Origin of the sequence: Xanthomonas sp. NCPPB 3583 (assembly GCF_041475715.2) — a bacterium.
GTDB lineage: Bacteria > Pseudomonadota > Gammaproteobacteria > Xanthomonadales > Xanthomonadaceae > Xanthomonas > Xanthomonas euvesicatoria.
On sequence record NZ_CM191263.1, the window covers coordinates 1,765,287 to 1,991,554 of the forward strand.

Annotated in this window: 207 protein-coding genes, 5 tRNA genes, 3 other RNA genes and 6 pseudogenes (2 of these 221 cut by a window edge); 121 read left to right on the plus strand and 100 right to left on the minus strand. The window is 65.2% G+C overall.

Annotated features, from left to right (window positions below; translation table 11 throughout):
• The 5 genes and pseudogenes from ACCQ07_RS07865 to purB all read right to left on the minus strand — a co-directional run.
• Window positions 1-1,235: the start of a 2-oxoglutarate dehydrogenase E1 component gene (locus ACCQ07_RS07865; protein WP_503255685.1), read on the minus strand. 1,594 nt of this gene lie to the left of the window's left edge; 1,235 of the gene's 2,829 nt are visible here — the first part of the coding sequence; the start codon lies at window positions 1,233-1,235; its stop codon lies beyond the left edge, outside the window.
• A 180-nt stretch (window positions 1,236-1,415) separates the two neighbouring features.
• Window positions 1,416-2,346, minus strand: a pseudogene (locus ACCQ07_RS07870) (GNAT family N-acetyltransferase).
• Window positions 2,343-3,836 carry a ribosomal protein uL16 3-hydroxylase gene (locus ACCQ07_RS07875; RefSeq protein ID WP_031421961.1) on the minus strand — a complete coding sequence of 498 codons (1,494 nt, stop codon included), beginning with the start codon at window positions 3,834-3,836 and terminating at the stop codon, window positions 2,343-2,345. The pseudogene ACCQ07_RS07870 and the gene ACCQ07_RS07875 overlap by 4 nt, the downstream one beginning before the upstream one ends.
• 245 nt (window positions 3,837-4,081) lie before the next feature.
• Window positions 4,082-4,582, minus strand: coding sequence for a DUF3060 domain-containing protein (locus tag ACCQ07_RS07880; RefSeq protein WP_372363950.1), 501 nt, complete (start codon window positions 4,580-4,582; stop codon window positions 4,082-4,084).
• A gap of 243 nt (window positions 4,583-4,825) precedes the next feature.
• Window positions 4,826-6,193 (minus strand): adenylosuccinate lyase, encoded by a 1,368-nt coding sequence (gene purB, locus ACCQ07_RS07885; RefSeq protein WP_127165897.1) that lies wholly within the window; start codon window positions 6,191-6,193, stop codon window positions 4,826-4,828.
• Between the two features lie 164 nt (window positions 6,194-6,357).
• Here purB and ACCQ07_RS07890 point away from each other — a divergent pair, with 164 nt between their 5' ends.
• On the plus strand, window positions 6,358-7,341 hold the full coding sequence (locus ACCQ07_RS07890) for a CAP domain-containing protein (RefSeq protein ID WP_372165685.1): 984 nt from the start codon (window positions 6,358-6,360) through the stop codon (window positions 7,339-7,341).
• A gap of 10 nt (window positions 7,342-7,351) precedes the next feature.
• Here the strand turns inward: ACCQ07_RS07890 and ACCQ07_RS07895 are convergent, their stop codons facing one another.
• Complete coding sequence (locus ACCQ07_RS07895) at window positions 7,352-8,674, minus strand: hemolysin family protein (protein WP_029819108.1); 1,323 nt, start codon at window positions 8,672-8,674, stop codon at window positions 7,352-7,354.
• 283 nt (window positions 8,675-8,957) lie between these two features.
• Here ACCQ07_RS07895 and ACCQ07_RS07900 point away from each other — a divergent pair, with 283 nt between their 5' ends.
• Window positions 8,958-10,361 (plus strand): class II fumarate hydratase, encoded by a 1,404-nt coding sequence (locus tag ACCQ07_RS07900; RefSeq protein ID WP_372165687.1) that lies wholly within the window; start codon window positions 8,958-8,960, stop codon window positions 10,359-10,361.
• Window positions 10,362-10,490: 129 nt separating this feature from the next.
• Here ACCQ07_RS07900 and ACCQ07_RS07905 read toward each other — a convergent pair whose 3' ends face one another.
• The 7 genes from ACCQ07_RS07905 to ACCQ07_RS07935 form a co-directional block, all read right to left on the minus strand.
• Complete coding sequence (locus ACCQ07_RS07905; protein ID WP_014089812.1) at window positions 10,491-10,913, minus strand: hypothetical protein; 423 nt, start codon at window positions 10,911-10,913, stop codon at window positions 10,491-10,493.
• Window positions 10,914-11,279: 366 nt separating this feature from the next.
• Window positions 11,280-11,816, minus strand: coding sequence for a DUF2884 family protein (locus tag ACCQ07_RS07910; RefSeq protein ID WP_372363953.1), 537 nt, complete (start codon window positions 11,814-11,816; stop codon window positions 11,280-11,282).
• 28 nt (window positions 11,817-11,844) lie between these two features.
• Window positions 11,845-12,663: a DUF4097 family beta strand repeat-containing protein gene (locus ACCQ07_RS07915; RefSeq protein ID WP_029819110.1), complete on the minus strand. Its 819-nt coding sequence runs from the start codon at window positions 12,661-12,663 to the stop codon at window positions 11,845-11,847.
• A gap of 10 nt (window positions 12,664-12,673) precedes the next feature.
• Window positions 12,674-13,660: a hypothetical protein gene (locus ACCQ07_RS07920; protein WP_011346978.1), complete on the minus strand. Its 987-nt coding sequence runs from the start codon at window positions 13,658-13,660 to the stop codon at window positions 12,674-12,676.
• Window positions 13,657-14,532: an ABC transporter ATP-binding protein gene (locus ACCQ07_RS07925; protein WP_005913764.1), complete on the minus strand. Its 876-nt coding sequence runs from the start codon at window positions 14,530-14,532 to the stop codon at window positions 13,657-13,659. The genes ACCQ07_RS07920 and ACCQ07_RS07925 overlap by 4 nt, the downstream gene beginning before the upstream one ends.
• A complete protein-coding gene (locus ACCQ07_RS07930; RefSeq protein WP_003483692.1) occupies window positions 14,529-14,891 on the minus strand; it encodes a GntR family transcriptional regulator in 363 nt (120 codons plus the stop codon). The genes ACCQ07_RS07925 and ACCQ07_RS07930 overlap by 4 nt, the downstream gene beginning before the upstream one ends.
• Window positions 14,892-14,893: 2 nt before the next feature.
• Window positions 14,894-15,142: a hypothetical protein gene (locus tag ACCQ07_RS07935; protein ID WP_074038585.1), complete on the minus strand. Its 249-nt coding sequence runs from the start codon at window positions 15,140-15,142 to the stop codon at window positions 14,894-14,896.
• Between the two features lie 133 nt (window positions 15,143-15,275).
• Between ACCQ07_RS07935 and ACCQ07_RS07940 the strand changes: the two genes are divergently transcribed.
• The 11 genes from ACCQ07_RS07940 to ACCQ07_RS07990 all read left to right on the plus strand — a co-directional run bounded on the left by ACCQ07_RS07940 (window position 15,276) and on the right by ACCQ07_RS07990 (window position 25,253).
• Complete coding sequence (locus ACCQ07_RS07940) at window positions 15,276-15,833, plus strand: glutathione peroxidase (protein ID WP_011346979.1); 558 nt, start codon at window positions 15,276-15,278, stop codon at window positions 15,831-15,833.
• 30 nt (window positions 15,834-15,863) lie between these two features.
• Window positions 15,864-16,049, plus strand: a complete 186-nt coding sequence (locus ACCQ07_RS07945) for a hypothetical protein (protein ID WP_223866235.1) — start codon at window positions 15,864-15,866, stop codon at window positions 16,047-16,049.
• Entirely contained in the window at window positions 15,967-16,890 is a 924-nt protein-coding gene (locus ACCQ07_RS07950; RefSeq protein WP_223866234.1) for an FKBP-type peptidyl-prolyl cis-trans isomerase, read from the plus strand. The genes ACCQ07_RS07945 and ACCQ07_RS07950 overlap by 83 nt, the downstream gene beginning before the upstream one ends.
• Before the next feature lie 25 nt (window positions 16,891-16,915).
• Entirely contained in the window at window positions 16,916-18,265 is a 1,350-nt protein-coding gene (locus ACCQ07_RS07955) for a UDP-glucose dehydrogenase family protein (RefSeq protein ID WP_014089816.1), read from the plus strand.
• A complete protein-coding gene (locus ACCQ07_RS07960) occupies window positions 18,258-18,494 on the plus strand; it encodes a SlyX family protein (RefSeq protein WP_008576524.1) in 237 nt (78 codons plus the stop codon). Before ACCQ07_RS07955 ends, ACCQ07_RS07960 begins: the two co-directional genes overlap by 8 nt.
• An 18-nt stretch (window positions 18,495-18,512) precedes the next feature.
• Window positions 18,513-19,247 (plus strand): DUF2058 domain-containing protein, encoded by a 735-nt coding sequence (locus ACCQ07_RS07965; protein ID WP_372165689.1) that lies wholly within the window; start codon window positions 18,513-18,515, stop codon window positions 19,245-19,247.
• Window positions 19,248-19,578: 331 nt separating this feature from the next.
• Window positions 19,579-20,430 carry a transporter gene (locus ACCQ07_RS07970; RefSeq protein WP_031421979.1) on the plus strand — a complete coding sequence of 284 codons (852 nt, stop codon included), beginning with the start codon at window positions 19,579-19,581 and terminating at the stop codon, window positions 20,428-20,430.
• A gap of 138 nt (window positions 20,431-20,568) precedes the next feature.
• Entirely contained in the window at window positions 20,569-21,744 is a 1,176-nt protein-coding gene (locus tag ACCQ07_RS07975) for a LacI family DNA-binding transcriptional regulator (RefSeq protein WP_218502493.1), read from the plus strand.
• 13 nt (window positions 21,745-21,757) lie between these two features.
• On the plus strand, window positions 21,758-23,068 hold the full coding sequence (gene fucP / locus ACCQ07_RS07980) for an L-fucose:H+ symporter permease (RefSeq protein ID WP_065627530.1): 1,311 nt from the start codon (window positions 21,758-21,760) through the stop codon (window positions 23,066-23,068).
• Entirely contained in the window at window positions 23,065-24,051 is a 987-nt protein-coding gene (locus tag ACCQ07_RS07985; RefSeq protein WP_162998443.1) for a carbohydrate kinase family protein, read from the plus strand. The genes fucP and ACCQ07_RS07985 overlap by 4 nt, the downstream gene beginning before the upstream one ends.
• A complete protein-coding gene (locus ACCQ07_RS07990; RefSeq protein WP_011346984.1) occupies window positions 24,048-25,253 on the plus strand; it encodes an AGE family epimerase/isomerase in 1,206 nt (401 codons plus the stop codon). Before ACCQ07_RS07985 ends, ACCQ07_RS07990 begins: the two co-directional genes overlap by 4 nt.
• Window positions 25,254-25,393: 140 nt before the next feature.
• On the opposite strand, the gene metH is transcribed toward ACCQ07_RS07990, so the two are convergent.
• From metH to ACCQ07_RS08005, 3 genes are all read right to left on the minus strand, one after another.
• Window positions 25,394-28,147 carry a methionine synthase gene (gene metH, locus ACCQ07_RS07995; protein ID WP_029819121.1) on the minus strand — a complete coding sequence of 918 codons (2,754 nt, stop codon included), beginning with the start codon at window positions 28,145-28,147 and terminating at the stop codon, window positions 25,394-25,396.
• Between the two features lie 166 nt (window positions 28,148-28,313).
• Window positions 28,314-29,444: a homocysteine S-methyltransferase family protein gene (locus ACCQ07_RS08000; protein WP_011346986.1), complete on the minus strand. Its 1,131-nt coding sequence runs from the start codon at window positions 29,442-29,444 to the stop codon at window positions 28,314-28,316.
• Entirely contained in the window at window positions 29,441-30,436 is a 996-nt protein-coding gene (locus ACCQ07_RS08005; protein ID WP_008576541.1) for an ArsR/SmtB family transcription factor, read from the minus strand. The genes ACCQ07_RS08000 and ACCQ07_RS08005 overlap by 4 nt, the downstream gene beginning before the upstream one ends.
• A gap of 88 nt (window positions 30,437-30,524) precedes the next feature.
• Here ACCQ07_RS08005 and ACCQ07_RS08010 point away from each other — a divergent pair.
• Window positions 30,525-31,847, plus strand: a pseudogene (locus tag ACCQ07_RS08010) (acyl-CoA dehydrogenase family protein).
• A 294-nt stretch (window positions 31,848-32,141) separates the two neighbouring features.
• Window positions 32,142-33,665: a platelet-activating factor acetylhydrolase IB subunit gene (locus tag ACCQ07_RS08015; RefSeq protein WP_170922807.1), complete on the plus strand. Its 1,524-nt coding sequence runs from the start codon at window positions 32,142-32,144 to the stop codon at window positions 33,663-33,665.
• A gap of 336 nt (window positions 33,666-34,001) precedes the next feature.
• On the opposite strand, the gene ACCQ07_RS08020 is transcribed toward ACCQ07_RS08015, so the two are convergent.
• Window positions 34,002-34,088, minus strand: a tRNA-Leu gene (locus ACCQ07_RS08020).
• Window positions 34,089-34,209: 121 nt separating this feature from the next.
• Here ACCQ07_RS08020 and rnr point away from each other — a divergent pair.
• The 4 genes from rnr to ACCQ07_RS08040 all read left to right on the plus strand — a co-directional run bounded on the left by rnr (window position 34,210) and on the right by ACCQ07_RS08040 (window position 41,843).
• Complete coding sequence (gene rnr / locus ACCQ07_RS08025; protein WP_277574982.1) at window positions 34,210-36,738, plus strand: ribonuclease R; 2,529 nt, start codon at window positions 34,210-34,212, stop codon at window positions 36,736-36,738.
• A gap of 273 nt (window positions 36,739-37,011) precedes the next feature.
• A complete protein-coding gene (locus ACCQ07_RS08030; protein WP_033837274.1) occupies window positions 37,012-37,485 on the plus strand; it encodes a GFA family protein in 474 nt (157 codons plus the stop codon).
• Between the two features lie 308 nt (window positions 37,486-37,793).
• Entirely contained in the window at window positions 37,794-38,543 is a 750-nt protein-coding gene (gene rlmB / locus ACCQ07_RS08035; RefSeq protein ID WP_011346992.1) for a 23S rRNA (guanosine(2251)-2'-O)-methyltransferase RlmB, read from the plus strand.
• A 264-nt stretch (window positions 38,544-38,807) separates the two neighbouring features.
• Complete coding sequence (locus ACCQ07_RS08040; protein ID WP_372363958.1) at window positions 38,808-41,843, plus strand: diguanylate cyclase domain-containing protein; 3,036 nt, start codon at window positions 38,808-38,810, stop codon at window positions 41,841-41,843.
• Between the two features lie 232 nt (window positions 41,844-42,075).
• Here the strand turns inward: ACCQ07_RS08040 and rnt are convergent, their stop codons facing one another.
• The 9 genes from rnt to ACCQ07_RS08085 all read right to left on the minus strand — a co-directional run bounded on the left by rnt (window position 42,076) and on the right by ACCQ07_RS08085 (window position 51,039).
• Window positions 42,076-42,717 carry a ribonuclease T gene (gene rnt, locus ACCQ07_RS08045; protein WP_008572178.1) on the minus strand — a complete coding sequence of 214 codons (642 nt, stop codon included), beginning with the start codon at window positions 42,715-42,717 and terminating at the stop codon, window positions 42,076-42,078.
• Window positions 42,718-42,974: 257 nt separating this feature from the next.
• On the minus strand, window positions 42,975-43,382 hold the full coding sequence (locus ACCQ07_RS08050) for an RcnB family protein (protein ID WP_011346994.1): 408 nt from the start codon (window positions 43,380-43,382) through the stop codon (window positions 42,975-42,977).
• A gap of 110 nt (window positions 43,383-43,492) precedes the next feature.
• Window positions 43,493-44,203, minus strand: coding sequence for a phosphate signaling complex protein PhoU (gene phoU / locus ACCQ07_RS08055; protein WP_008572166.1), 711 nt, complete (start codon window positions 44,201-44,203; stop codon window positions 43,493-43,495).
• A gap of 128 nt (window positions 44,204-44,331) precedes the next feature.
• Window positions 44,332-45,162, minus strand: coding sequence for a phosphate ABC transporter ATP-binding protein PstB (pstB, locus tag ACCQ07_RS08060; RefSeq protein ID WP_005913798.1), 831 nt, complete (start codon window positions 45,160-45,162; stop codon window positions 44,332-44,334).
• A gap of 22 nt (window positions 45,163-45,184) precedes the next feature.
• Window positions 45,185-46,054 (minus strand): phosphate ABC transporter permease PstA, encoded by an 870-nt coding sequence (pstA, locus tag ACCQ07_RS08065; protein WP_008572164.1) that lies wholly within the window; start codon window positions 46,052-46,054, stop codon window positions 45,185-45,187.
• Window positions 46,054-47,028 (minus strand): phosphate ABC transporter permease subunit PstC, encoded by a 975-nt coding sequence (gene pstC / locus ACCQ07_RS08070; protein WP_003487154.1) that lies wholly within the window; start codon window positions 47,026-47,028, stop codon window positions 46,054-46,056. Before pstC ends, pstA begins: the two co-directional genes overlap by 1 nt.
• 112 nt (window positions 47,029-47,140) lie before the next feature.
• Window positions 47,141-48,232, minus strand: a complete 1,092-nt coding sequence (gene pstS, locus ACCQ07_RS08075; protein WP_008572162.1) for a phosphate ABC transporter substrate-binding protein PstS — start codon at window positions 48,230-48,232, stop codon at window positions 47,141-47,143.
• A gap of 346 nt (window positions 48,233-48,578) precedes the next feature.
• Window positions 48,579-49,598, minus strand: a complete 1,020-nt coding sequence (pstS, locus tag ACCQ07_RS08080) for a phosphate ABC transporter substrate-binding protein PstS (RefSeq protein WP_008572161.1) — start codon at window positions 49,596-49,598, stop codon at window positions 48,579-48,581.
• A gap of 190 nt (window positions 49,599-49,788) precedes the next feature.
• Window positions 49,789-51,039: an OprO/OprP family phosphate-selective porin gene (locus ACCQ07_RS08085; RefSeq protein WP_008572160.1), complete on the minus strand. Its 1,251-nt coding sequence runs from the start codon at window positions 51,037-51,039 to the stop codon at window positions 49,789-49,791.
• Between the two features lie 338 nt (window positions 51,040-51,377).
• On the opposite strand from ACCQ07_RS08085, the gene ACCQ07_RS08090 reads away from it, so the two are divergent.
• The 3 genes from ACCQ07_RS08090 (at window position 51,378) to ACCQ07_RS08100 (ending at window position 54,073) form a co-directional block, all read left to right on the plus strand.
• The gene (locus ACCQ07_RS08090; protein WP_014089829.1) at window positions 51,378-51,698 is read left to right on the plus strand and encodes a hypothetical protein; all 321 of its coding nucleotides are present in this window, start codon (window positions 51,378-51,380) and stop codon (window positions 51,696-51,698) included.
• 114 nt (window positions 51,699-51,812) lie between these two features.
• Window positions 51,813-52,493, plus strand: coding sequence for a carbonic anhydrase (locus ACCQ07_RS08095; RefSeq protein ID WP_011346996.1), 681 nt, complete (start codon window positions 51,813-51,815; stop codon window positions 52,491-52,493).
• Window positions 52,494-52,504: 11 nt separating this feature from the next.
• Window positions 52,505-54,073 carry a SulP family inorganic anion transporter gene (locus ACCQ07_RS08100; protein ID WP_008572157.1) on the plus strand — a complete coding sequence of 523 codons (1,569 nt, stop codon included), beginning with the start codon at window positions 52,505-52,507 and terminating at the stop codon, window positions 54,071-54,073.
• Between the two features lie 199 nt (window positions 54,074-54,272).
• On the opposite strand, the gene nth is transcribed toward ACCQ07_RS08100, so the two are convergent.
• The 3 genes from nth to ACCQ07_RS08115 are packed head-to-tail and all read right to left on the minus strand — an operon-like array spanning window position 54,273 to window position 56,150.
• Complete coding sequence (nth, locus tag ACCQ07_RS08105; RefSeq protein ID WP_029819133.1) at window positions 54,273-54,983, minus strand: endonuclease III; 711 nt, start codon at window positions 54,981-54,983, stop codon at window positions 54,273-54,275.
• Window positions 54,980-55,360, minus strand: coding sequence for a hypothetical protein (locus tag ACCQ07_RS08110; RefSeq protein WP_127172332.1), 381 nt, complete (start codon window positions 55,358-55,360; stop codon window positions 54,980-54,982). The genes nth and ACCQ07_RS08110 overlap by 4 nt, the downstream gene beginning before the upstream one ends.
• Before the next feature lie 7 nt (window positions 55,361-55,367).
• Window positions 55,368-56,150 (minus strand): enoyl-CoA hydratase/isomerase family protein, encoded by a 783-nt coding sequence (locus ACCQ07_RS08115; RefSeq protein WP_136733817.1) that lies wholly within the window; start codon window positions 56,148-56,150, stop codon window positions 55,368-55,370.
• A 163-nt stretch (window positions 56,151-56,313) separates the two neighbouring features.
• Between ACCQ07_RS08115 and ACCQ07_RS08120 the strand changes: the two genes are divergently transcribed.
• The 4 genes from ACCQ07_RS08120 (at window position 56,314) to ACCQ07_RS08135 (ending at window position 59,839) form a co-directional block, all read left to right on the plus strand.
• Window positions 56,314-57,012: an FKBP-type peptidyl-prolyl cis-trans isomerase gene (locus ACCQ07_RS08120; protein WP_004429231.1), complete on the plus strand. Its 699-nt coding sequence runs from the start codon at window positions 56,314-56,316 to the stop codon at window positions 57,010-57,012.
• 112 nt (window positions 57,013-57,124) lie between these two features.
• The gene (locus ACCQ07_RS08125) at window positions 57,125-57,928 is read left to right on the plus strand and encodes a CoA pyrophosphatase (RefSeq protein WP_014089834.1); all 804 of its coding nucleotides are present in this window, start codon (window positions 57,125-57,127) and stop codon (window positions 57,926-57,928) included.
• Complete coding sequence (locus tag ACCQ07_RS08130) at window positions 57,925-58,797, plus strand: sulfurtransferase (protein WP_008576340.1); 873 nt, start codon at window positions 57,925-57,927, stop codon at window positions 58,795-58,797. The genes ACCQ07_RS08125 and ACCQ07_RS08130 overlap by 4 nt, the downstream gene beginning before the upstream one ends.
• An 88-nt stretch (window positions 58,798-58,885) precedes the next feature.
• Window positions 58,886-59,839, plus strand: a complete 954-nt coding sequence (locus ACCQ07_RS08135; protein WP_218505037.1) for a DUF1684 domain-containing protein — start codon at window positions 58,886-58,888, stop codon at window positions 59,837-59,839.
• A gap of 219 nt (window positions 59,840-60,058) precedes the next feature.
• On the opposite strand, the gene ACCQ07_RS08140 is transcribed toward ACCQ07_RS08135, so the two are convergent.
• Window positions 60,059-60,634 carry an N-acetylmuramoyl-L-alanine amidase gene (locus ACCQ07_RS08140; RefSeq protein WP_008576336.1) on the minus strand — a complete coding sequence of 192 codons (576 nt, stop codon included), beginning with the start codon at window positions 60,632-60,634 and terminating at the stop codon, window positions 60,059-60,061.
• 23 nt (window positions 60,635-60,657) lie between these two features.
• Between ACCQ07_RS08140 and ACCQ07_RS08145 the strand changes: the two genes are divergently transcribed.
• From ACCQ07_RS08145 to ACCQ07_RS08180, 8 genes and pseudogenes are all read left to right on the plus strand, one after another.
• Window positions 60,658-61,149, plus strand: coding sequence for an MOSC domain-containing protein (locus ACCQ07_RS08145; protein ID WP_071118286.1), 492 nt, complete (start codon window positions 60,658-60,660; stop codon window positions 61,147-61,149).
• On the plus strand, window positions 61,146-61,673 hold the full coding sequence (locus ACCQ07_RS08150) for an alpha/beta hydrolase (RefSeq protein WP_008576332.1): 528 nt from the start codon (window positions 61,146-61,148) through the stop codon (window positions 61,671-61,673). Before ACCQ07_RS08145 ends, ACCQ07_RS08150 begins: the two co-directional genes overlap by 4 nt.
• A gap of 40 nt (window positions 61,674-61,713) precedes the next feature.
• Window positions 61,714-62,220 (plus strand): GNAT family N-acetyltransferase, encoded by a 507-nt coding sequence (locus ACCQ07_RS08155; RefSeq protein ID WP_372363962.1) that lies wholly within the window; start codon window positions 61,714-61,716, stop codon window positions 62,218-62,220.
• A gap of 298 nt (window positions 62,221-62,518) precedes the next feature.
• A pseudogene (locus ACCQ07_RS08160) lies at window positions 62,519-63,014 on the plus strand (ATP-binding cassette domain-containing protein); the annotation flags it as partial.
• Complete coding sequence (locus ACCQ07_RS08165; RefSeq protein ID WP_074053196.1) at window positions 63,011-63,202, plus strand: hypothetical protein; 192 nt, start codon at window positions 63,011-63,013, stop codon at window positions 63,200-63,202. The pseudogene ACCQ07_RS08160 and the gene ACCQ07_RS08165, both read left to right, overlap by 4 nt.
• On the plus strand, window positions 63,199-65,334 hold the full coding sequence (rlmKL, locus tag ACCQ07_RS08170; protein WP_372363964.1) for a bifunctional 23S rRNA (guanine(2069)-N(7))-methyltransferase RlmK/23S rRNA (guanine(2445)-N(2))-methyltransferase RlmL: 2,136 nt from the start codon (window positions 63,199-63,201) through the stop codon (window positions 65,332-65,334). Before ACCQ07_RS08165 ends, rlmKL begins: the two co-directional genes overlap by 4 nt.
• A gap of 220 nt (window positions 65,335-65,554) precedes the next feature.
• Window positions 65,555-66,331 carry an NAD kinase gene (locus ACCQ07_RS08175; protein ID WP_008576325.1) on the plus strand — a complete coding sequence of 259 codons (777 nt, stop codon included), beginning with the start codon at window positions 65,555-65,557 and terminating at the stop codon, window positions 66,329-66,331.
• 175 nt (window positions 66,332-66,506) lie between these two features.
• Entirely contained in the window at window positions 66,507-67,472 is a 966-nt protein-coding gene (locus ACCQ07_RS08180; RefSeq protein ID WP_031422018.1) for a 5'-nucleotidase, read from the plus strand.
• Between the two features lie 81 nt (window positions 67,473-67,553).
• Here ACCQ07_RS08180 and ACCQ07_RS08185 read toward each other — a convergent pair whose 3' ends face one another.
• The 3 genes from ACCQ07_RS08185 to sbcB form a co-directional block, all read right to left on the minus strand.
• Window positions 67,554-68,120, minus strand: coding sequence for a DUF2939 domain-containing protein (locus ACCQ07_RS08185; RefSeq protein WP_065627540.1), 567 nt, complete (start codon window positions 68,118-68,120; stop codon window positions 67,554-67,556).
• A gap of 124 nt (window positions 68,121-68,244) precedes the next feature.
• Window positions 68,245-68,931 carry a DUF2461 domain-containing protein gene (locus ACCQ07_RS08190; protein WP_218495638.1) on the minus strand — a complete coding sequence of 229 codons (687 nt, stop codon included), beginning with the start codon at window positions 68,929-68,931 and terminating at the stop codon, window positions 68,245-68,247.
• Window positions 68,928-70,373 carry an exodeoxyribonuclease I gene (sbcB, locus tag ACCQ07_RS08195; protein ID WP_372363967.1) on the minus strand — a complete coding sequence of 482 codons (1,446 nt, stop codon included), beginning with the start codon at window positions 70,371-70,373 and terminating at the stop codon, window positions 68,928-68,930. The genes ACCQ07_RS08190 and sbcB overlap by 4 nt, the downstream gene beginning before the upstream one ends.
• A 147-nt stretch (window positions 70,374-70,520) precedes the next feature.
• Between sbcB and ACCQ07_RS08200 the strand changes: the two genes are divergently transcribed.
• Window positions 70,521-70,597, plus strand: a non-coding RNA gene (locus ACCQ07_RS08200) — sX9 sRNA.
• A 34-nt stretch (window positions 70,598-70,631) separates the two neighbouring features.
• Here ACCQ07_RS08200 and ACCQ07_RS08205 read toward each other — a convergent pair.
• The 5 genes from ACCQ07_RS08205 to can all read right to left on the minus strand — a co-directional run bounded on the left by ACCQ07_RS08205 (window position 70,632) and on the right by can (window position 76,948).
• Window positions 70,632-71,999: an FAD-dependent oxidoreductase gene (locus tag ACCQ07_RS08205; protein ID WP_029819140.1), complete on the minus strand. Its 1,368-nt coding sequence runs from the start codon at window positions 71,997-71,999 to the stop codon at window positions 70,632-70,634.
• A gap of 171 nt (window positions 72,000-72,170) precedes the next feature.
• Entirely contained in the window at window positions 72,171-73,442 is a 1,272-nt protein-coding gene (gene kynU / locus ACCQ07_RS08210; RefSeq protein ID WP_372363969.1) for a kynureninase, read from the minus strand.
• Window positions 73,443-73,475: 33 nt separating this feature from the next.
• The gene (locus ACCQ07_RS08215; protein ID WP_372363971.1) at window positions 73,476-75,656 is read right to left on the minus strand and encodes an FUSC family protein; all 2,181 of its coding nucleotides are present in this window, start codon (window positions 75,654-75,656) and stop codon (window positions 73,476-73,478) included.
• Between the two features lie 12 nt (window positions 75,657-75,668).
• The gene (locus tag ACCQ07_RS08220) at window positions 75,669-76,199 is read right to left on the minus strand and encodes a 3-hydroxyanthranilate 3,4-dioxygenase (RefSeq protein WP_136733812.1); all 531 of its coding nucleotides are present in this window, start codon (window positions 76,197-76,199) and stop codon (window positions 75,669-75,671) included.
• 86 nt (window positions 76,200-76,285) lie between these two features.
• The gene (can, locus tag ACCQ07_RS08225) at window positions 76,286-76,948 is read right to left on the minus strand and encodes a carbonate dehydratase (protein ID WP_008576307.1); all 663 of its coding nucleotides are present in this window, start codon (window positions 76,946-76,948) and stop codon (window positions 76,286-76,288) included.
• Window positions 76,949-77,103: 155 nt separating this feature from the next.
• Between can and ACCQ07_RS08230 the strand changes: the two genes are divergently transcribed.
• The 5 genes from ACCQ07_RS08230 to ACCQ07_RS08250 are packed head-to-tail and all read left to right on the plus strand — an operon-like array spanning window position 77,104 to window position 79,663.
• Entirely contained in the window at window positions 77,104-77,640 is a 537-nt protein-coding gene (locus ACCQ07_RS08230) for a glycoside hydrolase family 108 protein (protein ID WP_008576306.1), read from the plus strand.
• Window positions 77,641-77,682: 42 nt separating this feature from the next.
• Window positions 77,683-78,213: a DUF2589 domain-containing protein gene (locus ACCQ07_RS08235; protein ID WP_008576304.1), complete on the plus strand. Its 531-nt coding sequence runs from the start codon at window positions 77,683-77,685 to the stop codon at window positions 78,211-78,213.
• Window positions 78,214-78,264: 51 nt separating this feature from the next.
• Window positions 78,265-78,882 (plus strand): DUF2589 domain-containing protein, encoded by a 618-nt coding sequence (locus ACCQ07_RS08240; protein ID WP_003485902.1) that lies wholly within the window; start codon window positions 78,265-78,267, stop codon window positions 78,880-78,882.
• A gap of 46 nt (window positions 78,883-78,928) precedes the next feature.
• Window positions 78,929-79,189 carry a hypothetical protein gene (locus ACCQ07_RS08245; RefSeq protein ID WP_008576302.1) on the plus strand — a complete coding sequence of 87 codons (261 nt, stop codon included), beginning with the start codon at window positions 78,929-78,931 and terminating at the stop codon, window positions 79,187-79,189.
• Window positions 79,190-79,663: a hypothetical protein gene (locus tag ACCQ07_RS08250; RefSeq protein WP_008576299.1), complete on the plus strand. Its 474-nt coding sequence runs from the start codon at window positions 79,190-79,192 to the stop codon at window positions 79,661-79,663.
• An 11-nt stretch (window positions 79,664-79,674) separates the two neighbouring features.
• Here the strand turns inward: ACCQ07_RS08250 and ACCQ07_RS08255 are convergent.
• Window positions 79,675-79,863 (minus strand): annotated as a pseudogene (locus tag ACCQ07_RS08255) (hypothetical protein); the annotation flags it as partial.
• 52 nt (window positions 79,864-79,915) lie between these two features.
• On the opposite strand from ACCQ07_RS08255, the gene ACCQ07_RS08260 reads away from it, so the two are divergent.
• From ACCQ07_RS08260 to ACCQ07_RS08275, 4 genes and pseudogenes are all read left to right on the plus strand, one after another.
• Entirely contained in the window at window positions 79,916-80,626 is a 711-nt protein-coding gene (locus tag ACCQ07_RS08260; RefSeq protein ID WP_029819143.1) for a hypothetical protein, read from the plus strand.
• 168 nt (window positions 80,627-80,794) lie between these two features.
• Window positions 80,795-81,664 carry a hypothetical protein gene (locus ACCQ07_RS08265; protein WP_029819144.1) on the plus strand — a complete coding sequence of 290 codons (870 nt, stop codon included), beginning with the start codon at window positions 80,795-80,797 and terminating at the stop codon, window positions 81,662-81,664.
• Between the two features lie 372 nt (window positions 81,665-82,036).
• On the plus strand, window positions 82,037-82,750 hold the full coding sequence (locus ACCQ07_RS08270; RefSeq protein ID WP_014089852.1) for a response regulator: 714 nt from the start codon (window positions 82,037-82,039) through the stop codon (window positions 82,748-82,750).
• Window positions 82,717-82,946: pseudogene (locus tag ACCQ07_RS08275) on the plus strand (hypothetical protein). The gene ACCQ07_RS08270 and the pseudogene ACCQ07_RS08275 overlap by 34 nt, the downstream one beginning before the upstream one ends.
• A gap of 140 nt (window positions 82,947-83,086) precedes the next feature.
• Here the strand turns inward: ACCQ07_RS08275 and ACCQ07_RS08280 are convergent.
• The 5 genes from ACCQ07_RS08280 to asnS are packed head-to-tail and all read right to left on the minus strand — an operon-like array spanning window position 83,087 to window position 86,001.
• Window positions 83,087-83,722 (minus strand): FMN-binding negative transcriptional regulator, encoded by a 636-nt coding sequence (locus tag ACCQ07_RS08280; protein ID WP_008576286.1) that lies wholly within the window; start codon window positions 83,720-83,722, stop codon window positions 83,087-83,089.
• A gap of 1 nt (window position 83,723) precedes the next feature.
• Window positions 83,724-84,050, minus strand: coding sequence for a hypothetical protein (locus tag ACCQ07_RS08285; RefSeq protein ID WP_008576284.1), 327 nt, complete (start codon window positions 84,048-84,050; stop codon window positions 83,724-83,726).
• Window positions 84,047-84,352 (minus strand): hypothetical protein, encoded by a 306-nt coding sequence (locus ACCQ07_RS08290; RefSeq protein ID WP_008576283.1) that lies wholly within the window; start codon window positions 84,350-84,352, stop codon window positions 84,047-84,049. Before ACCQ07_RS08290 ends, ACCQ07_RS08285 begins: the two co-directional genes overlap by 4 nt.
• Window positions 84,349-84,606 carry a hypothetical protein gene (locus ACCQ07_RS08295; RefSeq protein WP_029819147.1) on the minus strand — a complete coding sequence of 86 codons (258 nt, stop codon included), beginning with the start codon at window positions 84,604-84,606 and terminating at the stop codon, window positions 84,349-84,351. The genes ACCQ07_RS08290 and ACCQ07_RS08295 overlap by 4 nt, the downstream gene beginning before the upstream one ends.
• Window positions 84,607-86,001, minus strand: coding sequence for an asparagine--tRNA ligase (gene asnS / locus ACCQ07_RS08300; protein ID WP_372172516.1), 1,395 nt, complete (start codon window positions 85,999-86,001; stop codon window positions 84,607-84,609). It abuts the gene before it with no gap.
• Between the two features lie 204 nt (window positions 86,002-86,205).
• Between asnS and ACCQ07_RS08305 the strand changes: the two genes are divergently transcribed.
• From ACCQ07_RS08305 to ACCQ07_RS08335, 7 genes are all read left to right on the plus strand, one after another.
• Window positions 86,206-86,544 (plus strand): HesB/IscA family protein, encoded by a 339-nt coding sequence (locus ACCQ07_RS08305; protein ID WP_372363974.1) that lies wholly within the window; start codon window positions 86,206-86,208, stop codon window positions 86,542-86,544.
• Window positions 86,545-86,950: 406 nt separating this feature from the next.
• Window positions 86,951-87,382, plus strand: coding sequence for a 30S ribosomal protein S6 (gene rpsF, locus ACCQ07_RS08310; protein ID WP_003485869.1), 432 nt, complete (start codon window positions 86,951-86,953; stop codon window positions 87,380-87,382).
• Window positions 87,383-87,393: 11 nt separating this feature from the next.
• Window positions 87,394-87,624, plus strand: coding sequence for a 30S ribosomal protein S18 (gene rpsR / locus ACCQ07_RS08315; RefSeq protein ID WP_002804494.1), 231 nt, complete (start codon window positions 87,394-87,396; stop codon window positions 87,622-87,624).
• 187 nt (window positions 87,625-87,811) lie between these two features.
• The gene (gene rplI / locus ACCQ07_RS08320; protein ID WP_003485864.1) at window positions 87,812-88,261 is read left to right on the plus strand and encodes a 50S ribosomal protein L9; all 450 of its coding nucleotides are present in this window, start codon (window positions 87,812-87,814) and stop codon (window positions 88,259-88,261) included.
• A gap of 209 nt (window positions 88,262-88,470) precedes the next feature.
• On the plus strand, window positions 88,471-91,974 hold the full coding sequence (smc, locus tag ACCQ07_RS08325; RefSeq protein ID WP_014089857.1) for a chromosome segregation protein SMC: 3,504 nt from the start codon (window positions 88,471-88,473) through the stop codon (window positions 91,972-91,974).
• A 56-nt stretch (window positions 91,975-92,030) separates the two neighbouring features.
• Complete coding sequence (gene zipA / locus ACCQ07_RS08330; protein ID WP_014089858.1) at window positions 92,031-92,762, plus strand: cell division protein ZipA; 732 nt, start codon at window positions 92,031-92,033, stop codon at window positions 92,760-92,762.
• Window positions 92,763-92,768: 6 nt separating this feature from the next.
• Window positions 92,769-93,152: a hypothetical protein gene (locus ACCQ07_RS08335; RefSeq protein ID WP_014089859.1), complete on the plus strand. Its 384-nt coding sequence runs from the start codon at window positions 92,769-92,771 to the stop codon at window positions 93,150-93,152.
• 181 nt (window positions 93,153-93,333) lie between these two features.
• Here the strand turns inward: ACCQ07_RS08335 and ACCQ07_RS08340 are convergent, their stop codons facing one another.
• Window positions 93,334-94,458, minus strand: coding sequence for a pyridoxal phosphate-dependent aminotransferase (locus ACCQ07_RS08340; protein ID WP_372363977.1), 1,125 nt, complete (start codon window positions 94,456-94,458; stop codon window positions 93,334-93,336).
• 344 nt (window positions 94,459-94,802) lie between these two features.
• On the opposite strand from ACCQ07_RS08340, the gene ligA reads away from it, so the two are divergent.
• The 3 genes from ligA to ACCQ07_RS08355 all read left to right on the plus strand — a co-directional run bounded on the left by ligA (window position 94,803) and on the right by ACCQ07_RS08355 (window position 99,058).
• Window positions 94,803-97,304, plus strand: coding sequence for an NAD-dependent DNA ligase LigA (ligA, locus tag ACCQ07_RS08345; protein WP_109290677.1), 2,502 nt, complete (start codon window positions 94,803-94,805; stop codon window positions 97,302-97,304).
• Window positions 97,301-98,263: an EF-P lysine aminoacylase EpmA gene (gene epmA, locus ACCQ07_RS08350; RefSeq protein ID WP_372363978.1), complete on the plus strand. Its 963-nt coding sequence runs from the start codon at window positions 97,301-97,303 to the stop codon at window positions 98,261-98,263. The genes ligA and epmA overlap by 4 nt, the downstream gene beginning before the upstream one ends.
• Before the next feature lie 108 nt (window positions 98,264-98,371).
• Window positions 98,372-99,058 (plus strand): DUF3011 domain-containing protein, encoded by a 687-nt coding sequence (locus ACCQ07_RS08355; protein WP_008576270.1) that lies wholly within the window; start codon window positions 98,372-98,374, stop codon window positions 99,056-99,058.
• Window positions 99,059-99,062: 4 nt separating this feature from the next.
• Here ACCQ07_RS08355 and ACCQ07_RS08360 read toward each other — a convergent pair.
• A non-coding RNA gene (locus ACCQ07_RS08360) (sX9 sRNA) lies at window positions 99,063-99,139 on the minus strand.
• 123 nt (window positions 99,140-99,262) lie between these two features.
• Between ACCQ07_RS08360 and mtnA the strand changes: the two genes are divergently transcribed.
• The 3 genes from mtnA (at window position 99,263) to ACCQ07_RS08375 (ending at window position 105,929) form a co-directional block, all read left to right on the plus strand.
• Window positions 99,263-100,327, plus strand: coding sequence for an S-methyl-5-thioribose-1-phosphate isomerase (gene mtnA, locus ACCQ07_RS08365; RefSeq protein WP_011347031.1), 1,065 nt, complete (start codon window positions 99,263-99,265; stop codon window positions 100,325-100,327).
• Between the two features lie 209 nt (window positions 100,328-100,536).
• Window positions 100,537-103,236, plus strand: a complete 2,700-nt coding sequence (gyrA, locus tag ACCQ07_RS08370) for a DNA gyrase subunit A (RefSeq protein ID WP_014089864.1) — start codon at window positions 100,537-100,539, stop codon at window positions 103,234-103,236.
• Between the two features lie 224 nt (window positions 103,237-103,460).
• Entirely contained in the window at window positions 103,461-105,929 is a 2,469-nt protein-coding gene (locus tag ACCQ07_RS08375; protein WP_372363979.1) for a membrane-bound PQQ-dependent dehydrogenase, glucose/quinate/shikimate family, read from the plus strand.
• Between the two features lie 346 nt (window positions 105,930-106,275).
• Here the strand turns inward: ACCQ07_RS08375 and ACCQ07_RS08380 are convergent, their stop codons facing one another.
• The 5 genes from ACCQ07_RS08380 to hutI form a co-directional block, all read right to left on the minus strand.
• Window positions 106,276-107,004 (minus strand): hypothetical protein, encoded by a 729-nt coding sequence (locus ACCQ07_RS08380; RefSeq protein ID WP_008576266.1) that lies wholly within the window; start codon window positions 107,002-107,004, stop codon window positions 106,276-106,278.
• Window positions 107,005-107,273: 269 nt separating this feature from the next.
• The gene (hutU, locus tag ACCQ07_RS08385; protein ID WP_014089866.1) at window positions 107,274-108,941 is read right to left on the minus strand and encodes a urocanate hydratase; all 1,668 of its coding nucleotides are present in this window, start codon (window positions 108,939-108,941) and stop codon (window positions 107,274-107,276) included.
• A gap of 16 nt (window positions 108,942-108,957) precedes the next feature.
• A complete protein-coding gene (gene hutG, locus ACCQ07_RS08390; RefSeq protein ID WP_033479085.1) occupies window positions 108,958-109,815 on the minus strand; it encodes an N-formylglutamate deformylase in 858 nt (285 codons plus the stop codon).
• A gap of 181 nt (window positions 109,816-109,996) precedes the next feature.
• The gene (hutH, locus tag ACCQ07_RS08395; RefSeq protein WP_031422068.1) at window positions 109,997-111,538 is read right to left on the minus strand and encodes a histidine ammonia-lyase; all 1,542 of its coding nucleotides are present in this window, start codon (window positions 111,536-111,538) and stop codon (window positions 109,997-109,999) included.
• Between the two features lie 13 nt (window positions 111,539-111,551).
• Window positions 111,552-112,757 (minus strand): imidazolonepropionase, encoded by a 1,206-nt coding sequence (gene hutI, locus ACCQ07_RS08400; protein WP_372165702.1) that lies wholly within the window; start codon window positions 112,755-112,757, stop codon window positions 111,552-111,554.
• 60 nt (window positions 112,758-112,817) lie between these two features.
• Here hutI and ACCQ07_RS08405 point away from each other — a divergent pair, with 60 nt between their 5' ends.
• From ACCQ07_RS08405 to hutC, 3 genes are read left to right on the plus strand one after another with little or no spacing between them, the layout of a single operon-like run.
• The gene (locus tag ACCQ07_RS08405; RefSeq protein ID WP_008576256.1) at window positions 112,818-114,188 is read left to right on the plus strand and encodes a formimidoylglutamate deiminase; all 1,371 of its coding nucleotides are present in this window, start codon (window positions 112,818-112,820) and stop codon (window positions 114,186-114,188) included.
• A gap of 60 nt (window positions 114,189-114,248) precedes the next feature.
• A complete protein-coding gene (locus ACCQ07_RS08410; RefSeq protein ID WP_122273057.1) occupies window positions 114,249-114,476 on the plus strand; it encodes a hypothetical protein in 228 nt (75 codons plus the stop codon).
• Between the two features lie 28 nt (window positions 114,477-114,504).
• The gene (gene hutC, locus ACCQ07_RS08415; RefSeq protein WP_008576253.1) at window positions 114,505-115,242 is read left to right on the plus strand and encodes a histidine utilization transcriptional repressor HutC; all 738 of its coding nucleotides are present in this window, start codon (window positions 114,505-114,507) and stop codon (window positions 115,240-115,242) included.
• A gap of 182 nt (window positions 115,243-115,424) precedes the next feature.
• On the opposite strand, the gene ACCQ07_RS08420 is transcribed toward hutC, so the two are convergent.
• From ACCQ07_RS08420 to ACCQ07_RS08430, 3 genes are all read right to left on the minus strand, one after another.
• Window positions 115,425-116,423 (minus strand): restriction endonuclease, encoded by a 999-nt coding sequence (locus tag ACCQ07_RS08420; RefSeq protein ID WP_011347042.1) that lies wholly within the window; start codon window positions 116,421-116,423, stop codon window positions 115,425-115,427.
• Between the two features lie 539 nt (window positions 116,424-116,962).
• Window positions 116,963-117,523, minus strand: coding sequence for a phasin family protein (locus ACCQ07_RS08425; RefSeq protein ID WP_008576248.1), 561 nt, complete (start codon window positions 117,521-117,523; stop codon window positions 116,963-116,965).
• A gap of 162 nt (window positions 117,524-117,685) precedes the next feature.
• A complete protein-coding gene (locus ACCQ07_RS08430) occupies window positions 117,686-117,961 on the minus strand; it encodes a polyhydroxyalkanoic acid system family protein (protein WP_008576246.1) in 276 nt (91 codons plus the stop codon).
• A gap of 235 nt (window positions 117,962-118,196) precedes the next feature.
• Between ACCQ07_RS08430 and ACCQ07_RS08435 the strand changes: the two genes are divergently transcribed.
• Window positions 118,197-119,006 carry an FHA domain-containing protein gene (locus ACCQ07_RS08435; RefSeq protein ID WP_033479079.1) on the plus strand — a complete coding sequence of 270 codons (810 nt, stop codon included), beginning with the start codon at window positions 118,197-118,199 and terminating at the stop codon, window positions 119,004-119,006.
• Here the strand turns inward: ACCQ07_RS08435 and msrQ are convergent.
• Both msrQ and msrP read right to left on the minus strand, forming a co-directional pair.
• The gene (gene msrQ / locus ACCQ07_RS08440) at window positions 118,948-119,604 is read right to left on the minus strand and encodes a protein-methionine-sulfoxide reductase heme-binding subunit MsrQ (RefSeq protein ID WP_008576242.1); all 657 of its coding nucleotides are present in this window, start codon (window positions 119,602-119,604) and stop codon (window positions 118,948-118,950) included. The genes ACCQ07_RS08435 and msrQ overlap by 59 nt on opposite strands.
• A gap of 125 nt (window positions 119,605-119,729) precedes the next feature.
• Window positions 119,730-120,698 (minus strand): protein-methionine-sulfoxide reductase catalytic subunit MsrP, encoded by a 969-nt coding sequence (msrP, locus tag ACCQ07_RS08445; RefSeq protein WP_008576241.1) that lies wholly within the window; start codon window positions 120,696-120,698, stop codon window positions 119,730-119,732.
• A gap of 176 nt (window positions 120,699-120,874) precedes the next feature.
• Between msrP and serC the strand changes: the two genes are divergently transcribed.
• The 3 genes from serC (at window position 120,875) to aroA (ending at window position 124,697) form a co-directional block, all read left to right on the plus strand.
• A complete protein-coding gene (gene serC, locus ACCQ07_RS08450) occupies window positions 120,875-121,960 on the plus strand; it encodes a 3-phosphoserine/phosphohydroxythreonine transaminase (RefSeq protein WP_011347046.1) in 1,086 nt (361 codons plus the stop codon).
• An 82-nt stretch (window positions 121,961-122,042) separates the two neighbouring features.
• Entirely contained in the window at window positions 122,043-123,251 is a 1,209-nt protein-coding gene (gene pheA / locus ACCQ07_RS08455; RefSeq protein WP_011347047.1) for a prephenate dehydratase, read from the plus strand.
• 123 nt (window positions 123,252-123,374) lie between these two features.
• A complete protein-coding gene (gene aroA, locus ACCQ07_RS08460) occupies window positions 123,375-124,697 on the plus strand; it encodes a 3-phosphoshikimate 1-carboxyvinyltransferase (RefSeq protein ID WP_031422083.1) in 1,323 nt (440 codons plus the stop codon).
• Between the two features lie 138 nt (window positions 124,698-124,835).
• Here the strand turns inward: aroA and ACCQ07_RS08465 are convergent, their stop codons facing one another.
• Both ACCQ07_RS08465 and ACCQ07_RS08470 read right to left on the minus strand, forming a co-directional pair.
• Window positions 124,836-125,303, minus strand: coding sequence for an energy transducer TonB (locus tag ACCQ07_RS08465; RefSeq protein WP_031422085.1), 468 nt, complete (start codon window positions 125,301-125,303; stop codon window positions 124,836-124,838).
• A 358-nt stretch (window positions 125,304-125,661) separates the two neighbouring features.
• Complete coding sequence (locus ACCQ07_RS08470) at window positions 125,662-126,333, minus strand: energy transducer TonB (protein ID WP_014089877.1); 672 nt, start codon at window positions 126,331-126,333, stop codon at window positions 125,662-125,664.
• Window positions 126,334-126,444: 111 nt separating this feature from the next.
• Here ACCQ07_RS08470 and serS point away from each other — a divergent pair, with 111 nt between their 5' ends.
• The gene (gene serS, locus ACCQ07_RS08475; protein WP_008574929.1) at window positions 126,445-127,725 is read left to right on the plus strand and encodes a serine--tRNA ligase; all 1,281 of its coding nucleotides are present in this window, start codon (window positions 126,445-126,447) and stop codon (window positions 127,723-127,725) included.
• Window positions 127,726-128,047: 322 nt separating this feature from the next.
• Here serS and ACCQ07_RS08480 read toward each other — a convergent pair whose 3' ends face one another.
• On the minus strand, window positions 128,048-128,632 hold the full coding sequence (locus ACCQ07_RS08480) for an FMN-dependent NADH-azoreductase (protein ID WP_011347050.1): 585 nt from the start codon (window positions 128,630-128,632) through the stop codon (window positions 128,048-128,050).
• A 100-nt stretch (window positions 128,633-128,732) separates the two neighbouring features.
• Between ACCQ07_RS08480 and ACCQ07_RS08485 the strand changes: the two genes are divergently transcribed.
• The 3 genes from ACCQ07_RS08485 to ACCQ07_RS08495 all read left to right on the plus strand — a co-directional run bounded on the left by ACCQ07_RS08485 (window position 128,733) and on the right by ACCQ07_RS08495 (window position 131,165).
• Window positions 128,733-129,749: a LysR family transcriptional regulator gene (locus tag ACCQ07_RS08485; protein WP_003485786.1), complete on the plus strand. Its 1,017-nt coding sequence runs from the start codon at window positions 128,733-128,735 to the stop codon at window positions 129,747-129,749.
• A gap of 368 nt (window positions 129,750-130,117) precedes the next feature.
• Window positions 130,118-130,207: transfer RNA gene (locus ACCQ07_RS08490), tRNA-Ser, on the plus strand.
• 352 nt (window positions 130,208-130,559) lie between these two features.
• Entirely contained in the window at window positions 130,560-131,165 is a 606-nt protein-coding gene (locus ACCQ07_RS08495) for a DUF488 domain-containing protein (RefSeq protein ID WP_014089929.1), read from the plus strand.
• Window positions 131,166-131,237: 72 nt separating this feature from the next.
• Here the strand turns inward: ACCQ07_RS08495 and ACCQ07_RS08500 are convergent, their stop codons facing one another.
• From ACCQ07_RS08500 to ACCQ07_RS08515, 4 genes and pseudogenes are all read right to left on the minus strand, one after another.
• Window positions 131,238-133,349 (minus strand): methyl-accepting chemotaxis protein, encoded by a 2,112-nt coding sequence (locus ACCQ07_RS08500; RefSeq protein ID WP_136733795.1) that lies wholly within the window; start codon window positions 133,347-133,349, stop codon window positions 131,238-131,240.
• 270 nt (window positions 133,350-133,619) lie between these two features.
• Window positions 133,620-134,810: an FAD-dependent monooxygenase gene (locus tag ACCQ07_RS08505; RefSeq protein ID WP_011347057.1), complete on the minus strand. Its 1,191-nt coding sequence runs from the start codon at window positions 134,808-134,810 to the stop codon at window positions 133,620-133,622.
• Window positions 134,811-134,845: 35 nt separating this feature from the next.
• The gene (locus tag ACCQ07_RS08510) at window positions 134,846-135,310 is read right to left on the minus strand and encodes a MarR family winged helix-turn-helix transcriptional regulator (RefSeq protein ID WP_372364131.1); all 465 of its coding nucleotides are present in this window, start codon (window positions 135,308-135,310) and stop codon (window positions 134,846-134,848) included.
• Window positions 135,311-135,352: 42 nt separating this feature from the next.
• Window positions 135,353-135,521 (minus strand): annotated as a pseudogene (locus tag ACCQ07_RS08515) (MarR family transcriptional regulator); the annotation flags it as partial.
• Window positions 135,522-135,782: 261 nt separating this feature from the next.
• Between ACCQ07_RS08515 and ACCQ07_RS08520 the strand changes: the two are divergent.
• Entirely contained in the window at window positions 135,783-138,638 is a 2,856-nt protein-coding gene (locus ACCQ07_RS08520) for a hybrid sensor histidine kinase/response regulator (protein ID WP_057681540.1), read from the plus strand.
• A 114-nt stretch (window positions 138,639-138,752) separates the two neighbouring features.
• Here the strand turns inward: ACCQ07_RS08520 and ACCQ07_RS08525 are convergent, their stop codons facing one another.
• Both ACCQ07_RS08525 and ACCQ07_RS08530 read right to left on the minus strand, forming a co-directional pair.
• The gene (locus tag ACCQ07_RS08525; protein ID WP_031422223.1) at window positions 138,753-139,097 is read right to left on the minus strand and encodes a response regulator; all 345 of its coding nucleotides are present in this window, start codon (window positions 139,095-139,097) and stop codon (window positions 138,753-138,755) included.
• Window positions 139,098-139,222: 125 nt separating this feature from the next.
• Window positions 139,223-139,429, minus strand: coding sequence for a hypothetical protein (locus tag ACCQ07_RS08530; RefSeq protein ID WP_033478913.1), 207 nt, complete (start codon window positions 139,427-139,429; stop codon window positions 139,223-139,225).
• Between ACCQ07_RS08530 and ACCQ07_RS08535 the strand changes: the two genes are divergently transcribed.
• The gene (locus ACCQ07_RS08535) at window positions 139,395-140,912 is read left to right on the plus strand and encodes an ATPase domain-containing protein (RefSeq protein ID WP_218495559.1); all 1,518 of its coding nucleotides are present in this window, start codon (window positions 139,395-139,397) and stop codon (window positions 140,910-140,912) included. The two genes, ACCQ07_RS08530 and ACCQ07_RS08535, sit on opposite strands and share 35 nt — an antisense overlap.
• Entirely contained in the window at window positions 140,899-142,971 is a 2,073-nt protein-coding gene (locus ACCQ07_RS08540) for a PAS domain-containing hybrid sensor histidine kinase/response regulator family protein (RefSeq protein ID WP_057681539.1), read from the plus strand. Before ACCQ07_RS08535 ends, ACCQ07_RS08540 begins: the two co-directional genes overlap by 14 nt.
• 359 nt (window positions 142,972-143,330) lie before the next feature.
• On the opposite strand, the gene ACCQ07_RS08545 is transcribed toward ACCQ07_RS08540, so the two are convergent.
• From ACCQ07_RS08545 to ACCQ07_RS08610, 14 genes are all read right to left on the minus strand, one after another.
• Window positions 143,331-144,038, minus strand: coding sequence for a tetratricopeptide repeat protein (locus ACCQ07_RS08545; RefSeq protein ID WP_372363980.1), 708 nt, complete (start codon window positions 144,036-144,038; stop codon window positions 143,331-143,333).
• Complete coding sequence (locus ACCQ07_RS08550; RefSeq protein WP_071117587.1) at window positions 144,032-144,529, minus strand: cytochrome c-type biogenesis protein; 498 nt, start codon at window positions 144,527-144,529, stop codon at window positions 144,032-144,034. The genes ACCQ07_RS08545 and ACCQ07_RS08550 overlap by 7 nt, the downstream gene beginning before the upstream one ends.
• A complete protein-coding gene (locus ACCQ07_RS08555) occupies window positions 144,526-145,068 on the minus strand; it encodes a DsbE family thiol:disulfide interchange protein (RefSeq protein WP_029819178.1) in 543 nt (180 codons plus the stop codon). Before ACCQ07_RS08555 ends, ACCQ07_RS08550 begins: the two co-directional genes overlap by 4 nt.
• Complete coding sequence (locus tag ACCQ07_RS08560) at window positions 145,065-147,053, minus strand: heme lyase CcmF/NrfE family subunit (protein ID WP_372363981.1); 1,989 nt, start codon at window positions 147,051-147,053, stop codon at window positions 145,065-145,067. Before ACCQ07_RS08560 ends, ACCQ07_RS08555 begins: the two co-directional genes overlap by 4 nt.
• 63 nt (window positions 147,054-147,116) lie before the next feature.
• A complete protein-coding gene (gene ccmE, locus ACCQ07_RS08565) occupies window positions 147,117-147,587 on the minus strand; it encodes a cytochrome c maturation protein CcmE (RefSeq protein WP_127171295.1) in 471 nt (156 codons plus the stop codon).
• Window positions 147,584-147,790 (minus strand): heme exporter protein CcmD, encoded by a 207-nt coding sequence (gene ccmD, locus ACCQ07_RS08570; RefSeq protein ID WP_008574947.1) that lies wholly within the window; start codon window positions 147,788-147,790, stop codon window positions 147,584-147,586. The genes ccmE and ccmD overlap by 4 nt, the downstream gene beginning before the upstream one ends.
• Window positions 147,787-148,545 carry a heme ABC transporter permease CcmC gene (gene ccmC, locus ACCQ07_RS08575; protein ID WP_014089940.1) on the minus strand — a complete coding sequence of 253 codons (759 nt, stop codon included), beginning with the start codon at window positions 148,543-148,545 and terminating at the stop codon, window positions 147,787-147,789. The genes ccmD and ccmC overlap by 4 nt, the downstream gene beginning before the upstream one ends.
• A 10-nt stretch (window positions 148,546-148,555) precedes the next feature.
• Window positions 148,556-149,881 (minus strand): S8 family peptidase, encoded by a 1,326-nt coding sequence (locus tag ACCQ07_RS08580; protein ID WP_372363982.1) that lies wholly within the window; start codon window positions 149,879-149,881, stop codon window positions 148,556-148,558.
• Complete coding sequence (locus ACCQ07_RS08585) at window positions 149,878-150,534, minus strand: zf-HC2 domain-containing protein (protein ID WP_372363983.1); 657 nt, start codon at window positions 150,532-150,534, stop codon at window positions 149,878-149,880. The genes ACCQ07_RS08580 and ACCQ07_RS08585 overlap by 4 nt, the downstream gene beginning before the upstream one ends.
• On the minus strand, window positions 150,531-151,124 hold the full coding sequence (locus ACCQ07_RS08590; protein ID WP_007964109.1) for a sigma-70 family RNA polymerase sigma factor: 594 nt from the start codon (window positions 151,122-151,124) through the stop codon (window positions 150,531-150,533). The genes ACCQ07_RS08585 and ACCQ07_RS08590 overlap by 4 nt, the downstream gene beginning before the upstream one ends.
• A 51-nt stretch (window positions 151,125-151,175) precedes the next feature.
• Complete coding sequence (locus ACCQ07_RS08595; protein ID WP_011347069.1) at window positions 151,176-151,985, minus strand: TorF family putative porin; 810 nt, start codon at window positions 151,983-151,985, stop codon at window positions 151,176-151,178.
• Window positions 151,986-152,314: 329 nt separating this feature from the next.
• Entirely contained in the window at window positions 152,315-152,707 is a 393-nt protein-coding gene (locus tag ACCQ07_RS08600; RefSeq protein WP_011347070.1) for a c-type cytochrome, read from the minus strand.
• A 26-nt stretch (window positions 152,708-152,733) separates the two neighbouring features.
• Window positions 152,734-154,077, minus strand: coding sequence for a hypothetical protein (locus ACCQ07_RS08605; RefSeq protein WP_011347071.1), 1,344 nt, complete (start codon window positions 154,075-154,077; stop codon window positions 152,734-152,736).
• 83 nt (window positions 154,078-154,160) lie between these two features.
• On the minus strand, window positions 154,161-154,781 hold the full coding sequence (locus ACCQ07_RS08610; protein WP_218556350.1) for a cytochrome b: 621 nt from the start codon (window positions 154,779-154,781) through the stop codon (window positions 154,161-154,163).
• Window positions 154,782-155,085: 304 nt separating this feature from the next.
• Here ACCQ07_RS08610 and ACCQ07_RS08615 point away from each other — a divergent pair, with 304 nt between their 5' ends.
• From ACCQ07_RS08615 to ACCQ07_RS08670, 12 genes are all read left to right on the plus strand, one after another.
• On the plus strand, window positions 155,086-155,559 hold the full coding sequence (locus ACCQ07_RS08615; RefSeq protein WP_071117902.1) for a sugar 3,4-ketoisomerase: 474 nt from the start codon (window positions 155,086-155,088) through the stop codon (window positions 155,557-155,559).
• Between the two features lies 1 nt (window position 155,560).
• Complete coding sequence (locus ACCQ07_RS08620; protein ID WP_039417108.1) at window positions 155,561-156,685, plus strand: DegT/DnrJ/EryC1/StrS family aminotransferase; 1,125 nt, start codon at window positions 155,561-155,563, stop codon at window positions 156,683-156,685.
• A complete protein-coding gene (locus tag ACCQ07_RS08625; RefSeq protein WP_011347075.1) occupies window positions 156,682-157,935 on the plus strand; it encodes an O-antigen translocase in 1,254 nt (417 codons plus the stop codon). The genes ACCQ07_RS08620 and ACCQ07_RS08625 overlap by 4 nt, the downstream gene beginning before the upstream one ends.
• Complete coding sequence (locus ACCQ07_RS08630) at window positions 157,932-158,870, plus strand: glycosyltransferase family 2 protein (protein ID WP_372363984.1); 939 nt, start codon at window positions 157,932-157,934, stop codon at window positions 158,868-158,870. The genes ACCQ07_RS08625 and ACCQ07_RS08630 overlap by 4 nt, the downstream gene beginning before the upstream one ends.
• Before the next feature lie 8 nt (window positions 158,871-158,878).
• The gene (locus ACCQ07_RS08635; RefSeq protein WP_162483013.1) at window positions 158,879-160,012 is read left to right on the plus strand and encodes a hypothetical protein; all 1,134 of its coding nucleotides are present in this window, start codon (window positions 158,879-158,881) and stop codon (window positions 160,010-160,012) included.
• A gap of 43 nt (window positions 160,013-160,055) precedes the next feature.
• Complete coding sequence (locus ACCQ07_RS08640) at window positions 160,056-160,907, plus strand: Wzz/FepE/Etk N-terminal domain-containing protein (protein ID WP_071117905.1); 852 nt, start codon at window positions 160,056-160,058, stop codon at window positions 160,905-160,907.
• Window positions 160,908-161,190: 283 nt separating this feature from the next.
• Window positions 161,191-162,033, plus strand: coding sequence for a class I SAM-dependent methyltransferase (locus ACCQ07_RS08645; protein WP_218492330.1), 843 nt, complete (start codon window positions 161,191-161,193; stop codon window positions 162,031-162,033).
• Between the two features lie 12 nt (window positions 162,034-162,045).
• The gene (locus ACCQ07_RS08650) at window positions 162,046-163,281 is read left to right on the plus strand and encodes an amidohydrolase family protein (protein ID WP_372363985.1); all 1,236 of its coding nucleotides are present in this window, start codon (window positions 162,046-162,048) and stop codon (window positions 163,279-163,281) included.
• A complete protein-coding gene (locus ACCQ07_RS08655; protein WP_071118536.1) occupies window positions 163,278-163,976 on the plus strand; it encodes a class I SAM-dependent methyltransferase in 699 nt (232 codons plus the stop codon). The genes ACCQ07_RS08650 and ACCQ07_RS08655 overlap by 4 nt, the downstream gene beginning before the upstream one ends.
• A 124-nt stretch (window positions 163,977-164,100) precedes the next feature.
• Window positions 164,101-165,231 carry a glycosyltransferase family 4 protein gene (locus ACCQ07_RS08660; RefSeq protein ID WP_372363986.1) on the plus strand — a complete coding sequence of 377 codons (1,131 nt, stop codon included), beginning with the start codon at window positions 164,101-164,103 and terminating at the stop codon, window positions 165,229-165,231.
• Window positions 165,228-166,349, plus strand: a complete 1,122-nt coding sequence (locus ACCQ07_RS08665; RefSeq protein ID WP_008574982.1) for a glycosyltransferase family 4 protein — start codon at window positions 165,228-165,230, stop codon at window positions 166,347-166,349. Before ACCQ07_RS08660 ends, ACCQ07_RS08665 begins: the two co-directional genes overlap by 4 nt.
• 131 nt (window positions 166,350-166,480) lie before the next feature.
• A non-coding RNA gene (locus tag ACCQ07_RS08670) (sX9 sRNA) lies at window positions 166,481-166,557 on the plus strand.
• A gap of 15 nt (window positions 166,558-166,572) precedes the next feature.
• Here the strand turns inward: ACCQ07_RS08670 and ACCQ07_RS08675 are convergent.
• Both ACCQ07_RS08675 and ACCQ07_RS08680 read right to left on the minus strand, forming a co-directional pair.
• Window positions 166,573-167,787 (minus strand): nucleotidyltransferase family protein, encoded by a 1,215-nt coding sequence (locus ACCQ07_RS08675; RefSeq protein ID WP_071118534.1) that lies wholly within the window; start codon window positions 167,785-167,787, stop codon window positions 166,573-166,575.
• Between the two features lie 55 nt (window positions 167,788-167,842).
• Entirely contained in the window at window positions 167,843-169,396 is a 1,554-nt protein-coding gene (locus ACCQ07_RS08680; RefSeq protein WP_071118533.1) for a B12-binding domain-containing radical SAM protein, read from the minus strand.
• A gap of 131 nt (window positions 169,397-169,527) precedes the next feature.
• Here ACCQ07_RS08680 and ACCQ07_RS08685 point away from each other — a divergent pair, with 131 nt between their 5' ends.
• Window positions 169,528-170,586 (plus strand): phosphoenolpyruvate carboxykinase (ATP), encoded by a 1,059-nt coding sequence (locus ACCQ07_RS08685; RefSeq protein WP_071118532.1) that lies wholly within the window; start codon window positions 169,528-169,530, stop codon window positions 170,584-170,586.
• Window positions 170,587-170,679: 93 nt separating this feature from the next.
• On the plus strand, window positions 170,680-172,401 hold the full coding sequence (locus tag ACCQ07_RS08690; RefSeq protein ID WP_071118531.1) for an ATP-binding cassette domain-containing protein: 1,722 nt from the start codon (window positions 170,680-170,682) through the stop codon (window positions 172,399-172,401).
• A gap of 162 nt (window positions 172,402-172,563) precedes the next feature.
• Here ACCQ07_RS08690 and ACCQ07_RS08695 read toward each other — a convergent pair whose 3' ends face one another.
• Window positions 172,564-173,979 carry an MFS transporter gene (locus tag ACCQ07_RS08695; RefSeq protein ID WP_014089966.1) on the minus strand — a complete coding sequence of 472 codons (1,416 nt, stop codon included), beginning with the start codon at window positions 173,977-173,979 and terminating at the stop codon, window positions 172,564-172,566.
• Between the two features lie 348 nt (window positions 173,980-174,327).
• On the opposite strand from ACCQ07_RS08695, the gene ACCQ07_RS08700 reads away from it, so the two are divergent.
• Both ACCQ07_RS08700 and ACCQ07_RS08705 read left to right on the plus strand, forming a co-directional pair.
• The gene (locus ACCQ07_RS08700; RefSeq protein WP_008574989.1) at window positions 174,328-175,329 is read left to right on the plus strand and encodes an LLM class flavin-dependent oxidoreductase; all 1,002 of its coding nucleotides are present in this window, start codon (window positions 174,328-174,330) and stop codon (window positions 175,327-175,329) included.
• A gap of 60 nt (window positions 175,330-175,389) precedes the next feature.
• On the plus strand, window positions 175,390-175,890 hold the full coding sequence (locus tag ACCQ07_RS08705) for a pyridoxamine 5'-phosphate oxidase family protein (protein WP_029819203.1): 501 nt from the start codon (window positions 175,390-175,392) through the stop codon (window positions 175,888-175,890).
• A 34-nt stretch (window positions 175,891-175,924) separates the two neighbouring features.
• On the opposite strand, the gene ACCQ07_RS08710 is transcribed toward ACCQ07_RS08705, so the two are convergent.
• Both ACCQ07_RS08710 and ACCQ07_RS08715 read right to left on the minus strand, forming a co-directional pair.
• A complete protein-coding gene (locus ACCQ07_RS08710; protein ID WP_071118530.1) occupies window positions 175,925-176,593 on the minus strand; it encodes an exopolysaccharide biosynthesis protein in 669 nt (222 codons plus the stop codon).
• A complete protein-coding gene (locus ACCQ07_RS08715) occupies window positions 176,577-177,917 on the minus strand; it encodes a hemolysin family protein (RefSeq protein ID WP_372165718.1) in 1,341 nt (446 codons plus the stop codon). The genes ACCQ07_RS08710 and ACCQ07_RS08715 overlap by 17 nt, the downstream gene beginning before the upstream one ends.
• A gap of 272 nt (window positions 177,918-178,189) precedes the next feature.
• Between ACCQ07_RS08715 and ACCQ07_RS08720 the strand changes: the two genes are divergently transcribed.
• The 3 genes from ACCQ07_RS08720 (at window position 178,190) to ACCQ07_RS08730 (ending at window position 180,821) form a co-directional block, all read left to right on the plus strand.
• On the plus strand, window positions 178,190-178,816 hold the full coding sequence (locus tag ACCQ07_RS08720) for a DUF47 domain-containing protein (RefSeq protein WP_008571222.1): 627 nt from the start codon (window positions 178,190-178,192) through the stop codon (window positions 178,814-178,816).
• Window positions 178,817-178,825: 9 nt separating this feature from the next.
• Window positions 178,826-179,953, plus strand: a complete 1,128-nt coding sequence (locus ACCQ07_RS08725) for an inorganic phosphate transporter (RefSeq protein WP_008571223.1) — start codon at window positions 178,826-178,828, stop codon at window positions 179,951-179,953.
• A gap of 106 nt (window positions 179,954-180,059) precedes the next feature.
• Window positions 180,060-180,821, plus strand: a complete 762-nt coding sequence (locus tag ACCQ07_RS08730; RefSeq protein WP_008571224.1) for a YdcF family protein — start codon at window positions 180,060-180,062, stop codon at window positions 180,819-180,821.
• A 193-nt stretch (window positions 180,822-181,014) separates the two neighbouring features.
• Here ACCQ07_RS08730 and ACCQ07_RS08735 read toward each other — a convergent pair whose 3' ends face one another.
• Together ACCQ07_RS08735 and parE are read right to left on the minus strand one after the other, a co-directional pair.
• Window positions 181,015-182,520: a S10 family peptidase gene (locus ACCQ07_RS08735; RefSeq protein ID WP_014089971.1), complete on the minus strand. Its 1,506-nt coding sequence runs from the start codon at window positions 182,518-182,520 to the stop codon at window positions 181,015-181,017.
• Window positions 182,521-182,901: 381 nt separating this feature from the next.
• A complete protein-coding gene (gene parE, locus ACCQ07_RS08740; protein ID WP_003481816.1) occupies window positions 182,902-184,791 on the minus strand; it encodes a DNA topoisomerase IV subunit B in 1,890 nt (629 codons plus the stop codon).
• Between the two features lie 164 nt (window positions 184,792-184,955).
• On the opposite strand from parE, the gene ACCQ07_RS08745 reads away from it, so the two are divergent.
• The 9 genes from ACCQ07_RS08745 (at window position 184,956) to truD (ending at window position 192,887) form a co-directional block, all read left to right on the plus strand.
• A complete protein-coding gene (locus ACCQ07_RS08745) occupies window positions 184,956-185,198 on the plus strand; it encodes a hypothetical protein (RefSeq protein ID WP_008571226.1) in 243 nt (80 codons plus the stop codon).
• Window positions 185,199-185,511: 313 nt separating this feature from the next.
• On the plus strand, window positions 185,512-187,176 hold the full coding sequence (gene pyrG / locus ACCQ07_RS08750; protein WP_008571227.1) for a CTP synthase: 1,665 nt from the start codon (window positions 185,512-185,514) through the stop codon (window positions 187,174-187,176).
• Between the two features lie 220 nt (window positions 187,177-187,396).
• Window positions 187,397-188,227, plus strand: coding sequence for a 3-deoxy-8-phosphooctulonate synthase (kdsA, locus tag ACCQ07_RS08755; RefSeq protein WP_011347098.1), 831 nt, complete (start codon window positions 187,397-187,399; stop codon window positions 188,225-188,227).
• A 116-nt stretch (window positions 188,228-188,343) separates the two neighbouring features.
• Complete coding sequence (locus tag ACCQ07_RS08760; protein ID WP_031422278.1) at window positions 188,344-188,586, plus strand: hypothetical protein; 243 nt, start codon at window positions 188,344-188,346, stop codon at window positions 188,584-188,586.
• A gap of 121 nt (window positions 188,587-188,707) precedes the next feature.
• A complete protein-coding gene (eno, locus tag ACCQ07_RS08765; RefSeq protein ID WP_008577316.1) occupies window positions 188,708-190,000 on the plus strand; it encodes a phosphopyruvate hydratase in 1,293 nt (430 codons plus the stop codon).
• 3 nt (window positions 190,001-190,003) lie between these two features.
• Window positions 190,004-190,369 (plus strand): cell division protein FtsB, encoded by a 366-nt coding sequence (ftsB, locus tag ACCQ07_RS08770; protein ID WP_071118463.1) that lies wholly within the window; start codon window positions 190,004-190,006, stop codon window positions 190,367-190,369.
• Window positions 190,366-191,160, plus strand: a complete 795-nt coding sequence (gene ispD / locus ACCQ07_RS08775; RefSeq protein WP_122273030.1) for a 2-C-methyl-D-erythritol 4-phosphate cytidylyltransferase — start codon at window positions 190,366-190,368, stop codon at window positions 191,158-191,160. The genes ftsB and ispD overlap by 4 nt, the downstream gene beginning before the upstream one ends.
• Window positions 191,161-191,163: 3 nt before the next feature.
• Entirely contained in the window at window positions 191,164-191,664 is a 501-nt protein-coding gene (gene ispF / locus ACCQ07_RS08780; RefSeq protein ID WP_008577320.1) for a 2-C-methyl-D-erythritol 2,4-cyclodiphosphate synthase, read from the plus strand.
• Window positions 191,665-191,777: 113 nt separating this feature from the next.
• Window positions 191,778-192,887, plus strand: coding sequence for a tRNA pseudouridine(13) synthase TruD (gene truD, locus ACCQ07_RS08785; protein WP_008577321.1), 1,110 nt, complete (start codon window positions 191,778-191,780; stop codon window positions 192,885-192,887).
• Between the two features lie 250 nt (window positions 192,888-193,137).
• On the opposite strand, the gene ACCQ07_RS08790 is transcribed toward truD, so the two are convergent.
• Window positions 193,138-193,680: a Smr/MutS family protein gene (locus ACCQ07_RS08790; protein WP_014089975.1), complete on the minus strand. Its 543-nt coding sequence runs from the start codon at window positions 193,678-193,680 to the stop codon at window positions 193,138-193,140.
• 99 nt (window positions 193,681-193,779) lie between these two features.
• Here ACCQ07_RS08790 and surE point away from each other — a divergent pair, with 99 nt between their 5' ends.
• From surE to ACCQ07_RS08810, 4 genes are read left to right on the plus strand one after another with little or no spacing between them, the layout of a single operon-like run.
• The gene (surE, locus tag ACCQ07_RS08795; RefSeq protein ID WP_011347104.1) at window positions 193,780-194,559 is read left to right on the plus strand and encodes a 5'/3'-nucleotidase SurE; all 780 of its coding nucleotides are present in this window, start codon (window positions 193,780-193,782) and stop codon (window positions 194,557-194,559) included.
• Window positions 194,556-195,233: a protein-L-isoaspartate(D-aspartate) O-methyltransferase gene (locus tag ACCQ07_RS08800; protein WP_008577326.1), complete on the plus strand. Its 678-nt coding sequence runs from the start codon at window positions 194,556-194,558 to the stop codon at window positions 195,231-195,233. The genes surE and ACCQ07_RS08800 overlap by 4 nt, the downstream gene beginning before the upstream one ends.
• Window positions 195,234-195,251: 18 nt before the next feature.
• On the plus strand, window positions 195,252-195,866 hold the full coding sequence (locus tag ACCQ07_RS08805; protein ID WP_003481846.1) for a YqaA family protein: 615 nt from the start codon (window positions 195,252-195,254) through the stop codon (window positions 195,864-195,866).
• Window positions 195,863-196,642: a peptidoglycan DD-metalloendopeptidase family protein gene (locus ACCQ07_RS08810; RefSeq protein ID WP_338339940.1), complete on the plus strand. Its 780-nt coding sequence runs from the start codon at window positions 195,863-195,865 to the stop codon at window positions 196,640-196,642. Before ACCQ07_RS08805 ends, ACCQ07_RS08810 begins: the two co-directional genes overlap by 4 nt.
• 190 nt (window positions 196,643-196,832) lie before the next feature.
• Here ACCQ07_RS08810 and ACCQ07_RS08815 read toward each other — a convergent pair whose 3' ends face one another.
• The gene (locus tag ACCQ07_RS08815; protein ID WP_008577332.1) at window positions 196,833-197,207 is read right to left on the minus strand and encodes an Mth938-like domain-containing protein; all 375 of its coding nucleotides are present in this window, start codon (window positions 197,205-197,207) and stop codon (window positions 196,833-196,835) included.
• A gap of 15 nt (window positions 197,208-197,222) precedes the next feature.
• The gene (gene yhbY, locus ACCQ07_RS08820; protein ID WP_005915020.1) at window positions 197,223-197,528 is read right to left on the minus strand and encodes a ribosome assembly RNA-binding protein YhbY; all 306 of its coding nucleotides are present in this window, start codon (window positions 197,526-197,528) and stop codon (window positions 197,223-197,225) included.
• A 65-nt stretch (window positions 197,529-197,593) separates the two neighbouring features.
• Here yhbY and rlmE point away from each other — a divergent pair, with 65 nt between their 5' ends.
• The 15 genes from rlmE to ACCQ07_RS08895 all read left to right on the plus strand — a co-directional run bounded on the left by rlmE (window position 197,594) and on the right by ACCQ07_RS08895 (window position 216,096).
• Window positions 197,594-198,226, plus strand: a complete 633-nt coding sequence (gene rlmE, locus ACCQ07_RS08825) for a 23S rRNA (uridine(2552)-2'-O)-methyltransferase RlmE (protein WP_005915021.1) — start codon at window positions 197,594-197,596, stop codon at window positions 198,224-198,226.
• 60 nt (window positions 198,227-198,286) lie between these two features.
• Complete coding sequence (gene ftsH, locus ACCQ07_RS08830; protein ID WP_014089977.1) at window positions 198,287-200,227, plus strand: ATP-dependent zinc metalloprotease FtsH; 1,941 nt, start codon at window positions 198,287-198,289, stop codon at window positions 200,225-200,227.
• A 126-nt stretch (window positions 200,228-200,353) separates the two neighbouring features.
• Window positions 200,354-201,256: a dihydropteroate synthase gene (folP, locus tag ACCQ07_RS08835; RefSeq protein WP_008577336.1), complete on the plus strand. Its 903-nt coding sequence runs from the start codon at window positions 200,354-200,356 to the stop codon at window positions 201,254-201,256.
• Window positions 201,256-202,239, plus strand: coding sequence for a tRNA (adenosine(37)-N6)-dimethylallyltransferase MiaA (gene miaA / locus ACCQ07_RS08840; RefSeq protein ID WP_338339937.1), 984 nt, complete (start codon window positions 201,256-201,258; stop codon window positions 202,237-202,239). Before folP ends, miaA begins: the two co-directional genes overlap by 1 nt.
• A 77-nt stretch (window positions 202,240-202,316) precedes the next feature.
• On the plus strand, window positions 202,317-202,595 hold the full coding sequence (gene hfq / locus ACCQ07_RS08845) for an RNA chaperone Hfq (protein WP_005915027.1): 279 nt from the start codon (window positions 202,317-202,319) through the stop codon (window positions 202,593-202,595).
• Window positions 202,596-202,606: 11 nt separating this feature from the next.
• Window positions 202,607-203,926, plus strand: a complete 1,320-nt coding sequence (gene hflX / locus ACCQ07_RS08850; protein WP_014089980.1) for a ribosome rescue GTPase HflX — start codon at window positions 202,607-202,609, stop codon at window positions 203,924-203,926.
• A gap of 427 nt (window positions 203,927-204,353) precedes the next feature.
• On the plus strand, window positions 204,354-204,848 hold the full coding sequence (locus ACCQ07_RS08855; RefSeq protein WP_008574640.1) for a CinA family protein: 495 nt from the start codon (window positions 204,354-204,356) through the stop codon (window positions 204,846-204,848).
• A gap of 467 nt (window positions 204,849-205,315) precedes the next feature.
• The gene (ubiB, locus tag ACCQ07_RS08860) at window positions 205,316-206,992 is read left to right on the plus strand and encodes a 2-polyprenylphenol 6-hydroxylase (RefSeq protein ID WP_008574639.1); all 1,677 of its coding nucleotides are present in this window, start codon (window positions 205,316-205,318) and stop codon (window positions 206,990-206,992) included.
• 87 nt (window positions 206,993-207,079) lie between these two features.
• Window positions 207,080-207,721, plus strand: a complete 642-nt coding sequence (lexA, locus tag ACCQ07_RS08865; RefSeq protein ID WP_011347110.1) for a transcriptional repressor LexA — start codon at window positions 207,080-207,082, stop codon at window positions 207,719-207,721.
• A gap of 172 nt (window positions 207,722-207,893) precedes the next feature.
• Window positions 207,894-208,928, plus strand: coding sequence for a recombinase RecA (recA, locus tag ACCQ07_RS08870; RefSeq protein WP_008574635.1), 1,035 nt, complete (start codon window positions 207,894-207,896; stop codon window positions 208,926-208,928).
• A 302-nt stretch (window positions 208,929-209,230) separates the two neighbouring features.
• Window positions 209,231-209,719, plus strand: a complete 489-nt coding sequence (gene recX / locus ACCQ07_RS08875) for a recombination regulator RecX (RefSeq protein WP_372358973.1) — start codon at window positions 209,231-209,233, stop codon at window positions 209,717-209,719.
• 101 nt (window positions 209,720-209,820) lie between these two features.
• Window positions 209,821-212,469, plus strand: coding sequence for an alanine--tRNA ligase (gene alaS / locus ACCQ07_RS08880; RefSeq protein WP_008574630.1), 2,649 nt, complete (start codon window positions 209,821-209,823; stop codon window positions 212,467-212,469).
• A 139-nt stretch (window positions 212,470-212,608) separates the two neighbouring features.
• The gene (csrA, locus tag ACCQ07_RS08885) at window positions 212,609-212,821 is read left to right on the plus strand and encodes a carbon storage regulator CsrA (protein ID WP_003481884.1); all 213 of its coding nucleotides are present in this window, start codon (window positions 212,609-212,611) and stop codon (window positions 212,819-212,821) included.
• Window positions 212,822-212,905: 84 nt separating this feature from the next.
• A tRNA-Ser gene (locus ACCQ07_RS08890) sits at window positions 212,906-212,998 on the plus strand.
• Window positions 212,999-214,137: 1,139 nt separating this feature from the next.
• Window positions 214,138-216,096 carry a methyl-accepting chemotaxis protein gene (locus ACCQ07_RS08895; protein ID WP_029819220.1) on the plus strand — a complete coding sequence of 653 codons (1,959 nt, stop codon included), beginning with the start codon at window positions 214,138-214,140 and terminating at the stop codon, window positions 216,094-216,096.
• Window positions 216,097-216,506: 410 nt separating this feature from the next.
• On the opposite strand, the gene ACCQ07_RS08900 is transcribed toward ACCQ07_RS08895, so the two are convergent.
• Entirely contained in the window at window positions 216,507-217,208 is a 702-nt protein-coding gene (locus tag ACCQ07_RS08900) for a pirin family protein (protein ID WP_011347116.1), read from the minus strand.
• A 131-nt stretch (window positions 217,209-217,339) separates the two neighbouring features.
• On the opposite strand from ACCQ07_RS08900, the gene ACCQ07_RS08905 reads away from it, so the two are divergent.
• Entirely contained in the window at window positions 217,340-218,284 is a 945-nt protein-coding gene (locus ACCQ07_RS08905; protein ID WP_209262027.1) for a LysR substrate-binding domain-containing protein, read from the plus strand.
• Between the two features lie 44 nt (window positions 218,285-218,328).
• Entirely contained in the window at window positions 218,329-219,321 is a 993-nt protein-coding gene (locus ACCQ07_RS08910) for a DedA family protein/thiosulfate sulfurtransferase GlpE (RefSeq protein ID WP_372363988.1), read from the plus strand.
• A gap of 163 nt (window positions 219,322-219,484) precedes the next feature.
• On the opposite strand, the gene ACCQ07_RS08915 is transcribed toward ACCQ07_RS08910, so the two are convergent.
• The 10 genes from ACCQ07_RS08915 to ACCQ07_RS08960 form a co-directional block, all read right to left on the minus strand.
• Window positions 219,485-219,561 (minus strand) — tRNA-Arg (locus tag ACCQ07_RS08915).
• 101 nt (window positions 219,562-219,662) lie between these two features.
• A tRNA-Arg gene (locus ACCQ07_RS08920) sits at window positions 219,663-219,739 on the minus strand.
• A 40-nt stretch (window positions 219,740-219,779) separates the two neighbouring features.
• Window positions 219,780-220,661: an alpha/beta hydrolase family protein gene (locus tag ACCQ07_RS08925; protein ID WP_014089989.1), complete on the minus strand. Its 882-nt coding sequence runs from the start codon at window positions 220,659-220,661 to the stop codon at window positions 219,780-219,782.
• Entirely contained in the window at window positions 220,658-221,467 is an 810-nt protein-coding gene (gene thiD, locus ACCQ07_RS08930; RefSeq protein ID WP_046932148.1) for a bifunctional hydroxymethylpyrimidine kinase/phosphomethylpyrimidine kinase, read from the minus strand. Before thiD ends, ACCQ07_RS08925 begins: the two co-directional genes overlap by 4 nt.
• Before the next feature lie 37 nt (window positions 221,468-221,504).
• On the minus strand, window positions 221,505-222,176 hold the full coding sequence (locus tag ACCQ07_RS08935; RefSeq protein ID WP_008574753.1) for a YoaK family protein: 672 nt from the start codon (window positions 222,174-222,176) through the stop codon (window positions 221,505-221,507).
• 6 nt (window positions 222,177-222,182) lie between these two features.
• On the minus strand, window positions 222,183-222,665 hold the full coding sequence (locus ACCQ07_RS08940; RefSeq protein WP_008574752.1) for a hypothetical protein: 483 nt from the start codon (window positions 222,663-222,665) through the stop codon (window positions 222,183-222,185).
• On the minus strand, window positions 222,665-224,062 hold the full coding sequence (locus tag ACCQ07_RS08945; protein WP_008574750.1) for a PhoH family protein: 1,398 nt from the start codon (window positions 224,060-224,062) through the stop codon (window positions 222,665-222,667). Before ACCQ07_RS08945 ends, ACCQ07_RS08940 begins: the two co-directional genes overlap by 1 nt.
• 82 nt (window positions 224,063-224,144) lie before the next feature.
• On the minus strand, window positions 224,145-224,627 hold the full coding sequence (locus ACCQ07_RS08950) for a peroxiredoxin (protein WP_008574748.1): 483 nt from the start codon (window positions 224,625-224,627) through the stop codon (window positions 224,145-224,147).
• Between the two features lie 36 nt (window positions 224,628-224,663).
• Window positions 224,664-225,014, minus strand: a complete 351-nt coding sequence (locus ACCQ07_RS08955) for a ribonuclease E inhibitor RraB (protein ID WP_003481909.1) — start codon at window positions 225,012-225,014, stop codon at window positions 224,664-224,666.
• 11 nt (window positions 225,015-225,025) lie between these two features.
• Window positions 225,026-225,652 (minus strand): glycine cleavage system transcriptional repressor, encoded by a 627-nt coding sequence (locus tag ACCQ07_RS08960; protein WP_002813792.1) that lies wholly within the window; start codon window positions 225,650-225,652, stop codon window positions 225,026-225,028.
• A gap of 93 nt (window positions 225,653-225,745) precedes the next feature.
• Between ACCQ07_RS08960 and dapA the strand changes: the two genes are divergently transcribed.
• Window positions 225,746-226,268 carry the 5' portion of a 4-hydroxy-tetrahydrodipicolinate synthase gene (dapA, locus tag ACCQ07_RS08965; protein ID WP_218498926.1) on the plus strand. 386 nt of this gene lie beyond the right edge of the window, so only the first 523 of its 909 coding nucleotides appear in the window; the start codon lies at window positions 225,746-225,748; the stop codon falls past the right edge of the window.

Here is a 226,268-nt window from a genome sequence, read left to right on the forward strand (position 1 = left end):
TCGGTGCAGTACAGCGTGGAACGGGCGTCGTCGCGGGTGCTGGTGGTGAAGCCGATCTGGTTGTTGACCACGATGTGCACGGTGCCGCCGACCGCGAAACCGCGCGCCTGCGACATCTGGAACAGCTCCATCACCACGCCCTGGCCGGCGAATGCGGCATCGCCGTGGATCAGGATCGGCAACACGCTCTTGCGCTCGGCATCGCCGAAACGCTCCTGGCGCGAACGCACGCTGCCGACCACGACCGGGTCGACGATTTCCAGGTGCGAGGGGTTGAAGGCCAGCGCCAGGTGCACCTGCTTGTCCGTGCCAACGGCAATGTCGGCCGAGAAGCCCATGTGGTACTTGACGTCGCCGGTGTGCGCGCGGTCGTCATGGGCATGCTCGAACTTGCCTTCGAATTCGTCGAACAGCTTGCGCGGATTCTTGCCCAGCGTATTGACCAGCACGTTGAGGCGGCCGCGGTGGGCCATGCCGATCACGATGTCCTTGACCTGATCGTTGCCGGACTGGCGAATGATCTCGTCCATCATCGGGATCAGCGAATCGCCGCCTTCCAGCGAGAAACGCTTCTGACCGACGTACTTGGTGTGCAGGTAGCGCTCCAGGCCTTCGGCAGCGGTGAGCCGCTCCAGGGTGCGCTTGCGGCTGGCCGCATCGCCGGCAATCTTGCCGCCGGCGTCTTCCAGGCGCTTGTAGATCCACTGGCGCTGGTCGAACTCCTGGATGTGCATGAACTCGGCGCCGATGCTGCTGGCGTACGTCGCCTTCAGGCGCGTCAGCAGATCCTTGAGCTTCATCCGCGGCTGGCCACCGACGCCGCCGGTGCTGAATTCGCTGTCCAGATCGGCCTGGGACAGGCTGTGGAACGGCAGGTCCAGGTCGGGCGGGTTGACCGGCGGGACCAGGCCCAGCGGGTCGAGCTGTGCGCCGAGGTGGCCACGGGCGCGGTAGGCGGTGATTAGACGGCCGACATTGCGCTCGCGCTCGTCACTGGCGCCTGCGCCGGTGCCGGCGTTGGCAGCCTGCTTGGAAGCGGTGAGGATGTGGGCGATGGCCGCCGAATGCGGGACGTCACCGGCACCGCGACCTTCGAAACCATCGAAGTAGCTCTTCCACTTCGGATCGACACTGTCCGGGGTGACGAGGTACTGCTCGTACAGATCCTCGATATAGGCGGCGTTGCCGCCGGCGAGCTGCGATGACTGCGCGAACTGCTTTAGGAGATTATCCACGATGGTAAGTCGGGTCTGCTGTGGGGATGATTGTGCGGAAGCGGCAGGGCGAGATGCCCCATCGGTCGGTCTCAAATCTCGAAAAATTATACCCCCTTGCGCTAGTGAGGGGGCGTCTGCAAGCTGACCGGCGGGGTAGACCAATTGCGCGCGCGCCTACGTGCGAGGGGCGCTGCGGCGTCAGATGCCGAGCGCGCGCGGCTCGTTCCAGAGCGCGCTGCGCTCCCATATCTGCGCGAATTCGCGCTCCAACTGGCGGCTGCGCGCTGCGCCCGACAGCCAGGTTTCGCCATCATCGAAGCGATGACCTGTTGGACGAAAGTAGTAGGCGTCGTCGCCGACGACATAGGCCGATGCAAAACTTGCATCGACCGGATCGCTGACCGCGCGGAACCGGAACACGCTGGGCAGGCGCTGTGCCAGGCGCAGCATCGCGCTGCTGCTGGCCGCGGCGCTGGCGGTGTCCTGCACCAGGACATGTACGCGCTTGTCGTGGCGGGCGGTGGCGAAACGGCGCAGCGCATCCAGCACCGCCGCGTTGTCGAACAGGGGCGGGTCCAGGGCGCGGGTGTAGATGAGCACCTGGCGGCGCGCGGCGCACAGCAGCCCGGTGGTGGCGGCCAGGGCTGCAGTGAAGGTGTCCACTGCCATCGGGCCGTCGAGGCGACGGTGCACGACGGTGCCGGGCGCATCGCGGGCCTGGCCGATGCGCTCGGGTGAAAGGGGGGGGCGCGTCGGGCAGAAAGCCCAGGCGCGCGAAGACCGCTTCCGCAGCTGGGGTGGGACATGCGTGCAGGCCGGGCCAGCCGTGCTGCCGTGCCGCGTCGACCGCGGCAGCGAGCAGTTGGTCCGCCACGCCACGGCGGCGCCAGTCGGGCAGAACGCCGAGCCGGTCGAGACGGCGGTCGGCGGTGAGCCGCACCGAGGCGATCAACTGGCCGTCGTCGGTGCGCGCTGCCAGATGCAGGCTGAGTGGGTCCAGTGCATCCCACTCGACACCGCTGGTGTCGCCCGCGGTGTCGGTGGCACAGGACGGCCGCAGCGCACGCAGCGCCGCGGCGTCGGTGGCCGGGTCCAGCGTGACGATCTGCGGTCTGGCGTGCGCGCTCATGCAGGCTTGGTGGCGTCGTCGCTGTCGTCGGAATCGGTCTCGTCGGCGATCGCGCTGTCGACGTCCTGCTCGGCTCCGGCTTCGGCGGCGTCGCCGGGTTCGACATCGGCCTCCAGCGCCTCTGCCGGGGTGTCGGCAGCGTCGGCAACCTGTTCGACATCGGCGTCGGCATCGATGTCCTCGTCCGCCTCCGGCGTGTCGTCGTCGGCGTCTTGGTCGTCGTGGTCGGCCGACACGCTCAGGGCATGCGCGTGGTCGTCGTCTGCGATGTCGTCCTCGGCATCTTCGTGGGCGCGCTGGTAGTGGCCCTGTGCCAGCAACTCCAGCACCACCTCGCGGCCACGCGGGGACAACTGCGCGTACAAGGTGCCGTCGATCTCTTCGGCTGCCGCCAGCCGGGACGCATCCTTGGCCGACAGCGCAAACTCCAGGCCGCTGCAGAACAGCGTGGCACCGCGCTTGGCGCGCCGCCAGGCCAGTCGCGACCACGGGTGGCGGTGCAGCAGCACGCCTTCTTCCAGCGCCTGCTCGACCGCTTCGCGCGGGATCGGCTCGGGCGCCGGCACCACGTCGCCGGAGGCGCGGTAGGTGGTCATGAAGCGGCCGAACCAGTCGCCCAGACGGTCGGGGTCGTTCATGCGCAGCGCATTGAGCGCAGCGACCACGCGGTTCATCGCGGTGACGTCGATCTCGTAGGGGTCGGCCGGCACCTTGAGGTCTTCGTCGTGATAGCGCACGGCCTCGTCGGCATCGGCAATCAAGGTGTCCAGGTAATCGCCGATCAGCTCGGCTGAGGACGGTGCGCGGGTGCCGATGGAAAAGGTCAGGCAGGCGTCTTCGGCCACGCCGTGGTGCGGGATCAGCGGCGGCAGGTAGAGCATGTCGCCCGGGCCCAGCACCCAATCGTGGGTGGGCTTGAACTCGCGCAGCAGCTTGAGCTCGACATCGTCGCGGAACGCCAGCGGCGTGGCCTTGCGGCCCTGGACGGTGCGCGCATCGATCTGCCAGCGGCGGTGGCCCTGGCCCTGCAGCAGGAACACGTCGTAATGGTCGACGTGCGCGCCCACCGAACCACCGGTGGCGGCGAAGCTGATCATGATGTCGTCGATGCGCCAGCGCGGCAGGAAGCGGAAGTGCTCCAGCAGGGCACGCACGTCGGCGTCCCATTTGTCCACGTCCTGCACCAGCAAGGTCCAGTCGTGGTCGGGCAGGCCGGGGAAATCGGTTTCCTGGAACGGGCCGGTGCGCACGTCCCAGCCGTCGGTGGCGCGGTCGTGGCTGATCAGGCGCGCCAGCACGCCGTCTTCGCAGGCCAGCCCGGCCAGGTCTTCCGGCTGTAGCGGCGAGGCGAAATCCGCGAACGCATTGCGGATCAACAGCGGATGCTTGTGCCAGTAATTGCGCAGGAAACGCTCGACCGGCATACCAAGCGGCTGTCCCGGACGGGCCTGGACTTCGATGGCAAGTGGGGTCGCTTTACGTACGGCCATGTGGGGTCCTTACACGATGTAGAAGAGAGTGTGGTGCGCGGCATCGGCCGGCGCCAATGGCCTATTGTCGACTGCCCGAGCCGGATGTCCACCTGTGCGGCGCGCAGCCTGCCGGCTCGCGTTCGCCGCTGCAGGGCTGGTCGGCATTTCCGATCGCTTCTTGATGTCGATGGCCTTGCGAGCGGCATGGTGGCGCTATCGGCGCACGCCGATCGCCGCGTGCGCCGATAGCGCACCAGCGCGCATCACATCACCTTGTTGCCGCTGCCACGGTCGTCCAGTACGGGCTTGCTGGACGGGTTGACGGTGTTGTCGTTGCCCGAAAACCGTACCCGTTTCACGGCGCGCGCGAGCACAAGATTCTTGTTGCCCTGGATATCCACGCGATCGACATCGGTGAGATTGAGCGTGTTGTCGTGACCGCTCACACTGAGCTGGCCAAGTTGCTGGTTGAGCACCGTGAAGTTGCTTCCCTCCAGGCGAATGCTGCGCGCGGTGTCCAGATTCATCGCGCCACGCGAGGCGGTGATGGTGACCGTGCCGCACTCGCCGTGCAGGATCCATTCGCTGTCATTGCGGGTCAGCCGGACATCCTTGCCGGCACAGTCTGCGCCGCTGGCCGGATCGGTCAGCGTGTTAGATACCGCCGACGGGGCCTGCGCGGCGGGGCCATCGCCGCCGCATCCGCTCAGTGCGAGGACGCTTCCCAGCGTCAACAGGGTCAGTGCCGTATGAGTGACGCGCATCGCCGATCTCCTGAAAGTGAGGCCGGCACGATAGCAGTCCGGTTCGGTCACCATGTGCAGGCCCTCGCCGGCCGCCCGTCCGCGTGCGGGGGGCGACGCGTCCCGCCCCGGGCGTCTTGGCCTCGTCATCACTGGCCTTGATCGTGCTGCATCGGCATGTGGTGATGCCGATGCAGATTCGCCGATGAGGTCCGATGACGTGGCCCGCTTCGCAAGTCCTGCACCGCGTGCGGTTCGGTCAGCTCAGATCGCGCGCGCCAGCTGCTCGGCCAGGCCGGTATAGGCGCCCGGGGTGAGCGCGCGCAGGCGTTGCTTGTCGTCTTCCGGCAGTTGCAGGCTTTCCACGAAGGCCTGCATCGAGGCGGCGGTGATGCCCTGGCCGCGGGTCAGCGCCTTGAGTTGTTCGTAGGGGTTCGGCAGGCCGTGGCGGCGCATGACCGTCTGTACGGCTTCGGCCAGCACTTCCCAGGCCGCATCCAGGTCGGCATCCAGACGCTCGGGGTTGACGGTGAGTTTGCCCAGGCCCTTGGCCAGCGAGTCCAGCGCGACCTGGGTGTGGCCGAACGCGGTGCCGAGCGCACGCAGCACGGTGGAGTCGGTGAGGTCGCGCTGCCAGCGGCTGATCGGCAACTTGGCGGAAAAATGCTCGAACAGCGCGTTGGCGATGCCGAAATTGCCTTCGGCATTTTCGAAGTCGATGGGGTTGACCTTGTGCGGCATGGTCGAGGAGCCGACTTCGCCCTCTTTCAGCTTCTGCTTGAAGTAGCCCAGCGAGATATAGCCCCAGATGTCGCGCGCCAGGTCGATCAGGATGGTGTTGGCGCGGCGGCTGGCATCGCCGATTTCGGCCACATTGTCGTGCGGCTCGATCTGGGTGGTGTAGGGATTGAACACCAGCCCCAGGCTTTCCACGAAACGCTGTGCGAACGCTGCCCAGTCCAGGTCCGGGTACGACACCAGGTGCGCGTTGTAGTTGCCGACCGCGCCGTTGATCTTGCCGGTCAGTTCGACCGCGGCGATCTGCTTGCGCTGGCGCTCCAGGCGCGCGACCACATTGGCGATTTCCTTGCCCAGCGTGGTGGGCGAGGCGGTCTGGCCGTGGGTGCGCGAGAGCATCGGCTGGGCGGCCTGGGCGTGGGCGAGGGTGCGCAACGCGGCGGTAATGCCGTCCAGGCTGGGCAGCAGCACCTCGCGGCGGGCCTGCTCCAGCATCAGCCCGTAGCTGAGGTTGTTGATGTCTTCGCTGGTGCAGGCAAAGTGCACGAATTCCAGCGCCGGCCCCAGCTCGGCGTCGTCTTTGAGCTGCTCCTTGATGAAGTACTCCACCGCCTTGACGTCATGGTTGGTGGTGCGCTCGATCTCCTTGACCCGCGCGGCATGCGCCACGCTGAAATCGTCGGCCAGGGCGCGCAGGCGCTGCGCGGCAGCCGGCGAGAACGGCGCCAGTTCGGCGATGCCCGGCTCGGCGGCCAGTGCCAGCAGCCATTCGATTTCGACCTTGACCCGCGCCTTGATCAGGCCGTATTCGGAGAAGATCGGGCGCAGCGCATCCACCTTGGAAGCGTAGCGGCCGTCGAGCGGGGACAGGGCGAGCAGGGCGGAATCCGACATGGGCAAGGGAGGCAGCGGTGACAGTGGGGCCAGCATTCTACGCCGCCAGGGCCGCGGGCAGGCCCGCTGCGCTGGAAAGTGGGTTGCCAGGCCCACGCCAGCGTGGGCTGAATGGCGGGCTATCAGCGCGGCAGAGACGCCCGACATGGCGCGAGCTGCACTTTATGGTAGAGCTCCCCGCGCTGTTCCGGCCTGCCATGCGCCCGATCTTCGCTCGTCTCGCCTTCGCGATCTTGCCCGCCGCGCTGCCCGCCACCGCGCAGGATGCCGATTTCGCCGCGCAGGCGGCGGCGCTGTATCGCACCCCGCCAGCGATCGCCGGCTGCCGGGCCGGCGAGTTGCAGCCGGCGCAGCGACAACGCGTGCTGGCGCTGATCAACGACATCCGTCGGCTGCACGGTCTCGACGCGGTCGACGACGACCCGGCGGCCGAGCCCGAGGCCACCCAGGCGGCCTTGGTGATTGCCGCCAACGGCCGCCTCAGCCATACGCCGACGCCGGACTGGCGCTGCTATTCCGACAGCGCGGCCAAGGGCGCGCGCCGCAGCCTGATCTATGGCGGGGTCAGCTCGCCGCTGCTGCGTTTTTCCAGCGCCGATGAGATCGTGATCGAGTGGCTGACCGACGCCAACAACGTCAGCGCCGGTGGACTGGGGCACCGGCGCTGGCTGCTGGATCCGTTTCTGCAACGCGTCGCCTTCGGCATGGTGGCCGGCCGCAATGGCGCTGCGTTCAGTAGCGGTGCCGCGCTGCGCTTGGTTCCGACGGTCGGCGTCGCCGCGCGAACGCGCGAGGATTTCGTCGCCTGGCCGATCGGCGAGTACCCGGGCCGGTACTACGCCGACGACGCGTTGTTGTCGTTCACCGCCTTGCCGGACCGCAAGCGCAAGTTCGCCAATCGCGATGTCGACTACGCCGATGCGCAGGTGGAGATCCGTGAGCGCGATGGACGCCAGCTGCAGGTGCGCAACCTGAGCGAGGACCACGAAGGTTTCGGGGTGCCCAACAGCCTGCAATTCCGGGTGCCGCGCTTGCAGCCGGGTGTGATCTACGACGTGACCATCCGCGGGGTGCGGTTCGGTGGACAGTCGCGCGATTACCGTTATTGGTTTCGCATCGGCCAATCGCCTCGCGCGTCCACCGAATGAATCGACGACATCAGCTGGCCGCATCGACGGCTTCGCCCACCGGGCGCACCGTGACCGCCTGGATGCGGTGGCCTGCCATGCGCCGTACGGTCAGCAAGTGGCCATCCAGTTCCAGCGTTTCGCCTTCCTCGGGCAGGCGCTGCAGCTGATACAGGATCAGCCCGCCGACCGAATTGACGTGGTCCGGCGCGCTCAGATCCTGACCGAGCAGGCGTTCCAGGCGGAAGATCGAGGTGCTGCCGGCGACCAGCAGCGAGCCGTCCTGGCCACGGATCGGGGCATCGCGCACCACATGGCGGTGCTCGTCCTCGATGTCGCCGACCACCACTTCCAGCAGGTCTTCCAGGGTGAAAAAGCCCAGGATGCGGCCTTCTTCTTCCACGCACAGCGCCAGATGGGTGGTGCCGGCGCGGAATTGCTCCAGCGCGTTGGGAATCGGCGTTTCCAGGGTCAGCACGGTGGGAGGGCGCAGCAGCGGGCGCAGATCGTCCAGGTTCTGGCCGCGTGCCATCGCCACCAGCAGATCCTTGGTGTGCAGGATGCCCAGCACTTGCTCGCCATCGGCATCGAACCAGGGGTAGCGGCTGTAGCGCGACTCACTGAATTCGGCCAGCACCGCTTCCAGGGTCATGCCTTCGCGCAGGCTGCGCAGGTGCTCGCGCGGACGCATCAGGTCGCCGGCGACCAGATCCGGCAATTCCAACGCGTGGCTCATCAAGGCCAGCCCCTGGTCGGGCGCTGCGGCGTTCGGGTCCTGGCGGCCGACGATCAGCATCAATTCCTCGCGTGAATAACGATGCGAGTGGTGTTCCACTTCGCCCCACCCGAGCAGGCGCAGAAAGCGGTTGGCGCTGGTATTGAGTACCCAGATGGCCGGGTACATCAGCCAGTAGAAAACGTACAGCGGCGCGGCGGTCCACAACGACATGCGTTCCGGGCGGCGGATCGCCATGGTCTTGGGCGCCAGTTCGCCCAGCACGATGTGCAGGAACGAAATCAGGCTGAAGGCGATTGCCAGCGCGGTGAATTGTGCCGCTTCCGGCGACAGGCCCAGCGTATCGAACAGCGGTTGCAGCAGATGTGCGAACGCCGGCTCGCCGACCCAGCCCAATCCGAGCGAGGCCAGGGTGATCCCGAGCTGGCAGGCCGACAGATACGCATCCAGATGGGCGTGCACCCCGAGCAGCAAGCGCCCACGCCAGCCGTTGGTTTGCGCCAGGCCCACCGCTTGCGTGTGCCGCAGCTTGACCAGCGCGAATTCGGCGGCGACAAAGAACCCATTCAACAGCACCAGCAACAGCGCGACCAACAGGAGCAAGACGTTACCTAGCATGTCCGCCTCCATGCGCTGCAGGAGCGGTACATCTGCGTGCTAGCGCATGTGCGGTGGAGGTGCGGGGTATCCCGGCAACAGATGTGGCGTTTGCGTTTCTACAGTCAGGCTCGTCGCCCATGGCGGCTTGGCATCTCGTCATGATCAACAGGCAGTCTAGCCGACAGCGTGCGACGACATCGTCGCAACGCGGCGAGCGAGTATCGTAGACGGCCTCGCCAGCGTGGGTACGCCCGCCGCCAGCCATCGATCACCACAAGTCAGCAATGTGCGGAGAGTGCAGATGAGCGAACGTTTCAGGACCGAACACGACAGCATGGGCGAACTGCAGGTGCCCGCCGATGCGTTGTGGGGCGCGCAGACCCAGCGCGCGGTGCAGAATTTCCCGGTGTCCGGGCAGCCGATGCCGCGTGGCTTCATTCGCGCGCTGGGTTTGATCAAGGCCGCGGCAGCCGGCGTCAACGCCGAGCTTGGATTGTTGCCCAAGTCGATCGGCAAGACCGTGCAGGCCGCCGCGTTGCAAGTGGCCGAGGGTCGCTTCGATGCGCAGTTTCCCATCGATGTGTACCAGACCGGTTCGGGCACCTCGTCCAACATGAATGCCAATGAGGTGATTGCCACCTTGGCCACGCGTGCCGGCAAGGATGCGGTGCATCCCAACGACCACGTCAATCTCGGCCAGAGTTCCAACGATGTGGTGCCCACCGCCATTCGCGTGTCGGCATTGCTGGCTGTGCAGGAACATCTGCAACCGGCGCTTAAGCATCTGCGCAAGACCATCGACAAGCGCGCCAAATCGCTGGACAAGATCGTCAAGACCGGTCGCACGCATTTGATGGATGCGATGCCGCTCACCTTTGGGCAGGAGTTCGGCGCGTGGTCGGCGCAGCTGAATTCGGCGCAGGAGCGTATCGACGACGCGCTCAAACGCTTGCGCCGCTTGCCGCTGGGCGGTACGGCGATCGGGACCGGCATCAATGCCGACCCGCGCTTCGGTGGCAAGGTGGCCAAGGCCTTGTCCAGCCTGAGCGGAGCCAGGTTCGAGAGCGCGGAAAACAAGTTCGAAGGCCTCGCCGCCCAGGACGATGCGGTGGAGCTGTCCGGTCAGCTCAACGCGCTGGCGGTGGCGCTGATCAAGATCGCAAACGACTTGCGCTGGATGAATGCCGGTCCGCTGGCGGGACTGGGCGAAATCGAACTGCCGGCGCTGCAGCCTGGCAGCTCGATCATGCCGGGCAAGGTCAATCCGGTGATTCCCGAAGCCACCGTGATGGCGTGCGCGCAGGTGATCGGCCACCACACTGCCATCACCATCGCCGGGCAAACCGGCAACTTCCAGTTGAACGTGACCTTGCCGCTGATCGCCTACAACCTGCTGGATTCGATCAACTTGCTGGGCAATGTTTCGCGTCTGTTGGCCGACACGGCCATTGCCGGGCTGAAGGTGCGTCAGGAGCGCGTGCGCGAGGCGCTGGACCGCAACCCCATTCTGGTGACGGCACTGAATCCGATCATCGGCTACGAAAAAGCCGCGGCCATCGCCAAGCGTGCCTACAAGGAGCAGCGGCCGGTACTGGATGTGGCCAAGGAAGACAGCGGGCTCGGCGAAGCGGAACTGCGGCGATTGCTCGACCCGGCAGCCTTGACGCGCGGCGGTATCCAGGCCGGCGGCGGTGGCGGCGGCTGATCACCGCAGTGCATATGGAGGAGCGCACCTGTGCGCGATGAGGCGTGATCGGTCACTGCTCATCGCGCGCAAGCGCGTTCCTGCGGGTCTCTTGCTGCTTCTGGCCGCTTGGCTGACGTGCGCTGGGCGTCAATGCCGCTCGGCTTGCAGGTTACTAAAACTCTCGCGATACGGCTGCAGCGACGGGATTTCATCCAGCAATTCCCCACTGAGCGTCTGGATCTGCGGCGTGGCGGTCAGCTTGATCGACTTGTATTCCGGATCCGGGCCGGCCTCGTTCACCGCCTGCTGACGCAACATCTGCAGGTGGCCGAACAGCAACTGCAGCTTGGCGCGTGTGGCTTCTTTCTGCGGCAGCGCGATGTCGTCGATCTTGAGCGTGCCGTCGGGGGTGATTTCGGCATTGGCAGCCGGCGGGCGGCGGATCATCACCGACTGCGTGGTGACCGCAACGCGCGGCTTGCCGCGTTCGGCGCGGCGAGACGACTGGTCGCCGCAGGCAGCAAGCGTGCACAGCAGAAGCGCCATGCAGAGCATCACGAACTTGTTCATGGGGTCGATGGAGTCAGGGAAGCACATTAGTGTAATCCCGCTCCGGTCTGCGGATCGGCAAAGCGGCCGTCCGGTGCCTGCCAAAATGTCGCAGGGCGTCGATGCGTTTGGTTACCGTGCACGCATCGCCGGTTCCAAGCGCGTTCCGGCCGGCCGATCAGCGATGGCACGCGCCATGCGGACAGCTGCGCAGGCGGTGCGATACGCAGTTGCTGAGCGTTGCGGATGGAGGCGCTGCCACCTGCCTGCGAACGGTCGTCAACCAGGCGTGTGGCGCACCGGCGTCGCAGTGGACGATCGGCACATGCCGCGCCGCGCACCGACGACGCCCGCCCGGCGGTGCGCGTCGTCGGTCTGTCGGGCCATCTACTTGCGGCAATCGTCGATGTCGTGCTGCGTCAGGGTCGAGTACGGCGCAAAGGCCGGCACCAGGTGCGCGGCTGCATCCTGTGCGGTGCGCAGCGTGGCCAGCTGATCGCAGATCTGCAGGGCCTTGTGCTTGAAGGTGTCTGCCTCGGCCTCGATCTTGTCGCCGATCTGATCTGAGTTGCCGCTGAGCACGCCCTTGATCGCTTCGCCTGCGGCATGTGCGCCGAACGCCGCGCCCTGGGTGCCGATGTCGATGCCCTTCTTGGCCACGCCTTGCACTTGCGCGCAGTAACTGCGCATCGCCTGGCGTTGCGCCTCATTCAAGTCCACCGGCTTGCCGTCGATGCTGAGCGCGCCATCGACACCGATGGTGGCGGCCGGCAAGCCGTCGCGCTTGAGCGTCAGGCTCTTGCCGGTAAAGGTCACGCCGGCACCATTGGCCTGGCCGGAGACGTTGACGGTGGGTTCGGACTTGCCGCAACCCGCCAGCAATACGCTCATCACTACCGCCGAAACAAGCAATTTCATCAGCATTTCCCCCACATCCTGAAAGAAGTCGTCGTCATTTGTCTGTCGGTACCCGGGTGCTGCCGGAGACCTCGCTCACATCGATATCGCCGCTGCCCTTGTGCGCCACGCTCAGATCGCCACGCACCTTGCGGACATTCAACGCGCCGGAAGCGACCGACTCCACGTTGACATTGCCTTGCACATCGCGGATATCGACATCGCCCGAGCCGATCGTGCCGATCTTGATGTTGCCTGCGACGCCGTGCAGCTTGATCTCGCCGGACTGCACTTTCGCCACCTCTGCCGCACCGTGCACCTCACGCGCCTTGAGGTCGCCCGAGCCCACTGCCAGCACGCGCAGCGCGCCCAGATCTTCCAGCTCGACATCGCCGGAACCCACCTTGGCGGTCACGCGGCCCTTGGTGTGACGAATGGTCATGTCGCCCGAACCCACGTCGGCGCTCACTGCGGCGGCCCCGTTGATCTGCGCATCGCCGGAACCCACGTCAAATTGCACCAGCATCGTGTTGGGCACGCTGCCGCGCAGGTCCAGGTAGGAATAGCTGTTGCCGAAGGAAAACCGGCGGTCATCGTTCAAGCTCACCACCAGCTTGTCGCCGACGCGCTTCTGGGTCACGGTCAGGCTCTTGAGCAATTCGGCCCTGGCAGCACAGGCGCGCCCGCCCAGTTTCCCGCCGCCGCCGGGCGAGGCGTCCAGATGCAGGTCGTTGGAAGCGACCTCGAACAGGACCGACTTCACGCCGGTCAGTTGCAGGTCCAGGCTACGTGGTTCGGAGAACTTGCACTGCTCCTCTGCCGCTGCAACACCGGGCAATGCGAGCAGGATGGCCAGGCTCAGGGTCAGGCGCATGGGAGGTCCCTCAGGCTTCGGAGCGCCGACGGCGCAGGTAGATGGAAGCGGCGATCAAGGCGATACCGACGGCTGCGCCAATCCAGATATCCGCGCTGCCATAGACGCGCGTGCTGTCGGTGTGCTGCAGGGCCCATTGCACCAGGTCGCTGGGGCTTTGCAGGGTGCTGCTGTCCAGGTTCCCGCTGACGGCAAGTGGCGACCAGGTGCCGGGCAGGGCGCTGAGCAGGCCACGGTAGCCGACGATGTACCAGATCCAGCCGATCGGCAGCGACACGCCCGGCATCGCCGAGAGAATGCTCAGCATCACGCAGGCCAGCAGCGGAAACAGCACCGCCCACAGGAACGGCTTGCTGTTGGCCCAGGCCGAGCAGAACATCAGCCAGCCCACGGTCGGCAGCGCCCATAGCAGGCTCATCGGCACGGTCTTGAGCAACAGCCACAGCAGCGAGAACGGGTGCGAATGGGTCGCCAGCGCCCAGGGGCTGGGCACGCCGGCAATCAGGGCGCCAACGATGGCGATCAGCCACAGCGCCATGCCGACCGCCGCACCGATCGCGATGGAGATCAGCGGCGCCAGCAGCAACGCCCAGGCAGCCTTGGACAACACGGTCTGCACGTCCGACACCGGCAACGATTTCCAGAACAGCACGCTGCGGTCGCGGCGATCGTCGTACAGGCTGCCGAGTGCGTAGAAAAACACCACGAATGCCAGCACCACCGAGGCGATGCCGATACCGCCCAGCAGCAGGCCGTCGCCGACCTGGCCCAGTGTGCGCGTGTATTCGGCCAGATCGTCCATGGTGATGCTGTCGCCGACCATGTTGCGGCGGGCGCTGATCGCACCGATCACCGCGCCTAGCAGCGCGAAGAACACCGCGATGCCGCCGGTGATGAACTGCGCCCACACGAAGCCGCCACGGTGCTCCCAATATTCGCGTTTGAGCAGCCAGGCGAAGGTGCGTGCGGGTGATGCTTGGTTGGTCACTGCATTCATGCGTAGGTCCCCTTCATGACCGCAACGAACAGGTCGGCTAGGCCGGGATTGCGGGTTTCGCCAAAACGGGCGAGCTGCTCTTTCGGCGCGCCATCGAACAACATCACGGTCTTGCCGAACGGCAGGCCGCGCTCGTCGATCGGTTTCAGGGCGCGCGCTGCATCCAGCTGGTCGGCACCGACCAGGACTTCGGTGTAGCGCTCGGAGACGCTTTCCATGTCGGCGGTGAGCACGATGCGGCCGTCGCGGATGAACATCACATCGGTGAGGATGTGTTCGATCTCTTCGACCTGGTGGGTGGTGACGATGATGGTCTTCTGCTCGTCGAAGTAATCCTCCAGCAGGCGCTGGTAGAACTGCTTGCGGTAGAGGATGTCCAGGCCCAGGGTCGGTTCGTCCAGCACCAGGATGCGTGCGTCGATGGCCATCACCAGCGCCAGATGCAGCTGCACGATCATGCCCTTGGACAACTCGCGCACCCGCGATTTGCGGTTGAGCTGGGTATTGGCCAGGAAGCGCTCGCACTTGGCGCGATCAAAACGCGGATGCACGCCGGCGACAAAGTCGATCGCTTCGCCGACCCGCAGCCAGCGCGGCAGCACCGCCACGTCGGCAATGAAGCAGACCTCGTTCATCAGCGCATTGCGCTGGGTGCGCGGATCCATGCCCAATACCTGCAACTCGCCGGCGAAATCGGTCAGCCCCAGCACCGCCTTGAGCGCAGTGGTCTTGCCGGCGCCGTTGGGGCCGATCAGTCCAATAATGCGGCCGGCGGCAATGGTGAAGCTGGTGTTGTCCAGCGCGAGCCGATGCTTGTAGGCCTTGCGCAGGCCACGTGCGTCGACCACATGGTCGGAGGAGACGGCGGTCATGGTGTTTTTCCCTGTGGCAACAGATCGTCGATGGACAGTCCCAGGCGCTGGATCCTTTCCAGCACGGCGGGCCATTCTTCATTCAAGAAACGCTCGCGTTCGCTGCCACGCAGCTTCTGTGCGGCCTCCGGGGTCATGAACATGCCCAGGCCGCGGCGTTTCTCCACCAGGTTCTCGTCGGCCAGTTCCTGGTAGGCGCGCGAGACGGTGATGGGGTTGAGTTGGTAATCGGCCGCCACCTGGCGCACCGAGGGCAGGGCATCGCCGGGCTTGAGAATTCCATCGAGCATCATGGCAATCACCCGTTCCTTGAGTTGGCGGTAGATGGGAGCGCCGTCGCTCCACTGAATGTCGTTCATGATCAGCTCCGTGGGCGCAGGGCCTGCGCGAAGGAGAAATAGGGCATCGACAGCGAGGCGCGCACATGCCGGCCAGGCCGGGAACGCGCTTCGGGGGGAGTTGTCGCGTTTTCCGTAACCGCCTCCGACACGCCATAATCGGCGTCGGACTCCGTCACCTGACTGGAAGCGGCTCCCAGGCAACCAATGGCAAACAGGGTGCTGCCGAACAGCAACAGCGGAACTGGTCGCGTCAAGCGTGTGCTGTTCATGCTTTCCCCTGCGTTGGGTGACTGGTGTTGTATTCAACTATAACACCGACACGCAGGCAGTCAACTGTTTGTCATCCCCAACTGATGGCACCCCTTATCGGTGCGCCGCCTCAACTTTCGAAGGGCATTGCTCATGTTGCTCAATCGTCTGCTAGCTCTTGTATTGACTGGCTTTTTTGCAACATCCGCGTTCGCTGCCGGCACTCCGGTACTGGATGTGGAATACCGACCGCTGGCCGGCAAGACGCCAATCAACCTGAACCGTACCTACGGCGGCAAGGTCGTCATGGTGGTCAACACCGCCAGCAAGTGCGGCTTCACCCCACAGTACGAAGGGCTGGAAGCGCTCAACCAGCGCTTCGGCAGCCGCGGCTTCACGGTGCTGGGTTTTCCATCCAACGATTTCCAGGGACAGGAACCGGGATCGGAGAAGCAGATCCAGGAATTCTGCACGCTGACCTATGGGGTGAAGTTCCCGATGTTCGAAAAAGTCCATGTGCTGGGTGCGCAGGCAACGCCGCTGTATCAGCGCCTGACCCAGGCCACTGGCGTGGCGCCGGGCTGGAACTTCCACAAGTATCTGATCAGTCGCGATGGCCGGGTGGTTGCGCAGTTCCCCAGCAAGATCAAACCGGACGATCCGAGCGTGCTGGCAGCAATCGAACGCGAGCTCAAGGCACCGGCGCACTGAGCGCTCGCATCGCCGCGCGCGCATGCGACAATGCGCATTCAGCGCCATCGGTGGCGTGTCTTTTCACTTTTGGGAAGTGCATCGAATGAAGATGGGAAAGCGCGGCGCGGCGGCGTCGTTACTGATGGTGGCAATGTCGGCATCGATGCCGGCGATGTCGCAGCAACCGGCCGCAGCGGCCACCAAGGAGAAGCCAGCTTTGAATGCATCGTCTGACAAGAGCACGCGCGAGGACGTGAGCTACGCCATCGGTATGGACGTGGCACGTTCGTTCGAGCCGATTGCTCAGGACATCGATGTGAACGCGATGCAACGCGCCATCGAAAATGCATTCAAGGGCGGCAAGCCGCTGTTGTCGGATGAGCAGACCCAGGCCACCGACACCGCATTGCGTACCGCGCTCGCTGCCCGCAATGGCCAGCAGGTGCCAGGCATGGCGCCGGGCGCCGCGCCGGCCGCACCGTCCAAGGAAAATGTCGGCCTGATGCTCGGCGATCGTGCGGTTGGTCCGTCGCTGGCCGGCATCAAGGACGAGATCGATCTGTCGATCCTGATGGAAGCAGTGCGTACCGTGTTCGCCAAGGGCACCACGCGTCTGACCCAGCAGGAAGCCGCAGCCACCATGCAGGCATTCGCCTCTGCCAAGCAGGGTGCCGCCGCTGCCAACAATCGCAAGCAAGGCAATGAGTTCCTTGCCAAGAACAAGACCGAGAAGGGCGTGATCACCACCGCGTCCGGCCTGCAGTACATGGTGTTGCGCCAGGGCAGCGGCGAGCGCCCGATGCGGACCAGCAAGGTGCGTGTGAACTACGAAGGCAAGCTGCTCAACGGGCAGGTCTTCGACAGTTCCTACCAGCGCGGCCAGCCGGCGGAGTTCGGTCTGGATCAAGTCATCCCCGGTTGGACCGAGGGCGTCGCGTTGATGCCGGTCGGCTCGAAATACCGTTTCTGGATTCCATCCAACCTGGCCTATGGCCCGAACGGCACGCAAGGCGGGCCGATCGGACCTGACGCAACGTTGACGTTCGATGTCGAGCTGATGGGTATCCTTCCCTGATCTTCCGTGGCAGGCATTCCATTCCATGCGCGTTGCGATCTTCGGCACCGGCTACGTGGGTCTTGTGACCGGTGCCTGCCTGGCCGAAGTGGGGCACCAGGTCGTCTGCGTGGACATCGATCAAGCCAAGCTTGATGCCCTCAATCGCGGGTTGATTCCGATCTATGAGCCCGGCCTGGAGCCGATGGTGAAGGCCAACCATGCCGCCGGCCGGTTGCGCTTCACCAGTGATGCGGCTGCAGCCATCGCGCATGGCGAGATCACCTTCATTGCCGTCGGCACGCCGGCTGACCAGGACGGGAGCGCCGACCTGCAATACGTGCTGGCAGTCGCGCGCACGGTGGGCCGGCATATCGACGGCCCGGCGATCGTGGTCAACAAGTCCACGGTGCCGGTCGGCACGGCCGACATCGTGCGCGTGGCGATCCAGGAAGAGCTGGACGCACGCGGCGTGGACCATGAGTTCGATGTCGTCTCCAACCCCGAATTCCTCAAGGAAGGCGACGCGGTGGCCGACTGCATGCGCCCGGACCGCATCGTGATTGGTGCCAAGAAGCCGGCGGCCATTGCGCGCATGCGGCGTTTGTACGCACCGTTCAACCGCAATCGCGATCGCATCGTGGAAATGGACGTGCGGTCGGCCGAGCTGACCAAGTACGCGGCCAACGCGATGCTGGCGACCAAGATCAGTTTCATGAACGAGATCGCCAATATTGCCGAGCGTGTCGGTGCGGACGTCGAACAGGTGCGTAACGGTATCGGCTCGGATCCGCGTATTGGCTGGCACTTCATCTATCCCGGCGCCGGCTACGGCGGCTCGTGCTTCCCGAAGGACGTGCAGGCATTGGCCAAGACGGCCGAGCAGTACGGCATGCGGCCGACCCTGCTCGAGGCAGTGGAAAGCGTCAACAACGCGCAAAAGGGCCATCTGTTCGAATTGGTGCAGCGGCATTACTGTGCCGAGGGCGCCGGTAATCTGGCCGGCAAGACCTTCGCGGTGTGGGGTCTGGCGTTCAAGCCCAATACCGACGACATGCGTGCTGCGTCCAGCCGTCGCCTGATGGAACAGTTGTGGGAAGCCGGTGCCACCGTGCGCGCCTACGATCCTGAAGCCACTCGCGAAGCCAGGCGCATCTTCGGCGAGCGCGATGATCTGGCGTATTGCGACGATGCCTTTTCTGCACTGGAAGGTGCCGACGCACTGGTCGTGGTCACCGAGTGGAAGCAGTTCCGCAGCCCGGACTTCGGCAAGATCAAGCAGGCCTTGAAGGACGATGTCGTCTTCGACGGCCGCAACCTTTACGACCCGCAGGAGATCGAAGCCGCAGGTCTGGCGTACTACGCCATTGGACGAGGCCGTTCGTTATATGCATGAGCAACTCCCGCTGCACGACCGCGCGCTGGAAGCGCGGTTGATCGAATTGGAAACGCGCCTGTCCTTTCAGGAGCAGGCGCTCAACGAACTGAGTGAAGCACTTGCAGACGCCCGTTTGACGGGTGCACGCAACGCCGAACTGATCCGCCACCTGCTCGAGGATCTGGGCAAGGTGCGCTCCACATTGTTTGCCGATGCAGCGGACGAACCGCCGCCTCCGCACTATTGATTGCAGATTGCCGCCGCCATGAGCGATACCTTACGTGACCAGTTGCTTGGGTTGGGCTTCAAGTCCGCGCCCAAGCCCGAACGCAAACCCGACGCACGGCCTGCAGCGCGTGCACATGGCAATGGCGGCAAGCCAGCACCCGGAGGGAATCGGCCGGGCCAGGGCAGGGGACCGCAGCGGCCGCATGCCGCCGCGTCAACCGACGGCAATGGCGAGCGCAAACCCGCTGGCAGGCCCGAGCGTCGGCATGACGGCAAGCCCGGTGCAGCGCCGCGTCCGCAGCATGCCGCTGCAGACCGTCACGGCCCCCGGCCGGCACGCACGCGCGAAGATATCGATCTGGCCAAGGCCTATGCGATTCGTGCGCAGCGCGAGAAGGACGAGCGCATCGAAGCCGAGCGAGTGAAGCAGGAAGAAGCACGCCTGCGTCGCGAAGCCAAGGCCAAGCTCGAAGCGCTGGTGAAGGACAAGGGTTTGAATGATGCCGCTGCGGATATCGCCCGGCATTTTCCGTATGGCGGCAAGATCAAGCGCATCTACGTCACCGCCGATCAGCTCAAGGGGCTCAATGCCGGCGAGCTGGGTGTGCTGCAACTCAACGGACGCTATCTGCTGGTGACTGCCGAGTTGCTTGCCGAAGCCGAAGCGGTGTTCGCTCCATCGGTCGCCTTGAAGGTGGACCCGAACGCACCAGCGGGCGATGACCCGTACGCTGATCCGAAGTATCAGGTGCCCGACGACCTGGTCTGGTAGAACGCCCGATGCGTGGTGTGTGTTGTACATGGGCACCTGCCGGTGCCCATTTTCATTGCATTTTCCCCAGGCAATAGGCGCGTAGCCACCGCGCAAGCCAGAGGGCGGTCATCGGATTGTCTGGCGCAGAATGCGGGTTGGTTGCTTGACCATGGTGCTTCATGCAAGGCCATCGGGGCTCACCCCGACCGCTGGCGCGGAAGACAACACGCAGCGCGACGCTATACAAGCCGGTCACGGGTGGCGCGGCACCATGCGCGCCGTTACGTGTCGATGCAGGCCGGCGCCTTTTGCCGCGCCCTCGTCCCTGCTCGGTTGCTCCGTCCTGCCAATGGTGCTGCATATGTCCCTGTCGTCGAAATTCCTGACACTCAACGTCGTGGCGGCCGTCGACAGTCGTGCCTTCAGTCGCGTGCCGGTGCCGGTGCAGGCGCCGCGCCGAACGGCGTCGGCCTTGGTGATGCTTGCGCTGTGCGTGGCTAGCGGGCACGCCGCCGCGCAGACAGACGATGCGCCGGCGTTCGACCGGCCGGGCATTCCATTCGCTGCGGAGGCGTTGCAGCCAGGTGCGTTTGCCTGGGAGCAGGGCTTGCCGGATGCAAGTACCGACCGCAGCGACGGGCAGCGCACGACTCAATACACCGCCGACACGCTGCTGCGTCTGGGGTTGTTCCAGAATGTCGAACTGCAACTCGGGAGCGACAGCTATAACTGGCAGCATGGTGGGGGCGTGCGGGTACGTGGCGGCGGGGATAGCAGTGTCGGATTGAAGGTGGCCTTGCCATCGCGTTCGGAGAGCTTTCATTGGGCTGCGCTGGGCACTTACAGCATCCCGACCGGCAGCCCGGCCTTCAGCGACGGCTACTCGCGCGAACTCGGTGTGACTGCATCCTGGGATCTGGCGCAGCAGCGTGCCATCGCGTTGTACGTCAATTACGCGCGCGATGACGACGGGCACACCTGGACCTTCGCGCCCAATTACACGTTTTTTTCCGGCGACCATTTCAGCAGCTATGTGGAAGCGGGCGTGGACACCGGCAGCGCGCATTCGCGCGTGGCCGGCGCGGGTGGCGCCTGGCAGCTGCCGCATGCGATGCAGCTGGATGTGTCGGTGTTGCGGGGACTGACCTCGGAAAGCCCGGACTGGCAAGGTGGCATCGGGCTATCGATCGCGTTTGAGTGACTGGTGCGAACCGCCGCTGTCGGATCACTGGCCAGTCGGTGCGTTGCCCTGGGCCTTGGCCTCGTGCGAAATGGACTATGTTGCACTGCCGCATGCATTGACTGCGCGGAAGAGGCCTAATTGGATCGATCCAATTTGATGCCACTGCATGCGTCTTTTTTCCACCGCAAGGCTCGCCACGTGACGCCAGCCAAGCCGACACCCGAGATGACTGCGGACGATGGTACGCCGGGCGCGCGGCGCGGCGCGGTGACGCTACGCGATATCGCCAGCGCCATCGGTGTCTCGCGCGCGACGGTGTCGCTGGTGCTGCGCGGGAGCCCGCTTGTGCATGCGAGCACGCGCGCGCGCGTGGAGGCCGAGTTGGATCGGCAGAATTACGTCTACAACCGCGCCGCGGCGAATTTGCGCCAACGCACCTCGTCCAGCGTCGCGCTGGTCATCAACGATTTGTCCAACCCGTTTTTTGCCGAGTTCGCCGCCGGTGTGGACGAGGCACTGGGCGCAGCCGGCTATGTCACCTTGCTCGGCAGCACCGGCGAATCGACGCAGCGTCAACAGGCAGTGCTGACCTCGCTGATGGAGCACACGCCGGCGGGCATCATCCTGTCGCCGGCCGAAGGCAGCCAGGCGCAGGCGCTGACCCAGGTGCTCGGCCGCCAACGCAACGTGGTGCTGTTCAATCGCGAGGTGGAGGGCGCGCAATGGGATCTGCTGGCGCTGGACAACGCACAAGGCGCGTTCGAGGCCTGCTCGCACCTGATTGCGCAAGGTCATCGGCGTATCGTGTTCTTCGGTGGGCATGCCGCATCCAGTTCCTGCCGGCAGCGTCGCGCCGGCTACGCGCGCGCGATGCAGGAGGCGAACCTGGAAACGCATTACGTCGAGTCGGCTCCAAATCGCCAGGACGCCGCACTGTGCGGGGCGCGCTTGCTGAGCAGTGCGGCGCAGGCTGCGACTGCAGCGGTCTGCTACAACGACAGCGTTGCGCTTGGTTTGATGGCGGCCCTGGCCAGGCACGGCATCGTGCCCGGCCGCGACTTTGCGGTGACCGGCTTCGACGACATCGCCGAAGCGGCGCTGTTCACGCCTGCATTGACCACCTTGGCTGCAGACCCGCGTGCACGTGGCAGGCAGGCTGCGCAGCTGGTACTGCAACGCATCGGTAGCCCCGAGCTCGCCGCACAACAGCTGACCGCCGCAGTTGCCTTGAATATTCGTGCGAGCAGCGCCTGCGGACCGACATCGCGAATGTCATCACCTCCCCCAAGCGGTCCATCCGCCCATTCCCCCACCAAGGCCTCAGGCCGCTGACCAGGCAATCCCTATGGTTTCCCTTTCCACGCAATCCTCCGTGCCCAGCGGCAACAAGGCGCCCGTCAACAACGGCGTCGCGTTGTCGGTGGTCACCACGATCTTTTTCATGTGGGGCTTTCTGACCTGCCTCAACGACATCCTGATCCCGCATCTGAAGGCGGTGTTCGAGCTCAATTTCGCGCAGGCGATGCTGGTGCAGTTCACCTTCTTCGGTGCGTACTTCCTGATGTCGCTGCCGGCCGGTTGGCTGGTGAATCGGTTGGGCTACAAGCAGGGCATCGTGGCCGGGTTGGCGGTGGCGGCGGTCGGCGCGCTGGGTTTCTGGCCGGCGGCGGAACTGCGCGTGTACAGCGCTTTTCTCGGCGCATTGTTCGTGCTGGCCACCGGCATCACCATCCTGCAGGTGGCCGCCAATCCCTACGTCGCCTTGCTGGGGCCCGAGCGCAGCGCCTCCAGTCGCCTGACCCTGGCCCAGGCGTTGAATTCGCTCGGTACCGCGATCGCGCCGCTGTTGGGCGGCTGGTTGATCCTCTCCAACACAGTGATGAGCGGCGACCAGCTGAAAGCCCTGCCGGAAGCCGAGCAACTGGCTTATCGCGTGCAGGAAGCGCAGGCCGTGCAAGGCCCGTACATCGGGCTGGGTATCGTGCTGTTCTTGCTGGCGATTTTAGTGTTCTTGTTCCGTCTGCCGGCACTGACCGACGCCAGCGCACAGAAAGACGACAGCAAGCATTCCTTGCTCGATGCCTTGCGACACCCGCATGTGCGCTTCGGTGTGTTGGCGATCTTCTTCTATGTGGGCGCAGAAGTGGCCATCGGCAGCCTGATGGTCAATTACTTCTCGCTGCCGCAGATCGGTGGGTTCACCGAGCGTGAGGCAACCAAGTACGTGTCGGCCTACTGGACGCTGGCGATGATCGGCCGTTTCATCGGCTCGGCGCTGCTGGCCAAGTTGTCGCCGCGCGTGTTGTTGTCGGTGTTCGCGGCCATCAATGCGGTGTTGCTGGGCCTGACCATGGCCAGCGGCGGCATGTTGGCGGTATATGCGCTGGTGGCGATCGGCCTGTTCAATTCGATCATGTTCCCCACCATCTTCACCCTGGGTATCGAACGGCTCGGCCCGCTGACCGGGCGCGCCTCGAGCCTGCTGATCATGGCCATTGTCGGTGGCGCCATCGTGCCGTATCTGCAAGGGCTGCTCGCCGACAGCATCGGCCTGCATGAGTCGTTCGTGCTGCCGTTGCTGTGCTACCTGTACATCGTGTTCTACGGTATCTGGGGCTCGCGGTTGCGCGGCGCACTGGCGGAGGCACGCGCATGAGTGCGACCAAGCATCAGGTAGTGTGTTTCGGCGAAGCGCTGATCGACATGCTGGCGTTGCCGCAGGCCGGCCCGGACCAGGCGCGTACCTTCGCGCAATATGCCGGCGGTGCGCCGGCCAATGTCGCCGTTGCGGTGGCGCGCCTGGGGGGTGCTGCGCATTTCGTCGGCATGCTCGGGCGCGACATGTTCGGCGATTTCCTGCTGCAAAGCCTGCAGCAGTCCGGCGTGGCGACCGATGGCATCGTGCGCACCGATCAGGCCAAGACTGCGTTGGCGTTCGTTGCGTTGGACGACGCGGGCGAACGCAGTTTCAGTTTCTACCGTCCACCGGCAGCGGACCTGTTGTTCCGTCCCGAGCACTTCGCCGCGGACGGGTTTACGCAGGCAGCGGTATTGCATGTGTGCTCCAACAGCATGACCGAGCCGCAGATTGCCCAGTGCACGCTCGACGGCATGCGCCGTGCGCGCGCCGATGGCGCCATCGTCAGCCTTGACCTCAACCTGCGCCCGATGCTGTGGCCGCAGGATGTCGATCCGGCGGCGTTGCTATGGGAGGCGCTGGCGTTGGCCGATGTGGTCAAGCTTTCGCGCGAGGAGCTTGAGTATCTGGCGGGAACGCTCGATGGCGATGCCAGTGCGGTCACGCAAAAGCTGTGGCAGGGCAAGGCCAGTTGGTTGCTGGTCACCGATGGCGGCGGGCCGGTGCATTGGCAGACACGCACCGATGCGGGCCAGGTGCCGGCGTTCCAGGTGCAGGTGCGCGATAGCACCGCCGCTGGCGATGCATTCGTCGGCGGGCTGCTGTATCAGCTGGCAACGCGTGCTGCATCGCTGGAGCAGCTATGCGGCGATTCCGCGGCAATCAATGAGGTGATTCGGTTTGCTGCCGCGGTCGGCGCGCTGGCGGTGACGCGCAAGGGCGCGTTCGCGGCAATGCCGAGCATCGATGAAGTCCATTCCTTGATCCAGGAACAATCATGAGCCGCTTGCCTGCAACACCCGCACCCGATTTCCGTTCGGCTGACGTCTTGCGCCAGCACATCGCCGACACCATGGCGTTCTACCATCCGCGCGCGATCGACCCGGCAGGTGGGTTTTTCCAGTATTTCCGCGATGACGGTTCGATCTACGATGCCGGGCATCGGCACCTGGTCAGCAGTACGCGCTTCGTTTTCAACTACGCAATGGCCTACCGCGAGTTCGGCGATGCTGCGTACCTGCAGGCGGTACGTCACGGGCTGGACTATCTGCGCAATGTGCATCGCAATCCGCAAACCGGCGGCTATGCGTGGACGCTGCGCGATGGCGTGGTCGAAGACGACATGAATCACTGCTACGGCGTGGCGTTCGTGTTGCTGGCGTATGCGTGTGGTTTGAAGGCCGGTGTCGATGAGGCACGCGCGTGGATGGACGAGACCTGGCAACTGCTGGAGAAGTACTTCTGGGACGCGGAGTTCGGGCTGTACCGCGACGAAGCCGACGCGCAGTTCAACTTCACCAGCTACCGCGGCCAGAACGCCAACATGCATATGTGCGAAGCGATGATCGCCGCGTACGAAGCCAGTGGCGAGCAGCGTTATCTCGATCGCGCACTGGTGCTCGCGGAGAACATGACCCGTCGCCAGGCAGCCAAAGCCGATGGGTTGGTGTGGGAGCATTACGATCTGCAGTGGAATATCGACTGGGATTACAACCGCGACAATCCCAAGCACCTGTTCCGCCCGTGGGGTTTTCAGCCCGGCCATCAGACCGAATGGGCCAAGCTGCTGATGCTGCTGGATCGCTATGCGCCGGCCGACTGGTTGCTGCCGACCGCGCAGCATCTGTTCGACGTGGCAGTGGAGCGCTCATGGGACACGCAGCGCGGTGGGCTGTATTACGGCTTCGACCCTGACGGCAATGTCTGCGACGACGACAAGTATTTCTGGGTGCAGGCCGAGTCGTTGGCCGCTGCTGCATTGCTGGCGCAGCGCAGCGGCGACGATCGCTACTGGCAGTGGTACGACAAGCTGTGGGCCTATTCGTGGGCGCACATGATCGACCATCAGTATGGCGCGTGGTATCGCATCCTGGATGCGGACAACCGCAAGTACAGCGATGAGAAAAGCCCGGCGGGTAAGACCGATTACCACACCATGGGCGCGTGCTACGAAGTCTTGAACGTGTTGCGGCCGGCTGCTTGATGCTGGCGTGATCCAAGCGCCGCCGCGCAATGCGGTGGCGTTGCCGCACAGGAGCGCACCCGGGCGCGATGAGGCTTTACCGATAAGACCCCCATCGCGCCCGGGTGCGCTCCTACGATATCTGCGGTCAGCAGATGCCCTTACTCCGGGTCGTAATCCAGATTCGATGCCAGCCAACGCTCGGCCAATGCCAGCGTGATGCTCTTGCGCTTTGCATAATCGGCCACCTGTTCCTTGCTTAGTCGCCCGACCACGAAGTATTGGCTCTTGGGATGGCTGAAGTAATAACCGGAGACCGCGGCAGTGGGCAGCATCGCAAAGCTTTCGGTCAGCGACATGTCGGCGTTGCGCTCGGCATCGAGCAGATCGAACAAGGTGCGTTTTTCGCTGTGTTCCGGGCAAGCCGGGTAGCCGGGAGCCGGGCGAATGCCGCGATAGCGCTCGGCGATCAAGGCTTCGTTGTCCAACGCTTCGTCCTCCACATAACCCCAGAACTCGGTGCGCACGCGTTGATGCAGCCGCTCGGCCAGCGCCTCTGCCAGACGGTCGGCCAACGCCTTGAGCAGGATGGAGTTGTAGTCGTCGTGCGCCGCTTCGAACCGGGCCACATGCGCATCGATACCGATGCCGGCAGTGACCGCGAACGCGCCGATCCAGTCCTGCTTGCCGCTGCTCTTGGGAGCGACGAAATCGGCCAGGCAGAAGTCGGGGCGGTCGATGGGCTTGTCGACTTGCTGGCGCAAGAAGTGCAGGGAATGGGGAATGGAGAATCGGGAATGGTCGAGTATGCGGGCATCGCCTTGCAATTCCCTGTTCCCGATTCCCGATTCTGCCGGCTCCGTCAGGACGACAACATCGTCTCCAACGCTATTTGCCGGCCACAGCCCGAACACGGCCTTGGCCGTCAGCCACTTCTCTTCGACGATGCGCTTGAGCATGCGGCGTGCGTCGCGATACAGCTCGCTGGCCTGGGTGCCGACGATTTCGTCGCTGAGAATCGCCGGGAACTTGCCGGCCAGCTCCCATGCCTGGAAGAACGGCGTCCAGTCGATGAGTTCGATCAGCTCCTGCAACGGGTAGTCGTCGAAAACGTGGATGCCTGGCTGGCGTGGGGCCGGTGGAGTGTAGGTGTCCCAATCGCCGTCGAAGCGCTGCGCACGGGCTTTTTCGAGCGACACCAGGCGCTTGGCATCGCCGCGGTTACGGTGGCGTGCGCGGATTTCCGCGTAATCGGCATCGTTGGCGGCAACGAAGGCCTGGCGCAGGTCGCGCGAGATCAGCGACTGCGCCACGCCCACGGCACGCGAGGCGTCCTTCACCCACACGGTGGGCGCGGTGTAGTGCGGGTCGATCTTCAGCGCGGTGTGCGCGCGCGAGGTCGTTGCGCCGCCGATCAACAACGGAATGTCAAAGCCCTGCCGCTGCATCTCGCGCGCCACATGCGACATTTCTTCCAGAGATGGCGTGATGAGGCCGGACAGCCCGATCAGATCCGCGTTTTCTTCGCGAGCGCGATCCAGGATCACCTGCGCCGAGACCATCACGCCCAGATCCACCACATCGAAGTTGTTGCAGGCCAACACCACGCCGACGATGTTCTTGCCGATGTCGTGTACGTCGCCCTTGACGGTTGCCATGATGATCTTGCCGTTGGACTTGCCGACATCGCCGGTGCGCAGTTTTTCCGCTTCGATGAAGGGCAGCAGATAGGCCACCGCCTTTTTCATCACGCGCGCGGACTTGACCACCTGCGGCAAAAACATCTTGCCGGCGCCGAACAGATCGCCCACCACGTTCATGCCGTCCATCAGCGGGCCTTCGATCACGTCCAGAGGGCGCGTGGAATGCTGGCGCGCTTCTTCGGTGTCGGTTTCCACGAATGCGTCGATGCCGTGCACCAGCGCATGCGCCAGGCGCGCGCGGACCGGCTTGTCGCGCCAGGCCAGGTCTTCGACTTTCGCCGCGCCCTTGGTGCCCTTGTAGCGCTCGGCGATTTCCAGCAGACGTTCGGTGCCGTCGCGGCGCCGGTTGAGGATCACGTCCTCCACGCGTTCGCGTAGTTCCGGATCCAGCTCGTCGTAGATCGGCATGCCGCCGGCATTGACGATGCCCATGTCCATGCCGGCCTTGATCGCATGGAACAGGAACACCGAGTGGATTGCCTGGCGTACGGTTTCGTTGCCGCGGAAGGAGAACGAGACGTTGGAAACGCCGCCGGACACATGGCAGTGCGGCAGCGTGTCCTTGATGATGCGGGTGGCTTCGATGAAGTCCACCGCGTAGTTGTCGTGCTCTTCGATGCCGGTGGCCACGGCAAAGATGTTCGGATCGAAGATGATGTCTTCCGGCGGAAAGCCAACCTGCTCGGTCAGCAGCGTGTAGGCGCGCGTGCAGATCTCGACCTTGCGCGCGCAGGTGTCGGCCTGGCCCGCCTCGTCGAAGGCCATCACCACCGCGGCGGCGCCGTAGCGCAATACCTTGCGGGCGTGTTCGATGAACACTGCTTCGCCTTCCTTGAGCGAAATGGAGTTGACCACGCTCTTGCCTTGCAGGCATTTCAATCCCGCTTCGATGACGCTCCACTTGGACGAATCCACCATCACCGGAATGCGCGCGATATCCGGCTCGGACATGATCAGGTTGAGAAAGCGCGTCATGGCCTTCTCCGAATCGATCAGGCCTTCGTCCATGTTGACGTCGAGGATCTGCGCACCGCTGTCCACCTGCTGCCGCGCGACCTCCACCGCTTCCTCGTAGCGCTCCTCCTTGATCAGCTTGCGGAACTGCGCGCTGCCGGTGACGTTGGTGCGCTCGCCGACGTTGACGAACAGCAGGTCCGGCGTAATGACCAGCGGCTCAAGGCCGGACAGGCGGGTGTAGCGGGGAGTGCTCATGCAAGGCTCTGCTGGACGATGACGGCGCGATCGGTCGTGGTGAGTGGGTGTTCACGGCCCGGGCCTCGGGCGCGGTGCAATGCAGCCCTCATCCGGCGCTGCGCGCCACCTGCTCGCGCAGGCGGGAGAAGGTGCGCAAAGGGTGGATGAGGGTGAGCCTGACGCATCACGCCGCCAGCTCTTGTGCGCCAGGCAGTTGCCGCGGTGGCAGATCGGCGACCGCTTCGGCGATGGCGCGGATATGGTCCGGAGAGGTACCGCAACAGCCGCCGACCAGGTTGAGCAGGCCGGCCTGTGCGAATTCGCGTAGCGTGGACGCCATTTCTTCCGGCGTCTCGTCGTATTCGCCGAAGGCATTCGGCAAGCCGGCGTTCGGATGCGCGCTGACATAGGCGTCGGCGATCTGCGCCAAGGTTTCCACGTGCGGGCGCAGATCCTTGGCGCCGAGCGCACAATTCAAGCCGATCGACAACGGCCTGCCGTGCGCGACCGATGCATAAAACGCTTCGGCAGTCTGTCCGGACAAGGTGCGCCCGGATGCGTCGGTGATGGTGCCGGAAACCATCACCGGCAAACGCCCGCCGCGTGCCTCGAAGACCTCTTCGATCGCATACAACGCGGCCTTGGCGTTGAGCGTGTCGAAGATGGTTTCCACCATCAGCGTATCCGCGCCGCCATCGATCAAGCCCTCGATGGCCTCGCGATAGGTTTCGCGCAGTGCATCGAAACTGGTGTTGCGGTAGCCGGGATCGTTGACATCGGGGCTGATGGAGGCGGTACGGCTGGTGGGGCCGAGCACGCCGATCACAAAGCGCGGTTTGTGCGGAGTCAACGCCTCGACTTCGTCGCAACAGGCGCGCGCGACTTGCGCGCCCGCCTTGTTCAACTCGTACACCAGATGTTCCAGGTGATAGTCGGCCTGGCTCACCGACGTGGCGTTGAAGGTATTGGTTTCCAGTAGATCGGCACCTGCATCCAGATAGGCGCGATGAATGCCGGCAATGATCTGCGGGCGGGTCAACAGCAGCAGATCGTTGTTGCCCTTCAGATCGTGGCCCTGCGGTACGTGTGCGTGGTCGCAACCGGGGCCGTGCACGTGCGCACTGTCGTAGCCCTCGGCAAAGCGGGTGCCGCGGTAATCGGGCTCCTGCAGATCGTGGCGCTGGATCATGGTGCCCATCGCGCCATCGATGATGAGGATGCGCTCGGCAAGCGCGGCGGTGAGCTTGGCTGCGCGCTCGGGACGTAGCCAGGGCAGGGCATGTGCAACGGGGGAGTGGAGTGCTGCAGGCGTCATGATGCGATGCTCCGTGAGCCAGCGGCGCTGCGGTCGGCGATTCCCGAATCCCGATTCCCCATTCCCGGCTTCACAGCAATCAACGAGATCACTTCGAAATGGGGCGGGCGCTTTTCGCGTGTCACCGTCTCCAGGCTGGAGACGTCCAGCCCGGCTTTTTCAACGAACTTGCGCAGCTCCTTGGCAGCAAACCCCAGATTGACGTGGCCGTACGCATGCACCGCGGCGCGGTGTTCGTGCTTGGCCAGGCTGCACAGCAGCAGGCGGCCGCCCGGGCGCAGCACGCGCGCCGACTCGGCCACCGCCTGCGCCGGTTTGGCCGCGTAGGTCAGCGCGTGCATCAGCACCACCAGGTCGAAGCTGGCATCGGGGAATGGAAGCGCATGCATGTCGCCTTCGCGCACTTCCACGTTGCGTAGTTTGCGCAGGCGCTCGCTGGCGGCCGCAACCACGCGCGCGCTGGTATCGATGCAGATATAGCGGGTGGCATGCGGTGCCACCAGTTCGGCCAGCACGCCGTCGCCGGACGCGATATCGAGCACGTCGCCGGTTTCCAGCAGGGGCAGGGCGGTGCGCGCCAGCGCTTCCCAGGTGCGTCCGGGCGAGTAATGCCGCTCCATGTCGCCTGCCACCGAATCGGCCCAGTTCTGGTCCGCGGCACGGTTGGCCAGCACGGCGGCCACGCGCTCGGCATCCTGGCGCAACAACGGATCGTCGCTGCCGGTGCTCAGTGCCAGCCATAGCGCGCGCTGCGCCGGGTCCAGCGACACTTCGTCGAAGCGGTAATACGCCGATACCCCGGCGCGGCGGTCGCGGACCAGCCCGGCTTCCTTGAGTTTGGCCAGGTGCGTGGACACCCGCGGCTGCGCCAGCCGGGTAATGGCCGACAGCTCGGCCACGGTGAGTTCTTCCTGCTCCAGCAAGGCCAGCAGGCGGACTCGCGTGGCGTCGGCGAATACCTTCAAGCGGGCCGACCAGTCTTCCAGATCCATGAATATCTCTATATCGCGATATGGAGATATTTTCGGGCCGGCGGCAGGTGCGGTCAACTACATACGCATGCGAATGGTTGGCGCTACAATGGGGCTCAGCTCAGGCCTGAAGGGGTGCGACGTGGATTTCAGCTTTACCGAAGAACAATTGATGATCCAGGATGTGGCGCGCCGCATCGCGCAGGAAAAGATCGCGCCCAGCGCCGAGCAATTCGACCGTAGCGGCGAATTCCCGCTGGAAAATATCCGCCTGCTTGGCGAAAACGGTCTGATGGGCATCGAGGTGCCGGTCGAGTACGGCGGCGCCGGCATGGACCCGATCAGCTATGCGCTGGCGATGATCGAAATCGCCGCGGCCGATGGCGCGCACTCCACCATCGTCTCGGTCAACAACTCGCTGTTTTGCACCGGCATTCTCAAAAACGGCAGCGAAGCGCAGAAGCAGCTGTACGTGCGCGCGATCGCCGAGGGCACGCACATCGGTGCGTTCGCGCTGACCGAGCCGCAGTCCGGCTCGGATGCCTCGGCAATGCGCTGCCGCGCGGTCAAGCAGGCCGATGGCAGCTTCGTCATCAATGGCAAGAAGAGCTGGATTACCTCCGGCCCGGTGGCCAAGTACATCGTGTTGTTTGCGGTGACCGAGCCGGACAAGGGCTCGCGCGGCATCACCGCCTTCATGGTCGATACCGACCGCGCCGGTTTTCATCGCGGCAAGACCGAGCCCAAGCTCGGCATCCGTGCCTCGGCCACCTGCGAAATCGAGTTTGCCGATTACGTTGCGCAGCCCGACGAGGTGCTGGGCGTGGAAGGCGAGGGTTTCAAGACTGCGATGAGCGTTCTGGATGCCGGGCGCATCGGCATTGCCTCGCAAGCGGTCGGGATTGCACGCGCGGCGTATGAGGCCACGCTGGCCTACGTCAAGGAGCGCAAGGCATTTGGCGCGGCGATCGGCACGTTCCAGATGACCCAGGCCAAGATCGCCGACATGAAGTGCAAGCTGGATGCGGCGCTGCTGCTGACGTTGCGCGCGGCGTGGTTGAAGGGGCAGGGGCAAAAGTTCGGTACCGAAGCGGCCGTGGCCAAGCTCACCGCATCCGAGGCGGCGATGTGGATCACCCATCAGGCGGTGCAAATTCATGGCGGCATGGGGTATTCGAAAGAAATGCCGCTGGAGCGCTACTTTCGTGACGCCAAGATCACCGAAATCTACGAGGGCACCTCGGAAATCCAGCGCCTGGTGATCGCGCGCGGCGAAACCGGGCTGCGCTGAGGTCTTGCCGCGCTCCAGCAGTGCCGCTGCGCGCGGCACCGCTGGAGCGCTCTCCGCGATGCCAAAATTACCGAAATCTACGAGGGCACCTCGGAAATCCAGCGCCTGGTGATCGCGCGCGGCGAGACCGGGCTGCGCTGAGGTCTTGGCGCGCCCCAGCGCTGCCGCTGCGCGCGGCACCGCTGGAGGGCTTTCCGCGATGCCAAGATCACCGAAATCGACGCGGGCGCCTCGGCAATCCAGCGCTTGGTGATCGCACGCGGCATGACAGGGTCGCGGCGAAGCCCGTCATTCCCTCAGCATTGCCGCAGCAACGCGGCAACGTCGGAGTGCTCGCTGCAGTGCGTTGTGATCATCAAGGGCGGCTATGCCAAGGGTTGTCCTGCGTTGCATGCGCGGACCACAATCGACGCTTCTCCCGTGTCTGGTGCGCGCATGTCCCGGTCTTCGCACGCTGCTTCGTCCCGTGTTTCACGCTCCGGCTTAGCGCATACCCTGTGGTGCTGGGGGCTGCTGCTGTTCTGCACGACGGCAGGCGCGCAAACCTCGCCGCCTTCGATCGTGCCAACCGATCGTCTGCGCGAGTCCTGGTGGGCGCAGCGGCATGCGCAGGTGCTGGAGCAGGTCAAGCAGCACCCGGATACCAAATTGCTGCTGATCGGCGATTCGATCACTCAAAACTACGAGAAAGCCAAGGCGCCGGACGAAGACTTCCGACCGACCTGGCAAACCTTCTACGGCAGCCGCGGTGCGCTGAACCTAGGTTTCAGTGGCGACGGCACCGAAAACGTGCTGTGGCGGCTGGCCAATGGCGAAGTCGACGGGCTGCAGCCGAAGGTCGCGCTGGTGCTGATCGGCACCAATAACACCGGCCATCTCGGTCAAACCGCCGAACAGACCCAACTCGGTATCGATGCGGTGGTCGCGGCGATCGAGCAGAAGCTGCCGCGAACGCACATCCTGCTGCTGAGCGTGTTGCCCAGCGATCTCTCCAGCGAAAAATCGCGGCGCGATGCGCAGATCAATCAGGGCCTGGCCGTGCGTTACGGCGACAACCCACGCGTGACCTATCTGGATGTGAGTTCGGTCTTCCAGCGCGACGGCAAACTCCGCACCGATCTGTTTTACGACACCCGGTTCCGTCCGGCGGCCGGTGCCTTGCATCCGGACACGCGGGGGCAGCGCATGCTGGCCGAAGCGATCGAGCCCACGCTGGCGCGGCTGTTGGGCGAGCCACCGGTCAAGCCGGTGGCCGAACTCGGCCGTGACGCGGCGACCTCGCTGATGCCGGTCGACTGGCTGGAGCAGGATTCCTACGACTGGTACGCACGCCACCACGCAGCGCTGGCCGTCGCGCGCAGCCTGAAGCCGGAGGTGGTGATGATCGGCGACTCGATCACGCATTTCTGGTCTGGGCCACCGCAGGCCACGCGCGTCAGTGGCCCCGAATCATGGCAATGGTTGTATGGCACGCGGCCGGTCCTGAATCTGGGCTTCGGCTGGGACCGCACGCAAAATGTGCTGTGGCGCATCCGGCAGGGCGAACTCGATGGTCTGGACCCGCGCTGGGTGGTGCTGCATATCGGCACCAACAATCTCAGCGGCACGGCGCAAGCGCGCGCCAGCACCCCGGCTGAAGCGGCGTTGGGTGTGCAGGCGGTGGTGAGCGAGGTGCGCCGTCGCCTGCCCAACAGCAAGCTGATCCTGATGGCGATCATGCCGCGTGGCCGCAACCCCGACGATGCACGGCGCGCGCCGATCGCCGAGACAAACCGGCTGCTGGTCGCGCGCTATGCCAAGGATCCGGCGGTGCAGTTGGTCGATATCGGCCCCAAGATGCTGCAGCCCGACGGCACGCTGCCCGAAGCGCTGATGCCCGATGGCACCCATCCCAGCGAGTCCGGCTACCGCATCTGGGCGCAGGCGCTGCGCGAGGCGGGCATTACCGCTGCGCCGTAACGGTGGCGGCACGCGAGCGCGTTCATCCAAAAGCGAGCGCGGAGGGTAAGGGGGGGCGTGCGGCCGCCCGCGCGCTGGCGCGTCGCGCGGGTCGGCAGGCGCGTTTGGTTTTCAGGAGTGCGCGGGGCCACGCTCCGGCGTGGAACGTGATGATGGCCAAGGGCTCAAGCGAGGCCATCTGCGCCCCGGGCAGTGAGCTGGTCTGCCGTTTTCCAACGCCGAAAGAGCGAGCCGGGGCCGGGCTGCCGGCAACGGCGCGGCGATCGAGTGCAGCGCACTGCATTTTCGAACCCCAGAAACCAGAAGACCCCCGATTGCTCGGAGGTCTTTTTAAACTGGTGCCCAGAAGAGGACTCGAACCTCCACGAAGTTGCCCCCGCTAGCACCTGAAGCTAGTGCGTCTACCAATTCCGCCACCTGGGCAGGTGAGCCGCGAATTTTGCAGGCCCCCGGCCGGCTTGTCAATGGGTTCCATGCGGCAATCGTCGGCGGTCGCGCCGGCCTTGCTGCCCATCCCGCCGCGCCACGCAGTACCATGTAAGCAATGACAAAGAAAAAAACCCCAGATTCCGATCGGCCGAGTCGCCGCAAATCCACCGGCGCAGGCGATTCCAGCACTGCCGAACAGCAGAAGTTGCCGGGCTGGATGCCAGACTTCCTGGTCCGCGCCGCAGCCGGCGCATCGACCAAGTCCGCCAACAAGCGCGCTGCCGACAAAGCATCCAACCCCTCCAAAGCCTCGCCACAGCCGGCGTCCGCGCCGCCTGCGCCCCGCGCTCCGCATCCGCGCAAGAGTGGCCCGTCTGCGCCGCCGCCGGAACGCTTCCAGACCGCTGCGCCTGCGACTGCCGAATTCAAGGATCCGCATGCCGAGCGCGAGGCTCTTCGGTATGCCGAGCCGATCGCCAGCCGCGAGGCCATCCTGCAATTGCTTGAAGCCTGCGACGGTCCGCAGACCGCCGAAGAAATTGCCGAGCAGCTCAATCTGAGCGACCGCATCGATGCGCTGGGCAAGCGCCTGGCCGCAATGGTGCGCGAAGCGCAACTGGTGCAGAACCGCCGCGGTGGCTACGCGCCGGTGCAGCAGACCAGCCTGATCGCCGGCGTGGTCATCGCCAATCCGGAGGGCTTCGGTTTCCTCAAGCCCGACGAGGGCGGCGACGACCTGTTCCTGCCGCCGTTCGAAATGCGCAAGGTCATGCATGGCGACCGCGCGCTCGCCAATGTCACCGGCATCGACCGTCGCGGCCGTCGCGAAGGTGCCATTGCGCGCGTGCTCGAGCGTGGCATGTCCCGCATGCTGGGGCGCTTTTTCTATGAGCACGGGGTGGCTTACGTCGACCCCGACGACAAGCGCATCCAGCGCAATGTGCAGATTGCCCCGGACGGTATCGGCGAGGCACGCGAAGGCCAATTGGTGGTCTGCGAACTGATCGCGCCGCCGGACGCGCGCCGCCCGGCGATCGGCAAGATCATCGCGGTACTGGGCGACAAGCTGACGCCGTCGCTGGTCGTCGAAATGGCCATCCACGGCCATGAATTGCCGCACGAATTTCCGCAGGAAGTGCTGGACGAAGCGGCGGCCGTGCCGTTGGTGGTCGAGCCGCAGATGATCGGCGGGCGCGTGGACCTGCGGCAGATGCCACTGGTCACCATCGATGGGGAAGACGCCAAGGATTTCGACGACGCGGTGTATTGCGAGCCCAATGCCGACGGCTTCCGTCTGGTGGTGGCAATCGCCGATGTGTCCAATTACGTCCGTCCCGGGACGCCGCTGGACGACGAAGCGCAAAAGCGCGCCACCTCGGTGTATTTCCCCGGCTTCGTGGTACCGATGCTGCCGGAAACGCTGTCCAACGGTATCTGCTCGCTGATGCCCAAGGTCGACCGCATGTGCTTCGTCTGCGACATGCAGGTGGGACGCGATGGTGAAGTGACCGGCTCGCGTTTTTACGAAGCGGTGATGAATTCGCACGCACGCCTGACCTATAACCAGGTCTGGAAGGCGGTGGGCGAAGACGATGCGGACACCAAGGCCTTCATCGGCCCGCTGCTGCCGCAGGTGCAGCGCCTGCATCAGCTGTATCACGTGCTGTCGAAGGCACGCACGCAGCGCGGGGCGATCGAGTTCGAAACCTCCGAAGTGCGCTTCGTGCTCGACAACACCGGCGAAGTCACCCAGGCCGGCATGCTGGTGCGCAACGATGCCCACAAGCTCATCGAAGAATGCATGATCGCCGCCAACGTCGAGGCGGCGCGCTATCTGCTGAGCGTGCATGTGCCTGCGCCTTACCGTGTGCATGAGCGCCCGCCGGAGAGCAAGTACGAAGACCTGCTGGAGTTCCTCAAGGAGTTCCAGCTGAGCTTGCCGGCATGGAGCAAGGTGCGCCCCGGCGATTACACCAAGTTGCTGAAGAAAGTGCGCGCGCGCCCGGATGCGGCGTTGCTGGAATCGGTGTTGCTGCGCAGCCAGAGCCTGGCGGTGTATTCGCCGGAGAACAACGGCCATTTCGGTCTGGCGTTGGAGGCATACGCGCATTTCACCTCGCCGATCCGGCGTTACCCGGATCTGCTGGTACACCGCGCAATCAAGCATGCGTTGACCGGCGCCAGCCCGCAGACATTCATCTATACCCCGCGTCAGATGGCGGCGCTGGCTTTGCAATGCTCCGAGCGCGGACGGCGTGCCGATGAAGCCGAGCGCGAAGTGGACGAGCGCTACCGCGCGGCGTGGATGGAAAAGCACGTCGGTGGCCAGTTCGACGGCGTGATCAGCGGTGTGACGGGATTTGGCCTGTTCGTGGAGTTGACGCAGTCCAAGGTCAACGGCCTGGTGCACGTCACGCAGCTGCCGCAGGACTATTACCAGTTCGATCCGATTCGCAAGACGCTCAGCGGCGAGCGCCGTGGCCGCGAGTTCCGCCTCGGCGACCCGGTGCGCGTGCTGGTGCTCAAGGCCAGCATGGAAGAGCGCAAGATCGACTTCCGCCTGGCCGACGAAAATGGTGCAGCGCCCGAAGCGCCGCTGCCGCCACGCGAGAAGCCGACCAAGCGCAAGAAGAAGTCGTACTGAGTTGCAGGACGGCGCTGCGGGCGGCCGAACTGGCAGCCCGCCACGCGAGGTGGTGGTGACAAGCAGCCACTAAAATGAAGCGCGGGTCGTCGGGCGGGTGTAGACGAGGCTGATGAGCCGCGGCGCGCCCGCGGTTCACGGCGACTCCCACGATTGGCCGGATCCGCTTGGCCGTGATCGCAGTCGTGTTATTCGCTGTGAGAGAGGCAGGTGGGCTGTTGCAGGCGAGTGGGTCTGCAATGATGTCCATAACAGACTGACGCGGAGCGGGGCATGGACACTTCAAGCGAATACAGCGGTGGCTGCCAGTGCGGGGCGGTGCGGTTTCATGTGCGTGGTGCGTTGGTGGATGCTTCGATCTGCCACTGCCGCATGTGTCAGAAGGCATTCGGCGCGTATTACGCGCCGTTGGTGTCTGTGCGAGGCACCGAGTTTCGCTGGACCCGTGGCGAGCCCAAGCGCTTTGCATCGTCGAATGTCGTGCAGCGCGGTTTTTGCGCCGAATGCGGCACGCCATTGACGTATGAGGCACCCGACGGCGTGGCAGTCGCGGCAGGTGCCTTCGACACGCCTGAGCAGTTGCCGCCGCATATCCAATATGGATTGGATCGCAAACTGCCCTTCGTCGATGGCCTGGCGCAGCTGCCTACGCGTCCACCCGAAGACGATGCCGCCGCGGAGGCTTTTTTGGCCAGCGTGGTGTCGCGACAACATCCCGATCACGACACTGCGCATTGGCCGGCGTGAGAAAAGGCTTTGGTTTGTTGTGCTGCTGATCGCGGCATGCGAGCAGCAATGGCGTCACCTCGCTCGCGGCCGTCACTGGCCGCGGCAACACGCGCCAGTGCGCCATCTGGCAGGCATCCATCGACACGATGGGGTGCGCGGCCGGCGTGCGGTCAATGCAGGCGTGCGCCATTGGCCCCGGGCGCTGCGCGTCCAGCACCAGTGCCATCGCCGCATCGCGTCGTTGGCATCGCCGGGCTCCACGCACCGGCCGTGACGTGACAGGCCGCAGGCCCTACCATTCCCCTTTACCTCTTCGTATGCCCGCAATGAGCAAGCAGAACCAGTGGATCGTCGGCGTCAATGCTGTCGCTTCGTCCGTCGAGAACGACGCCGACAACGTGCGCGAGGTGTTGATCGAGGCCGGCAGCAAGAATCCGCGCCTGACCGAGATCGAAGAACAGGCGCGCCGCAAGGGCATCGACGTCCGCCGGGTCAATACCCAGGCACTGGACGGTGTGGGTGGGCAGGTACGCCACCAGGGCGTGGCCGCACGCTATGCCGCCGCGCGGCTGTGGGCCGAGAACGAGCTGGAAGGGTTGGTCGAGGCCGCCGAAGGGCGCGCGCTTGTGCTGATCCTCGATGGCGTGCAGGACCCGCACAACCTTGGCGCATGCCTGCGCAGTGCGGCAGCGGCCGGGGTCACCGCAGTGGTGATTCCCAAGGACAAGTCGGCCACGGTGAACGCCACCGTGCGCAAGACCTCCGCCGGTGCGGCCGACCGCATTCCGGTGGTGGCGGTGACCAACCTGGCGCGCTGCCTGCGCGACCTGCAGAAGCAGGGTGTGTGGCTGTATGGCTTGGCCGGCGAAGCAGAGGCTTCGTTGTACAGCGTGGATCTGCGCGGCAATGTCGGGCTGGTGCTGGGTGGCGAGGCCGATGGCCTGCGCCGTCTCACCCGCGAGCATTGCGACGGCCTGGTCAAGATCCCGATGCCCGGCGAAATTGAAAGCCTCAATGTGTCGGTCGCCACCGGTGTGACCCTGTTCGAGGCCGTGCGCCAGCGCCTGGGCACCTAACGGCCCGCATGCATCAGGCGCGAGCGCAGGCGTGCCGGCCTGCGTAACCCACGCGCGTTACGCGATGCACAGCAGCGCCAACGCTTGATCGTTGCATTGCCGATGGGCATCTGCGCAATGTTCCGCGCAGATGCGGTTCGCGAGGCGTTGACTGGCGCACGTGCAGGGAGGTGCAGCAAGGCTTTCCAGGCATGCGCAGCCACCGTCGAACGCAGCGCGACGTTTTTGCCTACCATATCGCCAGCGAACGGCGCGTTGTGTGTGATGAACGATGGGGTGGGCGCCTGGCAAACAGGCGAGAGCAGTTGCGGCGTCCAGGCGTCAGCACGACGAAAACATAGACGGCAGCCGCGCTGGCTCGGTGTCGGCGCCTGCCTGCTGTTGGCACTGTGTTCGCTTGTTGCGGCTGCCTCACCGTTCGGCACGGCACGCTTGCGCGATTACGCCATCGATAGCTGGAGTTCGCGCAACGGGCTGCCGCACAACTCCTTGCGCGACATCGCCCAGACCCGCGACGGGTATCTGTGGTTCGCGACTTGGGAAGGGTTGGTGCGCTACAACGGGCTGGAATTCAGCGTGATCGACCGCAGCACGCGCCCGGGGCTGCCCGATAACGGCGTCGGCGCGCTGTATGTAGATCGCGATGGCGCGCTGTGGCTGAGCGATGCGCGCGGCAATCTGGTCCGGCATGGTGCCGACGGGCAATGGCGACAGTGGCAGCGGCAAGGGCAATGGCCGCAGGCGTTGATCCATGCCATGACCATGGACGCCGAAGGCCGCATGTGGCTGTTGTTCGAAGGGCACGGGCTGGGCTGCCTGTGGCCGGATGGGCGCTTCGACTATTTCCCGCCGCGCGATGACGCGCCGCTGCAAAGCAGTTTTCCGCGCATGGTGGTCGATGCGCAGGGGCGCTTGTTGATCGGCACCTTCGATGGATTGATCTACCGCGAACCGGATGGGCGCATGCACCGCGCGCCGGCCGCATTCGGGTTTCCGCCGGGGTTGGCATGGCCGTATCGCGCAACGGACGGCACGGTGTGGGTGGTTGCGGGAGATCAGCTGTATCGCCTGCAGGGCGAGCGCGCCGAGCTGATGCATCGGGTGCCGGGGCAGGGTCACTTCACCGCGATGCTGCAGGATCGCAATGGCGACCTGTGGCTGGGCAGCGAAAACCAGGGGCTGCTGCGGATCGGGCCGTACGGCGTGGAGCATCTGCCGGCCGGTCGCAGCCTGCCGACCGGGCGCATCGTCAGTCTGCGCGAGGACGCCGAAGGCAGCATCTGGGTCGGCGCAAATGGCGGTCTGTTCCGGCTGCGCGAGACACTGTTCAGTCGCTACAGCCAGCGCGATGGATTAAGCGGCGACTACAGCCGCGCCTTGTTGGAAGACCGCGACGGCAGCCTGTGGATCGCCGGAACCGCCGGCCTGGACCGGATGCTGCCGGACGGGCGCATCGTGGCGGTGCCGGTGGCCACACCATCGGGGCGACGCCTTTCGGTGCTCAGCCTGGCGCTGGACCGGCACGGCGATCTTTGGGTAGGCACCTATGCCGATGGTGTCTTCGTGTTGCGCGCCGGGCGCGTGCTGCGCCATTACGGCGAGGCCGAGGGCATTCCCGGCGGGCATATCCGCGCGATCGTGATCGACGACCACGAGACGGTATGGCTGGCAACCCAGCGTGGCGTGGTGCAGCTGGTGGATGGCAAGCGCACGCCGTTGGCGATCGACGGCTTGCCTGCCAGCGTGGTGACCGCATTGGCCAACGTCGATGGCGCGGTGTGGATCGGTTCGGTCGATGGTGCGGCAGTGCTACGCAACGGCAAGCTGCGCCAGTTGAATCTTGAGCAACTGGGCGGCGCGCGCAGCGTATTCGGTTTTCAGGCCATCGGCGATGCCATGTGGATCGCGACCGACCGCGGGTTGTATCGCGAGCGCAATGGCGTTCTCGCACGCGTAGGTCTGGAGCAGGGGATGCCGGTCGACACGGTGTTCCAGCTTGTCCAAGACCGGCTTGGCAATGCGTGGATCAGCAGCAATCGCGGCGTGCTGCGTACCGAATTCAAGACGCTCGATGCAGTTGCCGATGGGCGCGGCACGCTCGCGATCGAACGCTATGGCGAGATCGATGGCATGGGCAATGCACAGGCCAACGGCAGTTCCGGCCCCAGCCTGCTGCGGCGCGCCGACGGCACGGTGTGGGTGGTGACAGCTGGCGGGGTAAGCATGGTCGACCCCTCACGTCTGCAGCGCTTTCGCGAACGTCGCCCGCCGCCGGCAGTGATCGAGAACGCGCAGCAGGATGGCCGCCCGTTGGTGTGGCGCCAGCGCGCCCAACTGGCTGGCGGGCATCGCTTGAACGTGTCCTACGTCGGCATGAGCTTTCTGCTGCCGGAGCGAATCGAGTACCGCACCCGGCTGGAAGGCCTGGACAACACCTGGACCGAACGCGGCCGGCAGCGCAGCGTGGAATTCATCGGCCTGCCGCCGGGCCGATATCGTCTGCACGTGGCTGCGCGCCATCCGGGCGGGGCATGGAGCCCGCACGAAGCGGTGTGGGCGTTCGAGGTATTGCCGCTGTGGTGGCAACGCCAGGATGTGCGCTTTGCCGCGGCGCTGGGGGCGCTCTTGCTGCTGGCCCTGCTGTATCGGGTGTTGCTGCATCGCTACAAGACCCATAACGCGCGCCTGGCCGAGCTGGTGCGCAAGCGCACCGAAGACCTGCAACGGCAGGCGCAGCGCTTGCTGCAAGCCAATCAGGAAAAGAGCGAGCTATTGACGCGTTTGCGCATCAAGTCCGATGTGTTCGAGCGCCAGGCGCACGAAGATGCATTGACCGGGCTACCCAACCGTCGCCATTTCGACGAAGCGCTGGCGCGCGATATCAGCCGTGCACGGCGCAGTGGGCGGCCGCTGGTGCTGGCGATTCTGGATATCGATCACTTCAAGCGCATCAACGACCATTATTCGCACGCCAGCGGCGATGCGGTCCTGCACGAGGTGGGAGTGCTCCTGACGGCGGCCGCGCGCGCCTCGGATCTGCCGGCACGCCTGGGCGGCGAAGAATTCGCGCTGCTATTGGCCGACACCACGCTGGACGAGGCACAGGCGCTTTGCCTGCGCATCCGCGCGCTCTTCCACGCCCGTCACAACTGGGCCAGCGTCGAGGGCTTGCAGGTGACCTTCAGCGCCGGTGTTGCCGCGCTGCGCGACGACGACACCGGCTCGTCGCTGATGCAGCGCGCCGATCACGCCTTGTACGAGGCCAAGAGCGCCGGTCGCGATCGGATCTGTGTGGGTTAGACGCCGGGATTCGGGAATCGGGATTTGGGATTGGCAACGGCAGCGCAGGCGTTCCTTCTCCTGCACGAGAAGGTGCCCAGAAGGGCAGATGAGGGTACGGCAGCAGGCAGCAGTGCTGCGTCGTGATCAAACGGTTGCGGCTCGTGCTTGGTAAACGCACGCGATTGGCCGCTTCAATCCAGAAACCACGACGCTTTTGCCAATCCCGAATGCCCAATCACGAATCCCGTCCTCACACCGGCCCGGGCCAGGCGTTGGCGATCTTGCAGAACAGGCGTGCGGTCTGTTCGGTGTCGTAGACCGCGCTGTGGGCGTCGGCCGCATTCCAGTCCAGGCCGGCGGCCTGGGCGGCGCGTGCCAGCACCGTCTGGCCATAGGCCACGCCAGCCAACGTCACCGTGTCGAACACGCTGAAAGGATGAAACGGGTTGCGTTTGTGGCCCACGCGCGCCACGGCGGCGTTGAGAAAATTCAGATCGAAGTGGGCGTTGTGGCCGACCAGGATTGCGCGCTGGCAGCCGTATTTCTTCACCGCTGCGCGCACCGGCGCGAACACATGGTCCAGCGCGTCCTTTTCCTGTTTCGCGAAGCGGAACGGGTGGTCGAGCACGATACCGGTGATTTCCAGCGACTTCGGGTCGATCTCCAGCCCGGGCGCCGGCACCAGGTGCGCGCTGGCGGTCTCGCCGGGAAAGAAGCGTCCGTCGGTATCCATCTCGATCGGCACGCAGGCGATCTCCAGCAGTGCGTGCTTGTTCCAGTCGAACCCGCCGGTCTCTACGTCCACCACCACGGGCAGATAGCCACGAAAGCGGCGCGACATCGGCAAAAAAGAGGGGGCAGGCTGTGCATCGACCGGTTCGTTCATCCGCATAGCCTAGCAGGTCGCACGCCGGGCTCTGCCCTGGCTGCAGGCTGGCACGCCCACACCGGCGGCAGCGACGCCCCGACGATTGGGTGCACGGCCACTCGAGTGGCGTCGGCGTGCATTGCCGGCCCACTGTCTGCGAGCGTCTTCCCCGAACCGGGCGACTGCAGACCACACAGCGACAGTCGCCATACACCGAAATGAAAAGGCCCGATCCGCGTTGCCACGGACCGGGCCTCCCTAACGACACGGTGAGCGAGCCCTTAGCGACCCGCGACGACGCTGGTAATCAGCCCGGTGGCCACTGCGATCAGCACGTAGGTGTTATCCACGCGACGCCATTCGTGCCCGCGCGGCGGCGGCTTGAGATGGTGCTTGTGGTAGTCGGCAACGCGACTACCACGATGGTCCGGTGCCAGCCGCTCGCCGCGGCGATACGGCGGGCCGCGGCGCTCGTTGCGATGATCCTCGTGATGCGCGTTGCGGCGATCGTCGCGCCTGTCGTCATGCCTGTCGTCGCGGTGATCGTCATGGCGGTCAGGACCATGGTCGTCGTGACGCTGCGCATTGCGGTCACGGTCGTGATCCAGCTCGTGCTGCTGCGGTGCTGCAAACGCTGCGCCAGAGGTCAGCAGCGTCAAGGCCATGAAGGATCCAACGAAACGTTTCATCAGCGGACTCCTGGGTCACAGGAAATGCCTGTGCAGCTGCACCGTAGAAGTTTCAAGCTGAATACGTAATGAGAAGGCCTTGCGGCGCCTTACGGCCACGCTGCCGCGGTCTAGATGACGCCGGTGCTGCTGGTGTCGTCGCGCTTCACGCGCGGAGGCAAGGGCTGCTCGCCATGCACCAGGAACCACACGTTCTCGGCGATGTTGGTGGCGTGGTCGCCAATGCGTTCCAGATTCTTTGCCATGAACAGCAGATGCGTACACGGGGTGATATTGCGCGGGTCTTCCATCATGTAGGTGAGCAGCTCGCGGAACAACGCGGTGTACTGCGCATCCAGGCGTGCATCTTCGTCGCGGACACGGATCGCCGCATCGGCATCCTTGTTGCGATACGCCTGTACGGCTTCGCGCACGGCATCGGCCGCCATCTGGCCAAGCGCGCGCAGGCCCACGGTCTGCGGCAGCGGCGGTGCGGAATTGAGCGCGATCGAGCGCTTGGCCACGTTGGCCGCGTAATCGCCGATACGTTCGATATCGGCCGGAATCCGCAGGCCTGCAAGAATTTCACGCAGATCGCGCGCCATCGGGCCGCGCAATGCAAGCCGCATCACGTCGTGGCTGATCGCATGCTCCAGTGCGTCGATCGCCTCGTCGTTGACCACGATGCGGTGCGCGGCGTTGTCATCGCGACGCTCCACCACATCCAGCGCGGCTTCCAGCTGCGCCACCGCCGTCTCGCCCATGCGCACGATCTCGGCGACAAGACGGTGCTGCTCCTCGTCGTAGCTTTTGACGATATGGTCGTTGAGGTGCTGGTTCATCGTGGTCTCGATTCGTGGCAGTGGTGGATGTCCGCCGTAACCTTGGCGACATGGCAGATGATGCAAATGTCGTGCCGGGCGGTGCGGCGGAACTGCGTCAATGCGGCGTTGCGCTGGCGCGCCTTACATCAACCGAAGCGGCCGGTGATGTAGTCCTCGGTCTGTTGCTTGGATGGCTGCGAAAAAATGGTTTCGGTGCGGTCATGCTCGATCAGGTCGCCCAGGTACATGAAGGCGGTATAGTCGGACACGCGCGCGGCCTGCTGCATGTTGTGGGTGACGATCACGATGGTGTAGTCGCGCTTGAGCTCTTCCACCAACTGTTCGATGCGGCTGGTGGAAATCGGGTCCAGCGCGGACGTCGGTTCGTCCAGCAACAGCACATCCGGGCGTAGCGCCACCGCACGTGCGATGCACAGGCGCTGCTGCTGGCCACCGGAAAGCCCCAGCGCGCTCTGCCCCAGCTTGTCCTTCACCTCGTCCCACAGCGCGCCCTGGCGCAAGGCCTGCTCGACGCGGTTCTGCATGTCGGCCTTGGACAGCTTTTCGTGGTGGCGGATGCCGTAGGCCACGTTTTCGAAGATGGTCATCGGAAACGGCACCGGCTTCTGGAACACCATGCCCACCTTGCTGCGCAGGCGGTTCATCGGGTACTTCGGCGACAGGATGTTTTCGTTGTCCAGCAACACCTCGCCGCGCGCTTCCATCTTCGGATACAGCGCATAGATGCGGTTGAAGATGCGCAGCAAGGTCGACTTGCCGCAGCCGGAGGGACCGATCAACGCGGTGACGCGCTTTTCGGGAATCTCGATGTTGATGCTCTTGAGCGCGTGGTACTTGTCGTAATAGAAATCCAGATTGCGTGCGGCCACCTTCACCGGCGCCTGCGCCGTCGGCGCCCCCGTGGCGGCCGGAACAGCGATGCGATGCATCGGCTTGGCGTTTTGGAGATCGTTCATGTCGGGTGTCCGGAGGGAAAGGTCAGTCATTGGAAATCTTGTTGCGCAAGAGCAGGGCACGCGCACCCAGGCTCACCAGCAACACGAACACGGTCAGTACCAGCGCGCCGGCCCAGGCCAGCGTTTGCCAGGTGTCGTACGGGCTGCCGGCGAATTGATTCATGATCACCGGCACGCTGGCCATCGGCTGGAAGATGTTGCTGTTCCAGTACTGGTTGCCGAATGCGGTGAACAGCAGCGGTGCGGTTTCGCCGCTGATGCGCGCCAGTGCCAGCAGCACGCCGGTGACGATGCCTGCCGAGGCGCTGCGGTACAGCACCTGCACGGTGACTTTCCACTGCGGAATGCCCAACGACAATGCGGCTTCACGCATCTGCGCCGGCACCAATCGCAGCATTTCGTCGGTGGTACGCACCACCACCGGCAGCACGATGAAGGCCAGCGACAGTGCGCCGGCGAATGCCGAAAAGCGCCCACCGGTCTGCATCACGTACAAGGTGTAGACGAACAGGCCCAGCACGATCGAGGGCGCCGACAACAGGATGTCGTTGACGAAGCGCACCACCACGCCGGCCTTGCGCGCATTGCCGTACTCCGCGAGCCAGGTGCCTGCGGCGATGCCCAGCGGCGTGCCGATGGCCAGCGCCAGCCCGCACATCACCGCACTGCCGAAGAAGGCGTTGAGCAGGCCGCCTTCCTGCATCGGCGGCGGCGTCATCTTGGTAAAAAGGTTGAGGTCGATGCCCGGCACGCCCTTGGACACCAGCGTCCACAGGATCCAGGCCAGGAAGAACAAACCAAACAACGCAGTGACGCAGGAGAGCAGCAACGCAATGGCGTTGACGACCCGGCGGCGGTTGTACAGCGATTGCGACACCGAAGCGGCGGACATCAGTTGCCCTCCCGACGCGACAGCTGCATCAGCATGAAGCGTGCGATGGCCAGCACGATGAAGGTCACGATGAACAACACGAAGCCCAGCAGCAGCAATGCCGACCGGTAGGTTTCAGTGGCTTCGCCGAAATCGTTGGCGATCAACGCCGCGATGGTGGTGCCAGGCTCCAGCAGCGACGGCGACAGGCGCACCGTGTTACCGACCACGAACGCCACTGCCATGGTTTCGCCCAGCGCACGCCCCAAACCCAGGAACACGCCGCCGATCACCGCCGAGCGGGTGTAGGGCAGCACGATGTCCCAGCTCACTTCCCACTTGGTCGAGCCCAGTGCGTATGCCGATTCCTTCAAGCGCGTGGGCACGGTCAAAAACACTTCGCGCATGACCGAAGAGATGAAGGGAATCACCATGATCGCCAGCACGAAGCCGGCGGTCAGCAGGCCGATGCCCAACGGCGGGCCCTGGAACAATGGGCCGATCAGCGGCAGCGTGCCGAGATGATCGTTGAGCCACGGCGTGACATGTTCGGTCATCACCGGCACCAGCACGAACAGGCCCCACATGCCGTAGATGATCGAGGGGATGCCGGCCAGCAGTTCGATGGCAGTGCCCACCGGGCCACGCAGCCAGCGTGGTGCCACTTCGGTCAGAAAGAACGCGATACCGAAACTCACCGGCACCGCAATCAGCATCGCGATCACCGCGGTGACCAGGGTGCCGTAGATCGGTGCCAGCGCACCGTATTTGTTTTCGACCGGATTCCAGTCGGCCGAATAGAAGAAACTCAGGCCCTGCATCTGCAAGGCATGGCGTCCGCCCCACAGCATCGACAGTGCCGCGCTGCCGAGCGCCAACAGGACGAAAACGACCGTAGCGGCCAGCGCAAGCTTGAACAGGCGATCGGCACGTGCGTCGCGCAGGTCGCGGCCGCGTGGCGCGGTCATCGCTTCGGGAATGGCGGTGGCATTCATTCGATTGGACTCGTCACCCGCGCAATGGCGGGAGCGTGAGACAGCAGGAACGGCGAGGCACCTTCAGGTACCTCGCCGCAGCGCAGCCCGCCGCATGGGCGGGTGCAGGGCATTACTTGAACTCGCTGCCCCAATAGGCTTCGATCTGCTTCACCAGCTCCGGCGGCAGCGGCACGTAGTGCAATTCGCTGGCCTGGGCCTGGCCGTTTTCCAGCGCCCACTTGAAGAAGTCCAGCGTCGCCTTGCTGCGCGCGGCGTCCTTGGACTGCTTGTGCATCAACATGAAGTTGGTCGCGGTGATCGGCCACGCCTTCTCGCCCGGCGCATTGGTGATCACCAGGTTGAAGTCACGGGCGTTGGCCCAGTCGGCGCTGGCAGCGGCGGCGGCAAAGCTTTCCGCATTCGGCTCGACCCACTGGCCGGCCGCGTTCTGCAGCGAGGTATACGGCATCTTGTTCTGCAGGGCGTAGGCCAGCTCGACGTAACCGATCGACCCCTTGATCTGCTGCACATACGAGGCAACGCCTTCGTTGCCCTTGCCACCCACGCCGCCCGGCCACTGCACCGAGGTGCCTTCGCCGACCTTGCTCTTCCACTCCGGGCTGACCTTGGACAGGTAGTTGGAGAAGTTGAAGGTGGTGCCCGAACCATCCGAGCGATGCACAAGATTGATCTTGGTGGCCGGCAGGGTCACGCCCGGGTTGGCCGCCACAATGGCCGCATCGTTCCACATGGTGACCTTGCCCAGGAAGATATCGCCCAGCAGGGCGCCGGTCAGGCGCAGCTTGCCCGGCGCGATGCCTTCCAGATTCACCACCGGCACCACGCCGCCGATGGCGGACGGGAACTGGCCCAGGCCAGCCTGTTGCAGTTCCGTGCTGTCCAGCGGTTTGTCGGTCGAGCCGAAATCCACGGTGCCGGCCTTGATCTGCGCAATACCGCCGCCGGAGCCGATCGACTGATAGTTGACCTTGTTGCCGGTGGCGGCGTTGTAGTCGGCCGACCACTTGGACACCAGCGGATAGATGAAGGACGCACCGGCGCCGGAAATTTCAGCGCCCTTGCTGTCGCTGGCGGTGGCGCCTGCGGTCGGCGCGCCCTTTGCGGCGTCTGCGGACTGCGCGTCCTTGCCGGGCGAGCACGCGGCCAGGGCGAGGGCGATGGTGAGGGACAGGGCGGTCAGGCTGGCCGACTGCAATTTCATGGAAGCTCCGAGGCTGGATTGGCCGGTGTCTCCGGCAGACCACACTATGAAATGATGTTTTTGTTACACCTGCATGACAGTGCCTTCTGGCCAACGCATCACAAAAAAAGGACGCGGACCGCGGAGGGCGTGGCACCCTCCGGGATCCGCGTCCCGGGGCAACGCCGGGGAGAGAGACGGCGTCGTTCCTTTACGCGTTTTCGTGCTGGCTGCCGAGCCTCGGTGCGGGGCACCTGGTTGCCATTTCAGGCGGCCCTGCAGGTCGCCGGCATGGACCAGACAACCGCCCATGCCGTTGAAGGCATGGCTTGCCCACCTTGGCGCTGCACCAGAGGCTGCGCCGTCCTTAGTGCGGCAGATTCTTGGCCCAATACGCCTCGATCTGGGTGACCAGCGTGTCCGGCAGCGGCACGTAGTCCAACTGCTTGGCCTGCGCATCGCCCTTGGTGTAGACCCAGCGGAAGAAGTCCAGCGTGTTCTTCAGGCCAGCCGGGTTCTTCGGCTTTTTCTGCACCAGAATGAAATTGGTCGCCGTGATCGGCCAGGCGTTATCGCCAGCGGCGTTGGTCATCACCAGATAGAAGTCCTTGGCCGTGCCCCAGTCGGCACTGTTGGCCGCGGCGGCGAAGGTTTCATCCGACGGTTGCACGAACTTGCCGGCCGCGTTCTTCATTGCGGTGTAGGCCATCTTGTTCTGCAGCGCGTACGACAACTCGACATAGCCGATGCCGCCCTTGATCTGCTTCACGTAGGCGGCCACGCCCTCGTTGCCCTTGCCGCCGATGCCGGTCGGCCACTGCACGGCAGTCCCTTCGCCAACCTTGCTCTTCCAGTCCGGGTTGACCTTGGACAGGTAGTTGGTGAAGTTGAAGCTGGTGCCCGAACCGTCGGAGCGGTGCACCACGGTGATCTTGCCTTCCGGCAGTTTCATGCCCGGGTTGAGCGCAGCGATGGCCGGGTCGTTCCAGGTGCTGACCTTGCCCAGGAAGATGTCGCCCAGCGTCTTGCCGTCCAGCTTGAGCGTACCGGCGGCGACGCCCGGAACGTTGACCACCGGCACCACGCCGCCGATCACCGAGGGAAACTGCGCCAGGCCGGCAGCGGCCAATTCTTCCGGCTTGAGCGGGGCATCGGACGAGCCGAAGTCCACGCTGGCCGCCTTGATTTGGGCAATACCGCCGCCCGAACCGATCGATTGGTAGTTGACCTGCTTCTTGGTGGCGGCGTTGTAGTCGGCCGACCACTTGGACATCACCGGGTAGATGAACGACGCACCGGCACCGGTGACATCGGCAGCCTGGGCACACAGTGCCAGCGAGGCGGCGAGTACGCCGACGGCCAGACGGGTCTTGAAGGAGTGGATCACGGAACAGCTCCTGTAGCGAAGGGATGAGGACGTCCCGCCGTGGTGCCATTGCAGGGCAATGGCATGACCATGCGGTGTCTGGGAAATGACAGGGCGATGACGGCGTTGCGCCGTCGGATGTTCAGGCCGGCAGGAAGTGGCGGCGCTGCCACCGCGTGCGCTCGACCGATCGCACGCGGCAGCGACGCACTTACCAGTAGAACTGCGCGCGTGCTTCGATGATCGACGGGTTATCGTCGACCAGGCCGCGGGTGGTGCTGTTGTAGCGGGTGCTGTCGACCTTGGCGTAGTCGAGGGCGAACTTGAAGTTCGAGCGCCAGTACCAATTGGCGCCGACCGTCCAGATGTTCATCTTGCCGCCCAGCACGCCATCGACGAACGGTGTGTTGCCGTTGGCGACCAGGTGGCCATCGTTGAGGTCCAGGGTGTCGTAGCGCACCGCCAGCTGCCACATGCCCGATGCCGGCTCGTTGGGCAGCGGGGTGGTCGGCACGCCAGCCTTGTAGCCCCAGGTTTCGCCGGTGAGGTTCCAGACGCCGCTCACGTACCAGCCGTCGCTCTTATAGTCGTGCGCATTGGCACCGATGCGGTTGGCGTTTTCCTGGAAGTACTCGCTCTGCAGCTTGAACGGCCCGGTGATCCACATCGCCTCGGCACCGGCCACGCCAACGTTGTCCACATTGGTGATGGCGCCGCTGTCGATCAGGCGAACGGTGGTCAGGTCGGCGTCGGGGCGTGCGCGCAGGCGCAAGGTGTCGTCGTCGGTGTCGTAGGCCAGGTAGCTCAGGCCGAAGTGCAGCACGTTGCCAGTCTCGTTGATCGGTGCCCAGGTGCCGCGCGCGCCATAGCCGTTGCCGTGCGCCTGGTTACGGGTCAGCTCGCGGCCGAATGCACTGGCGGTCACGCTCCAATTGTTGTCGCCCATGCCATAGGCCACGCCCAACCGGCGCGAGATGCCATAGGTGTTGGTCACCGACGCCTTGGAGACGAAGTCGTTGTTCTTGGTGCTGGACAGTTCTTCCAGGCTGTTGGGCTGCTTGAACTGGCCGATCTGCAGGTAATTGTTCGCGTTGCCGCCGAACTTGTACTTGATGTTGTTATCCAGGAAGCGGCCCGTGCTGCGAATGGTGGTGCCACGGATGGTGACCTCCTTCAGCACGCTCGGGTCATAGCCGGCGACCCATTCGAAGTTGCCCGGGCCCTTGCCCTTGAGGACCAGCTCGGCGCGCCGGATGCTGAACTCGGAATTGTCGCCATTGGCACCGATCGGGCCATTGAGGTCCTGCACATCGTTGTGGAACCAGTTGCCGTCGGCCTGGACCAGGCCTTCCAGCGAGATTTCCGAACCACCGATTACATCGATGGCGATCTCGGCGTGTGCTGCAGGGGCGGCCAGTGCCAGCAGCAGCGCGGAACCAAGCAGGGTGGGAGCGAGTTTCATAGATGCCTTGCGACCTGAGAAAGTGGGCGCAGGCTAGGGTGTGAAGGTTGCGTTAATGTGACAAAACAACAGGAAACGTAATACGTCATTTTTGCCAATAAAGACAAGAGTTTACGTGCGTTTCAACTATGTCGGTGTGTGTCAAAAAACTGAACGGCGCTGTTTTATGACAGTACTCGGTGCCAACCTCAACGCCTTGAATTTCCCAGCTGTGGCGCTGACGGGCTGAACTGGCGCTATGTCAGCCTGAACACATGCGTCAGTTTGTGCGGCGCACCACTTGCATACGCGGCGTCAAAATTGTTAGCTTCGAGGCCATGTTTCCTCGATTCCTCCAAATGCTGTTGGTCTGCCTGCTCGCGCTTTCCGCGTGGTCGGCAGCCAATGCGCACGCGCGCATGCATCATGCGTTCGTGGGCGACGGCCTGGCGGTAATGGTGGATGCTGGCGAAGAACGCGATGCAGCAGAAGATCCGCAGGACGACGGCGATACACAGAGCCAAGTCGACACACAGCCTGCAGACGATATCCCCTTGCTCTCCCAAGCATGGCCGATGCTGGCGCGGTATTCCCCCTCTTGGCACGCGCATCACGCGCCGGCAAATCAAAAACGCGACCTGATCCCACAGCTGCGCCCTCCAAACGCACTGCTTGGCTGATCCCCGCTGTCGCTGCACCCGGTGCATTCCGCGCCGGATTCCCAATTGATTTGTTTGTCTTGCAATTCGCGGTTTGCGCCGCGGATGGCTATTCGTTGCCTAGAGGAATCTCCCATGGAAAGTTTGCTAGAAGGTTTTCGCCATTTCCGTAAGGAAGTCTATCCGCGTCAGAGTGCGCGCTTTCAGGAACTGGCAGGCGGCCAGAGCCCGCACACGCTGTTCATCACCTGCGCAGACTCGCGCGTCATGCCGGAGCTGATCTTCTCCGCACAGCCAGGCGAATTGTTCGTCTATCGCAATATCGGCAATGTGGTGCCGCCGTACTCGCAACATGTCAGTGGCGTGGTGGCAGCGATCGAATACGCCATCGCAGTGCTGGGCGTTCGCCATATCGTGATCTGCGGGCACACCGACTGCGGCGCGATGAAGGCCGTGCTCAAGCCGGAGTCGCTGGAAGACGTGCCCTCCGTGGCAGCGTGGCTCAAGCACACCGATGCGGCGCGCCATGTCACCGCGCATCACGGGCACGATCCGCAGAGCCATGAAGCGCTGAGCTGCATGACCGAAGAGAACGTGGTCTCGCAGTTGGACCACCTGCGCACGCAGCCGGTGGTGGCAGCGCGCCTGGCGGCGGGCACGTTGCGCATCCACGGCTGGATCTACGATATCGCGCACGGGGAGATCCGCGCCTTCGATGCCGAGAAGGGTGGCTTCCGGCCACTGCTGGCCGAAAGCACCCCCGAAGCCACTCCACGCCCGCGACTGCAACAAGTCGTGCGCGCTGAACTCGCCTGACGGAGCCTGCCATGAACACATCAGGTATCGGCGGATATTTCCGCCAGGGACTGTTTGGGCGTGATTTATTGGCGTCCGTGGTGGTCTTCCTTGTCGCGCTGCCGCTGTGCATGGGTATCGCGATCGCATCCGGCATGCCGCCCGCCGCGGGCCTGATCACCGGCATCGTGGGTGGTCTGGTCGTCGGCTTTCTGGCGGGTTCTCCGCTGCAGGTGAGCGGGCCGGCCGCCGGCCTGGCTGTGTTGGTGTTCGAACTGGTGCGGGAGCACGGCGCTGTTGCGCTCGGGCCGGTGATCTTGGTGGCCGGCGCAATTCAGCTGATTGCCGGTCTGTGCCGCGCAGGCGTCTGGTTCCGGATGACATCGCCGGCCGTGGTGGCCGGCATGTTGTCGGGCATCGGCATCCTGATCGTGGCCTCGCAGGCGCACGTCTTGATGGATGCCGCGCCCAAGGCCCGCGGTCTGGAAAACTTCGCTGCATTGCCTGGCGTGTTGTGGCAGGCCATCAGCGAGGGGACCGGCCGTAATGCGCTGTTCGTGGGTCTGGCGACGATCGGTATCATCCTGGCCTGGGACAAGCTGCGCCCGCAGCGCCTGCGGTTTCTGCCGGGTGCATTGATCGCGGTGGTGGTTGTCACCGCGACCGTGCAGTTGCAGGGCTTGAACGTCAACAAGGTCGATGTCCCGACCAATCTGTTCTCTGCGATCAGCATCCCCAGCATTTCCGACATCTTTGGCGTGTTCAACCACACCTTGCTGGTCTCGGCAGTGACCTTCGCCTTCATCGCCAGCGCCGAGACCTTGCTGTCGGCGGCGGCGGTGGACCGCATGCATCAGGGGGCGCGGACGCAGTACGACCGTGAGCTGGCGGCGCAGGGCGTGGGCAATATGCTCTGCGGCTTCCTGGGTGCATTGCCGATGACCGGGGTGATCGTGCGCAGCGCGGCCAACGTGCAGGCCGGTGCGGCAACGCGTGCATCGACCATCCTGCACGGCAGCTGGCTGCTGGTGTTCGCCATGCTGTTGCCGTGGCTGCTGCGGATGACGCCGGTGGCCTGTCTGGCCGGCATCCTGGTCTATACCGGCGTGAAGATGATCAAGATCGGGCAGGTCAAGGAGCTGGCGACCTATGGCCGCGGAACGGCCGCGATCTACCTGGCGACCACCTTCGCGATCGTGGCCACCGACCTGCTGACCGGCGTGCTGATCGGCTTCGGTCTGTCGCTGTTCCGTCTGGCACTGCATTCTTCGCGTCTGAAGGTCGAGGTGCGCGAGCACGCCGACAAGAAGGACGAAATGCATCTGACCCTCCAGGGTTCGGCCACCTTCCTGAAGGTGCCGGCCATGGCACGTACGCTGGAAAGCGTGCCGCCGAACACTGCGCTGCATCTGGATGTGGCCAAGCTGCACCACGTCGATCATGCCTGCATCGAGTTGTTGCGCGACTGGAGCCGCAATGCGGCCTCACGCGGCTGCGAACTGGTGGTGGACTGGAAGGAGCTGGATCGACGTGTCGAAGGCCAGCCCACAGTGGATGGCGTGCTGGTGGAACAGCGCGTCGAGCAAGCGAAAGCTGCGTAAAGTGTTGTAAACGCCCGGCGTTCGCGCCGGGTGACCCCCATCGTGATCGGGTGATGCATGGCGCCAAAAGACGCATCATCCGGTCACGATTTTTTTGGGCGGAGTGGGGATTCGAGATTCGTAAAAGCTTGCAGCCTTGCGGTTTGCTGCGTGTGACGAGGGCGCGCGGTTGCGCCGTTGCTCCGGCGCCACTGCTGCCTCAATTCTTGGTTTTTGTTTGCCGCTCAGGCGCCGGTGGCGTCTTGTCGCGGTAGCGGCATAGATCGTGGATCACGCAGCCCGGGCAATCCGGCTTGCGTGCCTTGCAGACGTAGCGTCCGTGCAGGATCAGCCAGTGATGCGCATCGTGTAGAAACTCGGCCGGGATCACCTTGATCAACTTGTCTTCGACCGCGCGCACGTCCTTGCCTGGCGCAAGACCGGTGCGGTTGGAAACGCGAAAGATATGCGTGTCCACGGCCATGGCGGGCTCGCCGAAGGCGGTGTTGAGCACCACATTTGCGGTCTTGCGGCCCACGCCGGGCAGCGCTTCCAGCGCGGCGCGATCATGCGGCACCTCGCCGCCATAGCGCTCCAGCAGGATGCGGCAGGTGGCGATGACGTTCTTGGCCTTGGCGTTGAACAGGCCGATGGTGGAGATATACCGCTTCAGGCCCTCCTCGCCGAGATCGAGAATGTCGCGTGGGGTGTTGGCCACCGGATAGAGCTTGCGGGTCGCCTTGTTGACGCCGACATCGGTGGCTTGCGCCGACAGCAGCACCGCGATCAATAACTCGAATGGGGTGGTGTATTCCAGCTCGGTGGTGGGGTGCGGATTGAGTTCGCGCAGGCGCTCGAACATCTCCTGTATCTCGGGCTTGCGCATGCTGCTGCCACGACGCGCCGGTACCATTGCCTGGGGTGTGTTCATGGCTGCGCTCCGCCAGCGGCTTTCGCCTTCGCGCGCGCCAGGATGGCAGCGGCCAGCGGCGGCAGTGCGGGCGTTGCCGGTTGGCTGGGCGCCGGGGCGGGCGCCCTGCGCGCATCGCGTTCGGCGGCGCGCCGTTGCAGGCGCGCCGAGCGCGCGCGGTAGCGTTCGCGCGCGGCCCAGGCGTCTTGTAGACGGCGTTGCGCGCTGAGCAACGTGGCGCAGACCTGCGGGCAGTCGGCGTCCAGCGTATCGTGCTGCGGGTCGGGCAGATAGGCCATCAAGCCGAGTGCCAGCGCACGATCCAGGTCGTCGGCCTGCACACAATCGAACAACCGCAGCGGCAACGGACGCGATGCCGGAATGAGCTCGAGCGTCATGGCGATATCAGCGGTTGTGGAACTGGGCGGGGCGTTTATCGAGGAATGCGCGAGTGCCTTCGCGCATGTCGTCAGTGGCGAACAACAACGCAAATTGCGCGGTTTCCAGCTGCAGGCCTTCCTCGATGGCGCATTCGCCGCCGAACACCACCGCATCCAGAATGCCGCGCAGTGCCAGCGGCGCTGCAGTTGCCAGGCGTTGCGCAAGCGCCAGCGTTTCTTCGTGCAGGGCATCCGCTTCGACCACGCGATTGACCAGGCCCAATTGCAGTGCGCGGGCCGCGTCGATCGGCAGGCCGAGCAGGCACAGTTCCAGCGCTGCGGCGCGGCCGGTGAGGCGCAGCAGGCGCTGCGTGCCGCCAAAGCCGGGGATCAGGCCGAGATTGATTTCCGGTTGCCCCAGGCGCGCTGTTGCTGCGGCGATGCGCAGGTGGCACGCCATTGCCAGCTCCAGGCCGCCGCCCAGCGCAAAGCCATTGATCATCGCGACCACCGGCTTGGGCATGCGCTCGATCCGGCGCATCAGTTGCTGGCCCAGCAACGAGAACTCGCGCCCCTGGATTGCCGACAGGTCACTCATTTCCGCGATATCGGCACCCGCCACGAAGGCCTTGGGGCCGGCGCCGGTGAGAATCACGGCGCGTATATCGTCCGCATTGGCTGCGTCCTGGAACGCCTGATCCAGGGCCTGCATGGTCTGCCGGTTCAATGCGTTCAGTTTGTCCGGCCGATTGACCGTAATCGTCCGGACGCTGGCGTGATCGGCGATCAGAATGACGTGATTGGACATGTGAACCCTTGCGAACGTAAAAAAATAGTAAACACGGAACTTCCCAAACCCTTGCTGGTCCTAGCTTTCGCGATAAGTAGCGGTTCGGTATCGCGGCCGCTATCCTAGCGCGTCATCTCAGGCGGCAGACCCGTCCTGTGCCACCACCCTGGAGAATTGTTTGATGAAGTTGCGTTCTATCGCGGTCGCTGTGGCGGCCCTGGCCCTGACGGGCAATGCACTGGCCCAGGACACGACGTCCGAGAAGGGCAAGTTGAGCTATTACTTCGGCTACGACTACGGCAACAACCTTGCCGAGCTCACCGGCCGCGGCGAGCAGCTCGACATCAACTCGGTGGTAAAGGGTCTGCAGGACGCCTATGCCAAGAAGCAGCCGGCCATCACTGCCGACCAGTTGAAGCCGGCCGTTGAGGCCTTCCAGAAGCGCGAGCAGGGCCGTGCCCAGCAGGCCAAGGCCGAGTACGACAAGGCCGCTGCAGCCAACAAGACCAAGAGCGATGCGTTCCTGGCCAAGAACAAGAGCACCGCCGGCGTGCAGACGCTGCCGAGCGGCGTGCAGTACCGCGTGATCGAAGCCGGCAAGGGCGCCAAGCCGACCCAGGCCAGCACCGTGCAGCTGGAAGTGGCTGGTCCGTTCCCGTTCGGGGACCGCGAGAAGGCACGTCCGGCGCAGCAGATCCCGGCCATCAAGGTCAGCGAAGTCGAAATGCAGGCCATGCGCGACACGCTGCTGCAGATGCCGGCCGGCTCGAAGTGGGAAGTGACCCTGCCGCCGGAAAAGGCCTACGGTGCCGACCCGCGTACCCCGTTCCCGCCGAACGTGGCTGTGCAGTTCGAGATCAAGTTGGTCAGCGTCAAGTAATTGCACGTGATGTTGTTGCGACAACGCCGGCCACCAGGCCGGCGTTGTCGTTTTGGTCCAGCGATTGTCTGAAGAGAATGATGCAACGATGCAGCGGCCGCAGGACCCAGCGATGAGTGGCAACGATGTCGGATCCGAGGCCGGCCCTCTGCCAAGTCCGTGTATCGGTGTATGTTCGCTGGACGCGCAGTCGCACTGCGTCGGCTGTTTGCGCAGCCTGGATGAAATTGCACGCTGGATGAGCATGAGCGACGCCGAACGCCAGGACTATCTGCACACGGTGCTGCCCGCACGCGCGCTGACGGCGCGGCTGCCCGAATACGCGCAGTTGAGGCGGGCGCTGTATCCGCTGGATACCGCGCCGGCCGGGCCGGGTTGGAACCATGCCGAGCTGATCGACCTGACCGACGGCGACCCGTCTGCCGAAGCGGCGGTGCTGTGCGGGCTGGTGCCGCGCGAACAGGGCACGACGGTGTTGCTGACCCGGCGCACGGACAGCCTGCGCCATCACGCCGGGCAGGTCAGCTTCCCCGGCGGGCGGATGGAGCCGTCCGATGCCGATGCCGCTGCTGCAGCGCTGCGCGAGAGTTGCGAAGAAATCGCGCTGGGGGCGCAGCACGTGCATGCCTTGGGGTACCTGGATCCGTTTGTGACGGTGAGCGGATTTCGGGTGACGCCGGTGGTGGCGGTCATCGACCCGGCGTTCGTGGCGGTGCCGCAGCCGGATGAAGTGGCGGACGTCTTCGAAGTGCCGCTGGCCTATCTGATGGACCCGGACAATCTGCGCAGTGTGGAACTGGAGTTCCGCGGACGCCCGCGACGCGTGCTCGAATACGACTGGCCTGCCCACCGTATCTGGGGCGCCACCGCCGCCATTCTTCTCAATCTTCGTCGTCGCCTGGAGCAGGTTGCATGAGTGCAGATCCGAACTGGACCACGCTGGTCGATGCCGCCACGCTTTCGGCCGCGTTGCAGCATCCACAGCTGCGTCTGCTGGATGCGCGTGCCGCGCCACCGACCGCGCCAGACCCGCACGCAGCGCGCAAGGCGTACGCGCAGGGGCATCTGCCCGGCGCGCACTATGCCGATCTGGACCACGACCTTGCAGATCTGTCACGGCCGGCGCAGGGGCGGCATCCGTTGCCGCATAGCGAGGCTTTTGCAAGACGCCTCGGCGAATGGGGCATTGATCCGCAGAGCCTGGTGGTTGTCTACGACGCAGGCGATGGCAGCATGGCGGCCGCGCGCGCATGGTGGATGTTGCGGCTGATGGGCCATCGCCGGGTGGCGGTGCTGGACGGTGGCTTGGCCGCGTGGCGTGCGGCCGGTTTTGCGGAAAGCACCGAGTCGCCTGCCTTGCGCAGCGGCACCGCGTATCCGGGCCACTTTGACGCCACGGCGGTGGTGGATGCCGAGCAGATCGCGCAGCGCCTGCAACAGGCGCCGGGCTGGTTGCTGGACGCACGGGCAGGCGAGCGTTTCCGTGGCGAAGTCGAGCCGATCGACCCGGTGGCCGGGCACGTGCCCGGTGCAGTGAGTCGCCCGCTGGGACTGAGCCTGCGTGATGGTCGCTTCAAACCAGCTGCCGAACTGCGCGCCGAGTTGTCCGCGTTGCTGGGTGCGTACCGGCCCGAGCAGGCGGTGGTGATGTGCGGATCGGGCGTGACGGCCTGCCATCTGTTGCTGGCGTTGGAAGTGGCCGGGTTGTCCGGTGCACGCGTCTACGCCGGTTCCTGGAGTGGTTGGCTGCAAGATGCCTCGCGCCCGGTCGCGACCGGCGCCTGATTGCAGGCACAATGGCGGCAGGAACGGTGACCTGTGGGGACGCAGGTTCGCTGCGCGGAGCGCAGTTTCTTGCAGTGCTGGGTGAGCCATGCGGTTGCAGTTACGGGTTGGCGCGCTGTGCGTCGCGGTATGGACGCTGGCTGCCTGTTCGGCGGAGTCGTCCGCCGATGTCAGCGATACGCCTGCGGTCGCTCATCGCAATGCGGCGCCGCATGATGTGTACGAAGTCGCGCTGGAACGCGCGCGCGCGGAGCGGCTGAGGCAGCTGCGGGCGCCCGATGGGTGGTTGAGCTATACCGGTTCGGGGCGCGTGCGCGCCGGCCAGTACCGTGTGGGCAGCGACCCGCTCAGCGATATCGTCCTGCCTGCCGGCCCTGCGCAGCTGGGGCAACTGACGCTGGATGCTGCAGGACACATACGCTTTCGCGCAGATGGCTCTGCCGCGGTGACGCTCAACGGGCAGCGCATCGGCGACGTACGCCTGCAACCAGAGCGGGCAGGGCAGCGCGGCGACCGGCTGGACGTGGGTGGCCGACAGTTCTACCTGGTGCAGACAGGCGCCTTGTACGGCTGGCGCTTCCGCGACCCGGCAGCGCCCGCGCTGACGCAGTTCGACGGGCTGGAATATTTCCCGACCGATCCGCAGTGGCGCATCCAGGCGCAGTGGCAACCCTATCCAACGCCGCGCACGACCACCTTGCTGACCTCGATCGGCACGCCGCTCACCGTGGAGGTGCCGGGAGAAGCCGTGTTCTCGCTCAACGGCCACGAATACCGCTTGCGGCCGCTGCTGCAGGAAGATGGCCAGGGCCTGTTCTTCCTGTTCGCCGACCGCACCAGCGGCAAGGAGAGTTATGGCGGCGCGCGGTATCTGTTTGCCACCTCGCCCCGCGATGGTCAGGTGGTCCTGGATTTCAATCTGGCCGAAAACCCGCCATGCGCACTGACGCCCCATGTGGTCTGCCCCATCGCGCCGCCTGAAAACCGGTTGGACGTGGCAGTGAATGCCGGCGAGAAGACTTACCGTGCGACCGAACGTTGAGTGTGCTGCAACGGGTGGACGGTGTGCGAGGCAAGAGGTGTTTTCAATGGCTCATCACAGCATCCGGGAGCGGTCACGTGCGTGTTCTCCGGGCGACGCTGTCTTTCGACGGCGCGGCTGGCACGCAGGTTGGATCGCTTCTCGGCGCTGTCGGGCGCGACCGGGCATGACCGACGTAACGCAGTGACTCGCCCACCGGCAGGGGCAAGAAAGCGCCTCCTAACGCGGCGTGTGCGACCAGCTCACCGCCGCTTCGATGCGCGGCCACGGGAACAGCGGGCCGGGGTCGAGCTTGCGCCGGATTTTACGGGCCGGGTCGTCGCTGGCGGCTTCCTGGGTGGTATCCAGCGCCTGATGGCCGGCGATGCGCCGCACCGAGGGCAGCTGCTGCTGCAGCCATTGCAACAAGGTGATCAGCGCGGCGATCTGCGCTTCGGGATACGGTTCGGTCATCTGCTGATACCGCGAATCCAGCCAGTGCGGATAACGGCCGCGGTTGACCAGTTCGATGCCCAGCGTATGCGGGTTGTGCCCGCGCACATGATGCGCAACGCGCTCCAGGGCGACGTATTGCTGGATGCTGCCGTTGCGATCGAGGTAGTAATGCCCGCTGTTGCCGGTGCCGCTGTCATAAAGCACGCGTTCGCCGTATTCGCGCGCCATCGCCATGTCCGGCAATTCGGTGCAATGGATGACCACCATGTCGATCTGGGTGAGCGCGCGCCTGGCCAACCGCGATTCGTAGGATAACGGCGCATAGGTGATTGGCGGCGACGGCAAGACGGCATCGGACATGGAGCGGATGCTAGCATTGCCCGATGGCTTTGAATCCCGACAGCCCTCTGGGCAAATTGATGGCGACGCTGCCACAGACCGGTCAGGTGACCTGGATCGGCGTGCGCCCGGCGCGTGAGGTGGCGATGCAGGAAGTGGACGCGGCGCAGGTCAGCACCGGTATGGGTCTTGTGGGAGACCGCTACAAGGGTGGCAGCGGCAAGCGCGGCGTGACCCTGATCCAGGCCGAGCATTTGCCGGTGATCGCGGCGCTGTCAGGACACGGCACCATCTCGCCGGCGACGCTGCGGCGCAACCTGGTGGTGTCCGGAATTGCGTTGATCGCGCTGAAAGGGCGGCGATTCCGAATCGGCGAAATCGAATTGGAAGGCACCGACCCGTGCGACCCATGTTCGCGCATGGAAGATGCCCTGGGTGCGGGCGGCTATAACGCCATGCGCGGCCACGGTGGGCTGTGCGCACGCGTGCTGCGCGGCGGCGTGCTGCGCATCGGCGATACGGTGCAGGCGCTATGAGTCGCGGCCATTGCATCCTCTCGCACGGCTTCGAAAGCGGCCCGGACGCCTTGAAGGTGACCGCGCTGGCCAACGTGGCCGAGCAGTTGGGCTGGACCCATGAGCGCCCGGATTACACTGACCTGGATGCACGCCGCGAGGTGAGTACGCTGGGCGACGTGCCAGGCCGGCTGCAACGCCTGCTGGAAATTGCGCGGGCGGCGGCCGAGAAGGGGCCGGTGGTGCTGGCCGGCTCCAGCCTGGGCTCGTATATCGCCGGGATGGTGTCGTTGCAGGTGCCCACGCGCGGCCTGTTTCTGATGGTGCCGCCGACCAAGATGGGCCCGATGCCGGCGCTGGACGCCGCATCGGTGCCGATCTCGATCGTGCATGCCTGGCGCGACGCGTTGATTCCGGCTGCCGACGTGATCGCCTGGGCGCAGGCCCGGCATGCGCGCCTGCTGCTGGTCGACGATGACCATCGTCTGGCCTCGCACGTCGACGCGTCGGCGCGCGCGTTCGCAGCGTTGTTGCAGGGCCTGTGATGCGGACGATTGCCAGCCATGGCTGCGCGCGGTGCCACCGATGAACGTGTTGATCCGCGAAGCCACCGAAGGCGACGCTGCTGCCATCGAACTGCTGACCATGGTGGCCTTCATGCGCGCCGAACACAGCCGGCGTGACGAGCACCAGGTGATTGCAGGATTGCGTCAGGACGGCGCACTCGTGCTGTCGTTGGTCGCCGACCACGACGGCTACGTGGTCGGGCATCTGGCCGTCTCGCCGGTGGCGCTGTCGGACGATTCGCCCGGCTGGTTCGCGCTTGGCCCGCTGGCCGTGGGGCCCGGCCACCAACGGCAAGGGCTGGGGACGCGGCTGGTGCAGGTCGCGCTTGCCACGTTGCGCGAGCGCGGCGCCGCAGGCTGCCTGGCGCTGGGCGAGCCGGCGTTTTTCCGGCGCTTGGGCTTTGCGGTCGAACCTGGCCTGGTGTTGCCCGAGGTGCCTGCATCGGAATTGCAAGCCCTGGCGTTCGGCGACCGGCTGCTGCCGCTGGCCGATGTGGCTTACCACCCGGCGTTCGGGCTGGGTTGAGCGCCGGCTGCATTGGCCCGGCCTGTTGCGCCGGTGTCGCTGCCAGTGCGGCGGGTTGGACTGGCTGCACTTCACCTGTTGAGGATTGGTCCGATGCGCCATTGACGCCGCCGTCGTGATGACGGCCTACCCGCTGCTGGTCCGGTTGGATCAGCACGTGTGTTGGCATGCAATGGAGACCCGGATGACCTGTCCGTCGCTGACGCTGGAAAGCGTGGCGTATGCGCTGCCCGATGGCAGCCCGCTGTTTTCCGATCTGAACATCCATATCGACCAACGCGCGACCGGCTTGGTCGGGCGCAATGGCCTGGTCGGCCCGAACGGCAGCGGCAAGTCCACATTGCTGCAGCTGCTGGCGGGCGCCTCCAGCCCGGCGCCGGGCATTGCCAGGTGCATGCGCCGGCCGCCTATCTGGATCAGCACCTGGCGCTGCTGGACCCGGCGCGCTCGGTCGTTGCGCAGTTGCAAGACGCGGATCCAGCTGCGCCGGCCCACGCACAGCGGCTGCGCCTGGCGCTGCTGGGGCGGGACCGGGCGCGTGCCGACCTGCCCTGCAGCCAGCTCAGCGGCGGCCAGCGGCTCAAGCCGGCACTGGCCTGCGCGCTGTACCGGGCGCAGCCGGCGCAACTGCTGTGCTGGACGAGCCCACCCACCACCTGGATCTGGCCTCGGTGGAAGCGATCGAGGCGCTGCTGCGTGGCCATCAGGGGGCGCTGATCGTCGCCTCGCATGATGCCGCCCTCCTGCAGCGGTTGGGCCTGCAGCAGCGCCTGGACACGGCACAGGCGCAATAGGGGCTGGCGGCGTGGTGAACCGTGCGGCGGGCGATCCGGGCGCCGGGCTGGTAATGCCGGCCGCGATGGCCGACCATTTGCGGCCCGTCCACCGCGGCCGCGGCATTGCCCACCCAGGCGCCGGCCCGCTGTCCTGCTTTCACGCTCGCCGCCGCGGCCAGCGTCTCTATCGATACCTGCCTACGTGAAATTCTTCGCATCCTGCGCCAAGGGCCTGGAATACCTGCTTGCCGACGAGCTGCTTGCGCTCGGTGCCAGCAAGGCCACCGCCACTATTTCCGGCGTCAACGTCGAAGGCGAACTGCGCGATGCGCAGCGCGCCGTGCTGTGGTCGCGCCTGGCCAGCCGCGTGCTGTGGCCGCTGACCGAATTCGATTGCCCGGACGAAGACGCGCTGTACGCCGGCGTCGCCGAACTGCCCTGGGACGCGCATCTGTCTGTGGGGCATACGCTGTCGGTGGACGCACATGTGTCCGGGACCGCCATCACCCATGCCCGCTACGCGGCGCAGCGCATCAAGGACGCGGTGGTGGACACCATGCGCCGGCAGGGGCTGGAGCGCCCGTCGGTGGACGTGGAAAACCCCGACCTGCGCCTGAACCTGTCGCTGCGCAAGGGCCGCGCGACCATTTCGGTGGACCTGGGCGGCGGCCCGCTGCATCGACGCGGCTGGCGCATGGCGCAGAACGAGGCGCCGTTGAAGGAAAATCTGGCCGCAGCGGTGCTGATGCGCGGCGGCTGGCCGCGCGCCTATGCCGATGGCGGCGGCTTGCTCGACCCGATGTGCGGCAGCGGCACGCTGCTGATCGAAGGCGCGCTGATGGCCGCCGATGTCGCGCCCGGTCTGCAGCGCTACGGCAGCGATGTGCCCAGCCGTTGGCGCGGCTTCGACCGCGAGAGCTGGCAGCAGCTGGTGAGCGAGGCGCGCGAACGCGACAGCGTCGGCCGTGCTGCGCTCAAACAGGTGATCCATGGCAGCGACATGGACCCGCACGCCATCCGCGCCGCGAAAGAGAATGCGCAGGTGGCCGGCGTGGCCGAGGCGATCTGGTTCGGCGTGCGCGAAGTCGGTGCGTTGCAGACGCCGCCGCAGGCCACCGGCGTGGTGGTGTGCAATCCGCCGTACGACGAGCGCCTGGCCGCCGATGCGGCGCTGTATCGCCGTCTGGGCGATACCTTGCAGCGCGTCGTGCCGCAGTGGCGTGCCAGCCTGCTGTGCGGCAATGCCGAGCTGGCGTATGCCACCGGCCTGCGCGCGGGCAAGAAATACCAGCTGTTCAACGGTGCGATCGAATGCGCGTTGATCGTCTGCGACCCGATCGCAGTGCCGCGACGCACCCCGCTGGCAGCGCCGACCGCGCTCAGCGAGGGCGCGCAGATGGTGGCCAACCGGCTGCGCAAGAATCTGCAGAAATTCAAGAAGTGGCGCGCGCGCGAAGGCATCGAATGTTTCCGCGCCTACGACGCCGACCTGCCGGAATATTCCGCCGCCATCGACGTGTACCAGCAAGCCGACGGCGATCGGCGCATCTTCCTGCATGTGCAGGAATACGCAGCGCCAGCGACGATTCCCGAGGCCGATGTGCGCCGTCGTCTCAACGAATTGCTGGCCGCCGCACGCGAGGTCTTCGAGGTGCCGGCCGAGCGCGTGGCGCTGAAGTCGCGCGAGCGCGGCAAGGGCGGCAGCAAGTACGGCCGTTTCGAACAGCGCAACGAAATCGTCCACGTGCGCGAACACGGCGCGTTGCTGCGCGTGAACCTGTTCGATTATCTGGATACCGGGTTGTTCCTGGACCATCGCCCGCTGCGCGGCACCATGGCGCAGCAGAGCAAGGGCCGGCGGTTCCTCAACCTGTTCTGCTACACCGGCGTGGCCAGCGTGGAAGCGGCGGTGGCCGGTGCGGCGTCCACCACCAGCGTGGATCTGTCGGCAACCTACCTGCAGTGGTGCGCCGAGAATCTTGCGTTGAACGGGCTGGCCGGCAGCAAGCACAAACTGGTGCAGGCCGATGCGCTGGCCTGGCTGGAAGCCGAGCGTGCGCACTTCGATGTGATCTTCTGCGACCCACCGACCTTCTCCAACTCTGCGCGTGCGGAAGATTTCGATATCCAGCGCGAGCATGTGCGTCTTTTGCGCGCGGCCGTGGCGCGGTTGGCGCCGGGGGGCGTGTTGTATTTCTCCAACAACTTCCGTCGCTTCAAGCTGGACGAGGAAGGGGTGGCGGAGTTCGCGCAGTGCGAAGAAATCAGCCCGCGCACCATCGACCCGGATTTCGAGCGGCATGCGCGCATTCATCGCGCCTGGCGGTTGACGGCCTGAGCTCGCGCCGGTTGCGTCCGATGGCGCGCCGGCTCGGCTCGCGTAGACGCCAGCAGACGCGGTTGCCAAAGTGCCATGCGTCGCAGGCGCGGGAGCGCGTGCTTGCCACGACGCGACCGCTGCCGTGCACGCGCAGAAGGCGTGGGCATGATCGCAACGCACCCACAACAAGCCCAGCACAGGGCTGCGGTATGCTGATTCGCATGCTCTGGAGTCAACGATGACCGCACCACCTCGCATCGCTTTTCTTGCCAGCCCCGCCGAGCCGGCGGTGGCCGCGCGCGCACGCCTTACGCAGCGCTATGGCGACCATGCCCTGGACAGCGCCGACATCGTCTGTGCGCTGGGCGGCGACGGGTTCATGTTGCAGACGCTGCACCGGCATGGCGCCTCCGACAAGCCGGTGTTCGGCATGAAGCTGGGCTCGGTCGGCTTTTTGATGAACCAGTACCGCGACAACGAAGACGACCTGCTCGAGCGCCTGCAGCGCGCCGAGCCGGCGTATCTGCGGCCGCTGGAAATGCAGGTGCAGACCGAATCCGGTGCCAGTGCCGGCTCGCTGGCCTACAACGAGGTCTCGCTGTTGCGGCAAACCCGGCAGGCCGCGCATCTGAGTGTGGATCTCAACGGCCAGACCCGCATTGCCGAGCTGATCGGCGACGGCGTGATGGTGGCCACGCCGGCCGGCAGCACGGCGTACAACTATTCGGCGCACGGGCCGATCCTGCCGCTGGGCTCGCATACGCTGGCGCTGACGCCGATCGCGCCGTATCGTCCGCGGCGCTGGCGCGGCGCCATCCTCAAGGCAGATACCGAAGTGCGCTTCCGCGTGCTCGACCCGTACAAGCGCCCGGTCAGCGTCACCGCCGACTCGCACGAAATTCGCGACGTGGTCGAAGTGACCATCCGCGAATCCACGCAACGCCAGGTCACGTTGTTGTTCGATCCCGAACACAATCTGGAAGAGCGCATCTTCAGCGAGCAGTTTGCGGTTTGAGGAGCGGGGATTTGGGATTCGAGATTCGGGATTGGCAACGGCAGCAGCGTGCCACGTCGTCTTTAGAATCGCGCGCACGCGCTACGATGCTGCGCGGATGGGCGATCAAATCCCGACCTCCAGTTCCTGCTTTAAACCAATCCCCAATTCCCAATCACCAATCCCGGCCTCCCCAATGCCCGACAACTCCCCAAGGTTATTGACCGTCGCGGTGACCTCGCGCGCCCTGTTCGATCTCGAAGAAGGCCATGCGCTGTTCGAGGCCGACGGAGTGGAGGCGTATTCGGCGTTCCAGCGCGAGCATGAGGACGACATCCTGCAACCTGGCGTTGCGTTCCCGGTGGTGCGCAAGCTGCTGGCGCTCAATCACGATGTGCCCGAGGACGCGCCGCGGGTGGAAGTCATCCTGCTGTCACGCAATTCCGCCGATACCGGCCTGCGCATCTTCAACTCGATCCAGCATTACAATCTGGGCATCGTGCGTGCCACCTTCACCTCGGGCGAGCCGACCTGGCCGTACGTCAAGCCGTTCGGGACCGATCTGTTTCTCTCGGCCAATCCGGAATCGGTACGGCGCGCGCTGAGCCATGGCATCGCGGCGGCGACCATCATGCCGCGCGCACTGGGCGAACGCGCCGAGGCCGCGGCGGCAATCGTGGACAACGACGAAAGCCGTTTGTCGACGCAGCTGCGGATCGCCTTCGATGGCGATGCGGTGATCTTCGGCGACGAGAGCGAACGCATCTCGCGCGAGCAGGGCGTGGAAGCCTTCGGGCGTCACGAGCGCGAGCGCGCACGCGAGCCGTTGTCGGTGGGGCCGTTCCGTAATTTTCTGGCGGCGCTGCACACCTTGCAGGCGGCGTTTCCGCCCGGCCAGGCCTCGCCGATCCGCACGGCGCTGGTCACTGCGCGCTCGGCGCCGGCGCATGAGCGGGTGATCCGCACCTTGCGCGAGTGGGGCGTGCGTCTGGACGAGGCGCTGTTCCTGGGCGGGCGTCACAAGGGCCCGTTTCTTCAGGCGTTTGGTGCGGATATCTTCTTCGACGATTCGCAGCACAACATCGACAGTGCGCGCCAGCATCAGCACGTGGCCGCCGGACATGTGCCGCACGGCGTGGCCAATGATCCGCCGTTTGCCTGAGCCACACACCCGCGCACGACAGGAGGGGCTGCGCGGCGTCTGCGCTGGCTGACGCGCCAAAGTATTGTCGCGAAGGGACGCTTAGCGTCCCTGTCCTGCTTGCGCGTCAGCCAACGGCAGGCGGATATCGGTCAGCCGCCATCGCAGGCCTTGCCGCGTCAACACGAACACCACCGGCGCGCCAGTGGCGGTATGCGTAGTTGCGGTAAAGCGGCGAGTGGACTCGAAGCGTTGTTCGGCGCCTCGCAGCGGCCGTGCGGGCGCTGGCGCGGCGTAGGTGTCGGCGCTGACGGTGTCGCCGGTGACCCGATTCCAGACGCTGTGGCCTTGCAACAGCGCGCCAATCCCAAGCGGCGTGACCAGAGTATCCACGCCCGCGCCGCCGATGCCGCTGGCGAGCTGCAAGGCGAACCCGCCGAGCAAGCTCGATTGCAGGCTGCTCCCGGCCTGGCGCACCAGGTAATCGTCCAGCTGCGCCTTGAGGTTGACGCGCAGAGTCGGGAAATCCACGTGCCGCTCCAGCTGTCCGGCATCGCGGTTGGCCACAGCCTGGCTGATGCCGCGGATGGCCAGATATGGTCCGGCAACGACGTACCCGGCCAGCAGCACGACGGCCAGCACCGGCAGCAGCAACCAGCGCTTCCTCATTGTGTGCATTCCAGTGCTGTTGAAGCCGGGAGCGTGGTCGCCAGGTAGGCGAGGGCTGCGTAACGTCGCTGCGGTGCGCGCAGGATCGGCGCAGCGCGGCACGATTCGCGTGCCAAGTGTGTCATCAAAATTCCAGGTCCAAGGCCGCGCAGAGGTAATCGACGAACGGGGCCAGGGTCACCAGGTCCGTCTCGATGGTCTGGCGTAGTCGCGGCCCGGTCATGATGCTGTCGTCCAGGTGACGCAGGTACGCCCAGTTGCGGTGCTTGAGATCGTCGATGAACTCGAAGTCGTTGGGGAATCCACGCGGTGCGCGCACCAGCTTTTCGCTGTCGTCCATGGTGAATTTGCGCAGCAGTTTCGGGTTATGCGCGGCGGCCTTCCAGCTGCCGGGATTGTCGAAAATGAATTGCCGCAGCTTGCGTTGCGTGTCCGGCTCCGGATGCCACAGGCCGGCGCCGACAAAACTTTCGCCCGGCTGCAGGTGGATATAGAACGATGGTGCCGGCATCTGGCGGCGGCGTTCATGGAACAGGCGCGCGCCTTGCCAGTTCTTGTAAGGCGATTTGTCGTTGGAAAACCGCGCATCGCGATAGATGCGAAACAGCGAGCCGCCCTGGGTTTTTGGATCGGCGCGATAGTGTTCGCTGACCTGTGCCAGTGCCGGCTGCAGATCGGTGATCAGCTGCAGAAACGGCTGGCGCACATGCGCCTCATACTGATGCCGATGGTCGTTGAACCAGGTCTTGTCGTTGTGGCGGGCCAGGGCGCGCAGGAACTTGAAGCTGGCGTCGGAAAAGTAGGTGGTCATAGCGTGCGTTGGAGGTCCGAACCCCAGGCGGCGAGCTGATCGAGTAGGGCTTGCTTGGTAGCATCGTCGGGGTGAGTACGCCGTAAATCCGCAATCTGCGCGTGGTATTGCTCCAGGGTGACTTCACCCAGGCCGCGGTCTTCTAGCAGGCGCTGGCGGCGATACACGTTCCAGCGCTCCTGTTCCTCGAATGAGAGTGTCTGCGGCCAGTTGCGCGCGCGGTAGCGAAACAGCAGCTCGATCAGGCGCGGGTCGCGAAAGCGCGCTTCCAGCGCGCCCAGTTCGTCCGGCGCGCTGGCGCGGACCTGTGCAAGCAGGCGTTTGTCGCCTTCGGCCAGAAATCCATCGTAGAGCGAGGCATCGGCATCGTTGACCGCCGCTGCCGCGGCGCGTTCGCTGCCGTAGACCTGGCGCACCTTCTCGGCAAGTTCAGGGCCCAAGGCGCGCAAGCGTGCCGCCTTGGCCACTACCGCGTCGTGATCCACACCCAGGCGCTGAAAATCTGCAGCGCGCAGATGCTGCCAGGCCACCAGCGCGGGCGACTTGTTCAGATGCACTTCCTTCAACGGAATGCGCTGTTCGCCTTCCGGCAGATCCGCGGCGCGGATGTACAGGCGGTCGGCAATATCGTCGGGGCTCAGCCGCAACAACACCTCCGGGTCGCCCTCCAGATCGAACACGATCACGCGGCTGTCGATGCGCGGGTGGCGCGTCAGCGGCAGCACCGCTGCGGCGCACAGGCGCGAGGCGGGGTAGCGCTGGGAGATATGCAGCACCGGCTGCATGGCGATGACATCCAGCAAGGTGGCGGCAAAGCGCTTGTCGCGCAGGCGCAGCGCGTAGTCCCACAACTTTGGCTGGTGCTGCTGGAATTTGCGCGCCATGCCGATGGTGGCGTACACGTCCGACAAGGCTTCGTGCGCATCGCCTTCGCGCACATCGTTGGCATCGGCCAGGTGCTCCAGCTTGAACGAGGTGGCGCCATCTTCGCGCTGCGGCCAGACGATGCCGTCCGGGCGCAGCGCATGGACCAGTCGCAGCACATCCAGCAGGTCCCAGCGCGAATTGCCGCCACGCCACTCGCGCTCGTACGGGTCGTAGAAATTGCGGAACAGGCCGCAGCGGATGAATTCGTCGTCGAAGCGGATCGAGTTGTAGCCCAGCGTGCAGGTCTGCGGCCGGCCCATTTGTTCGGCGATGCGCGCGAACGCCTCTGCTTCGGGGAAGCCGTCGCGCAGCGCGTGTTGCGGGGTAATGCCGGTCACCATGGTGGCATAGGGCGAGGGCAGCAGATCGTCGGCCGGCTGCACGAAAAAGCTGATGGGCTCTTCGATCACGCGCAACTGCGCATCGGTGCGCACCGCAGCGAACTGTGCGATGCGGGTGCGGCGTGGATCCTGGCCGAAGGTTTCCAGGTCGTAGAAGAGAAAGCTGTCAGGCATGCGGGTACGACATCCAGATGCGCGGCGCACGGCGTATGCGCTGCCGGTGCCGCCCAGTATCCCTCATCGCGGCAACGTCACGCTAAGAGCAGCCAACAAAACTACCGCGCAGCCGCCAGGCGGGTGCGGCCGGTGCTCGGAATCCTCATGTACCACTCGTGCACTGCGGTTCTGAGCGCGCCGTCCGCGCCCACCTGACGACTGCTCACTACGTTTTGTTAGCCGCTCTAAGGCTGTCCTCCGTGTCTTCCGCAGAGGTCAATGCGCGCCGTCCAGCGGCTCCAGGCGTGCGTGCACAACCGCTTCCAAGCCAGCCCAGTCGATGCGCGAGAGATCGCGGTGTCCCCGCGTGGCCTCCACCAGGATCTGGCGCTGGATCTCGCTGCGCGCCAGCGCAATCGAATAGCGCGTGCGCAGGAACGTCACCATGGTGTAGTGCGGCACGAAGCGGGTGGGCCAGCGCGCCTGCAATTGCTGTTCGAGCTCGCGCTGCAGCAGGAAGTCGGGGTCGTCGACGCGGTCGCGCATTTCCAGGTAGTTCTCTAGCGCCATCTGTTGGATGGCGGCCGCATCGTCGCGACGCGCAGCCTCGAAGGCCGCGAACGCGCTGGCGAGGTCGTCGTGCGCGTCCAGCTGATCTGCCAACGCCACGCAATCTTCGAATGCGCAATTCATGCCCTGCCCGTGGAATGGCACCATCGCATGGGCGGCGTCGCCGATCAGCAATGCGCGGCCATCCAGATGCCAGCGATCAAGGGTCAGCGTGCCGAGCAGTCCGGGCGGATGCTCTTCCCAATGCTCCCTGAGCTGCGGAATCAGCGGCAATGCGTCCGGGAAATCGCGTGCGAACAAGGCCAATGCTTCATCGCCGGTGCGCGTGGTGGCAAAGCTCGGCTCGCCGGCGTTGGGCAAGAACAGGGTGACGGTGAACGTACCGCCATCGTTTGGCAGCGCAATGCACATGTAGCGCCCGCGCGGCCAGAGATGCAGCGCGTTGCCTTCGATCCGGAATCCGCCGCCCGGCTGCGGCGGAATTTCCAGCTCCTTGTACGAGTGATCGAGGAATTCGGTGCGTTCGCCCAGCGGCGATTTGCGCTGCATCGCCGCGCGCAAGGCCGAGCCGGCGCCATCGCTGCCGATCAAGCTCTGAAAGTGGATCTCGTGCGGCTGGTCGTCGCGGTCGTCGATGAAGCGCGCATAGCCGGCGTCGAAGTCCACGGTATGCAGGCGGCGGTAGAAATGCACGCGCGCGCCGGCCTGTTCGGCCAGGTCGAGCAGGGCGACATTCAGCGCGGCGCGGTGGATCGACCAGATCACCTCGCTGTCGTCGCGCCCGTAGCGTTGCAGCTGCGGTTGGCCGATGATTGGGTGCACCATGCGGCCACGCATCATCACCGCCTTGGCCATCACCGCATCTTCGGCGCCGGCCTGGCGCAGCGCATGCCGGCCGCGTTCGGCCAGCGCCAGGTTGATCGAGCGGCCGGACTCGTAGCCCTTGATGCGCGGGTCGCCACGCCGTTCGTATACGGTGACCTGCCAGCCGCGACGCGACAGCAGGATGGCCAGCAGGCAACCGGCCAGACCGGCGCCGATCAGGGTCAGGGAACGCGGAGAAACTGGGCTCAATGCAATGTCCGGCAGCAGCCGGACGCAGCGCCGGCGAAAAGGGAAAGACAGCGACTGGCAACGACGGTGGCCCCGGCAGCAGCGCCGGGCGGGCTGGGAGTGTACGTGGGCGCGCGGCGATTCCGCGTGCCGTACAAGTGCTTTGGTGGCACTGCAGTCAGACTGCCGCGCTTAAGCAGCCGCCCAGGCTTCCACCTGCTCGACGAAGGTATGCAGATCGCTGAAGCGGTTGTACAGCGGCACCGGGGCAATACGAATCACGTCCGGTTCGCGCCAGTCGCCGAGCACGCCGGCCGCGTGCAGATGCTCGAACAGCGCGCGGCCCTTTGCGCGTCCGCCGGCCACCCGCAGCGACAGCTGGCAACCGCGTCGTGCAGGTTCGGCCGGGGTGACGATCTGTAGTACCTGCGGCACCCGCGCGTGGATCAATTGCTCCAGATGCCCGGTGAGCTGTTCGGATTTGGCGCGCAACGCAGCCATGCCGGCCTGGTCGAACAACGCCAGCGAGGCGCGCAGCGGTGCCAGCGCCAGCACCGGCGGATTGCTCAGCTGCCAGCCTTCGGCGCCGGGCGAGGGCACGAACTGCGGGTCCATGCGGAAGCGGGTCTGCTGCTCATGTCCCCACCAGCCGGCCATGCGCGGCAGGTCGCTATTTGCATGCCGCGCGTGCACGAAGCAACCGCCCACCGCGCCGGGGCCGGCGTTGAGATATTTGTAGTGGCACCACACCGCGAAATCCACGCCGTCGTCGTGCAGGGTCAGCGGGAGATTGCCCACCGCGTGCGCCAGATCGAACCCCACCGCCGCGCCCTGCGCGCGCGCCAGCCGCACGATCTCGGCCAGGTCGAAGGCCTGCCCGGTGCGGTACTGGATGCCCGGCCACAGCACCAAGGCCAGGCGCGGGCCATGCTGCGCGATGGCTTCGGCAATGGCCGTCATCGAGACGGTGCCGTTGGGTTCGTCGGCGTCCACTTCGATCAGATGCGTGGCCGGGTCCAACCCGTGCAGGCGCAGCTGCGATTCCACCGCGTGGCGGTCGGATGGAAATGCGCCTGCCTCGATCAGGATCGCGCCGCGCTCGGCAGTGGGACGGTAGAAGCTGGCCATCATCAGATGCAGATTGACGCTGAGGGTATTCATCGCCACCACTTCGCCGGGTTGCGCACCGACCACGCGCGCCAGCCCGTCGCGCACCAGTTGGTGGTAGGTCAGCCATTGGGTCGGGCCGGTGAAGTGACCTTCCACCGCCAGCGCGCCCCACCGGTCGAGCACCTCGTCCACCATCGCACGTGCCGCACGTGGCTGCAGGCCGAGCGAATTGCCGACGAAATAGGTGTGATCGTCATCGCCGTGCTGCGGGAACACGAAGGCATCGCGCAAGCCGCGCAGCGGGTCGGCGGCATCCAGGGCAGCAGCATGGGCGCGGGACAGCAGGTCGGTCATCGTCGGGCTCGCAACACGGATCAGGGCGGCAGTTTACCTGCCGGCATCGTGCACGCCGTCATGCACGGCCGGCGCATCGGCCGAGGCCGGTCGGGCAGGGCGCAGCAGGTGGGTGAGCGTGCCGATGCTGTCGGTGACGCGGTCGATGGTGTCGGCCAGCGCGGCGGTGGTTGGGGAACTGTCGGGCAATGCGGCCAGCGCATCGGAAAGCTGGCGCTCGGCGTTGCGCAAGGTGGTCGCGGCAGGAATACCGCCAGTGCGCAGGCAGTCGATCACCGCGGACAGCGCCTCATCGGCCTGCCGCGCGAAGATGGGCAGCGCGTCCAGCGTGGGCAACGGATGGCCATCGCGCAGCGCCGCTTCCAGCAACAAGCTGGCGCGGATCAGCCGGTTGCCATTGGCCAGCAGCGATTCGGCCAGCTTGAGCTCCTGCAGGTTGCGGCGGCTGCGCGGTTCGCCGCGCAGACGCTCGATCGAGGCCTGCGCATTGGTGCGGGCAACACGCGCGGCGGCACGCGTATCGCTCAGGCCCTCCATCTGGCCGAGCAGCACATGGCGGAGATGGTCGCGATATGCGCTGAGCAAGTGCGCCAGCGAGGCGCGAATCTGCCGGCGTTCGCGCGTGGGCCACAACGCATAGGCGACCAGCGCCAGCGCGCTGCCGGCCACTGTCGCCTGCAGGCGCGCGCCGACCGCTTCGCCCGGTGCCACACCTTCGAAGGACAGCAGCAGCACCAGCATGCCGGTCAAAAACGCCACGCCGATGCCGTAGTTCACCTGTGTCAGCAAGCGAAACCCGAGGCAAAACAGCGCCAGCAGGGCCATGCGGACTCTGGCGCCGTCCATGGCCAGGTGCGCGAGCAAGGTGGCAAGCAATAGTCCGACGAAGGTGCCGGCCACGCGCAACGCGCCAAAGCTGAAGGTGCCGCCGAAATCGGGCTTGAGCACGATGGCGGTGGTCATCGGAATCCAGAAGCCGTGCGGAATCTGCTGCCAGCGCTGGAAGGCGATGGCCAGCGCCAGGCACACGCCGCAGCGCAACGCGTGCCGGAAGGCGACCGACGACAGGTCCAGATTCGCGCGCAACGTGGCCCAGGTCGCGGCCGGGCGCAACGCAGACGGCAGCCGCGCTTCGGCCAGTTGCGCCTGGATTTCGCCACGGCTGCTGGCCCAGTGCGCGTTGCGGATCAGCGCGCGCAGCTGGCCGCCCAGGCCTTGCGCGCGCGCGACGGCGACACGCACCAGGCGGCGTTCGCGCGTGTCGGCGTTGTCGTGCTGAAACTGTGCCAATGCGCCGACCAGATCGTCGAACCCGGTCATCGAGGCATTGGCGGCCTGCGGGTCTTCACCCATGGTCATCGCGTGCGCGAGCTGTTCCAGCACGATGGCGCTGCGTTCGAGCACGCGTTCGATCGCCGGGCGCGCCTGCGAGTCGGTCAGGCGCGTCTCGGCATCGGCCAACGACAGCAGCTCCAGCCGCACCCGATCGCACAGCTCGGCGATGATGCGAAAGCTCTGCACCGCGATCGCGCGCGAGCGATGCTCGCCGTGCAGCATCACCATCGCGTCAAGCACTTCCTGCGTCGCCGGCGGCGCCGCACTGGCGTCCGGGCGCTGCCGCGCGATGCCGGCCAGCTGGCGCATCAGGTCTGCCAATGCAAAGCGTTCCGGGCGATAACGCTGCAGCGGCCACGCCGCCAACGCCAGCACCACCTGCAGCAGTCCGCCAGCGAAGATCAGCGCCGCCACACCGGGTGCCTGCTGCACCGGCAGCCGCATGTCTGCGCTGACCACCAGCAGGATCATGCTGGTCAGGCCCACCCGCGCGGCCACCGGTCCGAGCGCCACCAGCAAGCCGCCGCCCAGGCCGAGCAACAGGCCGGCCAGCACCAGCGCCGGCGTATTGTGGCCGACCCAGATGCCGAGCAAGGCAGCCAGGCCGGCCGCCAGGGCTGCCATCAACATGCGTTGCAGACGCGCGCGATACGGCCCGGGCTGGTCGGAAAACATGGTATTGAGCGCGCCGCTGCACACCGCCAGGCCGGCGGCAACCTGCCCGGTCGCCACGCCGATCGCCAGCGGCAGGACGACTGCAGCGGTGTTGCGCAGCGCGACGCGCAAGGGCACGTCGCGCGGTTTGAGGTCGATCAGTGCGCGCAGCATGGTGCCGGTTTCAGAGCATGCGAGCGGCAAACCTGCTGCGCGCAGCCGCATGCCATCGCGCTGTCAGTCCTCGATCGTGGCATATCGCTCGGGCGCAGGATGCAGATGCCCGCACTGCGAACAGGTGCGCAGCGCCAGCGAACGGTAGAAGCGATCGAACACCGGCGGGAAGTCGGCTTCGATGTTCTTCAGCGGAAACATCGCTTCATACAACTTGTGATTGCACTGCGGGCAATACCATTGCAGGCCGTCCTGCTCGTTGGGCAGGCGCTCGCGTTCGATCACCAGGCCGATCGAGCCGGCCGCGCGTTGCGGCGAGTGCGGCACCTTGGGCGGCAGCAGAAAGACTTCGCCGGCACGGATCGGAATGTCGCGCGCCACGCCCTCGTCCTGCACCTTCAGCACCATTTCGCCTTCGAGCTGGAAGAACCACTCCGGGCCTTCGTCGTAGTGATAGTCGGTGCGCGCGTTCGGCCCGCCGACCACCATGATGATGAAGCCATCCTGCTGGATGCACTTGTTGCCCACCGGCGGTTTGAGCAGATGGCGGTGTTCCTCGATCCAGGCGTGCAGGTTGATCGGCGGGATCAGCATCGACGTTCCTCGGCAAAGTAAGGTATCCGGCTCAGCCGGCCGCCTACGTCCGATGGACGCTGCGGCCGGCCAGGTGTGCGTGCGGCTCAGCGCTCGGCGCGATCGGCCTGGATCCGCGCCAGCGCTGCGTCATAGCGTTCCTGCAGCAACTCGGGGCGGTCGATCGACATGCCCAGGTCGTGCGCGCGGCCATCGCGCAGGCTGTATACCCAGCCATGCACGCTCAATTGCTGGCCGCGCTCCCAGGCATCGTGCACGATGGTGGTGCGGCACACGTTGACCACTTGTTCGAGCACGTTGAGCTCGCACAGGCGTGCGTGCTGCACCGACAGCTCGCCGGCGTTGTGCAGGCAGGCTTCGTGCTTGTCGGCCACGTCGGTGACGTGGCGGATCCAGTTGTCGACCAGGCCCATGCGCTTCTGGGTCAGGCTGGCGAACACGCCGCCGCAGCCGTAATGGCCGACCACCAGCACATGCTTGACCTTGAGCACATCCACCGCGAACTGGATCACCGACAGGCAATTCAGATCGGTATGCACGACCACATTGGCGATATTCCGGTGGACGAAGACTTCGCCCGGCGCCATGTCGATGATCTGGTTGGCCGGCACGCGCGAATCGGAGCAGCCGATCCACAGATATTCCGGCGTCTGCTGGGTCGAGAGCTTGGAAAAGAATTCCGGATCCTCGCGGCGGATACGCTCGGACCAGGCGCGGTTGTTTTCAAGCAAGTGGTTAAGCTCGTTCATGCGTGCAGTATTCCAGAAAACGTGGTCGTGGCGGCTTCTATGAGCGCCCAGGATGAATCAGCTTTCAGGCTTAACGGTCTCGGCGAACGACCGATGTCCGGCCAGTGCACCCCTGGGGAAACTGGCGCCACCGATCAACTCCACAGGTGGCGCCGATGGCCGACTTCAACGCGTTCTTTCCGACCTTGCTCAAACACGAAGGCGGTTTCGTCAACGATCCCGTCGATCCGGGCGGAGCGACCAACAAGGGCATCACCCTGTCGACCTTCAAGGCCTGCGCGCAGAACCTGCTGGGCATCGAGCCAAGTCTGGCGAACCTGCGTGCGTTGACCGACGCCCAGGCTGGGGTCATCTACAAGGCGCAGTACTGGGACCGGCTGCGCGCCGATCAGATCGCGCTGCAGCCGTTAGCCAACATCGTGTTCGACTTCTACGTCAACGCCGGCAACAACGCCATCAAACTGCTGCAGACCGTGCTCAACAGCCAGACCGGCGGCAAGTTGGTCGCTGATGGCCGCATGGGGCCGGCCACCTTCGCGGCGCTGGCATCCAGCAACCAGCAAGACCTGTATGCACGCTACAAGGCCGGCCGCAGGGACTATTACCACAGGCTCGTCGCAGCGCGACCGGCGCTTGGCAAGTTTCTCAAGGGCTGGCTGGCGCGCGTGGATTCCTTTCCCGACTCGGTCTGAGCCGGCAGCGGCCCAGCGACACTTCCTACCGACGAGCCCGACATGGCGCAGATATCCCTCAACGATCTGATCGAAGCACTGGCTGGCGCGGTCATCGACGCCCAGGACCGGATCGAGCAACACCAGATGGCCAACCTGGGTGCGTTCTTCGACGAAGACAACCGTCCTAGAAGCGTCCTGATCCGCTTGCCGTCGCAGCACCCGGAAGCGGGTGAGAACGACGAAGACCTGTATCGGGCACCGCTGTTGCCGCTGGTGTCGTCCAACGTCCTGCGGATCAAGGATGTAGAGATCAGTTTCGATGCACAGCTCGGTGAACTCAGCGAGCTGGACGAAGCAGGCGTGCCGGATGCGTTGGCGGTTGCATCCGTCGTCGAGGACTGGCATCCCAAGCCGCCGGCGCTGCCAGGCCAGATCGGCATCGATCTCGGCTCCAACGCAAAAAATGCACGAAACAGTGCGGTGCACGTCGTGTTGCGCGTGGAAGGCAGCGAGCCGACCGAGGGCGTGGCACGTCTCATCAATCGCCTTGCGCAGTCGCAAGGTGTGTTCAAGACGGTCAAGGGAGAGTAACGCCCGCCGTCATCGCTTTCTTCTTAAACAACCGTTCTTCAGGAGAACATCATGAGCGATATCGTCAACATGTCCGACCAGTTCAAGGGCCTGCCGATGGCAGACCTGATCGGCGCCCCGTTGCGTGCAGCCTGCGATGCGCAGGTCATGCTGGCACGGGCCACCGCCGACTTCATCAAGGTCATCGGCTTTCTGCCGCCGACCGACCCTGCCGATCCCAACGGGAACGGCGGCACGCGCACCGCGCAGTTCAAATTCAAGCGCCCGGTCGAAGACCCTAGCGGTACCGGCATGGCAGAGGAGGAAGTGGAGATCGTTGTACCGCTGTTGACCCTCGTCAACGTCCCCAACCTGAGCATTCAGACCGTGGACGTCACCTTCGATATGGAAGTCAAATCCTCGTTCTCGGAAAAGGAAGCCGAAGACAAGAGCCTCAAGGTGGATCTGGAAGCCAGCGTCGGCTGGGGTGTCTTCAAAGCCAAGGTCAACGTGCAGGGCTCCGTGTCCAGCCACAAGGAAAATACCCGCTCTTCGGATAACTCGGCCAAGTATCACGTCGCGCTGCACGCCGAAGATCGCGGCACGCCCGAAGGCCTGTCGCGTGTGCTCGACATCCTGCAGACCGCTGCGGCCCCTCGCAAAGTCACCGCACCTGTGCCGGTGCCGTAACGTCGCTGGTGCGTCCCGTACTTTTCCCTAACCCGAGTCGTTGCCGATGATGGATTTTTCAGAAGTCAGTTTCATCAAGCGCATCGTCGTCGGCAGCGACAACCCGGCAAAAATGCAGACTGCCGAGCAGGTCGAAGCCGCGCAGCAGTTGCTCAATCGCTGCCTCAGCGAAGCGCCCAGGGGGGCAATTCTCGGAATCGAGAAGAGCTTCAATATCCTGCAGTTGGGCGAGCACCAGGTCGTGCTGCAATGGCTGTGCTACCACGTCGGGTTCAAGCGCAAGCCGGTCTGGCTGACGGAGGCATAGATGGCACGTGCGAGCTATTGCCTCGACACCTTCGTGGAGCTGCTCGACCAGGCCGTCCGACGCGCGCAACAGCGGTGCCGCCAGCGGCACGCTGCAGTCGTAAATGCCGCGGCGGCCGCATGCGACCTGTGGGTGCAGTGCATGGATGCAGAGCAAACGGCGCAGGCCGAAACGGCAACCCTGTTCTCCATTCCTGTGTGCCAATTGCGTGCGCTGCGGCTGCAGCAAATCAGCGAGTTTTCGTTGACGCTGCAAGTGCAGATCGAGCCGGTCACGCAGGCCGACGGTGCGCCCGGGTTGGCATTGCGTCTTGCGCCGCCAGATGGCCGCACGCCTGGGCATACGCTGAAGATCAGCTATCAAGGAGCCGAGCGTCCGCGTGGCGTGCTTTGGTTCGATGGTGTCGCGTTGAAGGAGTGGACGCTGCACCCGTTCATGGACGTGCCACTATCCGATCCAGGAGCGCTGCGGTGAGGCTGCTGCTGTCGGATGCCGATGCCCGGGCGCTCGCCGAGCGGCTGGGAACCGATGTGGCCACCTTGCATGCGGATCTCTGTCGGCAGTCCCGGCGCAAGCTGCGCTCCAGCTTCGTCATCTGCCTGCTTGTTGTTCTGGTCATCGCTGCGTTCGGTGTGCTGAGCGGCAGCGTGATCGATCTCTCCATGCTTTCCAATTTCTTATCGGAGCTTTTTCATGGCTGGTCAACATCGCTATCGACATCACATTTTGCGCATCACCTCGGCACTTGCCTTGTGTGTATCGCTGACTGCAGCGCAGGCAGCTCCGGCGGGCGGGATTCCGGCTGGTGACTGGCGCGGCATCCTGTCCGCCAGCGGCAGTACCGGCCCGGTCTACGTCCGTCTGAGTGCGCGCGCGGCTGGAGGCGAGGGCACCCAGGTGGCGGATCTGCGATTCGGGCCTCCCTACAATTGCGCGCTCGAGTTGCGCGCGCAGCCGGACGGGTATGCGTTGCTGTCGCGCAATGGCGGCAAGTTCTGCGAGGCGCTGACCGGCGGGGTTGCCCAACTCCAGATCGCAGAGGGTGGGGCGCACGGGATGCAGCTCACCTTGTCTGGCGGCGCCTCGCCGTTGGTCGTTGCCCTGAGTCAGAGCAGTGCTGGATTGGCCGAAGCCGGGCGCTGGCGTGGGGCGGGGCTGATCTCCGCCCAGCTGGAAATCGTGGCGACCACGATCCGTCCCGGCGACGTGCTCGGTCGCCTGCGTTACGGTGCTCCACGGGATTGCCAGGTGGAATTGCGCTATGCCGGGCGTGCAGCAGGTGCGTTGAATGCCTGGGTCGTGGCCAACGATAGAGGCTATTGCCGTCAGCTCAGCGATGCCCAGGCCAGTCTGCAGGTTCGTGCAGATGGCAGTGCCGAGCTTGCATTGCTGTTGAAGGGACAGCGAGAGACGGCGCTGTTCGAGCGGATGCCTTGAGGTGTCGTCGCCGCGTGGCTGCCAGTAAGGACGTCATTTATGTGGAAGCGAGCCAGTCGGCGCGCCGGCCTACGACGACGCGCAGTGGCCCAGCCGGTCCCGCCGGCGGATTTCGGCGGGCCGGCATTTTCCAGCGTGCTCGAACAACTGGAGCTCGAATGCCGGGCGATGGTGTCCTACGCACTGAAGCAAGGTCTGGCGATGTCTCCCGATCTGCCTGGCCGGCTGGCAGAGCTGCGCGTGATGCCTGGCGCCTCCTTGCACGGCGCATCCGGCGCGCGCGAATTGGCCGGCCTGCACCGACAGCTGGTGCGTGCGATCCAGCCGGCAACGCCGCAGGCGGTGGTGCTGATCGAGCGCGAGCGCCTGCGCGGTGGCTGGTTGCGCTGGCTGGGGCCGATTCCGTTGATCCGCACCTTGACCTTGACCTCGGTCGGTTGCCTGGCCTCAGTGGTCGGTCTGGCAATGTCCAGCCTGGTGAACGAGCACAACATCACGCTGGGCTTCCTCGCTTCCTCGGGGAGCACGCTGGGCTGGAACGTGATGTTCATCCTGGCCTGTGCCGGACTCGGTGCGGCGTTCTCCGCGTTGTTCCAAGCCCATCGTTACGTTGCCGACGCAACATACGATCCGCGCTTCGATTCCTCCTATGCCGCGCGCATGATCCTCGGTCTCATCGCTGGCCTGATCCTGGTGGAGTTGCTGCCGGAGAATCTTTTTGCTGACAGCAGCCTGGGCGCGTTCGGAAAGCCCGCATTGGCGATGATGGGCGGCTTCTCGGCAAGCGCGGTGTATCGCCTGCTGCAACGCATGGTCGAGGTCATGGAAACGGTCGTGCGCGGCGATTCCGGCCAACAAGCCGCTGCCGCGATCCAGTCGCAGCGGGCGTCGGCCGAATCCGAAAGCATCCGCGCCCGTGGCGAACTTGCCGCGGGTCTGTTGGACCTGCAGCGTGAGATGCAGGCCGACCCGCGCCTGGATCAGGTGCGCCAGCAACTGACCGGCCTTGCCAGGCAGATGATGTCAGACGAGTCCTGATCGTTCGCGCATGAAATGCGCTCAACACGCGCGTGCGCCCTTTTTTGCCCGTCCGTAGAGTGCGGTTTGGCACGGCCTGCCGGGCATCAGGTGGCAGCGCGCGTTCGCATCGTGCGGCATAGCTCGCTTCGGCGTCGGCGCAAATTGCGTAACACGCTTCAGGCAGGCGCACCCGTCACGGTGCCTCAGCGAGATCGGTAGCGCTGTCGATACCAGCATCTGATGCTCGCCAAATCAGTTCAAGACCGATGGCCCGGAGATAAGCGTGTGACAAGCTCGCTCAAGTGCTCCTGCCGAGCATCTGCCGATTCGCTGCAGCGCGCCGCGTGCAAGCCGCTGCACAGCGCGGTCCCCATTCGTGCACCAGAGGGTATGATGAAGACACGTATCGTCGTCGCTGCCGATCGCACCATCCTTGTGGAAGGGATGGTCGCTTTGCTGCAAAAGGTTCCCGGTATCGAAGTGGTAGGCCACGCAGAAGACGGGCTGGCATGTCTTCAGATCGCCGCCAGAGAGCGCCCTGATATCGTTCTGGTGGATGTGCTGCTGCCCGGCCTCAATGGTATCGATCTGACGCGGCGCTTGATGCAGCGCAGCCCCAACAGCCGGGCAATCTGTATCGCTCCGTCCGATGCCTGTACCCAGGCCAGCGCAGTCTTCGAAGCTGGCGCCAAAGCATATCTGGCGCGAACCAGCCGTTTTGCCGAATTGCTGCGGGCAATTCAATGCGTCATCCAGGATCAGACCTACATCAGCCCGCAGATGTCGCGTTCGCTGATCGCCGGGCTGCGTCGAGCCGCCAAGGCCGATTCGGCCTACACCCGACTCACCTCACGCGAGCGCGAAATCGTGCAGCTCTATTCGGAAGGCCTGTCCACCAGGCAGATCGCCAACCGCTTGCACCTGAGCGTGAAAACGGTGGGGACGCATCGCGAAAACTGCATGTTGAAGCTCAATATCCAAAGCATCGCTCAGCTGACCCGTTATGCGATCGCCCAGGGCCTTTCTCCGCTTGAAGCTGCAATCGACGGTAACAGTGAGTCATCCGATGGCTGCGTAGCGCAGCACATGCGCCGTGCCGGCTGAGGCGTGTCGGCATGCACTGCGGTACATCGACGTCGGCACATTTCTGAGCGCCAAAAGCGCCGATCTGGCTGGCGCGCTGTCCAAGGCCGGCAATGGCGCCGTTGCCGGCGCGCGAGGCGGCAATCTGGAGTCGATTCAATGGCTGAAGCGAATGCTCGAACATGACCGCACCGGCAAACTACTGCTCATGCCATGAGCGTCGCGAAGGGCAATTCCTTGCGAAGTGGGGACACCTGCAATGACCTGTGCGCGGGCCGATGCAGGCGTCGGCCGCAGTGTGGCCGACGCGCCCCAGCCGTTTGGTGACTAGCCGTTCGAGGTACGAATACGGCCGCCTCAGCGCGTCGTATCGGCGTCCAGCGCCGCCTGCATCAATGCCGCGATGGCGTGCGCGTCTTGGTCGGCTTGCTGCGTCAGGAACTGGGCGACACTGCGTTGATTGCCGGCCGGATGGTTCTGGCTCAGCTTGAAGGTGAGCTCGATGCGGCTTGGAACGAAGCGGAAGCCGACCAGGCCGCGCAATTGCCGGCGATGACTGTCGCGCTCCATTTCGAACTGCCAATCGCTGCCCACGCGTTGCTCGAAGTGCGCGCTCATGCGCGCAATCAAACTGCCCAGCGCGTCTTCATCGCTCACCTGGTTGCAGCGTCCATGCAGGTGCGCAACGGCGTAGTTCCAGGTGGGTACACGCGCAGCTGCGTCCTTGTCCAGGTACCAGGTGGGCGAGACATAGGCATGCGGGCCCTGCAACACCAGTACCGCGTCGCCAGCAGTGTGCGCCTGCGGATTGGGGCGTGCCCAATGGCCTTCGATCACGACATCCTGGCCATCGCGCTGATACAGTACCGGCAGGTGCGAGATCGCCGGCTGCCCGCCCTCGTCCTGGCTGATCAGGGTGACGAACGCATCGCGCGCGAACAGCCAGTCCAGCAAGGCCAGATCGGTCTGCGCAAATGCGCGCGGGGCGTACATGTCAGGCGCGGCCGCCCATGTTCACGACCATGCGCGCACGCAGCTCGGCATCGTCGTTACCTTGGGGCGGCGAGACTTCATGCAGCGAAAAGCCGCGGATGAGCGCGTCTTCCTCGTCCAGCCCTTCCAGTGCCACGAATTCGGCATCGAACAAGGCTGCGCGTGCGCTGTCTTCGCTGTCGTAGGGCAGCGTCTTGCCGTCGCTGTCCAGTACCTCGGCGGTGCCGGCTTCGTTGACGCGCAGGCGCGCCCAGATCAGCGTGCGGCCGATCGTGGCCAGCCACCAGGAGTCGCGGGCGCCCTGCAGGGTGTCTTCGTAAGTGGTCATTGCATTACCTTGGAAAGCAGGCCGAGCAGGGCCGCCATGCCCAGGCCGAAAAAGATGGTGAGCAGCGAGAGCCAGGCGGGTGTGGCCAGACCGGACAGCGCAGTGTCGCGGTAGCTGCGGTAACGGCGCGCCAATAACCAGCGCAACGCCACAGGGCTGATGAAGGCAGGGTCGCCGAAGCTGGCCAATGCCTCCGGGTGGCGGTCGCGCATGTGCACCAGGGTCAGCGGCCAGAAGATCAGCAGCGCGGTCAACCCGGCGACGGCGACACCGACAAAACACAGTGCGAAGAACAGGGTCATGTGGCCGCCAGCAGGAGTGCGAGTTTGGGGAGTGTCGCGCCGATAACCAACGCGGCGATGGACCAACGCATTGGACCGGTGGCATGCCGGGTTGCGGCGCGCGCGGCGTCGGTCTGCCACCAGCGTTGCGGCTCCAGTTGGCGCGCTGCCAGCCGCGCCAGCAACACGCTCCGTACCGCCGTCAGCCCGGCCATGATCGCCGCCAGCCAGAAGGCCAGCGATTGCAGCAGGGGGACGGCGGCCGGCAAGCTCACTCAGAACTCCGCGCTGCCTGGCGCACGCGGGTAGGGGATCGCGTCGCGGATGTTGCTCAACCCGCATACGTACACCACCAGCCGCTCGAAGCCCAGGCCGAAGCCGGCATGCGGCACCGAGCCGTAGCGACGGAAATCGCGATACCAGCTGTAGTGTTCCTTATCCAGGCCGAACTGCGCCATGCGCGCGTCGAGCACGTCCAGGCGTTCTTCACGCTGGCTGCCGCCGATGATTTCGCCGATGCCCGGCGCCAGCACGTCCATCGCCGCAACGGTCTTGCCGTCTTCGTTCAAGCGCATGTAGAACGCCTTGATGTGCTCGGGGTAATTGGTCACCACCACCGGGCGGCCGATGTGTTCTTCGGTGAGCCAGCGCTCGTGCTCGGTCTGCAGGTCCAGGCCCCATTCCACCGGGAAATCGAACTTCTTGCCGGAGTTCTGCAGCAGCTTCACCGCCTCGGTGTAGTCGATCTGCTCGAACGGTGCATTGATGAACGCTTCGAGCTTGGTGATTGCGTTCTTGTCCACGCGCTCGGCCAGGAACGCCAGGTCGTCGCCACGCTCATCGAGCACCGCGCGGAACAGATATTTGAGGAACTGCTCAGCCAGGCGTGCGTCTTCGGCAAGATCGGCAAAGGCGATTTCCGGCTCGATCATCCAGAACTCGGCCAGATGGCGCGTGGTGTGGCTGTTCTCGGCACGGAAGGTCGGGCCGAAGGTGTAGACCTTGCTCAGCGCCAGGCAGTACGCCTCCACGTTGAGCTGGCCGGACACGGTCAGAAAGGTTTCCTTGCCGAAGAAATCGCGGCTGAAATCCACATTGCCGCTGGCATCGCGTGGCAGGTTGACCATGTCCAGCGTGGAGACGCGGAACATCTGCCCGGCACCTTCGGCATCGGAGGTGGTGATGATCGGCGTGCTGATCCAGTTGAATCCGTTCTGATGGAAGAAGCGGTGCACCGCCTGCGCCAAGCAGTTGCGGATGCGGGTCACCGCACCGAACAGGTTGGTGCGCGGGCGCAGATGCGCCACTTCACGCAGGAATTCCGGCGTCATCGGCTTGGGCTGGATTGGGTACGTCAACGGGTCTTCGACCCAACCGACGATCTCCACGCCGCTGGCCTGGATCTCGAACGACTGGCCCTTGCCCTGCGACTTGACGAGTACGCCCTTGGCGATCAGCGAGCAGCCGCTGGTCAGCCGCTTGATCTCGTCGAAATTGGGCAGCGTGTCGTTGGCCACCACCTGGATCGGAGCGAAGCACGAGCCGTCGGTCACGTTGATGAAGGCCAGTCCGGCAGATCCGCGCAAGGTGCGCACCCACCCCCGTACCGTGACTTCGCCGCCTTCCGGGAGCTTTCCCGCAAGCGCATGTTCAACGCTGACCACCGTCATGACTGTTCCTCGCCGTAGCGACCTTGAATGACCTGCGAGTTTACTGGCTGCGGCCGCGCCGGCGCGAGCATCTGAACCGCGTGCCGACGGCGGCGCTTGTCGCAGGCGCAGGCTGCCCCCATCTGTTGCGGACGCCGCCACTCAGCGTTCTGCCCGGTTGTTGCGGCCTCGCTATACTTGCCACCACTGTTTCGGAGTGCCCTCATGGCCGTCAGCCTCACCCCCGCCGCGCTGGAGCGCGTGCAGCGTTTCGTGCAGCAGACCCCGGGTGCGTTGGGTCTGCGCTTTGGCGTGACCAAGACCGGTTGTTCCGGCTGGGGCCACGTCACCGACCTGGCACGCGAGGCGCGCGACGACGACGCGGTCTTCGAGCAGGGCGGGGTACGCATCTTCGTCGACCCTGTCAGCCTGCCGCTGGTGGATGGCACCTGCATCGACTTCGGCAAGCACGGCCTGAGCGAGACCTTCACCTTCAGCAATCCCAACGCCACGGCCGAATGCGGCTGCGGGGAGAGCTTCACCACCGCGGACGAGCATCGCTGAGCGCGACCTGAGCCAAGCGGCGCTGGAGTGTTTCCTTCTCCCACCGGGAGAGGCTGCCCCAAAAGGGTCGGATGAGGGGACGGGCGAAGCTTCGCGTGGTTGAACGACACGAGTGGCTTTGCCCCGTATCCTCACCCCGACCCCCGCTCTGCGCCCCAGCCCGCGCTTGCAGCGCGGGCGCTCCAAGCCACGCGCGCCAGTGGCGCGCAGACCGCGCCTTGGAGCCCCGGCAGGAGCGGGGCTTTGAAAGTACCCTTGCCCGGTCTGTTGCGGCTAAGCATCTGATCTGCCATACTTTCCTGCTTCCTGCCCGATTCCGGGCGGAAACCCTTGCTCCACCGGCCGCTTGCGCGGACCACCGGGGAGCTGTCCGGCCCACGTGGCCACATCCGAAAGGTAAAACAACATGAGTCGTCATTACGAAGTCGTGTTCCTGGTCCATCCGGACCAGAGCGAGCAGGTCCCGGCCATGATCGAGCGCTACAAGTCGCTGATCGAGGGCGGTAACGGCACCATCCACCGCCTGGAAGACTGGGGCCGTCGTCAGCTGGCCTACCCGATCCAGAACCTGGTGAAGGCGCACTACGTGCTGCTCAACATCGAAGTCGACCAGGCCGTGCTGAGCGAGCTGGTGGAAAGCTTCCGCTTCAACGATGCGGTGCTGCGTCACCTGGTCGTCAAGCGCGATGGCGCCGACACCGAGCAGTCGCTGATCATGAAGAGCAAGGACGAGAAGGGCGACAAGCCCGAGCGTAGCGAGCGTCGTCGTCGTGACGACGAAGAGGGTGAAGCGCCCGCCGCCAACGATAACGACGGCGACAACGCCGAAGCCGCTTAAGGAGCGCTGTCATGTCCAAGTTCTTCCGTCGTCGCAAGTTCTGCAAGTTCACCGCCGAGGGCGTCAAAGAGATCGACTACAAGGATCTCAACACCCTGCGTCAGTACCTCACCGAGAACGGCAAGATCGTGCCGAGCCGCGTGACCGGTACCAAGTCCAAGTACCAGCGCCAGCTGGCCACGGCCGTCAAGCGCGCACGTTTCCTGGCGCTGATCCCGTACACGGACAACCACGACGTTTAATCCGAGTCCCTTGGAAGAGCCCGCACATCCGTGTGCGGGTAATTAAAAATATAGAGGCCGGTCATTCGAGATGCGGTGTTAATCGTGCTTTTACGATTCCCGAATCCCGATTCCCGAATCCCGTCTTTTCGGACAGCACCCGTTGCGCCCTCCACATGCCGGCGCTAACGAATAACGGAGTACCACCATGGATCTGATTCTTCTGCAGAAAGTGACCAACCTGGGCAACCTGGGCGACAAGGTCAGCGTCAAGCCGGGTTACGGCCGCAACTTCCTCGTGCCGCAGGGCAAGGCCGTGCCGGCCACCGCTGCCAACGTTGAAGCGTTCGAAACCAAGCGCGCCGAGTACGAAGCCAAGGCCAACAGCATCCTGGCCGAGGCACAGAGCCGCGCCACCAAGTTCGAGGGCGCCAGCGTCACCATCGGTGCGCATGCATCGACCGAAGGCAAGCTGTACGGCTCGGTTGGCCCGCGCGACATCGCCGAGGCGTTCACCGCCGCCGGCCTGCCGCTGGAAAAGAGCGAAGTGATCCTGGGCGAAGGCGCATTCCGCAATGTCGGCGAATACGACGTTGTGCTGCACCTGCACGCGGATGTGGAAACCACGGTCAAGGTCATCGTCGAATCCGACGCCTGATCCAGGCCACTTGTGTCATCCGAAGGGCGCCTTGTTGGGCGCCCTTCGTTTTTGGGGCGCCGCCGCCAGTGCGGGCATGCCCGTTATACTCATGCCCCATTGCTGGTTCCACGGCCCGCGGATCTTATGGATCAAGGGCTTGGGTGCTGGCTTCACAGGAAAAGCGCCTGCCGGCTTGGTCCGCGCGGTGCCCGGAATCTCCAGTCCCCATGCGCCTGTCCACGATCAAGCTGTCCGGTTTCAAGTCGTTCGTCGACCCGACCACCTTGCACCTGCCCACCAACATGACCGGCATCGTCGGCCCCAATGGTTGCGGCAAGTCCAACATCATCGACGCGGTGCGCTGGGTGATGGGCGAAAGCTCGGCCAGCCGCCTGCGTGGCGATTCGCTGACCGACGTGATCTTTTCCGGCTCTTCGGCGCGCAAGCCGGTATCGCAGGCGACGGTGGAGCTGATCTTCGACAACTCCGACCACACCATCAGTGGCGAGTTCGCCTCGTTCAACGAGATCTCGGTCAAGCGCCTGGTCAGCCGCGACGGCAATAGCGCCTACTACCTCAACGGCACCAAATGCCGGCGCCGCGACATCACCGATCTGTTCCTGGGCACCGGCCTTGGGCCGCGCAGCTACTCGATCATCGAGCAGGGCATGATCAGCCAGATCATCGAAGCGCGCCCGGAAGACCTGCGCGTCTATCTGGAAGAAGCCGCCGGCATTTCCAAGTACAAGGAACGCCGCAAGGAAACCGAAACGCGTATTCGGCATACGCGCGAAAACCTCGACCGTCTGAGCGACCTGCGCGAAGAAATCACCAAGCAGCTGGCGCATCTGCAGCGCCAGGCGCGGCAGGCCGAGCAATACCAGGCATTGCAGGAAGAGCGCCGGATCAAGGACGCCGAGTGGAAGGCGCTGGAATACCGCGGTCTGGATGGTCGGTTGCAGGGCCTGCGCGAGAAGTTGAATCAGGAAGAGACACGCCTGCAACAATTGATTGCCGAGCAACGCGATGCCGAAGCACGCATCGAGACCGGCCGCGTGCGCCGCGAAGAAGCCGCCGAAGCGGTGGCCAAGGCACAAGCCGACGTCTACCAGGTCGGTGGCGCGTTGGCGCGTATCGAGCAGCAGATCCAGCACCAACGCGAACTCTCGCATCGCTTGCACAAGGCGCGCGATGAGGCGCAAAGCCAGCTGCAGGAATTGACCCAGCACATCAGCGGCGACTCGGCCAAATTGAGCGTGCTGCGCGAAGCGGTCGCCGCCGCCGAACCGCAACTGGAGCAACTGCGCGAAGACCACGAATTCCGCCAGGAGTCGCTACGCGAAGCCGAAGCGCGGCTGGCCGACTGGCAGCAGCGCTGGGAAACCCATAACCGCGACACCGGCGAAGCCTCGCGTGCCGGTGAAGTGGAGCGCACGCGCGTCGATTATCTGGACCGCCAGGCACTGGAAGCCGACCGCCGCCGCGAAGCACTGGTCAACGAGCGTGCCGGGCTGGACCTGGACGCATTGGCCGAGGCGTTCGAGCAGATCGAACTGCGTCATGAAACCCAGAAGACCTCGCTGGACGGCCTGACCGAGCAGGTCGAGGCGCGCAAGCACGCGCTCGCTGGGCTGCAGGAACAGCAACGCGCCAGCCAGGGCGAGCTGGCCGAAGTGCGCAAACAGGCGCAGGCTGCGCGTGGCCGGCTGTCGTCGCTGGAAACCCTGCAGCAGGCCGCGCTCGGCCAGGAGCAGGGCGCCGCAGTGGCGTGGCTGAAGTCGCGCGGACTGGATTCGGCCGCGCGCGTGGGCGAGCGCATCAGCGTCGAGAGCGGCTGGGAAAACGCGGTCGAAGGCGCCTTGGGGCAGTTGATCGAAGGCGTGCTGGTGGAGGCGCCGGAACAATTGGTCGACGCGCTGGGCGAGTTGGGCGATGGTCGCATCGCGCTGGTGTCCAGTGCCACTGACAATGCGAGCTTCGCGCCGACCTCGCTGGCCGCCAAGGTGCAGGGGCCGATCGCGATCCGTCGCCTGCTTGCGCGTCTGCACACCGCCGAGGATCTGGACGCTGCGCGCACGCTGCAACGCAGCCTGCCCGAAGGCGATTCGGTGATCACCCGCACTGGCGAGCGGCTGGGCGAGGGTTGGGTGCGCGTCTCGCGCTCGGGCGCGGCCAAGCAGGGCGCGTTGCTGCGTGAGCGCGAGATTCAAGAACTGCGTACGCAGATCGAAACCTTGCAGGAGCGCGAAGCCGAGCTTGAACATCAGCTCTCCAGCTTTCGCGAACAATCGCTGGCGGCAGAGCAGCAGCGCGAAGACGCGCAGCGCCAGCTGTACATGGCGCACCGCAGCGTTTCCGAACTGGCCGGGCAATTGCAGAGTCAGCAGGGCAAGGTCGACGCGGCGCGCACGCGCATCGAGCGCATCGAAACCGAATTGGCGCAACTGCTGGAAACGCTGGACACCAGCCGCGAGCAGGCCCGCGAGGCGCGCGCAAAACTCGAAGACGCAGTCACCCTGATGGGCGATCTGCAGGGCACGCGCGAAGCGCTGGAAAGCGAGCGCCGTCAACTCACCGATGCACGCGATCAGGCGCGCGATGCCGCGCGCGGCGTGCGCGATGCGATGCATGCATTGGCGCTGACGCTGGAGTCGCAACGCACCCAGATCGCATCGCTGAGCCAGACCCTGGAACGCATGGACAGCCAGCGCGGGCAGCTCGATACGCGCCTGGAAGATCTGGTCGCCCAGCTGAGCGAAGGCGATTCGCCGGTGGAAACACTGGAACACGAACATCAGGCCGCGTTGAGCGAACGCGTGCGCACAGAGCGCGCGCTGGGCGAAGCGCGCACCCTGCTCGACAGCATAGACAGCGAGCTGCGCAGCTTCGAACAGACCCGCCAACAACGCGACGAACAAGCGCTGGCGCAGCGCGAGCGCATTTCGCAACGCAAGCTCGATCAACAGGCGCTGGTGCTCAATGCCGAGCAACTGGAAGCGGCGGTGGTCAAGGCGGGCTTCGTGCTGGAAGACGTGGTCAACGGGTTGCCCGAGGCGGCCAACGTGGCCGAATGGGAAGCGGCCGTTGGCCAGATCGACGCGCGCATGCGTCGCCTGGAGCCGGTGAACCTGGCCGCCATCCAGGAGTACGGCGAGGCCGCGCAACGCTCCGAATACCTGGACGCGCAGAACCTGGATCTCAACACCGCGCTGGAAACGCTGGAAGAAGCCATTCGCAAGATCGATCGCGAGACCCGCGGCCGCTTCAAGGACACCTTCGACCGCGTCAACTCCGGCGTGCAGGCGCTGTACCCGCGCCTGTTCGGCGGCGGCCATGCGTATCTGGAACTCACCGGCGAAGACCTGCTCGACACCGGCGTCACCATCATGGCGCGCCCGCCGGGCAAGCGCGTGTCGAGCATTTCGCTGCTTTCCGGCGGCGAGAAGGCAATGACTGCGGTGGCGCTGGTGTTTGCGATCTTCCAGCTCAACCCGGCGCCGTTCTGCCTGCTCGACGAAGTGGACGCGCCGCTGGACGAAGCCAATGTCGGCCGTCTTGCCAACATGGTGCGCGAGATGAGCGAAAAGGTGCAGTTCCTGTTCGTCAGCCACAACAAGGCCACGATGGAAGCCGCGCGCCAGCTCTCCGGCGTGACCATGCGCGAGCCGGGCGTCAGCCGTCTGGTCAGCGTGGACCTGGAAGAGGCCGCACGTTTGGCGGGTGCGGCATGACGTGCCATGCTTGTTGGAATAACGACACCTGTCACTCTTATGCGGAGGCACGCTGAATGTCCGACATGGCCATGATCCGGATCGGGATCCTGATCGCTGGACTGCTGCTGGTCGCGGCCATCTTCCTGTTTGGTCGCCCGAAGAAATCGCCGCAAGGGCGCCGGGTCGACAAGGACGAAGGCCAGCAGCGCGAACGGCGCGAGCCGGTGATTTCCAGCGAGTTTGGTGTGGAGGGTGACGCTGCAGAACGCGCAGAAGGCGTCGAGCAGAGCGAGCTCAACCTGGAAGGGCAGGATGCTTCCGGCGGCAACGAGGTTGGCAAGCGCCCGAACCAGGATTTCGACAAGATCGTGTCGTTGTTCGTGGCCGCCAAGGCGGGCCAGGTGTTGCGCGGCGAAGATGTGGTGGTGGCCGCAGAGAAGACCGGGCTGGTGTTCGGCCACATGAACGTGTTCCACCGCTTGGTGGAAGGCCACCCGGAGCGCGGGCCGATCTTCAGCATGGCCAGCATCCTCAAGCCCGGCAGTTTCGACATGGCCAACATCCGCGAGATGCAGACGCCGGCGATTGCGTTCTTTCTCACGCTGCCGGCACCGATGACTGCGCTCGACGCCTGGGAAAAAATGCTGCCCACCGTGCAGCGCATGGCCGAGCTGCTGGATGGCGTGGTGTTGGACGACAGCCGCAATGCGTTGGGCCGCCAGCGTGTTGCGCATATCCGCGACGAACTACGCGCCTACGATCGCCAGCACCAGGCACCGCCGCTGACCAAGTCGCCGCGCTGGTGAGTTGACATGTTGAGCCTGCGGGGCGTGTTGGCGGTGGCGTTGCTGCTGGTGCTGTGGGCGATCTTGGCGATGCCGTTGTTGTGGATCTTCACCAGGATCGCCGCGCGCCTGCGCAAAAGGCCGCGACATTCGCCCTGGGTGGTCGTGGGCTTTGCTGCCGCGATCACGTTGCTGGTCGCGCCGGTGCCGACGCCTTTCGTCAGCGTGTTCATGCCGCACGCCATCGCGCTGCTGGATCGCCGCTATTACCTGCACATCCTGCAAGGCCCGCCGCTACTGCACGAGCTGCTGTTGTGGAACGCCGGCTCGATGGCGCTGACCTTCGTCATCAGCTATCTGTGGATCCGCCGCACGCTGCGCGCACCGGAGCCTGATGGATTGGATCGCTAGGAACTTAAAGCCCCTCTCCTGCGGGAGAGGGGGTGGGGTGCGGGTACGGGGCGAAGCCCTCGTGCAGCCGGACAACGCCAGGCGTCGCTCGCATCCTCATCCACCCCTTCGGAGCACCTTCTCCCCCATGAAAGAGGACAATGTCCCCAGGGAGAAGGATCTACCACTCAGTGCTGAGTGCTCAACGCTTGGCTTTCCCGAATGCCTCGCGGAAGCGCAGCATTTCCGCTTCGGTCCCCACGCTGACGCGCACGCGCTTGGGCCAGATCGGCCAGCTGCGGCCGACGATGACGCCCTGCTTTTGCATCGAATCGGCGAACACGCTCGCATCGCGCTTGACGTCCAGCAGGAAGCAGTTGGCTTGCGAGGGCAGGCAGGTGTAGCCCTTGCCCTTGAGCCAGGCGATGGTCTCCTCGCGTACGCGGGCGTTCTCGGCGCGGCGGGTCTGCACCAGCAGCGGGTCGCGCAGGCTGGCGATACCGGCGGCCATTGCCGGAACCGACACCGGGTTGCTGCCGAAAGCGGCAAGTTTGGTCTGCAGGCCGGGCGGGGCAAGGGCGGCGCCCAGGCGCAGGCCGGCCATGCCGTAGAGCTTGGAGAAGCTGCGCAGCACGATCAGATCCTGGCGCTGACGCACCAGATCGGCCACCGAGGGCTCGTTGCTGTAGTGGATGTACGCCTCGTCGACCACCAGCACGGCGCTGGCCGGTTTGTTGGCCAGCAACCATTCGATGTCGGCGCGCGGGGTGGTGGCGCCGGTGGCGTTGCCGGGGTTGCACAGGTACAGCATGCCGGCAGTCGGGTCGGCCTTGGCCATCGCCTTGACGTCATGCGCGCCATCGGCACGCAGCGGCACCTTGCGTACGGCCACCTCGCGGGCGGTGGCGCTTTCGATCAACGGGTCGAAGCTCGGGTCGGCCACCACCAGCCCTGCACGCGCGGACGTGAACAGGCTGCCGGCACGGTTCAGCGCGTCCCGCGACCCGGGGAATAACGACAGATGATCGTTGGGCAGCTGCAGCTCGCCGGTCATCAGGTTACGCAGATCCTGCTCCATCTCGAGCAGGTAGCGGCCCGAGCGTGCCAGCGAACGGGTGGCAGCGTCCAAGGCGGCCGGGGCAGGCCCGAGCGGATGCTCGTTGAGGTTGAGGTAGACCGTGCCGGCCGCCGCGGCCACGCCCGGCGTTGCCGGCGCCGCGGCGCGCTTGCGGGCCGCTTCGGCTGCGGGTGCCAGCCCCAGTGCGGAAACCGCCACGCCGGTGGTAGCGAGGCTGAGAAACGAACGGCGCGAGACGGGCAACGACACGGCGAACTCCATAGGCGGCGGGCAAAGAGGGCGCCACGCTAGCGGGTTTGTGTCTGTCTGCCTATCGGGGAATTGCCATAAAACTGGTTCGACGCGTGCTTGCAGGCGTTGGACGGCAGAGACAGGTGGCGTGACGGTGGCTGGCTGTAATGGCCGTGCTCCTGCCGGGCCCGCTGTCCAGCCCGGATGCGAATGGGTGCTGACGCACCCGGTGCGCATCGACGCAAACGACTTCATCCATCGCTCAAGCATCGCTCAGTCATCGCGAACGGCACCCGCACCGCTGACCTTGGCATCGGCATGGCCCGTTAGAATAGGCGGCCCAGAGCCAGCCCTGCGATCGTATGACTGCCAGCCCGGATCCCGCTCAGCGCATCGATGCCCTGCGCCGTCGCATCGAAGACGCCAACTACCGGTATCACGTGCTCGACGAGCCGCAGATGGCCGACGCCGATTACGACAAGTTGATGCGCGAGCTGGAGGCCTTGGAGCGCGCGCACCCGGAATTGGCCAGTGCCGATTCGCCAACCCAGCGCGTCGGCCATCTGGCCGCCTCGCGGTTTGCCGAAGTGCGGCATGCCTTGCCGATGCTGTCGTTGGGCAATGCGTTCAGCGAGGAGGAAGTGACCGAGTTCGTGCGCCGCATCAGCGAGCGGCTGGAGGTCAAGCAACCGCTGTTTTCGGCCGAACCCAAACTCGATGGCCTGGCAATCAGCCTGCGCTACGAGAATGGCGAGTTCGTGCAGGGCGCCACGCGCGGCGATGGCGCCACCGGCGAGGATGTCAGCGCCAACCTGCGCACCGTCAAGGCGATTCCATTGCGGCTGCGCGGCGAGGGCTGGCCGCAGGTGCTGGAAGTGCGCGGCGAGGTCTACATGCCGCGCGCCGCGTTCGAAGCCTACAACGCACAGATGCGTGCGCAGGGCGGCAAGGTGCTGGCCAACCCGCGCAATGGCGCGGCCGGCTCGCTGCGCCAGCTGGATGCGCGCATCACCGCGCAGCGCCCGCTGAGCTTCTTTGCCTACGGCGTCGGCGAAGTGAGCGAAGGCGCATTGCCGCAGACCCATTCGGCGATCCTGGCGCAACTGCGTGCGTGGGGCTTTCCGGTCAGCGCGCTGGTCGAGGTGGTGCAGGGCAGCGATGGTCTGCTGGCGTATTACCAGCGCATCGGTGCCGCACGCGATGGGCTGGCCTTCGATATCGATGGCGTGGTGTACAAGCTCGACGATCTGGCCGGGCAACGCGAAATGGGCTTCGTCTCGCGCGCGCCGCGTTGGGCGATTGCGCACAAGTTCCCCGCACAGGAGCAGTCCACCACGGTCGAGGCGATCGAGATCCAGATCGGCCGCACCGGTGCGGCCACGCCGGTGGCGCGCCTGAAGCCGGTGCATGTGGCCGGGGTGATCGTCACCAATGCCACGCTGCACAATGCCGACCAGATCGCGCGGCTGGATGTGCGCGTGGGCGACACGGTGATCGTGCGCCGCGCCGGGGACGTCATTCCTGAAGTGGCCGCTGTGGTGGCCGACCAGCGCCCGCCCGGTACCCAGGCCTGGCAGATGCCGACGCAATGCCCGGTGTGCGGTTCGCAGATCGTGCGCGAAGAAGGTCAGGCGGTCTGGCGCTGTTCCGGCGAGTTGACCTGCCCGGCGCAGCGCAAGGAGGCGTTCCGGCATTTTGTCTCGCGGCGCGCGATGGATGTGGACGGCCTGGGCGAAAAATTCATCGAAGTGCTGGTCGACAGTGGCCTGGTGAAAGGCGTGGCCGACCTGTATCTGCTAAGCGTGGATCAGCTGCTGCAATTGCGCCTGATCAGCACGGCCGAGAGTCCGCACGCGTTCTTGCGCGAGGCGCGCGAGCATCTGGCCAGCGGCGCATATGCGCAGCTGGAAACCAGCGTGGTCGGCATCGGCGTGGACCTGGCCGGCGAGCGCGACGTGCCGCAGACCTGGCAGGCCGATCTGCTGCGCGCAGGCTTGCCGCGCTTCGACTGGAACCGCAAGAAGATCGCCACCAAGTGGGCGGAGAATCTGATCGAGGCGATCGAAACATCGCGCGACACCACGCTGGAGCGTTTCCTGTTTGCGCTGGGTATCGAGCATGTGGGCGAAAGCACGGCCAAGGCGTTGTCGGCCTGGTTCGGCGACCTGGAATTGATCCGGCATCTGCCGTGGCCGCTGTTCAAGCGCGTGCCGGACATCGGCGGCGAAGTGGCGCGTTCGCTTGGGCACTTCTTCGATCAGGCCGGCAATCAGCAGGCCATCGATGACCTGCTGCAGCGTGGCGTGCGCATCGGCGATACGCATCCACCTTCGCCCAAGCTGCGCGAGGCGCTGAGTTTTGCCAGCGTGCTGGAAGACATGGACATTCCCAAGGTGACGCCGGTGCGCGCGCAGCAGCTTGCCGCGGCGGTGGATTCGTTCGCTGCGCTGCGCACGGCCGGTGCCGATGCCTTGCAGCAGGCCGGCGTTCCGGCACCCGTGGTGGCCGCATTGCTGCAATGGCTGGATCGCCCCGAAAACACTGCGCTCGCGAATGCGGCGCAGCAGGCGATGGAAACCGTGCTGGCGCGTCTGCCCCAAGCCGATGCGCTGCAGGCCGGCCCGCTCGATGGCCAGACCGTGGTCATCACCGGGACCCTGGCTGCGCTGACGCGCGATGCGGCCAAGCAGCGGCTCGAAGCATTGGGCGCCAAGGTCGCCGGTAGCGTCTCCAAGAAGACGGCATTTCTGGTGGCCGGCGAAGAAGCCGGTTCCAAGCTCGACAAGGCGCAGTCGCTGGGCGTGGAGATCTGGGACGAAGCGCGTCTGCTGGCCTTCCTGGGCGACCACGGCCAACAGCCATGAGCACGGCGCAGTTGGATCTGGCCGCGCTGCAGTTGCGGGCGCGGCTCAACGCCACGATCCGCGACTTCTTCGCCGAACGCGGCGTACTGGAAGTGGAAACGCCGGTGCTTTCGGAGGCCGGCAATACCGAACCGAATATCGAAAGTTTCAGTACGCGCTTCACCGGTCATGTCGATGCTGGCGCGCCGCTGCGCTGGTTGCGTACCTCGCCGGAGTATCCGCTTAAACGCCTGCTAGCCGCCGGCCTGGGCGATTGCTACGAACTGGGCCGGGTGTTTCGCAACGGCGAAGCCGGTGGCCGTCACAACCCCGAGTTCAGCATGCTCGAATGGTATCGGGTGGGCTGGAACGATCGCAGCCTGGCGCAGGAGACCATCGAACTGGTGCGTCGCGCGCTGGCGCTGGTCGGGCGCCAGGCGAGGGTGCAGGTGCTGACGTATCGCGCGCTCTTTGTGCAGGCGTTGGGCATCGACCCATTGTGCGACCCGATCGAAACGCTACGCGCTGCCTTGCATGACGTGGCGATCGATCCTGTGGGTCTGACCCGCGACGATTGGCTGGACCTGCTGATGACCCATCGCATCCAGCCGTGCTTTGCCGCCGACACCCTGACGGTAGTGCACGATTGGCCGGCCAGTCAGTGTGCGTTGGCGCGGATCCGCCACGACGATCCGCCGGTCGCCGAGCGCTTCGAGCTGTATCTGGGCAGTTTCGAGGTGGCCAATGGCTATCACGAACTGAACGATGCGCAGGAGCAGCGTGCGCGCTTCGTGCGCGACAACGCCGTGCGTGCGGCACGTGGATTGCCGCAGCTGCCGTTGGACGAGCGCCTGCTGGCGGTGTTGTCGCAGTTGCCTAACTGCGCCGGTGTGGCGGTGGGCGTGGATCGCCTGTTGATGGCCTTGCGCGGCACCACGCAGATTGCCGACGTGCTGGCGTTCGACTTCGCCCGCGCCTGAGTCATCTGGCTGTCATCGGCGCCGTATTGCTATCTTCACATCGATGATGCTCTCATCTTCACGTCCACGGGGGCGCGACGAAGATCGTTCGGGGTGAGGATTGTCGGCATGAAGTGGCTGGTCAGCTTATGCGGTTTGTGGTGCTTGCCGCTGCTGCTGCTCGCCGATGCGCGCGCGTCCGACCGCGCAGCCGGCGTGGTGCGCTGCGAGTCCAAGGACCTGGCGCGCGTGCACTGCGCGATGGACACCGCCCAGGGCGTGCAACTGGTGCGCCAGCTCTCCGAAACCAGCTGCATCCGCGGTAGCGAATGGGATGTCGAACGCGACGGCGTGTGGGTCGAACAAGGCTGCCGCGCCGAATTCGCAGCGACCCGTGCGAAGACCGCAACCGTGATGCGCCGCGTGGTGCGCTGCGATTCCAATGGAGGCACGGTGGCGTGCCCGGTGGTGCTGCGGGGCGCGCCGGTGCGGCTGCTGCGGCAACGCTCGATGTGGCCATGCAAGGAAGGGCGCACCTGGGGCGTTCGCCGCAACGAAATCTGGGTCTCGCGTGGATGCGACGGCGAATTCGAAGTGGGCGCAGAAGATGGCTCCGGCTTTGTCGCGGTGCCGCGCATGGTTACCTGCGAATCGAAGAAAAGCGCGCGGCGCACCTGCGGCGTGTCGGTGGAACGTGCGGTGCGCCTGGGCCGGCAGATGTCCAAAACGCCCTGCGTGGAAGGCCAGACCTGGGGCTGGAGCCGCGACGGGGTGTGGGTGAACGACGGCTGCCGCGCCGAGTTCATCGTCGACTGAGAGCGGCCAACACGACATCGCGCGCAGTCGTCAGGCGGGTCGGGATGACGCGCCGTCAGCGCAGGTGTACGAGTGGTACCTGCCGATTCCGGGCACCGGCACCGGCTGCGCCCGCCTGCCGGCTGCGCAGTGGGTTTGTTGGCCGCGCCAAGGCCGCGCGGTCATGCAACGGCGCAGGCGCTGCGCGCGCCTTACAATGGACGCATGAACGACAGCGCCCATATCGATTACGCCCGCTACGACCACATCCGGCCACTGCTGTGGACCGGCGATGCCCTTGAATTGCTCGACCAACGCAAGCTGCCTTTCGAGGTGGCGCATGTGCGTTGCGATAGCAGCGACGCGGTGGCCGAGGCGATCCATTCGCTGGCCGTGCGCGGTGCGCCGGCGATCGGCATTGCGGCAGGTTGGGGCGTGGTGCTGGCCGCGCGCGACATCGCTGCCGACGACGGCAGCGCTGCGCTGCAGAAGCTGGAGCCGGCGCTGCTGCGGCTCAACGCGGCGCGTCCGACTGCCGTCAACCTGGCCTGGGCGCTGATGCGCATGCGCCGCGTACTGGGCGCGGCCGGCGCCGACTGGCGCGAGGTGATCGCGCGCGAGGCGCAGGCCATCGCCGATGAAGACCTGGCCGCCAACCGCCACATGGGCGCGCTTGGCGCCGCGTTGATCGCACCGGGCAGCGGCGTGCTCACCCATTGCAACACCGGCTCGCTGGCCACCGCCGGCTTTGGTACCGCACTGGGCGTGATCCGCGCCGGCATGGCGCAACAGCGCATTGCCAAGGTGTTCGCCGGAGAGACCCGGCCGTGGCTGCAGGGCGCACGCCTGACCGTGTGGGAGCTGCAGCAGGACGGTATCGACGCCACCCTGATCGCCGATTCGGCGGCCTCGCATCTGATGAAATCCGGACTGGTGCAGTGGGTGATCGTCGGCGCCGATCGTATCTGCGCCAATGGCGATACCGCCAACAAGATCGGCACCTACCAGCTGGCCATCGCCGCGCGCCACCACGGGGTCAAATTCATGGTGGTGGCGCCGTCGTCCACGGTGGATATGGCAACGGCCAGCGGGGACCAGATCGAGATCGAGCAGCGCGATCCCGGCGAGTTGTTCGGCGTGGGCGGGGTCAGGACGGTGGCCGATGGCATCCATGCCTGGAACCCGGTTTTCGACGTCACTCCGGGCGATCTGATCGACGCAATCGTCACCGAACGCGGCGTGATCGCGCAGCCGGACCTGGCGCGGATGCAGGCCGCCTTCGGCGCCTGAGCCCGGGGCCGGCCGCCCGGCTTCCAACGCCGCCCAAACTCCCTGCAAGTGCTTGTTTCTGGCTGGTAAAGCGGAGGCGTCGGGATGCCCTGCCGTGGTACAATCCGGCGCTTGAATCGATCGGCGGGAGCGTGGGGTCGGCAGCCTGATGCAAGGGCGCTCCCGACGCGGCTTTCCGGCTCGCCCGCCACCTCACATACGGAACCCGAATGGCAGAAACCGCCAAGGAAATCATCCAGGTCAACCTGGAAGACGAGATGCGCAAGAGCTACCTCGATTACGCGATGAGCGTGATCGTGGGCCGCGCACTCCCCGATGCCCGTGATGGCCTCAAGCCTGTGCACCGGCGCGTGCTGTACGCGATGCACGAGCTGGGCGCACACAGCAACAAGGCCTACTTCAAGTCGGCGCGTATCGTCGGCGACGTCATCGGTAAATACCATCCGCACGGCGACCAGTCGGTGTACGACACGCTGGTGCGCATGGCGCAGCCGTTCTCGCTGCGCTACATGATGGTCGACGGTCAGGGTAACTTCGGTTCGGTCGACGGCGACTCCGCTGCGGCAATGCGTTACACCGAGTCGCGCATGTCGCGGCTGGCGCATGAGCTGATGGCCGACATCGACAAGGAAACCGTCGATTTCCAGCCCAATTACGACGAAAAGGAACAGGAACCGACGGTCATGCCGACCCGGTTCCCGAGCCTGCTGGTCAATGGCTCGGCCGGTATCGCGGTGGGCATGGCCACCAATATCCCGCCGCATAACCTGACCGAGGCGATCAACGCCTGCATCGCGCTGATCGACACGCCCGAGCTGGATGTCGAAGGCCTGATGGAATACATCCCCGGCCCGGATTTCCCCACCGCCGGCATCATCAATGGCACCGCCGGCATCGCGGCCGGCTACCGCACCGGCCGTGGCCGTGTGCGCATCCGCGCCAAGGCCGATGTGGAAGTGGCCGACAATGGTCGCGAGGCGATCGTCGTCACCGAGATCCCGTACCAGGTCAACAAGGCGCGGCTGATCGAGAAGATCGCCGAGCTGGTCAAGGAAAAGAAGCTCGAAGGCATCAGCGAGTTGCGCGATGAGTCCGACAAGGACGGCATGCGCATCTACATCGAAGTCAAGCGCGGCGAATCTGCCGAGGTTGTGCTCAACAACCTGTACCAGCAGACCCAGATGGAGGCGGTGTTCGGCATCAACATGGTGGCGCTGATCGACGGCCGCCCGCAGTTGATGAACCTCAAGCAGATGCTGGAGGCGTTCATCCGCCACCGCCGCGAGGTGGTCACCCGCCGCACCATTTTCGAACTGCGCAAGGCGCGTGCGCGTGCGCACGTGCTGGAAGGCCTGACCGTTGCGTTGGCCAACATCGATGAAATGATCGAGTTGATCAAGACCTCGGCCAACCCGCAGGAAGCGCGCGAGCGCATGCTGGCCAAGACCTGGCAACCGGGCCTGGTGGGCGCGCTGTTGGGCGCCGCCGGCGCCGAAGCCTCCAAGCCGGAAGATCTGCCGCCGGGCGTGGGCCTGATCCAGGGCTTCTACCAGCTCAGCGAAGTGCAGGCCTCGCAGATCCTGGAAATGCGTCTGCATCGCCTGACCGGCCTGGAACAGGAAAAGCTGACCGACGAGTACAAGCAGTTGCTCGGCGTCATCGAAGGCCTGATCCGCATCCTGGAAAACCCGGACGTGCTGCTGCAGGTGATCCGCGACGAGCTGATCAATATCCGCGAAGAATATGGCGACGAGCGCCGCACCGAAATCCGTCACAGCGAAGAAGATCTGGACATCCTGGATCTGATCGCGCCGGAAGACGTGGTGGTGACGCTGTCGCACGCCGGGTACGCCAAGCGCCAGCCGGTGAGCGCGTACCGCGCGCAGCGCCGCGGTGGCCGTGGCCGCTCTGCCGCAGCGACCAAGGAAGAAGATTTCATCGACCAGCTGTGGCTGGTCAACACGCATGACACGCTGCTGACTTTCACCAGCAGCGGCAAGGTGTTCTGGCTGCCGGTGCACCAGTTGCCGGAAGCCGGCTCCAATGCGCGTGGCAGGCCGATCATCAACTGGATTCCGCTGGAAGCCGGCGAGCGCGTGCAGGCGGTGCTGCCGGTGCGCGAATACGCCGACAACCGCTACGTGTTCTTCGCCACACGCAACGGCACGGTCAAGAAGACGCCGTTGAGCGAATTCGCCTTCCGTCTGGCGCGCGGCAAGATCGCCATCAACCTGGACGAGGGCGATGCGCTGGTCGGGGTGGCCTTGACCGATGGCGACCGCGACGTGTTGCTGTTCGCTTCCAACGGCAAGACCGTGCGCTTTGGCGAATCCACCGTGCGTTCGATGGGCCGTACCGCCACCGGTGTGCGCGGTATCCGTCTGACCAAGGGCGAGGAAGTGGTCAGCCTGATCGTGGCCGAGCGTGCTGGCGGTGTCGAAGAAGAGATCGAAGGCGAGGAGGTCGATGACGTGGTGGAAGCCACCGATGGCGGCGAGTCTGCCGTGATCGAGGTCGCCGACGACGGCAATGTGGCCTACATCCTGACGGCCACCGAGAACGGCTACGGCAAGCGCACCCCGCTGACCGAGTACCCGCGCAAGGGGCGTGGCACCCAGGGCGTGATCGGCATCCAGACCACCGAGCGCAACGGCAAGCTGGTGCGTGCAGTGCTGCTGGGCGCCACCGACGAAGTGCTGTTGATTTCAGATGGCGGCACGCTGGTGCGCACGCGTGGTTCGGAGATCTCGCGCGTTGGCCGTAACACGCAGGGCGTCACGCTGATCCGCTTGTCCAAGGGCGAAAAGTTGCAGGCGGTGGAACGCCTGGACGCGTCGCTGGATGAAGTGGATGAGGTGGTGGACGAAGCAGGCGCAAGTGTGAGTGAGGCGCCGCCAACTGACGCATGATCGCAGCGCCAACGCGACGCAGTTGAGCAAAAACGCCGGTGAAAACCGGCGTTTTTTTATGCGCGAAGGTTTGGGGCGCCACGCTTTATGGCGAGTGCTGACATCTGCAACGCAGTGTCTTCATGCGTTCGCCGCAAAGATCGCGGCTCTTTCACTGGCCCGGGTCGAAGGTTGTGGGTGGTGCGGCGGCGTTGCGTCGCCGCTGAGTCGAAGAGGAACAAGGGATGACGATTCTGGATCGTCCTTCCGGTCGCGGCCATTGGGCGCTGGCGACCTTGGGAGGCGTGATTGCTTTACTGGGCGCGGTGCTGCTTGCCGGTGGCGTGTGGCTGGCTGCGTTGGGCGGCTCTTGGTATTACGCACCGGCCGGCGCGGCGATGCTGATTGCTGGTGTGCTGCTGTTTCGTGGCCGCAATGCGGGCGCCTGGTGGTTTGCCGGCGTAGTGGCGGTTTCGTTGCTCTGGACGTGGTGGGAATCAGGCAGCGATTACTGGCGCTGGGTGCCGCGTCTGGGCCTGATCGTGGGTCTGGCATTCGTGCTTGCGCTGTTGCTACCGAAACTGCATCGCCCTGTGTCGCGCACGGTATCGCGCAGCCTGGCCGGTGCGCTGGCGATGGTATTTGTGGTGGCGTTCGCATTGGCGTTCATGCCGCATGGCGTGACTGAAGCCGATGGCGCGCTGGCGCATGCGGCAGGCATGCTCGGTGGTCTGGTCAACCGCGACACCTCCGCCCCGGTCGAGGCGTCCGGCGTACAGCCGGCGAATGCACCGGCCGACGGCGATTGGGCCGCATACGGACGCAGCCAGGCCGGCCAGCGCTATTCGCCGTTGCAGCAGATCAATCGCGACAACGTCGCGCAGCTGCAGCAAGCCTGGCTTTTCCACACCGGCGATCTGCCGAACAAGCGCTGGGGTGCGGAAACCACGCCGCTGAAGGTGGGCGACAGCCTGTACCTATGTACTGCACGCAACCAGGTGATTGCGCTGGATGCCGCCAGCGGCAAGCAGCGCTGGCGCTACGATCCCAAGGTCAAGGACGAGGCGATTCCGTACACGGCGGCATGCCGTGGCGTCTCGTATTACGAAGTGCCGGTGGCTGCTACCGCGGTGGATGCTGGAGCAACCGCACAGCTGTGCGGCACGCGCGTGATCGAAGGCACGCTCGACGGGCGCTTGATTGCGCTGGACGCACGTAGCGGCACGCCATGCCCGGATTTCGGCAGCAACGGTCAGGTCGACATCACCGTCGGTATGGGCCAGACGCCGCCGGGCTATGTGTCGATCAATTCGCCGCCGGCCATCGTGCGCGGCGTGGTGGTCACCGGGCATCAAGTGCTCGACGGGCAGAAGCGTTACGAGCCCTCCGGTGTGATCGAAGGCTTCGATGCGGTGACCGGCAAGTTGCGCTGGGCCTGGGACATGACGCATCCGGAATGGAACGGCGCACCGCCGCCGGGCCAGAGCTGGACGCGCGGCACGCCCAATATGTGGACCACCGCCGCAGCCGATGAGCAGTTGGGCTATGTCTATCTGCCGATGGGCAATTCCACAGCCGATTACTGGAGCAGCTCGCGCACGCCGCAGGAAAACCGTTACGCGACCTCGCTGGTGGCGCTGGATGTCGCCACCGGCAAGCCGGCATGGAATTTCCAGACCACCCACATCGATGCATGGGACTACGACCTGGGCTCGCAGCCGAGCCTGATCGACTTCCCCAAGGACGGCGTCAACGTGCCGGCGGTGCTGTTGCCGAGCAAGCAGGGCGAGCTGTACGTCCTGGATCGGCGCACCGGCAAGCCGCTGGTGGGCGTGGAAGAGCGTGCGGTGCCAGGCGGTGGCGTGGAGCCGCAGATGCGTGCCAGGACGCAGCCGTTCTCGCTGTACCACACGTTGCGCAAGCCGGATCTGACCGAACGCGACATGTGGGGCATGACCCCGATCGACCAGCTGGTTTGCCGTATCCAGTTCCGCAAGGCCAGCTATAAGGGCATCTACACGCCGCCGGAAGCGGACCGGCATTCGATCGAGTACCCCGGTTACAACGGTGGTTCGGATTGGGGCAGCGTGGCGGTAGATCCGCACCGCGGTGTGATCGTGGCCAATTACAACGACATGCCCAACTACAACCTGCTGGTGCCGCGCGCCAAGGCCGACAAGCTGGGTTGGGCACCGCGTGATGAAGTGCGTGGCGATGCGGGCGGTGCGGAAGGCGCAGGCGACCCGCAGACCGGCACGCCGTATGCAGTCAACGTCAATGCCGGCTGGCGTCTGCCGTTCACCAAGTTGCTGTGCAAGGAGCCACCGTATGGCGGCATCCGCGCCATCGATCTGGCCAGCGGCAAGACGCTGTGGGACCGCCCGTTCGGCAGTGCGCGCGGCAATGGCCCGTTCGGCATCCGTTCCGGCCTGCCGATCGAAATCGGTACACCGAACAATGGTGGCGCGGTGGTGACGGCAAGCGGTTTGATCTTCATTGCCGCAGCCACCGACGACCTGATCCGCGCGATCGATCTGGCCACCGGCAAGGAGCTGTGGCATGCCAAGTTGCCGGCCGGTGGCCAGGCCAACCCGATGGTGTACGAATACGGTGGCCGCGAGTATCTGGTCATCATGGCCGGCGGGCACCACTTCATGGAGACCCCGGCAGGCGATGCGTTGATCGCCTACGCGTTACCGCAGAAGGCGCAATGATGTCGGAGACGAGCGGGGGCGGCTGCTAAAGACAGGCAGACGCCATGCCACGTGGTTGGTGGCTGGAATCGGAGTGTGCAATGCAGGCAGACATGCTGATGTCGCCCGCGAGTCGTCCTCCGGCAGCTACGAGGGATCGCACCATTCGTCAGTGACTCAGGACGTTGAAGCACGAAAAAGCGCACCGCAAGCGGTGCGCTTTTTTCTTGAAGCACATCTGGCAAGCGCTCAGCTATCTCGGCAAGACGACGCTATCTGCCCAGCGCTTGCCCACATGATGCATCAGGCCGCACGCTTTCCCGATTCCCGATTCCCGATTCCCGATTCCCGATTCCCGATTCCCGAATCACCCAACGTTCGCCGCCACCTCGTCGTCCTGCACCGCATCGCGCACATCCTGCGCCAGCGTCGCCTTGACGATGATCGAGCGGATCGCATCGGTGGCCTCGGACAGCGGCACATCGTTGCTCAGGCGCTGGAAGGTGTCGCGGCTGTTGTAGCCGGAACCATCCTTCAGGTAGTGCTCGTACATCGATAGCAGATCCTGGCAGGCGGTGATCAGCGCAGCGACATTGCCACGTACCAGCGCATGACCGATCTGATCGAAGCTGTGCAGGCAATCGGCAAGCCAGTGCAGGTCGTAGCGCGCGGTGGCAGGCTCGGGTGCGTTGTGGCCGCGGCTATAGGCGCTGTAGCGACGCAGGCTGCGCGCCACGCGCGCCACATGCGCGAACAGCGTGCCGATCTCGCTGGCGATATCCAGCCGCTGCACCAGCACCATGGGAATCACTTGGCCGGCAGCGGCTGCCTGCTGCTCGGAGGCGTTCTGCTCATGCTGTTCCAGCGATTGCTTGAGCACGGCATAGCTACGCTGCAGCGATTCCAGTTCCAGCGTGGTGGCCGCCGCACGCGCCTTCAGTTGCGATAGCGCCGCCTGATAGCGGCCAAGGCTGTCCTGCGTACTGGCAAGCTCGCCGGATTCGGCACGTAGCTGGCGGCCACGCACGAATGCCAGCCCGGTCGCGATCAGCGCCCAGAGTGCGAATGCAGGCACCAGGTAGATCAGGATGCCCATGGGGATTCCTCGAAACGTTGCATATCTTGTCGGCCTGCAACGCGCAGACTTGAGGCTGATCCTCGGCGCATGCCCTGATCCGGGACATCGTGCCCAGACACCGCAACTGCATGGTGCCGGCGCACAGCATCTGATGTGGCCAATGGCAGCCGTAAGAGGCCCGACAGCGGGCCCTTGCGGGGGACCGCGGAATGCATGAACAAGGCTGCGGGCGGGAGCGGCCCGGATGCTGCAGCGGTGCCCCCAAAGCGTGGCGCTGTTCGGCCGGGTCAGCGAAGAATGCCAGGCAAATCCAGCCCTTTTTCCTTCGCGCAATCGGTTGCAATGGCGTAACCGGCATCGGCGTGGCGCATCACCCCGGTGGCCGGGTCGTTCCAGAGCACCCGTTCGATGCGCTTGTCGGCGGCCTCGCTGCCGTCGCAGACGATGACCATGCCGGCGTGCTGCGAAAAGCCCATGCCGACGCCGCCGCCGTGATGCAGCGACACCCAGGTGGCGCCGCTGGCGGTGTTGAGCAGGGCATTGAGCAGCGGCCAGTCGGAGACCGCGTCCGAGCCGTCGGCCATCGCTTCGGTTTCGCGATTGGGCGAGGCCACGCTGCCCGAATCCAGATGGTCGCGGCCGATCACCACCGGCGCCTTCAGCTCGCCGCTGCGCACCATGGCGTTGAAGGCCAGGCCCAGCCGGTGGCGATCGCCCAGGCCCACCCAGCAGATGCGCGCGGGCAGGCCCTGGAAGGCGATCTTTTCGGCGGCCATGTCGAGCCAGCGATGCAGGTGCGCATCGTCGGGGATGAGCTCCTTGACCTTGGCGTCGGTCTTTGCGATGTCGTCCGGGTCGCCGCTGAGCGCAACCCAGCGGAACGGGCCAATGCCGCGACAGAACAGCGGGCGGATGTAGGCAGGCACGAAGCCGGGGAAATCGAATGCGTTATCGATGCCGGCTTCCAGCGCCATCTGGCGCAGGTTGTTGCCGTAATCCACGGTAGGCACGCCCAGCGCGTGGAAAGTGAGCATGGCGCGGATGTGGTTGGCCATCGACTCGCGCGCAGCGGCTTCCACTTCCTTGGGCGCGCTCACGCGTTTTGCGTCCCACTCTTCCACGCTCCAGCCCTGCGGCAGGTAGCCGTTGACCGGGTCGTGCGCAGAAGTCTGGTCGGTCAACAGATCCGGCTTGATCCCGCGCAGCAGCAGTTCGTCCAGCACGTCGGCGACATTGCCGAGCAGGCCGACCGACAGCGGTTTTTTCGCGGTGCACGACTCCTCGATCAGGCGCAGCGCCTCGTCCAGAGAGTCGGTCCACGTATCCAGATACCCGGTACGCAGGCGCATGTCGATGCTGGAGCGGCGGCACTCCACCGCCAGGCACGAGGCGCCGGCCATTACCGCCGCCAGCGGTTGCGCGCCGCCCATGCCGCCGAGACCGCCGGTGAACAGCCACTTGCCAGCCAGGTTGCCGGCGTAGTGCTGGCGGCCCATTTCCACGAAGGTTTCGTAGGTGCCCTGCACGATGCCTTGCGCGCCGATGTAGATCCAGCTGCCGGCGGTCATCTGGCCGTACATGGCCAGGCCCTTTTGATCGAGTTCGTTGAAGTGGTCCCAGTTGGCCCAGCGCGGCACCAGGTTGGAGTTGGCGATCAGCACGCGCGGCGCATCGGCATGGGTGCGGAACACGCCCACCGGTTTGCCGGACTGCACCAGCAAGGTTTGGTCCTCGTCCAGCCGCGTGAGCGCAGCGACGATGGCGTCGAAGGATTCCCAGTCGCGCGCGGCGCGGCCGATACCGCCGTAGACCACCAGTTCCTGCGGGCGCTCGGCCACGTCCGGGTCCAGGTTGTTCATCAACATGCGCAGCGGCGCTTCGGTGAGCCAGCTCTTGGCGGTGAGCGTGGTGCCGGTGGCGGCGCGAATGACGCGGGTTGCATCGTGACGGGTCATGCCGGGTTCCTTGCAATCAGCGGTTGGCCGCAGGCGGCGCGGCGTCGGAAGAGGGCGCATTGGCAAAGTGCAGGCAGGCCTGCAGCACGTGGCGCAGTACCGCGCGCAGCACCACGGCGTGTACCGGCTGCCACGGCGTTGGCCAGTTTTCGGGCGTGAGGCTGTCGGGCTCGCGCATGTAGCCGCGACAGGCCAGTTCCATCTGCAAGGTGTGCACGCCATGCGCGGGCTGCGCGTAGTGGCGGGTGATCCAGCCGCCCTTGAAGCGGCCGTTGCGCACCGTGCTGGAGCCGCTGCTGCGGCACAGGCGCTCCACCGCATCGACCAGGCGCCGGTCGCAGCTGCGGTCCTCGTTGCTGCCGATATTGAATTGCGGCAATTCGCCATCGAACAGATGCGGGATGAACGAGCGGATCGAATGCGCGTCGTAGACCACGATCTTCGCGTGCTGCGCGCGCAGGCGCGCAATTTCCCCCGCAAGCGCGGCGTGGTACGGGTCGAACCAGCGCGTGCGACGCAACGCGATCTGCGCCTGATCCGGTGCCGCACCATCGGCATACAAAGGCTGATTGTCGAAGGTGGTGAGCGGGCACAAACCGGTGGTGTTCTGGCCCGGATACAGCGAGGCCCCGCTCGGGTCGCGATTGACGTCGATGACCGAGCGCGAGATGGCAGTCCGCAGCGTGGTGGCGCCCAGCGCCTGTGCGAAGTCGTAAAGCTGGTGTACCCACCAATCGGTATCGCGGCGCGCCAGCCACGGCGACACGAACTGGTCGGCCACGTCCTCCGGTAACTCGGTGCCGGTATGCGGAAAACTGACGATCAACGGCGCGTCGCCGCGGTGCAGTTCCAGCCAGTCGGGCAGGGCGTTCATCGCTGCGCTCCATGCACGCGTGCTGCGTGCGTGCGGCATGCGTTGCGCAGCTGTGCGTTGCGGATGCGTCGCGTGCGCGGCGCGGCGTCATCGCAAGTGCGTGCGCTTGGAGAGATCGCGAAAGACTGCAGTTGCGGCCGCGACGAGGCAGGTATCGATTCGCTGCACAAGCGCTGCCTACTCATACGTCCTGCTCCACACCCGGCAACGGGATCGCCACTGCCTGCGCCAGCGCGCCCGAGCGCACCAATGCGCTGGCAGCCAGCATGTCCGGATGAAAGTAGCGGTCGTCCTGCAGTGTCGGCACCTGCGCGCGCAACAGGGCACGCGCCGCTTCCAGCGCAGTGCTGGAGCGCAGTGGCGCATGGAAATCGCAGCCCTGCACGGCGGCCAGAAGCTCGATGCCGATGACGTTGGTGGCGTTCTCGGCCATCGCCAGCAAGCGGCGCGCACCGTGCGCAGCCATCGACACGTGATCTTCCTGATTGGCCGAAGTCGGAATCGAATCGACACTGGCCGGATACGCGCGCTGCTTGTTTTCCGATACCAGCGCGGCGGCGGTCACCTGCGGAATCATGAAGCCGGAGTTCAGGCCCGGGCGCGGGGTGAGAAAGGCGGGCAGGCCGGACAGTGCCGGGTCGACCAGCATCGCGGTGCGGCGTTCGCTGATCGAGCCGATTTCGCAGACCGCCATCGCCAGCATGTCCGCGGCGAAGGCGACCGGCTCGGCGTGGAAGTTGCCGCCAGACAGCGCTTCACCGGTGTCGCTGAAGACCAGTGGGTTATCGGACACGCCATTGGCTTCGATCTGCAGGGTGCGCGCGGCCTGACGCATCACATCCAGCGCCGCCCCCATCACCTGCGGCTGGCAGCGCAGGCAGTACGGGTCCTGCACGCGCACATCGCCCAGCCGATGCGATTCGCGAATGGCCGAATCGGCCATCAGGGCGCGCAATGCGGCAGCGGTGGCGATCTGCCCGGGCTGCCCGCGCAAGGCATGAATGCGCGCATCGAAGGGCGTATCCGAGCCCTTGGCCGCTTCCACCGACAACGCGCCGGTGACCAGCGCGGCCTGCAGGACGGTTTCGATCTCGAACAGACCGGCCAGGGCGCAGGCGGTGGAAAACTGGGTGCCGTTGAGCAGGGCCAACCCTTCCTTTGCGCCCAGCACGCGCGGCTGCAGCTGCGCATGTGCAAGCGCGTCGGCAGCAGGCAGTCGCTGCGCGCCGACGAAGGCTTCGCCAACGCCGATCATCACCGCGGCCAGATGCGACAGCGGTGCCAGGTCGCCGGAAGCGCCCACCGAGCCCTGGCACGGCACCACCGGGGTGATGCCGGCGCGCAGCATCGCTTCCAGCAACGCCAGCGTGCCCGGCTGCACGCCGGACGCGCCCTGGGCCAGGCTGGTGAGCTTGAGCGCCATCATCAGCCGCACCACCGGTACCGGCGTGGGCTCGCCCACACCTGCCGCGTGCGAGAGCACGATATTGCGTTGCAGGGTCTGCAGATCCTCGGGCTCGATACGCACGCTGGCCAGCTTGCCGAAGCCGGTGTTGACGCCATACACCGGCTCGCCACGCGCCACGATGGCCTCCACCGTTTGCGCGCTGCGCAGCACCGCGGCAGCGCATGCATCGTCCAACGCGACGTCGGCACCGCGATACAGCGCACGCCATTGCGCCAGCGTGACCCGGCCGGGTTGCAAGACAACAGAAACACTCATGACGACTCCGGATTCAGCACAGATGCCCGCGCCAGACGCGGGCATGAAGAGGATTGAAGCCCATGCGGTAGACCAGATCGGCCGGCGCATCGATGTTCCAGATCGCCAGGTCGCAGTCCATGCCGGCGCGCAACTGGCCCAGGCGCTCGCTGCGGCCAAGCGCCCGCGCAGCCTCGCGGGTGAACCCGGCGATGCATTCGTCCACGGTCATGCGGAACAACGTCGCCGCCATGTTCATCGCCAGCAGCGGGCTGGTCAGCGGCGAGGTGCCCGGGTTGCAATCGGTGGCCAACGCCAGCGGCACGCCGGCCGTGCGCAGCGCGGCAATCGGTGGCAGTTGGGTATCGCGGGTGAAGTAGAACGCGCCTGGCAGCAGCACTGCCACCGTGCCGGCAGCGGCCATCGCCTCAATGCCCGCCTGGTCCAGGTACTCGATGTGATCGGCCGACAACGCGCCGTAGCGTGCGGCCAGTTCGGCGCCGTGCTGGTTGCTCAATTGTTCGGCGTGGATCTTGATGCGCAAACCATGCGCTTGCGCCGCAACGAAGACTTTTTCGGCCTGCGCCTGCGAGAACGCCAGATGCTCGCAGAACACGTCCACGGCCTCGGCAAGCCCTTGCGTGGCGATCGCCGGAATCATCTGCGTGCAGACCTGGTCGATGTAGTGCTGCGCCTGCCCACCAGGCGGCACGGCATGCGCGCCCAGGAAGGTCGGCACCACTTCCACCTTGCGCAGCGCGGCGAGTTGGCGCGCCACGCGCAGCTGCTTGACTTCATCGTCCAGCGTGAGCCCGTAGCCGGATTTGATTTCCAGCGTGGTGACGCCTTCGCCAAGCATCGCATCCAGGCGCGGCAGGCTGGCGGCCAGCAACGCCGCACCGTCGGCGGCGCGGGTGGCGCGCACCGTCGCCACGATGCCGCCGCCGGCTGCGGCGATGTCGGCATAGCTGGCGCCGCGCAGGCGTTGCTCGAACTCATTGGCACGGTTGCCGGCGTACACCAGGTGCGTGTGGCAATCGATCAGGCCGGGGCTGATCCAGCGGCGCCGGCAGTCGTGCGCACTGTCGGGCTGCAGCGCCGGGGCCTGTGCGGCTGCGCCGGCGTAGACGATATGGCCGTGCCGGCAGGCGACGATGCCATCGTCCACGATGCCCAGGCCGCCATCGGTCGCATCCAGGGTCATCAGTTGCGCGTTGTGCCACAGAACGTCGCAATGCATGGCGCAGGCTCGTGGTGTCTGATATGTATATACAATAAGTTCGGCGATCGAGGGTGTCTAGTGGCAGACCAACAGACGCAGGTGTTCTGGGCAGCCCGGGCATTGTTGCCCGACGGCTGGGCGAGCAAGGTGCGGGTCGCGGCAGAGCAGGGCCGCATCGTTTCGGTGGAGGCCAATGCGGCTGCTGCGATTACCGACACGCGCTGCGACGTGCTGTTGCCTGGCTTGGGGAATCTGCACAGCCATGCCTTCCAACGCGGCATGGCGGGGTTGACCGAAGTCGGCGGGCGCAGCGGCGACAGCTTCTGGAGCTGGCGCGAGCTGATGTACCGCTTCGTCGACCGGCTCGACCCGGACAGCCTGCAGGCAATCGCCGAGCAGGCATATGTTGAAATGCTCGAAAGCGGCTTCACCCGGGTCGGCGAATTCCATTACCTGCATCACGCAGCCAGCGGTGTGCCGTATGCGCAGCCCGGCGAAATGTCCGAGCGCATTGCCGCCGCTGCCGCCAACACCGGCATCGGGCTCAGCCTGTTGCCGGTGTTCTATGCGCACTCGGATTTCGGTGGTGCCACCCCCAGCCCGGCGCAACGCCGTCTGATTCACGACATTGACGGCTTCGCGCGCTTGCTGGACGACTGCAGACACAGCCTGAAAGCGCTGCCGGACGCGGTACTCGGGCTGGCGCCGCACAGCCTGCGCGCGGTCACTCCGCAGCAACTGGCAGCGCTGGTGCCGCTTACCGATGGCCCCATCCACATCCATATCGCCGAGCAGCAGCGTGAAGTGGATGCCTGCCTGGCCTGGTCCAAGCAGCGCCCGGTGCAGTGGCTGTTGGCCAACGCGCCGGTGGATGCGCGCTGGTGCCTGGTACACGCCACGCACGTGGATGCACACGAACTGCAGGCAATTGTCGCCAGCGGCGCGGTCGTCGGTCTGTGCCCGATCACCGAGGCGAATCTGGGCGATGGCGTGTTCCCGATGCAGGCCTTCGCTGCTGCGGGCGGGCGTTTCGGCGTGGGCTCGGATTCGAATGTGCTGATCGATGCAGCCGAAGAACTGCGCCTGCTCGAATACGGCCAGCGCCTGACGCTGCAGGCACGCAATGTCGTGGCGCAGGGGCCGGTGTCGAGCGGACGCTGGCTCTACGATCAGGCCGGCATGGGTGCCGCGCAGGCGCTGGGCCTCGCGCAGACCGGCATCCGTGCCGGAGCAGCGGCCGATCTGATCGAACTGGACACCGCGCATCCGGCCCTGCTGGCGCGCAGCGACGACGCCTTGCTGGACAGCTGGCTGTTCGCCGCGCGTGGCACCGCGGTGCGCAACGTCTGGCGCGGCGGGCGCTGGGTGGTGCGCGAGGGGCAGCATGTCGACCGCGCCCGTATCGCCGCACGGTTTGCCGCGGTGTTGCGCAGCCTGCTGGGCCAGTGACATTGCTCATCGCACGGTGGCGAGAGTGGTCAGGTGGCTGCCCAACGGCGCGCAGGAGTCGTGGTGTACGCTTTGCACCTGCCGATGACGGGCCCCGGCCGCAACCGCCAGTGGCTGCGCCTGAACCGCTCCAAGCGGATGCGCGCGCAGTGCTGCTCCTGGAGCCACCGCAGACGCAGCTGCGTCGCCGGAGCAGGTGCATGCAGTGCGCTCGTCCATGCAGCGTGCATGGTGCATGCCGCAACGTGCAGCTGGCGCACGCTGCCGACCATGCGGCATGCCGATTGAATAGCCGCTCTTTCCGGAGACCCGCGCTTTGACCGCCACCACCACCATCGTGCCTGGCACCTTGCATCAGCGCATCCGCCAGGATCTGGAACAACGCATCCATAGCGGCGACTGGCCGCCCGGGCACCGCGTGCCGCCTGAGCACGAGTTGATGGCGCAGTACGGCTGCTCGCGCATGACGGTGAACAAGGTGCTCGGCTTGCTGGCCGATGCCGGCATGATCGAACGCCGCCGCCGTACTGGGTCGTTCGTGGCACGGCAGCACCCGCATCTGGAACAGGTGGCGCTCTCGATCCCGGACATCGAAGTGGAAATGACCACGCGCGGCCATGCGTACCGGTTCTCTTTGTTGTCGCGGCAGCTGCGCAACGTGCGGCAGCGCGTGCCGCAGGAACGTGCGCTGGGCAGCACCGGCAAGGTGCTGGAATTGCAGAGCGTGCACCTGGCCGACGGCCGCCCGTTTGCGCTGGAGCACCGCGTGATCGACATCAACACCGTGCCCGACGCATTGGACCAGCCGTTTACGGAGGTGGCGCCGGGCAGCTGGTTATTGCGCAACGTGCCATGGACGCGTGCCGAGCACCGCATCAGCGCTGCCAGTGCCGACGCCGCGCAGGCCGAGCAGCTCCAGGCGGACGACGGCGCGGCCTGCCTGGTGATCGACCGCCACACCTGGCGCGGCGAGCTGCCGGTCACCTACGTGCGCCAGATGTTTCTAGGCGGTTCGTACGATCTGGTGGCACGGTTCGCGCCGGGACTGCGCTGAGATGACGTCGGCAGGCGACGGGCGCGGTACTGCAGCGCTCAAGTCGCCAGGGGTTCGCTGAACGGTACCGGCCGTGTTGCAGTCGCTGCACGCCGGGATGGCGGCGACTGCGTGTTCACGATCAGGTGCCCGGCTGGGCAGGCAGGCGACGCGGCACGACGACAGCAGCCAACGCCCCAGGATCAAATCGTGCTGCATTGACGCCAGCGCACCGGCTCGGCGGTGCCCGGGCGCGGGTTGAGTTGCACGCGCACCGTGCGCAGGTACGGGTAGCGTTGCAGCTCGCGGCAAATCAGCGGCCATGCCGCGCTGTCTTCCACCGTCCGATCCACTACCAGGGTTGCCTGGGTCAGCCAGATGCCACGCACCAGCCCCGGTGTCTGCGCCAACGCCTTGGAAACCTCGCGCTGATAGCCTTGGATGGTGGCTGCATCCGGTTCTGCGCCGGCTGCCGGCGCGGCCGGGGCCACTGCAGTAGGTGACGGGCCCGGCTGGGCGGTACTGGCGGAGGGCGTGGGCGGTGCGACCACGCGGGCCGGTGCGGGAATCGGTGCAGACGCCGCAGCGGGCGGTGTGGCCCGCGTCGGAGCCGGCGGGCGCAGCGCCAGCACCGCCATGACGGCCAGCGTCGCCAGCGCGGCGCCGGCGATGATGCTATGGCGGATCGCGCGGCGGCGCGCCGCACCAACCACGCCGGCTTCCACATCGCCAGGCAGATAGGGTTTGAGCAGCGGCCACAGACGCACACCGTCCAGCACTTCGATCGATTGTTTCTCCGCGGCGGCGATACCTTCGCGCTCCATGCGGCCTTCGGTCACCATCACGCCGCCGTTTGCACCAGCCAGCCGTGCCATCGCGCCCAGCTCGTTCACCGCCGCCACGCCGATGCGATAACCGCGCCCGTGCTTGCAGGCCACCAACCGGGTGCCATGCTCGGTCTGCATCATGAAGTCGGCGGTGGGCAGGCCATCCTGCGGCAGCTGGGTGGGCTGCCATCCGCGTTGATCCTGCAGGACGCGCAGCACCACGGCGGAAAAATCGCGCCAGTGCATGATGGCCAGCGCACGGACGCCTTCATGCACTTCATTGGCGCGTCGTCGTACCAGCCACAGGTAGGCAGACACCGCCAGCCAGAGCAGCAGTGCGGCCAAGGGCGCCAGAATCCAGGAAGGCATGAGCATCAAGCAATGGCGCGTATAACGAATCGTGCGTGTAGAAGAATCCTTCGCGAAAGATTCGTCAATGGATCGAGCGCGGTGATATCGCGAGCCGTGATCCAGATAGCGAAAGACCCGCCAGTCCGAAGCCGTGAGGGGAGGGGAGCAAACGGACTTCGTAACGCAGGACTGGCGGGTCGTTCCCGATTGTCCAAAAAATCATGTTGCTTTGCAACATCGGGCCGGAAGAGCTGCGTTTTGGCGCTAAGCCACTGATTCAAAAAGGCTGCGCAGAGCCAAATCGCACGTCAGCGACGCTGCATCCTCACGCCGGTCCATCGCCAACGCGCGGCTGCGGATTAGCCAATACACCACCCACGGTGAGTTGCACCCATCGGCGCGGGTAGCACCAGCCGATGACACCGCTCGAGGTGGCTGGGGGCGCCGCGCTTGGCCGGCGTGCAGAAACGTAGTGCGCAGCTGCACTCGGCGATGACTCCCTTCACCATCTCGGGCAACAACCGCGCCGTCACATGACAGCGCGGCTGCTTTCACTGTTGCGCTCATTCCGGGTCGAACGCACCGGGATTGCTGGACGACGATGCCGCCCCGGCACCCGCGCCGCCGGCAGCGGTCGTCTCGCTGGCCGCCTGCGCCGCCTGGTTAGCGGTACGGTTGGCACGCTTGGTGGCCGCGGTATTTGCGCGGACCTGGGCCTTCAGCGATTCGACCTCGCGCCGCAGGTTTTCCAATTCTTCCTGCTCGGGAATGTTGAGCGTGCGCAGCACGCCCTTCACGCGTTCGTCGAAGGCCTTGCCCAGTCTGTCCCAGCCGCGCACCGCGGTATCGCGTGCCTGCTCGAACTGGGTTTCCACCTCTTCGCGCAATTCGTCGACGCTCTCGGCCGCCCTGCGCTGGCCGGTGCGCTCATAGGCGGCGCCCTCGCGCACCAACGAGTCGAACAGCTTGCTGCCTTCGTTCTGCACGCGCCCAAGCGCGCCCAGACCGGCAAGCCATACGGTCTGAGCCGATTCGCCAAGCCGGCGCGAGATCTGTTCCGCCTGCGCCTGGAAGCCCTGGGCCGCGTTACCGCGGTTACCGTTCTGATCGTATCCGGTCGTCATGCGATGCTCCTGTAGGTTGCCAACGTGACATTGCGTTCACCCTAGTGCCGACCCTGCATCGGGCAGGTGAAGCACTGCCCGATCAGGCGTGCCGAAAGCATCTACCCGCAAGCGCCCGAGCAGGTGACTTGACGCTGAAGCAGCGCAGCGCCAATCGCGCGATCAGGCCAGTTTTTCGGCCAGCAAGCGCCGGATTTCCGATTCCACCATCGGCTGCACCGCCGACAGCAAAAAGCCGAGTTCGGCGGTGACGTGCACTTGTTGCGGCAACAGCGCGATTGCTCCGTCCACGCCGGCACGTGCGATGCGCAAAGTGTCGCCTTCCCAATGCGAAGCGACGCCGTAGCGATCGGTCAGCTTGCGCGCCGCCTCGTCGATGGCCGCGCGTGCCTGGGCCGGCGTCAAGGAATGGTCGTGGCGGATATCGATGCTGGACATGGGTGCGATGGGTCATGCGAAAAGTGAGGGCGCATTGTGCGCATGCCAGGCCCCAGCTCCAAGTGCGGCCATGTGTGGCCTTGCTGTCCGTGTCGCAAACACAGGTCTGCAAGCTGCGCTGCCGCCTGCTCAGCCGACGGCAGCGCGATCCTGGCGCGCCCGCGCCAGCGATCCAGCACGGCTCCGATCACCACCGATGGCCGCGCATGGGGGCAAACCTGCTAGGCTGCGGCGGGTGCGCGACCTGCAAGTTCATTTCACCCACCGGCAGCAGCCGGATCATTCCCTCAAGCCCGGCGTCCACCGGATCGTCCGTCATGCCTCCGGCAGCGTGCGGGTGGTCGGCGATGCGCAGGGCGCGTTGCTGTTGGCGCAGTTCTGCCTGGACCAACGCGGCCTGTGGCTGCAGGTAGCCAGCGGCATTCGCGGTATCCACGTCAATGGGCGCCCGGTGCGTCGCATGGCGCTGCTACGGGCGGGCGATGCGATCTATGCCGATGGCGTGGAAATGCTGCTGCGCAGTGCCCCGTCCAGTGCGCCGGCCAACGATATCCACGACGACACGGCCAACCTCGGCGAGGTCTGCCTGTTGTTGCGCGGCATCGGCGGGCGCCATCATGGTCGCAGTTTCACCCTGGATCGCGCGCGTCTGGTCGGCAGCGATGCTGCCGCCGATATCGTCATCGACGACCCGGCATTTGCGGCGCAGCACGCCCGTCTGGAACGACACGGCGACCGTGTGCTGATCCGCGATCTGGGTTCGGAAGAGGGGAGCTGGATCAATGGCGTCCAGGTGCGCGACGGCTGGCTGCAGGCTGGCGACCAGGTCGTCTTCGATGCGCGCCACCGTTTCGTGGTGGAAGTGCCGAGGACGCACCACGGCACCACCTGGGATCTGCCCGATACCGAACCCCCGCCGCCGCCGCGTGCGGCTGCAGAGCCGACGCGCGCACCGGTGAAGGTGGCCCGCTGGCCCTGGTTGCTGCTCAGCGCGGTGTTGCTGGCGGCGGCGTTGAGCGCCTTGCTATGGTTCGGCGCGCGCTGAGTTTTTTCCAGACGCGCCAGCTCAGCAATACCGCAAGAATGCCGGCGTACAGGGCCGGCTCGCGGATATCGGATTTCACCAGCCACCAGAAATGCAGCACCGCCAGCAGGCCGATCGGGTAGATCAGCGTGTGCAGGCGGCCCCAGTTGCGCTTGAGCCGACGCATCCACCCCTGGGTGGAGGTGATCGCCAGCGGCATCAGCAACAACCACGCCGCAAACCCCACCGTGATGTACGGGCGTTTGAGGATCTCCTCGAAAATCTGCGTCCAGAAGCCGCGCAGGTCCAGCGTGAGGTAAGCCGCCAGATGCACGCTGGCGTAGAAGAACGCGTACAGGCCCAGCATGCGGCGGAAGCGGATCACCACGGCCTGCCCGGTGAGTTGGCGCAACGGCGTGATCGCCAGGGTGATCAGCAAGAAACGCAGCGCCCACAGCCCGGTGCGGTGTTCGATCTCGGCCACCGGATCGGCGCCCAGCGCGTCGCTGCCGCCTTGCCACACCTGCCAGAATTGCCAGCCGAGCAGGGCGATCGGCGCCAGCGCCGCGGCATGCACCAGCGTCTTGGCAGCGATCACGGAAGTGGATGTCTTGGCCATGCGATCTCGAAGAAGGAAGCGATGCTGAAGCGTAGGAGCGCACCCGGGCGCGACTGGCTTTGGTGGTCATGCCCGTCGCGCCCGGGTGCGCTCCTACGCTGGGTCGATGCCAGATTGTGTGTTGCCTAGAACCACTTCTTCAGATCCATGCCTGCATACAGCGAAGCGACCTGATCGGCATATCCGTTGAAGGGCTTTGTGGCGATGCGCTCGGCAAACAGCTTGCTGGCGGTGCCGGCGATGCGGCGTTCGGTCTTCTGGCTCCAGCGCGGGTGATCCACTGCCGGGTTGACGTTGGAAAAGAAGCCGTATTCGGACGGTTGCAGATCGTGCCAGGCGGTCTCGGGCATCTTTTCGACGAAACGGATTTCCACGATCGATTTGATGCTCTTGAAGCCGTACTTCCACGGCACCACCAGGCGCAACGGCGCGCCGTTCTGCTGCGGCAGCGGCTTGCCGTACAGGCCGGTGGCCAGCAGGGTCAGCGGATGCATCGCCTCGTCGATGCGCAAGCCTTCGCGGTACGGCCAGTTGATCGAGCGGTAGCGTACGCCCGGCATCTGCTGCGGGTCGGCCAGGGTGGTGAATGCCACGTACTTGGCCTTGGAGGTCGGCGCGAAGCGCTTGAGTACCTCGCCCAGCGGCACGCCCGTCCACGGGATCACCATCGACCAGCCTTCCACGCAGCGCAGCCGGTAGATGCGTTCTTCCGGCGCGATGCCCTTGAGCAGCTCATCCAGCGACAGGCTGCCGGGCTTCTCGCATTCACCGCCTACCTTCACCGTCCAAGGCGACAGCTTCAGGGTCTTGGCCGCCTTGGACGGATCGGTCTTGTCGGTCCCGAACTCGTAGAAGTTGTTGTAGCTGGTGACGTCTTCCAGCCGGGTCAGTTCCTCGGCCGTGCGAAATCCGCTGCGCGCCTGCGCCGGCGTCACCACGGTCTTGGGAGGCGGGGGCGGGTCGGCTTCGGCACATCCGGCCACGCCCAGCGCGGGGGTCAACGCAAATAACTGCAGCAGCCGGCGGCGGTCGCGGTAAACGGCCTCATCGGTGATCTCGCTGGACGGCAAGTTGAAAGCATCGCGAAACGACATGGCAGGCTCCGGCAGTGGCTGCAGCGTGAGAGTAACGAACCAAGACAAAAGTTCGCCTGGGCACCTGTCTACGTTACGTCAGGCTCAGTCAAAAGGATGCAGCTGCAACTTTTTTGTCCGCTGCCAAGCCCGATGCGCTGCGGCATACTAGAAGGCTAGCTCGACCAAGGTGTGCCATGACACGCGCGTTCAATTTCAGTGCCGGCCCTGCGACATTGCCGGAATCGGTCCTGCGGCAGGCGCAGGCAGAGATGGTCGAGTGGAACGGCGTCGGCGCCTCGATCGTGGAAATCAGCCACCGCAGCGCCGATTTCATGGCGGTGGCGGCTGCCGCCGAAGCCGATCTGCGCAGTTTGTTGTCGATTCCCGACGACTATGCGGTGCTGTTCACCGCCGGTGGCGCCACCACCATCCAGGCGCTGCTGCCGCTGAATTTTGCCGCGCCCGGCCAGGCGGCCGACTACGTGATCACCGGGCATTGGGGCAAGACCGCGATCAAGCAGGCGGCCACGTCTGTGGATGCGCGCATCGCCGCCGACGCGCAGGCCGATGGCTTTGTCGACATTCCCCCGGCGGCCAGCTGGACCTTGTCGCCGCATTCGGCCTACGTGCACATCACCGCCAACGAAACCATCCATGGCGTCGAATTTCGCGACACGCCGGACGTGGGCACGTTGCCGTTGTTTGCCGACTTCAGTTCGTCGATCGCCTCCGAGCCGCTGGATATCTCGCGCTACGGCCTGATCTACGCCGGCGCACAGAAGAATCTTGGCCCGGTGGGCATTTCGGTGGTGATCGTGCGGCGCGACCTGCTGGAGCGCGCCGGGCAACCGCGTGCGGACATCTTCAATTACGCCTCGCATGCCGCGCGCGATTCGATGCTCAACACGCCGCCGACCTGGAACTGGTACGTGCTCGGGCTGACCGTCAAGTGGATGCTGGAACAGGGCGGAGTGCAGGAGTTCGCGCGCCGCAATGCCGAGAAGGCCGCGCTGGTGTATGGCGCCATCGATGGCTCCGGCGGCTTCTATCGCAACCTGATCAAACCGGCAGTGCGTTCGCGCATGAACATCCCGTTCTTTCTGCCGGACGAGCAGCTGGATGCGCTGTTCGTCAGCGAATCCAAGGCAGCCGGGCTGCTCGCGTTGAAGGGGCACAAGGCAGTCGGTGGCATTCGGGCGTCGCTGTACAACGCGATGCCGGTGGCCGGCGCGCAAGCGCTGGCCGCGTTCATGCACGACTTCCAGCAGCGTCACGGCTGAGTCTTCATCTACCTGCGGCGTCTGCCGCGCAGGCGCATGCGCTGACAGCGCACATGCGCCGCCATTTTAGGAATGCCCAGCGATGGCCCCCAAGTCCGACAAGTCCACGGCCGCCACAGGCGGCAAGAAAAAGCCGACCAAGACATCGGTGCGTGCTTCAGACAGCAAACCTGCAAACACGCCGGCTGAAAAGGCCGCGATCAAGACCGCCGCGCCGGTGCTGGCCGATGTGCGTGCCAAGATCGACGAGATCGACCGCAACATCCAGGCGCTGATTGCCGAGCGCGCCAACTTTGCGCATCAGGTCGGCAAGGCCAAGGGCAAGCTTGCGGCAGCGGTGGATTACTATCGCCCCGAGCGCGAGGCGCAGGTGCTGCGCATGGTGGTGGACCGCAACGAAGGCCCGCTCAGCGACGAAGTGCTGGTGCACGTCTACCGCGAAATCATGTCGGCGTGCCTGGCTCAGCAGGAGCCGCTGAAGATCGGTTACCTCGGCCCGGAAGGCACCTTCAGCCAGCAGGCGGTACTCAAGCATTTCGGCCGCTCGGCGGTGGGCTTGCCGATGGCGACCATCGAAGAAGTGTTCCAGGAAGTGGAAGCCGGCAACGCCGATTTCGGCGTGGTGCCGGTGGAAAATTCGGGGCAGGGCACCATCCAGGTCACCCTGGACATGTTCCTGACCTCCAACCTGAAAATCTGCGGCGAAGTCGAGCTGCGCGTGCATCAGTACCTGCTTTCGCGCAACGGCCGGCTGGAAGATATCGAACGCATCTACGCGCATTCGCAATCGTTCGCGCAGACTGCAGGTTGGTTGCGCTCGCATCTGCCCAAGGTGGAAAAGATCGCGGTGTCCAGCAACGCCGAAGGCGCACGCCGCGCACGCAATGCTGAAGATGCCGCGGCCATCGGCGGCGAAAGCGCAGCGCACGTGTATGGCTTGAAGAAGGTCATCATGAAGTCGATCGAGGACGACGACGACAACACCACGCGCTTTTTGGTGATCGGGCGGCAGATCTTTCCTTCGTCCGGGCACGACCGCACGTCGGTGCTGGTGTTCATCCACGACAAGCCAGGTGCGTTGTTCGACGTGCTGAGCCCGTTCGCACGCCACGGCATCAGCATGAATCGCATCGAATCGCGGCCCTCGCATCAGGCCAAGTGGGAATACGGCTTCTTCATCGATCTGATCGGCCATGTCGAAGACGATGCGATGAAGCAGGCGCTGGCCGAACTGAAAGCGCACTCGGCACAGATCAAGGTGCTGGGTTCGTATCCGGTGGCCATTCCCTGAGCATCGAAGCTCGATACGACAATCCATGCCGGAGCGCCGCGACCTTGTATCGACGGCAGCGCCGCAACCTTCTTCAAAGCGCATCGTCAGCATTGGCGATGCCGCAGCCATCGGACCACATGCATGAGCAGCAGCACGCACCACTGGATTGCCCGTCGCGGCACCGCACTGCAGGGCAGCCTGGCCATTCCTGGCGATAAATCGGTTTCGCACCGCGCGGTCATGTTCGCCGCGCTCGCCGACGGCGTTTCGCAGATCGATGGGTTTCTCGAAGGCGAAGACACGCGTTCGACCGCTGCCATTTTCGCCAAGCTGGGCGTGCGCATCGAAACGCCGTCGGCGTCGCAGCGCATCGTGCACGGTGTGGGTGTGGATGGTCTGCAGCCGCCGGCCGAGGCGCTGGATTGCGGCAATGCCGGCACCGGGATGCGTCTGCTGGCCGGCCTGTTGGCGGCGCAGCGCTTCGACAGCGTGCTGGTGGGAGACGAGTCGTTATCCAAGCGGCCGATGCGGCGCGTGACCGGCCCGCTGGCGCAGATGGGCGCGCGGATCGAAACGCAGGACGATGGCACGCCGCCACTGCACGTGCACGGTGGGCAGGCACTGCACGGCATCGATTTCGTCTCGCCGGTTGCCAGCGCGCAGGTCAAGTCAGCGGTCTTGCTGGCCGGTCTCTATGCGCAGGGCGAGACCTCGGTGACCGAGCCGCATCCCACCCGCGACTACACCGAGCGCATGCTGTCGGCGTTCGGCGTGGAGATCGATTTTTCGCCTGGTAAGGCCCGTCTTCGGGGTGGGCAGCGTCTGCGCGCGACCGATATCGCGGTACCTGCGGATTTTTCGTCGGCTGCGTTCTTCATCGTCGCTGCCAGCATCGTTCCCGGCTCGGAGGTGGTGCTGCGCGCGGTCGGATTGAATCCACGCCGCACCGGGCTGCTGGCCGCGTTGCGCCTGATGGGCGCGGATATTGGCGAAGAAAACCACGCCGAACACGGCGGCGAGCCAGTCGCCGATCTGCGCGTGCGTTACGCGCCATTGCGCGGTGCGCAGATCCCCGAAGCGCTGGTGCCGGACATGATCGACGAGTTCCCGGCCTTGTTCGTGGCCGCGGCTGCCGCAAGCGGGCAGACCGTGGTGACCGGCGCCGCCGAACTGCGGGTCAAAGAGTCCGATCGGCTGGCGGCGATGGCCACCGGCCTGCGCACGCTTGGCGTGCAGGTTGACGAAACACCGGATGGCGCCACCATCCACGGGGGCAGCATCGGCAGCGGCGTGATCGAAAGTCATGGCGACCATCGCATTGCCATGGCGTTCGCCATCGCCGGCCAGCTGTCTACAGGTCAGGTGCAGGTGAACGATGTGGCGAATGTGGCGACCTCGTTCCCGGGGTTCGACACGCTGGCGCAGGGCGCCGGATTCGGGCTGGAAATCGCCGGGCATCGGTGACGCGTTTTCCGTTGCCGGATGGCCTGGATCTCGCCGGGTCCGGAAAGACCATGTCTTTTTGCGAGTCAGGAGCCGGGCGACGCGCCGCGACATCGCGAGCGTTGCCGTCCGTCAAGCGCCGCAGCGCTGAGCAAATCCTCAACGCTGCGCGGTGAACTCCACCGGCACCTGCACGCTGCTCACCACCGCATGGCCATCGCGCGTGGCGGGCTCGAAGCGCCACCGGCGCAAGCTCTCCATCACCACTGCATCCAGCCGAGGGTCGTCACTTCCGCTCCGGTCGACGATGGTGACATCGCTCACCCGGCCCTGCACATCCAGCTGCAAACGTGCAGTGCGGCTGCCCTGGATGCCGGCACGTGCCACGGCGGCCGGGTAGCTCGGCATGGCATTGCCAGGCAGCGGCTTGGCTTCCACGCTGCTGACCGCTGGGCGAGCAGGCTGGTGCGCCACCATCGTCATCGCACGCGGGCCATCGGTCGTCGGCAGGATCTGCCGACTCGCTGCCGGCAGCGGCCGCGTATCGGTCGCCAGTGACTCGTCGCTGTGGCGTGCCCACCACCAGCTGGGTACCACGATGAGCAGCGCCACCAGCGTTGCCCACATCCAGGGCGAAGCGCCGTCGCTCGCTGCATTCTGCTGCCGCTCCATCGAGCGCCTGCCGTGCTGCGGCAGCGACGACGGGTGAGCGGATGAAGGATTTGAAGTGACGGACATGGCCGACCTCCTGGCGCATCTGAGGATGACGAGACCAGTCTGGTTGGCGCTACCTGAGGGGCAGCTAAGGCGGACGGCGAATGAAGCGCTCGAGCTTGCTGAAAGTTCAGCTTAGTCAAGCTGACATTGCGGCCCGGTTAAAACTGCATGCTGTTTGTGGCTGCGTGGCGTCAGCCAAGGCCTGCCACCTCGCACCCGGACATCGGCAAGGCAGTGACAAGCAACACGCGCGAAGAGTTAGCTGTACTTACTGCGCAGGCTTGAACTCGAACGGGATGTCCATGCTGCCGGCCACCGGCTGGCCATTGCGCTGCGCCGGGTGGAAGCGCCAGTGCCGCACGGCTTCCATGGCCGCACGGTCCAGGTCGCGCGAGCCGCTGCGCTGCACCAGGGTCACGCCACCGGGATTGCCGGCGGCATCCACGTCGACCCGCACCACCACATCGCCAGCATCGCCGCGACGCAGCGCAGCCGACGGGTAGCGGGGCGGCGGCATCTGGCCCTGGATCGGTACCGGGCGATCGCCGCCAGCGACCGGTGCGTTGACCGGCGCGGCGCTGCCAGCGGCACCTGGCGCGCCGGGTGCCGCATTTTCCGGCAGCGGCGTCGGCGCGGGCGGGGCGGGGGGCGCGGTGTCCACCAGGGTGGGGGTTTCGGCCGGCGGCTTGGCCTGCGGCATGTCGCTGGCACCGTCCTGGGCGGGCAACGGCGCCGGCAGCGGCGCAATGGTGTCGTCGGTCTGCGCGCCTGCGGTCGGCTGTGCCGGCGAGGCTTTATAGAAGTCGTCCTTGCGGCCGGTGGCCCAGACGAGCAGGAACAACAGCAGGCCGGCAGCGAAGGCGATGCCGGCGATTTTCAGCGTGTGGCGGGGCAGACGCAGAACGATATGGCGATCGGACGCAGGACGGGGCGCGGGCATAGGGCTCACCTGAAGAATCGTCGCAATTCTGGCATAGCCGTAGTGAATCGATCGCAGCAGGTGCCGGAACAGGCGATAATCTCGCGCTATTCCACTGACGCACCTATTCCGATGCTAGATCCGGCCCTGCTTCGCCAACACCCCGCCGACCTTGCCGAGCGCCTGCGCAGCACGCGCAGTTTCGATTTAAACATTGCGGAACTGGAGTTGCTGGAGAGCGAGCGCAAGCGTATCCAGGTGCGCACGCAGGAACTGCAGAGTCAGCGCAATTCCAAATCCAAGGCGATCGGGCAGGCCAAGGCCAAGGGCGAAGATGTGGCCGCGCTGATGGCCGAAGTGGCCGGGTTCGGCGATGAACTCAAGGCGTCCGAAGAGGCGCTGGATGCGATTCGCGCCAAGCTCGAGGGCATCGCGCTTGGCTTGCCCAACCTGCCGGCCGAGGATGTGCCGCTCGGCAAGGACGAAAGCGAGAACGTGGAGCAATCGCGCTGGGGCACGCCGCGTCAATTCGATTTCGCCGTCAAGGACCATGTGGAACTCGGCGCGCCGCACGGCTGGCTGGATGGCGAAACGGCAGCCAAATTGTCGGGCGCGCGGTTCACCGTGCTGCGCGGCCCGGTCGCGCGCCTGCACCGTGCCTTGGCGCAGTTCATGCTTGACCTGCATGTGGGCGAGCACGGTTACGAAGAAACCAACGTGCCGCTGCTGGTCAATGCCGATTCGATGCGCGGCACCGGTCAGCTGCCGAAATTCGAAGACGATTTGTTCCAGACCGAAGTGGGCGAGTCGCGCCGTTACCTGATCCCCACCTCCGAAGTGCCGCTGACCAATATCGTGCGCGATGAGATCATCGACGCCGAGCGTCTGCCACTGCGCATGACCGCGCATTCGATGTGTTTCCGCGCCGAAGCCGGCAGTGGTGGCCGCGATACGCGCGGCATGATCCGCCAGCACCAGTTCGAAAAGGTGGAGCTGGTGACCGCCTGCGCGCCGGAAGATAGCGACGCCGAGCATCAGCGCATGACGCGCTGCGCCGAAGTGGTGCTGGAACAACTCGGCCTGCCGTATCGCAAGGTGCTGCTGTGCACCGGCGACATGGGGTTTTCCGCGATCAAGACCTACGATCTTGAGGTATGGCTGCCTTCGCAGAACACCTATCGCGAAATTTCGTCCTGTTCCAATTGCGGCGATTTCCAGGCGCGGCGCATGCAGGCGCGCTGGCGCAACCCGGTCAGCGGCAAGCCGGAGTTGCTGCACACGCTCAACGGCTCCGGCACTGCCGTGGGCCGCGCGATGATTGCGGTGATGGAGAACTACCAGAACGCCGATGGCTCGATCGATGTGCCGCAGGTGCTGCGTCCGTACATGGGCGGGCTCGAGCGGATCGGCTGAGTGCGGGTAAACAGGAGGACGGCGCTCACAACCAGGCGGCGCGGGCGGCGTTCGGCGCGCATATCGCTTCGGGCGCTGCGGTTGCCCGGTTAGATCGACACTTGTCAGACGCGTGCTCGCTACGCTTGGCAGCTTCCACACATGCGAGTGTCGAATGGAGTCTGCGATGTCTGGCGCACATGGTGCGAGGGCGTTTGAGCGCGAGCTTCTTTGCTATTGGAAATCGACACAAAAAAACGGGACCAGCGGTGGTCCCGTTTTTCGCTATGGCAACTCGCAGTCATGACGACCTTTCAACGCGTCAACCCGTCACGCCGCAGGCTTACGCGCTCACAGCAGCCTCTTCTTCCTCACCCAGCCCGGCCAGCGCCGAGGCCAGCGCATCGGCGCGATGCTGCGGCGAATACGCCACACCCTCTGCGCGCACGAAGCTGATGTCGTCGATGCCCAGGAAGCCCAACACCTGGCGCAGATACGGCTCCTGAAAATCGTTCGTCGGATCGGCATACAGGCCACCACGCGCGCTGGCGATGATGACGCGCTTGCCGCCGGCCAAGCCTTCCGGACCATTGGCGGTGTACTGGAAGGTGCGCCCGGCAACTGCAATGCGATCGATCCAGGCCTTGAGCGTGGAGGGGATGGCGAAGTTGTACATCGGTGCGCCAATCACGATGACATCGGCCTGCAGGAACTGCTGCATCACCGCTTCGGCGGCCGCGGCCTCTGCCGGATCGGTCTGCGCCAGCGTCTGCGCGGTCAGATGCGGAATCGGGTCGCGGTCGAGGTCGCGATACGACACGTCCACCTCGGGATGACGCCGGCGCTGCTGCTCCACGACGGCGGCGCTGAGCACGCGCGTGACGGAATTGGCGCCTAGCGCGCTGGAATCGAGGTGCAGCAGTTTCATGACGATGACCTGTGGCAAGCGGCAGCGCCGCGGAGGTGTGCAGCCTAGGTCGTTGCTCTGTTGGAATAAAGGTGGTTAAATATCACGTATCGTTCTATCCATGGATACCTGCGCCATGCACGACCTGAATGACCTGTATTACTTTGCGATGGTGGTGGATCACGGCGGCTTCGCCGCTGCCGAGCGTGCGCTTGGCATCCCCAAATCGCGCCTGAGCCGGCGCATCAGCCAGCTCGAGACCGACCTGGGTGTGCGCCTGTTGCAGCGCTCCACGCGCCGTTTCGCGGTGACCGACGTCGGCACCAGCGTGCACCGGCACGCGCAAACCATGCTTGCCGAGGCCCAGGCTGCGCGCGAGGTGGTGGATCGTCTCAGCGCCGAGCCGCGCGGTCTTGTACGTGTGAGCGTTCCTGTTTCGCTTGCGCAGATCCAGTTGCCCAAGTTGTTGCCGGAATTTTTGGCCAAGTATCCCAAGGTGCGGCTGCAGCTCAATATCAGCAATCGCCGCGTCGATGTCATCAACGAGGGCTACGACATTGCGCTGCGCGTGCGCTCGCGCCTGGACGACGACGGCAGCCTGGTGATGCGCAGCTTCGGACAGGTGCAGGAACTGCTGGTTGCCAGCCCCAAATACCTGGATCGCGCCGGTCGCCCCAAGGACCCCAGCGAGCTGGCCAACCACACCACCATGAGCACCAGCGAAGACGAAGCGCATCAGCGCTGGGAGCTGCACGGCCCGAACGGCGAAATGCGCCGCGTCGATCTGCAGCCACGCCTGGCCGGCTTCGACTTCCCGCTGCTGCAATCGATGGCGCGCGACGGCTTCGGCATCACCATGCTGCCGGAAACCGTGTGCGCCGAAGCGGTGCGCAGCGGCGAGCTGGAAGTGGTGCTGCCGCACTGGTCGCTGCCGCAGGGCATCTGCCATGCCGTGTTCGCCTCGCGTCGCGGCCTGCTGCCGGCGGTGCGGGTGTTCATCGACTTCCTGGCCGAACACCTGCCGCAGGAAATCGAACGCTCGCGCCTGGATTGCGGCGGCAATTGCGCTGAGTTGGCTGAAAAGCTCAAGCGTGCCGCAGGCACGGCGCCGCGCCTGGTGGTGGCCGAGGCGGGCTGAGCGTCCGTGACAAAGCTGGCCAAGGCTGGGTTGGCGGTCGAGGCTGGCCGGCACGTACGTTGGCAGTTCGCTAGCTGCTGCGCAGCCAGTGCGCTGCAGATGTTCGGCAGGTTGCCTGTGTGCTCAGGCATCTTCGCCGACCATGCGGGGTAGTGGCCGAGTACCATCAAGGGAGCGGCACGCTGCGCCAGCTGACGGCGGTGGTGTCATTGAGCAAAACGCGCCCGGGCATGCGAGAATGCGCGCCCGGGAGCGATCCTGGGAGAACGGCCGCACAGATGTTCGTGCGGCCACAGACAGGGCCACCCGCGCAAGGCGGGTTGCCCGCGTGACATCCGGCGCCTTCGGCGGTCACGCGCAGCAGCATCGGAGAGATGGCCGAGCGGTTTAAGGCACCGGTCTTGAAAACCGGCGAAGGGTCAAACCTTCCGTGGGTTCGAATCCCACTCTCTCCGCCAACGCGTCGCTGCAAATCGCTCCGCGCCGTGACGCTTCCCCAACGCACACCGCCCGTCTCATCTTCTGTCCCGCACTCAGCGCGATGGTCCCCTGACGATCAATGTGTCATCGAGCTGATCGCTCAGCGACGCGGTCGACCGTGTCGTGCAGATGGTCGCGCTACCAGCGCACCGCTGCCACCGCATTCAGGACGATCTGGAGCGATCAGCCATTACCTTGCTACGGGAATTGCACGCGCTTAAAAAGCCGATGAGCCAGATCCGCGTGCGGGAAGAGGTCGCGTGCCCATCACTTGCTGTGGGCGCTGGCAGTGCTAGTGCTGTATTGCCACTCCGCCTAACTGCTGCTGCGATGCATGACACCTCTCCCCTGATCAACACCGACGCGCCTGGGCTGCAGGCCGCTGGCGATACGGCCGGGATGCTCTGGACAATCGGTCATTCCACCAGGACCTGGGAGGCGTTCGTCGCGTTGTTGAGCGCGCATCGGATTAAGGCAGTGGTGGATGTGCGGCGCTTTCCGGGCTCGCGTCGCTACCCTTGGTTTGCCAGCGACACGATGGCGCATGCACTGGACGCGGCGTCGGTGCGCTATCTGTGGCTGCCCGAGCTGGGTGGACGGCGCAAGGCGCAACCCGGGTCGCCCAATGGCGCGTGGCGCAACGCGGCGTTTCAGGGCTATGCCGACCATATGACCAGCGCCGACTTCGGCGCCGGGCTGGAGCAGGCGACCGCCATGGCACGTGAGCGGCGTACGGCGTTGATGTGCGCCGAAGCACTCTGGTGGCAATGCCATCGCCGCCTTATTGCGGATCTGTTGCTGCACCGGAGGTGGCAGGTGCTGCACATTCTTGGCGAGACCGCGGTGCAGCCGCATCAGTTGAATGCCGATGCGCGCCCGGTTGGGCGCGATCTGATCTATCCGCCGCGACAGGTTGGTCTGTTTTCTGCCGGTTAGGCGCTTGCGGTAGGTCGAGCCCCAGATGATCGCCGCGACCGTCGCTGGTGCGTCGAATGCTATCGCGCGGACTCACAGCACCGTTGCGTTGACCTTGAAGACTTCCACTGCGCGGGTGAGTTGCGCGGAGTGCTGTTCCAACGCATGCGCGGCGGTGCTGGCGGCTTCGACCAGGCGCACATTGTGTTGGGTGGTCTCGTCCATCTGCGCGATGGTGTGATTGACCTGTTCGATACCGCCGGCTTGTTCCTGCGAGGCGGCGGAGATATGGGCCATGATGTCGGTGACGTGCTGGACGCTGGTGACGATTTCGCCCATGGTGGTGCCGGCGGTGTGCACGAGGGTGGAGCCGTCGGCGACGCGTTGTACGGAATCGTCGATGAGCCGCTTGATTTCTTTTGCCGCATCCGAGGAACGGTGCGAGAGCGTGCGCACTTCCGATGCAACAACAGCGAAGCCGCGGCCCTGTTCGCCGGCGCGTGCGGCCTCCACCGCGGCATTGAGGGCCAGGATATTGGTCTGGAAGGCGATGCCGTCGATGACCGAAATGATGTCGGCGATACGTCTGGACGAGGCTTCGATGCCGGACATCTGTTCGATCACCTGGCCGACCACGTCGCGGCCTTCCGAGGCGATGGCGGCGGCGCCGCGTGCGAGCTGGTTGGCGCGGGTGGCATGTTCGGCATTCTGCTTGACGGTGGAGGTCAGCTCTTCCATCGATGCAGCGGTTTCTTCGAGGCTGGCGGCCTGTTGTTCGCTGCGCTGCGCCAGCTGCTGATTGCCGCTGGCGATATCTTCTGCGGCGAAGCTGATGCTGTTGGAGGTTGTCTGGATGCGGGTGACGATGTCGGTGAGGCGGTGCACGGTGCTGTTGGCATCGTCACGCATGGAGGCGAACACGCCGTGGAAGTTGCCGGACATGCGCACGGTGAGGTCGCCATCGGCGATCGCGCGCAGCAGCCCGGAGAAGCTGGCCAGGTTGGTATCGGAGGTGGCCATCATGGTGTTGAGGTTTTCCACCATCAGGCGAAAATCGTGCTCGAACGTTTCCGCCTTGCCGCGGAGTGCAAAGTCGCCTGCGCAGGCGGCCTGGGTCAGTTCCTGGATCTGCGCGTTGATGGCCTGCAGGTTGCGCTTAACCTGCTGCATGGTGGCGGTGATGGCGGATTTTTCGCCCGGATACTGCTCGATGTCCTGGGTGAGATCGCCAATGGCGTAGCTGCCCATGACCTGGGTCATGCGCAATTGGGTCTGCACGTGGGCGTGTACGAGTGCGTTGGTGTCTTGCACCATGTCGCCATATTCGCCGGGAAAACCCTGTGGGTCGGTGCGGTAGCTGATTTCGCCGGCGTCGTGGCGCGCAGCCATGCTGCGTTGCGCCCAGATCACCTCCTGCAGGCGTCGCTGCATCTGCTGCATGGCGCGCAGCAGTTGCCCGGATTCGTCGTTGCCGGTCGCTGCGTCCTGGCTGCGCAGATCGCCGTCGTTGATGCGCTGGGCCAGGCGCAGCGACTGGCGCAGCGGCAGCACCACACTGCGCGTGAGCAGGAACGCGATGGTGGCGCCCAACAGCAGGGCGACGACGGTGGACATCACCATCAGCATCGCAAAGCCGCGCGCGGTGGCAACGGCCTGCCTGGCGGCTTGGCGGTTCTTGGCTTCCTGCAGGTCGATGAAGGCGTTGATGCTGGCCAGCCAGGCAATGAAGGCCGGGCGCGCTTGCTGCAGCAGGTGCTGTTCTGCCTGCGCCTTGTCGGCCGCATCGCGGAACGCGCGCACTTGCGCGATCAGCGGCAGGGTGCGCTGCTCGACGGATTTGATCTGCCGGAGAATGTCTTTCTCTTTTGCATCGGTCGAGCTGGCGATCATGTCGTCGAGCGGTTGCGCAGCGCGTGCGTAATCGGCAGCGAGCTTGTCGATCGATTGTTCGGCGGCGTGGCGCTCTGCGGGGTCGTCCATGAGTACGACGTCGCGCAGAGCAATTGCGCGGTCGTGGACGCTGCCACGGAAATTGATCGCGTAGCGTTGCTTGACGCTGTTGACCTCATTGATGGCGGTGAGTTGCTGGTCGATGCTGCGAACGCGTTGGATGCCCACCACGGTCAGGATCACCATCAAGACGATGATCGCGAGAAAGCCCAGGGCCAGGCGCTGTCCAATGCGCAGATTCGGGAAGAAATGCATAGGTGTTCGATCGGTGTTCCGACTGGCGGAAGAGCGGGGGAGTCCCGGCAACGGCAGGGAGACGAATACGCACGCGACAGCGCAAGAGCCAGCGCAACGGCTGCCGCTCAAGTGGTGTCTCGACGTGTTCGTTAGCGACCTCTAGCAGTGGAACTGAAGACGTTGCGTCTGCCGGTTCAGGTGCTGGTGGGGCTGCTCAATGCGCCGAGACACTCGTCATTCCTGCCTGCAACGCTGCCGCCGGCGGCTTACCGGCGCCTGCAACGGCGCTTAGGGATAACGCGAGAGATCCGGCGCCTTGATCGCCGGCGTCATCCACTTTGCAGCGAGGTTCTGCACGCTTGGCTGGCTGGCGAGTTTGAGTGCGCCATGCAGCAGGTGGATGCCGAGCCGGCTATGCGGGTTCATCAGGCGTGGGCCGATCTTCGGCACGCCCTGGGCCTGCTCGACCATCGGGCGCATGGCGGTGGCGTAGGCAGCGAAGGCCGCGTCCAGCGTGGCGGCCTGGGCGATTTCGTTGGCCAGAACATACGCGCCGGTCACTGCCAGGGTGGCGCCGATCCCGGCCAGTGGCGTGGCGCACCAGGCCGCATCGCCGGTAAGCACTGTGCGACCGCTATGCCAACGCTGCATGCGCACCTGGCGCAGGGCATCGAAGTAGAAGTCGTCGGTGCCATGCATGCCATCGAGCACGCGCGCCGCCTGCCACCCGGCGTCGGCAAAGCCCTCGTGCAGGTAGGCCTTCTGGGCGTCGATGTCCCAGTCTTGTTCGCCTTCGGGCGGTTTCTGCAGCGAGAGCATGGCGCGCGTGGTGCCGTGCCGGTCGGGTCGCAACGAGATGCTGCGCCCGCCGGTGGTGTGGTACCAGCGCCACAGCGGGTCGTCGTCGGCGCTGCGCGGGATGGTGAAGTAGGCGATGGTCAGATCCATCCAGCGCGGATCGTTTTCTCCCGGGAAGACCTGTTCGCGCGTCGAAGAGCCCACGCCTTCGGCGACGATCACCGCGTCGAAGCGTTCGCTGCAACCGCTTTCGAAGGTGACGGTTGCGGCATCGCTGCCGGCAGCGTCTTCGATGCTGGCGATGCGGTCGCCGAAGCGGTACGTCACATGGCCGCGCGCGGCATCGTAGAGCAGGCGGGCCAGATCGCCGCGCAAGATCTCCAGTTCGGCGGTCGGGCCATCGCCATCGATGTCTTCGGTCTTGAAGGTGGCGACGGCCTGGCCGTGCGCGTCGATCCAGGCGGTGCCTTCTTCGCCGGTTCCCTGGGCCAGCGCGGCCTGTTCCAGGCCCATGCGTTGCAGCACCTCACGGCCGACACCACGTACGTCGATGTTCTGGCCGCCATCGCGAAACCGGGTGGCGCGTTCCACCACGGTCACATCGAAGCCGCGATGGGCGAGTGTCCAGGCGGCAGTGTTGCCGGCGATGCTGGCGCCGGTGATGAGGATACGACGCGGCATTGCTGTCATCCTGGCAGGAAATATCAGGTGTGATATTACACGTCCTGGCCGTGAAGCTCCATGTTCGCGATCAGCCGGTGCATCAACGCGACGGTCTGCTGCACCTCGTCAGCGGAAAAGCCTTCCAGCGCCACTGCGTTCATATCCAGCAGCGCACGCCCACCGAGTTCGGCCATCTTGCGCCCGCGCGCGGTGAGCGCCACCAGCGCGGCACGGCGATCCTGCGGGGTCGGGGTGCGCTTGATGAGCTTCAGTCCCTCCAGCTTGTCCAGCAGTGCCACCATGGCCGGCTGCTTCACGGCCGATGCGATGACCAGGTCACGCTGCAGCATCGGGCCTTTCCAGGACAGCAGCATGATCGGGCCGATCAGCGCCAGCGACACGCCGTGCGGCCGCAGCTCGGCGTCCACCAGGCGGTTGAAGACCCGCGCTGCATGGTTGGCCAGATACCCCGGCGCGACCGCAGCTTGCGGATGGATGAGTTCATTCTGATCAAGCATCTGTAAGACCGTTCGTTGCCCTGTGGCTATCGGGCAATGGTACGTCTCCTGCAGTGCGGCATGGCGCTCGTTGCCGCGTGCCACCGCGTGCACGCCCGGTGGCTGGCTGCCGGGGCGATATCGCGTTGCTGCGCGGCCCGAAGACGGCACGGCCCCATGTGCGCGGGCCGACGGCTGTACCGGCCGTGGCGCAGGCTGCGCGCTGCCGCAGACGCAGGAGCGCAAGCTGCCTGGTTCAGCCATCGCCTGCGGGCGTGGCTGGACGCCACCAGCCATAGGCCAGATGATGGGCGCGAGCGCGCGGCTCGGTCTTGCCGACGCGTCATGCGCCTGCGGCGACCTGGTCTTTTCAACGGTTGGACATGATGTACGGATGGATGATGGAGAAGCTCGCAGCAGGCGACCTCGCGGTCGTGCACGTTGCGTGCTGGAGCGGCGACCTGCGTGTGGACACAATGCAGGTACGCCCTCTATGAATGCGGGATTTCCGCACGGCAACAGCGTCATGGCGCAGGCGGTACGCAGCCACGACTGGGCGGCGAGCCCGCTGGGACCAACCGCTCAGTGGCCATCGCCGTTGCGCAATGCGGTCGATCTGATGCTGGGTTCGCCCGAAAGCATGTATGTGGTGTGGGGCGATGCGCTGACCTTTTTCTACAACGACGCCTACACGCCGATCCTGGGGCCGCGCCAGGCGCAGGCGCTGGGCGCGCCGCTGCGCGTGTTGTGGGCCGATGCCTGGGAGGCGGTGCGCGAGCCGATCGAAGCGGCGTTCGCAGGGCAGGCATCGCGCTTTGAGGAAGTGCCGATCGGCATGAACCGCTACGGCGTGCCGGAGCAGACCTGGTGGACGTTCTCGTTCTCGCCGATCTATCTGGACGATGGCCGGGTGGGCGGCGCGTTCTGCGTCACCAATGAAGTCACCGCGCGCAAGCTGGCGCAGGCGCGGCTGGCCGACGAACACGAGCGCCTGATCCGCTTGTTCGAGCAGGCGCCGATGTTCATGGCGTTCCTGAGCGGGCCGCAGCACCGGGTGGAGTTCGCCAACCCGTGTTATTCGCGCCTGATCGGCCACCGCGATGTGATCGGGCGGCCGTTGGCCGAGGCGCTGCCGGATGCGGTGGAACAGGGACATGTGCGTCGCCTGGACGAGGTGTACCGGTCCGGGCGCGCGTTTTCGGCCAATGCGCTGCCGTACAACGTGCAGGCGGTGCCCGGTGGTCCCGCCGAGCGACGCTTGCTGGATCTGGTCTATCAGCCGATCGCAGGCGCCGATGGCACCATCTCCGGCATCTTCGTGCAGGGCCTGGATATCACCGACCGCATCAGCCTGGAGCGCGCGGTGCGCGAGGCCGAAGTGCGCAACCGTCAAATCCTGGACAGCGTGATGGACTACGCCATCATCGCCACCGATATGCACGGGCGGGTGACGTCGTGGAACGAGGGTGCGCGGCGCATTCTGGGCTGGAGCGAGGTCGAGATGCTCGGGCAAACGCTGCAGCGCACCTTTACGCCGGAAGACGTCGAGCAGCGGCAGATGCTGATCGAGGCCGCTGCCGCGCTGGAAAGCGGCAGCGGCATGGACGAGCGCTGGCACGTGCGCAAATCCGGCGAGCGGTTCTGGGCCAATGGCTCGCTGATGGTGTTGCGCGAAGAAACCGGCGAGGCGATCGGGTTCGTCAAGGTGTTGCGCGACCGCACCGCCGAGCGGCTGGCCAGCGAAGCGCTGCAAAAGAGCGAGCGGCGCCTGGACGCACTGGTACGCGCGTCATCGCAATCGATTTTTTCCGCCAGTGCCCACTGGCGCGAATGGCGCCAATTGGTCGGCGACGGTGTGCTGAGCGATGCGGTGTCGGCCACGCCCGACTGGCAGGCGATGGTGCACCCGGACGACCGCGCGCGATTGGCGCAAGCGCTTGCGCAGGCGACTGCCACCAAGTCTGGTGTGGATGTGGAATACCGGGTGCTCGGCACGGATGGGCAGGTGGGCTGGACCTTGATGCGCGCGATTCCGTTGCTGGATGAGCGCGAACAGATCGCCGAATGGTTCGGCACCTCTGCCGACATCACCGACAAACGCGTGGCCGAAGAGCAGCTGCGGCAACTGACCGAGACGCTGGAAGAGCGCGTGCGCGAACGCAGCGCGGCGTTGTTGCTTGCCGAAGAGAAGCTGCGTCAGAGCCAGAAGATGGAAGCGGTGGGGCAGCTGACCGGCGGGCTGGCGCACGACTTCAACAATCTGCTCACTGCCATCAGTGTCGGCCTGGAGTTGCTGCAGACGCGCATCGAACAGGGCAAGTACGACCGGCTGGAGCGCTATGTGGAAATGGCGCAATCCAGCGCGGCGCGCGCCACTGCCTTGACCCAGCGGTTGCTGGCGTTTTCGCGCCGGCAGACGCTGGCGCCCACCGCGCTGGATGTGGAGGAGCTGGTGCGTGGCATGCACGACATCATTGCGCGCACGCTGGGGCCGTCGATCGCGCTGCAGCTGCGTCCGGCAGACCAAGCGTGGCAGGTGCTGGTGGACGCGCCGCAGCTGGAAAACGCGCTGCTCAATCTCTGCATCAACGCGCGCGATGCCATGCCCGATGGTGGGCAGCTCACCATCAGCCTGCACAACCGCGCGCTGGATGCCGCTGCCGCCCAGCAGCTGGAGCTGCCGCCTGGCGATTACGTGTGCCTGAGTGTGCAGGACACCGGTACCGGCATGACGGCCGAGGTCATGGCCAAGGTGTTCGAACCGTTTTTCACCACCAAGCCCATCGGCCAGGGCACCGGGTTGGGCCTGTCGATGATCTATGGGTTCACTCGACAGTCCGGCGGGCATGTGCGCATCGATTCGGAAGTGGGCGTGGGCACCACCATGGCCTTGTACCTGCCGCGCTTCACCGGCGTGCTGGCGCAAGACGACGTGGCACCTGCTGATGCGCCGCTGCAGCGCAATGCTGCGCACAGTCGCACCGTGTTGCTGGTGGAGGACGAAACCGCGATTCGTGTCTTGATCTCCGAAGTACTCACCGAAGCCGGCTACCGCGTGATCGAAACCGCCGAGGGCAGTGCGGCGGTGGAGCGCTTGCGCTCGCAAGAGCACATCGATGTGCTGGTGACCGACGTCGGCCTGACCGGCGGCCTCAATGGGCGACAGGTTGCCGACGCCGGGCGGCAATCGCGTCCTGCACTGCCGGTGCTGTTCGTCACCGGCTATGCGGCCAGCGCCGCGGTGGGCGCGGGCCAGCTCGACGATGGCATGGAAGTGTTGACCAAACCATTCCAGGCCATCGAGCTGGAGCGGCGGGTGGCGCAGTTGCTGGAGCGTCGCGCGCGCTAATCAGGTGCCGGTGCTGCTGCGAGCCGCTCGTTGCACCGGCATCGATCGCCTGAGACATGCGTATCGCAGCGAACGTGGCGCAAAGACGCAGCGGGCGCACGCGGTTGGGCCTGCCTAGAGCGCCGTCTGTACGATGCCCAGCAGATCGCGCAAGGAAAATGGCTTGGTCAAAAGACGCATGCCGGTATCCAGAAAGTCGGCACGTTTGGCGATTTCGCCTGCGTAGCCAGTCATGAAGACGATGGGCATTGCGGGGTAGAGCATGCGCGCCTGATCGGCAAGGTCGCGCCCGTTCATGCCGGGCAGGCAGATGTCCGACAGCAGCAGATCGAACGGGCATGCCCTGGTCAGTTGCGTCAGCGCGTGTTCGGCGTCGGCAGACGCCACCACGTGGTAGCCCTCGTCGCCAAGAATGTCTGCAGCCATCTCGCGGATTGCATCGTCGTCTTCGACCAACAGGATGCGTGCGTTGGGTAATGCGTGAGCCACTGCGGTCCTCGAGCGATCGCAATGCTGCGATGCTTCGAGATGCACATTAGGCGCGCCTGCGTGACGGCGGCGTGCGATGCTGCAACACGATGCGTTCACCGCTGTTGCCAACGCCATGCGCCACCAGTCGGATGATCGAAAAACAGCGCAATTCTGCTGATCTGCGATACCTGCAGCAGCGATGCCGTGAATCGCGTCAAGCAAAGCAAGCTGATCAGTTCAGTCGCGCCCACCGGCCAATAACGCGCACGTGTTAAATTCAGCTCTATGAAGAACGTGACGCCGATGATCGCAAACCGCATCACCACTGGCAGCACCGGGCTCGACACTATCTTACGAGGTGGGCTGCCCGCCAACCGTTTGTACCTGCTTGAAGGCCAGCCTGGTGCGGGCAAAACGACGCTTGCACTGCAGTTCCTGCTGGATGCTGCGGCCAAGGGCGAGAGTTGCCTGTATGTGACCTTGTCGGAAACCATCGACGAGCTCACTGAAGTGGCTGCTTCGCACCATTGGTCGTTGGAGTCCCTGCATATCTTTGAGCTGGCATCAGCAGAGGCCTTCCTGGGCGAAGGGCGGCAGCAATCCATCCTGCATCCGTGGGAGATGGAGCTCGATGGCACCATCAAGCTCATCCAGGCCGAAGTGGACCGGGTGAAGCCGACGCGGGTGGTGTTCGATTCGTTGTCCGAGTTGCGCCTGCTCGCGCAGGATTCGCTGCGTTATCGGCGCCAGGTGCTGGCGCTCAAGCAGTATTTCGCGCCGCGCAACATCACGGTGTTTCTGGTGGACGATCTCACCGGCGAAAACGGCGAGCGGGACGCGCATTTGCACAGCCTGTGCCACGGGGTGATTTCGCTCGAGCGCACGACGCTGGAGTTCGGTGCGGCGCGGCGCCGCATGCAGGTGCAGAAATTGCGTGGCGTGGATTTCATCGCCGGCTATCACGACCTGGCCATCGTCACCGGCGGCATGCGTATCTATCCACGTTTGATCGCCTCCGACCACCACCGGCCATTTGTCGGCGAACCGGTACCAAGCGGCGTGGAGCGCATCGATGCATTGCTGCACGGCGGCCCGTTGCGCGGGACCAGCACGCTGCTGACCGGGCCAGCCGGCTCGGGCAAGACCAATCTGGCCCTGCAGTTCGTGGTTGCCGCGTGCGAGCGCGGCGAGCATTGCTGCGTGCTGGAGTTCGACGAGCGCACCGGCACCTTGTTGAAGCGTGCCGAAGGCCTGGGCATGGATCTGCGCAAATATATGGACGCGGGTCTGCTGGAGCTGCATCAGATGGATCCGGCCGAAGTCACGCCGGGCGAATTCGCCTGGACGGTGCGTGGCAGCGTGGAGGAGCGCGCGTGCCGCATTCTGGTGATCGACAGCCTCAACGGGTATCTGGCGTCGATGCCGCAGGAAAAGCAGCTGATGTTGCAGATGCACGAGCTGTTGTCGTATCTCAACCAGAGCGGGGTGACCACGTTCCTGATCAACCCGCAGCAGGGGCTGGTCGGCAGCATGGCGACCAGTAGCACCCTCAATGTCTCCTACATGGCCGACACCGTCGTCTTGCTGCGCTTTTTCGAGGCGAAAGGACGCATCCGCAAGGCGTTGTCGGTGATCAAGAATCGCAGTGGCGCGCACGAAGATGCGATTCGCGAATTGCGCATCGGCAGCAGCGGTCTTCAACTGAGCGAGCCGCTGGAGAAATTCCACGGCGTGTTGACCGGTACGCCGCAGTTTGTCGGAGACGACGGCCCGTTGCTGGATCGTCCCCTTGAATATCTGTGACGCGGACGGCTCCATCGTCCATATCATCGCGCCGTTCGGCCGCGACGCGCAGAGCATTGCCAGCATCGTTGGCGAACGCGGGCTGACATGCCGGGTCCATGCCACGCTGGGCGCGCTGGCAGGCGACCTGCACGATGGCTCCGGCGTGGTGGTATTGACCGAAGAAGCCATCCGTGGCGACCTGCATGCGCTGTCGCACATCCTGCAAGGCCAGCAGGCCTGGTCGGACATTCCGTTCGTGTTGTTGCGTACGCCGCGTGGCGCGTACAACCGCCGGCAGGTGCGGCTGCCGGCCGACATGACCAACGTCATCGAGTTGGAGCGGCCGCTGAGCTCGGCTTCGTTGCTGAGCGCCATCTCCACCGCGTTGCGCGCACGGCAGAAGCAGTTCGTCATCCGCGACCAGTTGGCGCAGTTGGCCGAAAGCCGCACCGCGCTGGCGCAGAGCGAGGCCGAACTGCGACGGGTCACCGATGCGCTGCCGGTGCTGATCGCCTTCATCGACAAGAACCTGATCTACCGCTTTGCCAATCGTTCGTACGAAGACTGGATTGGTGTGCCGCCTGCCGATGTGATCGGGAGGCCGCTGGTGGATGTGGTGGGGCCTGCGGTGGTCGAACAGCGCCGCGCCTGGATCGAGGCCGCATTGGCCGGGCAGACATTGACCATCGAGACCAGTTGGCCGCATGCCGATGGCCGGCGCCGCGATGCGGAAATCCGCTACATGCCGCGCTTTGATGCAGATGGCAAGGTGGATGGATTCCATGTGTTCGCCACCGATGTGACCACGCGCGCGCTGGCGCTGGAATCGATCCAGCAACAGGCCAACCTGCTGGAAGCCAAGGTGGCCGAACGGACCGCCGAGTTGCAGCAGCAGATGCTGGCGCGCGAATCCAGCGAAGCGGCACTGCGCCAGGCGCAGAAAATGGAAGCGGTGGGCCAGCTCACCGGCGGCATCGCACACGATTTCAACAACATGCTCACCGGCATCCTGTCTGCGCTGGATCTGGCGCGGCTGCGTATCGACCAGGGGCGCACCGAAGGGCTGGGTCGCTTTCTGGATGTGGCCTCTGCCTCGGCGTTGCGCGCAGCTGCGCTCACCCAGCGCCTGCTGGCATTCTCGCGGCGTCAGTCGCTACAGGCGCGGGATCTGCAGTTGAACGATCTGGTGGTGTCGCTGCAGGAGTTGCTGGCGCGCACGTTGGGCGAATCGGTGCGCCTGGAGATCGATCTCTGTGCGGAACTGCCGCAGGCGTACGTTGACGAGAATCAGCTGGAAAGCGCACTGATCAACCTGGCCATCAACGCGCGCGATGCCATGCCCGACGGTGGGCAGCTGCGTATCGCAACCCGGCAGCTGCAGGTGGAAGATCAGCCGCTGGAACTCGGGCGTGGCATCGCCTTGGCGCCGGGGAATTACGTGGTGGTGTCGGTTGCAGACACCGGAACCGGCATGCCCGCCGACGTGCTTGAACGCGTGTTCGAGCCGTTCTACACCACCAAGCCGATCGGCCAGGGCACCGGCCTGGGCATGTCGATGATCTACGGCTTCATGCAGCAGTCCAACGGGCAGGTGTGGGTGGAGTCGCAGCCGGGCGCGGGCACCACCGTCAGCCTGTATCTGCCCGCCGGGGTTGCGGCGCAAACCGCGGTGCCGCAGACGCAGAGCGATGCGGTGCTGGCAGGGCAGGGCCAGCATGTGCTGGTGGTGGAAGACGACGAGCAGGTGCGGCTGCTGGTCACCGAACTGCTCAGCGAGCTGGGTTACCAGGCCGACGTGGTGGCCGACGCGGACGCGGCACTGCCGATTCTTGCCTCGCCACGGCGGATCGACCTGCTGGTCACCGATGTCGGCCTGCCGGGCCTCAACGGACGCCAGTTGGCCGAGATCGCAAGGCAATCGCGGCGCGATCTGCCGGTGATCTTCATGACCGGCTACGCAGAAACGGCACGCGACCGTGGCGAATTTCTCGGCGAAGGCATGAGCATGATCGCCAAGCCATTCACGCTGGGCGAGTTCAGTGGAAAGCTGCACGATGTGCTGGGGCCTTCGGCCTGAGTGCAGATAACGCGATGTAGCGAGCCGGTCGAACGTGGATGATGCAGGGGAGCGGCGTGTACGCGTGCTCGCTTTCGCTCTTGCGTGGCGATCTGTCTGCCTCGCGATTGCCCGGCCTTTTCGGCAGATGCGCTCCAGCTGGCACGCTGGCGCGAGAGGCTGCAATGCGATGACGTGCGTTCTGCCGCAACTGTGCGGCACGATGCGTCGCACTTGAGTGCACGATGCAATGACGCGGAGTGTTTGCGCCAGGTGCCGCGTCTCGCGCGTGAACCGGCTGCTTGGCATTGCGCACGCGCTGTGCAATTGCGCTGCAGTGCAGCCATCGCAATCAAGCCGCATCGCGCAGGATGCGTTGCTCAGCGCGTCCCACGCGCGGATTGCCGCGCGCTGGCCATCGATTCGGCCACCGCGATCTTGTCTGCCACCGCCTTCTGCATCGGCGATCCGGTTTCCAGCAAACCGTGCAGATGCCGCCAGTGCGCAGTGGCGGCGGCGAAGTCCTGCTGCTGAAAATCGCTGATGCCTAGCAACCAGAGTCCACGCTGGTTGTCCGGCTCGCGTGCGATCACCTGCTGCAGGCGTGTGCGCGATGCGGTGTCGATGGCGAAATCGGCGTGCGTGGCCATATCCGCCGCCACCCAGCCCACAATGGCGGCGCTGATGTCGGGAGCGATCTTGAGGACTTGTGCATACGCCTCGCGCGCCTCGGCGGGTCGGTCGTTCTGCTCGAATGTCTTGGCCTGCTGCATGAAGCGATCCAGCGCCTGCGCCTGCGCATCGGCAGGGGTGCTTGCCGCTTGCGCCTGCCCTGCATCCGCAGAGGGTGGCAGCGAGGCGACTTGCGCTGGTTGCGCTGCATACACCTGCGTGACGATCGCCTCCGGCGCGCCCACCAGCCGGTACAACCCGGCCGTGGCCAGCGGCAGGCCCAGTCCCAGTAGAATTGCCAAGCGGTAACGCGCACGACCGCTGCCGGTGGGGCGGCGCAGCAGCGGTACCAGCAACAGCAGCAAGGCCAGCGCCACCAGCACGGCGCTTGCGATATAAAAACCCGCCATCACCACTGGTCCTCCACTTGCGGCGCCACCGGCGTGCCGGCGCGCGCACGGGTGCGCACGGTGTGGATGACCACGCCGGCACCTGCAAGCAACATCAGCGCCGGCCCGAACCACAGCAGCCAGGTGCCGCGTGTGACCGGCGGGTCGTACAGCACGAAATCCGAATAGCGATCGACCATGTATTGCTTGATCTGCGCATCGCTCTTGCCGGCCTGCAGTTGCGCGAACACCTGATGCCGCAAATCGCGCGCCAGGCTTGCGTTGGAATCGGCCAGGTTTTCGTTCTGACATACCAGGCAGCGCAGTTGCGCGGTCAAGCGCTGGTAGCGCGCTTCTTCGCTGCGGTCCTTGAACGGCAGCGGATCCACGGCCTGCGCTGCCAACGAGGGCGCCAGCAGCATGCCAAGCAGCAACACCAGCAACAAACGCACACGGCGGCCTTGCGCGCGCCAATGCCAGCGCCAATGCCACCGTCGTGTGTGACGCGCCGCCATCACGGCGTACCCTTGGGCAGCGCGGCGATGGCCGGAAGCAACTCGTCGTCGATGGCATCCGGGGTCAGCACGCCGATGTGCTTGTAGCGGATCACGCCCTGCGCATCGATCAGGAACGTCTCCGGTGCGCCGTAGACACCGAAGTCGATGGCGGTCTGGCCGGCTTCATCGGCGATCACCACTGCATACGGGTTGCCGAGTCGCGCGAGCCAGGCGATGGCGTCGGCGGGCACGTCCTTGTAGTTGTAGCCGATCAGCGGCACGCCAAGCCGGCTGGCCTGGGCCATCAACACCGGGTGTTCGTGCACGCATTCGGCGCACCAGCTGCCGAACACATTCAACACGTAGGGTTTGCCCAGCAACTGGTCACGACCGACGCGTTGCGCCGGGTGGTCCAGCCGCGGCAACGAGAACGCCGGTGCCGGTTTGCCGATCAACGGCGACGGTACGTCGCGCGGATTGTGCTGCATGGTCCGCAGGATGCCGACGCCGAACAGCGCCGCCAGCAATACGAAGCCCAGCAAGGGCAGCAGACGATTCACGGGTGCGATTCCTGTGCGATGACGAGCGCTGGTTGCGCCGGAGAAGCGGCCAAGGGGTGTGCAGTCACCGGTGCACGAAAGCGGCGTGCGCAGGCGCTGACGAAGCCGCCGAGCATCATCAGCAGGCCACCGGCCCAGATCCAGCGAATGAAGGGCTTGTAGTACAGGCGCAGCGTCCAGTCGTTTTCGATGTGCTCATCGTCCAAGGGCTCGCCCAGCGCCACATACAGGTCGCGGGTGATGCCGGGATCGATGGCCGATTCGGTCTGGATCCGCTCGCTGCTGTACAGGCGTTTTTGCGGATGCAGTTGCGCGACCACCTGGCCGTTGCGGCTGACCTGCACGCTGCCTTGTTCGGCCTTCCAGTTCGGCCCATCCACCAACTGCACGCCATCGAAGCGGAAGCTGTAGCCGGCGATCTGCGCGCTCTGGCCGGGCGACAGCCGTACATCGCGTTCCACCGACAGGCTTTCGGAGACCAGCACGCCGGCAACGAACACCGCCACGCCCGCATGCGCGATCAGCATGCCGGCCATTTCCGCCGGGAAGCGCCGCCCGCGCGGCATGTCGCGCCAGCGTTTGACCACGTACAACGCGGTGCCCGCAGCCACCCATGCGGCCACACCCATGCCGGCGATCGCCTTGGCCTGGCCATCGGCAAACACACTGCCGACCAGGGCGCAGGCGATCGCGGCGATGCCTGCGCGTGTGCCGAGTGCTTTCAACGGTGCGGCTTCGGCCTTGCCCCAGCGCAGGTAGGGGCCGAACGGCAGCAACAGCACCACCGGCAACATCAACAACGGAAACAGCAGGCCGAAGTAGGGCGGCCCGACCGAGACCTTGCCCAGCGCAAACGCGTCGGCGATCAGCGGGAACAAGGTGCCCAGCAACACCATGGCCGCGGCCACGGTGAGCAGTAGGTTGCCGATGAGAATGCCGGTTTCGCGCGAGGCGGCGGCAAAGGGTTTGCCGCTGGCGATCTTGGGCGCGCGCAGTGCATACAACAGCAACGAGCCGCCGACGACGGCAACCAGAAAAATGAGGATGTACAGGCCACGGCGCGGATCGGCCGCAAACGCGTGCACCGAGGTCAGCACGCCCGAGCGCACCAGGAAGGTGCCCAGCAACGAGAGCGAAAACGCCAGGATCGACAGCAGGATGGTCCACGCGCGCAGGCTGCCGCGTTTTTCGGTGACCGCCTGGGAGTGGATCAACGCAGTGCCGACCAGCCAGGGCATGAAACTGGCGTTTTCCACCGGGTCCCAGAACCACCAGCCGCCCCAGCCCAGTTCCGCATAGGCCCACCAGCTGCCGGCGACGATGCCGGCGGTCAGGCAGGCCCAGGCCACATTGGTCCACGGCCGTGCCCAGCGCACCCAGGCCTGTTCCAGTTCGCCGCCGAGCAATGCCGCCACTGCGAATGCGAAGGCCACCGAAAACCCGACATAGCCGGTGTACAGCACCGGCGGGTGGAAGGTCATGCCGGGGTCCTGCAACACCGGATTGAGTTCGTTGCCATCCAGCGGAATCGGCGACAGCCGCCCGAACGGATTGGAGGTCAGCAGGATGAAGGCCAGAAAGCCCACCGAAATCAGCCCCAAGAGCGCCAGCACGCGGGCGGCGAAGTGCTGCGGCAGGTGCCGGCTGAAGGCGGCCAGCAGCACCGTCCAGGTGGCGAGGATGGCGATCCACAACAGCAACGAGCCTTCGTGCGCGCCCCACACCGCCGCAACGCGGTAGTACCAGGGCAGGGCAATGTTGGCGTTGGCGGCGACGTAGCCCACCGAAAAATCCAGCGACAACAACGACCAGGCGAGCAGGCCGAACGCCATCCACACGAACACCGCCTGGCCCACCGCCGCAGGCCGCGCGACACCCATCAACGCGGTGTTGCCGCGCCACGCACCGATCAAGGGCAGTACGCCCTGGGCGAGCGATAACAGCAGTGCCAGGATCAGTGCGATCTGGCCAAGTTCAGGCGTCATGGGCGGATCGCAAGGCGAAACGGAAGGGAAGTCATGAGGTGCGTGGCAGCGACCGGAAGCGCATCAACGCGGCGCGGTCAGCGGCGTGGCGGTGGCGGGGAGTGGTTTTCCGGCATGGCCTTCGGCCATGGCGTCCTTCAGCTCTTTCGGCATGTAGGTCTCGTCGTGCTTGGCCAGCACTTCGTTGGCGACGAAGCGCCCGCCCTGCATGCGCCCGTTGGCGATGACCGACTGGTTGTCGCGAAACAGATCCGGAAGAATGCCGGTGTACTCCACCTGGGTGGCCGCGTTTTTATCGATGACGGTGAAGCTGACTTTCAGCGAATCACCTGCACGCTGGATCGAACCGGCCTTGACCATGCCACCGAGCCGGAATTGCTGGTAGCCGGCGGCTTCCCCCGCGCTGACCTGGCTTGGGGTGAACAGGTAGCTCATGTTCCGCTGCAAAGCGAACACGATGAGCGTGACGGCCAACGCGGCGGCGGTGAGTACACAGATCACCCACCACAGACGTTGTCTACGCGTGGCGTTCATGGCGCGTCGCGCTCCAGTGCCGGTGCCGGTTGATCGCGTGCACGACGCGGCACCTGCCGCTGCAACTGGCCGCGCAGTTCACGCGGCAAGCGGCGGCGACGCAGCCAGGGCGCTGCAAGATCGGCCAGCAGCACCAGCACGAATACTGCATAAGCGGTCCACACGTATTGGCCGTAGCCGCCCATCGCCAGAAAAGCGCTCATGCGCTGCGCTCCGTCAACACGATGCGGCGGACCCAGTCCTTGCCGCTTTCAAGCGCCAGCAAATCCACCCGCACGCGGCCGAACAGGCTCGCAACGTAATAGCACTTGGTTGCCAGCATCATGGTCAGCAGCGGCCACAGCATGTCTGCGCTCATCTTGGAGGGGCCGAGCAGGCGCACGGTGGAACCCTGGTGCAGCGTGTTCCACCACACCACTGAGTAATGCACGATGGGCAGATTCACCAGACCCACCAGTGCGAGCAAGCCGGCCGCGCGCATCGCCTGGCGGCGGTCTTCCACGGCGTAATACAGGCCCAGCACGCCCAGGTACAAAAACAGCAGCAGCAACTCGGAGGTGAGCCGCGCATCCCAGGTCCACCAGGTGCCCCACATCGGCTTGCCCCACAGCGCGCCGGTGCACAGGGTGATGAAGGTGAAGGCTGCGCCGATCGGCGCCGAGGCCATGGCGACCACTTCGGCCAGTTTGATGCGCCACACCAGCGCAATGAACGCCGAAACGCCCATTGCCGCGTAGATGAAAAGACTCATCCAGGCGCTGGGCACATGGATGAAGATGATGCGGTAGGCATCGTGTTGCTGGTAATCCGGCGGTGCCAGTACCAGGCCGCCGTAGACTGCGACCGCGCCTAGCAGCGCGGCCAGCCCCAGCGCCCACGGGCGCACGCTGCCGGCGACACGATAGAACGTCGGTGGCGAGCTGAGTCGATGCAGCCACAAGGGAATCCACTTGGCCATGCCGGTGCCGTCAGTTGGAGTGTTTGGCGTGAGGCGCCAGCGCCTGCACTGCGGCGCCGGCGTTGACCTGCAACTGCCCGTCGGAAACCTTGCTGGTGCGCTGCATGAGTTCGCGCAACGCCCTGGCATCCATCGACGGTTGCAGCGACAACAACAGCGCGGCCATGCCGCTGACATGTGCGGTGGCCATCGACGAGCCGGAGGTGAAGTCGTAGCGGCCGTTCGGTTGCGTGGTCAGGATGTCCTTGCCGGGCGCGCTGAGCACGCCCGGCATGGCCGGCGTTGCGCTGCTGCTGCGCACGACCAGCACGCCGGGTACGTCATTGGGAAAGCCATCCATGCGCCCGTTTGGTGGCATTGCCGCCACCACGATGCGGCCCTGTTGCACCAGCTGCTGCAGCATCTTGCTCAGCAGCGGATCGGCGGGGCCACCCAGGCTCAGGTTGATCACGCGCGCTGAGCTGTTGTCGATCGCCGCCAGCGCCTTGGCCAGGGTGAAGGTATTGCACCGTGCGGTGGCGCCGACCGTGGGCGCGTACCAGCACGCCTTGTAGATACTCAGCATGGCCTTGGGTGCCATGCCGACGATGCCCTGGTGATTGTTGCTGCCGGCGGCAATGATGCCGGCCACTTCGGTACCGTGCGGATCGGTGCTGGTCTTCACCGGTGTGTCGTCGACCAGATCGTGCACGTCGCGGATGCGCGCTTTCAGATCGGGGTGGTTGGTGTCCACGCCGGTATCGACGACCGCGATCACCACGCCGCGGCCCTCGGTCACGGTCTGTGCGCTGGCGGCATCGGTGTCGATGAAGCCGCGTTGCATGTCCACGTACGGGTCGTTGTAGCTGGACAGCGCGGTCGTCTTTTCCGACGCATCGGCGGAGAACACCGAGAAATCCTGCACTGGCTGCACCAGCTCCACGCCTTCGTCGTCGGCCAGCGCACTGACCAGTTCATCGCGCGAGACGCCCGGCGGCGGTTGCAGCACAGCGCAATACAGGCCCAGCGAGGTGATCGGCCAGGCCGAGACTTCGCGCAATTTGTAGCGCTGCTTGATGCTGTCCATGCGCGCGGCAGCCTTCTGGCCGGCGCCGTAATAGCTGGATGCGTAGCCGATCAGGCTGGAGCCGGCGCGGGCCGGCGGTGCGGCGAGCGGGTTGGCTACCGCCAGCAGGATGTCGCGGCTACCATCGGGCGTTTGCGCATCGGCCAGTGGCGGGGCGGTGCCGGCAACATCGGTCGCCGGCTCCTGGAGGGCTGCGGCCGCGTGCGCGTGGGAGGTCGCGCCCAGGCCGGTGAACGCGGCGATCAGACCGATGGCGAACAGACGATTCATGGGGCCGAGACGATCTCCGCCAGCCGGATGCCCGGGGTGGCGCGTAGTTGCTGCACGGTCTGCTGCGGTTGGACCGGGGGCTGCGGTGCGGCAGGCACCACGGTGTAGGCGCCCATGTCGTTGGGGCCGCCGACCACCTGCAACTGCTGCGCATGCAGCAGCCGGTCCCAGTCGGCCACGGTCATCTTTGCGTCCGGCACCACGCGGATGGCGCCCTGCGGCACCGGCAGGGCCGCCACGCTGCTGAGCGTGCGGTAGTCGTGCGATGGCGCGGGCGAGGCCAGCTTGACACCCATCACGCCCAGCCCGATGGCCTGGACCAGCGCCGCGGCGGCCAGGGCGCGTACCGTCCAACTGCCGGAGCGGCGTGCGGCCGGCACGCGCGCAGGTGCGCTGTGCTGCTCCGGTGCATCCAGGCGGCCGAGCAGGCGTTGCAGACCGGCGTTCGGGTCCAGTTGCACTGTCGACGGCAGCGCCAAGGCCTGGCGCAGGCGGCTCTGCTGGGCGAATTCGGCGCTACATGAGGCGCACTTGGCCACGTGCGCGATCAGCCAGGTGTTTTCTTCCTCGGTGGCACTGTTCAGCAGCACCGCCGGCATCAATTCCCAGGCGTGCGAGCATTCCTTGCCAGGCGCGATGAAAAACGTCTTCATTGCATGGTCTCCGTGTAAGGGGCGCCGCCGGCCAGGCCGGGCAGCACATTGCGTAATTTGACCCGGGCGTGGAACAGCCGGGCTTTGATGGTGCCAACCGGGCACTGCATGATGTCGGCCACTTCCTCGAGCTTGTGGCCGACGCCGTAGACCAGTTCGACCACCAGGCGCTGGTCCGGCGACAACCGCTCCATGCCCTTGTCCAGCCAGTCGCGCAGTTCGCGGTCGTCGTTGTCGTCGGCGCTGGGGGCGTGGTCTTCCACCAGGGCGGTGTCGTCGATGGCTTCGCCGTCATGCTGGCGCAGGCATTTGAGTCCGCAGCGGTAGGCGATGCCCATGATCCAGGTGGAGACCTGCGAGTCGCCGCGGAAGTCGCCGGCCTTTTGCCAGGCGATCCAGAAGCAATCGTTGATGGCCTCTTCGATGATGTCCGGGCGGCGGGTCAGCCGCGACAGGAAGCGGCACAGCCGTCCGTGATAGCTGTGGTACATGCTGGCCAGCGCGTCGCGATCGCCCCCGGCCATGCGGCGCAACAGCATGCGGTCGGTGGCATCGCCCAGGGTGTCGGTGTCATTCATCGGTGCAGGCATGGCGGGTAACCCACGTCAGTGCGCGCAGGCAGGCAAAAGGTTGCGTGTGGATCAGAAGGTTCTGGCGACCGTGCCCAGCCACGGCATGTCGCCGGGGCCGCCCTGCATGCGCGGGGTATTGCCGCTGGTCAGGATGCGCTCGGCTTTCAGTGTCCATCCGGCGCGGTTCCACTTCAGGCCCACCTGGCCGTACTGATAGCGGCCCGAGCGCGCTGCACCGTAGGCCATGGCCGGAAAACGCGACGAACCGGCACCGAGCGACAGGCTGACATCGTTGCGCAGCGGGACGTTGGCGGTGATGTCGAACGCCACGTTCCACGGCGACCGGTCGGCCCGCGGGAAATTGAAGGTGGACAGCGAAAACGTCAGCAGGTCGCGGTAGGACCAGGCCAGGCTGGCTTCCTGGCGGTCGAAGGTGCGCGTGGCGCGGTCGGTCGGGTAGCCGTAGTAGAGCAGGCTGGCCTGCATCTGCCAGCGGTCGTCCAGCATCCAGGCGCGCCCGACCTGGGCGGTGACCGCGACCGGATCACTCCAGGCGGGGGACTGCAGCGCCACCGAGGTGGAAACCGACCAGCCGGGGGCGGGCAGCCAGTAGCCGGCGGCCTGCACGGTGACCTTGTTGGGCGCGATCGAGATACCACGGTCGATCAGGCTGGAGGTCAGCGCCACTGCACCGCCGAAGTCCTTGGCCAGGGCGCTGCCGCAGGAGCCGGCTGCCAGCGCGAGCAGCAGCCACTGCACCAGCGTGCGGTGACTGTGTGGTGGGCGGCGCCCCCGCGGTTGGCCTGGTCGCTGGGCGGATAAGGCCGGTTGCGCTTCGCACCGTGGGTGGCGTGCGGCACTGTCCAACAGTGCGCCCACGCAGAAGATCGCGCGGGCGCAGTGGCGTCGCGGTCGGGAGGGGAGCGGCTTGGAAGCTGGAGCGGTCGGCAATGGCGTGGGCGGGTGTCAAACAGGGACGCGATGGTGCCCCAGGGCGGCGAACGAGACCACCGCGGCGGCGGCGATTGCGTCCGTATACGCGAAGGCACCGCGTCGGGCAACGCGAATCCATCCGGGCCGGCCGGTCGCGGCCGCCTGCACCGCCTGGCTGTGCAGGCGGCCGACGGACAGGCTGCCACGGCTGGGCGATTGGCGCGCCATGCGTCCGCCCCCTCGGGCGACGACGCGCCATGCCGCAGTGGCCGCGCCTACTTCAAAGTGTTGAGGTAGGCGATCAGTGCGTCGAGCTCCTTCGGGTCGTCCAGGCCGTCGTACTTCATCTTGGTGCCCGGCAGCGCCTTGGACGAGGATTGCGACAGATAGGTCTTGAGCTGGGCCGGAGTCCAGGTCCACTTGCTGTTCTTGAGCGCATCGGAATAACCGCCGAAGTCTGCGACGGTACCGGCAGGGCGGCCTGCCACGCCGAACAGCGACGGACCTTTCTTGTTCTTGCCCGGTTTGACGCTGTGGCATTCACCGCATTCGGTGAGGAAGACGCCGGCGCCGTCGGCAGCGTAGGCCGAGGGCATGGTCAGTGCGCCCGCCAGCATCAGGCCGGCCAACGGGGCGCACAACACGGAGAGTTTGCGTGGTGGGTTCATGTGGATCCGTACAGGTGCGGGAGGGATCAGAAGGCCAGATTGACCGACAGGGTGAAGCTGTCGAGATCGCGCGGATTGGTGATCGGCGGGCCACGGAAGACGTTGGAGGTGCTGCCGTTGAACTTGTCGAAACGGAACCAGCCGGCGGACACGCGCAGGTTGGCCATCGAGGTGTAGGTGCCGTCCTTGCCGAACGGGGTCCAGTACAGCAGGATCAGATTGCTGGTGGTGTCCGGGATACCCACCGGCGAATAGCGCGCCGCATCGAACGAGCCGCTGTTGATCATGTGCGCGGCCAGCACGCCGTAGGTCTGCTTGAAGGCGTAGTTCATGCTGAGGGTCTGATCGCGCACGCTGCCGCGGTCCAGCGCCGGCATGGTCGGGTCGGTCGACATCAGCGGGCTGCCGTATTTGCGACGCTCGTAGATGTTGACGTAGGCCAGCGACAGCACGTGCTCGCGGGTGCCGAGGAACTGGTAGGTCAGGTCGTAGCCCAAATCGGTGAGGTCGTCGCTGGGCCCGGTGCGCAGCGGCTGGCGGCGGGTCGTGAGCGCAGTCAGGCCCACCGAGAAGAACTGGCGCTTCATGTCCTTCATGTAGGCAAGACGCGCATAGCTGGTGTCGCTGAGCTTGCCCGGGTCGCCGTTGACCGGCCAGCCGAGGCGGTCCTGCGCAGACGGCGACAGCGCGCTGTAGCTACCCACTTCGCCGTACCAATTGCGGTCATACAGGCCGTAGACGCTGGCACCGATGACGCGGTTGGACAGCGCCGAGGAGCTGAGCATGGTGGAGGCGCCGCCATTGGAGGCAGGGGTAAGCGTGGAGGCGTTCGGCAACACGTGCACCGGGTCGGAAATGCCCGGGTTGTTGTTGATGCTGACACCGATCATGGTGTCCTTGCCCGCCATCTGGAACGGCTTGCTGACAAAGCGCAGATCGACATCGTCCAGGCGCGTATCGAACGTCGCATTGCCGCTGTTGTTGGAGCGGATCTTCGAGTAGCCGCCGATGTTGTCGTTGAGGCGGCCGCCCAGATACAGATCGGCTTCGCGCAGGCGCGAGGTGCTGTCGCCGCGGCTGGGGTTGTTGCGCGACCAGGTGAGCTGGCCGGACACCGGGATCTTGGTGCCCTCGCCATCGGTATCGGTAAAACCGCCGAGCTTGAAGCGCATGCCGTAGGGCGTGAGCGAGGGACCATAGGAGCCGACATGGCAATCGGCGCAGGACGAGCCGGTCTGGCGCGCGAACGAGGGAATCGCCTGCGCCTGCGTACTGGCCAGTAGCAACAAGGGGCCGGACACGCACAACAAGGACGTCAGGGAGGCGGTACGCGCGGCAGTGCGACGCGGAGCGGGCTGGGGCATGGGCATGGAAAGTCCTTGTTCGACGGTGCGGGAGGCAGCGGTGCGGGAACGGGCGAGGAAACGAATGACAGACGGCGGGGTGCGGCGGCTCATGCGCGCTTGCCCGGCAACACGCGGCGCAACAGGCCGTCGCGCAACACCAGGTGATGCCAGAGCGCGGCGCCGATATGCAGCAGCACCAGCGCCAGCAGCGCCCAGGCCGCATTCAAGTGCCAGGTGCCCAGGGTGTCGCCGAGGTCGCCGTCCGGCGCGACCAACGCGGGCAGGGGGATGCCGAAGAAATGCACCTGCTTGCCGTAGGCGCTGCTCAGCGACCAGCCCAGCAATGGCAGCGCGAGCATCAGGCCGTACATCGCCACATGCGTGGCACCAGCGGCCAGGCGCATCGGCAGCGATGCGGGTGGGCCGGGCGGCAATCTGCGCAACCGCAGGCGCAACCCGATGCGTAACGCAAACAGCACCAGGACCAGCAAGCCAAAGTGGCGGTGGCCTTCCAGCAGCCACTGACGCAGTGCGCGGCCATCCAGCTCAGCGCGCAGCAGGATCAGCGTGGCCGCCATGGCCAGGCACAGCACGGTGAGCCAGTGCAGCACGCGCATCGCCTTGGGCAGGGGCAGCACGCGCGCAGCTGCGGGCGCCTGTTCTGGCAGAGGCGCGGTGTCTGTGCCGTTGACGGGAGCGCTGGCGGGCGCAGGGGGGGAGGAACGCATCTGATCTGTCTTCCGGTGGTGGTCGTTGGTTCCGGCTGCGCGCTGCGCTGCCAGGCCTGGCTCCCCACGCCGGCCGAACGGCGGCCAGGTGAACGTGCACCGATGGGTGCGGCGATGTCGGAAAAAGGTTGCGTCGCCGTGGCACCTGGTTTGCACGTGCTGCACACCGAAGCGCTGCGATGCGGTCGGCTGCGCTTGCGCGCACAGCGCTTCGCATGGCCCCGAGCGCGCGCAACCTTTCGCGCAACCCGACGCACTCAGGCATGTCGCACTACGTGCAGTCAGCGGTTACGCCTCTCCGATCATGGCTATCGAACGCATCCAGTTGCATACCCACGGTGACGATCGCGGGCTGCTCATTTCATTGGAGCAGCAGCGCAATGTTCCGTTCGAGATCCGCCGTGTGTATTACCTGTTCGGCACGCGCCACGACGTGCACCGCGGCCAGCATGCGCACCGCCAGCTCAATCAATTCGCCGTGGCCTTGCACGGCTCGGTGACGATTCTGCTCGACGAAGGCAACGGCAATGGTCCTAGCGAAGTGGTGCTGGACGACCCGTCGCAAGGCCTGCTGCTCGGCCGCATGGTGTGGCGCGACCTGTACCGCTTCAGTGCCGACTGCGTGCTGATGGTGCTGGCCGACCAGTTTTACGACCCTGGCGATTACATCCTGGATTACGACCAGTTCGTAAGCGAAGTGCGCACTGGCCAAGAACCAGGGCACTCAAGCACGAGCTTCATTCCCAGCATCAATGCTCTGCTCGAAGTGCAATCGTAAAATGGTGGAATTGAGAGATGTGCCTTTCCTGGATTTGCGTGCAGTCAATGCGCGCTATGCGGATGAACTCAAACTCGCAGCGGCACGCGTGATCGATGCCGGCTGGTATGTGCTCGGTCAAGAGCTGGCCGCGTTCGAAGCCGAATTCGCCAGTTATTGCGGCAGCACGCATGCAGTCGGCGTGGGCAATGGGCTGGATGCGTTGGCGTTGATCCTGCGCGGCTATCGTGAGCTGGGGGTCTTGCGCGAAGGTGACGAAATCATCGTGCCGGCCAACACCTTCATCGCGACATTCCTGGCGATCAGCCAGAACCATCTGGTGCTGGTGCCGGTCGAGCCGGACCCGGTCACTTTCAACATCGATCCGGCAAGGGTGGAGAAGGCGATCGGGCCACGCACGCGCGCCATCATGGCAGTGCACCTGTATGGCCAATTGGCCCAGATGCAGGCTCTGCAGACCCTGGCCCATCGCTACGGCCTGCTGCTGATCGAGGATGCCGCGCAAGCGCACGGGGCACGCGCACAGGGGCGGCGCGCCGGTGCCTTCGGCGATGCGGCGGCCTTCAGTTTCTTCCCGACCAAGAACCTGGGTGCACTGGGCGATGGCGGCGCAGTCACGACGTCGGATGTACGTCTGGCCGAGTGCATTCGCGCGCTGCGCAACTATGGCTCGGAAGTGAAGTATCACCATCTCTGCCAGGGGGTGAACTCGCGTCTGGATGAAATGCAGGCTGCTTTCCTGCGCGTCAAGCTGGGCTATCTGGAGGACGAAATCGCGCTGCGGCGTGCAGTGGCACAGCGGTATCTGCACGGCATCTGCAACCCGCTGATCGTGCTGCCCGCGCCGGTGGCAGAGCAGCAGCACGTCTGGCATCTGTTCGTGGTACGCAGCCCGCAGCGCGATGCCTTGCAGGCACATCTGTTGCGGCAGGGCATCCACACGCAGATTCATTATCCGGTGCCGCCGCATCGGCAGCCGGCATACGCCACCCTGGGCGAGGCGTGCCTGCCGCTGAGCGAACAGCTGCATCGGGAAGTACTGAGCCTGCCGATGGGGCCGGCGCTGGACGATGCAGCAGTTGCGCACGTGATCGCGGCCTGTCAATCGTTCGGCAGCAACACATGAATCTCGTGCGCAGCAGCGCCTACACCGGCGTTGCGACGCTGGCCAAGCTGCTGGCGGCATTGGTGGTGGTCAAGCTGGTCGCCGTCTACGCCGGGCCGCAGGGCGTGGGCCGGCTTGGCCAGTTCCTCAACCTGATGTCGGTGCTGGCGGTATTGGCCGGTGGCGGCATCAGTGCCGGCATCGTCAAGCATGTAGCGCAGTACCGCGACGATGCGCCCGAGTTGGCGCGCTTGCTGAGTGCGGCGCTCTTATACGCATTCTGCGCGGCCTGCGTGATCGCGCTGCTGGCCATAGCCTTCAGCGGAGCCATTGCCGAGCGCTTGCTGGGCGATGCGAGCTACCGTCCGCTGATCTGCGTGTTGGCAATCGCGCAGCTGGGAATCGCATTGCTCAACTACATACTGGCGCTGATCAACGGCTTCATGGACGTGCGGCGGCTCGCCTTCGTGCAAGTGACAGGCGCCGTGCTGAGCGTTGCCTTGGTGGCGTGGCTTTCCAGCCAAGTGCAACTATACGGGGCGCTGCTGGCGCTGGTCCTGGGTCAGGTACTGTGGCTGCTGGCTGCGGTTCCGGCACTGCGGCGTAGCCCCTATTTTCAGCCTGCCATGTGGCGGATGCGCTTCGATGCGGAGATGACCCGTCGGCTGGCGGCATTTTCGCTGATGACGCTCACCTCGACACTGGTGCCGCAGCTGGCGACCATCCTGGTGCGCGATCATCTGGCGCTGCAATTCGGCTGGGGGCAAGTGGGCTACTGGCAGGCGGTGAGCCGGGTCTCCGATGCCTATCTGCTGTTCTTCACCACCGCCATCAACGTGTACTACCTGCCCAAATTGGCGTCGCTGCAAGGCGCTGCGGGGCTGGGCAGCGAGCTGCGCAGTGCATATCGCTATGTCATGCCGGCGGTGATCGTGGCGGCGCTGGGCGTGTATGTATGCCGCGATTGGGCGACCCGGCTGCTGTTTGATCCCCAATTCGCCGCGGCGGCGCCCTTGTACGGCCCGCAGCTGCTGGGCGATGTGATCAAGATCGCGGCGTTCGTGCTGTCGTATGTGATGGTGGCCAAGGCGATGACGCGGCTGTTCGTGATTTCCGAATGCGTGTTTGCAGCGAGCTATCTGGCGCTGGTGTACGTGTTCACCGCGCAGTTCGGGCTGATCGGCGCGATGTACGCGTTTGCAGCAAACTACGTGCTGTATCTGTTGTTCAACATCGTGGTGGTGCGGCGCTACCTGGAGCGGGCGGCATGAACGATCAGGCACCTGTATCGGCACGTGCACGCTGGCCGTTGGTGTCGGTACTGATTCCGGCGTTCAACCATGAGCATTTCGTGCAGCGCTGCCTGGACAGCGTCCTGGAAGATCCGTATCCATGCAAGGAAATCGTGATCATCGACGATGGCTCCAGCGATGCCACCGGCGAAAAGATCAGTCAATGGATCAGCGATCATGGGCATCGGCTACCGGTGTACTTCGTGCAACGCGAGAATCGGGGAGTGTCCGCGACGCTGAACGAGGCGGCACGGACAGCACGAGGTGAATACATGCGTATCGTTGCAAGTGACGACTACATGATGCCTTGGGGGATTCAAGCACAGGTTGAGTTCCTGGAAAAAAATCCCGGGAAAGCCGCGGTCATAGGTGATGCTTGCGTTGTAGATAGAGTAGGTAGGTTGATTTGCGAGAGTGCAATGTGTGATCTTCATCGCGCCAACAAAGCTCAATACGGAACAGACGTTGGAATTCGCCGCGCCGTGATTAGTAAGTGGGCCGTCAGTGGTGCGGTTATGATGCTTAGGCACAATGCTTTTGATGAAGGTATGAGGTGGGATGAGTCACTCAGGGTCGAGGATTGGGATCTCTTTATCAGGCTGGTTTCTGGTAATTATCTAGCATTCATAGATGTAACTGTTTCTGCCTATCGCTTGCACGGTACCAATGTAAGCAAGACGCGGAATCTGGAAAAAAGAATTGATAACTTGAGTGAATTTGCATCTGTTGCGGAGCGCGGCGCTAAGTATTTTTTGGGCGCGGAATTTTGGTTGTTGCGTGCGCAGCACAGTCTTATAAGAGCGAAAGTTTCTTTCTTGAAATCAAACTGGTTAGGGGTTTTTTGGCATCTGGCGGTATACATAATGCGGCGCTTGATTGCGGTTTTAACGGACAAGCCATGGATTGCAAGGTGAGTCTGTCAATTGTTTTTTTTCTACGAAGACCGTCGACATACTTGATTCCAGCGATTTTTATTAGCTGTGGAGTCACATTTGTGACCTACGAGTTACCGAGTGGTTATCGTGCGGGACTCGTTTTGCTGATTGCGGCAGCTGGTGGGATATTATGTTTGGATCTACTGGTTGGCCCAAAGCTTCCTTGGTCGGAACGCTTTCGCCACTACCGTTACGCCGGTACCCGCGATGCATTCCTGGCGATGGTACTGGCCGCGGCGGTGACGGTGTTCTGCATCGCCGACCTGGTGCTGTTTCCGATTCCGTTGTTCAGCGATCCAGCGTCGTACGCCACCTTGAGCCCGTTGCGTGCGCACGTGCGGCACATCTCCAATATGTGCTGGATCCTGCCGCCGATCGCCCTGCTGTGCGTACGCCATCGTGGGCTGCGTGCGGCGATGGTGACGTTGGGATTCGTGTTTCCGATCGTGGTGATCGATCGCAACCGCATCTTCGCTGGCCTGTTTTCGTTCGTGCTGGTGATGCTGCTGCGGCGCGATCCCGCGCGTCGGCTGCCGTGGAAGACCATTGGCCTGCTCGTGCTGGCCGGCGGTGGCGTGTTTTCGATCCTTGGCGCGTTGCGCTCCGGTTCCCTGGCCACCGTGGCGTTGCCGTTCAGCGCGTTCTACCGTGCCATGCCGCAGGGCGTGCAATGGTTGCTGCTCTACATCAGCGCAGGGCCGTATAACTTCGGTGCGATGCTGGCAAAGGGCTACCTCAACGCCAGCTTCCTGATCAATCAACTGGTGCCGTTCAGTGGTTCGATTTCCACCGCCGGGACCAGCATTCCGCTGGATGCGCCCAACATCAATGTAGGTACCGAGTTCTTTCCGTTCTTGATGGCGTGGGGCGCTGCCGGTGCCTTGCTTGCAATGTTGGCCCTGTACGCCGGGCTGGTCTGGAGCGTGCGCCGCCTCAATGGCTCGCTGTCGATCTTCCATGTGCTGATCTTCCTGCGTATGGCCTACGCCTGCCTGATGTCGCCCTTCGCGCCACAGGCGTTCACATGGACCAACTTCGGCTTTATCGCGCTGTGCCTGGTGCTGCATGCCTGCACGGTGCTGCTGCCCAACCGCCTGTCCGCACATCCGTCTGCCGCGTGAGCGGGCAGCACGTCATTATTCGCCCCGTTGCAGAGCCACGCCCATGAATCAACACGACGAAATCTATCTGATCGACCTGTGGCGCATCCTGCGCCGGGAATGGCGCTGGGCAGTGGTAGCGCTGGTGGTGGTGCTGGGCCTGACCTTCGCCTTCACCCGCCTGGCCAAACCGCAATGGGAGGCAACCGCGTGGATCCAGGTTGGCGAAATCGGCCCGACTCCTGCTGGCCGCGACCCCAAGGTCGAACCGTTTCAGCGCGTGATCGATCGCATGAAAACGCGGCTGTTTCAGGATGCGGTGTTGCGTCAGGCGCAGGTGCCGCTCGATAGCCGCGCCGCGCAGCTGTATCGCGGCAGCCTGAAGCCGGACCCCGACCCTTACGCCAATCTGATCGGTGTGACCATCCGGGCTGAATCGGCGCAGCAGGCGCGCACGCTGGCCACGGCCACCGTGACGCAACTGCAGATACTGCACGGTGACACCAATGCAGCTGCGCTCGATCTTGCGCGCGCCCGCCTGCAGGGCTTGAGCGAGGATCTGCGCGCGGCCACCAGCCATCGCGAGCAGCTGCAGCGGCAATTGCAGGCCGGGCAGGGAGGGGCTTCCGCCACGCCGACACAGGTGCTGGCGGGCGTGTTGCTCACCGACAGCAACACCACGATTCGCGCCTTGAAGACCGAGCGCGACGACCTCGTCGCCCGGCTCACCGCGCGCTACACCTACCAGACCTCGCTGGCGTGGCCGCTGTACGTGCCCGACCGCCAGGCGTATCCAAATGCGATCACCGTCTGGGCGGCCGGCCTGCTGGCCGGCGCAGGGCTGGGCGTGCTGGCCGCGGTGCTGCGCAATGCGCTGCGTCGTCGTGCGCGGACTCCTGCACACGCTGGTGTGTGACGCTGCAGTGGTGCCTCGGCGCAATCTGGGGAATGCGTTCTCGCATGCAGCAGGCGCCGGGTGATACGCGAGCGAAAGCGAGACCGTGCATCGCGTGCGGCGCGTTTGGCCAATGCATGCATCTTGGGTGTGATTGTCTGCGCCAGCTCGGCCACCATCCAGTGCGCTGCAACCAAACCGGCAACATCGCGCACTCACGGGTCTATCAAGCGATGCCGCATTGGTGGCGTTGCGACCGGAGAGTGTGTGGTGAAAACAATAGGACGGGTGTGGGAGGCTGCGCATGTCGTCACTCAGTGAGCATGCGGCGCGGGGCGGCACGGTCGCGCCGGAGCAACTGCTGGAAACGCAACGTGCCTTCGACAGCGTTGCTCCCGACTACGATGGTCCCCGCGGCAACAACGCGCTGATCCAGCGCATGCGCACCACGCTGTGGGACACCGTAGCGAGCGAGTTGCCGGTGGGGTCGCGGCTGATCGATCTGGGCTGCGGTACCGGCCTGGATGCTGGCGAATTCGCGCGCCGCGGATACTCGGTGCTGGCCACCGACTGGTCGCCGGCCATGGTCGAGCGCACCCGCCACCGCGCTGCCACGCACGGCCTGCAAGAACGCCTCACCACCGCGCATGTCGGCATCCAGCAACTCGATCGGCTGGAAGGCAGCTTCGATGGCATGTACTCCAACTTCGGCCCGCTCAATTGCGCGCCCGATCTGCCGGCCGTTGCCGCACAGTGCGCGCGCCTGCTGCGCCCGGACGGCTGCCTGGTGTTTTCGGTGATCGGGCGGATCTGCCCGTGGGAAATCGGCCATTACGCCTTGCGTGGGCGCCTCAGGCGCGCGGCGGTGCGTGCCGCCAAAGGCGCAATTGCGGTGGGCATGAATGGGCACACCATCTGGACCTGGTACCACCTGCCGCGCGAGTTCTACCGCGCATTCGAAACGTACTTCGTGCTGGACAGCTACCGCGCCTTGAGCCTGTTCTTGCCGCCGCCGTATCTGGTGGAGTTTTGCGAACGCAATCCACGCCTGTCCGAGCGCCTGGGGCGCTGCGACGACCGGTGGGGCGGGCTGCCGCTGCTGCGCGACATGGGCGATCACTTTCTGATCGTGATGCGCAAGCGCTGAGTGGAGCAGTCGATGGCCATGGCCGATGTCTGCCTGCAAGGCGCACGTGCGATCACCCAGGCCGGTCCGTCGCGTGCCGCAGTGACGATCCGCGCGGGGCGCTTCGGCGGCACGCTGGGCACCGGCACCGTGCGCATGGATCTGCAAGGGCATGTGCTGGCGCCGGGCCTGATCAATGCGCACGAACATCTGCAGGTCAACTGCGTGCCGCCGCTGCCGCAGACCGCGCCGTTTCGCAACAGCTACGCGTGGATCGAGGCATTTCAGGCGCATTTCCAGCATCCGGACGTGGCCGCCGCACTGCGTGTGCCCAAGGCAGTGCGGTTGCGCCATGGCGGTTTGAAGAACCTGTTGGCCGGCGTCACGTGCGTGGCCCAGCACGACCCATGGCACGCCACGCTGGACGAAGCGAATTTCCCGGTGAGCCTGCTGCGCGACTTCGGCTGGAGCTACGCATTGGGGTGGACAGGCTACGGCCCGCCCGTACAAAGCAGCTTTGCCGCGACCCTGCCAGCGCATCCCTGGATGATCCATCTGGCCGAAGGCACCGATGCGGTGGCGCGTGCCGAGCTCGACGAACTCGACCGGCTCGGCTGCCTGGCCGCCAACACGGTGTTGATCCACGGCGTGGGCATGGGTGAGCAGGATGTCGAGCGCGTGATCGCGCGTGGCGCAGCCGTGGTGTGGTGTCCGTCCAGCAATCAGGCGCTGCTCGGCCGCACGCTCGATCCGTGGCGCTTGTGCATGGCCGGCCGGCTGGCGCTGGGCAACGATTCGCGCGTCAGCGGCGCGCGCGACCTGCTGGAAGAACTGCAGATCGCCAGCCGGAGCGGACTGGCACCGGACCAACTGCTTGGCATGGTCACCAGTGACTGTGCGCGTATCCTGCGCATGGCAACGCGTGGGCGGATCGCGCCTGGAGCCACTGCAGATGTGTTGATCGTGCGTGACCGCGGCGGCGAACCTGCCAGCAGCATCATCGGTTGCACGCGCAGCGACTTGCGTGCGGTGATTCGCGATGGCAAGCCGCGCATCGCCGATCCGGATTTTGCGCCGTGGTTCGACGCGGCCGGCATCCGGAGCGTGCCGGTGTTGCTGGACGGACGGCCCAAATTGCTCGATGCCACGCTGGCCGACCCCGCGGTGCTGGCGCTCGAACCCGGTCTTCAGCGTTTAACGCAGGAGCAGCCGGCGCAGGCCGCCGCGCAGGTTACCCATGCGCCGGTTGCCAATGGAGCGCTTTCGTGAGCGCAGTGCCGGTGCTCGAGCCCGCTGCTGCCTACGCACTGTGGGCGCAGGCGTATCCACCGCACGCGCACAACCCGGTGATGCTGGCCGAAGAGCGCGCCATGCTCGCACTGCTGCCATCCAGCCTGCAGGGCCAGCACGTGCTGGACGCCGGCTGTGGCAGCGGCCGCTACATGCTGCACGCACTGCACCGTGGGGCCCGGCAAGTGACCGGTGTCGACCTGTCGCCGCAGATGCTGCACCGTGCCGGTACCGAGCTCGCACAGGACTGGCCGGCCGCACGCATCGTTCTGCAACAAGGCAGCCTGGATCATCTGCCGTTGCCCGATACGGTGGCCGACCTGAGCGTGTGCGGTCTGGTGGTGGGGCACCTGCAACAGCTATGGCCGGCGCTGGAAGAACTGCATCGCGTCACCCGCGTCGGCGGCATCGTGCTGTGCAGCGACGTCCACCCGATCGGCCACGCGCTGGGCTGGCGGCGCGACTTCAAGGCCGATGGGCAGCACTACGCGGTCCGCCATACCCCGCATCTCTATAGCCACTGGCATTCGGCATGCACCGCACTCGGGTTCGCGATCGAAGCCGTGTCCGAGCCGATGCTGGATCCCGCGGATATCCCGGCCGGGGCGCGTTTCGACCAGATGGCGTTGCAGGTGCCGGTTGCGCTGGTGCTACGGCTGCGACGGGTCGCGTGAGCAAGATCTTGCACACCGCAGTGGCTGCCTGTGCGTTGGGTACTGCCCGTCAGTGGCACGCAGCGGTCGCAGCGGCACGCGGCAGCGATGTTGCGTCGATCGCCATCCAGGCGCTGCCGGCCCTATGAGCCTGCACGTCGCACAGCTGAATCTGGTTCCCACGCCCGATGGCCTGAACGTGGAGCAGGTGTTCGCGCAATGGCCGACGTTGGCAGATATCGCCGAAGCTGTCGCCAGTGCTGGCGTGCAGGTGTCGGTGATCCAGGCCTCCGCCTTGAACACCAGGTTGCGCCGCCAGGGCGTGGATTACCGCTTCGTCGATCTGCACCAGCGTGGCAGCGCAGTCCGCGCCCGTACGCTAGCCGCATTGCTGCACGAGATCGATGCCGATGTGCTGCATGTACATGGTCTGGAATTCGCCGGCGACGCGCGGCGTCTGGCGCGCCTGCTGCCGCGGCTGCCGATCCTGCTGCAGGATCATGCCAACCGGCCACCACGCTGGTGGGCCAGGCGCCTGTGGCGCGCACGCTACGCGGCCGCAGCCGGCATCGCATTCACCTCGCTGGAGCTGGCGCGGCCGTTCGTGCGTGCGCGCCTGTTTCGCCGCAGCGCGCAGCTGTATGCCATCCCCGAATCCAGCAGCCGCTTCACCCCGGGCGACCGATCGCAGGCACGCGAGCAGATGCGGGTGCACGGTGACCCTTGTGTGGTGTGGATCGGCCATTTCAGTCCAGCCAAGGACCCGCTCTGTGTGCTCGATGCAGTGGCCCTGGCTGCGCGTGCGTTGCCCGGTGTGCGGTTGTGGTGCGTGTTCGACCAGGCGCCGCTGATAGCGCAGGTGCAGCAGCGCCTGCGCGCCGACCCACAGCTGGCCAGATGCGTCCACTTGCTCGGCAAGGTCGAGCACGCACACGTGCAGGAGCTGCTGCGTGCGGCGGATTTATTTGTTTCTGCCAGCCATGCAGAAAGTTGCGGTTATGCTGCACTGGAAGCCTACGCCTGCGGTTGCCTGCCGCTGCTGACGGCCATTGCGTCGTTTCGTGCGCTCAGCGATGACGGCGCAGTGGGCGAGTTGTGGCCGGTCGGCGATGCATCGGCATTGTCGGAACTGTTGCTGCGCGTCAGTCGGCAACGCCCCTCGCGTGCACAGGTGCGTGCCCATTTCGACGCGCGCCTGTCGTTTGCCGCAGTGGGCCGGCGCTGGGCGCAGGCTTATACGCACTTGCGCGCGACCACGCCGGAGCGCACCGCATGAAGCTGGCCTTGGTGGTGCCAGGTGGTGTGGATCGGAGCGGGGAAGTCCGCGTGATCCCGGTGTTCCTGACCTTGATCGAGTGGCTGGCACGCAACCATGACGTGCACGTGTTCGTGCTGCATCAAGAGCCGCAGCCGGGCATCTGGCGCCTGCGCGGTGCCACGGTGCACAACATCGGCGCGCGTCGGACGCGGCTGCGCGCAATTGCCGCCATCTGCGACGAGCACCGGCGCGAACCGTTCGCTGTGATTCAGGCGATTTTTTCCGGCTATTGCAGCTTGATCGCGGTCACTGCCGCCAAGCTGCTACGCCGTCCCAGCATGGTGCATATCGCCGGCGGCGAGTTGGTGGCCTTGCATCGCATCGATTACGGCGGCCGCCGCAGATGGCGAGGGCGTCTGCGCGAGGCGGTGATCCTGCGGCTTGCCGACCAGGTAACGGCTGCCAGCGCGCCCATCATCGCTTCGCTGCAGGCACTGGGCATTGCTGCGCAACGCGTACCGCTGGGCGTGGATCTGCGCGCCTGGCCGCCGGCAGCGCCGCGCGCCCGTACCGGGCCGACCGCGCGCCTGCTGCATGTGGCAAGCCTCAATCCGGTCAAGGATCAGGCCACCTTGTTGCAGGCAATGGCCGCACTCAAGCGCGCCGGCGTTGCCTTCACCCTGGACATAGTGGGCGTCGACACATTGGGCGGTGCCATGCAGCGCCTGGTGCAGCAGCTCGGCTTGCAGCAACAGGTGCGTTTTCTCGGCTTCAAGACCCAGCGCGAGTTGCGCCCGATCATGCTGTCGGCCGATCTGCTGGTGCTGTCCTCGCTGCACGAAGCCGGGCCGCTGGTGCTGCTGGAAGCTGCCGTTGCAGGGGTTCCTACGGTGGGAACTGCGGTGGGGCATCTGGTCGAGTGGGCTCCTGTCTGCGCATTGGCGGTGCCGCCGGGCGACTGGGCCGGAATGGCAGAGGCCATCCGCCAGGTGCTCGGCGATGACGAACTGCGCTTGCGCCTTGCCTGGGCGGCGCAGTGCCGCGCCGTCCGCGAAGATGCTGCATTGACCACGCGCCTGTTCGAGCAGTTGTATCGCCAGCTGTGCGAGCAGCGGCCGCTACCTGAAGTGCGTTGATGTGCGCGGCAAGGCAGGGCGCTATCGTCGGTGATCTCGTGCGCTCGTGCCTTGAGCGAGGAAAACTCCTTAGCAGCTGACAAAACGACTGTGCAGCCGCCACGCGGGTGCCACCGGTGCTCGGAATCGGCATGTGCCACATGTACGCTGCGGTTCTGAGCGCGCCGTCCGCGCCCACCTGACGGCTGCTCGCTACGTTTTGTTAGCCGCGCTTAGCGCAGCCTCACGCCGGCTGCAGATAGCCATCCAGCGCCGCACGCACCACGTACAACATGTCCGTGCGCGGCACGGGTCTGGTCAGGCGCGTCACCAGGCGGCGCGCCTGGGTTTGGCGCACCCATGGCTGATCCTGCAGCCATAACTGGGTCTGCAGCATGTCCGCGCGCTCCTTGCGGCTTTCTGCCGAAGGCACCACACGGCTGTGCAGATACTGCCGCGCTTCGCCCAACGAGCGCGACCATTCGATGCCAGGCAGCGCCGATAACCACAGGTTCGAGCACGATGCGGCGGTGAGCGTTTGCCGGGCTGCTCGCATGCGCAGCAGCGCAGGACAGTCAGCATGCAGGCGCGCCATCACCGCGGCTGGCACCACAGCGCGGTAATAGCGCTGCAGCAACAGCAGTGGCGGCAACGCCCACCATGGCGGCATGGCGCTGTCTTCCCACAATTGCTCCCAATCGCGCGGGCCCATGCGCGTTGCCAGCAAGGCAAGATCATGCAGATGCATCAGGCGAATGGTGCGGTGGCAGATGCCGCCTGCCGCATGCAGCAGCAAGTGACACATCAATGCGCCGATCGATGGATAGGGATTCAAGCCCGGTTGCGGCCGCTCCGGCCGGATTCGGTCAGTAATCTCCACGCTGCTCACCGGCAAACGTTCCTGGATGCGCGTGTGCAGCTCGATATTGATCGGCGCATCGCGGTGTTCGCCTAGCCCGGCCACTGCCTCGCCGTGCTGCGGCTTGAATACCTGGTGCTTCCACTGCTCGAAAGAAGCGACGTAGCCCAGTTCGCACAACAACGCCGCCGCTGCAGGCGCGTCGTCGGGTTCCACCAGCAGATCGATATCGGCCATCGGGCGGTCGCCAGGCAGATACACACCCAGTCGATGCAAAGCGGTTCCTTTCAATCCCACCAGCGCGACGCCCACGCTGCGGGCAGCGGCATCGATACGAGTCAGCAGCAGCGCGATGCGCCGATGGCGGTCTTCGACATGGCTGCGCTGTTCGCTCAGGAAGGCATTCCATTCGGCGTTCTGCCACAACGAGCGGCGCTGCAACAGCGGCGAAACGCCGTGCGCGGCCGCTGCCGCTGCCGCCAGCTGCCACTGCAGCCGGTCCCATTGCGGCAGTGCATCGCCTGGCTGGGCCAGCTCCAGAGCCAGCCGTTCGGTCGCCGTGTGCAGGCGGTGCTTGATGGTGCGAAGGGAGGGCTGCATGCGCGTGGTCCGGTCAGGCAAGGTGTCGATAGAAAAGTGTGGAAACGATCGCGCGCTAGCCCACCAGGACGGTGCTCAGGTGCCGTGGCTGACGCGCAGCACTGGGGGTCATCGGCTCGCTGCGGTGCCGGGCCTCACTGGCGATCAAGGCAGACCAGTGTGCTTCCAGTTGCTCCGACGCCTGCGCGAACGCATCGGCCGTCATCGCGGCACGCGCCTTTTGCAGATCGACCTGCCTGTGCAGCAGATCGCGGACGCTGCGATAGAACTCGGAGTCGTACGCGCCACGGAACATCATCGCCAGGTCGTCGCTATCCTGCCAGTGCCTCTTGCTGCCCAGCTGATTCTTTACTTCTTCGTAGAACTTGGTGCCGGGCAGGGGATACGACACGCTGACTCCGATGATGTCCGGATTGGCCTGCGTCACCAATGCGCGCGTGGCCAGGATGTCGTCGAGTTCCTCGCCCAGATAGCCCAGCTGGATGAAGAAGCCCACGCGGATGCCCTGCGTGCCCAGGCGCTCACGTGCGGCGATGACCTCGCCGACCTGGGTGCCCTTGGTCATCTTGTCGAGAATGCGCTGGCTGCCGCTTTCCGCACCGAGCCAGGCCTCCACGCAGCCGGCGCGCGCCAGCGCTGCGGCCATGCGTTCGCTGGCAAGGTCGGCACGGGTCTGGATGGTGAAGGGAACCGCGCCGTCGGCATCGCTCAATTGCTGCGCAAAGGTCTCCACCCAATCGATATGGAAGCCGAAGATGTCGTCGGCCATCCAGATATGGTCCGGCCGAAAGGTGCGTTTGAGGTGGATCATCTCTGCGGCCACCTCTTCGGCGCCGCGCCGCTTGTAGTGATTGCCCCAGATCGGCTTGGCGCACCAGTTGCAACGGAACGGGCAACCGCGCGAGGCGGCCATGTTCAAGCTGAAATGGCCATGCCGTTGTTGCCAGAAGCGCCGGTAGCGCGGCATATCCACCAGGTCCCATGCCGGCAGGCCGCTCAGCCGTGCGTCCGGTGGTTGCGCGCCGGGATGCACGCGCACTGCCGCAGGCTGGCTGGTGGCGATCTGCGCAACTCCCTCCAGCCAGTGGTCGGTGGTGATATCCGGCTTCGTTTCGATGCGCTCCAGCAACGAGATCAACGGGGCGATGCCTTCGCCGATCAACACCGCATGCGCGCCTGCGGCCAGGAACGCATCCGGGTTGTCGGACGCATCCGAGCCGGCCACCAGCACGCGGCAGCCGGCGGCACGGGCCTGCGCGATCATGCGGCAGGCGGCCTCGCGCATCCGGCTCAGGCACATCTTGGTGAGGAAGTTGAAGTTGTCTTCGTAGAAAACAACCAGATCCGGCTGCGCAGCGCGCAGTGCGGCGGTGTAGTCCTCCACATCGTTGGCCAGCATTGCATCGAACAGGCTCACTGCATGCCCACGCTCGCGCAGCAGCGCTGCGATCTGCAACGTCGCCAATGGCGGATACGGCTTGCCGCGCTCCCATTGCTTGGGGTCGTAACGCAGGAAATACGAATGACTGACCTGGATCTTTACCATCGGCACAAGGCTCTCGTTCTCTCGCCAGGCGCGCGCAGCAGCGGCGTGCGCAGACACCGGCATTCGGCTCGGCAGTAGGTGCGGATGCAGGCCGCTTTGGTTGCGTCGCGTTGCGTGCGGGCAAGGCTGCGGCGAGGCAACCTTTCTGTAGGAAAGCGGCACCCATCGGCTGATTCAGTGCATCGGATGAAGGCATGCCGCAGTCGGCTGCATGGGCGCAACACACGCCGCTGAACGATGGCTCCGCCGCCATCGCAGCAGGGGCCGCAGTAGCGGCAGATCCGTTCGGCGAGCATCGCCCGCGGCGCTTGGGCGTGCGCCGGCAGATTCTCGGCGCGCTGTTTCATTTCCACAGCGATAGCCAGGCACTGCTGGCGCTGGTCGATGCCACCTACGCGGGTTTGCCCGCGCATCGGCTGCCGGGCGCTCCGGAATTTCATGTCACATTGGACCTGCTGCCGCGTGCGCCGGGCCGCACCGATGCCGAGCCGCCGCCTGTGCGCACGCACGCCAGCGGCGGCCTGCTGTGCGGCGTCATGGATGCGTGCAATTATCTGATGCTCTCGGTGCCACAGCGCCGCGCGATGCTGGTGGTGTCCGAGGACATGCTTGCCCACGCGTATCACGTGCGTTACGAACTGATCGAATTCGCCGTATTCCTGCTGGCTGCGCGTGGCATTGGGCTGGTGCCGCTGCATGGCGCTTGTGTAGGTCGACGCGGACGCAGCGTGTTGCTGCTTGGCGCCAGCGGTGCGGGGAAATCGACCTTGGCCTTGCATAGCCTGTTGCATGGCCTGGACTTTGTCGCCGAAGACGGTGTCTTTGTGGCGCCCGATAGCCTGCTCACCACCGGTGTGGCCAATTTCCTGCATCTGCGTGCCGAAGCGCTGGGCCTGGTCGACGCGCCCACGCGCGCATGGATCAGCGCATCGCCGGTGATCCGGCGTCGCAGCGGCGTGGAAAAATTCGAGGTCGATCTTCGCCATCGCCACGCGCATCTCGCGCCCAAGCCGATGCGGTTGCATGCGGTCGTGATGGTGTCCAGGTCGCCGGCCATCGCATCGGCACAGCGCCTGGTCGCGGTGCCTGGCGAGCAAGTCGCCGCCTGCCTGGCCCATGATCAACCGTACGCCGCCGGTCAGCCCGGCTGGCAGCGCTTCGTCGAACAGGTGCGGCGCATCGGCATGTTCACCTTGCACCGTGGCACGCATCCGCAGGCATCGGTGGATGCGCTGCTGCAGCTGTTGCAATGAGTGGCCGTATGCAAGCGTCCTGGAACGCCACCGGTCCGCAGACCCGCATCGCGCACTGGCGCCTGCATGTTGCGCACGAATGAGCCGCTGGCGATGACCGCCATCCGGCGCATGCGCGTTGCATTGCACCAGTTCGCGAGCACGCTGGTGCCTGCAGACATGCCGATGATTGCGCTTTACGTCGCGTTGTCGCTGGCTGCCGCGTTGGCCGGCAGCGTGGTGGCGGTGTGCCTGCTGCCGCTGGTGCAGCCAGGCCACAGCGTGCAACTGGCGGGCTATCGCCTGGCCTTGCCGGGCGGGCTGGCGATGCAGGCGTGCCTGTTCATTGCGGTGAGCCTGCTGTTTGCCGTGTTGCGCTGGCAGAGCGCGCGACTGGCCGCGCAGTTGACCAGCCGCTATGCCATCGGTCTGCGCGCGCGCGTGCATGCGGCATTGATCGATGCGCCATTGCCGGCCCTGTCCGGGGCCAGCTCGGCAGAAATCGCCAACGTGCTCACGTACAACATCGAGATCGCCACGCAAGGCTTCGGCGCCGTGCTGCAGCTGCTGGTCGCGGCCATCACTGCGCTGGTGAGCGTGTGCATCGCGGTGCTGATTGCACCTGTGCTGTTGATCACCACCCCACTGCTGGCGGTGTTGGCAGGGTTGGGTCTGCGCTTCTCCAGCAGTCGCGCACAGGCACGCATCAGCCGCGCGTATGTGGCCGACATGACGCAGCTGTTCTGGCTCAGCGAAGATTTTCCGCGTCGCTTGCGCCACGTACGCTCGTTTCAGCGCGAAGGCCTCGAAACCCGCCATTACGAGCGCATTTCGGCGCGACTGGGGCACGGGTATGCGCAACAGCAAGCACTGGTTGCCGGCAGCCGCCTGCTGCTGGAACTTGCCGCGGTGGTCGCCATCGCCGGCATCCTGATGCTGGCCAATCGCTGGCAGGGGGGCGAGCGTGCTGCGCTGATCACCGTCAGTCTATTGCTTGGCCGTCTGCTGCCGTACCTGGTCACCACGCGGCAGAGCCTTCAGCAGTTGCGTTCGGCGTGGCCGGCGCTGCAGCTGTGGCGCCGCTATGTCGACCTGGGCGCTGCGCGGGTACACGTTCCGGAGCAAATGGCCGAACCACTCACGGCTGCGCTGCATATCGAACACATCGGGCTGGCGCCGCCACTGCCCCAATGCGCGATCGAATCGATATTGCTGGTACCAGGTCAGATGACCCTGGTGGTCGGTGCCTCCGGCGTGGGCAAGAGCAGTCTGATGGATGTGCTCTCCGGGCAGACGCCGCCGGCGCAGTTCGTGGCGCACATGGGCGGACGACGGCTGACATTCTCGGCATATCGACATCTGGTGCGACACAGCGCCTACATCGGCCAGGGCGTGCGGCCGTGGCAGCGCACGGTGCGCGACTGCCTGCAGTGGGTGCTGCCCGCAGCGTCCGACGCACGCATGTGGGAGGTGCTGGCCGATGTGGGCCTATGTCCGCGGCTGCAGCGCGATGCGCAAGGCCTGGACACGCCGATCAACGCGCAGGACGGGCGCCTCTCGGGCGGCGAATCGCAACGCCTGTTGCTGGCGCAGGTGCTGCTGCGTCGGCCGACCCTGGCCGTGTTGGACGAAGCAACCAGCGCGCTGGACGCCGATGCCGAACATCAAGTGCTGAGCACCTTGCGCGCGCGTTTGCCGGACACCGTGCTGGTGGTGGTTTCGCATCGAACCAGCTTGGCCGCCGTGGCCGATCGCACGGTGAACTTGGATGGTGCGCCTGTTCGGCGGGTGCATATCAGTTCGTCGGAAATTGCCACACCGTACGACGTGCGCTAGGCCCGTCACACGCTGGCGGGTCGGTGGCTTTGCAAGTCGCTGACAGTACATAGCGCGCAATCGTCGGGCTCGAGTCGAAGACACGCAGGCACCGGATGGGTCGGTCACGCGGCGCACCGGCTGCGCACGCCAGGCGTGCGCCTGGTCACTGGGCCAGCCGTTTTATCCCGCAATCTCTTCCAGCGCCCGATTGCGCGTGCGCGGCCCGAACGCGGCAATCACGCTCGCCACGATCGACATGCTGAGCGCGATGAAGGCCAGCACCCCGTGGCTGCCAACCTGCGTCAGCAACCAGCCGATCAGCACGCTGCTCACCGCCGTGGAGAGGCGACTGAAGGAATAGCAGAAGCCCACTGCACGTGCACGCAAGCCGGTCGGGAACAGCTCCGCCTGATAGCCGTGATAGGCAAAGCTCATCCAGGCGTTGCAGAACGCGACCATCGCCCCGCACAGCACCATGCCGACTGCCTGATGCTGCAACGCGAACAGCCCACCGAACAGAACAGCGCCCAGCGCCGATGCGGTGATCTGCCATTTGTTTTCCCAGCGCTGTGCAAAACGCAGCAACAGCAATGGCGCCAGCGGGTAGGCCAAGGAGATCGCAAACGAGTACGCCAGGCTTTTGGTCACCCCGGCCCCGGTGCCCTGCGCCGAGATCAGCGCAGGCAACCAGTTGCCGAAACCGAAGAAGCCAATCGCCTGAAACACATGGAAGACCACCAACATCCCGATGCGCCCGCGATACGGCGCACGCCACAGCAGTGCGCTGGGCATTACACCGGCCGGCGCGGGTGTGGCCGCCTGCGGCGCGGGCAGTGGCGCACCCACATCGCGCGTGCAGCGCGCTTCCAGTTCGGTCACCACTGCATCGGCTTCTGCGTGCCGGCCGTGTGCGGCCAGCCAGCGCGCCGATTCCGGCAAGCGGCTGCGCAGCCACCAGATCGCCAGCGCAAACGCACCGCTGAGCAACACCACCCAACGCCAGCCGCTCACGCCCAGCGGCGCAGACGGCACCAACATCCACGCGGTCAGCGCGACCGTCGGAACCGCCAGAAATTGCACGAAAAATGCAAATGCGAACGCCGCGCTGCGCATGTGCCGCGGTACCAGTTCGGACAGATACGTATCGATGGTAACCAGTTCGATTCCCAACCCGATGCCGACCACACAGCGCAGCACGATCACACCGCTGGCCGTGCTCTGCAGACCCATCGCCACGGTCGCAGCGGTGTACCAGATCAAGGCGAAGGTAAACACCGGGCGACGCCCGAACCGGTCGGCAAACGGGCTCAATAGCGCGGCACCGACAAACAACCCAAGGAAGGTGGCCGCCGCGAATGCGGCTTGGTCGGACATACCGAACGCGCCATCGGCGCCGCTGGCAAAAATGCCGTCGCCAATCAGCCCGGGGCTGATGTAGGCGGTCTGGAACAGGTCATACAACTCGAAGAACCCGCCCAGCGCCAGCAACCCCACCAGCCGCCACAGCGTGGCGCTGGCGGGCAACCGGTCGATCCGGGCGGCGATCTGCGCGGAAGGCGAGGGCTGTTCGGGGGGCGCTAAAACACTCGGAGACATGGGCAGGCAGGCGCAGGTAGGGCAGTCTCATCATAGCCAGCGTCCAGATGCCGCAGCGGGCACGCTTCGTCGCGCGGTCAATGCGTTCGTCTGTGGCAAGAGGGCACTGGGCATCCAAGGTGCGCGCAGCCGACCAGGCAACAGCACTCTTCCTCACAATCGCGCCCGCACCGCCCTTGTTAGCAGCAAGCTCAACAACGCCGCTGTCGCGAGTGGAACCAAGCACGTGCACCTCATGCGTTGTCCGACTGCTGGAATGCTGTAATCCCTCACGGCACCCAACAGGCCGCTGGCAATGCCGCCGGGCCAGCCCCATCTCTGGCATATCACTCTTTTCGGAGTCATTCGATGACCCCCATTTCCGTGCTCGATCTGGCGCCGGTCTGCGAAGGCAGCGACACCACCCACGCTTTCGCCAACATGCTCGATCTGGCCCAGCACGCCGAGCGTTGGGGCTATCAGCGCTACTGGCTGGCCGAACACCACAACATGCCAGGCATCGCCAGCGCCGCCACCGCCGTGCTGATCGGTCACGTCGCCGGCGGCACCAAGACCATCCGCGTGGGTGCCGGCGGCATCATGTTGCCCAACCACGCGCCGTTGCAGGTGGCCGAACAATTCGGCACGCTGGCCTCGTTGTATCCGCAGCGTATCGACCTGGGCCTGGGCCGTGCGCCGGGCACCGATCAGCCCACCGCACGCGCCTTGCGCCGCTATTTCGACAGCGCCGATCACTTTCCGCAGGACGTGGCCGAACTGATGCGCTATTTCGCGCCGGCGGTGCCGGGGCAACTGGTGCAGGCCGTGCCCGGCGCCGGGCTGGAGGTGCCGGTGTGGCTGCTGGGGTCGAGTCTGTTCAGCGCACGCCTTGCCGCCGCGATGGGGTTGTCGTTCGCGTTCGCCTCGCATTTCGCCCCCGACGCGATGGACGACGCGGTGGCGATCTATCGCCGCGAATTCCGACCGTCCGCACAGCTGGCCAAGCCACACGTGATGCTGGCCCTGAATGTGGTGGCGGCCGAGACGCAGGCGCAGGCACGGCGTCTGTTCACCACCCAGCAGCAGAGCTTCGTCAATCTGCGTCGCGGCAAGCCGGGCAAGATCCCGCCGCCCATCGACGATATCGACAGCTTCTGGCAGCCGCATGAACGTGCCGGGGTGGAGCGTGCACTGGCCTGCACGGTACTCGGCGATGCCGAGCAGATTGCGCGCGGCGTGGCAGAGTTCATCGAGCGTCACACGCCCGACGAGCTGTTGTTCACCGCCAACATCTACGACCACGCCGCGCGTCTGCGTTCCTTCGAAATTGCCGCGGCCGCGTGCCGCGAGCTGGACGTGACCTTGGCGTGATTCACGTCGCTTTGCGCGGCGATCGGCTGTGATGCGTGCACATCCATTGGGAAGACCAGCATGCAACTTCAGCAACGCAGCGAGAGCATTAAGCAGTTGGCCGAGTTGATCCGCGGGGTGGACATCGCGATGTTCACCACCGTTTCGGTCGACGGCAAACTGGTGAGCCGGCCGCTGGGCACGCAGGAAGTCGAGTTCGATGGCGACCTGTGGTTCGCCACCGCCGCCGACAGCCCGAAAGTGGCGGAAATCGCCGCTGATCCGCGCGTCAACGTGGCCTATGCGTCGGCCTCGAAGAACACGTATGTCTCGGTAGCCGGCACCGCACGCGTGGTCCACGACCGCGCCAAGATCGAAGAGCTGTGGTCGCCGGCAATGAAGGTGTTCTTCCCCGGCGGCAAGGACGACCCGAACCTGCGCTTGATCCATGTGCGCGCCGAATCGGCCGAATACTGGGACGGCCCCAGCGGGCTGCTCGGCAAGGCGCTGTATTTCGTGATGACGGCGGTCACCGACGATACCGGCAGCCTGTCGGACAACCGCGTGGTCGATCTGAAATAACTGCGTCGCAAGCGACGCGCCGGAGGCGCTGCGCTCAGCGCCAGGCGTCCGGCCACCAATCGCGAATCAGATCCACCAGCTGGTCGGAGGTGACCCCGAACACGGCCACCGAGATCAGCGCAGCTGCCCAGCCCACCAGCATCAGTGCACCGTCGCGCTCGAGCAGGGCCAGCGCGAACAGCAGCAGGATCAGGCCGAAGATGTAGTTGGTGAAGGGGATCGGCAGCGTCAGCAGGATGCCGACCAGCACCAATAGCAAGCCGGTGAGGAGCTGCGCCGGCATGCGGTCCAGCATGCCATGCAACCGCGGTTTGAGCAGGCGATCCAGGCGTTGCAGCGTCGGTCCCAGTTTGGCCACGAAGCGCTGGCTGGTCCGACGGCGCGGCCCGCGTTCGCCGATGAAGCGCGGTACCCACGGCTTGCGCAGGCAGCACATCATCTGCAGCCCGATCAGGATGGTCAGCGGTCCGCTGATGCCACCGGCGACGCCGGGAATCGGAATGAACGAGGGCAGGATCGCAAGAAACAGGAACACGCCGAAGGCGCTTTGCTGCAGGTCGGCCAAGATCTCGCGAACGCGCAACACCTGGTCCGGATCACCTTCGCTGAAGGCTGCCAGCAGGCTGCGGATGCCTTCGTTGCGGTAGCGCATCTGCTCGCTGGCATCATCGTGCGGTGCACCGCCGTCACCCGACGATCTCATCGCTGTCCTCGTCGCCCACCCGGCTCAGCAGCAACTTGTCCACGCGCGCACCGTCCAGGTCGACGATCTCGATGCGCCAGCCGGCCCAATCGAAGAACTCGCCGGCCTGCGGAATGCGCCCGAAATAGTAAATGCACAGGCCCGCAAGCGTGTGGTAATCGCCCTCGTCGGCGTCGGGCAGTTCGGCGCCGAGTACTTCGCGCAATTCTTCCACCGGCAGCGACCCGTCGATCAACAGCGAGCCGTCCGCGCGCGTGACCACCAGCGCGTCCTCGTCGGTATTTTCCACCGCCTGCAGGCGGCCGACCACTGCGCCCATCAGGTCGCTGATGGTCACCAATCCGCGGATTTCGCCGTATTCGTCCACCACCAGCGCCATCGACTGCTGTTCTTCGCGAAAGATTTCCAGCAGCTTCATCGCGTGCGTGGATTCGGACACGAACAAGGTGTCGCGCAGCGCCTGGAACAGGTGCGCGCCGTGGCCGTCCATGCGCGTGACCAGCGATTTGACTTCCAGCACCCCAGCAATGTCCTGGTCGCTGCCGCGGTACACCGGGTAGCGCGAAAATTCGTGCTCGCGCATGACCTGCAGATTGCGTTCCGGCTCGGCGTTGGCGTCCAGCCAGGCGATGCGGTTGCGCGGGGTCATCAGGCTGTCGGCGGTACGATCGCCCAGCCGCATCACGCGATTCATCATGTCGCGCTCGTGCGCGTCGATCACCCCGGCCTCGTGGCTTTCGGCCACCAGCATGCGGATCTCTTCTTCGGTCACCGAGGCCGACTCGTCCTTGCCCATGCCCAGCATGCGCAGGACCAGGCGGGTGGAGCGCGCCAGCACCCACACCCCGGGCGCGGCGATCTTGGCCAGCCAGGCCATCGGCACCGCGACAACGCCTGCGATGTCTTCGGAATTGCGCAGCGCCAGCCGCTTGGGCACCAGCTCGCCGAAGATCAGCGTCAGGAACGTGATCAGCGCCACCGCCAGAGTGCTGCCGATCACCACCGAATACGGGCGCGGCTTGCCGACCAGTTCGAACGTGCCCGCCAAGGCCGGGAACACACCCTGCAGCCAGTTGGCGATGGCTTCGCCGATCGCCTCGCCGCCGAACACGCCGGTCAGGATGCCGATCAGGGTGATGCCGATCTGAACCGTGGACAGGAAGTTTTCGGGGCTTTCGGCCAGGGCCAGGGCCCGCGCGGCGCGCTTGCTGGAGCCGGCCATCTGCTTCAGGCGGCTCTTGCGCGAGGTCATCAACGACATCTCCGACATGGCGAAGAAGCCGTTCAGCACGATCAGGGCGATGACGATCAAAAACTCAACCACGGGCGTCTTCCCCGGTTAGTGAAGGGGAGGGCGGGGGAGCACTGGGGCTGCCGGCGGGCGCACAGGCCGGGCGGCAACACGGGGGGATAGGGTCGTCTTCCATAGGGTGCGCCCGAAGGCGCGGGGGCATGGTAGCAAACCACAGGGTGGTTCGAGCCGGGAAATGTCGATGTGAAGGCCGCTCCCGGCGCGAGATATCCAGAGAGGTCATGGAACGGTCATAATTCGCGCCTGGCGCCGTCTCTCCCTCGACGGCAGGAAGTTGTCCACCCATGTTCTCGTTGCAGACCATCTTCGGTTCCGGCAAGCAGTTCTATGCGCTTCTGAACGAAGCGGCGCAGGCCGCCTACGACAGCACCAGGGCGTTGCACGCCATGATGCGCGAGTCCGACCGCCAACCGGCGCTGGACGCCTTCAAGCTGGCCCGCCTGCGCGAACGCGCCGCCTCCGACAAGATCGGCCAGGCGCTGGTGGACAGCTTCATGACCCCGATCGAACGCGAAGACATCGAGGCGTTGGGCTCGGCGTTGTACAAGATTCCCAAGCAGGTCGAGAAATTCGCCGACCGCTACTCGCTGGCGACCAAGCACCTGGAACACATCGACTTCGCTCCGCGCGCCGCGATGCTGGAGCAGGCCGCCGCGGTGGTGGTGGAGATGGTGGCCGACCTGCCGCACATGAACATCGACCGCATGACCGCGCTCAACGACAAGCTGCGCATGCTCGAAAACGAAGCCGACCGGCTGATGCTGGAGCTGTATCGCGACATCTATTCCGGCCGGCTGGACACGTTGCAGATGTTCCTGCTCAAGGAGTTCTTCGAGATTCTGGAAAAAGCCATCGACCGCTGCCGCGAGGCCGGTGTGGTGGTCTACCAGATCGTGCTGAAGAACAGCTGAGGTCGCCGCGTGCTTACCTTAGTTCTGGTGGTGATCCTGGCCGCGTTGGTGTTCGAGTTCATCAACGGCTTCCACGACACCGCCAACTCCATCGCCACCGTGGTCGCCACCAAGGTGCTCTCGCCCGGTTGGGCGGTGATGCTGGCCGCCGGCATGAACCTGATCGGCGCGCTGACCGGCACCGCCGTGGCGCTGACGATTGCTTCCGGCCTGCTCAACACCAACGTGGTCGACGTCACTCCGCAGGTGATCCTGTGCGCCCTGCTGGGCGGCATCATCTGGAACCTGATCACCTGGTGGAAGGGCCTGCCGTCGTCGTCCTCGCATGCCTTGATCGGTGGCTTGTGCGGCGCCGGCCTGGCCGCGGCGCACAACAACTGGGACGCGCTGATCTGGTCGGAAAACATCGGCAACTGGGCCAAGAACAAGGGCCTGTTGTGGAAGGTGTTCGTCCCGATGATCACCTCGCCGATCGCCGGTTTCGTGCTCGGCATCGTGGTGATGGTGCTGCTGTGGGCGATCATCGCCGGCATGTCCAAACTCGGCGGCCCGATCGGGCGGCTGGCGCGCCCGCGCTGGGTCAATGCGTTCTTCGGCAAGGCGCAGATCGCCTCGGCCGCGTACATGGGCTACGCGCACGGCCACAACGACGCGCAGAAGACCATGGGCATCATCGCCATGACCCTGATCGGCGCGCAGTCGGCCGGTGCGCTGGACGATTTGCCGAGCTGGTTGTCGTTCCTGCATCCGGGCACCGGCCTTGCCGCCGGCGCCGGTATCCCGATGTGGATCGTGCTGACCTGCGCGGTGGTGATGGCCGCAGGGACGGCGTCGGGCGGCTGGAAGATCATCAAGACGCTCGGCCACAAGATGGTCAAGCTGCATCCCATCCACGGCTTTGCCGCAGAAACCAGCTCGGCGACGGTGCTCACCGTGGCGGCGCATTTCGGCATGCCGGTATCCACCACGCATAGCATTTCCACCGCCATCATGGGGGTGGGTTTTGCCAAGAACCCGCGTTCGCTGCGGCTGGGGGTGATCGAGCGCATCGTCTGGGCCTGGATTCTCACCATCCCGGCCGCTGGCGGCGTGGCGTATCTGATCCTGACGCTGTTCGAGCTGTTCGGCTGGACCTGAGCGATGCCGCGGTGCGCTCACGCACCGTCGGCAGACTGCGCCGCCGTTGCCGTATCGACCTGTTTGCGGCAGGTTGCCCGCATGCCATGAGTGAGACCCTTTCCCGATGATGCTTGCCCTGGTGTGCGTGTTGTTCGGGTTTGCCTGGTTGATCGACCGCCGCGGATTGCGGCGGTTCTCCCGCGTGCTGGGCCTGGCCAGCTTGCTGCTGGTGTTCGCGGTGGGCTGCGGTCCGTTGCCCTCCTGGATGCTGCAACACCTGCAACGCACCGGGGTCAACGATTTCAACGCGTGGGGCGCGCGCAACGTCATCGTGCTGCTGGGTGCCGGCACCGTGCGCCCGGAAGGCCGCGACGCGGTGGCCGAAGCCAATCTGTTCGCCTACGGCCGCATCGTCGAATCGGCACGGCTGTACTGGCAATGCCGGCACAGCGGGGGCGATTGCAAGATCGAGATCAGCGGCGGCGATGCACGCGGCCTGGGCCTGTCCGAAGCGGTGGTCTACCAGCGTGTCTTGCTGGGCCTGGGCATTCCGCGGGCAGATCTGATCATGGAGCCGTCGAGCATGAACACCTGGCAGAACGCGCAGTTCAGCCAGCCCTTGCTGCGCGCCTACCGGCCCGATCGCATTGCGCTGGTGTCCTCGGCCACGCATCTGCGTCGCGCCGAATTGTATTTTCGCCATTTCGGCATCGATGCCACACCGGTGCGCGCCGATTGGCTGACCGCCACCTGGTCGATCCTGCCGCAGAGCTACAACTTCACGCTGGCCGATGTGGCCCTGCACGAATACCTGGGCATTGCGCGCTATCAGGTCTACCAGTGGTTGGGGTGGAACGTGAAGGCTAGCGAGCCTGGTGCGTTGTGATTGGGGAGCCGGGATTTGGGATTGGGGATTGGTAACAGCTGGTGCGCTGCTAGATCTGCTTGGGTGATGTCCTTGCGACGGTGCTTGCCAGTTCCAGATTGACGATGGCAACGCAGATGCGCGGCACTCGGAAACGATGGTGCTGCCCGACGGCTTGGTCGCCGGCCGCGTGTGCGGCCGGCGCTGGCTGCGCTCAGCGCGTTTCGTACATCGCCTTGACGTCGTCACGGAACGCGGCCTGGCTGTCGGGGCGGTTGTAGAACATGTGGCCGCCGGGATATTCGCGTACCTGCACGCGTTTGCTGTCGCTGCCCATGGCCGGCATCTGGTCCACCGTCAGGACCGAACCCATGAACGGGCAGGAGAGGTCGTTCCAGCCGTGCGCGATCAACACGCGCAGCTTCGGATCGATCGCCACCGACTGACGCAGCTGGGTCACTGCGCCTTTGCGAAGCTCGTCGTTCCAGTCCCAGAGCTTGTTCACGTCGTAGTTGAGCGCGCGATACTGCGCATCGATCTTCCAGCCGACCACGCGGGTGACGAAGTCCACCATTGCGGTGGTGGTGGGCGCAATGATGCTGTCCAGCAGCGGGTCGTTGGCGCGTTGTTCGGCATCGTTGGGAAACGGGTCGAAGGCGGTCACGTTGGAATCGTAACGGCTGCCCAATTCGCCCTTGTCACGAAACACTTCGCGCAGATAGGCCTGGGTTTCCAGGCGTCCACCGGAGCGCCGCACATATGCCGGGTCCAGCCCGGTCATGCGGGTGACCTGCTGCAGCATCGCTTCGGTGGCCTGCGGGTCGGTGCGTCCTTTCATCAGCGCCACCGCGTAATCGCCGCGGGTGTAGTCGATCACCTGGCGCATCGCGCTGTCGCTGAGCTGGCCCTGGCGCTCCAGGTGCGCAGCGGCGATCGAGGGAAGCGTCAGCATCCATGCCAGGGGCGACACATCGCCGTTGTCGTCCAGGGTCGGGTTGAGATACGGCGACACCAGCACCACGCCGTTCATCGCCACGCCTAGCTGCGTCTGCAGGTAATGGGTAATGCGCGGGCCGCGGAAGCCGCCATAGCTTTCGCCGACCAGATACTTGCGCGCCTGCAGGCGGCGGTTCTTGAGCAGCCAGTCGTAGATCACCCGCGAGAGATATTCCACATCCGCCTGCGGATTGTAGAACTGCTTCTTGGCATCGTCGTCGCCGATCAGCGCGCGGCTGAAGCCGGTGCCCACCGGGTCGATGAAGACCAGGTCGGTGAAGTCCAGCCACGTGCCCGGGTTGTCGCGCAGTGTGGCCGGTGCCGACGCACTGTCGCCCTCGGCGCCGAAACCGACGATCTTCGGCCCGATCGCGCCCATGTTGAGATACACCGATGCGGCGCCCGGCCCACCGTTCAAGGCGAAGGTCACCGGGCGGTCCTTGCCATCGACGGTATAGGCGGTGAATACCACTTCGCCCGTGGTCTTGCCCTGCGCATCGCGCACCGGCAACGTGCCGACCGTGGCGGTATAGCTCAGGTTGCGGCCGGCCACGCGTGTGCTCTGGCGCACGCTGGCGTCTGCCGGCAATGGCGCCTGTTTGGCGGCAGCGGCAGCGGCATCGGGTTTGGCATCGCTTTTATCGGTTTTGTCTGGCGCTTCGGCCAGCGCTGTCCCGCTGAACAGCACGCAGGCCAGCAGGCCGGCACGGAGAAAGAAGGGCATGGGCATCGACGTGGTTGCAGGGAAGCGCCGATGCTAGGCTGCTGCAGAGCCCGGTGGATGTGCAGGAAGGCATGGATGTCGCGCGGACCGAGGTGGTACGCAAAGGCAGGTGTGTGCGGCCCGCCGAAATGAGCGCCTATGCAAGGCGCTTCCTTCTCCCGTCGAGACATTGTCCCGCCTGATGCGGACGGTGCTCCGAAGGGGAATGAGGGTGCGGGCGAAGCCTCGTGCTACTCACTTCGCAAGTGCATACGCCCGCACCCAAACGCCGCGCTGCGCCCCGCCCGCGCTTGCGGCGCGGGCGCTCAAAGTCGCGCGCCGCTAGCACGCGCAGGCCGTGCCTTCTCGCCTCCACGGGAGAGGGGCTATCGGTTTCAGCACTCAGACTTCAAGCGAGGCCAGATCGCCCTTGGTCTCCAGCCACTGCTTGCGGTCGCTTGCGCGTTTTTTGGCCAGCAGCATGTCCATCAACGAACGCGTCTGCTCGCCGTCGTCGATGGTCAGCTGCACCAGTCGACGCGTGTCCGGGTGGATGGTGGATTCGCGCAGCTGCTGCGGATTCATTTCGCCCAGGCCCTTGAAGCGGGTGACGCTGATCTGGCCCTTCATCTTTTCGCGCGCGATCTTGTCCAGCAGCGTGGTCTTTTCTTCTTCGTCCAGCGCATAGAACACCTGCTTGCCCACATCGACACGGAACAAGGGCGGCATCGCCACGAACACGTGGCCGGCGGCCACTAGCGCGGGGAAATGCTGCAGGAACAGCGCCGTCAGCAGCGTGGCGATATGCAGGCCATCGGAGTCGGCGTCGGCCAGGATCACCACCTTGCCGTAGCGCAGCCCGGTGATGTCGTCCTTGCCCGGGTCGCAACCGATCGCGATCGCCAGGTTATGCACTTCCTCGGAGGCCAATACGCTGCCGGAAGCCACTTCCCAGGTGTTGAGGATCTTGCCGCGCAACGGCAGGATGGCCTGGAAATCCTTGTCGCGCGCCTGCTTGGCAGAGCCGCCGGCCGAATCGCCTTCGACCAGGAACAGTTCGGTACGCGACAGATCCTGGCTGATGCAATCGGCCAGCTTGCCGGGCAGGGCAGGGCCCTGGGTGACCTTCTTGCGGACGATCTGCTTTTCGGTCTTCAACCGTGCGCTGGCGCGATCGATGGCGATCTGCGCGATCTTCTCGCCGATCTCCACGTTCTGGTTGAGATACAGGCTGAAGGCATCGTGCGCAGCACCTTCGATGAAGCCGGCAGCCTGGCGCGAGGACAGGCGTTCCTTGGTCTGACCGGAAAACTGCGGATCGGTCATCTTCAGGCTGAGCACGAAGGTCACCCGGTCCCAGACATCTTCCGGTGCCAGCTTGACGCCGCGCGGCAGCAGATTGCGGAAATCGCAGAACTCGCGCAGCGCATCGGTCAGGCCCGAACGCAGGCCATTGACGTGGGTGCCATGCTGCGCGGTGGGGATCAGGTTGACGTAGCTTTCCTGCACCAGCTCGCCTTCCGGCACCCAGGCCGCGGCCCAGTCGACGATTTCGGTGTCTTTTTTCAGGCTACCGACGAACAGGTCGGCCGGCAGCAGCTCGTGCTCGGCCATCTCACCCTTCAGGTAATCGCGCAGGCCGTTTTCGAAATACCAGCTGTCCTGCTCGCCGGTTGCCTCGTCGTGCAATTTGACGGTCAGGCCGGGGCACAGCACCGCCTTGGCGCGCAGCAGGTGCCGCAACGCACGCACATTGAATTTGGGCGTATCGAAATACTTGGGGTCGGCCCAGAAACGCAGCCGCGTGCCGGTATTTTTCTTGCCGACGGTACCCACCACTTCCAGCTTGGACGCGGCGTTGCCATCGCGAAACTCCATGCGGTGCTCGCTGCCTTCGCGCTTGATGAACAGTTCGACCTTGGTCGACAGCGCGTTGACCACGCTCACGCCTACACCGTGCAAGCCACCGGAGAAGGTGTAGTTGCGGTTGCTGAACTTGCCGCCGGCATGCAGCCGGGTCAGGATCAGCTCCACGCCCGGAATCTTCTCTTCCGGATGGATGTCCACCGGCATGCCGCGGCCGTCGTCGGACACTTCGCAGCTACCGTCCTTGTACAGCGTGACTTCGACCTGCTTGGCGTGGCCGGCCAGCGCCTCGTCGACAGAGTTGTCGATCACTTCCTGCGCCAGATGGTTCGGGCGCGCGGTGTCGGTATACATGCCGGGGCGGCGTTTGACCGGGTCCAGGCCCGACAGCACTTCAATATCGGCGGCGTTATAACGGGTGTTCATGCATCTCGTTGGCACGTGAAACGACGCGCAAGTGTGGGGGCTGAGCCGATTTTTTGCACGCGACCGGCGTTCAGTGGGGGGCCGGGCAGCATTGGCTACCCTGGCGTTGGTTTCGCAATCAAACGTCCCCACCTGAGGATGTCACCGAAGCCAAAGAGGACGCCATGAAGTTCAAGCACATCCTGATGCTCACCCTGGGTGCGGCCGCAGTCGCAGCGCTTCCCGCCATGGCCCAGGCCGCTCCGCAGCAGACCGGACAGGGCGCCGCGGCTCAAAAGGCCGATGACGCGAAGGCCAAAACCGAAGCCGAACGCAAAGCCGAACGCCGCGCTGCCGCCGCTGCGCAGAAGCCCAAGGCCGACAGCGCCCCGCGCGAGGAAGAGGAAGAAGAAAAGCCTGCACGCTGATCGCGCGGCCTAGCGGCCAGGTGCTACCGACGCCCCGGCATTGCCGGGGCGTTCGCTTTTGGGGTAGCTGTGTAAGACCACGCAGCATTCGCCCTGTTGGCGTAGCCGGTGCATGGGGCTGGCATGTAACGCGCATGCATGCCGGCCCCCGCAGAAAGCCCGCAATCGCCTGGCAGTGCCCGTCATGTCTGCCAGCCGCTAAGGCCTGCGCGACATGCACTGTTTCAACGTGTGATGACCTCGTCGTCACGCAACCCTTGGGCATTCGCCCGTCACCCGCTAAACTATGGCTTTCCGGGAGGCTTCAAGCCCCATGACCCCCCTGATTTTCGTTACCGGCGGCGTAGTGTCCTCGCTAGGCAAGGGCATTGCCGCCGCTTCGCTTGCGTCCATTCTTGAAGCGCGTGGCCTGAAGGTCACGATGATGAAGCTGGACCCGTACATCAACGTGGACCCGGGCACGATGAGCCCGTTCCAGCATGGCGAGGTCTACGTCACCGACGACGGTGCCGAAACGGACCTGGATCTGGGTCACTACGAGCGTTATGTACGCACGCGCCTGTCGCGCAAGAATTCGGTGACCACCGGCCGCATCTACGAGAACGTGATCCGCAAGGAGCGTCGTGGCGATTATCTGGGCGCCACCGTGCAGGTGATTCCGCATATTACCGACGAGATCCGCCGCTGCATCGACGAGGCCACCGCCGGGTTCGATGTCGCGTTGATCGAAATCGGCGGTACCGTCGGCGACATCGAATCGCTGCCGTTCCTGGAAGCGATTCGCCAGGTGCGCACCGAGCGCGGCGCCGAAAAGGCCATGTTCATGCATCTCACGCTGGTGCCGTACATCGCGGCGGCCGGTGAGCTGAAGACCAAGCCGACCCAGCATTCGGTCAAGGAACTGCGCTCGATCGGCATCCAGCCGGACGTGCTGCTGTGCCGGTCCGAGCAGGCAGTGCCGGATTCGGAGCGCCGCAAGATCGCGCTGTTCACCAACGTCTCCGAGCGTGCGGTGATCAGCTGCCCGGATATCGACGTGCTGTACGGCATGCCGCTGGAATTGCTGCGCCAAGGCCTGGACGAACTGGTCATCGAGCAGTTCAAGCTGCGCGACAAGGTCGCCGCGGCCGACCTGTCCGAATGGGCGGCGGTGGTGGATGCGGTCAAGCATCCGCTGGACGAGGTCAACATCGCCGTGGTCGGCAAGTACGTCGATCACCAGGACGCCTACAAGTCGGTGGCAGAAGCGCTGCGTCACGGCGGCCTGCGTCAGCGCACCAAGGTCAACCTGAAGTGGCTGGAAGCGCAGGATCTGGAGGGCAGCGACATGTCTGCCTTGCAGGACATCGACGGCATCCTGGTGCCGGGCGGTTTCGGCGACCGCGGTTTCGAAGGCAAGGTGCAGACCTCCAAGTTCGCGCGTGAGCACAAGGTGCCGTATTTCGGTATCTGCTACGGCATGCAGGCGGCCGTGGTGGACTATGCCCGCCACGTCGCCGACCTGGATGCAGCCAACAGCACCGAGAACGATCGCCAGTCGCCGCACCCGGTGATCGGCCTGATCACCGAATGGCGCACCGCCACCGGTGAAGTCGAAAAGCGCGACGAAAAATCCGACCTGGGCGGCACCATGCGTCTGGGCCTGCAGGAGCAGCGCCTGAAGCCCGGTACGCTGGCGCGCGAGGTCTATGGCAAGGATGTGGTGGCCGAGCGGCACCGTCACCGTTACGAGTTCAACAACCGCTATCGCACGCAGTTGGAAGACGCCGGCCTGGTGATCTCCGGCAAGTCGATGGACGACACCCTGGTGGAAGTGGTGGAGTTGCCGCGCGACACGCACCCGTGGTTTTTGGCCTGCCAGGCGCATCCGGAATTCCTGTCCACCCCGCGCGACGGCCATCCGCTGTTCATCGGCTTCGTGCGTGCGGCGCGCGAGAAGAAGGCTGGCGGCAAGTTGCTCAAAGAAGCGCGTGCGTGAGTTCCTTCTCCCATCGGGACCTCGGTCCCCTTCATGGGAGAAGGTGCCCCGTAGGCGGATGAGAGGGGCACCGCAACGCACTGGAAGATGGCAGCTGTGATGAACGCGTCGCCACGCGCCAGCCAGGGCAAACCATCTGGCCTTACAAGCGCTTGCAACCCGTACCCTCACCCCAACCCCTCTCCCGACGGGAGAGGGGCTTAATTACTTAGGTGACCTGATGAAACTGTGTGACTTCGAAGTCGGCCTCGACCAGCCGCTGTTCCTGATTGCCGGCCCCTGCGTGATCGAATCGATGCAGCTGCAGCTCGACGTGGCCGGCAGGCTCAAGGAGATCACCGGCAAGCTCGGCGTCAACTTCATCTTCAAGTCGAGTTTCGACAAGGCCAATCGCACCTCCGGCACCAGCTTCCGTGGCCCGGGCCTGGAAGAAGGTTTGAAGGTGCTGGATGCGGTGAAGAAGCAGATCGGCGTGCCGGTGCTCACCGACGTGCATGAATACACCCCGATGAACGAGGTCGCGGCCGTCGTCGACGTGCTGCAGACTCCGGCATTTTTGGTGCGCCAGACCGACTTCATCAAGAACGTCTGCGCCGCCGGCAAGCCGGTCAACATCAAGAAGGGCCAGTTCCTCGCGCCATGGGACATGAAGCCGGTGGTGGACAAGGCCAAATCCACCGGCAACGAGCAGATCATGGTCTGCGAGCGTGGCGCCTCGTTCGGCTACAACAACCTGGTCAGCGACATGCGCTCGCTGAGCGTGATGCGCGACACCGGCTGTCCGGTGGTGTTCGACGCCACCCATTCGGTGCAGTTGCCGGGCGGGCAGGGCAGCAGCTCCGGTGGTCAGCGCGAGTTCGTGCCGGTGCTGGCGCGCGCGGCGGTGGCGGTCGGGATTTCCGGCCTGTTCGCCGAAACCCACCCGGATCCGTCCAAGGCGCTGTCCGATGGTCCCAATGCGTGGCCGCTGGATCGCATGGAAGAACTGCTCGAAACCCTGATGGAGCTGGACGCCGTCACCAAGAAGCACGGGTTTGCGCGCTTTGCGTGAGTTCTGATCAGCGCGCGGCCGCTGCAGCGCGCCGCCGGGAGCGGCGGTGGCGCCACTGGCCCTGGGGCTGGTGGGCACTGGCCGCGTCAATCGCGGCGTGGGCGTGCATGGCGGTCATGGCCGTTTTGTTTACCGCCAGCATCGGCATGCCGGGCGATGGCGACCATGCCATGCAAGCCACGCGGCTGCCGATGCGCATCACGCTGATCATGGCCACCATGGCCGTTGTCAGTAGCCTGGCCACAGGCTCGGCTGCATTGCGGCTGAGTCGCCAGCCTGGTGCGGCGATCGCCGCGCTGATCCTGCTGTTGGTCTTGCTGCTGCTGTCTGGTTTGTCGCTGTTGGGCTTGATGGCGTAGCGGTCCGCCCGTGACGTGCTGCGTGTAGCGGCATGCGATTTGGCAATGGACCGGTGTGCAGCGATAATCCGGCAGCTTGTTTCCGGTGTACTTCCCCCCTTACTGGTAACCGAACGGACCTATGACCACTATCGCCAAGATCCTCGCCCGCGAAATCCTCGACTCCCGCGGCAATCCCACGCTGGAGGCCGAAGTCACGCTGGACGACGGTTCGTTCGGCCGCGCGGCCGTGCCGTCGGGTGCCTCGACCGGTACCAAGGAAGCGGTGGAGCTGCGTGATGGCGACAAGACCCGCTACCTGGGCAAGGGCGTGCGCCACGCGGTGGACAACGTCAACGGGACCATCGCCGAGACGCTGAAGAACTTCGATGCGGCCGACCAGCAGGGCCTGGACCGTCGCCTGATCGATCTGGACGGCACCGAGAACAAGGGCCGCCTGGGCGCCAACGCGCTGCTGGGTGTTTCGCTGGCCGCCGCGCATGCCGTAGCCGCCTCGCGCAAGCAGCCGTTGTGGCAGTACCTGTCCACCATCACCGAATCCGACGTGGCGCTGCCGGTGCCGATGATGAACATCATCAACGGCGGCGCGCATGCCGACAACAACGTCGACTTCCAGGAGTTCATGGTGCTGCCGGTCGGTTGCAGCTCGTTCTCCGAAGCGCTGCGCGCCGGTACGGAAATCTTCCATTCGCTCAAGTCGGTGCTCAAGGGCCATGGCCTGAGCACGGCGGTGGGCGACGAAGGCGGCTTTGCGCCGGACTTCCGCAGCAACGTCGAAGCGCTGGACACCATCCTCGAAGCGATCGGCAAGGCCGGCTACACCGCGGGCGAAGACATCCTGCTGGGCCTGGACGTGGCCTCCAGCGAGTTCTACGACAACGGCAAGTACAACCTGGTCGGCGAGAACAAGCGCCTGACCAGCGAGCAGTTCGTCGACTTCCTGGCCGACTGGGTGGCGCAGTACCCGATCATCAGCATCGAAGATGGCCTGGCCGAGGACGACTGGGCCGGTTGGAAGCTGCTGACCGAGCGCGTCGGCAAGAAGGTGCAGTTGGTGGGCGACGATCTGTTCGTCACCAACCCGAAGATCTTCAAGCAGGGCATCGATTCGGGCACCGCCAACGCGATCCTGATCAAGGTCAACCAGATCGGCACGCTGACCGAAACGCTGGAAGCCATCGCGATGGCGCACGCGGCCAACTACGCCTCGATCGTGTCGCACCGTTCCGGCGAAACCGAAGACACCACCATCGCCGACATTGCCGTGGCCACCACCGCCACCCAGATCAAGACCGGCTCGCTGTGCCGCAGCGACCGCGTGGCCAAGTACAACCAGTTGCTGCGCATCGAGCAGGCGCTGGGCTCCGGCGCGCGCTACGCCGGTCGCGACGCGTTCGTTTCGATCAAGCGATAAGCCGTGCGCAACTGGCGCTGGCTACTGCTGGTGCTGGCGGTACTGCTGGCTTGGCTGCAGTACCGCTTCTGGTTCGGGCCTGGGAATTCCGGCGAGGTGATGATGCTGGAAGCCCAGGTCGCGCATCAGACACAGGACAACGAAGGTCTGCGCCAACGCAACCAGGCGTTGGCAGCAGAGGTGAAGGATTTGAAGGACGGCGAGGCGGCAATCGAGGAACGCGCGCGCAGCGAGCTGGGCATGATCAAGCCGGGCGAGACGTTCTATCGCGTGGTCGAGGATGCGCCGCTGCCGGCCCCTGCATCGCCTGAGGCTCCGGCCCCCCCACAGCAAGCGCCTGAGCCTGTCGATCCGGTGGATCACCCATGACCGGGTCCATCTGGGCAATCGTGCCGGCCGCCGGGCGCGGCACCCGTTTTGGCGGGCCGCTTCCCAAACAGTATTTGCCGGCCGGCGGTCAGCCACTGATGGCGTACACGTTGGCGGCGCTGGCGGCGCATCCGGCGCTGGCCGGCATCATGGTGGCAATCGCCCCCGGCGATGCCGATTGGCCCGGCTGGACCGCGGTGCAGTCCACGCCCGTGCTGACCTGCCTGGGGGGTGCGAGTCGCGCAGCCTCGGTGCTGGCTGGCTTGCTGGCCTTGCCAGAAAGCGTGCGTGCCGACGATTTCGTGCTGGTCCACGATGCCGCGCGGCCGAATCTGGCCCTGGCCGATCTGGACCGCCTGCTGGAAATCGGCCGTGGCGACCCGGTCGGCGCCATCCTGGCTGCACCGGTACGCGATACGCTCAAGCGTGCCGGCGACGATGGCGGTATCGATGGCACCGAACCGCGCGAACGCCTGTGGCGCGCACTCACCCCGCAGCTGTTTCGTCGCCATCAACTGATCCGTGGACTCACCGAGGCCGCGGCGGCCGGTGTCGAGGTCACCGATGAAGCGATGGCGATGGAGCGGATGGGGCTGCGCCCCTTGCTCGTGGAAGGCGCCGAAGACAACTTCAAGGTGACGACCCCTGCGGATCTGGCGCGCTTCGAATTTGAACTGGTCAACCGGGGGCTCGGAGCCCGGGACCCGGAAAGCGCACATCCCCAGTCGTCCGTTCTGGCTTCTGCTTTTTCCGGCCCGGGGTCCCGGGTTTCCGCGCCCGAAGAGATCTAATCCATGTCTTTCAATTTCCGAATCGGCCAAGGCTACGACGTGCATGCGTTCGGCCCTGGCGACCACGTGATGCTTGGCGGTGTGCGCGTGGCGCACAGCCACGGCGTGCTCGCCCATAGCGATGGCGATGTGGTGTTGCACGCCCTGTGCGATGCGATGCTGGGCGCGCTGGCGCTGGGCGATATCGGCCAGCATTTCCCGCCTTCCGATGCGCGTTGGAAAGACGCCGACAGCGCACAGTTCCTGCAGCATTGCGATGGCTTGCTGCGCGAGCGCGGCTGGCGCGTCGGCAATGCCGACATCACCGTGATCTGCGAGCGCCCCAAGGTCGGCCCGCATGCGGTGGCCATGCGCGAGCGCATTGCCGGCCTGCTGGCGATCGAACTCGATGCGGTCAGCGTCAAGGCCACCACCAGCGAACAGTTGGGTTTCACCGGCCGCGGCGAAGGGATCGCTGCACAGGCCGCGGTGTTGCTGGGCAGGACCGCTGTGCCTCATCAATAGCAACACAGGCAGCGCTTGGGGCCGGAGCCGGCGCCGATGCTGCCCGACGCAATCACCGCGCCGAATCATTCGGCGCACAGCGCGCCACGTCCGGCGCGAAGGCGAACCACACCATGAGCGAGACCTCTTTGCTGCCGCGTGCGCATGGCGCTGCCGTGCTCAGCGCGGCGATGCGCAGCACCCCGGACGATTTCCAGGTCGACGAGCTGCCGGCATTCGAGCCCTCCGGCGAAGGCGAGCATCTGCTGCTCACCGTGCGCAAGCGTGGCCAGAACACCGCCTATATCGCCAAACAGCTTGCGCACTGGGCCGGCATCGCCGAGATGGGCGTCAGCTATGCGGGTCTGAAAGATCGCCATGCAGTGACCACCCAGCGCTTCAGCGTGCATCTGCCCAAGCGCATCGCGCCGGATATCGCCGCGCTGGATGATGCGCAGATGCAGGTGGTCCAGAGCGCCTGGCACAACCGCAAGCTGCAACGCGGTGCGCTGCACGGGAACCGCTTCGTGCTGACGCTGCGCCAGGTGCAGGGCGAGCGCGAGGCGATCGAGCAACGGCTGCAGGCGATTGCTGCGCGTGGCATTCCCAATTGGTTCGGCGAACAACGCTTCGGTCGCGATGGCGCAAATGTGGCGGCTGCGCTGGCGATGTTCGGTCATGTGCAAGCTGAGGACGGAACGTTGCTGCCGGCGCCCACATCCAGGCGGCGGCTGCGCAACGATCAGCGCTCGATGTTGCTGTCGGCAGCGCGTTCGGTCCTGTTCAATCGCGTGCTTGGCGCACGCGTGGCGCAGGGCAGTTGGGATAGCGCACTGCAGGGCGAGGCGTGGATGCTGGACGGCTCGCGCAGCGTCTTCGGCCCGGAGCCGTGGAGCGAGGCCCTGGCAGAGCGATTGGCACGTTTCGATATCCATCCCAGCGGGCCGTTGTGGGGCATTGGCGCGTTGCGCTCGACCGATCAAGCGGCAGCGCTGGAGCAGGGCGCGTTGTCCGATCCGCAATCCGAAGCATTGCGCCAAGGCCTGGAAGCAGCGGGGCTGAAGCAGGAGCGCCGCGCGCTGCGCTTGCGCCCGCAGGGTCTGGACTATCGATGGCTGGAGGCACAGACCCTGCAATTGGAGTTCGCGCTGCCGCCTGGCTGTTATGCCACCGCGGTGCTGTGGGAACTGGGAGATGTCACCGACGCCGGTCGCTTCAACGTCGGCATGCGCGCCGACGCATGATCGCGCACAAACGCCGGCCGATCGCGCGGGGCAGCATGGACGGTTCAATCATGCGATGCGCGCAAAAGCGGCCTCGGCGGTCGCTGAGGCGATAGTGGCCGGTCGCGGCGTCACGAGCCATGTCCAGCTGCACAAGGCGCGCAACAGGAATCGGCTCGTGTCCGACGAGCCATGCGCGACAGACCTTCCAGACAACACGTCGCCACGCGCAATGGCTGCCGTTTCGCATCACTCGCGCGTAATCATCGGCCTATCGCCGCCGCGCCAGCAACACCAGCAGCGCCCCGGTACCGCCCTGCGTCGGCGGCGCCGAATGAAACGCCAGCACATCGTTGCGTTGACGCAGCAGCCGGTCCATGAGGTTCTTCAGCACGGGCGCACCGGTGTCCGATTGCAGTCCCTTGCCGTGGATGATGCGCACGCAACCATGTTCGTGCGCGTGTGCTTCCAGCAGGAACTGGCGCAGCAACGATTCGGCCTGCGCTGCGGTGGCGCCGTGCAGATCCAGTTCGTCCTGCACCGAGAATTGCCCGCGCTTGAGCCGTTGAAACAAGCGGGTGGGAAGATTCTCGCGCCGATAGCTGGCGGTATCGCCCGCTTCCAGCGGCGCGCTGTCGCGCAGCAGGCGCGCAAATTCGGTATGCGCTTGGGCGTCGTCGCGCTCGGCCATGCGCGCGCGCGGCTTGGGGCGTGGCTTGGCGTTGGCCGGTGGGGCGACTTCACGAATCGGCTTGACCGCGCCGATCGCTGCGCGGAACAACGCGCCGTCGTCTTCGTCTTCAGGATGCGACATCTGCACAGCGTACCCGGTCCAAGCGCAGACGCACGCGAAGATCAAGCGCGAAGGCGCGGGACGCATCCGGTATCATGGCCCGGTTTTCCGAGGAGTCCCATGCGCGTACTGGTTAGCAACGACGACGGTGTCGACGCCCCCGGCATCCAGATTTTGGCCGAGGCGCTGCGCCATGCCGGTCACGAAGTGATGGTGGTCGCGCCCGACCGCGATCGCTCCGGCGCCAGCAATTCGCTGACGCTGGATGTGCCGATCCGCACCCGCCGCGTCGATGCGCAGACCTGCGCAGTGGCCGGCACGCCGACCGACTGCGTGCATCTGGCACTCACCGGTATGCTCGATTATGACCCGGACATCGTGGTCTCCGGGATCAATAATTCGGCCAATCTGGGCGACGACGTGATCTATTCGGGCACCGTGTCGGCCGCCATGGAAGGCCGCTTCCTCGGCTTGCCGGCGGTGGCGGTGTCGTTGGTCACGCACAATCACCAGGCGCATCACTACGACACCGCCGCGCGCGCAGCGGTGGAAATCGTGGCGCGGCTGAAGGCCGACCCGTTGCCCGCCGACACCATCCTCAACGTCAACGTGCCGGATCTGGCATGGTCGGATGTGCTCGGTTTCGAAGTCACCCGGCTCGGCAACCGCCACCGGTCCGAGCCGTGCGTGCCGCAGCGCGATCCGCGCGGCCGCACCGTGTACTGGATCGGCCCGGCCGGTCCCGAGCAGGACGCTGGCGCCGGTACCGATTTCCACGCCGTGCGTACCGGGCATATCTCGATCACGCCGATCCACGTCGATCTCACCCGTTACCAGGCACTGGACACCGTTGCCGGCTGGGTGGGTGGGCTGACCGCAGCGTTGGACGGCCCGGCATGACGCCGAGGCTGCGCCTGCAACCGGAGTCGGTCGGGATCGGCATGACCTCGCAACGCGTGCGCGACCGCCTGGTCGAGCGCTTGCGCGAGGCGGGCATCCAGGACGAGGCCACGCTCAACGCGATGCGCACCGTGCCGCGGCATCTGTTCATCGATGAAGCGCTGGCCTCGCGCGCCTACGAAGACACTGCGCTGCCGATCGGCCATGGCCAGACCATCTCCCAGCCCTGGGTGGTGGCGCGCATGACCGAAGCGGTGCTGCAGGTGACCCCGGCCAAGGTACTCGAAGTGGGCACCGGCTCCGGCTACCAGGGCGCGATCCTGGCGGCGCTGGGGCTGGAGGTCTACACCGTCGAGCGCATCGGCGACCTGCTGCGGCAGGCGCGCAAGCGCTTCCGGCACCTGGGCATGAATGTGCGCAGCAAGCACGACGACGGCCGCATCGGCTGGCCCGAACACGGGCCGTACGACGCCATCGTGGTGACCGCTGCCGCACCGGCGTTGGTCGATGCATTGGTCGACCAGCTGGCGGTCGGCGGGCGCCTGGTCGCGCCGGTCGGAGGGCCTTCCTCGCAATCGTTGGTGCAACTCACCCGCGGGGCCGATGGCGCCATCGAACAACAGGTTCTGGCGCCGGTCACGTTCGTCCCGCTGTTGTCGGGCATGCTGGATTGAATCCATGAGAGTTCTTCGATGAAGATTTTTGGGCCGTTGTACGACGTGGCCATCCGTTGGTCGCGCCATCGCCGCGCACCCGCGCTGCTGACCGGTCTCAGCTTCGTTGAGGGCTTCATTTTCCCGGTGCCGCCGGAAGTGATGTTGGCACCGATGTCGCTGGCCGAGCCCAAGCGCTCGCTCTGGTTTGCGACCCTGAGCCTGATCGGCTCGATCTGCGGCGCCCTGGTCGGTTATCTGCTTGGCCATTTCGCCTTCGCCGCGCTGCAGCCGCTGATCGAATGGCTGGGCTGGAGCGCGAAGATCCAGCAGCAGATCGAAACCCTGCGCACGCTGGTGGCCGATTCGCCGTGGAAGGCGTTCTGGGCGCTGGTCCTGGTCGGGTTCACCCCGATCCCGCTGAAGATCTTTACCTGGGCCTCTGGCGTGGTCGGCGTGCCGATCCTGCCATTCATCGCCAGCATGTTGGTCGGGCGCGGCAAGCGCGTGTATCTGGTGGCCGGCGCGATCCGCCTGGGCGGTGCGCGGGCCGAAGCGGCGCTGCATCGCTGGATCGAGCCGCTGGGCTGGGTTGCAATGGCGGTGCTGGCGGTCGGTGCGGGCTGGTTGGTGTGGAAGACAACGAACGGATGAGCAAGACGCAGATGAATTCGGCACGCAAGACAGCAGTCATGCTCGCAATGGCCATCGGACTGACCGCCTGCAGCAGCGCAACGGTGGTGCGTTCGCCCGGAGCGAGCGGTGGCGGGTCGTCGTCGCGCCCTAGCGCCGCGCCGCGTCCTTCGGTGCCGCGTCCGGGTGCCACGGTCACCGTGCAGCGCGGCGACACCCTGTACGCGATCTCGCGCCGGACCAATATCACCGCCGCGGATCTGGCCGCCTGGAATGGCCTGTCTTCCCCAAACACCATCTATCCCGGCCAGACGCTCAAGTTGTATCCGCCCGGTACCAGCAAGCTGGGTGGCAGCGCGCCGGTGGCTGGCGGCACCGTGGCCCCGCCGCGCCCCGTCGCGCCGATCGCCGCACCGGTCAGTAGCGGATTTTCGTGGCGTTGGCCGGCCGATGGCGTCGTGGTGGGCACCTTCGTCACTGGCGAAACCACCAAGCAGGGCGTGGACATCGCCGGCACCAGCGGTCAGGCCGTGCGTGCCGCCGCCGATGGCGTGGTGGTGTATTCCGGCGCCGGCCTGGTCGGCTACGGCGAGCTGATCATCATCAAGCACAACGACCAGTGGCTATCCGCGTACGGTCACAACCGCAAGCGCCTGCTCAACGAGGGCCAGAGCGTCAAGGCGGGGCAGCAAATTGCCGAAATGGGCCGCAGCGGCGCCTCCCGCGACATGTTGCACTTCGAGATCCGCTACAACGGCAAGCCGGTCGATCCGCTGCTGTATTTGCCGAAGAAATGAGATTGGGGAGTTGGGATTCGGGATTCGCAACGGCCCTGGGCTGTTCGTATCCGGAAAGAGAGTGGGTTCTTCGGACTCACCACTTGGACCAATTGACGCTCTAGCCTGGTTTGGCTATTGAAGGCGCAGCTTGCGGAAGCCCGCTCTTACGAATCCCCAATCCCGATTCCCGAATCCCGTACCAAGCCAATCAGCCCGGCAACACCATCGCCAAGGCCACCCGCCGGCCTTCGCTGGCCAGCACGTTGTAGGTGCGTGCGGCGGCGGCATTGGTCATCGCCTCCAGGCCGATGCCGCGGGTCAGGCAGGCCGCCAGCACGTCGGTCCTGGGGAATAACTGGCGTTCGCCGGTGCCGAGCAGGATCACGGCCGGGTTGAGCGCCAGCACCGCCTCCATGTGACTGGCCTGGAGTTGCTCCAGCGTCTGGACCGGCCAGTGCTCTACCAGCTCATCCGGCATCAGGATGAAGCTCTGCTGCAGGATCTGCTCGTTCACCTTGGCATGGCGGCCGTCGGCCGCGCGCAGCGCGTAGGCGTAATCGGGGTGTTCCTGACTTAAAGGCATGACGAACTCGCTGGCTCAGCCGCGCGGCAGCACGATCTGGCGCTTTTCCTTGCTGGGGCGGTACAGAATGGCGACGTGGCCGATGCGCTGTACCAACGCACTGCCGGTTTGTTCGATCAGCTCGGCAATCAGCGCATCACGTGTCTCGCGATCCTCCGATGCCACCTTCACCTTGACCAGTTCGTGGCGCTCGAGCACTTCCTCGAGTTCAGCCAGAAATGCCGGCGTGACCCCTTTGCCGCCGGTCTGCAGCAAGGCTTTGAGGTCGTGGGCCTGGCCGCGCAGGAAACGGTTCTGGGCGGAGGTGAGAACAATGGACATGCAGGATCGAAGGGAAGCAAAGGGTGTTCAGGGTATCATGGCGACCCGTTCGGACCCCTTTGCCAATGCCTTCCCGCAGTAAAAGCAGCCAGCGCTGGCTCAAGGAACACTTCGCCGACCCTTACGTGAAGAAGGCCCAGGCCGAGGGCATGCGCTCGCGCGCGGCCTACAAGCTGGAAGAGTTGCTGCAGCGCGACCGCCTGCTCAAGCCGGGCATGGTGGTGGTCGATCTGGGCGCGGCCCCGGGCGGGTGGTCGCAACAGGTGCGCAAATCCATGGGCGACAGCGGCCGGGTGGTGGCGCTGGATATTTTGGACATGCCGGCCCTGGCGGGCGTGGAGTTCCTTCACGGCGACTTCAGGGAGCAGGCCGTCCTATCCCAATTCGAAGCGATGCTGGGCGATGTGCCGGTGGACCTTGTGCTGTCGGATATGGCCCCCAATAAGAGTGGCATGGATGCGGTCGACCAACCGCGGATGATGCACCTGGCGGAACTGGCCATGGAATTTGCCGACACCCACCTCAAGCCGGGCGGGGCGTTCCTGATCAAGCTGTTCCAGGGTGTCGGGTCCGACGACTACATTCGCGAGCTTCGCCGCCGCTATGAGAAGGTGACGATTCGCAAGCCGGCGGCCTCGCGCAAGCGCTCCCCGGAAGTTTATGCGCTCGGTCAGGGCAAGCGTGTCCAGATCAAGTAAGCTGCCAATGACCATCGTATTTCAAGCATCGAAGAGTAGAGGGCACCGGAGCCAATGAGGATGAACGACTTGACCAAGAATCTGCTGCTGTGGGTGGTCGTCGCAGTTGTGCTGATGGTTGTCTTCCAGAGCTTCTCGCCGCGGATGGCGGGCGGCGTCGGTGCCGACTCGATCACCTATACCCAGTTCCTGAAGGAAGTGGACTCCGGGCGCGTCAAATCGGTGGATTACACCGATGAAACCAACCTGGCCGTCAACGCGATCCGCTTCAAGCGCACCGACGGCAGCGAAGCCACAGTCTACGGTCCGCGCGACGACAAGCTGGTCGACGTGCTGTACAGCAAGAACATCGAAATGACCCGCCAGAAGCCCTCGACCGGGCCTGGCTTCTGGTCGTTGGTACTCAATTTCCTCCCGGTCATCCTGATCATCGGCTTCTGGCTGTTCATCATGCGCCAGATGCAGGGCGGTGGCGGCGGTGCCAAGGGGGCGATGAGCTTCGGCAAGTCGCGCGCCAAGCTGCAGGGCGAAGACCAGATCAAGATCACCTTTGCCGACGTTGCCGGTTGCGACGAGGCCAAGGAAGAAGTCGGCGAACTGGTGGACTTCCTGCGCGACCCGACCAAGTTCACCAAGCTGGGCGGCAAGATTCCGCGCGGCGTGCTGATGGTCGGCCCGCCGGGTACCGGTAAGACCCTGCTCGCCAAGGCGATCGCCGGCGAGGCCAAGGTGCCGTTCTTCAGCATCTCCGGCTCGGACTTCGTGGAAATGTTCGTCGGCGTGGGTGCCAGCCGCGTGCGCGACATGTTCGAGCAGGCCAAGAAGCACGCGCCGTGCATCATCTTCATCGACGAAATCGATGCGGTGGGCCGTCATCGCGGTGCCGGTCTCGGCGGCGGGCATGACGAGCGCGAGCAGACCCTGAATCAGTTGCTGGTCGAAATGGACGGTTTCGAAGGCGGCGAAGGCGTGATCGTGATCGCGGCGACCAACCGGCCGGACGTGTTGGATCCGGCGCTGCTGCGTCCTGGCCGTTTCGACCGCCAGGTCGTGGTCGGCCTGCCGGACGTCAAGGGTCGCGAACAGATCCTGCGCGTGCACATGCGCAAGCTGCCGTTGGCCGAGGATGTCGTGCCGATGGTCATCGCCCGCGGTACCCCGGGTTTCTCTGGCGCCGACTTGGCTAACCTGTGCAACGAAGCAGCGTTGTTCGCGGCGCGTGGCAGCGAGAAGGAAGTCCGCATGGACCACTTCGACCGTGCCCGCGACAAGATTCTGATGGGTGCCGAGCGCCGCTCGATGGCCATGAGCGAGGACGAGAAGACCCTCACCGCGTATCACGAGGCAGGCCACGCCATCGTCGGCCGCCTGGTGCCGGAGCACGACCCGGTCTACAAGGTCACCATCATTCCGCGCGGCCGCGCCCTCGGCGTGACGATGTATCTGCCGGAAGGCGACCGCTATTCGATGAACCGCGTGGCGATCGAATCGCAGCTGTGCTCGCTGTACGGTGGTCGCGTTGCCGAAGAGCTGATCTTCGGTGGCGACAAGGTCACCACCGGTGCGTCCAACGACATCGAGCGGGCCACCAAGATGGCGCGCAACATGGTGACCAAGTGGGGGCTGTCCGACGAGCTTGGCCCGGTGGCCTATGGCGAGGAAGAGGATGAGGTGTTCCTGGGCCGTTCGGTGACCCAGCACAAGAACGTCTCCGACGAAACCGCGCGCAAGATCGACGAAGTCGTGCGCTCGATCCTGGACAAGGCCTACAGCAAGACCAAGACCATCCTCACCGAGAATCTGGACAAGCTGCACGCGATGTCGCAGTTGTTGCTGCAGTACGAGACCATCGACGTGCCTCAGATCGACGCCATCATGGAAGGCCGCGAGCCGCCGCCGCCGGCGGGTTGGGGCAAGTCCGATAAGGACGGTGGCAACAACAACGACAAGGGTAGCCCGCGTCCATTGCCGCCCATCGCCGGACCCGCCGAGCAACTCTAAGCCGGCCATGCGCTGATCTGCGAGGCATCCATCAAGGCCGGGGAGCAATTCCCGGCCTTGATGCGTTATCGGGCCGCATCGATGCCCACGTATGGGCGACCATCACCAACCCAGGAGACACTGCCGATGTTCGATACCACCCTGACACTGGATTGCGCCGGCCGCAGCCTGCGACTGGATGCACCGCAGGTGATGGGTATCGTCAATGTCACACCCGATTCGTTCTCCGACGGCGGCCAGCATGCGACCTGCGAAGCGGCGATCGCGCATGGGCTGGCGTTGGTGGAGCAGGGCGCTGCGGTGCTGGATGTCGGTGGTGAATCCACCCGCCCGGGCGCTGCGGCGGTCTCGGTTGAAGAAGAATTGCAGCGGGTCATTCCGGTCATCGAGGCGCTGGCCCAGCGCACCAGCGTGCCGATCAGCGTGGATACGTTCAAACCGGAGGTCATGCGCGCGGCGGTCGCGGCCGGCGCCGGCATAATCAACGACGTCTATGCCCTGCGTTCGCCCGGTGCGCTGGAAGCGGCGTCGGACCTGCGCGTGCCTGTGGTCTTGATGCATGCGCGCAGCGCGCCGCACGCCATGCAGGATGCGCCGCACTACGACGATATCGTGGGTGAAGTGCACCGGTTTCTGGCCGAGCGCATCTTCGCTGCCGAGATGGCCGGCATCGACAAGCGCTGGCTGGTCCTGGACCCGGGCTTTGGATTCGATAAGACCACCCCGCACAACCTCACCCTGCTTGCGCAGCTGCAGCGGCTGCAGGAATTCGGTTTGCCGGTGCTGGCCGGGCTGTCGCGCAAACGCAGCATCGGCGAACTGACCGGGCGCCAGATCGCCGCCGAACGTGTGCACGGCTCGGTGGCCGCGCATCTGATCGCCGCACAACATGGCGCGCTGCTGCTGCGCGTGCACGATGTGGCGGCAACCGTGGATGCGTTGAAGGTATGGACGGCGATGGCGGCGATTCCCGTACCGCGTGTCAGCGCGCCCGCCGCGCCCACGATTCGTTGGCCGGACGAGGACTGATGCCTGTCGACCAACGCCCGCTGGCGATCGCCGTGATGGGCCCCACCGCCAGCGGCAAGACGGCGCTGGCGCTGGAAGCTGCGGAGCGCTGGAACGGGGAAATCGTCAGCGTCGATTCGGCGCTGGTGTATCGCGGCCTGGAGATCGGTGCGGCCAAGCCGGACGGGCCAATGCGCGCGGCGGTGCCGCATCATCTGCTCGACCTGCGCGATCCCTGGCAGGTGTATTCGGCAGCGGAGTTCGCCACCGATGCACGCCAGGCGATCGCGCAAATCGTGGCGCGCGGCAAATTGCCGATTCTGGCCGGCGGCACCGGGCTGTATTTTCGTGCACTGCTGGAAGGTTTGTCGCACCTGCCCGAGGCCGACCAAACGGTGCGTGCATCCATCGCGGCCGAAGCTCAGCATATCGGTTGGGCCGGCTTGCACGCACAACTGGCACGTGTGGACCCGGTTGCGGCAGCGCGCATTCATGCGACCGACCCGCAGCGGATCCAGCGGGCGCTGGAGGTCTACCGCATCAGCGGGCGGCCGATCAGCGCGTGGCAGGCGCTACCGGCAGGGCCGCGCCTGCCGGTACGCGTGTTGAAGGTGGTCTTGGCCCCACGCGAGCGCGCGGTGCTGCATGCACGGATCGCACACCGGCTGGATGCGATGTTGGCGCAGGATTTTCTGGGGGAAGTGCAGCGTCTGCGGGCGCTGCCGCAGATGCAGGCGGTGGCAGCGCCGCTGGATTTGCCGGCCGTGCGCGCGGTGGGCTACCGCCAGGCCTGGCAGTACCTGGATGGGGCTGGCGGCCTGGCCGAGTTCCGCGACAAGGCGATCCAGGCGACCCGGCAACTGGCCAAGCGGCAGCTCACCTGGCTGCGCGGCGAGCTGGACGCGCGCTGGTTCGACCCGGAGCGTGACCGCCATCAATTGGAGGACGCAATTGTCGGCTTCCTCGCTGATCGTCCCGCTGTACGGCAGGCTTCAGGCGTGTAACATCCCGTTTCCGGGACCGGCTGGGGATAGCAGGTGTCGACCGGAACAATAAGAACAATAATGAAGAGGATTTTTCGATGGCTAAGGGGCAATCTTTACAGGACCCATTCCTCAATGCGCTGCGGCGCGAGCGGGTGCCCGTGTCGGTGTATCTGGTCAATGGCATCAAGCTGCAGGGCACGATCGAGTCGTTCGACCAATTCGTGGTCCTGCTGCGCAATACCGTGAGTCAGATGGTGTACAAGCACGCCATTTCCACGGTGGTGCCGGCGCGCAATGTGCGCGTGGGGCCCGGTGGTGGGTATGTGCAATCCAATGAAGGCAATCAGGCGGAAGATGACGACGTCGAGCAGTAACGGAGCAGTGCGTGTTTGATCGGTCCCGCAAGGGTGAACACGCGTTATTGATACAGACCCACTCCGGCGGGCCTGCCGAAGACGATGTGATGGAGGAGTTCGCCGACCTTGCAAAGTCGGCGGGCGCCACGGTGGCCGCCACGCTCACCGCGCGCATCGATAAGCCCAGCCCGTCGACCTTGATCGGTAGCGGCAAGCTGGAAGAGGTCAAGGCCGCAGCCGAGGCCACCGGTGCCGATCTGGTGCTGGTCAACCACACTTTGTCGCCCGGCCAGGAGCGCAACCTGGAGCGGTATCTGGAGCGGCGTGTGATCGACCGCACCGGGTTGATCCTGGACATCTTCGCGCAACGTGCGCGCAGCCACGAAGGCAAGCTGCAGGTGGAGCTGGCGCAGTTGCGTCACATGGCCACGCGGCTGGTACGTGGCTGGACGCACTTGGAGCGTCAGCGCGGTGGCTCCATCGGCCTGCGCGGCCCCGGCGAAACCCAGCTGGAAACCGACCGCCGCCTGCTGCAAAAACGCGTCGAGCAGTTGCAGCAGCGGCTGGAAAAGGTCGAGGTGCAGCGCACCCAGATGCGTCGTGCGCGGATGCGCAGCGAATTGCCACGGATTGCACTGGTCGGCTACACCAATGCCGGCAAGTCGACATTGTTCAATGTGTTGACCGGTGCAGAGGCCTACGTGGCAGATCAATTGTTCGCCACGCTCGACCCCACCGTGCGACGCATTGCGTTGCCGGGTGGAAGTGCGATTCTTGCCGACACGGTCGGCTTCGTGCGCGATCTTCCGCACGAGCTGGTCGCCGCATTCCGCTCCACGCTGTCGGAGGCGCGCGATGCCGATCTGTTGCTGCACGTCGTCGATGCAGCAGACCCGTTGCGCGAAGAACGCATCCTGCAGGTCGATGAAGTGTTGCAGGCCGTCGGTGCCGGCGATCTGCCGCAGCTGCTGGTATTCAACAAGATCGACAAGATCGAGGGCGCCGAAGTGCGCCACGACGCGCAGGACGGCATTCCTGACCCGGCACGCCGCGAGCGTGTCTGGGTGTCGGCGCGCGACGGACGCGGGCTGGAAGAATTGCAGCATGCGCTCGGCCAGCGGCTGGATCTGCGCCACCTGACCGGCCAGCTACGGTTACCACCGTCTGCCGGTCGCCTGCGTTCCAGGCTGCATCAGCTGGAAGTGGTGCGCAGTGAGCAATCCGACGAAGAGGGTTGGTTGCTCGAGGTCGATCTGCCGATGGTCGAGGCCGAGCGGTTGGCCGCCGGGCAGGACGGTGCGCCGCTGCGCGCGATGCTGCCGGATCGTCGCGAAGACTGGGAAGCGTGATAGACGCGGCACGGTCGGTCGCACACGACCGTGCTGCTGCTTCAAGGCGAATGGGGCAGGGTGGAGCGCGTCGCTGTGCGGCAGTTGCCAGGCCTCGTCCCGGCCAGCCGGAACTCACAGAAAATCAATATGAGCAGTGGGTGCTGCGCAAGAGTGCAGTGGTGCGCTCATGTGGCGCATCACACCTGTGATCAGGAATGACGCCCTGGGTGCGGTGATTCGGTGCTTGGAGGCGGCGCTGCACGTTGACCACGTGCGGCCGGCACCTCGGCGCACATGCAAGCCCGTCCAGACCCGTCGTACCGCATATTGGCCGCACATCGCCACTGAACCCTGGCCACCTCGCGCCCAGCCGGAATCGGCGCCAGCGGCAGACAGGCGCGACGAATTGGGCTAAAACGTCAGCTGCCCCCTCCTTGCCGTGCCCATGTCTTTTTCCGCCGATTCCGAACTGCAGCAGCTGGCCGAAGCCCTCGGGCAGCAATTGCTTGCCGCGCGCGAGCGCCTGGTCACTGCCGAGAGTTGTACGGGTGGCTGGATCGCCAAGGCGGTGACCGATGTCGCCGGCTCCTCGCACTGGTTCGATTGCGGCATGGCCGCCTATAGCTACGAGGCCAAGCAGGCGCTACTCGGTGTCCGCCCACAGACCTTGGAAGTGCACGGGGCGGTCAGTCGCGAAACGGTGATCGAAATGGTCTCTGGCGCCCTGGTGAATTCCGGCGCAAGCATCGCGGTGGCGGTGACCGGCATCGCCGGGCCTGGCGGCGGCAGTGAGGACAAGCCGGTCGGCACGGTCTGGATCGGCTGGAAACGCCGTGGCGGTTATGCCACCGCACAACTGTTCCAGTTCAATGGCGACCGCGATGCGGTGCGTCGTCAGACCGTCGTCGCAGCATTGCGCGGGTTGAGCGCGCTGCTTTAGCGGTCGTCGGGTTCGCTGATGGCGTTCGGCAGCAGATCCGCGGCGCCCCATTTCCGGCGCAATCTCGCACAGCCTGGAAACCCAAGGCCGTGACCGAGCGCCGTTCCAATAACTGGCTGGGCCTCGTTGTCGACACGCCGCTGCAGCACCCTGAGCGGACGCGTTACTTGGCACATCCAGCAACGAGGCTGCGAAGCGACAATGTCGCAACCCGGGTGCAGGCAGCTCATCAGCGAACGCTGCCTGTTGCGCATGTACCGCGCGCGCCTTGTAACCTGCGCTGAGCTTGGACGAGGCGAGAGCGCGACAGCGGAGGGCAGATCGGCTACAAACAAGGTCTGCTCACCGCCCAGCGTGCCAATGCATTCGTTTCTTGCTCCTGTCCCATCGATCGCCGCGTTGCAGGCTGCTATCTACTGCAGTGTCACGCATTGCCTGAGCGCAACGCGCTCGCAGGCGGTGCGCTGATGTGGGAAGCACTCGGCACGGTACGTGATCTTGGGCGGCTGCAGGAAATCGCCTCGGTCCTGATCCGCTACGGCTTCGGCGATGTGGTGCGTCGTATCGGCATGGCCGATGTGCTTGAGCGCGCCGGCAGGCTGTTGCATTGGCAGAACGCCGAGGGCCGGTTGCGCATGTCCGCAGCGATGCGCGTGCGGCGTGCACTGGAAGAGCTCGGACCCACCTTCGTCAAACTGGGCCAGGTGCTGGCCACGCGTGTGGATCTGCTGCCACCGGAGTGGATCGAAGAATTGAGCGAGCTGCAGAACGCGGTGCCGGCGCTGCCGTTCGAGCAGATTCGCCCACAGCTGGTCGCTGCGTTGGGCATGGAGCCGGAAACCGTCTTCGCGCGCCTGGACGAACAGCCGCTGGCAGCCGCCTCGCTGGCACAGACCCATCGCGCGTGGTTGGTCGATGGCACGCCGGTGGTATTGAAGATTCGTCGTCCCGATATCGGTGACACCATCGACGCGGATCTGCGCCTGCTCGCCCGGCTTGCTGAAATCGTCGAAACCCGCGCACCGGATCTCAAGCGCTACCGTCCTTCCGAGGTGGTGCAGCAATTTACCGTTTCGCTGCGACGCGAGCTGGACTTCGCTGCGGAGGGGCGCAACGCCGAACGCATCGCCGCCAACTTCGCGCACGATACGCAGGTGGTGGTGCCGGCGGTGTACTGGGAGTGGACCTGCGAGTCGCTCAACGTGCAGGAATTCATCGATGGAATTCCGGGGCGCGATCTGCTCGCCGTCGATGCGGCCGGCCTGGATCGCAGGGCGCTCGCACGTGCTGGTGCCGGCATCGTGCTCAAGATGGTGTTGCAGGATGGCTGCTTCCACGCCGACCCGCATCCGGGGAACATTTTTTACCTGCGCGATGGGCGCATCGCGGTCATCGATTTCGGCATGGTCGGGCGCGTCTCTGAGCAGCGTCGGTTTCAGGTCGCACAGCTGCTGCACGGCATGGTCAGCTACGACGCCGAAGCAGTGATCGACGTCTTGCTGGAATGGGCGGGCACCAGCCTGGAGATCGACGAGGCGCGTTTGCAGCAAGACATCGGCGCGTTCGTCGACGAGTATCGCGGCGTGCCGCTGAAAGAATTGCGTATTGGCGCAATGCTTGGCGACGTCACTTCCATCCTGCGCGATCACGGACTGACGCTGCCATCGGATCTGGCGCTGATGATCAAGGCCTTTCTCACCCTGGAAGGCATGGGGCGCCAGCTCGATCCGGACTTCGACATGGCCACCGAGGCGCGCCCATATCTGGAACGCGTGGTGTTGCAGCGCTATGCGCCGCGCGCCATCGTGCGGCGCGGCCGGCGGACCGTGACTGGCGCAATCGACCTGATCGGCGATCTGCCGCGCGACCTCAAGCGCCTGTTGCAAGCCGCACGCCGCGGCAAGCTGCAGCTTCAGATCGAAACACGCGCATTGCGCGAGTTCGGCGAGCAGGTCGACCGCGCGGCCAATCGCCTCACGATGGGGATCGTGACTGCCGCGTTGGTGATCGGCTCCTCGATCGTCATGAACAGCGTCGGCGGGAGCGCCAGCCGCTGGTTGCTCGCGCTGGGTGTGGGCGGTTTCATCGGCGCGGCGCTGTGCGGTATCTGGATCCTGTTTTCGATCTGGCGAAGCCGGCGCTAGCGCGCGACGCGTGGGCATCGTGGTGGCGTACAGGCAGGGCGCGGCGAACACTTGCGCGGGCGCTCGTTAGTAGTAATACTACTAACCATGGACCTGACCGATACCCAGCAAGCAATCCTGGCCTTGATCGCCGAGCGCATCGATGCCGATGGTGTTCCGCCGTCGCAGACCGAGATCTCGCGCGCGTTCGGCTTCAAGGGCGTCCGCGCGGCGCAATATCACCTGGAAGCGCTGGAGCATGCGGGGGCGATCCGCCGCGTTCCAGGCCAGGCGCGCGGGATACGGCTGGCCGGGCAGGGTGCGCAGACACGCACGGCTCCGGTGAGCGAGGCGGCCCGCGACGATGTGCTGCGCCTGCCGGTGCTGGGCCGCGTTGCGGCGGGTTTGCCGATCGGTGCCGATATCGGCTCGGACGACTTCGTTGTACTGGATCGTGTGTTTTTCTCGCCCTCGCCGGATTATCTGCTCAAGGTGCAAGGCGATTCGATGCGCGACGAAGGCATCTTCAATGGCGATCTGATCGGCGTGCACCGTACCCGCGACGCGCGCTCGGGGCAGATCGTGGTGGCGCGGATCGATGAGGAAATCACGGTAAAGCTGCTGAAGATCGGCAAGGACCGCATCCGGCTGTTGCCGCGCAATCCAGACTACGCGCCCATTGAGGTGCTACCGGATCAGGATTTCGCGATTGAAGGACTGTATTGCGGACTGTTGAGGCCTAACCGCTGAGGTCTGTGCCGATGGCCGTGCCGGCGTTTCTCCGAGCTGGCACCGCAGGATTTCCCGCTGCCACGGGACCTTCCGCCTCCCTAATCTGAGTGTGTCGCCTGCAGTCTCAGCCTGTGCGATACACCGCCGCTACATTAGCCCCATACCGAAATCACTGACGAGGATCACCCAGATGGACGAGAACAAGAAGCGCGCCCTTTCCGCCGCACTGAGCCAGATCGAAAAGCAATTCGGCAAGGGTTCGGTCATGCGCATGGGCGACCGCGTCATCGAGGCAGTCGAAGTCATCCCGACCGGCTCGTTGATGCTGGATATCGCCCTGGGGATCGGCGGCCTGCCGAAGGGCCGCGTGGTCGAAATCTACGGCCCGGAATCCTCCGGCAAGACCACCTTGACCCTGCAAGCCATCGCCCAGTGCCAGAAGAACGGCGGCACCGCTGCCTTCATCGACGCCGAGCACGCGCTGGACCCGATTTATGCGGCCAAGCTGGGCGTCAACGTCGACGACCTGCTGCTGTCGCAGCCCGATACCGGTGAGCAGGCACTGGAAATTGCCGACATGCTGGTGCGCTCGGGTTCGGTTGATATCGTGGTGGTCGACTCGGTTGCCGCACTGACGCCAAAGGCGGAAATCGAAGGCGAGATGGGCGACCAGTTGCCTGGTTTGCAGGCTCGCCTGATGAGCCAGGCGCTGCGCAAGCTCACCGGCAATATCAAGCGCTCCAACACGCTGGTGGTCTTCATCAATCAGCTGCGCATGAAGATCGGCGTCATGATGCCGGGCCAGAGCCCGGAAGTGACCACCGGCGGCAACGCGCTGAAGTTCTACGCCTCGGTGCGTCTGGATATCCGCCGTATCGGTGCGATCAAGAAGGGCGACGAGATCATCGGCAACCAGACCAAGATCAAGGTGGTCAAGAACAAGCTGGCGCCTCCGTTCAAGCAGGTCGTGACCGAAATCCTGTATGGCGAAGGTATCAGCCGCGAGGGTGAATTGATCGACATGGGCGTGGAAGCCAAGCTGGTCGACAAGGCCGGCGCCTGGTACAGCTACGGCGATGAGCGCATCGGGCAGGGCAAGGACAACGCGCGGACCTACCTGCGCGACAACCCGCAGGTTGCGACCCGGCTGGAAGCCGAGTTGCGTGAGAAGTTCCAGCCTGCCGAAGCACCGCGCGAGGCCGGCGACGACGAAGACAAGGAATAAGTTGCAGCCGCACAACATCACCAGTCGCCGGAGTCGGTTTGCCGGGAATCGGTGACGGTGATGCTGATGCTGTTGGTGAGCGGTGGGCGGAACCTCGCACAGTACGCCACCGCTCCATTGCCGCCCACGTCCGCCCGGCGCTGGGGCAGCAGGTTAGAGCGTGTTGAAGTTTTTCTATCGCGGGGAGGGCGGAGTCAGTGCCGTCGCTTCTCGCGGTAGATCTATCGAAGGCCAGGAGGGCAGGCGCCATGGACGGCGCATTGATGTCGTAACTGATCTTGGCCATTCGGGACACCTCAACGATGGACGAGCAAGAGCCCGCACCAAAGCAGGGGCGCCGGTTCAAGGAACAGACGCCGGTCCAGCGCGCACTCGGCCTATTGGTGCGGCGCGAACATTCGCGCAAGGAATTGAACCGCAAGCTGCTCGCCCGCGGGATCGAGCCAGATGCGGCGCAGGCGGCCGTCGATCGGCTCACGGACGAGGGGTGGCAGGACGACACCCGCTTCGCTGCTGCAGTGGTGCGCAATCGCGCCGGTTCTGGTTATGGCCCGCTGCATATTCGTGCCGAGCTCGGGACCCATGGCCTGGATAGCGAGGCCATCAGTGCCGCCTTGGCGACCTTCGAAGGGGATTGGGCCGAAAACGCGCGCGACCTGATCCGCCGTCGGTTCGGCGAACAAGGCCCAACCGACCTTCCGCAGCGGCGCAAGGCCGCCGATCTGCTGGCCCGGCGGGGTTTCGACGGCAACAGCATTCGCGCCGCCACGCGCTTCGACCTTGAGGACTGAGGGCGTCAGGCCTGCTACCCTTCGTGGTTTCAGGTTGTTCCGCTCATCTGCGCCCACATGTCATTGGGTGACCGGGACTGCCGCCCGCCCAATGCCAGCACATGAACGCACCTGCCAAATTCAGCACTTCCCAGATTCGTAGTGACTTCCTCGCGTTCTTCGAGGGGAAGGGCCACACCATCGTGCCATCCGCGCCGCTGGTGCCGGGCAACGACCCCACCTTGCTGTTTACCAACTCCGGCATGGTCCAGTTCAAGGACGTCTTCCTTGGCGCGGAGAAGCGCAGCTACGTCCGTGCTGCAGACGTGCAGCGCTGCCTGCGTGCCGGTGGCAAGCACAACGATCTGGACTCGGTGGGCTACACTGCACGCCACCACACCTTCTTCGAAATGCTCGGCAACTGGTCGTTCGGCGACTATTTCAAGAAGGACGCCATCGCCTGGGCATGGGAACTGTTGACCCAGGTCTGGAAGCTGCCGGCCGACCGCCTGCTGGTCACCGTCTATCACACCGACGAAGAAGCCTTCGCGTTGTGGCGCGACATGATCGGCATCCCTGAAAGCCGCATCGTGCGCATTGGCGACAACAAGGGTGCCCCCTACGCGTCGGACAATTTCTGGCAGATGGCCGATACTGGCCCTTGCGGCCCGTGTACCGAAATCTTCTTCGACCACGGCGATCACATCGCCGGTGGTCCACCGGGGTCCCCGGATGAAGACGGCGACCGCTTCATCGAGATCTGGAACCTGGTCTTCATGCAGTTCGATCGCCAGCCCGACGGCACCCTGGTGCCGCTGCCGGCGCCGTGCGTGGACACGGGCATGGGCTTGGAGCGTCTGGCTGCGATCCTGCAGCACGTCCATACCAACTATGAAATCGACCTGTTCCAGGCGTTGATCGGCAAGGCCAGTGCGCTGACCGGCATCACCGATCTGGAGAATAAGTCGCTGCGGGTAATCGCCGATCACATCCGCGCCTGTTCTTTCCTCATCGTCGATGGCGTGTTGCCCTCCAACGAAGGCCGCGGCTATGTGCTGCGCCGGATCATCCGGCGTGCGCTGCGCCATGGTTGGATGTTGGGCGTGCGCCAGCCGTTCTTCAGCAAGATGGTGCCCACGCTGGTGGAGCTGATGGGCGAAGCCTATCCCGAGCTGGTGGTGGCGCAGGACACTGTGGCGCGCGCGCTGTTGGCCGAAGAAGAGCGCTTTGCCGAGACGCTGGACGCCGGCATGAAGATCTTCGACGAGGTCGCATCGCGCTCGCAGGACATCATCCCGGGCGCCGACGCGTTTCGGCTGTACGACACTTACGGCTTCCCGGTCGACCTGACTGCCGACATCGCGCGCGAGCGCGGCATGCGCGTGGACATGGAGGGCTTCGAGTTCGCGATGGAGCGCCAGCGCGAGACGGCGCGCGCGGCTGGCAAGTTCGGCGGTGGCGTCGCATTGCCGGCGGACCTGGTCGCCAGCATGTCGCCGACCGTGTTCCTGGGCTACGAAGCGTACGATGCCGATGCCCTCAAGGTCGTGGCATTGCTCAAGCAGGGCCGCCCGGTCGAACGTGCGGAAGCGGGCGATGAGGTGATCGTGTTCACCGACCGCACGCCGTTCTATGCCGAGTCGGGCGGCCAGGTCGGCGACAGCGGCCAGCTGAGCGGCCCCGGCGTGTCGATCAACGTTACCGATACGCAGAAGTTCGCAGGCCAGTTCCACGGGCATGTGGGGCGCATCAGCGAAGGCGCGCTCGCGCTTGGCGATGTGCTTGCCGGCGGGATCGACACGCAACGTCGCGGCAAGACCATCCTCAACCACTCGGCCACCCATCTGCTGCACGCCGCCCTGCGCGAAGTCCTGGGAACGCATGTGCAACAGAAGGGTTCGCTGGTCGCGCCTGATCGTCTGCGCTTTGACTTCTCGCACTTCCAGCCGATCACTGCCGACGAGCTCGCTGTGATCGAGCGCAAGGTCAACGCCGAAGTGCGCGCCAACCATGGCGTGGAAGTGCACAACATGGCCATGCAGGAGGCGCTGGATTTCGGCGCGATGGCGCTGTTCGGCGAGAAGTACGGAGAAAACGTCCGCGTGCTCAAGATGGGCGGCTATTCCACTGAGCTGTGTGGCGGTACCCACGTCACCCGCACCGGCGACATCGGCTTGTTCAAGATCACCTCCGAAGGCGGCGTGTCGTCGGGCGTGCGTCGTATCGAAGCGGTGACCGGGCAGGGCGCGCTGGACTATGTGGCTGACGAGGAACGTCGCCTGCTGGAAGCGGCCAATCTGCTCGGCGGCAACACCAGCGAGGTGGTGGACAAGGTGCGCGCACTGACCGAGCGCCAGAAGCGGCTGGAGCGCGAGCTGGAATCGCTCAAGGCCAAGTTGGCGTCGGGTGCGACTGCCGATTTGGGCGCTAGCGCGATCGATGTTGTCGGAGTCAAGGTTGTCGCGGTGCGTCTGGAGGGCTTCGATGCCAAGGCGCTGCGCGATGCGATGGATCGCCTGAAGCAGCAGCTCGGCGATTCGGTCATCGTGCTGGCTGGCGCTTCGGGCGGCAAGGTGGCGCTCGTCGCCGGTGTGAACGGCAGCCCAACTGGCAAGGTGAAGGCAGGGGAACTCCTCGGTCACATCGCCAGTCAGATCGGCGGCAAGGGCGGCGGCCGTCCGGATCTCGCCCAGGGTGGTGGCGAGGACGGGCCCGCCCTTGCGACCGCACTCGACGGTGTGCCCCTCTGGGTCAAGCAACACTTGGGCTGAACACTTGTCCTGCTATGCCTTGCTGGCTAGCAGGATGTCCCGCTACCATTTCTGGTCTATTCCCTTTACGTAGGGCGCGTCTCAGTCAGGAGGCCGTCGATGCTGGTGGGAAATCCACCGGTTCCAGGAGATTTGCAAAATGTTGATCCTCACTCGCCGGGTAGGCGAAACCTTGATGATCGGCGACTCGGTCACCGTGACCGTTCTCGGCGTCAAGGGCAATCAGGTGCGTATCGGTATCACCGCACCTAAGGATGTGGCTGTGCATCGCGAAGAAATCTATCAGCGCATCCAGCGTGGGGATGAGCCGGTCGCTTCCGGCGCACATCACGGTGACGATTCTTCGAATTGATCGTTGTCAAGGGTTTACGTTAGCCCCTCTTACCCGGTATTCTTCGCGGCCTGCCACGGACATCGCGGCAGGCAGCAAAAAACTGGAGCGATGCCCGAGCGGCTGAAGGGGCTCCCCTGCTAAGGGAGTATAGGGTCAAAAGCTCTATCGAGGGTTCGAATCCCTCTCGCTCCGCCAGTGTTCTAAACGCCCGCAAATCACTGATTTGCGGGCGTTTTTATTTGTGCTGCGGGTTCGTCGAGAAGGCGATGCTGCTTGAGAGCGTCGCCTGCGGCAATGCGTGTCGTCGAAGTCTGCGATATCCGTGGGTGCTCGCTGGCGTTGGTTCAACGCTGCAGACGCCCTGGAGCACACTCCTGCCAACAGTACCCAGGCCATCAGTGAGGACGGCGAAAGGGTCACGCTGTGCGCGCGTCGCCAGCGGCCACAGTGCTTCAGGGAGTATCGCCTCCGAGCTCGGTTGCTAGCCGGAGGCTGGTAACGATTCTTTGCGTCTCTCACCGGCTGCATCTCAAGCATGAGAGTTGCCAGCTAGCGAAGGCCCTGGTCTTGCTCGCATCGCTCGACAGTCGATAGTGACGCCTTAGGCGCCTGCAGCGCGAGCGTGAGATTCCTTGTCGCGTTGCGAAGAGGTCGCGTCCTGCTTGCTCGCTGCCCCTCCGCCGGATTTCGGCGCATCTCTGACATGTCATTCCATTGGCATGGTGGTGGCATGCGCTTGCGGAGAGGGCGCGACACCTGGCGAAGCAGCACTCTCCAGTGTCGTGTACGCCAACGCGCCGTGCAGCGCATCGAGCCAGGCGCATCGACGTCAGTAATGAGCCTCGTATCGATGGCGTCTTGGGCACTTCGGTTTTTTGCCGCCTTGCGCATGCAGGCGGGTGGTGTACGAAGGCGCTGATTCTGCGCGCGAGAGTACAGCGTTGGATTTGTCGCTGCTGCAACTGGAGCGATGCGCCACTGCACTCCAGCGAACCATCCAAGGAATAAGGATCAAAACCAAAACCAACCAAAGCCAGAACCGGGGCCGAAGACCCGGCGTGAAAGGCCTATCGATATTCGGCAGTCGAGGCTGGCAGCGCAGCTATTGAGGTCTTGCACCCCGTTGGATCGCCTGCCCGGGATGCCATAAAGGCAACTCAGGGCCAGTGCCATTGCCGCTTCGCGCCGGAGCGCGTCGCCGCTGCCTTACGCATCTGAACCGCCTTGTAGATGCGGTACGTGGTGGGGGTCAAGTAACCGGCGCATGGGTCGCTAAGGACGTGAACCATATCTCGGATGTTGACGTGATGCGCCTATCGCACCTGCTTGGACGTGTGTTCTCCTTCTGGGGTCGCGGGCTGCAACACAAGGTCGCAGCGGTGGACCGGGTGATGGCGGTGATCGAGTTCGATCTGGACGGTCGCATTCTGGATGCAAACTCGAACTTCCTGGCCCTGATGGGGTATCGGCTGGACGAGGTGGTCGGCCAGCACCACCGCATGTTCGTGACGGCCGCAGATCGCGACAGCGAAAGCTATCGGCACTTCTGGGAAGGGCTGCGGCGCGGCGACTTCAATGCCGGGCGCTTCTGCCGGCTGGACAAGCGCGGGCACGAGGTGTGGATCAATGCCTCCTACAACCCGTTGCTGGATCGATCCGGCAAGGCATATCGCGTGGTGAAGTACGCCACCGACATCACTGCGCAGGTACGCCAGACAGCCGACTTCGAGGGGCGCATCGACGCCATCGACAAGGTGATGGCGGTCATCGAGTTTTCGCTGGACGGCACCGTGCTCGCGGCCAACCAGAATTTCCTGCACGTGATGGGCTACCGGCTCGAGGAGATTCGCGGCAAGCACCATGGCATGTTTGTCGATGCCGGCACGCGCCAGTCGGCTGCGTATCGCGCGTTCTGGGATTCGCTCGGGCGCGGTGCCTTCGATGCGGGCCGCTATCGGCGCATCGGCAAGGACGGCAGGGAGGTGTGGATCCAGGCGTCCTACAACCCGGTGCTCGATGAGCACGGGCGACCGTACAAGGTGGTCAAGTACGCCACCGACGTGACCCGCCAGGTGATCGATTCGGCCGATGCGGACGGGCGTATCCGGGCGATCGACAAGGTCATGGGGGTGATCGAGTTCGACCTGCAAGGGAACGTGCTCGGTGCGAACGAAAACTTCCTGACCATCATGGGGTATCCGGCGGCCGAGGCGATCGGCCAACACCACAGCGTGTTCGTCGATGCGGCCTACTGCGCGTCCGAGGAGTACCGGCAGTTCTGGGCAAAACTGGCGAGCGGCCAGTTCGATGCGGGACGTTATCGCCGACTGCGCAAGGATGGCAGCACGGTATGGATCCAGGCTTCCTACAACCCGATCCTGGACGTCTCCGGGCGACCCTACAAGGTGGTCAAATACGCAACCGACGTCACTGACCAGGTGCGTTCGGCCGAACGGATGCGCGATTTGATGCTGCAGACCATGAGCATTGCGCAGAACGTGCAGCGCGAGGCGCACCATATTTCCGTGAGCAACCAGGAGCTGGTCAGTCGCGTGTCTACGCAGTCTGCTGCGGTGGCGCAGACCTCGAGCACGATCGATCAGCTGGCCGCAACGGTGCGGGCCAATTCCGAGAATGCCGGTTCGGCGCGGCGCATGGCCGAAGACTCGGCCACGGTGGCGCGGCGCGGTGCCGAGGTCATTGCCGATGTGGTCAAGACCACCGCCGGCATCCGCTCGGCGACCGACCGCATCGGTCAGATCATCGAGGTGATCGACGGCATCGCGTTTCAGACCAACATCCTGGCCCTGAACGCTGCGGTCGAGGCGGCGCGTGCGGGCGAACAGGGGCGCGGTTTTGCGGTGGTGGCGACCGAAGTGCGTAGCCTTGCGCAGCGCTGCAGCGTGTCGGCCAGGGAGATCCGGTCCCTGATCGACAACGCGACCGATCAGGTCGGCGATGGCTCGCGCCTGGCCGAGCAGGCCGGTGTGGTGATGCAGGACATGGTGACGTCGGTCCTGCGCGTCACTGCGACCGTGGAGCAGATCGCCGCCGCCAGCCATGATCAGGCGCTGGACATTTCCAGCGCCAATACCGCGTTGCAGTCGATCGGCGTGCAGGCGCGCGACCAGGCGCAGATGGTGGGCGACCTGGCGCGTTCGGCGCGCGTGCTGGAAGGCGATGCGGATGCGCTGTTCGCCTTGGTCAATGGCGATGCGGATGGCGGGGCGGATCGCGCGCCAGTGCAGGTCGATGCGCAGGCTGCGCGGCGCGCGACAGCGAAAGTAGCGTGATGATGGTTCACTGCGTTTCGCAAGCGACGTCGTGATGTGCCCTCACATATTGCAACTTCCTTTAGGAGTGGATCTGGGCGCAAGTGCCCGAACCTGCGGTGCTGAGGCAGTCGCTGCCATCAGCGCCGCTGCGACGACCTATCGACCGCAGTAAAGATGCGAGCGGCGATTTGCAACGCATCGATCGCAGCGCGCAACCGGCAGTCGCAAATCGCATGTCCGTCTCGCGGATCTTGGGCATCAAGGCACAGTGCGTAAGCCACGTGCCATCAGCTGCCGCGTCAGGTTTGGTCAGCTCCCAAGAAGCTGCGCACAAGACAAAGCCCGCGTGAGCGGGCTTTGTTTGTTTCGGCACTGGCCAGCGCATCGCACACCAATCCTGCGCAGGTACGCCATCCATCCAGCCTTGCTTACTTGGGCAGGTCGAACACCAGGACCTCGGCATCGCGTGCGTCGGCCAGTACGATTTCCGGCTCGCCGACGATCTGCACCGCGTCGCCAGCCGATAGCGCTTGCCCATTGACGCTCAGGCTGCCGCGGGCCACCTGCACGTAGCCGATGCGGCCTTCGGCCAGCGGCTGCTGCAAACGCGCCTGGCCATCCAGGATCGAGGCATACAGGCGTGCGTCCTGGTGCAGGCGCAGGGAGCCATGGTCACCGCCTGGCGAGGCGATCAAGCGCAACTGGTTACGCTTGCTCTCGGCATCGAAGTGCTTTTCTTCGTAGCTTGGCTCGATGCCGGCACGCTCGGGCATTACCCAGATCTGCAGGAAGTGCACGGGCTCGCTGGCTGAGTGATTGAACTCGCTGTGCGTCACGCCGCTGCCGGCGCTCATCCGCTGCACGTCGCCATAATGCAGGACCGAGCCGGTGCCCATGCTGTCCTTGTGTTCCAGCGCGCCGCCCAGGACATAGGAAATGATCTCCATGTCGCGGTGAGCGTGGGTGCCGAAGCCTTCGCCCGGTTGCACCTTGTCCTCGTTGATCACCCGTAGCGGGCCAATGCCCATATGGCGCGGATCGTGATAGCTGGCAAAGGAGAAGGTATGGCGTGAGGACAGCCAGCCATGTTCGGCGCGGCCACGGGTTTCGCTCTTGCGGACATTCAACATGCTGCTTCTCCTGGAAGGTTTGAAATTGGCGCTGGGCGATCGGTGTCCAGCGGCTTGATGCGTAGTCTCCACCTCTGCGTCCGGCACAAAAAGCGAGTAGATTTGGCCGCTATCATCGAAAATTTCGAACAATGAAAATCAGCCTGGAAGCACTGCAGATCCTGGATGCCATCGACCGGCGTGGCTCGTTCGCGGCCGCAGCCAAGGTGCTGTTCAAGGTGCCTTCGACGATTTCCTACACGGTGTCCAAACTGGAAGAGGATCTGGGCGTGCAGCTGTTCGAGCGGGTGGGGCCCAAGGCCACGCCGACCCAGGCGGGCCGCGAGCTGTTGCGCGAGGGGCGCCACTTGCTGCGTGCCGCGCAAGAGCTGGAGGTGCGGGTGCGGCGCGTGGCCTCCGGCTGGGAGTCGGATTTTGCGATCGGGCTGGATGGGGTGCTGCCTGCGGCCTTGCTGCAGCCGCAGATCCTGGACTTCTACACCGTGGCCGACAGCACGCGGTTGCGCGTGCTGAGCGAGTCGTTGTCAGGCAGTTGGGAGGCGCTGCTGGACAGGCGCGTGGACCTGATCGTGGCGGCGGGCGAGGGGCCCAGTGGCGGCGGCTATGTGGCCGAGCCGATCGGCACGTTGCGGTTCGTGTTTGCCGTGGCATCCACGTCTCCGCTGGCGGAAGCCGGCCTGCTGGGCGCGGCGGAGCTGGCCGAACACCGTGCAATTGCCGTGGCGGACTCGGCGCGGCGCCTGCTGCCGCGCACGGTCGGGCTGCTCTCCGGGCGCGATGTGCTCACCGTGCCCGACATGCAGACCAAGCTGCTGCTGCAACTGGCCGGCGCCGGCTACGGCTTTCTGCCCGAACCGTATGCGCGCGGGGCGCTGCAGGAGGGCCGGCTGCGGGAGGTGCAGGTGGACACCCGCAAGCCCGACGAAACCTTTTATCTGGCATGGCGGCCGGGCGAAGAAGGGGAGGCATTGAGCTGGTGGCGGCGCGCCTTGCGTAGCGAAGGCCTGTTCGAGCGCTGGTTGCACGCCTTGGCCGCAACGTATCGTTCCGTCGCTGCCGGGCAGTCGCCGCCGTGAGGGAGGGCGGATAATGGTGCCCCGCCGTCGCGCAGGGTCGTCGCATGCAAGGCTTGATCGAACAGTACGGATTGGCGCTGGTGTTCGCCAACGTGCTGGCGTTGTCGCTGGGGCTGCCGGTGCCAGCGCTGCCGACCCTGGTGCTGGTCGGTGCCAGCTATGCGTTGCAAGGGGGCGGCGATGCCTGGCTGGCCGGGCTTGCGGCGTTGGCGGTGTCTGTCGCGGCAAGTCTCTTGGGCGATCTGGTCTGGTATCTGGCCGGTCGCCGCTTTGGTAACCGCACCTTGCAGTCGCTGTGTCGGCTGTCGCTCTCACGCGACAGCTGCATGAAGCAGACCGAGCGCTTTTTTTCGCGCTGGGGCGTGCGCGTGCTGGCGGTCGCCAAGTTCGTGCCGGGCTTGTCGATGGTCTCGGTGCCGATGGCCGGGGCAATGCGGGTACGTCCTGCGGCGTTCCTGCGATACGACGCCTTCGGTGCATCGTTGTGGGCATTGGTCGGCCTGGGCGTGGGTGCTGTGTTCGCGCGTCAGGTGCAGGACGTGCTCGCCTTGCTGTCCGAACTCGGCTCGGGCGCGATCGTGGTCTTGGCGGCCTTTCTGGCCGGCTATGTCGGTTGGCGCTGGTGGCGACGGCAGAGCCTGTTGCGATCGCTGGAGCATGCGCGCATCGTGGTAGAGGAGCTGGTGCCGTTATTGGATGGCGAAGAAAGCCTGCGACCGACCGTGCTGGATATTCGCGCCCCGAGCTATCGCCAGTTGCAGCCATACACGATTCCTGGCGCCGTGTTCGCTGATGAGCGTCAGCTGGCGCTCATCCTTGCCAGCGTGCCGCGTGATCGTAGCGTGGTGATCTACTGCGCGTGTCCGGACGAGGTGTCTGCAGCATGGCTGGCCGCGCGGATGCGCGAGCGCGGGTACCGCGATGTGCGGCCACTGTTGGGCGGTCTGGATGCATGGCGCGATGCCGGGCATCCGGTGACATCGCTGGTGCCGGTGACGGTGGTTGCCGACGCGAACGCGGCTGCTGCCACGGCCTGATTGCCCTGGAGGCGGGCCTGTGACGTCGGCGAGCGCGTTGCTCAGAGATCGGCGTCGCGCGATGGAACAGCACACTCAATGCAACGCAATGCGCGCCATCGTCTGCTTCGGCAAAAACGACGGGCAAAAAAAAGACCAGCAAGCTGGTCGTTTTCTTCAAGATTGGTGCGCCCGGAGAGATTCGAACTCCCGACCGCCTGGTTCGTAGCCAGGTACTCTATCCAACTGAGCTACGGGCGCATATCTTGTTTTGACTTGCAGATCTGACGCAGGGCGATCGGATCTTTTTAACTGAAAATCAGCGCGTGCGTGCTGTCTTCTTATTCTTCTTGTTCTGAGGATGGTGCGCCCGGAGAGATTCGAACTCCCGACCGCCTGGTTCGTAGCCAGGTACTCTATCCAACTGAGCTACGGGCGCCTCGTCAGGAGCGGAATTATGCGGATGACCGACGGGGCCGTCAATCCCTTTGTGAAATTCCAGCGCCGTCGAGGTCGTGGTCAGGCGCGTCACGCAGCGCAGCGACCACGGCCGCAGGCGTTTTCATCCACGCGAAATGATCGCTGCGTGCGCCGAGGTGCCCATCGTCCAATCGCACATGGCGTGGGTGTGCCTGCGGCATCTTGTCCAGTAATGCGCGCAGCGCACCTGCCGGACCCAACGTGTCGCGCGCAAGGGTCACTGCGCGGATCGGCACGCGCAGTTGGCCCAGTGCCCGTTCCAGGTCCCATGGCGCGCCTGCCGCGCGATAGCGATTGCTGCGGCCGACCTGCGCCCAGTCGGCAATCAGGCTGCGTGCTTCGGTACCGCCAAAACCGAGCTTGCGCCCGTGCAGCACGCCCTGCCTGCGCGCCAGCCAAGGCAACAACCGAAACGCCAGGGGCAGGCCGTAACGCATCGGCACGGGAAAATTGCGCCAGTACGGCGAGCCGCTGGCCACCAGCCAGAGCTCGGCGAATTGCACCGGATGCAGCGCGGCGTAGCAGCACGCGAGCTGACCGCCGAGGCTGTGTCCACCGACCATGCGCGGCAGCTGCGGGTCGTGGATATCGAGCAGGGCGTGGCTGGCGGGAAGGTCGTCTGCAAGCAGCGTGCGATAGCCCCAATCGTGCTCACGCGACGGGCGCAGCGTGCTGCTGCCATTGCCGCGCCATTCGTGCAGATACACCGCAACGCCGGTGGACGCGAGCGCCTGTGCGAAGGGTTGGTAATGCCGCGCTGCCACGCCCAATGCCGGCAGCCACAGCAGCGTTGTCGTCGGGTGCGGCGGTGCGCAACGGATGACCTGCCAGCGATGCCCATCTGCAGCGCTGGCGAGCAGGGTGTCGGTCTGCACGCTCATGCGCCGGGCGCGGCGCCGAAGTGGTCGAGCACCAGCACATCGCTGTGGCCGGGGCGTTGGCCAATGCGGATGGCGCGTGCAACGTAATCGATCGCCGCTTCGCAGGCATTGAGCAACGACAGGCCCTGGCACAGCTGTGCGGCAATCGCCGCCGATAGGCTGCAGCCGGTGCCGTGCGCATCGACCTGCAGGCGCGGGTGCATGAACACATCCTGGGTCACGCCGTCATCGAAGCGGTCGAGCACGCGTGCGCCTTCGTGCAGATGTCCGCCCTTGAGCAGCACGGCGTTGGCGCCCAGGTCGAGCAAGGCGGCGGTGGCATGTTCGGCGGCGTCGGCGCTGTTGATGCGGCGGCCGGTCAGCAACTCGGCCTCGGGCGTGTTGGGGGTGACCAGGGTGGCCAGCGGCAGCAAGCGCGTGCGCAGCGCATCCAGTGCCGCATCTTCGAGCAGGCGCGCGCCGCTGGTGGATACCATCACCGGGTCGAGCACCACGAACGGTGGGCGATATCGCTCAAGCAGGTCGGCCACGCAATGAATGACGTCGGCATTGGCCAGCATGCCGAGTTTGACCGCCTGGATCTCGAAATCGGCGAAGCATGCATCCACCTGCGCCTGCAGAAAGGGCAGTGGTGGAAGATGCACGGCGGTGACGGCGCGGGTGTGTTGCGCGGTCAATGCGGTAATCGCCGACAACCCATGCACGCGGTGCGCGGCGAAGGTCTTGAGGTCGGCCTGGATGCCGGCGCCGCCCCCGGAGTCGGAGCCGGCGATGCTCAATGCAGACAGCGTACTGGGCGTAGTCATGTGGCGATTCTGCACTGCTGGCCGGAGGATGTGCGCATCATCCTGTGCGCCAGCGGCGCCATTGCAGGTAGGCGACATAACCGGCGCCGGTCAATCCGGTGAGGCTGGCGGGCAGGTAGAGCGCGTCGTACTGCCAGCGCTGGAACAGCAAGGTTCCGAGAATGCTGCCGCCGAGAAAACCGCTGATGATCAGCGCGCTCAGCGTGAGGCGCCGCACCTGCAGCGGACGCCCGCGCAGCAGGTGCCCCAGGCCGATGCCCAGGTCGGTGAACATGCCGCTCAGATGCGTGGTGCGGACCGCGGCGCCGCTGAGGCTGGTCGCCATCGCATTCTGCAGGCCGCAGGCGCCGGCGGCGCACAGGACGCCGCCGACATGATGCAACTTGAACAGTGCAATCGCGCCCAGCAACAGCAGCGCTTCGAGCAGCAACGCGGCGCCGTAGCGCTGTCCAAGCCGCACGACATCGTCCTGGATAATCAGTCCGCTGAGCATGGCGCCTGCGCAGAAGGCGATGAGGATGCCGCAAAGAAAGCCGGTGTCCGGGGCAGCGTCTTGCGCCAGGGCAACGCCGAGCAGGCTGGTCGTGCCGGTGAGATGGCTGACCACCTGGTGCTCGGATCCCAGGTAGCCCACCACATTGACCATGCCGGCCACGGCCGACAATGCCACCGCGCCAATCCAGACCCAGCGCGGCAGCAGGATTCCCATCTCGGGTCAGGGGCTACCGTTGATCGCAATCTGCGAGAACGCGCCTGTTTGCGGGTCGTACAGCGCACCCCAGAACATGCTGCCGCCGTCGCAGACCTGGATCGCTTCCCGCGCCGGTTTCACCGGCGGGTCGTTGGGAAGCTTGAACGCGTTGACGTAGATCAACTGCTGGCCCTGGATCACCACACCCACGTATTGGCGGTCGAACTCGCGTGGCTCGGCAATGGTGGGCGTCAACGCATCCTGCCGCGCTTCGAGCTGTTCGATCTGCTGATGGCTCGGCGCCCAATAGCCGCTGATCTGGCCTGGATGCCGTGCCGGGCTGTCGCGCGAGCAGGTCTGCAACACCTGTTCGGCCACGCTCTGCCGGGTGATGATCCAGGACTGGCCGTTCTTGAGATTGGTCGGCACGCTGGCTGGCCCCTGCGTGCTGGCGCAGCCGGCCAGCGCGATCACGGCGAGCGCCACCGCGCCGCGATAGGTGCGCATCACAACACCTCCGAAGCGAAGTCGGCCAGACGCGAGCGCTCGCCGCGACGCAGCGTGATGTGCGCGCTATGCGGCCATGCCTTGAAGCGATCCACCGCGTAGGTCAGCCCCGAAGTGGTTTCGGTGAGGTAGGGGGTGTCGATCTGTTCGACATTGCCCAGGCACACGATCTTGGTGCCGGGGCCGGCGCGGGTGATCAGCGTCTTCATCTGCTTGGGCGTGAGGTTTTGCGCCTCGTCCAGGATCAGATAGCGCGACAGGAAGGTGCGACCGCGCATGAAGTTCATCGAGCGGATCTTGATGCGACTGGCGAGCAGGTCGTTGGTGGCCGCACGGCCCCACGAGCCGCCTTCCTGATTGTGCGTGAGCACTTCCAGATTGTCGGTCAGTGCGCCCATCCACGGGGTCATCTTTTCTTCTTCGGTCCCCGGCAGGAAGCCGATGTCTTCGCCCACGCTGACAGTGGCACGGGTCATGATGATTTCCCGGTAGCGCTGCTGGTCCATGGTCTGCGCCAGGCCTGCAGCCAGTGCGAGCAAGGTCTTGCCGGTGCCGGCGGTGCCGAGCAGGGTGACGAAGTCGATCTCCGGGTCCATCAGCGCATTGAGCGCGAAATTCTGCTCGCGGTTGCGTGCCACGATGCCCCAGACCGCATGCTGGCCGCTGCGGAAATCGTCGACCAGGCACAAGGTGGCCTTGCCGCCGCCAACCTTGGCCACGCGCAGCTCCACTTCATCTTCGCCGGGCAGGTACAGGTACTGGTTCGGATACCAGTCTTCGTCCTCGGCCAGCACGATTTCGTAATGGGTGCGGCCGCGTTCGTTCCAGCTGCGCAGATCTTCGTTGTGCTTCTGCCAGAAATCTTCCGGCAGCTCGATGGCGCCGGTGAACAGCAGGCTGAAATCGTCCAGCGCACGGTCGTTTTGATAGTCCTCGGCGACCAGGCCGCTGATGTAGGCCTTGATGCGCAGGTTGATGTCCTTGGACACCAGGATGACCGGCACATCCGCATTTTCTTCGCGCAGCGCCAGCACCGAGGCCAGGATCTTGTTGTCCGGCAGCATTTCGCCGAAGGTGCGGCCCGGGTCGATCGGCTTGATCTGGAAAAACAGCCGTCCGATCGCGGCCTGGCCCTTGAGCTGGATGCCCTGTGGATGGCTGAGCAGGATGCCGGCCTGGATCTGCTCGGCGTTGGTGTTTTCCAGCAATTCGTCCAGGAAACGGCTGACCTGGCGTGCATTGCGGCTGACTTCGGAGGTGCCCTTCTTGGCGTTGTCGAGCTCCTCGATCACCTGCATCGGCAGGAACACATCGTGTTCCTCGAACTTGAACAGCGCGGTGGGATCGTGCATCAGCACGTTGGTGTCCAGCACGTAGATGCGCTTGCCTCGGGTCATTGGGTCTTCCAAGTGATGGAGCAGGGGCGAGCCATCACGCCTGCAGCTGCAGGGTGATGGAGGACGCGGGAAGCGAGGGGTGTCACTGTTTGGCGTGCGCCTTTACTGCGGCCAGCACGGCCTCGGCATGGCCGGCGACCTTGACCTTGCGCCATTCCTGCACGACATGCCCCTCGGGCGACAGCAAGAAGGTGCTGCGCTCGATGCCGAGCACCTGTTTGCCGTACATGTTCTTTTCCTTGATCACGTCGAAGGCGCGGCACAGCGCTTCATCGCTGTCGCTGATCAACGGGAAGGCGAAGCCTTGCTTGGCGCAGAAGTTGTCGTGCGACTTCACCGAATCGCGCGAAACGCCCAACACCATCGCGCCCGCTTTTTTGAACTGCGGCAGCAAGGCATTGAAGTCCAGTCCTTCGGTGGTGCAGCCGGGCGTGCTGTCCTTCGGGTAGAAGTACAGCACCAGCCATGTGCCGGCATGGTCGCGCAGGGTGGTGTGGGTGCCGCCGGACAGCGCCAGCGGCAGGTCGAAGGTTGCAGCGGGTAATTCCAGCACAGCGTCGGTCATCGTTGCTCAGCCCAAAGTGGAGGGGCGACGGCGCGGTCAGGCCGGGCCGACGTCCATCCCATCATAAGCAGCCACATGGAAGCGTTTGGCAAGTGCGTCGAACTGCGCATTGCGCTGATTCAGCGACTCGATGGTGTGATGTTCTTTCTTGTCCACATGCAGGAAGTACGACTCTTCGTCATCGCCGTCGTCTTCGTCGCGTTCGCCGAGGAAAATGTCGATGACGCGATAGCCGTCCTGGGTCAGTTGCTCGGCGAGCTTCTGCAGCGGCTCCTGCGCAGGATCGGCGAAGAAGTATTCCCAGCGCAGCGGGCCGTCGAGATTCCAATCGGTCTCGGAGCGGATGTGGTCGAACATCTGTTTTAGCGCAGAGATCGCGATGGCCATTGATGGGGGCCTCAGAACTTCATCGGGTCCATGATCGCGTCGAGATTGAGGTGATCACAGAATTCCAGGAAATCATCGCGCAATGCGGCGATGTGCATGTTGGCCGGCACGCCGATCGTCACCTGCGCCGAAAACATCTCCGCGCCGGTCTGCATGGCGCGGTAGCGCGTGCTCTGCAGGTTTTCGATGGTGATGCCCTGGCGGTCGAAGAAATCGGCCAGCTGGAACAGGATGCCCGGCTTGTCGGCGGCGATCACTTCGACGATGTAAGGCAGCAGGTTGGACTGGGTCTGCTTGGGGCCGGTGCGATACCACACCAGTTTCAATCCTTCTTCGCGTTCGAGCCGGGTCAGCATGGCTTCGAGCTTGGCGACCGAATCCCAGGAGCCGGTTGCCAGTGCGGTGACCGAGACGTCGCGCCCCACCGTGGCCAGACGGGCGTCCACGAGATTGCAGCCGCTGTCGGCGATGCGGCGAGTGACGGGCAACAGGGGGGACTCCGGATGCGTCGTGTAGGCGTTGATCAGGAGGTGATTTTCGGTCGGCGAAGGCCGGGGTGTAGAGTCGGTCAAAGGGGCTTCCGGCATTGCATCAGGCTGAATGGCCGCCCGGGCAGGCGCCCTGGCGGTGACCAGCATACTTGCCCGTGGTTTCGCGCCGCAAGTAACATGCAGGCGGTCGCAACCCGCGTGCGCGCGGGCCTTTTCCTGTCACGTAAGAGCAGCAGAATCTTGTCCCTTTCCGGCATCATCACCGCGCTGGCGACCCCCTTCGGTCCCGATGGCGCACTCGACCTGGATGCCTGGCGGCGGCTGCTGGAGCAGCAGTTGCACGGCGGCGTGCAGGGAATCGTGGTTGCCGGCTCCACCGGTGAAGCGGCCGCACTGAGCGACGACGAATACGACACGCTGCTGCGCGCGGCTGTGGCACAGGTCGCCGGCCGGGTGCCGGTGCTTGCCGGCACCGGCTTGTCCGGCACGGCAAAGACCATTGCGCAGACACGTCGCGCTGCGGCGCTGGGCGCGCAGTACGCGCTGGTGGTGACGCCGCCGTATGTGCGTCCGACCCAAGCCGGGTTGAAGGCCCACTTTCTGGCGGTGGCCAACGAAGGTGGCCTGCCGGTGGTGCTGTACAACGTGCCGGGCCGTACCGGCTGCGACCTGCTGCCGGAGACGGTGGCCGAGCTGGTGGGCTATCCGAACATCGTCGGCATCAAGGAAGCACGTAGCGAGCCCGAGCGCATCGCTGCACTGG

Coding starts and splice junctions, on each gene's coding strand:
- ACCQ07_RS07900 (WP_372165687.1), top strand. CDS start 8,958: ATGAGCGAACGTTTCAGGACCGAACACGACAGCATGGGCGAACTGCAG.
- zipA (WP_014089858.1), top strand. CDS start 92,031: ATGTCCGACATGGCCATGATCCGGATCGGGATCCTGATCGCTGGACTG.
- sbcB (WP_372363967.1), bottom strand. CDS start 70,373: ATGCCTGACAGCTTTCTCTTCTACGACCTGGAAACCTTCGGCCAGGAT.
- ACCQ07_RS08155 (WP_372363962.1), top strand. CDS start 61,714: ATGAACGTGTTGATCCGCGAAGCCACCGAAGGCGACGCTGCTGCCATC.
- ACCQ07_RS08110 (WP_127172332.1), bottom strand. CDS start 55,360: ATGACGCTCGAGCTCATTCCGGCATCGCGTCCGTTGCCGCTGCGGTTG.
- metH (WP_029819121.1), bottom strand. CDS start 28,147: ATGAGCACTCCCCGCTACACCCGCCTGTCCGGCCTTGAGCCGCTGGTC.
- yhbY (WP_005915020.1), bottom strand. CDS start 197,528: ATGTCCATTGTTCTCACCTCCGCCCAGAACCGTTTCCTGCGCGGCCAG.
- ACCQ07_RS08660 (WP_372363986.1), top strand. CDS start 164,101: ATGAGCCTGCACGTCGCACAGCTGAATCTGGTTCCCACGCCCGATGGC.
- ACCQ07_RS08380 (WP_008576266.1), bottom strand. CDS start 107,004: ATGGGCATCCTGATCTACCTGGTGCCTGCATTCGCACTCTGGGCGCTG.
- ACCQ07_RS07910 (WP_372363953.1), bottom strand. CDS start 11,816: ATGCTGATGAAATTGCTTGTTTCGGCGGTAGTGATGAGCGTATTGCTG.
- ACCQ07_RS08950 (WP_008574748.1), bottom strand. CDS start 224,627: ATGACCGACGCTGTGCTGGAATTACCCGCTGCAACCTTCGACCTGCCG.
- ccmD (WP_008574947.1), bottom strand. CDS start 147,790: ATGAGCGCTTTTCTGGCGATGGGCGGCTACGGCCAATACGTGTGGACC.
- epmA (WP_372363978.1), top strand. CDS start 97,301: ATGAGCACGGCGCAGTTGGATCTGGCCGCGCTGCAGTTGCGGGCGCGG.
- ACCQ07_RS08040 (WP_372363958.1), top strand. CDS start 38,808: ATGAACGATGGGGTGGGCGCCTGGCAAACAGGCGAGAGCAGTTGCGGC.
- ACCQ07_RS08735 (WP_014089971.1), bottom strand. CDS start 182,520: ATGCCCTTCTTTCTCCGTGCCGGCCTGCTGGCCTGCGTGCTGTTCAGC.
- rpsR (WP_002804494.1), top strand. CDS start 87,394: ATGTCCAAGTTCTTCCGTCGTCGCAAGTTCTGCAAGTTCACCGCCGAG.
- ACCQ07_RS08285 (WP_008576284.1), bottom strand. CDS start 84,050: ATGACCACTTACGAAGACACCCTGCAGGGCGCCCGCGACTCCTGGTGG.
- ACCQ07_RS08090 (WP_014089829.1), top strand. CDS start 51,378: ATGCTGTTGGTCTGCCTGCTCGCGCTTTCCGCGTGGTCGGCAGCCAAT.
- serS (WP_008574929.1), top strand. CDS start 126,445: ATGCTAGATCCGGCCCTGCTTCGCCAACACCCCGCCGACCTTGCCGAG.
- rlmB (WP_011346992.1), top strand. CDS start 37,794: ATGAGCAAGCAGAACCAGTGGATCGTCGGCGTCAATGCTGTCGCTTCG.
- ACCQ07_RS07920 (WP_011346978.1), bottom strand. CDS start 13,660: ATGAATGCAGTGACCAACCAAGCATCACCCGCACGCACCTTCGCCTGG.
- eno (WP_008577316.1), top strand. CDS start 188,708: ATGACCACTATCGCCAAGATCCTCGCCCGCGAAATCCTCGACTCCCGC.
- ACCQ07_RS08140 (WP_008576336.1), bottom strand. CDS start 60,634: ATGTCCGATGCCGTCTTGCCGTCGCCGCCAATCACCTATGCGCCGTTA.
- rnr (WP_277574982.1), top strand. CDS start 34,210: ATGACAAAGAAAAAAACCCCAGATTCCGATCGGCCGAGTCGCCGCAAA.
- truD (WP_008577321.1), top strand. CDS start 191,778: ATGAGCGAGACCTCTTTGCTGCCGCGTGCGCATGGCGCTGCCGTGCTC.
- ACCQ07_RS08815 (WP_008577332.1), bottom strand. CDS start 197,207: ATGCCTTTAAGTCAGGAACACCCCGATTACGCCTACGCGCTGCGCGCG.
- ACCQ07_RS08280 (WP_008576286.1), bottom strand. CDS start 83,722: ATGTACGCCCCGCGCGCATTTGCGCAGACCGATCTGGCCTTGCTGGAC.
- ACCQ07_RS07875 (WP_031421961.1), bottom strand. CDS start 3,836: ATGGCCGTACGTAAAGCGACCCCACTTGCCATCGAAGTCCAGGCCCGT.
- ACCQ07_RS07975 (WP_218502493.1), top strand. CDS start 20,569: ATGCCACTGCATGCGTCTTTTTTCCACCGCAAGGCTCGCCACGTGACG.
- ACCQ07_RS08630 (WP_372363984.1), top strand. CDS start 157,932: ATGAACGATCAGGCACCTGTATCGGCACGTGCACGCTGGCCGTTGGTG.
- rnt (WP_008572178.1), bottom strand. CDS start 42,717: ATGCGGATGAACGAACCGGTCGATGCACAGCCTGCCCCCTCTTTTTTG.
- ACCQ07_RS08580 (WP_372363982.1), bottom strand. CDS start 149,881: ATGAATCGTCTGTTCGCCATCGGTCTGATCGCCGCGTTCACCGGCCTG.
- thiD (WP_046932148.1), bottom strand. CDS start 221,467: ATGACTACGCCCAGTACGCTGTCTGCATTGAGCATCGCCGGCTCCGAC.
- kdsA (WP_011347098.1), top strand. CDS start 187,397: ATGAAACTGTGTGACTTCGAAGTCGGCCTCGACCAGCCGCTGTTCCTG.
- ACCQ07_RS08135 (WP_218505037.1), top strand. CDS start 58,886: ATGCGGTTGCAGTTACGGGTTGGCGCGCTGTGCGTCGCGGTATGGACG.
- ACCQ07_RS08230 (WP_008576306.1), top strand. CDS start 77,104: ATGGCCGACTTCAACGCGTTCTTTCCGACCTTGCTCAAACACGAAGGC.
- ACCQ07_RS08665 (WP_008574982.1), top strand. CDS start 165,228: ATGAAGCTGGCCTTGGTGGTGCCAGGTGGTGTGGATCGGAGCGGGGAA.
- ACCQ07_RS08500 (WP_136733795.1), bottom strand. CDS start 133,349: ATGCATTTCTTCCCGAATCTGCGCATTGGACAGCGCCTGGCCCTGGGC.
- pstS (WP_008572162.1), bottom strand. CDS start 48,232: ATGAAATTGCAGTCGGCCAGCCTGACCGCCCTGTCCCTCACCATCGCC.
- ACCQ07_RS08615 (WP_071117902.1), top strand. CDS start 155,086: ATGGCTATCGAACGCATCCAGTTGCATACCCACGGTGACGATCGCGGG.
- ACCQ07_RS07970 (WP_031421979.1), top strand. CDS start 19,579: ATGGTGCTGCATATGTCCCTGTCGTCGAAATTCCTGACACTCAACGTC.
- ubiB (WP_008574639.1), top strand. CDS start 205,316: ATGTGGGAAGCACTCGGCACGGTACGTGATCTTGGGCGGCTGCAGGAA.
- ACCQ07_RS08480 (WP_011347050.1), bottom strand. CDS start 128,632: ATGAAACTGCTGCACCTCGATTCCAGCGCGCTAGGCGCCAATTCCGTC.
- ACCQ07_RS08955 (WP_003481909.1), bottom strand. CDS start 225,014: ATGGCCATCGCGATCTCTGCGCTAAAACAGATGTTCGACCACATCCGC.
- ACCQ07_RS07990 (WP_011346984.1), top strand. CDS start 24,048: ATGAGCCGCTTGCCTGCAACACCCGCACCCGATTTCCGTTCGGCTGAC.
- aroA (WP_031422083.1), top strand. CDS start 123,375: ATGAGCAGCAGCACGCACCACTGGATTGCCCGTCGCGGCACCGCACTG.
- ACCQ07_RS08265 (WP_029819144.1), top strand. CDS start 80,795: ATGGTGTCCTACGCACTGAAGCAAGGTCTGGCGATGTCTCCCGATCTG.
- ACCQ07_RS08900 (WP_011347116.1), bottom strand. CDS start 217,208: ATGTTGAATGTCCGCAAGAGCGAAACCCGTGGCCGCGCCGAACATGGC.
- ACCQ07_RS08585 (WP_372363983.1), bottom strand. CDS start 150,534: ATGAAGACGTTTTTCATCGCGCCTGGCAAGGAATGCTCGCACGCCTGG.
- ACCQ07_RS08120 (WP_004429231.1), top strand. CDS start 56,314: ATGAAGTTGCGTTCTATCGCGGTCGCTGTGGCGGCCCTGGCCCTGACG.
- hutU (WP_014089866.1), bottom strand. CDS start 108,941: ATGACCCGTCACGATGCAACCCGCGTCATTCGCGCCGCCACCGGCACC.
- ACCQ07_RS08705 (WP_029819203.1), top strand. CDS start 175,390: ATGCAACTTCAGCAACGCAGCGAGAGCATTAAGCAGTTGGCCGAGTTG.
- rlmE (WP_005915021.1), top strand. CDS start 197,594: ATGCCTTCCCGCAGTAAAAGCAGCCAGCGCTGGCTCAAGGAACACTTC.
- ACCQ07_RS08605 (WP_011347071.1), bottom strand. CDS start 154,077: ATGCCCATGCCCCAGCCCGCTCCGCGTCGCACTGCCGCGCGTACCGCC.
- ACCQ07_RS08800 (WP_008577326.1), top strand. CDS start 194,556: ATGACGCCGAGGCTGCGCCTGCAACCGGAGTCGGTCGGGATCGGCATG.
- ACCQ07_RS08175 (WP_008576325.1), top strand. CDS start 65,555: ATGACCGCACCACCTCGCATCGCTTTTCTTGCCAGCCCCGCCGAGCCG.
- ACCQ07_RS08190 (WP_218495638.1), bottom strand. CDS start 68,931: ATGACCACCTACTTTTCCGACGCCAGCTTCAAGTTCCTGCGCGCCCTG.
- mtnA (WP_011347031.1), top strand. CDS start 99,263: ATGAACGACAGCGCCCATATCGATTACGCCCGCTACGACCACATCCGG.
- ACCQ07_RS07950 (WP_223866234.1), top strand. CDS start 15,967: ATGTCGGCATCGATGCCGGCGATGTCGCAGCAACCGGCCGCAGCGGCC.
- ACCQ07_RS08335 (WP_014089859.1), top strand. CDS start 92,769: ATGTTGAGCCTGCGGGGCGTGTTGGCGGTGGCGTTGCTGCTGGTGCTG.
- ACCQ07_RS07890 (WP_372165685.1), top strand. CDS start 6,358: ATGGTAGAGCTCCCCGCGCTGTTCCGGCCTGCCATGCGCCCGATCTTC.
- ACCQ07_RS08730 (WP_008571224.1), top strand. CDS start 180,060: ATGATGCTTGCCCTGGTGTGCGTGTTGTTCGGGTTTGCCTGGTTGATC.
- ACCQ07_RS08100 (WP_008572157.1), top strand. CDS start 52,505: ATGAACACATCAGGTATCGGCGGATATTTCCGCCAGGGACTGTTTGGG.
- pheA (WP_011347047.1), top strand. CDS start 122,043: ATGGCCCCCAAGTCCGACAAGTCCACGGCCGCCACAGGCGGCAAGAAA.
- ACCQ07_RS08695 (WP_014089966.1), bottom strand. CDS start 173,979: ATGTCTCCGAGTGTTTTAGCGCCCCCCGAACAGCCCTCGCCTTCCGCG.
- ACCQ07_RS08530 (WP_033478913.1), bottom strand. CDS start 139,429: ATGCGGTTTGCGATCATCGGCGTCACGTTCTTCATAGAGCTGAATTTA.
- gyrA (WP_014089864.1), top strand. CDS start 100,537: ATGGCAGAAACCGCCAAGGAAATCATCCAGGTCAACCTGGAAGACGAG.
- ACCQ07_RS08115 (WP_136733817.1), bottom strand. CDS start 56,150: ATGTCCAATCACGTCATTCTGATCGCCGATCACGCCAGCGTCCGGACG.
- ACCQ07_RS07880 (WP_372363950.1), bottom strand. CDS start 4,582: ATGCGCGTCACTCATACGGCACTGACCCTGTTGACGCTGGGAAGCGTC.
- ACCQ07_RS08700 (WP_008574989.1), top strand. CDS start 174,328: ATGACCCCCATTTCCGTGCTCGATCTGGCGCCGGTCTGCGAAGGCAGC.
- ACCQ07_RS08945 (WP_008574750.1), bottom strand. CDS start 224,062: ATGACCCGAGGCAAGCGCATCTACGTGCTGGACACCAACGTGCTGATG.
- ACCQ07_RS08685 (WP_071118532.1), top strand. CDS start 169,528: ATGCCGCAGTCGGCTGCATGGGCGCAACACACGCCGCTGAACGATGGC.
- ACCQ07_RS08680 (WP_071118533.1), bottom strand. CDS start 169,396: ATGCCGGTGTCTGCGCACGCCGCTGCTGCGCGCGCCTGGCGAGAGAAC.
- ACCQ07_RS08215 (WP_372363971.1), bottom strand. CDS start 75,656: ATGCGGCTGCGCGCAGCAGGTTTGCCGCTCGCATGCTCTGAAACCGGC.
- ACCQ07_RS07895 (WP_029819108.1), bottom strand. CDS start 8,674: ATGCTAGGTAACGTCTTGCTCCTGTTGGTCGCGCTGTTGCTGGTGCTG.
- ACCQ07_RS08375 (WP_372363979.1), top strand. CDS start 103,461: ATGACGATTCTGGATCGTCCTTCCGGTCGCGGCCATTGGGCGCTGGCG.
- ACCQ07_RS08130 (WP_008576340.1), top strand. CDS start 57,925: ATGAGTGCAGATCCGAACTGGACCACGCTGGTCGATGCCGCCACGCTT.
- ACCQ07_RS08290 (WP_008576283.1), bottom strand. CDS start 84,352: ATGACCCTGTTCTTCGCACTGTGTTTTGTCGGTGTCGCCGTCGCCGGG.
- ACCQ07_RS08180 (WP_031422018.1), top strand. CDS start 66,507: ATGCCCGACAACTCCCCAAGGTTATTGACCGTCGCGGTGACCTCGCGC.
- ACCQ07_RS08005 (WP_008576541.1), bottom strand. CDS start 30,436: ATGGATCTGGAAGACTGGTCGGCCCGCTTGAAGGTATTCGCCGACGCC.
- ACCQ07_RS08420 (WP_011347042.1), bottom strand. CDS start 116,423: ATGCTCATGCCTTCCTGGATTCTGGCGCCCTTGGCCGCACTGCTGCTC.
- msrP (WP_008576241.1), bottom strand. CDS start 120,698: ATGTCGTTTCGCGATGCTTTCAACTTGCCGTCCAGCGAGATCACCGAT.
- ACCQ07_RS08000 (WP_011346986.1), bottom strand. CDS start 29,444: ATGACGCCTGCAGCACTCCACTCCCCCGTTGCACATGCCCTGCCCTGG.
- ACCQ07_RS08355 (WP_008576270.1), top strand. CDS start 98,372: ATGAAGTGGCTGGTCAGCTTATGCGGTTTGTGGTGCTTGCCGCTGCTG.
- ligA (WP_109290677.1), top strand. CDS start 94,803: ATGACTGCCAGCCCGGATCCCGCTCAGCGCATCGATGCCCTGCGCCGT.
- miaA (WP_338339937.1), top strand. CDS start 201,256: ATGCCTGTCGACCAACGCCCGCTGGCGATCGCCGTGATGGGCCCCACC.
- rpsF (WP_003485869.1), top strand. CDS start 86,951: ATGAGTCGTCATTACGAAGTCGTGTTCCTGGTCCATCCGGACCAGAGC.
- ACCQ07_RS08790 (WP_014089975.1), bottom strand. CDS start 193,680: ATGTCGCATCCTGAAGACGAAGACGACGGCGCGTTGTTCCGCGCAGCG.
- ACCQ07_RS08520 (WP_057681540.1), top strand. CDS start 135,783: ATGAATGCGGGATTTCCGCACGGCAACAGCGTCATGGCGCAGGCGGTA.
- pstB (WP_005913798.1), bottom strand. CDS start 45,162: ATGAACGATCTCCAAAACGCCAAGCCGATGCATCGCATCGCTGTTCCG.
- ACCQ07_RS07935 (WP_074038585.1), bottom strand. CDS start 15,142: ATGAACAGCACACGCTTGACGCGACCAGTTCCGCTGTTGCTGTTCGGC.
- ACCQ07_RS08050 (WP_011346994.1), bottom strand. CDS start 43,382: ATGAAACGTTTCGTTGGATCCTTCATGGCCTTGACGCTGCTGACCTCT.
- ACCQ07_RS08185 (WP_065627540.1), bottom strand. CDS start 68,120: ATGAGGAAGCGCTGGTTGCTGCTGCCGGTGCTGGCCGTCGTGCTGCTG.
- hutH (WP_031422068.1), bottom strand. CDS start 111,538: ATGAGTGTTTCTGTTGTCTTGCAACCCGGCCGGGTCACGCTGGCGCAA.
- ACCQ07_RS08640 (WP_071117905.1), top strand. CDS start 160,056: ATGAATCAACACGACGAAATCTATCTGATCGACCTGTGGCGCATCCTG.
- ACCQ07_RS08600 (WP_011347070.1), bottom strand. CDS start 152,707: ATGAACCCACCACGCAAACTCTCCGTGTTGTGCGCCCCGTTGGCCGGC.
- ACCQ07_RS08240 (WP_003485902.1), top strand. CDS start 78,265: ATGAGCGATATCGTCAACATGTCCGACCAGTTCAAGGGCCTGCCGATG.
- ACCQ07_RS08505 (WP_011347057.1), bottom strand. CDS start 134,810: ATGCCGCGTCGTATCCTCATCACCGGCGCCAGCATCGCCGGCAACACT.
- ACCQ07_RS08015 (WP_170922807.1), top strand. CDS start 32,142: ATGTCCCGGTCTTCGCACGCTGCTTCGTCCCGTGTTTCACGCTCCGGC.
- ACCQ07_RS08690 (WP_071118531.1), top strand. CDS start 170,680: ATGACCGCCATCCGGCGCATGCGCGTTGCATTGCACCAGTTCGCGAGC.
- ftsH (WP_014089977.1), top strand. CDS start 198,287: ATGAACGACTTGACCAAGAATCTGCTGCTGTGGGTGGTCGTCGCAGTT.
- nth (WP_029819133.1), bottom strand. CDS start 54,983: ATGAACACACCCCAGGCAATGGTACCGGCGCGTCGTGGCAGCAGCATG.
- ccmC (WP_014089940.1), bottom strand. CDS start 148,545: ATGGCCAAGTGGATTCCCTTGTGGCTGCATCGACTCAGCTCGCCACCG.
- ACCQ07_RS07940 (WP_011346979.1), top strand. CDS start 15,276: ATGTTGCTCAATCGTCTGCTAGCTCTTGTATTGACTGGCTTTTTTGCA.
- smc (WP_014089857.1), top strand. CDS start 88,471: ATGCGCCTGTCCACGATCAAGCTGTCCGGTTTCAAGTCGTTCGTCGAC.
- ACCQ07_RS08510 (WP_372364131.1), bottom strand. CDS start 135,310: ATGCTTGATCAGAATGAACTCATCCATCCGCAAGCTGCGGTCGCGCCG.
- ACCQ07_RS08125 (WP_014089834.1), top strand. CDS start 57,125: ATGAGTGGCAACGATGTCGGATCCGAGGCCGGCCCTCTGCCAAGTCCG.
- ACCQ07_RS08270 (WP_014089852.1), top strand. CDS start 82,037: ATGATGAAGACACGTATCGTCGTCGCTGCCGATCGCACCATCCTTGTG.
- ACCQ07_RS08145 (WP_071118286.1), top strand. CDS start 60,658: ATGGCTTTGAATCCCGACAGCCCTCTGGGCAAATTGATGGCGACGCTG.
- ACCQ07_RS08645 (WP_218492330.1), top strand. CDS start 161,191: ATGTCGTCACTCAGTGAGCATGCGGCGCGGGGCGGCACGGTCGCGCCG.
- ACCQ07_RS08095 (WP_011346996.1), top strand. CDS start 51,813: ATGGAAAGTTTGCTAGAAGGTTTTCGCCATTTCCGTAAGGAAGTCTAT.
- ACCQ07_RS07925 (WP_005913764.1), bottom strand. CDS start 14,532: ATGACCGCCGTCTCCTCCGACCATGTGGTCGACGCACGTGGCCTGCGC.
- ACCQ07_RS08150 (WP_008576332.1), top strand. CDS start 61,146: ATGAGTCGCGGCCATTGCATCCTCTCGCACGGCTTCGAAAGCGGCCCG.
- ACCQ07_RS08805 (WP_003481846.1), top strand. CDS start 195,252: ATGAAGATTTTTGGGCCGTTGTACGACGTGGCCATCCGTTGGTCGCGC.
- hutI (WP_372165702.1), bottom strand. CDS start 112,757: ATGCATTGCGACGTTCTGTGGCACAACGCGCAACTGATGACCCTGGAT.
- serC (WP_011347046.1), top strand. CDS start 120,875: ATGACACGCGCGTTCAATTTCAGTGCCGGCCCTGCGACATTGCCGGAA.
- ACCQ07_RS08220 (WP_136733812.1), bottom strand. CDS start 76,199: ATGCTGATCCCGCCGATCAACCTGCACGCCTGGATCGAGGAACACCGC.
- folP (WP_008577336.1), top strand. CDS start 200,354: ATGTTCGATACCACCCTGACACTGGATTGCGCCGGCCGCAGCCTGCGA.
- ACCQ07_RS08810 (WP_338339940.1), top strand. CDS start 195,863: ATGAGCAAGACGCAGATGAATTCGGCACGCAAGACAGCAGTCATGCTC.
- kynU (WP_372363969.1), bottom strand. CDS start 73,442: ATGACCGACCTGCTGTCCCGCGCCCATGCTGCTGCCCTGGATGCCGCC.
- ispF (WP_008577320.1), top strand. CDS start 191,164: ATGTCTTTCAATTTCCGAATCGGCCAAGGCTACGACGTGCATGCGTTC.
- ACCQ07_RS08085 (WP_008572160.1), bottom strand. CDS start 51,039: ATGAAACTCGCTCCCACCCTGCTTGGTTCCGCGCTGCTGCTGGCACTG.
- recA (WP_008574635.1), top strand. CDS start 207,894: ATGGACGAGAACAAGAAGCGCGCCCTTTCCGCCGCACTGAGCCAGATC.
- ACCQ07_RS08535 (WP_218495559.1), top strand. CDS start 139,395: ATGAAGAACGTGACGCCGATGATCGCAAACCGCATCACCACTGGCAGC.
- ACCQ07_RS08485 (WP_003485786.1), top strand. CDS start 128,733: ATGGATACCTGCGCCATGCACGACCTGAATGACCTGTATTACTTTGCG.
- pstC (WP_003487154.1), bottom strand. CDS start 47,028: ATGAATGCCACCGCCATTCCCGAAGCGATGACCGCGCCACGCGGCCGC.
- purB (WP_127165897.1), bottom strand. CDS start 6,193: ATGTCGGATTCCGCCCTGCTCGCCCTGTCCCCGCTCGACGGCCGCTAC.
- rplI (WP_003485864.1), top strand. CDS start 87,812: ATGGATCTGATTCTTCTGCAGAAAGTGACCAACCTGGGCAACCTGGGC.
- ACCQ07_RS07965 (WP_372165689.1), top strand. CDS start 18,513: ATGAGCGATACCTTACGTGACCAGTTGCTTGGGTTGGGCTTCAAGTCC.
- ACCQ07_RS08620 (WP_039417108.1), top strand. CDS start 155,561: ATGGTGGAATTGAGAGATGTGCCTTTCCTGGATTTGCGTGCAGTCAAT.
- ACCQ07_RS08465 (WP_031422085.1), bottom strand. CDS start 125,303: ATGTGGGCAACGCTGGTGGCGCTGCTCATCGTGGTACCCAGCTGGTGG.
- ACCQ07_RS07985 (WP_162998443.1), top strand. CDS start 23,065: ATGAGTGCGACCAAGCATCAGGTAGTGTGTTTCGGCGAAGCGCTGATC.
- ACCQ07_RS08935 (WP_008574753.1), bottom strand. CDS start 222,176: ATGGGAATCCTGCTGCCGCGCTGGGTCTGGATTGGCGCGGTGGCATTG.
- parE (WP_003481816.1), bottom strand. CDS start 184,791: ATGAACACCCGTTATAACGCCGCCGATATTGAAGTGCTGTCGGGCCTG.
- ACCQ07_RS08745 (WP_008571226.1), top strand. CDS start 184,956: ATGAAGTTCAAGCACATCCTGATGCTCACCCTGGGTGCGGCCGCAGTC.
- ACCQ07_RS08560 (WP_372363981.1), bottom strand. CDS start 147,053: ATGACGCCTGAACTTGGCCAGATCGCACTGATCCTGGCACTGCTGTTA.
- ACCQ07_RS08940 (WP_008574752.1), bottom strand. CDS start 222,665: ATGCGCACCTATCGCGGCGCGGTGGCGCTCGCCGTGATCGCGCTGGCC.
- ACCQ07_RS08925 (WP_014089989.1), bottom strand. CDS start 220,661: ATGAGCGTGCAGACCGACACCCTGCTCGCCAGCGCTGCAGATGGGCAT.
- ACCQ07_RS08495 (WP_014089929.1), top strand. CDS start 130,560: ATGCATGACACCTCTCCCCTGATCAACACCGACGCGCCTGGGCTGCAG.
- ACCQ07_RS08305 (WP_372363974.1), top strand. CDS start 86,206: ATGGCCGTCAGCCTCACCCCCGCCGCGCTGGAGCGCGTGCAGCGTTTC.
- ACCQ07_RS08470 (WP_014089877.1), bottom strand. CDS start 126,333: ATGCCCGCGCCCCGTCCTGCGTCCGATCGCCATATCGTTCTGCGTCTG.
- ACCQ07_RS07930 (WP_003483692.1), bottom strand. CDS start 14,891: ATGAACGACATTCAGTGGAGCGACGGCGCTCCCATCTACCGCCAACTC.
- ACCQ07_RS08710 (WP_071118530.1), bottom strand. CDS start 176,593: ATGAGATCGTCGGGTGACGGCGGTGCACCGCACGATGATGCCAGCGAG.
- ACCQ07_RS08650 (WP_372363985.1), top strand. CDS start 162,046: ATGGCCATGGCCGATGTCTGCCTGCAAGGCGCACGTGCGATCACCCAG.
- hutG (WP_033479085.1), bottom strand. CDS start 109,815: ATGAACGCCCTGCCCGACTGGCTGGAACTGCACCGCGGCGACGCGCCG.
- ACCQ07_RS08720 (WP_008571222.1), top strand. CDS start 178,190: ATGTTCTCGTTGCAGACCATCTTCGGTTCCGGCAAGCAGTTCTATGCG.
- ACCQ07_RS08905 (WP_209262027.1), top strand. CDS start 217,340: ATGAAAATCAGCCTGGAAGCACTGCAGATCCTGGATGCCATCGACCGG.
- hfq (WP_005915027.1), top strand. CDS start 202,317: ATGGCTAAGGGGCAATCTTTACAGGACCCATTCCTCAATGCGCTGCGG.
- phoU (WP_008572166.1), bottom strand. CDS start 44,203: ATGAACCAGCACCTCAACGACCATATCGTCAAAAGCTACGACGAGGAG.
- ACCQ07_RS08030 (WP_033837274.1), top strand. CDS start 37,012: ATGGACACTTCAAGCGAATACAGCGGTGGCTGCCAGTGCGGGGCGGTG.
- ACCQ07_RS07960 (WP_008576524.1), top strand. CDS start 18,258: ATGCATGAGCAACTCCCGCTGCACGACCGCGCGCTGGAAGCGCGGTTG.
- msrQ (WP_008576242.1), bottom strand. CDS start 119,604: ATGGCCAAGACATCCACTTCCGTGATCGCTGCCAAGACGCTGGTGCAT.
- asnS (WP_372172516.1), bottom strand. CDS start 86,001: ATGACGGTGGTCAGCGTTGAACATGCGCTTGCGGGAAAGCTCCCGGAA.
- ACCQ07_RS08610 (WP_218556350.1), bottom strand. CDS start 154,781: ATGCGTTCCTCCCCCCCTGCGCCCGCCAGCGCTCCCGTCAACGGCACA.
- recX (WP_372358973.1), top strand. CDS start 209,231: ATGGACGAGCAAGAGCCCGCACCAAAGCAGGGGCGCCGGTTCAAGGAA.
- ACCQ07_RS08910 (WP_372363988.1), top strand. CDS start 218,329: ATGCAAGGCTTGATCGAACAGTACGGATTGGCGCTGGTGTTCGCCAAC.
- can (WP_008576307.1), bottom strand. CDS start 76,948: ATGAACGAGCTTAACCACTTGCTTGAAAACAACCGCGCCTGGTCCGAG.
- ACCQ07_RS07955 (WP_014089816.1), top strand. CDS start 16,916: ATGCGCGTTGCGATCTTCGGCACCGGCTACGTGGGTCTTGTGACCGGT.
- ACCQ07_RS08250 (WP_008576299.1), top strand. CDS start 79,190: ATGGCACGTGCGAGCTATTGCCTCGACACCTTCGTGGAGCTGCTCGAC.
- ACCQ07_RS07915 (WP_029819110.1), bottom strand. CDS start 12,663: ATGCGCCTGACCCTGAGCCTGGCCATCCTGCTCGCATTGCCCGGTGTT.
- lexA (WP_011347110.1), top strand. CDS start 207,080: ATGGACCTGACCGATACCCAGCAAGCAATCCTGGCCTTGATCGCCGAG.
- ACCQ07_RS07905 (WP_014089812.1), bottom strand. CDS start 10,913: ATGAACAAGTTCGTGATGCTCTGCATGGCGCTTCTGCTGTGCACGCTT.
- ispD (WP_122273030.1), top strand. CDS start 190,366: ATGACCGGGTCCATCTGGGCAATCGTGCCGGCCGCCGGGCGCGGCACC.
- surE (WP_011347104.1), top strand. CDS start 193,780: ATGCGCGTACTGGTTAGCAACGACGACGGTGTCGACGCCCCCGGCATC.
- ACCQ07_RS08425 (WP_008576248.1), bottom strand. CDS start 117,523: ATGACGACCGGATACGATCAGAACGGTAACCGCGGTAACGCGGCCCAG.
- ACCQ07_RS08855 (WP_008574640.1), top strand. CDS start 204,354: ATGTCTTTTTCCGCCGATTCCGAACTGCAGCAGCTGGCCGAAGCCCTC.
- fucP (WP_065627530.1), top strand. CDS start 21,758: ATGGTTTCCCTTTCCACGCAATCCTCCGTGCCCAGCGGCAACAAGGCG.
- csrA (WP_003481884.1), top strand. CDS start 212,609: ATGTTGATCCTCACTCGCCGGGTAGGCGAAACCTTGATGATCGGCGAC.
- ACCQ07_RS08245 (WP_008576302.1), top strand. CDS start 78,929: ATGATGGATTTTTCAGAAGTCAGTTTCATCAAGCGCATCGTCGTCGGC.
- ACCQ07_RS08235 (WP_008576304.1), top strand. CDS start 77,683: ATGGCGCAGATATCCCTCAACGATCTGATCGAAGCACTGGCTGGCGCG.
- ACCQ07_RS08760 (WP_031422278.1), top strand. CDS start 188,344: ATGGCCGTTTTGTTTACCGCCAGCATCGGCATGCCGGGCGATGGCGAC.
- pstA (WP_008572164.1), bottom strand. CDS start 46,054: ATGTCCGCCGCTTCGGTGTCGCAATCGCTGTACAACCGCCGCCGGGTC.
- ACCQ07_RS08675 (WP_071118534.1), bottom strand. CDS start 167,787: ATGCAGCCCTCCCTTCGCACCATCAAGCACCGCCTGCACACGGCGACC.
- ACCQ07_RS08625 (WP_011347075.1), top strand. CDS start 156,682: ATGAATCTCGTGCGCAGCAGCGCCTACACCGGCGTTGCGACGCTGGCC.
- ACCQ07_RS08430 (WP_008576246.1), bottom strand. CDS start 117,961: ATGTCCAGCATCGATATCCGCCACGACCATTCCTTGACGCCGGCCCAG.
- ACCQ07_RS08590 (WP_007964109.1), bottom strand. CDS start 151,124: ATGCCTGCACCGATGAATGACACCGACACCCTGGGCGATGCCACCGAC.
- ACCQ07_RS07945 (WP_223866235.1), top strand. CDS start 15,864: ATGCGCATTCAGCGCCATCGGTGGCGTGTCTTTTCACTTTTGGGAAGT.
- pyrG (WP_008571227.1), top strand. CDS start 185,512: ATGACCCCCCTGATTTTCGTTACCGGCGGCGTAGTGTCCTCGCTAGGC.
- ACCQ07_RS08960 (WP_002813792.1), bottom strand. CDS start 225,652: ATGCTGGTCACCGCCAGGGCGCCTGCCCGGGCGGCCATTCAGCCTGAT.
- alaS (WP_008574630.1), top strand. CDS start 209,821: ATGAACGCACCTGCCAAATTCAGCACTTCCCAGATTCGTAGTGACTTC.
- ccmE (WP_127171295.1), bottom strand. CDS start 147,587: ATGAACGCCACGCGTAGACAACGTCTGTGGTGGGTGATCTGTGTACTC.